Annotated in this window: 219 protein-coding genes, 4 tRNA genes, 3 pseudogenes and 1 riboswitch (2 of these 227 only partly in view); of the genes and pseudogenes, 91 read left to right on the top strand and 135 right to left on the bottom strand. The window is 71.1% G+C overall.

The window, feature by feature from the left end:
- The 23 genes from fusA to ACIA47_RS13775 form a co-directional block, all read right to left on the bottom strand.
- On the bottom strand, positions 1–1902 hold the 5' portion of the coding sequence (fusA, locus tag ACIA47_RS13885) for an elongation factor G (protein ID WP_396707963.1). 195 nt of this gene lie to the left of the window's left edge; only the first 1902 of its 2097 coding nucleotides appear in the window; the start codon lies at positions 1900–1902; its stop codon lies off the left edge, out of view.
- Between the two features lie 74 nt (positions 1903–1976).
- Positions 1977–2447 carry a 30S ribosomal protein S7 gene (rpsG, locus tag ACIA47_RS13880; RefSeq protein ID WP_007465317.1) on the bottom strand — a complete coding sequence of 157 codons (471 nt, stop codon included), beginning with the start codon at positions 2445–2447 and terminating at the stop codon, positions 1977–1979.
- Between the two features lies 1 nt (position 2448).
- Entirely contained in the window at positions 2449–2823 is a 375-nt protein-coding gene (rpsL, locus tag ACIA47_RS13875; protein WP_007465318.1) for a 30S ribosomal protein S12, read from the bottom strand.
- A 507-nt stretch (positions 2824–3330) separates the two neighbouring features.
- Positions 3331–3711 (bottom strand): hypothetical protein, encoded by a 381-nt coding sequence (locus tag ACIA47_RS13870; RefSeq protein ID WP_091402407.1) that lies wholly within the window; start codon positions 3709–3711, stop codon positions 3331–3333.
- Positions 3712–4441: 730 nt separating this feature from the next.
- Positions 4442–4810 (bottom strand): hypothetical protein, encoded by a 369-nt coding sequence (locus tag ACIA47_RS13865; RefSeq protein ID WP_396707961.1) that lies wholly within the window; start codon positions 4808–4810, stop codon positions 4442–4444.
- 94 nt (positions 4811–4904) lie between these two features.
- Positions 4905–8792: a DNA-directed RNA polymerase subunit beta' gene (locus ACIA47_RS13860; protein WP_124858781.1), complete on the bottom strand. Its 3888-nt coding sequence runs from the start codon at positions 8790–8792 to the stop codon at positions 4905–4907.
- A gap of 80 nt (positions 8793–8872) precedes the next feature.
- Positions 8873–12304: a DNA-directed RNA polymerase subunit beta gene (locus ACIA47_RS13855; protein ID WP_091402413.1), complete on the bottom strand. Its 3432-nt coding sequence runs from the start codon at positions 12302–12304 to the stop codon at positions 8873–8875.
- 569 nt (positions 12305–12873) lie between these two features.
- Positions 12874–13260, bottom strand: coding sequence for a 50S ribosomal protein L7/L12 (rplL, locus tag ACIA47_RS13850; RefSeq protein ID WP_091402415.1), 387 nt, complete (start codon positions 13258–13260; stop codon positions 12874–12876).
- A gap of 54 nt (positions 13261–13314) precedes the next feature.
- A complete protein-coding gene (rplJ, locus tag ACIA47_RS13845; protein ID WP_112584808.1) occupies positions 13315–13860 on the bottom strand; it encodes a 50S ribosomal protein L10 in 546 nt (181 codons plus the stop codon).
- A 340-nt stretch (positions 13861–14200) separates the two neighbouring features.
- Entirely contained in the window at positions 14201–14890 is a 690-nt protein-coding gene (locus ACIA47_RS13840) for a hypothetical protein (protein WP_396707957.1), read from the bottom strand.
- A complete protein-coding gene (locus ACIA47_RS13835; RefSeq protein WP_396707955.1) occupies positions 14887–15777 on the bottom strand; it encodes an ATP-binding cassette domain-containing protein in 891 nt (296 codons plus the stop codon). The genes ACIA47_RS13840 and ACIA47_RS13835 overlap by 4 nt, the downstream gene beginning before the upstream one ends.
- Positions 15778–15857: 80 nt before the next feature.
- Positions 15858–16574 carry a 50S ribosomal protein L1 gene (rplA, locus tag ACIA47_RS13830; protein WP_124858778.1) on the bottom strand — a complete coding sequence of 239 codons (717 nt, stop codon included), beginning with the start codon at positions 16572–16574 and terminating at the stop codon, positions 15858–15860.
- A gap of 78 nt (positions 16575–16652) precedes the next feature.
- Positions 16653–17084, bottom strand: coding sequence for a 50S ribosomal protein L11 (gene rplK / locus ACIA47_RS13825; RefSeq protein WP_124820953.1), 432 nt, complete (start codon positions 17082–17084; stop codon positions 16653–16655).
- 186 nt (positions 17085–17270) lie between these two features.
- Positions 17271–17993, bottom strand: coding sequence for a transcription termination/antitermination protein NusG (gene nusG / locus ACIA47_RS13820; protein ID WP_112584800.1), 723 nt, complete (start codon positions 17991–17993; stop codon positions 17271–17273).
- A gap of 38 nt (positions 17994–18031) precedes the next feature.
- Entirely contained in the window at positions 18032–18421 is a 390-nt protein-coding gene (secE, locus tag ACIA47_RS13815) for a preprotein translocase subunit SecE (RefSeq protein ID WP_091403530.1), read from the bottom strand.
- A gap of 214 nt (positions 18422–18635) precedes the next feature.
- Positions 18636–18708: transfer RNA gene (locus ACIA47_RS13810), tRNA-Trp, on the bottom strand.
- A 129-nt stretch (positions 18709–18837) separates the two neighbouring features.
- A complete protein-coding gene (locus ACIA47_RS13805; protein ID WP_203122565.1) occupies positions 18838–19230 on the bottom strand; it encodes a MaoC family dehydratase in 393 nt (130 codons plus the stop codon).
- Position 19231: 1 nt separating this feature from the next.
- Entirely contained in the window at positions 19232–19678 is a 447-nt protein-coding gene (locus ACIA47_RS13800; protein WP_091402433.1) for a MaoC family dehydratase N-terminal domain-containing protein, read from the bottom strand.
- A gap of 126 nt (positions 19679–19804) precedes the next feature.
- Positions 19805–19972 carry a 50S ribosomal protein L33 gene (gene rpmG / locus ACIA47_RS13795; RefSeq protein WP_007073056.1) on the bottom strand — a complete coding sequence of 56 codons (168 nt, stop codon included), beginning with the start codon at positions 19970–19972 and terminating at the stop codon, positions 19805–19807.
- A 134-nt stretch (positions 19973–20106) separates the two neighbouring features.
- Positions 20107–20179, bottom strand: a tRNA-Met gene (locus tag ACIA47_RS13790).
- Positions 20180–20203: 24 nt separating this feature from the next.
- Positions 20204–20276, bottom strand: a tRNA-Thr gene (locus ACIA47_RS13785).
- Positions 20277–20369: 93 nt separating this feature from the next.
- A complete protein-coding gene (locus ACIA47_RS13780) occupies positions 20370–22901 on the bottom strand; it encodes a putative bifunctional diguanylate cyclase/phosphodiesterase (protein WP_396707951.1) in 2532 nt (843 codons plus the stop codon).
- 1060 nt (positions 22902–23961) lie between these two features.
- Positions 23962–24045: transfer RNA gene (locus ACIA47_RS13775), tRNA-Tyr, on the bottom strand.
- 147 nt (positions 24046–24192) lie between these two features.
- Between ACIA47_RS13775 and ACIA47_RS13770 the strand changes: the two genes are divergently transcribed.
- On the top strand, positions 24193–24687 hold the full coding sequence (locus tag ACIA47_RS13770; protein WP_091402478.1) for a YajQ family cyclic di-GMP-binding protein: 495 nt from the start codon (positions 24193–24195) through the stop codon (positions 24685–24687).
- Positions 24688–24978: 291 nt separating this feature from the next.
- Here the strand turns inward: ACIA47_RS13770 and ACIA47_RS13765 are convergent, their stop codons facing one another.
- From ACIA47_RS13765 to ACIA47_RS13730, 8 genes are all read right to left on the bottom strand, one after another.
- Positions 24979–26238: an MFS transporter gene (locus ACIA47_RS13765; RefSeq protein WP_396707949.1), complete on the bottom strand. Its 1260-nt coding sequence runs from the start codon at positions 26236–26238 to the stop codon at positions 24979–24981.
- A gap of 146 nt (positions 26239–26384) precedes the next feature.
- Positions 26385–27260, bottom strand: coding sequence for a zinc metalloprotease HtpX (htpX, locus tag ACIA47_RS13760; protein WP_112700485.1), 876 nt, complete (start codon positions 27258–27260; stop codon positions 26385–26387).
- Between the two features lie 116 nt (positions 27261–27376).
- A complete protein-coding gene (locus ACIA47_RS13755) occupies positions 27377–28876 on the bottom strand; it encodes an NADH-quinone oxidoreductase subunit N (RefSeq protein ID WP_396707946.1) in 1500 nt (499 codons plus the stop codon).
- A 55-nt stretch (positions 28877–28931) separates the two neighbouring features.
- Positions 28932–30440: a NuoM family protein gene (locus ACIA47_RS13750; protein WP_396707944.1), complete on the bottom strand. Its 1509-nt coding sequence runs from the start codon at positions 30438–30440 to the stop codon at positions 28932–28934.
- A gap of 115 nt (positions 30441–30555) precedes the next feature.
- Entirely contained in the window at positions 30556–32487 is a 1932-nt protein-coding gene (locus ACIA47_RS13745; protein ID WP_396707942.1) for an NADH-quinone oxidoreductase subunit L, read from the bottom strand.
- Entirely contained in the window at positions 32484–32846 is a 363-nt protein-coding gene (gene nuoK, locus ACIA47_RS13740) for an NADH-quinone oxidoreductase subunit NuoK (protein WP_396707940.1), read from the bottom strand. Before nuoK ends, ACIA47_RS13745 begins: the two co-directional genes overlap by 4 nt.
- Positions 32843–33403 (bottom strand): NADH-quinone oxidoreductase subunit J, encoded by a 561-nt coding sequence (locus tag ACIA47_RS13735; RefSeq protein WP_396707938.1) that lies wholly within the window; start codon positions 33401–33403, stop codon positions 32843–32845. The genes nuoK and ACIA47_RS13735 overlap by 4 nt, the downstream gene beginning before the upstream one ends.
- Positions 33404–33428: 25 nt before the next feature.
- A complete protein-coding gene (locus ACIA47_RS13730; RefSeq protein WP_396707936.1) occupies positions 33429–34025 on the bottom strand; it encodes a NuoI/complex I 23 kDa subunit family protein in 597 nt (198 codons plus the stop codon).
- A 104-nt stretch (positions 34026–34129) separates the two neighbouring features.
- On the opposite strand from ACIA47_RS13730, the gene ACIA47_RS13725 reads away from it, so the two are divergent.
- Positions 34130–34705, top strand: coding sequence for a Uma2 family endonuclease (locus ACIA47_RS13725; protein ID WP_396707935.1), 576 nt, complete (start codon positions 34130–34132; stop codon positions 34703–34705).
- Here ACIA47_RS13725 and ACIA47_RS13720 read toward each other — a convergent pair.
- Entirely contained in the window at positions 34686–35114 is a 429-nt protein-coding gene (locus tag ACIA47_RS13720; RefSeq protein ID WP_124858751.1) for an ester cyclase, read from the bottom strand. The two genes, ACIA47_RS13725 and ACIA47_RS13720, sit on opposite strands and share 20 nt — an antisense overlap.
- 81 nt (positions 35115–35195) lie before the next feature.
- On the opposite strand from ACIA47_RS13720, the gene ACIA47_RS13715 reads away from it, so the two are divergent.
- Positions 35196–36215, top strand: coding sequence for a glutathione S-transferase family protein (locus tag ACIA47_RS13715; protein WP_396707933.1), 1020 nt, complete (start codon positions 35196–35198; stop codon positions 36213–36215).
- Between the two features lie 172 nt (positions 36216–36387).
- Here ACIA47_RS13715 and ACIA47_RS13710 read toward each other — a convergent pair whose 3' ends face one another.
- A complete protein-coding gene (locus ACIA47_RS13710) occupies positions 36388–37350 on the bottom strand; it encodes an NADH-quinone oxidoreductase subunit H (RefSeq protein ID WP_396707931.1) in 963 nt (320 codons plus the stop codon).
- A gap of 371 nt (positions 37351–37721) precedes the next feature.
- Positions 37722–38318: pseudogene (locus ACIA47_RS13705) on the bottom strand (NADH-quinone oxidoreductase subunit C); the annotation flags it as partial.
- A 105-nt stretch (positions 38319–38423) separates the two neighbouring features.
- Here ACIA47_RS13705 and ACIA47_RS13700 point away from each other — a divergent pair.
- Positions 38424–39470 (top strand): glucose 1-dehydrogenase, encoded by a 1047-nt coding sequence (locus ACIA47_RS13700; protein WP_203125139.1) that lies wholly within the window; start codon positions 38424–38426, stop codon positions 39468–39470.
- A 16-nt stretch (positions 39471–39486) separates the two neighbouring features.
- Here ACIA47_RS13700 and ACIA47_RS13695 read toward each other — a convergent pair whose 3' ends face one another.
- On the bottom strand, positions 39487–40803 hold the full coding sequence (locus ACIA47_RS13695) for a DUF2252 domain-containing protein (RefSeq protein ID WP_396707928.1): 1317 nt from the start codon (positions 40801–40803) through the stop codon (positions 39487–39489).
- Positions 40804–40979: 176 nt separating this feature from the next.
- Here ACIA47_RS13695 and ACIA47_RS13690 point away from each other — a divergent pair, with 176 nt between their 5' ends.
- Entirely contained in the window at positions 40980–41906 is a 927-nt protein-coding gene (locus ACIA47_RS13690; RefSeq protein ID WP_396707926.1) for a hypothetical protein, read from the top strand.
- Positions 41907–41960: 54 nt separating this feature from the next.
- Here the strand turns inward: ACIA47_RS13690 and ACIA47_RS13685 are convergent, their stop codons facing one another.
- Complete coding sequence (locus tag ACIA47_RS13685; RefSeq protein WP_396707924.1) at positions 41961–42542, bottom strand: NADH-quinone oxidoreductase subunit B; 582 nt, start codon at positions 42540–42542, stop codon at positions 41961–41963.
- A 196-nt stretch (positions 42543–42738) separates the two neighbouring features.
- Between ACIA47_RS13685 and ACIA47_RS13680 the strand changes: the two genes are divergently transcribed.
- Both ACIA47_RS13680 and ACIA47_RS13675 read left to right on the top strand, forming a co-directional pair.
- Entirely contained in the window at positions 42739–43299 is a 561-nt protein-coding gene (locus tag ACIA47_RS13680) for a SigE family RNA polymerase sigma factor (RefSeq protein WP_203125134.1), read from the top strand.
- A complete protein-coding gene (locus ACIA47_RS13675) occupies positions 43292–44500 on the top strand; it encodes a hypothetical protein (protein WP_396707922.1) in 1209 nt (402 codons plus the stop codon). The genes ACIA47_RS13680 and ACIA47_RS13675 overlap by 8 nt, the downstream gene beginning before the upstream one ends.
- Before the next feature lie 60 nt (positions 44501–44560).
- On the opposite strand, the gene ACIA47_RS13670 is transcribed toward ACIA47_RS13675, so the two are convergent.
- Both ACIA47_RS13670 and ACIA47_RS13665 read right to left on the bottom strand, forming a co-directional pair.
- On the bottom strand, positions 44561–46054 hold the full coding sequence (locus ACIA47_RS13670; RefSeq protein WP_396707920.1) for a pyridoxal phosphate-dependent decarboxylase family protein: 1494 nt from the start codon (positions 46052–46054) through the stop codon (positions 44561–44563).
- Positions 46055–46081: 27 nt separating this feature from the next.
- Positions 46082–47467, bottom strand: a complete 1386-nt coding sequence (locus ACIA47_RS13665; protein WP_203125126.1) for an MFS transporter — start codon at positions 47465–47467, stop codon at positions 46082–46084.
- 168 nt (positions 47468–47635) lie between these two features.
- Between ACIA47_RS13665 and ACIA47_RS13660 the strand changes: the two genes are divergently transcribed.
- Complete coding sequence (locus tag ACIA47_RS13660; protein WP_396707918.1) at positions 47636–48199, top strand: SigE family RNA polymerase sigma factor; 564 nt, start codon at positions 47636–47638, stop codon at positions 48197–48199.
- Positions 48192–49400, top strand: a complete 1209-nt coding sequence (locus tag ACIA47_RS13655; protein ID WP_396707916.1) for a hypothetical protein — start codon at positions 48192–48194, stop codon at positions 49398–49400. The genes ACIA47_RS13660 and ACIA47_RS13655 overlap by 8 nt, the downstream gene beginning before the upstream one ends.
- Positions 49401–49487: 87 nt before the next feature.
- Here the strand turns inward: ACIA47_RS13655 and ACIA47_RS13650 are convergent, their stop codons facing one another.
- Positions 49488–49802, bottom strand: coding sequence for an MGMT family protein (locus ACIA47_RS13650; RefSeq protein ID WP_112699104.1), 315 nt, complete (start codon positions 49800–49802; stop codon positions 49488–49490).
- Positions 49803–49815: 13 nt separating this feature from the next.
- Here ACIA47_RS13650 and proB point away from each other — a divergent pair, with 13 nt between their 5' ends.
- A complete protein-coding gene (gene proB, locus ACIA47_RS13645) occupies positions 49816–50973 on the top strand; it encodes a glutamate 5-kinase (protein WP_396707913.1) in 1158 nt (385 codons plus the stop codon).
- Positions 50974–51063: 90 nt separating this feature from the next.
- Positions 51064–52305, top strand: coding sequence for a glutamate-5-semialdehyde dehydrogenase (locus ACIA47_RS13640; protein WP_396707911.1), 1242 nt, complete (start codon positions 51064–51066; stop codon positions 52303–52305).
- Between the two features lie 108 nt (positions 52306–52413).
- Here ACIA47_RS13640 and ACIA47_RS13635 read toward each other — a convergent pair whose 3' ends face one another.
- The 6 genes from ACIA47_RS13635 to ACIA47_RS13610 all read right to left on the bottom strand — a co-directional run bounded on the left by ACIA47_RS13635 (position 52414) and on the right by ACIA47_RS13610 (position 59175).
- Positions 52414–53301 (bottom strand): prenyltransferase/squalene oxidase repeat-containing protein, encoded by an 888-nt coding sequence (locus tag ACIA47_RS13635; protein WP_396708241.1) that lies wholly within the window; start codon positions 53299–53301, stop codon positions 52414–52416.
- A gap of 93 nt (positions 53302–53394) precedes the next feature.
- Positions 53395–54576, bottom strand: coding sequence for an adenylyltransferase/sulfurtransferase MoeZ (gene moeZ, locus ACIA47_RS13630; RefSeq protein ID WP_112584748.1), 1182 nt, complete (start codon positions 54574–54576; stop codon positions 53395–53397).
- 123 nt (positions 54577–54699) lie between these two features.
- Positions 54700–55521, bottom strand: a complete 822-nt coding sequence (locus ACIA47_RS13625; RefSeq protein WP_396707909.1) for a DUF3152 domain-containing protein — start codon at positions 55519–55521, stop codon at positions 54700–54702.
- 104 nt (positions 55522–55625) lie between these two features.
- Positions 55626–56471, bottom strand: coding sequence for a DUF3152 domain-containing protein (locus ACIA47_RS13620; RefSeq protein ID WP_396707907.1), 846 nt, complete (start codon positions 56469–56471; stop codon positions 55626–55628).
- Positions 56472–56476: 5 nt separating this feature from the next.
- A complete protein-coding gene (locus ACIA47_RS13615; RefSeq protein ID WP_396707905.1) occupies positions 56477–57451 on the bottom strand; it encodes an alpha/beta fold hydrolase in 975 nt (324 codons plus the stop codon).
- A 23-nt stretch (positions 57452–57474) separates the two neighbouring features.
- Positions 57475–59175, bottom strand: a complete 1701-nt coding sequence (locus ACIA47_RS13610) for a hypothetical protein (protein ID WP_396708239.1) — start codon at positions 59173–59175, stop codon at positions 57475–57477.
- 517 nt (positions 59176–59692) lie between these two features.
- Between ACIA47_RS13610 and ACIA47_RS13605 the strand changes: the two genes are divergently transcribed.
- The 4 genes from ACIA47_RS13605 to ACIA47_RS13590 all read left to right on the top strand — a co-directional run bounded on the left by ACIA47_RS13605 (position 59693) and on the right by ACIA47_RS13590 (position 61906).
- On the top strand, positions 59693–59965 hold the full coding sequence (locus tag ACIA47_RS13605; protein ID WP_396707903.1) for a hypothetical protein: 273 nt from the start codon (positions 59693–59695) through the stop codon (positions 59963–59965).
- A gap of 227 nt (positions 59966–60192) precedes the next feature.
- Positions 60193–60585 carry a hypothetical protein gene (locus ACIA47_RS13600; protein WP_396707901.1) on the top strand — a complete coding sequence of 131 codons (393 nt, stop codon included), beginning with the start codon at positions 60193–60195 and terminating at the stop codon, positions 60583–60585.
- Positions 60586–60975: 390 nt separating this feature from the next.
- Positions 60976–61614 carry a TetR/AcrR family transcriptional regulator gene (locus ACIA47_RS13595; RefSeq protein ID WP_030489514.1) on the top strand — a complete coding sequence of 213 codons (639 nt, stop codon included), beginning with the start codon at positions 60976–60978 and terminating at the stop codon, positions 61612–61614.
- A gap of 64 nt (positions 61615–61678) precedes the next feature.
- Positions 61679–61906 carry a DUF3107 domain-containing protein gene (locus ACIA47_RS13590; protein ID WP_088950288.1) on the top strand — a complete coding sequence of 76 codons (228 nt, stop codon included), beginning with the start codon at positions 61679–61681 and terminating at the stop codon, positions 61904–61906.
- Positions 61907–61981: 75 nt separating this feature from the next.
- Here the strand turns inward: ACIA47_RS13590 and ACIA47_RS13585 are convergent, their stop codons facing one another.
- The gene (locus tag ACIA47_RS13585; RefSeq protein ID WP_396708249.1) at positions 61982–62128 is read right to left on the bottom strand and encodes a hypothetical protein; all 147 of its coding nucleotides are present in this window, start codon (positions 62126–62128) and stop codon (positions 61982–61984) included.
- Positions 62129–62547 (bottom strand): annotated as a pseudogene (locus ACIA47_RS13580) (ferritin-like fold-containing protein); the annotation flags it as partial. It abuts the gene before it with no gap.
- 424 nt (positions 62548–62971) lie between these two features.
- On the opposite strand from ACIA47_RS13580, the gene ACIA47_RS13575 reads away from it, so the two are divergent.
- Positions 62972–64672 (top strand): DEAD/DEAH box helicase, encoded by a 1701-nt coding sequence (locus tag ACIA47_RS13575; RefSeq protein ID WP_396707899.1) that lies wholly within the window; start codon positions 62972–62974, stop codon positions 64670–64672.
- Between the two features lie 88 nt (positions 64673–64760).
- Positions 64761–65915, top strand: a complete 1155-nt coding sequence (locus tag ACIA47_RS13570; RefSeq protein WP_396707897.1) for a class I SAM-dependent methyltransferase — start codon at positions 64761–64763, stop codon at positions 65913–65915.
- Between the two features lie 11 nt (positions 65916–65926).
- Here ACIA47_RS13570 and ACIA47_RS13565 read toward each other — a convergent pair whose 3' ends face one another.
- Positions 65927–66367, bottom strand: coding sequence for a hypothetical protein (locus ACIA47_RS13565; RefSeq protein ID WP_396707895.1), 441 nt, complete (start codon positions 66365–66367; stop codon positions 65927–65929).
- Between the two features lie 248 nt (positions 66368–66615).
- On the opposite strand from ACIA47_RS13565, the gene ACIA47_RS13560 reads away from it, so the two are divergent.
- Complete coding sequence (locus ACIA47_RS13560) at positions 66616–67032, top strand: helix-turn-helix domain-containing protein (RefSeq protein WP_091402568.1); 417 nt, start codon at positions 66616–66618, stop codon at positions 67030–67032.
- A 55-nt stretch (positions 67033–67087) separates the two neighbouring features.
- Here ACIA47_RS13560 and ACIA47_RS13555 read toward each other — a convergent pair whose 3' ends face one another.
- The gene (locus tag ACIA47_RS13555; protein ID WP_396707893.1) at positions 67088–67723 is read right to left on the bottom strand and encodes a TetR/AcrR family transcriptional regulator; all 636 of its coding nucleotides are present in this window, start codon (positions 67721–67723) and stop codon (positions 67088–67090) included.
- 145 nt (positions 67724–67868) lie between these two features.
- On the opposite strand from ACIA47_RS13555, the gene ACIA47_RS13550 reads away from it, so the two are divergent.
- Both ACIA47_RS13550 and ACIA47_RS13545 read left to right on the top strand, forming a co-directional pair.
- On the top strand, positions 67869–68648 hold the full coding sequence (locus ACIA47_RS13550) for a glucose 1-dehydrogenase (RefSeq protein ID WP_396707891.1): 780 nt from the start codon (positions 67869–67871) through the stop codon (positions 68646–68648).
- Positions 68645–69115, top strand: a complete 471-nt coding sequence (locus ACIA47_RS13545) for a nitroreductase/quinone reductase family protein (protein WP_396707889.1) — start codon at positions 68645–68647, stop codon at positions 69113–69115. The genes ACIA47_RS13550 and ACIA47_RS13545 overlap by 4 nt, the downstream gene beginning before the upstream one ends.
- Before the next feature lie 100 nt (positions 69116–69215).
- On the opposite strand, the gene ACIA47_RS13540 is transcribed toward ACIA47_RS13545, so the two are convergent.
- From ACIA47_RS13540 to ACIA47_RS13510, 7 genes are all read right to left on the bottom strand, one after another.
- Complete coding sequence (locus tag ACIA47_RS13540; protein WP_396707887.1) at positions 69216–70142, bottom strand: hypothetical protein; 927 nt, start codon at positions 70140–70142, stop codon at positions 69216–69218.
- Between the two features lie 201 nt (positions 70143–70343).
- Positions 70344–72476, bottom strand: a complete 2133-nt coding sequence (locus tag ACIA47_RS13535; RefSeq protein ID WP_396707885.1) for a DEAD/DEAH box helicase — start codon at positions 72474–72476, stop codon at positions 70344–70346.
- A 99-nt stretch (positions 72477–72575) separates the two neighbouring features.
- The gene (locus ACIA47_RS13530) at positions 72576–73685 is read right to left on the bottom strand and encodes a branched-chain amino acid ABC transporter permease (RefSeq protein ID WP_396707883.1); all 1110 of its coding nucleotides are present in this window, start codon (positions 73683–73685) and stop codon (positions 72576–72578) included.
- Positions 73682–74572: a branched-chain amino acid ABC transporter permease gene (locus tag ACIA47_RS13525; protein WP_210859659.1), complete on the bottom strand. Its 891-nt coding sequence runs from the start codon at positions 74570–74572 to the stop codon at positions 73682–73684. The genes ACIA47_RS13530 and ACIA47_RS13525 overlap by 4 nt, the downstream gene beginning before the upstream one ends.
- On the bottom strand, positions 74572–75297 hold the full coding sequence (locus tag ACIA47_RS13520) for an ABC transporter ATP-binding protein (protein ID WP_396707881.1): 726 nt from the start codon (positions 75295–75297) through the stop codon (positions 74572–74574). The genes ACIA47_RS13525 and ACIA47_RS13520 overlap by 1 nt, the downstream gene beginning before the upstream one ends.
- Positions 75297–76040 (bottom strand): ABC transporter ATP-binding protein, encoded by a 744-nt coding sequence (locus ACIA47_RS13515; protein ID WP_396707879.1) that lies wholly within the window; start codon positions 76038–76040, stop codon positions 75297–75299. Before ACIA47_RS13515 ends, ACIA47_RS13520 begins: the two co-directional genes overlap by 1 nt.
- Positions 76041–76042: 2 nt before the next feature.
- The gene (locus ACIA47_RS13510; protein ID WP_396707877.1) at positions 76043–77242 is read right to left on the bottom strand and encodes a substrate-binding domain-containing protein; all 1200 of its coding nucleotides are present in this window, start codon (positions 77240–77242) and stop codon (positions 76043–76045) included.
- Between the two features lie 194 nt (positions 77243–77436).
- Between ACIA47_RS13510 and ACIA47_RS13505 the strand changes: the two genes are divergently transcribed.
- Together ACIA47_RS13505 and tcmP are read left to right on the top strand one after the other, a co-directional pair.
- On the top strand, positions 77437–77595 hold the full coding sequence (locus tag ACIA47_RS13505; protein ID WP_396707875.1) for a hypothetical protein: 159 nt from the start codon (positions 77437–77439) through the stop codon (positions 77593–77595).
- A gap of 363 nt (positions 77596–77958) precedes the next feature.
- Positions 77959–79134 carry a three-Cys-motif partner protein TcmP gene (tcmP, locus tag ACIA47_RS13500; protein WP_396707873.1) on the top strand — a complete coding sequence of 392 codons (1176 nt, stop codon included), beginning with the start codon at positions 77959–77961 and terminating at the stop codon, positions 79132–79134.
- A gap of 24 nt (positions 79135–79158) precedes the next feature.
- On the opposite strand, the gene ACIA47_RS13495 is transcribed toward tcmP, so the two are convergent.
- Positions 79159–79914: a phage Gp37/Gp68 family protein gene (locus ACIA47_RS13495; protein WP_203120175.1), complete on the bottom strand. Its 756-nt coding sequence runs from the start codon at positions 79912–79914 to the stop codon at positions 79159–79161.
- A gap of 432 nt (positions 79915–80346) precedes the next feature.
- Complete coding sequence (locus tag ACIA47_RS13490) at positions 80347–81477, bottom strand: glycerophosphodiester phosphodiesterase (RefSeq protein ID WP_396707871.1); 1131 nt, start codon at positions 81475–81477, stop codon at positions 80347–80349.
- Between the two features lie 139 nt (positions 81478–81616).
- On the opposite strand from ACIA47_RS13490, the gene ACIA47_RS13485 reads away from it, so the two are divergent.
- Complete coding sequence (locus tag ACIA47_RS13485) at positions 81617–82951, top strand: TrkH family potassium uptake protein (protein ID WP_396707869.1); 1335 nt, start codon at positions 81617–81619, stop codon at positions 82949–82951.
- 68 nt (positions 82952–83019) lie between these two features.
- Positions 83020–83688, top strand: a complete 669-nt coding sequence (locus ACIA47_RS13480; protein ID WP_203120172.1) for a TrkA family potassium uptake protein — start codon at positions 83020–83022, stop codon at positions 83686–83688.
- A gap of 114 nt (positions 83689–83802) precedes the next feature.
- On the opposite strand, the gene ACIA47_RS13475 is transcribed toward ACIA47_RS13480, so the two are convergent.
- From ACIA47_RS13475 to ACIA47_RS13445, 7 genes are all read right to left on the bottom strand, one after another.
- Entirely contained in the window at positions 83803–85455 is a 1653-nt protein-coding gene (locus tag ACIA47_RS13475; RefSeq protein WP_396707867.1) for a serine/threonine-protein kinase, read from the bottom strand.
- A 71-nt stretch (positions 85456–85526) separates the two neighbouring features.
- Entirely contained in the window at positions 85527–87089 is a 1563-nt protein-coding gene (locus tag ACIA47_RS13470; RefSeq protein WP_396707865.1) for a fused MFS/spermidine synthase, read from the bottom strand.
- Between the two features lie 36 nt (positions 87090–87125).
- On the bottom strand, positions 87126–88142 hold the full coding sequence (locus tag ACIA47_RS13465; protein WP_203120163.1) for a hypothetical protein: 1017 nt from the start codon (positions 88140–88142) through the stop codon (positions 87126–87128).
- A 180-nt stretch (positions 88143–88322) separates the two neighbouring features.
- Entirely contained in the window at positions 88323–89132 is an 810-nt protein-coding gene (locus ACIA47_RS13460) for an inositol monophosphatase family protein (RefSeq protein WP_396707863.1), read from the bottom strand.
- Positions 89125–89577: a response regulator gene (locus tag ACIA47_RS13455; protein WP_203120153.1), complete on the bottom strand. Its 453-nt coding sequence runs from the start codon at positions 89575–89577 to the stop codon at positions 89125–89127. Before ACIA47_RS13455 ends, ACIA47_RS13460 begins: the two co-directional genes overlap by 8 nt.
- The gene (locus tag ACIA47_RS13450) at positions 89574–91307 is read right to left on the bottom strand and encodes an ATP-binding protein (protein ID WP_396707860.1); all 1734 of its coding nucleotides are present in this window, start codon (positions 91305–91307) and stop codon (positions 89574–89576) included. The genes ACIA47_RS13455 and ACIA47_RS13450 overlap by 4 nt, the downstream gene beginning before the upstream one ends.
- Positions 91304–92503: a PP2C family protein-serine/threonine phosphatase gene (locus ACIA47_RS13445; RefSeq protein WP_396708237.1), complete on the bottom strand. Its 1200-nt coding sequence runs from the start codon at positions 92501–92503 to the stop codon at positions 91304–91306. Before ACIA47_RS13445 ends, ACIA47_RS13450 begins: the two co-directional genes overlap by 4 nt.
- A gap of 290 nt (positions 92504–92793) precedes the next feature.
- On the opposite strand from ACIA47_RS13445, the gene ACIA47_RS13440 reads away from it, so the two are divergent.
- Positions 92794–95214, top strand: coding sequence for a M28 family peptidase (locus ACIA47_RS13440; RefSeq protein WP_396707858.1), 2421 nt, complete (start codon positions 92794–92796; stop codon positions 95212–95214).
- 53 nt (positions 95215–95267) lie between these two features.
- Here the strand turns inward: ACIA47_RS13440 and ACIA47_RS13435 are convergent, their stop codons facing one another.
- Positions 95268–95756, bottom strand: a complete 489-nt coding sequence (locus tag ACIA47_RS13435) for a hypothetical protein (RefSeq protein ID WP_203120151.1) — start codon at positions 95754–95756, stop codon at positions 95268–95270.
- Positions 95757–96038: 282 nt separating this feature from the next.
- Between ACIA47_RS13435 and ACIA47_RS13430 the strand changes: the two genes are divergently transcribed.
- The gene (locus tag ACIA47_RS13430; RefSeq protein WP_396707856.1) at positions 96039–98189 is read left to right on the top strand and encodes a tetratricopeptide repeat protein; all 2151 of its coding nucleotides are present in this window, start codon (positions 96039–96041) and stop codon (positions 98187–98189) included.
- A 4-nt stretch (positions 98190–98193) separates the two neighbouring features.
- On the opposite strand, the gene ACIA47_RS13425 is transcribed toward ACIA47_RS13430, so the two are convergent.
- The gene (locus ACIA47_RS13425) at positions 98194–99135 is read right to left on the bottom strand and encodes a threonine/serine dehydratase (protein ID WP_396707854.1); all 942 of its coding nucleotides are present in this window, start codon (positions 99133–99135) and stop codon (positions 98194–98196) included.
- 16 nt (positions 99136–99151) lie between these two features.
- A complete protein-coding gene (locus tag ACIA47_RS13420; protein WP_396707852.1) occupies positions 99152–99952 on the bottom strand; it encodes a proline hydroxylase in 801 nt (266 codons plus the stop codon).
- A gap of 193 nt (positions 99953–100145) precedes the next feature.
- Here ACIA47_RS13420 and ACIA47_RS13415 point away from each other — a divergent pair, with 193 nt between their 5' ends.
- Entirely contained in the window at positions 100146–100394 is a 249-nt protein-coding gene (locus ACIA47_RS13415; protein ID WP_203120123.1) for a hypothetical protein, read from the top strand.
- A gap of 81 nt (positions 100395–100475) precedes the next feature.
- Entirely contained in the window at positions 100476–101162 is a 687-nt protein-coding gene (locus tag ACIA47_RS13410) for a hypothetical protein (protein WP_203120121.1), read from the top strand.
- Between the two features lie 83 nt (positions 101163–101245).
- On the opposite strand, the gene ACIA47_RS13405 is transcribed toward ACIA47_RS13410, so the two are convergent.
- The gene (locus tag ACIA47_RS13405; RefSeq protein ID WP_203120119.1) at positions 101246–101743 is read right to left on the bottom strand and encodes an NUDIX domain-containing protein; all 498 of its coding nucleotides are present in this window, start codon (positions 101741–101743) and stop codon (positions 101246–101248) included.
- A 135-nt stretch (positions 101744–101878) separates the two neighbouring features.
- Here ACIA47_RS13405 and ACIA47_RS13400 point away from each other — a divergent pair, with 135 nt between their 5' ends.
- From ACIA47_RS13400 to ACIA47_RS13390, 3 genes are all read left to right on the top strand, one after another.
- Positions 101879–102505 carry a class I SAM-dependent methyltransferase gene (locus ACIA47_RS13400; protein WP_203120117.1) on the top strand — a complete coding sequence of 209 codons (627 nt, stop codon included), beginning with the start codon at positions 101879–101881 and terminating at the stop codon, positions 102503–102505.
- 30 nt (positions 102506–102535) lie between these two features.
- On the top strand, positions 102536–103066 hold the full coding sequence (locus tag ACIA47_RS13395; protein WP_396707849.1) for a GNAT family N-acetyltransferase: 531 nt from the start codon (positions 102536–102538) through the stop codon (positions 103064–103066).
- A gap of 122 nt (positions 103067–103188) precedes the next feature.
- Positions 103189–103533, top strand: coding sequence for a hypothetical protein (locus ACIA47_RS13390; protein ID WP_203120112.1), 345 nt, complete (start codon positions 103189–103191; stop codon positions 103531–103533).
- Positions 103534–103548: 15 nt separating this feature from the next.
- Here ACIA47_RS13390 and ACIA47_RS13385 read toward each other — a convergent pair whose 3' ends face one another.
- Positions 103549–103722: a hypothetical protein gene (locus ACIA47_RS13385; RefSeq protein WP_203120110.1), complete on the bottom strand. Its 174-nt coding sequence runs from the start codon at positions 103720–103722 to the stop codon at positions 103549–103551.
- Positions 103719–103937, bottom strand: coding sequence for a flavin reductase (locus ACIA47_RS13380; RefSeq protein WP_396707846.1), 219 nt, complete (start codon positions 103935–103937; stop codon positions 103719–103721). The genes ACIA47_RS13385 and ACIA47_RS13380 overlap by 4 nt, the downstream gene beginning before the upstream one ends.
- Before the next feature lie 492 nt (positions 103938–104429).
- Between ACIA47_RS13380 and ACIA47_RS13375 the strand changes: the two genes are divergently transcribed.
- Positions 104430–104654: a winged helix-turn-helix domain-containing protein gene (locus ACIA47_RS13375; protein ID WP_203120106.1), complete on the top strand. Its 225-nt coding sequence runs from the start codon at positions 104430–104432 to the stop codon at positions 104652–104654.
- An 88-nt stretch (positions 104655–104742) separates the two neighbouring features.
- Here ACIA47_RS13375 and ACIA47_RS13370 read toward each other — a convergent pair whose 3' ends face one another.
- Positions 104743–105309 carry an NUDIX hydrolase gene (locus ACIA47_RS13370; protein WP_396707844.1) on the bottom strand — a complete coding sequence of 189 codons (567 nt, stop codon included), beginning with the start codon at positions 105307–105309 and terminating at the stop codon, positions 104743–104745.
- Between the two features lie 564 nt (positions 105310–105873).
- Here ACIA47_RS13370 and ACIA47_RS13365 point away from each other — a divergent pair.
- On the top strand, positions 105874–106980 hold the full coding sequence (locus ACIA47_RS13365; protein ID WP_396707842.1) for a DUF5677 domain-containing protein: 1107 nt from the start codon (positions 105874–105876) through the stop codon (positions 106978–106980).
- A 304-nt stretch (positions 106981–107284) separates the two neighbouring features.
- Here the strand turns inward: ACIA47_RS13365 and ACIA47_RS13360 are convergent, their stop codons facing one another.
- The 3 genes from ACIA47_RS13360 to ACIA47_RS13350 form a co-directional block, all read right to left on the bottom strand.
- Positions 107285–107539 carry a Smr/MutS family protein gene (locus ACIA47_RS13360; RefSeq protein ID WP_007465523.1) on the bottom strand — a complete coding sequence of 85 codons (255 nt, stop codon included), beginning with the start codon at positions 107537–107539 and terminating at the stop codon, positions 107285–107287.
- 116 nt (positions 107540–107655) lie between these two features.
- A complete protein-coding gene (locus ACIA47_RS13355; RefSeq protein WP_112584722.1) occupies positions 107656–108024 on the bottom strand; it encodes a M48 family metallopeptidase in 369 nt (122 codons plus the stop codon).
- Positions 108025–108143: 119 nt separating this feature from the next.
- A complete protein-coding gene (locus tag ACIA47_RS13350) occupies positions 108144–108914 on the bottom strand; it encodes an ROK family protein (protein WP_393255289.1) in 771 nt (256 codons plus the stop codon).
- 62 nt (positions 108915–108976) lie between these two features.
- Between ACIA47_RS13350 and ACIA47_RS13345 the strand changes: the two genes are divergently transcribed.
- From ACIA47_RS13345 to ACIA47_RS13335, 3 genes are all read left to right on the top strand, one after another.
- Positions 108977–110614, top strand: coding sequence for an ABC-F family ATP-binding cassette domain-containing protein (locus ACIA47_RS13345; RefSeq protein ID WP_396707839.1), 1638 nt, complete (start codon positions 108977–108979; stop codon positions 110612–110614).
- Between the two features lie 38 nt (positions 110615–110652).
- On the top strand, positions 110653–110961 hold the full coding sequence (locus ACIA47_RS13340) for a hypothetical protein (protein ID WP_151492198.1): 309 nt from the start codon (positions 110653–110655) through the stop codon (positions 110959–110961).
- A 166-nt stretch (positions 110962–111127) separates the two neighbouring features.
- Positions 111128–111853: a methyltransferase domain-containing protein gene (locus ACIA47_RS13335; RefSeq protein WP_112584718.1), complete on the top strand. Its 726-nt coding sequence runs from the start codon at positions 111128–111130 to the stop codon at positions 111851–111853.
- Between the two features lie 20 nt (positions 111854–111873).
- On the opposite strand, the gene ACIA47_RS13330 is transcribed toward ACIA47_RS13335, so the two are convergent.
- Entirely contained in the window at positions 111874–112881 is a 1008-nt protein-coding gene (locus ACIA47_RS13330) for a LacI family DNA-binding transcriptional regulator (protein WP_203120096.1), read from the bottom strand.
- Positions 112882–113028: 147 nt separating this feature from the next.
- On the opposite strand from ACIA47_RS13330, the gene ACIA47_RS13325 reads away from it, so the two are divergent.
- The 5 genes from ACIA47_RS13325 to ACIA47_RS13305 all read left to right on the top strand — a co-directional run bounded on the left by ACIA47_RS13325 (position 113029) and on the right by ACIA47_RS13305 (position 118801).
- Positions 113029–114543, top strand: a complete 1515-nt coding sequence (locus ACIA47_RS13325; RefSeq protein ID WP_396707837.1) for an alpha-N-arabinofuranosidase — start codon at positions 113029–113031, stop codon at positions 114541–114543.
- A 61-nt stretch (positions 114544–114604) separates the two neighbouring features.
- Positions 114605–115936 (top strand): ABC transporter substrate-binding protein, encoded by a 1332-nt coding sequence (locus ACIA47_RS13320; protein WP_396707835.1) that lies wholly within the window; start codon positions 114605–114607, stop codon positions 115934–115936.
- Between the two features lie 6 nt (positions 115937–115942).
- Complete coding sequence (locus tag ACIA47_RS13315) at positions 115943–116908, top strand: carbohydrate ABC transporter permease (protein WP_396707833.1); 966 nt, start codon at positions 115943–115945, stop codon at positions 116906–116908.
- Positions 116909–116918: 10 nt separating this feature from the next.
- A complete protein-coding gene (locus tag ACIA47_RS13310) occupies positions 116919–117776 on the top strand; it encodes a carbohydrate ABC transporter permease (RefSeq protein ID WP_203120092.1) in 858 nt (285 codons plus the stop codon).
- Positions 117773–118801 carry a glycoside hydrolase family 43 protein gene (locus ACIA47_RS13305; protein ID WP_396707831.1) on the top strand — a complete coding sequence of 343 codons (1029 nt, stop codon included), beginning with the start codon at positions 117773–117775 and terminating at the stop codon, positions 118799–118801. The genes ACIA47_RS13310 and ACIA47_RS13305 overlap by 4 nt, the downstream gene beginning before the upstream one ends.
- 50 nt (positions 118802–118851) lie before the next feature.
- Here ACIA47_RS13305 and ACIA47_RS13300 read toward each other — a convergent pair whose 3' ends face one another.
- Positions 118852–120348, bottom strand: coding sequence for an amino acid permease (locus ACIA47_RS13300; RefSeq protein ID WP_396707829.1), 1497 nt, complete (start codon positions 120346–120348; stop codon positions 118852–118854).
- 202 nt (positions 120349–120550) lie between these two features.
- Here ACIA47_RS13300 and ACIA47_RS13295 point away from each other — a divergent pair, with 202 nt between their 5' ends.
- Positions 120551–122209, top strand: a complete 1659-nt coding sequence (locus tag ACIA47_RS13295) for a glycoside hydrolase family 10 protein (RefSeq protein ID WP_396707827.1) — start codon at positions 120551–120553, stop codon at positions 122207–122209.
- A 179-nt stretch (positions 122210–122388) separates the two neighbouring features.
- Positions 122389–122925: a phospholipase gene (locus ACIA47_RS13290; RefSeq protein WP_396707825.1), complete on the top strand. Its 537-nt coding sequence runs from the start codon at positions 122389–122391 to the stop codon at positions 122923–122925.
- A 225-nt stretch (positions 122926–123150) separates the two neighbouring features.
- Here ACIA47_RS13290 and ACIA47_RS13285 read toward each other — a convergent pair whose 3' ends face one another.
- Together ACIA47_RS13285 and ACIA47_RS13280 are read right to left on the bottom strand one after the other, a co-directional pair.
- A complete protein-coding gene (locus ACIA47_RS13285) occupies positions 123151–125991 on the bottom strand; it encodes an ATP-binding protein (protein ID WP_396707823.1) in 2841 nt (946 codons plus the stop codon).
- 152 nt (positions 125992–126143) lie between these two features.
- Complete coding sequence (locus ACIA47_RS13280) at positions 126144–126350, bottom strand: zinc ribbon domain-containing protein (protein WP_266304366.1); 207 nt, start codon at positions 126348–126350, stop codon at positions 126144–126146.
- Positions 126351–126387: 37 nt separating this feature from the next.
- Here ACIA47_RS13280 and ACIA47_RS13275 point away from each other — a divergent pair, with 37 nt between their 5' ends.
- The 3 genes from ACIA47_RS13275 (at position 126388) to ACIA47_RS13265 (ending at position 132410) form a co-directional block, all read left to right on the top strand.
- The gene (locus tag ACIA47_RS13275) at positions 126388–127950 is read left to right on the top strand and encodes a lytic murein transglycosylase (RefSeq protein WP_396707821.1); all 1563 of its coding nucleotides are present in this window, start codon (positions 126388–126390) and stop codon (positions 127948–127950) included.
- Positions 127951–128022: 72 nt separating this feature from the next.
- A complete protein-coding gene (locus ACIA47_RS13270; protein ID WP_396708235.1) occupies positions 128023–129039 on the top strand; it encodes a GNAT family N-acetyltransferase in 1017 nt (338 codons plus the stop codon).
- 92 nt (positions 129040–129131) lie between these two features.
- Positions 129132–132410, top strand: coding sequence for a lamin tail domain-containing protein (locus tag ACIA47_RS13265; protein ID WP_396707819.1), 3279 nt, complete (start codon positions 129132–129134; stop codon positions 132408–132410).
- A gap of 240 nt (positions 132411–132650) precedes the next feature.
- Here ACIA47_RS13265 and hemB read toward each other — a convergent pair whose 3' ends face one another.
- Genes hemB through ACIA47_RS13240 form a run of 5 tightly spaced genes read right to left on the bottom strand, consistent with a single transcriptional unit; the run spans position 132651 to position 138361 of the window.
- On the bottom strand, positions 132651–133634 hold the full coding sequence (gene hemB, locus ACIA47_RS13260; protein ID WP_196919917.1) for a porphobilinogen synthase: 984 nt from the start codon (positions 133632–133634) through the stop codon (positions 132651–132653).
- Between the two features lie 20 nt (positions 133635–133654).
- Positions 133655–135235 (bottom strand): uroporphyrinogen-III synthase, encoded by a 1581-nt coding sequence (locus tag ACIA47_RS13255; protein ID WP_112584249.1) that lies wholly within the window; start codon positions 135233–135235, stop codon positions 133655–133657.
- Positions 135232–136200 carry a hydroxymethylbilane synthase gene (gene hemC / locus ACIA47_RS13250; RefSeq protein ID WP_203126011.1) on the bottom strand — a complete coding sequence of 323 codons (969 nt, stop codon included), beginning with the start codon at positions 136198–136200 and terminating at the stop codon, positions 135232–135234. Before hemC ends, ACIA47_RS13255 begins: the two co-directional genes overlap by 4 nt.
- Positions 136197–137594, bottom strand: coding sequence for a glutamyl-tRNA reductase (locus ACIA47_RS13245; protein WP_112605228.1), 1398 nt, complete (start codon positions 137592–137594; stop codon positions 136197–136199). Before ACIA47_RS13245 ends, hemC begins: the two co-directional genes overlap by 4 nt.
- On the bottom strand, positions 137591–138361 hold the full coding sequence (locus ACIA47_RS13240) for a redox-sensing transcriptional repressor Rex (protein WP_203126012.1): 771 nt from the start codon (positions 138359–138361) through the stop codon (positions 137591–137593). The genes ACIA47_RS13245 and ACIA47_RS13240 overlap by 4 nt, the downstream gene beginning before the upstream one ends.
- 490 nt (positions 138362–138851) lie before the next feature.
- Between ACIA47_RS13240 and ACIA47_RS13235 the strand changes: the two genes are divergently transcribed.
- Both ACIA47_RS13235 and ACIA47_RS13230 read left to right on the top strand, forming a co-directional pair.
- Positions 138852–140156: a sensor histidine kinase gene (locus ACIA47_RS13235; RefSeq protein WP_203120885.1), complete on the top strand. Its 1305-nt coding sequence runs from the start codon at positions 138852–138854 to the stop codon at positions 140154–140156.
- A 58-nt stretch (positions 140157–140214) separates the two neighbouring features.
- Positions 140215–140868, top strand: a complete 654-nt coding sequence (locus ACIA47_RS13230) for a response regulator transcription factor (RefSeq protein ID WP_030329744.1) — start codon at positions 140215–140217, stop codon at positions 140866–140868.
- On the opposite strand, the gene ACIA47_RS13225 is transcribed toward ACIA47_RS13230, so the two are convergent.
- From ACIA47_RS13225 to ACIA47_RS13215, 3 genes are read right to left on the bottom strand one after another with little or no spacing between them, the layout of a single operon-like run.
- On the bottom strand, positions 140849–141511 hold the full coding sequence (locus ACIA47_RS13225) for an HAD family hydrolase (protein WP_396707814.1): 663 nt from the start codon (positions 141509–141511) through the stop codon (positions 140849–140851). The two genes, ACIA47_RS13230 and ACIA47_RS13225, sit on opposite strands and share 20 nt — an antisense overlap.
- A 20-nt stretch (positions 141512–141531) precedes the next feature.
- Positions 141532–141786, bottom strand: coding sequence for a glutaredoxin family protein (locus ACIA47_RS13220; protein WP_030490173.1), 255 nt, complete (start codon positions 141784–141786; stop codon positions 141532–141534).
- Entirely contained in the window at positions 141776–143383 is a 1608-nt protein-coding gene (locus ACIA47_RS13215; RefSeq protein WP_396707812.1) for an AMP-binding protein, read from the bottom strand. Before ACIA47_RS13215 ends, ACIA47_RS13220 begins: the two co-directional genes overlap by 11 nt.
- Positions 143384–143969: 586 nt before the next feature.
- On the opposite strand from ACIA47_RS13215, the gene ACIA47_RS13210 reads away from it, so the two are divergent.
- The 3 genes from ACIA47_RS13210 to ACIA47_RS13200 all read left to right on the top strand — a co-directional run bounded on the left by ACIA47_RS13210 (position 143970) and on the right by ACIA47_RS13200 (position 147080).
- On the top strand, positions 143970–144926 hold the full coding sequence (locus tag ACIA47_RS13210; protein ID WP_396707810.1) for an ECF subfamily RNA polymerase sigma factor, BldN family: 957 nt from the start codon (positions 143970–143972) through the stop codon (positions 144924–144926).
- 288 nt (positions 144927–145214) lie between these two features.
- Positions 145215–146084 (top strand): DUF5667 domain-containing protein, encoded by an 870-nt coding sequence (locus ACIA47_RS13205; RefSeq protein ID WP_396707808.1) that lies wholly within the window; start codon positions 145215–145217, stop codon positions 146082–146084.
- 126 nt (positions 146085–146210) lie between these two features.
- Positions 146211–147080 (top strand): HAD family hydrolase, encoded by an 870-nt coding sequence (locus ACIA47_RS13200; RefSeq protein ID WP_396707806.1) that lies wholly within the window; start codon positions 146211–146213, stop codon positions 147078–147080.
- Positions 147081–147139: 59 nt separating this feature from the next.
- On the opposite strand, the gene ACIA47_RS13195 is transcribed toward ACIA47_RS13200, so the two are convergent.
- From ACIA47_RS13195 to ACIA47_RS13145, 11 genes are all read right to left on the bottom strand, one after another.
- On the bottom strand, positions 147140–148021 hold the full coding sequence (locus ACIA47_RS13195; RefSeq protein WP_396708233.1) for a lysophospholipid acyltransferase family protein: 882 nt from the start codon (positions 148019–148021) through the stop codon (positions 147140–147142).
- Positions 148022–148298: 277 nt separating this feature from the next.
- Entirely contained in the window at positions 148299–149375 is a 1077-nt protein-coding gene (locus ACIA47_RS13190; protein ID WP_203120880.1) for an NAD-dependent epimerase/dehydratase family protein, read from the bottom strand.
- Between the two features lie 122 nt (positions 149376–149497).
- Positions 149498–149599: a 30S ribosomal protein bS22 gene (locus tag ACIA47_RS13185; protein ID WP_007465623.1), complete on the bottom strand. Its 102-nt coding sequence runs from the start codon at positions 149597–149599 to the stop codon at positions 149498–149500.
- Between the two features lie 269 nt (positions 149600–149868).
- Entirely contained in the window at positions 149869–150078 is a 210-nt protein-coding gene (locus ACIA47_RS13180; protein WP_007465625.1) for a helix-turn-helix domain-containing protein, read from the bottom strand.
- A gap of 210 nt (positions 150079–150288) precedes the next feature.
- Positions 150289–151473 (bottom strand): ABC transporter permease, encoded by a 1185-nt coding sequence (locus ACIA47_RS13175; RefSeq protein WP_091402733.1) that lies wholly within the window; start codon positions 151471–151473, stop codon positions 150289–150291.
- Positions 151470–152384: an ABC transporter ATP-binding protein gene (locus ACIA47_RS13170; protein WP_396707803.1), complete on the bottom strand. Its 915-nt coding sequence runs from the start codon at positions 152382–152384 to the stop codon at positions 151470–151472. Before ACIA47_RS13170 ends, ACIA47_RS13175 begins: the two co-directional genes overlap by 4 nt.
- Positions 152381–153736 carry an efflux RND transporter periplasmic adaptor subunit gene (locus tag ACIA47_RS13165; protein ID WP_396708231.1) on the bottom strand — a complete coding sequence of 452 codons (1356 nt, stop codon included), beginning with the start codon at positions 153734–153736 and terminating at the stop codon, positions 152381–152383. The genes ACIA47_RS13170 and ACIA47_RS13165 overlap by 4 nt, the downstream gene beginning before the upstream one ends.
- A gap of 79 nt (positions 153737–153815) precedes the next feature.
- Positions 153816–155105, bottom strand: a complete 1290-nt coding sequence (locus ACIA47_RS13160; protein WP_396707801.1) for a hypothetical protein — start codon at positions 155103–155105, stop codon at positions 153816–153818.
- Between the two features lie 69 nt (positions 155106–155174).
- Positions 155175–155750: a TetR/AcrR family transcriptional regulator gene (locus ACIA47_RS13155; RefSeq protein WP_396707799.1), complete on the bottom strand. Its 576-nt coding sequence runs from the start codon at positions 155748–155750 to the stop codon at positions 155175–155177.
- Positions 155743–156543 (bottom strand): alpha/beta fold hydrolase, encoded by an 801-nt coding sequence (locus ACIA47_RS13150; RefSeq protein ID WP_396707797.1) that lies wholly within the window; start codon positions 156541–156543, stop codon positions 155743–155745. Before ACIA47_RS13150 ends, ACIA47_RS13155 begins: the two co-directional genes overlap by 8 nt.
- A 106-nt stretch (positions 156544–156649) precedes the next feature.
- Positions 156650–157570 carry a proline dehydrogenase family protein gene (locus ACIA47_RS13145; protein WP_124853676.1) on the bottom strand — a complete coding sequence of 307 codons (921 nt, stop codon included), beginning with the start codon at positions 157568–157570 and terminating at the stop codon, positions 156650–156652.
- Between the two features lie 106 nt (positions 157571–157676).
- Between ACIA47_RS13145 and ACIA47_RS13140 the strand changes: the two genes are divergently transcribed.
- The 3 genes from ACIA47_RS13140 to ACIA47_RS13130 are packed head-to-tail and all read left to right on the top strand — an operon-like array spanning position 157677 to position 159723.
- Complete coding sequence (locus ACIA47_RS13140; RefSeq protein ID WP_225855034.1) at positions 157677–157949, top strand: hypothetical protein; 273 nt, start codon at positions 157677–157679, stop codon at positions 157947–157949.
- Between the two features lies 1 nt (position 157950).
- A complete protein-coding gene (locus tag ACIA47_RS13135) occupies positions 157951–159117 on the top strand; it encodes a glutathionylspermidine synthase family protein (RefSeq protein WP_396707794.1) in 1167 nt (388 codons plus the stop codon).
- A gap of 18 nt (positions 159118–159135) precedes the next feature.
- Entirely contained in the window at positions 159136–159723 is a 588-nt protein-coding gene (locus tag ACIA47_RS13130; RefSeq protein WP_091402753.1) for a CGNR zinc finger domain-containing protein, read from the top strand.
- Between the two features lie 31 nt (positions 159724–159754).
- Here the strand turns inward: ACIA47_RS13130 and ACIA47_RS13125 are convergent, their stop codons facing one another.
- On the bottom strand, positions 159755–160561 hold the full coding sequence (locus ACIA47_RS13125; protein WP_091402756.1) for a sugar phosphate isomerase/epimerase: 807 nt from the start codon (positions 160559–160561) through the stop codon (positions 159755–159757).
- A 75-nt stretch (positions 160562–160636) separates the two neighbouring features.
- Positions 160637–161581 (bottom strand): Ppx/GppA phosphatase family protein, encoded by a 945-nt coding sequence (locus tag ACIA47_RS13120; RefSeq protein WP_203120875.1) that lies wholly within the window; start codon positions 161579–161581, stop codon positions 160637–160639.
- A gap of 80 nt (positions 161582–161661) precedes the next feature.
- Here ACIA47_RS13120 and ACIA47_RS13115 point away from each other — a divergent pair, with 80 nt between their 5' ends.
- Positions 161662–162459 (top strand): hypothetical protein, encoded by a 798-nt coding sequence (locus ACIA47_RS13115; RefSeq protein ID WP_203120887.1) that lies wholly within the window; start codon positions 161662–161664, stop codon positions 162457–162459.
- Between the two features lie 62 nt (positions 162460–162521).
- Here the strand turns inward: ACIA47_RS13115 and ACIA47_RS13110 are convergent, their stop codons facing one another.
- Together ACIA47_RS13110 and ACIA47_RS13105 are read right to left on the bottom strand one after the other, a co-directional pair.
- Complete coding sequence (locus tag ACIA47_RS13110) at positions 162522–163205, bottom strand: response regulator transcription factor (RefSeq protein ID WP_203120874.1); 684 nt, start codon at positions 163203–163205, stop codon at positions 162522–162524.
- A 24-nt stretch (positions 163206–163229) separates the two neighbouring features.
- Positions 163230–164513, bottom strand: a complete 1284-nt coding sequence (locus ACIA47_RS13105) for a sensor histidine kinase (RefSeq protein ID WP_396707791.1) — start codon at positions 164511–164513, stop codon at positions 163230–163232.
- 204 nt (positions 164514–164717) lie between these two features.
- Here ACIA47_RS13105 and phoU point away from each other — a divergent pair, with 204 nt between their 5' ends.
- Complete coding sequence (phoU, locus tag ACIA47_RS13100; RefSeq protein WP_091403559.1) at positions 164718–165371, top strand: phosphate signaling complex protein PhoU; 654 nt, start codon at positions 164718–164720, stop codon at positions 165369–165371.
- 63 nt (positions 165372–165434) lie between these two features.
- Here phoU and ACIA47_RS13095 read toward each other — a convergent pair whose 3' ends face one another.
- Entirely contained in the window at positions 165435–166202 is a 768-nt protein-coding gene (locus ACIA47_RS13095) for a phosphoglyceromutase (protein WP_091403562.1), read from the bottom strand.
- A 152-nt stretch (positions 166203–166354) separates the two neighbouring features.
- On the opposite strand from ACIA47_RS13095, the gene ACIA47_RS13090 reads away from it, so the two are divergent.
- Together ACIA47_RS13090 and ACIA47_RS13085 are read left to right on the top strand one after the other, a co-directional pair.
- Positions 166355–167635: an MDR family MFS transporter gene (locus ACIA47_RS13090; RefSeq protein WP_396707788.1), complete on the top strand. Its 1281-nt coding sequence runs from the start codon at positions 166355–166357 to the stop codon at positions 167633–167635.
- Positions 167636–167709: 74 nt separating this feature from the next.
- Positions 167710–169005 carry an MFS transporter gene (locus ACIA47_RS13085; RefSeq protein WP_396707786.1) on the top strand — a complete coding sequence of 432 codons (1296 nt, stop codon included), beginning with the start codon at positions 167710–167712 and terminating at the stop codon, positions 169003–169005.
- Positions 169006–169370: 365 nt separating this feature from the next.
- Here ACIA47_RS13085 and ACIA47_RS13080 read toward each other — a convergent pair whose 3' ends face one another.
- The 3 genes from ACIA47_RS13080 to mshA all read right to left on the bottom strand — a co-directional run bounded on the left by ACIA47_RS13080 (position 169371) and on the right by mshA (position 172788).
- A complete protein-coding gene (locus ACIA47_RS13080; RefSeq protein WP_396708229.1) occupies positions 169371–170420 on the bottom strand; it encodes a hypothetical protein in 1050 nt (349 codons plus the stop codon).
- 349 nt (positions 170421–170769) lie between these two features.
- Entirely contained in the window at positions 170770–171285 is a 516-nt protein-coding gene (locus tag ACIA47_RS13075) for a YbjN domain-containing protein (protein ID WP_112605262.1), read from the bottom strand.
- 54 nt (positions 171286–171339) lie between these two features.
- Positions 171340–172788 (bottom strand): D-inositol-3-phosphate glycosyltransferase, encoded by a 1449-nt coding sequence (mshA, locus tag ACIA47_RS13070; RefSeq protein ID WP_396707783.1) that lies wholly within the window; start codon positions 172786–172788, stop codon positions 171340–171342.
- Between the two features lie 121 nt (positions 172789–172909).
- Between mshA and ACIA47_RS13065 the strand changes: the two genes are divergently transcribed.
- Both ACIA47_RS13065 and ACIA47_RS13060 read left to right on the top strand, forming a co-directional pair.
- Complete coding sequence (locus ACIA47_RS13065) at positions 172910–173671, top strand: SDR family oxidoreductase (RefSeq protein ID WP_091402775.1); 762 nt, start codon at positions 172910–172912, stop codon at positions 173669–173671.
- A 62-nt stretch (positions 173672–173733) separates the two neighbouring features.
- Entirely contained in the window at positions 173734–174522 is a 789-nt protein-coding gene (locus ACIA47_RS13060) for a class I SAM-dependent methyltransferase (protein WP_396707781.1), read from the top strand.
- A gap of 186 nt (positions 174523–174708) precedes the next feature.
- On the opposite strand, the gene ACIA47_RS13055 is transcribed toward ACIA47_RS13060, so the two are convergent.
- Entirely contained in the window at positions 174709–175791 is a 1083-nt protein-coding gene (locus ACIA47_RS13055; RefSeq protein WP_396707779.1) for a UDP-N-acetylmuramate dehydrogenase, read from the bottom strand.
- A gap of 69 nt (positions 175792–175860) precedes the next feature.
- Between ACIA47_RS13055 and ACIA47_RS13050 the strand changes: the two genes are divergently transcribed.
- From ACIA47_RS13050 to ACIA47_RS13020, 7 genes are all read left to right on the top strand, one after another.
- On the top strand, positions 175861–176619 hold the full coding sequence (locus ACIA47_RS13050; RefSeq protein WP_396707777.1) for a maleylpyruvate isomerase family mycothiol-dependent enzyme: 759 nt from the start codon (positions 175861–175863) through the stop codon (positions 176617–176619).
- Between the two features lie 232 nt (positions 176620–176851).
- Positions 176852–178156, top strand: a complete 1305-nt coding sequence (locus ACIA47_RS13045) for an ABC transporter substrate-binding protein (RefSeq protein WP_396707775.1) — start codon at positions 176852–176854, stop codon at positions 178154–178156.
- A gap of 70 nt (positions 178157–178226) precedes the next feature.
- The gene (locus ACIA47_RS13040) at positions 178227–179219 is read left to right on the top strand and encodes a carbohydrate ABC transporter permease (RefSeq protein ID WP_396707773.1); all 993 of its coding nucleotides are present in this window, start codon (positions 178227–178229) and stop codon (positions 179217–179219) included.
- On the top strand, positions 179216–180049 hold the full coding sequence (locus ACIA47_RS13035) for a carbohydrate ABC transporter permease (protein ID WP_203125084.1): 834 nt from the start codon (positions 179216–179218) through the stop codon (positions 180047–180049). Before ACIA47_RS13040 ends, ACIA47_RS13035 begins: the two co-directional genes overlap by 4 nt.
- On the top strand, positions 180046–181458 hold the full coding sequence (locus tag ACIA47_RS13030) for a GH1 family beta-glucosidase (RefSeq protein ID WP_203125082.1): 1413 nt from the start codon (positions 180046–180048) through the stop codon (positions 181456–181458). The genes ACIA47_RS13035 and ACIA47_RS13030 overlap by 4 nt, the downstream gene beginning before the upstream one ends.
- Positions 181459–181477: 19 nt before the next feature.
- Positions 181478–182485, top strand: coding sequence for a LacI family DNA-binding transcriptional regulator (locus tag ACIA47_RS13025; RefSeq protein ID WP_396707770.1), 1008 nt, complete (start codon positions 181478–181480; stop codon positions 182483–182485).
- A 143-nt stretch (positions 182486–182628) separates the two neighbouring features.
- Entirely contained in the window at positions 182629–183525 is an 897-nt protein-coding gene (locus ACIA47_RS13020) for a GNAT family N-acetyltransferase (protein WP_396707768.1), read from the top strand.
- 209 nt (positions 183526–183734) lie between these two features.
- Here ACIA47_RS13020 and ACIA47_RS13015 read toward each other — a convergent pair whose 3' ends face one another.
- Together ACIA47_RS13015 and ACIA47_RS13010 are read right to left on the bottom strand one after the other, a co-directional pair.
- Positions 183735–184256, bottom strand: a complete 522-nt coding sequence (locus tag ACIA47_RS13015; protein ID WP_396707766.1) for an O-acetyl-ADP-ribose deacetylase — start codon at positions 184254–184256, stop codon at positions 183735–183737.
- 1 nt (position 184257) lies between these two features.
- Entirely contained in the window at positions 184258–185049 is a 792-nt protein-coding gene (locus ACIA47_RS13010; RefSeq protein WP_396707764.1) for an EI24 domain-containing protein, read from the bottom strand.
- A 200-nt stretch (positions 185050–185249) separates the two neighbouring features.
- On the opposite strand from ACIA47_RS13010, the gene ACIA47_RS13005 reads away from it, so the two are divergent.
- The 5 genes from ACIA47_RS13005 to ACIA47_RS12985 are packed head-to-tail and all read left to right on the top strand — an operon-like array spanning position 185250 to position 189815.
- Positions 185250–186158, top strand: coding sequence for an ABC transporter ATP-binding protein (locus ACIA47_RS13005; RefSeq protein WP_203125074.1), 909 nt, complete (start codon positions 185250–185252; stop codon positions 186156–186158).
- Positions 186159–186170: 12 nt separating this feature from the next.
- On the top strand, positions 186171–186905 hold the full coding sequence (locus ACIA47_RS13000) for an ABC transporter permease (RefSeq protein ID WP_396707762.1): 735 nt from the start codon (positions 186171–186173) through the stop codon (positions 186903–186905).
- Positions 186906–186916: 11 nt separating this feature from the next.
- Entirely contained in the window at positions 186917–188185 is a 1269-nt protein-coding gene (locus ACIA47_RS12995) for a sensor histidine kinase (protein WP_238411772.1), read from the top strand.
- Positions 188182–188823, top strand: a complete 642-nt coding sequence (locus ACIA47_RS12990; RefSeq protein ID WP_396707759.1) for a response regulator — start codon at positions 188182–188184, stop codon at positions 188821–188823. Before ACIA47_RS12995 ends, ACIA47_RS12990 begins: the two co-directional genes overlap by 4 nt.
- A gap of 23 nt (positions 188824–188846) precedes the next feature.
- Positions 188847–189815: a YafY family protein gene (locus ACIA47_RS12985; protein ID WP_203122871.1), complete on the top strand. Its 969-nt coding sequence runs from the start codon at positions 188847–188849 to the stop codon at positions 189813–189815.
- Here ACIA47_RS12985 and ACIA47_RS12980 read toward each other — a convergent pair.
- The 6 genes from ACIA47_RS12980 to ACIA47_RS12955 form a co-directional block, all read right to left on the bottom strand.
- Positions 189806–190720, bottom strand: coding sequence for an SDR family oxidoreductase (locus tag ACIA47_RS12980; protein ID WP_396707757.1), 915 nt, complete (start codon positions 190718–190720; stop codon positions 189806–189808). The two genes, ACIA47_RS12985 and ACIA47_RS12980, sit on opposite strands and share 10 nt — an antisense overlap.
- A gap of 55 nt (positions 190721–190775) precedes the next feature.
- A complete protein-coding gene (locus tag ACIA47_RS12975; RefSeq protein ID WP_091402819.1) occupies positions 190776–191513 on the bottom strand; it encodes an alanyl-tRNA editing protein in 738 nt (245 codons plus the stop codon).
- A gap of 11 nt (positions 191514–191524) precedes the next feature.
- The gene (locus tag ACIA47_RS12970) at positions 191525–192412 is read right to left on the bottom strand and encodes an alpha/beta fold hydrolase (protein ID WP_091402823.1); all 888 of its coding nucleotides are present in this window, start codon (positions 192410–192412) and stop codon (positions 191525–191527) included.
- Positions 192409–192723, bottom strand: coding sequence for a DUF2516 family protein (locus tag ACIA47_RS12965; protein ID WP_030327754.1), 315 nt, complete (start codon positions 192721–192723; stop codon positions 192409–192411). The genes ACIA47_RS12970 and ACIA47_RS12965 overlap by 4 nt, the downstream gene beginning before the upstream one ends.
- A 71-nt stretch (positions 192724–192794) precedes the next feature.
- Positions 192795–193400: a hypothetical protein gene (locus ACIA47_RS12960; RefSeq protein ID WP_396707754.1), complete on the bottom strand. Its 606-nt coding sequence runs from the start codon at positions 193398–193400 to the stop codon at positions 192795–192797.
- A complete protein-coding gene (locus ACIA47_RS12955; protein WP_203122868.1) occupies positions 193397–193978 on the bottom strand; it encodes a helix-turn-helix transcriptional regulator in 582 nt (193 codons plus the stop codon). The genes ACIA47_RS12960 and ACIA47_RS12955 overlap by 4 nt, the downstream gene beginning before the upstream one ends.
- 112 nt (positions 193979–194090) lie before the next feature.
- On the opposite strand from ACIA47_RS12955, the gene ACIA47_RS12950 reads away from it, so the two are divergent.
- A complete protein-coding gene (locus tag ACIA47_RS12950) occupies positions 194091–194888 on the top strand; it encodes an alpha/beta fold hydrolase (RefSeq protein WP_203122867.1) in 798 nt (265 codons plus the stop codon).
- An 18-nt stretch (positions 194889–194906) separates the two neighbouring features.
- On the opposite strand, the gene ACIA47_RS12945 is transcribed toward ACIA47_RS12950, so the two are convergent.
- From ACIA47_RS12945 to ACIA47_RS12930, 4 genes are all read right to left on the bottom strand, one after another.
- Positions 194907–195866, bottom strand: a complete 960-nt coding sequence (locus ACIA47_RS12945; protein ID WP_396707751.1) for an asparaginase — start codon at positions 195864–195866, stop codon at positions 194907–194909.
- A 94-nt stretch (positions 195867–195960) separates the two neighbouring features.
- Entirely contained in the window at positions 195961–196788 is an 828-nt protein-coding gene (locus tag ACIA47_RS12940; protein ID WP_396707749.1) for a 3-keto-5-aminohexanoate cleavage protein, read from the bottom strand.
- A 23-nt stretch (positions 196789–196811) separates the two neighbouring features.
- Positions 196812–197924 (bottom strand): YgfZ/GcvT domain-containing protein, encoded by a 1113-nt coding sequence (locus tag ACIA47_RS12935; protein WP_396707747.1) that lies wholly within the window; start codon positions 197922–197924, stop codon positions 196812–196814.
- Positions 197921–198349, bottom strand: coding sequence for a Fur family transcriptional regulator (locus tag ACIA47_RS12930; RefSeq protein WP_091402843.1), 429 nt, complete (start codon positions 198347–198349; stop codon positions 197921–197923). Before ACIA47_RS12930 ends, ACIA47_RS12935 begins: the two co-directional genes overlap by 4 nt.
- Before the next feature lie 69 nt (positions 198350–198418).
- On the opposite strand from ACIA47_RS12930, the gene ACIA47_RS12925 reads away from it, so the two are divergent.
- Positions 198419–199297 carry an aminotransferase class IV gene (locus ACIA47_RS12925; RefSeq protein ID WP_396707745.1) on the top strand — a complete coding sequence of 293 codons (879 nt, stop codon included), beginning with the start codon at positions 198419–198421 and terminating at the stop codon, positions 199295–199297.
- A gap of 19 nt (positions 199298–199316) precedes the next feature.
- On the opposite strand, the gene ACIA47_RS12920 is transcribed toward ACIA47_RS12925, so the two are convergent.
- Positions 199317–199904, bottom strand: a complete 588-nt coding sequence (locus ACIA47_RS12920) for an FABP family protein (RefSeq protein ID WP_396707743.1) — start codon at positions 199902–199904, stop codon at positions 199317–199319.
- Between the two features lie 114 nt (positions 199905–200018).
- The gene (gene mtfM, locus ACIA47_RS12915) at positions 200019–200123 is read right to left on the bottom strand and encodes a small membrane protein MtfM (RefSeq protein ID WP_030327764.1); all 105 of its coding nucleotides are present in this window, start codon (positions 200121–200123) and stop codon (positions 200019–200021) included.
- 12 nt (positions 200124–200135) lie between these two features.
- On the opposite strand from mtfM, the gene ACIA47_RS12910 reads away from it, so the two are divergent.
- The 3 genes from ACIA47_RS12910 (at position 200136) to ACIA47_RS12900 (ending at position 203021) form a co-directional block, all read left to right on the top strand.
- On the top strand, positions 200136–200510 hold the full coding sequence (locus ACIA47_RS12910; RefSeq protein WP_112584197.1) for a DsrE family protein: 375 nt from the start codon (positions 200136–200138) through the stop codon (positions 200508–200510).
- A 79-nt stretch (positions 200511–200589) separates the two neighbouring features.
- Positions 200590–200970, top strand: a complete 381-nt coding sequence (locus ACIA47_RS12905; RefSeq protein WP_203122862.1) for an SCP2 sterol-binding domain-containing protein — start codon at positions 200590–200592, stop codon at positions 200968–200970.
- Positions 200967–203021, top strand: a complete 2055-nt coding sequence (locus tag ACIA47_RS12900; protein ID WP_396707740.1) for a glycogen debranching N-terminal domain-containing protein — start codon at positions 200967–200969, stop codon at positions 203019–203021. The genes ACIA47_RS12905 and ACIA47_RS12900 overlap by 4 nt, the downstream gene beginning before the upstream one ends.
- 19 nt (positions 203022–203040) lie before the next feature.
- Here the strand turns inward: ACIA47_RS12900 and ACIA47_RS12895 are convergent, their stop codons facing one another.
- The 7 genes from ACIA47_RS12895 to ACIA47_RS12865 all read right to left on the bottom strand — a co-directional run bounded on the left by ACIA47_RS12895 (position 203041) and on the right by ACIA47_RS12865 (position 208142).
- Positions 203041–203904 (bottom strand): hypothetical protein, encoded by an 864-nt coding sequence (locus ACIA47_RS12895; protein WP_396707738.1) that lies wholly within the window; start codon positions 203902–203904, stop codon positions 203041–203043.
- Positions 203905–203975: 71 nt separating this feature from the next.
- Positions 203976–204434, bottom strand: a complete 459-nt coding sequence (locus tag ACIA47_RS12890) for a winged helix-turn-helix domain-containing protein (protein ID WP_396708227.1) — start codon at positions 204432–204434, stop codon at positions 203976–203978.
- Between the two features lie 195 nt (positions 204435–204629).
- Positions 204630–204950 carry a DUF1416 domain-containing protein gene (locus tag ACIA47_RS12885; RefSeq protein WP_091402852.1) on the bottom strand — a complete coding sequence of 107 codons (321 nt, stop codon included), beginning with the start codon at positions 204948–204950 and terminating at the stop codon, positions 204630–204632.
- 2 nt (positions 204951–204952) lie between these two features.
- On the bottom strand, positions 204953–205801 hold the full coding sequence (locus ACIA47_RS12880) for a sulfurtransferase (RefSeq protein WP_112584191.1): 849 nt from the start codon (positions 205799–205801) through the stop codon (positions 204953–204955).
- Between the two features lie 206 nt (positions 205802–206007).
- On the bottom strand, positions 206008–206085 hold the full coding sequence (locus ACIA47_RS12875; protein ID WP_310503780.1) for an Ms5788A family Cys-rich leader peptide: 78 nt from the start codon (positions 206083–206085) through the stop codon (positions 206008–206010).
- Positions 206086–206190: 105 nt separating this feature from the next.
- Positions 206191–206979, bottom strand: coding sequence for a DUF2993 domain-containing protein (locus ACIA47_RS12870; protein WP_396707736.1), 789 nt, complete (start codon positions 206977–206979; stop codon positions 206191–206193).
- Positions 206980–207083: 104 nt separating this feature from the next.
- Complete coding sequence (locus ACIA47_RS12865; protein WP_396707734.1) at positions 207084–208142, bottom strand: hypothetical protein; 1059 nt, start codon at positions 208140–208142, stop codon at positions 207084–207086.
- A gap of 241 nt (positions 208143–208383) precedes the next feature.
- On the opposite strand from ACIA47_RS12865, the gene ACIA47_RS12860 reads away from it, so the two are divergent.
- The 7 genes from ACIA47_RS12860 to pstB all read left to right on the top strand — a co-directional run bounded on the left by ACIA47_RS12860 (position 208384) and on the right by pstB (position 215532).
- Positions 208384–209103: a response regulator transcription factor gene (locus tag ACIA47_RS12860; protein ID WP_209444464.1), complete on the top strand. Its 720-nt coding sequence runs from the start codon at positions 208384–208386 to the stop codon at positions 209101–209103.
- Between the two features lie 154 nt (positions 209104–209257).
- Entirely contained in the window at positions 209258–210136 is an 879-nt protein-coding gene (locus tag ACIA47_RS12855; RefSeq protein WP_396707732.1) for a polysaccharide deacetylase family protein, read from the top strand.
- Positions 210137–210194: 58 nt separating this feature from the next.
- The gene (mshD, locus tag ACIA47_RS12850; RefSeq protein WP_396707730.1) at positions 210195–211121 is read left to right on the top strand and encodes a mycothiol synthase; all 927 of its coding nucleotides are present in this window, start codon (positions 210195–210197) and stop codon (positions 211119–211121) included.
- Positions 211122–211412: 291 nt separating this feature from the next.
- Complete coding sequence (gene pstS, locus ACIA47_RS12845) at positions 211413–212519, top strand: phosphate ABC transporter substrate-binding protein PstS (RefSeq protein ID WP_203121743.1); 1107 nt, start codon at positions 211413–211415, stop codon at positions 212517–212519.
- 42 nt (positions 212520–212561) lie between these two features.
- Positions 212562–213653 (top strand): phosphate ABC transporter permease subunit PstC, encoded by a 1092-nt coding sequence (pstC, locus tag ACIA47_RS12840; RefSeq protein ID WP_396707727.1) that lies wholly within the window; start codon positions 212562–212564, stop codon positions 213651–213653.
- Positions 213650–214738 carry a phosphate ABC transporter permease PstA gene (gene pstA / locus ACIA47_RS12835; RefSeq protein ID WP_203121741.1) on the top strand — a complete coding sequence of 363 codons (1089 nt, stop codon included), beginning with the start codon at positions 213650–213652 and terminating at the stop codon, positions 214736–214738. The genes pstC and pstA overlap by 4 nt, the downstream gene beginning before the upstream one ends.
- A gap of 17 nt (positions 214739–214755) precedes the next feature.
- Positions 214756–215532 (top strand): phosphate ABC transporter ATP-binding protein PstB, encoded by a 777-nt coding sequence (pstB, locus tag ACIA47_RS12830; RefSeq protein WP_091402861.1) that lies wholly within the window; start codon positions 214756–214758, stop codon positions 215530–215532.
- A gap of 81 nt (positions 215533–215613) precedes the next feature.
- Here pstB and ACIA47_RS12825 read toward each other — a convergent pair whose 3' ends face one another.
- The gene (locus tag ACIA47_RS12825; RefSeq protein WP_203121739.1) at positions 215614–216447 is read right to left on the bottom strand and encodes an NUDIX domain-containing protein; all 834 of its coding nucleotides are present in this window, start codon (positions 216445–216447) and stop codon (positions 215614–215616) included.
- A gap of 209 nt (positions 216448–216656) precedes the next feature.
- On the opposite strand from ACIA47_RS12825, the gene ACIA47_RS12820 reads away from it, so the two are divergent.
- A complete protein-coding gene (locus tag ACIA47_RS12820) occupies positions 216657–217625 on the top strand; it encodes a Gfo/Idh/MocA family protein (protein ID WP_396707724.1) in 969 nt (322 codons plus the stop codon).
- Between the two features lie 56 nt (positions 217626–217681).
- Here the strand turns inward: ACIA47_RS12820 and ACIA47_RS12815 are convergent, their stop codons facing one another.
- The 3 genes from ACIA47_RS12815 to ACIA47_RS12805 all read right to left on the bottom strand — a co-directional run bounded on the left by ACIA47_RS12815 (position 217682) and on the right by ACIA47_RS12805 (position 220389).
- Positions 217682–218689, bottom strand: coding sequence for an inorganic phosphate transporter (locus ACIA47_RS12815; RefSeq protein ID WP_203121735.1), 1008 nt, complete (start codon positions 218687–218689; stop codon positions 217682–217684).
- Positions 218690–218693: 4 nt separating this feature from the next.
- A complete protein-coding gene (locus ACIA47_RS12810) occupies positions 218694–219320 on the bottom strand; it encodes a DUF47 domain-containing protein (RefSeq protein WP_030327784.1) in 627 nt (208 codons plus the stop codon).
- 127 nt (positions 219321–219447) lie between these two features.
- Entirely contained in the window at positions 219448–220389 is a 942-nt protein-coding gene (locus tag ACIA47_RS12805; RefSeq protein ID WP_396707722.1) for a PPK2 family polyphosphate kinase, read from the bottom strand.
- Positions 220390–220641: 252 nt separating this feature from the next.
- Between ACIA47_RS12805 and ACIA47_RS12800 the strand changes: the two are divergent.
- Positions 220642–220749, top strand: a pseudogene (locus ACIA47_RS12800) (RNA polymerase subunit sigma-70); the annotation flags it as partial.
- A 2-nt stretch (positions 220750–220751) separates the two neighbouring features.
- Positions 220752–221381 (top strand): sigma factor-like helix-turn-helix DNA-binding protein, encoded by a 630-nt coding sequence (locus ACIA47_RS12795; protein ID WP_396707720.1) that lies wholly within the window; start codon positions 220752–220754, stop codon positions 221379–221381.
- 24 nt (positions 221382–221405) lie between these two features.
- On the opposite strand, the gene ACIA47_RS12790 is transcribed toward ACIA47_RS12795, so the two are convergent.
- Positions 221406–221912, bottom strand: a complete 507-nt coding sequence (locus tag ACIA47_RS12790; RefSeq protein ID WP_112674113.1) for a DUF402 domain-containing protein — start codon at positions 221910–221912, stop codon at positions 221406–221408.
- A 102-nt stretch (positions 221913–222014) separates the two neighbouring features.
- On the opposite strand from ACIA47_RS12790, the gene ACIA47_RS12785 reads away from it, so the two are divergent.
- Positions 222015–224219, top strand: a complete 2205-nt coding sequence (locus ACIA47_RS12785) for an ATP-dependent DNA helicase (protein WP_396707717.1) — start codon at positions 222015–222017, stop codon at positions 224217–224219.
- Positions 224220–224242: 23 nt separating this feature from the next.
- Here the strand turns inward: ACIA47_RS12785 and ACIA47_RS12780 are convergent, their stop codons facing one another.
- Positions 224243–225553: an AI-2E family transporter gene (locus tag ACIA47_RS12780; protein WP_396707715.1), complete on the bottom strand. Its 1311-nt coding sequence runs from the start codon at positions 225551–225553 to the stop codon at positions 224243–224245.
- A 161-nt stretch (positions 225554–225714) separates the two neighbouring features.
- On the opposite strand from ACIA47_RS12780, the gene ACIA47_RS12775 reads away from it, so the two are divergent.
- The gene (locus ACIA47_RS12775) at positions 225715–226053 is read left to right on the top strand and encodes a co-chaperone GroES (protein WP_091402887.1); all 339 of its coding nucleotides are present in this window, start codon (positions 225715–225717) and stop codon (positions 226051–226053) included.
- A gap of 93 nt (positions 226054–226146) precedes the next feature.
- A complete protein-coding gene (locus ACIA47_RS12770; protein WP_396707713.1) occupies positions 226147–226314 on the top strand; it encodes a hypothetical protein in 168 nt (55 codons plus the stop codon).
- A gap of 32 nt (positions 226315–226346) precedes the next feature.
- Here ACIA47_RS12770 and ACIA47_RS12765 read toward each other — a convergent pair whose 3' ends face one another.
- The gene (locus ACIA47_RS12765) at positions 226347–227837 is read right to left on the bottom strand and encodes a PrsW family intramembrane metalloprotease (protein ID WP_396707711.1); all 1491 of its coding nucleotides are present in this window, start codon (positions 227835–227837) and stop codon (positions 226347–226349) included.
- Between the two features lie 23 nt (positions 227838–227860).
- Positions 227861–227981, top strand: a riboswitch (SAM riboswitch).
- A gap of 46 nt (positions 227982–228027) precedes the next feature.
- Here ACIA47_RS12765 and ACIA47_RS12760 point away from each other — a divergent pair.
- On the top strand, positions 228028–228059 hold the start of the coding sequence (locus tag ACIA47_RS12760) for an aminotransferase class V-fold PLP-dependent enzyme (protein WP_396707709.1). It continues 1237 nt past the right edge of the window; the window shows 32 of its 1269 coding nt (coding positions 1–32); it begins with the start codon at positions 228028–228030; its stop codon lies beyond the right edge, outside the window.

The raw sequence follows: 228059 nt of genomic DNA, 5'->3' as shown, positions 1-228059 counted from the left end.
GATGCCGCGGCGGGAGTTGAGGTCACCGATGACGTCACCCATGTTCTCCTCAGGAGTGGTGACTTCAACGGCCATCATCGGCTCGAGCAGTGCCGGATCGGCCTTGCGGGCCGCGTCCTTCATCACCATCGAGCCGGCGATCTTGAATGCCATTTCCGACGAGTCGACCTCGTGGTACTGGCCGTCCAGCAGGGTCAGCTTCACGCCGACCAGCGGGAAGCCCGCCAGGATGCCGTACTGCAGCGCGTCCTGTGCACCGGCGTCCACCGAGGGGATGAACTCCCGGGGGATGCGGCCGCCGCTGACGGCGTTGGCGAACTCGTAGGTCGGCGAGTCGTTGTCCAGCGGAAGCGGCTCGACGCTCACGATCACGCGGGCGTACTGGCCGGAACCACCGGTCTGCTTCTTGTGGGTGTACTCGACCTTCTCCACCTTGCGGCGGATGGTCTCGCGGTACGCCACCTGCGGCTTGCCGACGTTCGCCTCGACGTTGAACTCGCGGCGCATCCGGTCGACCAGGATGTCCAGGTGCAGCTCACCCATGCCGGAGATGACCGTCTGACCGGTCTCCTCGTCCAGCTGGACGCGGAAGGTCGGGTCCTCCTCGGCCAGGCGCTGGATGGCCGTGCCCAGCTTCTCCTGGTCGGACTTGGTCTTCGGCTCGATCGCCACCGAGATGACCGGCTCCGGGAAGGTCATCGACTCCAGGATCACCGGGTTCGCCGGGTCGGAGAGAGTGTCGCCGGTGGTGGTCTGCTTGAGACCCTGCACGGCGATGATGTCGCCGGCCTGCGCCGACGGACGCTCTTCCCGCTTGTTGGCGTGCATCTGGTAGATCTTGCCGATCCGCTCCTTGCGGTCCTTGGTGGAGTTGACCACCTGGGAACCGGAATCGAGCGTGCCGGAGTAGACCCGCACGTAGGTGAGCTTGCCCAGGTGCTTGTCCGTCTGGATCTTGAAGGCCAGGCCGGAGAAGGGCTCCGAGTTGGACGGCTTACGCAGCAGCGGGGTCTCGCCGTCGGTGGCCGTACCCTCGATGGCCGGAACGTCCAGCGGCGACGGCAGGAAGTCGACCACGGCGTCGAGCATGGGCTGGACGCCCTTGTTCTTGAACGCCGAACCGCAGAGCACCGGGTTGGCCTTGCCGGCGATGGTGGCACGCCGGACGGCGGCCTTGATCTCCTCGACGGAAATCTCGTCGCCCTCCAGGTACTTCTCCATCACCGCGTCGTCGACGTCGGCCAGGGTCTCCATCAGCTTCTCGCGCCACTCGGCCGCGGAGTCGGCCAGCTCGGCCGGAATCTCCTCAACCGCGTAGTCCTCACCCTTCTGGGTCTCCCCGCGCCAGGTGAGTGCGCGCATGCCGATCAGGTCGACGACACCGATGTGGTCACCCTCGAGCCCGATCGGGATCTGGAGCACCAGCGGGGTGGCGTTCAACCGGTCGATCATCATCTGCACGCAGCGGAAGAAGTCGGCGCCGGTCCGGTCGAGCTTGTTGACGAAGCACATACGCGGGACGTTGTACTTGTCGGCCTGCCGCCAGACGTTCTCCGTCTGCGGTTCCACGCCGGCGACACCGTCGTAAACCGCGACCGCGCCATCCAGGACCCGCAACGACCGCTCGACCTCGACCGTGAAGTCGACGTGGCCAGGCGTGTCGATGATCTGGATCGTGTGGTCTTTCCACTCACACTTGGTAGCAGCGGAGGTGATGGTGATACCACGCTCCTGCTCCTGCTCCATCCAGTCCATGACGGCAGCGCCCTCGTGGACCTCACCGATCTTGTACGTGATGCCGGTGTAGAACAGGATTCGCTCGGTGGTCGTGGTCTTACCGGCATCGATGTGCGCCATGATGCCGATGTTGCGTACCTTGGCGAGCGCGTCTGCGGCGGCCACTTCAATCCCTACTTATCGTCGTCTCGACTCAACTGGTGGCGGTTCCGGCGCCCGGAGGCGCCGGAACCAGGGTGTTACCAGCGGTAGTGCGCGAAGGCCTTGTTCGACTCGGCCATCTTGTGCGTGTCCTCGCGCCGCTTGACGGCGGCACCGAGGCCGTTGCTCGCGTCCAGCAGCTCGTTCATCAGCCGCTCGACCATGGTCTTCTCGCGCCGGGCGCGGGAGTACGTGACCAGCCAGCGCAGGCCCAGGGTCGTCGCCCGGGTCGGGCGGACCTCGACCGGAACCTGGTAGGTGGCGCCACCGACACGACGGCTGCGCACCTCGAGGGTCGGCTTGACGTTGTCCATCGCCCGCTTGAGGGTGACGACCGGGTCGGTGCCGGACTTCTCGCGGCAGCCCTCGAGGGCCGCGTACACGATGGACTCGGCGAGCTGACGCTTGCCGCGGAGCAGGATCTTGTTCACCAACTGGGTGACCAGCGGCGAGTTGTACACCGGGTCAGCGACCAGTGGCCGCCGCGGAGCGGGTCCCTTACGCGGCATGTCAGCTCTTCTCCTTCTTCGCGCCGTAACGGCTGCGCGCCTGCTTGCGGTTGCGGACACCCTGGGTGTCCAGCGAGCCGCGAACGATCTTGTAACGCACGCCGGGGAGGTCCTTCACCCGGCCACCGCGAACGAGCACGATCGAGTGCTCCTGCAGGTTGTGACCGACGCCGGGGATGTAGGCGGTCACCTCGATCTGGCTGCTGAGCTTCACGCGAGCGACCTTGCGCAGCGCCGAGTTCGGCTTCTTCGGGGTGGTGGTGTACACGCGGGTGCACACGCCGCGCCGCTGAGGGGAACCCTTCAGCGCCGGGGTCTTGGTCTTGGTCGTCTTCGCCTGGCGGCCCTTTCGGACCAGCTGCTGGATCGTGGGCACCGGGTTTCTCCGCTCCCTTCGGCCGCATCCGCGGCCGCGCCGTCTGCTCGTTAGCCGGCCTGATGACCGGCTCTCCTACATTCCGACCAGGGTCGCCTTGCGGAGACCCCGGCACCCGCGGTCGGGCGTGTCGCCCTCGTCACGGCCCCGTTGCGACGCTCTCGCGTTCGTACCGGGTTTGTCACCGGCGCGCGGGTCGCCCCGCCCCGGATCTTTGGCTTGTCGTGCCGCCGCCCGTAAGCCGGAAACAGCGCACGCACGAGTTGCCCGGGCAGGCCCGGGCACAAGGGGAAAGAGTACCTACCACAACCGCCCAGGTCAAAACGGAATGGCCCGGCGACTGTCTCAGACCCGCCGGCCGGATCTCGTCCTGCCCTGCCGCCCGCGATGGGCACCTACGAATACAAGTGTACCGGCTTCCCCGCAGAAGCACCCATCGCCCCCGGGGTGACCGGAAGCCTTCCGCGGAAAACCCCCGTCAGATGCCGGATCTATCGGCGAAGACCCTCACGTCAGGGCGAGAAGCAGGGCAAGACCCAGGCCCAGCAGGCTGAGCAGTGCCCCCGCCGCGCCGCAGCTGATCCCGGCCATCGCCAGCCCGCGACCTGTGAACTGGACCGCGGAAGGCGCTGTCGGCCGCCGGATCTGCCTCCGGGCGAGCAGCCCGATGACGACCGCCGCCCCGCCGGCCAGCACACCCAGCGCGGCGAACGCCCCGGAGGCCCAGGCCCCACCGTCGTTCTTGAAAGCCACTCCGAAGCAGATCACCAGCAGTGAAACCAGAAGTGAAGCGATCCCCGCCACCAGCGCCCCGATGGCCAGCCCGGAGGTGACCGGTGCCACGTCAAGGTGCACGACGCCGAACGGCGTACCGGAAACCGCCTCCACCCGCTTCGGCGGCCGGCGTTGGTCATCGGTGGGCGGCGGTACTGAACGCCCCGGCGTGCCACCCCACCCGGGGCCGTGCCCCGGCGACGGCGGACCCCACCCGGGCGGCACACTCGGCCCAGACGACGACGGCGGGCCCCAGCCGTACGGCGCAGCCGGCCCCGACGAGGGCGGACCCCACCCAGGCGGCACAGCCGGCCCAGACGACGACGGACCCCACCCAGGCGGCGCAGCCGGCCCCGACGAGGGCGGACCCCACCCAGGCGGCACACTCGACCCAGACGACGACGGACCCCAGCCGTACGGCACTCCCGGTGCAGCCGCTGGCGGGCTCCAGCCGGGCGGCACGCCCGGCCCGGAGGTGGGCGGGCCCCAGCCCTGCGGCGTCGAGGTCGGTGCGCTGGAGTCCGGGTACGGCTGGCCGGAGCCGGGCGCCTCGGCCGTGCCCCAGCCGTTCGGACCCCAACCGGACGGCGGCGCCGCCGGGGACGGCGGGCCCTGGGTGGACACCGGCGGGTGCGGCTCATCGTTCGGACCGGGTCGCGCCCAGTCGCTCGGCTCGGATGGCGGAGCCGACGGGTCCGGCGGGCCGGCCGGTTCGTCCGCAGGGGGCCGCGCCGGTTCCGTCACGAGGTCCTCCTGTCGAAAGGCCGCCACCGCCGCACGGTGGACACCGGCCAGGCTACCGCCGCGAGCACCGCCGCCCGCGCCGGGCGCTGCCACCGGTGGCTCAGTCCATGTTCGCCGGGTAGTCGTGGCCGAACGGGGCGCCGGCCAACCGGACCACCCCGATGACCACAGCGACCACCACGCTGACCGCGACCAGCACCAGGCCGGTCCAGGCCATCCACTCCCCCCGTCGCAGCCAGACGCCGCCGGTCAGGAAACCCCCCGAGGCGTACGCCTCGCGGCGCGCCTGCCGGGCCAGTTGCAGGGCCACCGTCGCCGGCACCACGCCACCGATGAACAGCCCGGTCAGCATGCCGAGCAGGCCCAGCGCGAAGACCGCCCGTGCCTTCGTGGCGCGGGCCGGGTCCGGGTCCAGCGGGTGGCGCAGGCCCTGGTGGGCGACGGACACCTGCCCGGGTGCGGTCGTCATCCCCCCATCATGCCGAACCCGGCTCGGGGGTGGGTGGGCACGGACACGACGAGGCCCCCGGCTTTCACCGGGGGCCTCGTCGTGTGACTGGAGCTTAGCGGTACGACCCGAAGTCGAAGTCGTCCAGCGGCACTGCCTGCCCGCTGGCCGGCCCGAACCCGTAGTCGGTCTCCGGGTAACCGGTCATCGAGTAGACCTTGGCCTTGGCCTCCTCGGTCGGCTCGACCCGGACGTTGCGGTACTTGCTGATGCCCGTACCGGCCGGGATGAGCTTTCCGATGATCACGTTCTCCTTGAGGCCGACCAGCGAGTCGCTGCGCGAGTTGATCGCAGCGTCGGTCAGCACCCGGGTGGTCTCCTGGAAGGAGGCCGCCGAGAGCCAGGAGTCGGTGGCCAGCGAGGCCTTGGTGATACCCATCAGCACCGGACGACCAGCGGCGGGCTCGCCGCCCTCCGAGACGAGCCGGCGGTTCTCCGACTCGAACAGCGCCCGGTCGACGAGCACACCCGGCAGGAACTCGGTCGAGCCGGAGTCGATGACCGTCACCCGCTTGAGCATCTGGCGGATGATGATCTCGATGTGCTTGTCGTGGATGAGCACACCCTGCGAGCGGTAGACCTCCTGGACCTCACTGGTCAGGTGGACCTGGACCGCCCGCGGACCCATGATCCGCAGCAGCTCGTGCGGGTCGATGGTGCCCTCGGTCAGCTTCTCACCGACCGCGACGTGACCGCCGTCGTGGGTACGGAGCTTGACCCGCTTCGAGATCTTGTCGTAGACGATCTCTTCGCTGCCGTCGTCCGGCACCACGATGATCTTGCGCGAGCGCTCGCCATCCTCGATCCGGATCCGACCGGGGGTGTCGGCGATGGGCGCCTTACCCTTCGGGACCCGAGCCTCGAAGATTTCCTGAACACGCGGCAGACCCTGGGTGATGTCCTCACCCGCGACACCACCGGTGTGGAAGGTACGCATCGTCAGCTGCGTACCGGGCTCACCGATGGACTGGGCCGCGATGATGCCGACCGCCTCGCCGATGTCGACCGACTTACCGGTCGGCAGCGACCGGCCGTAGCAGGCCGCGCAGACGCCCAGCTTCGACTCGCAGGTGAGCACGCTGCGCACCCGGACCGTCTCCACACCAGCGGCGACGATCTTGTCGACCCCGATGGAGTTGATGTCCTGACCGCGCTCGGCGACCACGGTGCCGTCCGGCCCCTTGATGTCGTCGGCGAGGGTCCGGGCGTGCACGCTGGTCTCGGCGTGGGTGTGGACAACGAGCTTGCCGTCCAGCTTCTCGCCGATCTGCATCGGGATCGCCCGGTCGGTGCCGCAGTCCTCTTCGCGGATGATGACGTCCTGCGAGACGTCCACCAGACGACGGGTCAGGTAACCCGAGTCGGCGGTCCGCAGCGCGGTGTCGGCGAGACCCTTACGGGCACCGTGCGTGGAGATGAAGTACTCCAGCACGGACAGACCCTCCCGGTAGCTGGCCTTGATCGGCCGCGGGATGATCTCGCCCTTGGGGTTGGCCACCAGACCACGGATCGCCGCGATCTGCCGGAGCTGGAGCAGGTTACCGCGAGCACCCGAGTTGATCATCTTCCACAGCGGGTTCTCCTGCGGCAGCGCGGTGTCCATCTCCTTGGCGACCTCGTTGGTCGCCTTGGTCCAGATCTCGATGAGCTCGCCACGACGCTCCTCGGCGGTCATCAGACCACGCTGGTACTGCTTGTCGATCTGGTCGGCGTCCTTCTCGTACCGCGCCAGGATCTCCGCCTTGCGCGGCGGAGCGATGACGTCCTCCATGCCGATCGTCACACCGGACCAGGTGGCCCAGTGGAAACCGGCCTCCTTGAGCCCGTCCAGGGTGGCGGCCAGCGCCACCTTGGGGAAGCGCTCGGCGAGATCGTTGACGATCGCGGAGAGCTGACCCTTGCGGATCTCGTAGTTCACGAAGCGGTAGCCCTGCGGCAGCGTCTCGTTGAACAGCACCCGACCCAGCGTGGTCTCCACGGTCAGCGGGTCACCCTCGACCCAGCCCTCCGGGGCGCTCCACGCCTCGGAGCCGTTGCCGTTGTCGACACCGACCACGCCACGCAGGCGGATCTTCACCGGCGCCTGCAGGTGCAGCTCGCCGTTGTCGAAGGCCATCCGCGCCTCGGCGTCCGAGCTGAACGCCCGGCCCTCGCCCTTCTCACCGGCGGTGAGGTGGGTGAGGTGGTACAGACCGATGACCATGTCCTGGGTGGGCATGGTGACCGGCTTACCGTCGGCCGGCTTGAGGATGTTGTTCGACGACAGCATCAGGATCCGCGCCTCGGCCTGAGCCTCGGCGGACAGCGGCACGTGCACCGCCATCTGGTCACCATCGAAGTCGGCGTTGAACGCGGTGCAGACCAGCGGGTGGATCTGGATCGCCTTGCCCTCGACCAGCTGCGGCTCGAAGGCCTGGATGCCCAGGCGGTGCAGGGTCGGCGCCCGGTTGAGCAGCACCGGGTGCTCGCCGATGACCTCTTCCAGCACGTCCCACACGACCGGGCGCTGACGCTCGACCATCCGCTTGGCGGACTTGATGTTCTGTGCGTGGTTGAGGTCGACCAGCCGCTTCATCACGAAGGGCTTGAACAGCTCCAACGCCATCTGCTTGGGCAGACCGCACTGGTGCAGCTTGAGCTTCGGGCCGACCACGATGACCGAACGGCCGGAGTAGTCGACGCGCTTGCCCAGCAGGTTCTGGCGGAACCGGCCCTGCTTGCCCTTGAGCATGTCGGACAGCGACTTGAGCGGGCGGTTACCCGGGCCGGTGACCGGCCGGCCGCGACGGCCGTTGTCGAACAGCGCGTCGACGGCCTCCTGGAGCATCCGCTTCTCGTTGTTGACGATGATCTCGGGCGCGCCGAGGTCGATCAGCCGCTTGAGACGGTTGTTCCGGTTGATCACGCGGCGGTACAGGTCGTTCAGGTCGGAGGTCGCGAAGCGGCCACCGTCGAGCTGCACCATCGGGCGCAGGTCCGGCGGGATGACCGGGACGCAGTCCAGCACCATGCCGAGCGGCGAGTTGCGGGTGTTCAGGAACGCCGCGACGACCTTGAGTCGCTTGAGCGCCCGGATCTTCCGCTGGCCCTTGCCGGACCGGATGGTCTCCCGCAGGCTCTCGGCCTCGGCGTCGAGGTCCATGTTCTGGACCAGCGCCTTGATCGCCTCGGCGCCCATCGAACCGGTGAAGTACTCACCGAACCGGTCGCGCAGCTCGCGGTAGAGCAGCTCGTCGGTGACCAGCTGCTTCGGCTCCAGCTTGCGGAAGGTGTCCAGCACCTCGTCCAGGCGGTCGATCTCGCGCTGGGCCCGGTCGCGGATCTGGCGCATCTCGCGCTCTCCGCCCTCCTTGACCTTGCGCCGGACGTCCGCCTTGGCACCCTCGGCCTCCAGCTCGGCCAGGTCGGCCTCGAGCTTGGCGGCCCGCTTCTCGATCTCCGAGTCGCGGCTGTTCTCGGACTGCCGCTTCTCGGCCAGGATCTCGTTCTCGATCGTCGAGAGGTCGCGGTGACGCGACTCCGCGTCCACGCTCGTCACGACGTACGAGGCGAAGTAGATGATCTTCTCGAGGTCCTTGGGAGCGAGGTCCAGCAGGTAACCCAGCCGGCTCGGAACGCCCTTGAAGTACCAGATGTGGGTCACCGGAGCAGCGAGCTCGATGTGCCCCATCCGCTCACGGCGGACCTTGGAGCGAGTCACCTCGACGCCGCAGCGCTCACAGATGATGCCCTTGAACCGGACGCGCTTGTACTTACCGCAGTAGCACTCCCAGTCCCGCTGGGGACCGAAGATCTTCTCGCAGAAGAGCCCGTCCTTTTCCGGCTTCAGGGTGCGGTAGTTGATCGTCTCAGGCTTCTTGACCTCGCCGTGCGACCACTGACGGATGTCGTCGGCGGTGGCGAGACCAATGCGCAGCTCGTCGAAGAAGTTGACGTCGAGCACTATGTCCCCTATGTCGTCGTCTGTACTGCTAATTCTCGGGTGGGGTCGGGGGCCGGCGAGCCGGCCCCCGACCGCTCACCTCAGACCTCTTCGACCGAGCTCGGCTCGCGCCGGGACAGGTCGATGCCCAGCTCCTCAGCGGCCCGGAACACCTCGTCGTCGGTCTCGCGCATTTCCAGGGCCACACCGTCGCTGGAGAGCACCTCAACGTTGAGGCACAGCGACTGCAGCTCCTTGAGCAGCACCTTGAACGACTCCGGGATGCCCGGCTCCGGGATGTTCTCGCCCTTGACGATGGCCTCGTAGACCTTCACTCGGCCGAGCACGTCGTCGGACTTGATCGTGAGCAGCTCCTGCAGGGCGTAGGCAGCGCCGTACGCCTGCATCGCCCAGCACTCCATCTCACCGAAACGCTGACCACCGAACTGCGCCTTACCACCCAGCGGCTGCTGCGTGATCATCGAGTACGGGCCGGTCGAACGGGCGTGGATCTTGTCGTCGACCAGGTGGTTGAGCTTCAGGATGTAGACGTAGCCGACCGCGATCGGGTCCGGCAGCGGCTCACCGGAACGACCATCGAACAGCTGCGCCTTGCCGGTACGACCGATCAGCTGCTTGCCGTCCCGGTTGGGCAGGGTCGACTCGAGCAGACCGGAGATCTCCTCCTCGCGGGCACCGTCGAAGACCGGGGTGGCCACGTTGGTGTCGCCCTCGGACTCGTGCGCGTCGATCGAGCGCAGCTGACGCTTCCAGTCGGCGTCGTCACCCTCGACCTTCCAACCGGTCTTGGCGACCCAACCGAGGTGGGTCTCCAGCACCTGGCCGATGTTCATCCGGCTCGGCACACCGAGCGGGTTGAGCACGATGTCGACCGGGGTGCCGTCCTCAAGGAACGGCATGTCCTCGATCGGCAGGATCTTCGAGATGACACCCTTGTTGCCGTGCCGGCCGGCGAGCTTGTCGCCGTCCTGGATCTTGCGCTTCTGGGCGACGTAGACCCGGACCAGCTCGTTGACACCCGGCGGCAACTCGTCGCCGTCCTCGCGGGAGAACGTGCGCACACCGATGACCGTGCCGGTCTCGCCGTGCGGCACCTTCAGCGAGGTGTCCCGAACCTCACGCGCCTTCTCACCGAAGATCGCGCGGAGCAGGCGCTCCTCCGGGGTCAGCTCGGTCTCGCCCTTGGGCGTGACCTTGCCGACCAGGATGTCACCGGGGACGACCTCGGCGCCGATCCGGATGATGCCGCGCTCGTCGAGGTCAGCGAGCATTTCCTCGCTGACGTTCGGGATGTCGCGGGTGATCTCCTCCGGACCGAGCTTGGTGTCCCGGGCGTCGACCTCGTGCTCCTCGATGTGGATCGAGGTGAGCACGTCCTGCTGCACGAGGCGCTGCGACAGGATGATCGCGTCCTCGTAGTTGTGACCCTCCCAGCACATGAACGCCACCAGCAGGTTGCGTCCGAGTGCCATCTCGCCCTCGTCGGTGCACGGACCGTCGGCGATGACCTGACCGGCCTCGACGCGGTCGCCCTCGAAGACGACCGGCTTCTGGTTGACGCAGGAGCCGGCGTTGGAGCGGCGGAACTTGTGCAGCAGGTACGTCCGGCGGTGGCCGTCATCCTGGTGGATGGTGACGTAGTCGGCGCAGAGATCCTCGATCACACCGCCGACCTCGGCGACCACCACGTCGCCAGCGTCGACAGCGGCCCGGTACTCCATGCCCGTACCCACGAGCGGCGCCTCGGCCTTGACCAGCGGCACCGCCTGGCGCTGCATGTTCGCGCCCATCAGTGCCCGGTTGGCGTCGTCGTGCTCGAGGAACGGGATCATGGCGGTCGCGACCGAGGTCATCTGCCGGGGCGAGACGTCCATGTAGTCGACGGCACCGGGGACGACGTCCTCGGTCTCGCCGCCCTTACGACGGCAGAGCACCCGGTCCTCGGCGAACGTGCCGTCAGCCTTCAGGCGCGCGTTGGCCTGGGCCTTGACGAACCGGTCCTCCTCGTCCGCGGTCAGGTAGTCGATCTGGTCGGTGACCCGACCCTCGACGACCTTCCGGTACGGCGTCTCGATGAAGCCGAACGGGTTGACCCGGGCGAAGGTGGACAGCGCGCCGATCAGGCCGATGTTCGGGCCTTCCGGCGTCTCGATCGGGCACATCCGGCCGTAGTGGGACGGGTGCACGTCGCGGACCTCGAAGCCGGCCCGCTCCCGGGACAGACCACCCGGGCCGAGCGCGCTCAGCCGACGCCGGTGGGTCAGGCCCGCCAGCGGGTTGGTCTGGTCCATGAACTGGGACAGCTGGGACGTCCCGAAGAACTCCTTGATCGCCGCCACCACCGGGCGGATGTTGATCAGGGTCTGCGGGGTGATCGCCTCGACGTCCTGCGTGGTCATCCGCTCGCGGACGACCCGCTCCATCCGGGACAGGCCGACCCGAACCTGGTTCTGGATCAGCTCGCCCACGGTACGGAGGCGCCGGTTGCCGAAGTGGTCGATGTCGTCGGCCTCGTAGCCGTCCTCACCGGCGTGCAGCCGGCACAGGTACTCCACGGTGGCGACGATGTCGTCCTCGGTCAGCGTGCCGGTGGTGATCGGCACGCCAACTTCGAGCTTCTTGTTGAACTTGTAGCGCCCGACCTTGGCGACGTCGTACCTCTTCGGGTTGAAGAAGAGGTTGTCGAGCAGGGTCTGGGCGTTCTCGCGCGTCGGCGGCTCGCCAGGGCGCAGCTTGCGGTAGATGTCGAGCAGAGCCTCGTCGGCGCCGGCGATGTGGTCCTTCTCGAGCGTGGTCATCATCAGCTCGGACCAGCCGAACTTCTCACGGATTCGCTCGGCCGACCATCCGATGGCCTTGAGCAGGACGGTGACGGCCTGCCGACGCTTGCGGTCGATACGTACACCGACCGTGTCGCGCTTGTCGATGTCGAACTCCAGCCAGGCACCCCGACTCGGGATGACCTTGACGCTGGAGAGGTCGCGGTCGGAGGTCTTGTCCGGCTGCTTGTCGAAGTACACGCCCGGAGACCGGACGAGCTGGCTGACCACGACGCGCTCGGTGCCGTTGATGACGAACGTGCCCTTGGGCGTCATCATCGGGAAGTCACCCATGAACACCGTCTGGCTCTTGATCTCGCCAGTGGTGTTGTTGGTGAACTCCGCGGTCACGAAGAGCGGAGCGCAGTAGGTCAGGTCCTTCTCCTTGCACTCCTCGATCGAGGCCTTGACCTCGTCGAAGCGCGGCGCTGAGAAGGAGAGCGACATGGTGCCGGAGAAGTCCTCAATGGGACTGATCTCTTCAAGGATCTCCGCGAGACCCGATCGTGCGTGCGGGTCGTCCGCCGACCGGCCCTGCCAAGCCTCGTTGCCGACGAGCCAGTCGAAGGACTCGTTTTGAATGGCAAGGAGGTTGGGGACCTCGAGGTGTTCGGTGATCCTGCCGAATGAAACTCGGCGGGGAGCGAATGCGCTCGACGTACGACTGGTCTTCGCAGGGCGGGAAGCTGCCAAGATGCGTCCTTCCGAGGACCGGTGCTGCAGAACGGCTGGTACGCGTGCACTCCAATGACCCCACCAGAAATATCCGCAAACGGACATTTCCGAGCAGGGGTCAAGTCGGAAGGCAGCGCAAACTAGCAGTGTAGCCGAGAGGCTAACCGCTGTCCAGCCCACCCCGCAGGTTGTTTGCGGAGCGCGCCTCGGCCCCCGTCAACCGGGGTCTGCCGGGCCGCTCAGAACGCAACTCCCCACTGGGCCGCTCGGGTTACAGCGGCCGATGGTGCCGCCGCTGTCATACCCACGTCGTGGCCGTCGCAAGCGCGGTGTCTTGCTGGTGTCAGCGTGCCTGGCGGCCCCGGGCCGCGTCAAGGGCCGGTATCCGGGTTGTCCCTTGTTTCCCACTGGAGGGCGACCCGCCACGCTCGTTCGGGTCAAGGGTACCCATGGTTGGAGCCCAGCTCAGGACCGGTCGCAGTCAGATCCACCAACACGGCGGGCGGTGATCCGTGTCGGATCACCGCCCGCCGCGACGCGATGGTGTCCCAGCTCACGAGCCGGGTACGCGTTTGTGGAACGTCAGGTCACTTGAGGGTGACCTTGGCGCCCTCACCCTCGAGCTTGGCCTTCGCCTTGTCGGCGGTCTCCTTGTTGACCTTCTCCAGGATGGCCTTCGGCGCGGACTCGACCGCGTCCTTGGCCTCCTTGAGGCCCAGGCCGGTCAGCTCACGCACGACCTTGATGACCTGGATCTTCTTGCCACCGTCAGCCTCGAGGATGACGTCGAACTCGTCCTGCTCCGGCTCGGCCTCGGCCGCAGCGCCGCCGCCGCCGCCACCCTGGGCGATCGCGACCGGAGCGGCAGCGGTGACCTCGAAGGTCGTCTCGAACTGCTTCACGAACTCAGAGAGCTCGATCAGCGTCATCTCCTTGAACGCGTCGAGCAGCTCGTCGGTGCTGAGCTTCGCCATATCTGGCGTCCTTTCCTGATTCTGTTAAGTAAGAACTGGTGCGCCGTGGGGGCCTCAGGCCGCCTCGGCGCCCTCCTTCTCGCGCTTGTCCTGCAGTGCAGCCGCCAGACGGGCGGTCTTCGACAGCGGGGCCTGGAACAGGGCCGCGGCCTTGCTCAGGTTGCCCTTCATCGCGCCGGCCAGCTTGGCCAGCAGCACCTCGCGGGACTCCAGGTCGGCGAGCTTCGTGACCTCGGCCGCGGTGATGGCCTTGCCCTCGAAGACACCGCCCTTGATGACGAGCTTCGGGTTGGCCTTCGCGAAGTCGCGAAGCCCCTTCGCCGCCTCGACGACGTCGCCCGAAACGAAAGTCAGCGCGGTAGGACCGGTGAACAGCTCGTCGAGGCCGGTGATGCCCGCGTCCGTCGCAGCACGCTTGGCCAGCGTGTTCTTCGCAACCGTGTAGCTGGTATCGGCGCCGAGCGAGCGCCGAAGCTGGGTGAGCTGGGAAACCGTCAGACCGCGGTACTCGGTCAGCACGGTGGCGCCCGAGCTGCGGAAGCTCTCGGTCAGCTCAGCGACGGCCGTGGCCTTGTCGGCCCGGATCGGCTTGTCCGCCATGTCCCTCCTCTCTCGTTACTCGAGGCTGGTCCCCGTCTCGGCCGAAGCCGGAACGGGGGCGCAGGCAGCGCGACAACGAAAAAGCCCCGGCGCAGGGCGCACGGGGCGAGGGCCGGCGGATCGTCATGGTCGGTGGACCATGCTCACTGCCGAGTTACGCTTGCCGCCCTACGCGGGTCGCCCGTTGTCGCGGGACCTTCGACCGTGCCGAAGCACGGTGACCAGCGGTCTCTGGGTGGTTCCTCATCCATGAGAACACGGATGACGGTTGAAGAGTACGCGCCCCGGCCGGCAGCTCCAAATCAGGCCCGGTGAGCCGCGTCACCCGTACCGGTGCCGCTCAGCCCTGGGCCCGCCGGCGCCACAGGTAGCCGCCGACGACCGCGGCGCTCCAGGCCAGCGCCCACCCGCTCAGCCCCAGCAGGGTCAGCGCGGCCGCGTCGCCGGCGGTGGTGCGAGCGGCCGCCATGATCGGCGGTGCCAGCCAGGGGGCCACCGAGCCGGTCAGGCCGAACACCACCGCGCCGACCCCGCCGAGGGCCAACACCGCGACGCCGTACCCGGCGCCGCCCACCGACGCCCGGCTGGCCAGCGCCCCAAGAGCAACCGCAGCGGGTACGACCAGCAGGTGCGCCCACAATCCGAGCGCGAGCCCGACCGGAATCGACCGGTCCCCCGGGTCGACCGGGCCGGACACCCCGCCGACCAGCCACGGAAAGAGCAGCGCGACGGCCACCGTCACCAGCGCCGCCACCACGGCGGCGAGCAGCCCGGCCGACCGCTCCCGCGCCACCCCGACCGTCACCTGCGCCAGCCGACGCTGCACGTCCGGCTCGACGTCCAACAGGATCTTGGTCTGCCAGGCGAGCACCGGAAAGAGCACCACCGCGGAGACGCCGTACGCCTCAGCGGGCTGGGCGCGGCCACCACCGTAGAGGGTGCCGAGCGTGATCAGGCCGGCGAGCAACGGCGCCAACGCCCGGCCGGTTCGCAGGAAACCGGCCAACCGCATCCGGACCAGGGCGTTCACCGGGTCTCCCCCGCTGCCGACTCGACCGCGTCCTCAGCGGCCTCCGGCTGCTCCGCTGTCAGCTCCCCGGCCATCCCGAGCGGCGGCTCGGCGGGTCGGGCGGCACCGGCCGACCGGGGCGGCTCGACGGGTAGGGCCGGGGATGCGGCGGTGGAGGCGTCGGAGCGTACCCGCAGCACCTGGTGGCCCTCGGCGCGCAACCGGGCGACGGTGCCGGCGACCCGCGCGGCCGGCACCGCGACCTCGACCACCGCGATCGTCTCGTCCGTCGACGACGTCTCCTCGGAGAGCGAGCCGTCGGCCACCAACCAGCGGCGCGCGGCCGGAAGCCGGACCGTCTCGCCGCGGTGGTCGCTGACCAGGACGGACCCGTCGGCGGCGAGCACCTCGGCGATCAGCTCAGGCACCAACTCACGGGTGGCGGCGTCCAGCCCCTCCCACGGCTCGTCGAGCACCAGCAGGCCCGGTGGGCGCAGCAGCGCCTGGGCGAGGCCGACCTTCTGCGCGGTGCCCTTGGACAGCTCCGGCAACCGGACCGAGCGGAAGGCAGCCAGCCCGAGCCGGTCCGTCCAGGAGGTCACCGCCTCGTCGGCCGCAGCCCTGCCCAGCCCCGCCACCCGGGCCATCCCGGTCAGATAGCGGGTCACAGTGAACGGTTGGTCCGCAGGGAAACGCTCCGGCACCCAGCCCACCCGTGCCGGCCGGTCGGTGACCCGGCCCCGGCCAGGGCGGAGGACCCCCGCGGCCACCTGGAGCAGTGTCGACTTGCCCACCCCGTTGCGGCCCAGCACGATCGCCACCTCGCCGGGCCCGATCCGCACGTCGATGCCTTGCAGCACCCACGGCCCCCGCCGGTGATACCGCAACCAGACGTTCTCCAGCCGCATGGCGTCGAGCCTGCCACACCTGGAACGCGCCGGGGCGCCGCCACGGTCGTGGCGGCGCCCCGGCGGAGCGATCTGTCGACTCAGGCGTCGGCCTGGTCCTCCCGAAGGTTCTTCACCAGGTTCGGGTCGACCGGGACGCCCGGGCCCATCGTGGTGGTCAGGATGACCTTGCGAAGGTACTTGCCCTTGGCCGCGGACGGCTTGGCACGCAGCACCTCATCGAGCACCGCAGCGTAGTTGTCCACCAGCTGGGTCTCCGTGAAGGAGGCCTTGCCGATGATCAGGTGCAGGTTGGAGTGCTTGTCCACCCGGAAGGTGATCTTGCCGCCCTTGATGTCCGACACCGCCTTGGTGACGTCCATGGTCACCGTGCCGGTCTTCGGGTTCGGCATGAGACCGCGCGGGCCCAGGATCCGCGCGATCCGGCCGATCTTGGCCATCTGGTCCGGCGTGGCGATCGCCGCGTCGAAGTCGAGCCAACCACCCTGGATGCGGGCGACCAGCTCATCGGTGCCCACCTCGTCCGCACCCGCGGCGGCGGCCTCTTCGGCCTTCGCGCCACTGGCGAACACGATCACGCGGGCGGTCTTACCGGTGCCGTGCGGCAGGTTGACCGTGCCGCGGACCATCTGGTCCGCCTTGCGGGGGTCGACGCCGAGGCGCATGGCGACCTCGACCGTGGCGTCGAACTTGACGTTGGTGGTTTCCTTGGCCAGCTTCACGGCCTCGGTGGGGGTGTAGAGCTTCGACCGGTCGATGACATCGGCGGCCTTGCGGTAGCTCTTGCTGCGCTGCATTGCTGATTACTCCTGTGGTCTCTGGCGGGCCGCTCGGCGCGAGCCCTCCCACGGTCGGAACGAAGGCCGGGGCCGACGTCAGTCGTTGACGGTGATGCCCATCGACCGGGCGGTGCCGGCGATGATCTTCTCGGCCTGGGCGATGTCGTTGGCGTTGAGGTCGGCCATCTTCTTCTCGGCGATCTCACGCAGCTGGGCGCGGCTGACCGACCCGACCTTCTCGGACTGCGGAACACCCGAACCCTTCTGCACACCGGCAGCCTTGATCAGCAGCCGGGCAGCGGGCGGGGTCTTCAGCACGAACGTGAAGGACCGGTCCTCGTACACGCTGATCTCGGCGGGGACGATGTCGCCCCGCTGAGACTCGGTCTGCGCGTTGTAGGACTTGCAGAACTCCATGATGTTCACGCCGTGCTGGCCGAGCGCGGGGCCGACCGGCGGCGCCGGCGTAGCCTGGCCCGCCGGCAACTGAAGCGTGAACGTCTTGACGAGCTTCTTCTTCGGAGGCATGTCACTTCCTGGGGCTTGGAGCTGGGAAAATGCGGCTGTCGCCGCCCTCGGGCGCGCACGGTCAGCGCGGTGCGACAGCGGCGACATTCAAGAGTAGCGCAGGCCGCAGCCCACTCGTCCGCCGAGGTCGAGCGAGAGCGCGTACGCCGACGTCGGCGGCGGGCCGGGCCCGCCGCCGACGACCAATCAGATCTTGGCGACCTGGTTGAAGTTGAGCTCCACCGGAGTCTCGCGACCGAAGATCGACACCAGCACCTTGAGCTTCTGCTGGTCGGCGTTGATCTCGCTGATCGTGGCCGGCAGCGACGCGAACGCGCCGTCGGTGACGGTGACGGAGTCGCCCACCTCGAAGTCGAGGACCTTGATCTCCGGCTTCGCCTTCTTCTGCTCGGTCTCGACCGCCGGCGCCAGCCACTTCAGCACCTCGTCGAGCGAGAGCGGAGCGGGCCGGTCGGCCCGGTCGGTCGCGCCGACGAAGCCGGTCACGCCCGGGGTGTTCCGGACACAGGAGTAGGACTCGGCGGTCAACTCCATCCGGACCAGGATGTAGCCCGGGAAGACCTTGGCCTGGATCTGCGAACGCTTACCGTTCTTGACCTCGACCTCTTCCCGGGTCGGCACCTCGACCTGGTAGATGAAGTCCTCCATGTCGAGGCTCGTGATCCGGGTCTCGAGGTTGGTCTTGACCTTGTTCTCGTAGCCGGCGTACGAGTGCACCACGTACCAGTCACCCGGCGCGTAGCGCAGCTTCTGCCTCAGCTCCGCGACGGGGTCGTAGTCCTCGTCCGGTGCGGGCTCGGTCGTTGGGAACTCCGGCTCGCTGGCGGCCTCAACCGACTCGTCACCAGCCGCCGTCGCGACCGTGGACTGCTCGTCCACCGGTCCGGCGGTCTCGTCGTACTCAGGCACGCTCGCTCACTTCCGTCACTATGGCTGGAGGCAGCCGGTCAGTCCGAGTTGCCAAAGACAAACAACACGACCTTGGCGAAGCCGAAGTCCAGCACACCCACGATCGTCAGCATCACCGCGACGAACGCCACCACCACGGCCGTGTAGGTCAGCAACTCCTTGCGGGTCGGCCAGATGACCTTACGCAGTTCGGCTACGACCTCGCGGAAGAACCGCGCGATGCGGCCGAAGACGCCCACCCGACCCGTTTCCGACCGGGTGGTCGGCCGGCTGTCCGCCGACTCCGCCCGGGCACGGGACCGCGTGGCGGTGCCTCCCCGGGAAACCGGCTCGTCCGCGCCGGAGGCGTCGTCGTCGGCCACGTCGTCGACGACCTCGTCGTCCAGACGATCGTCGCCGTCGTCGTCGCGCCGCTTGTTGTCGGCCACTTCGCCCTCCGTCGCGGAATCTGGGGTCGCACGCCGAGTGGCGTACGCGGCGCTGGTCACGCCGGCCGGACCCAACCGTCCCGCGACGGGCCGCGGCCGGTGGATCACCCGGAGGGCCCCGATTGCCTCGGAGCCACCCCGCCGATGCCACCACCACGGGCCGGACGCCGCCAAGCTGGCGGCGCGACCCACGGGAACGGTCAGGCCTGAGGCGCAGGGGTGACAGGACTTGAACCTGCAGCCTGCGGTTTTGGAGACCGCTGCTCTGCCAATTGAGCTACACCCCTATGTGGCAACACTCGCCCCACGCGGCCACAGACGACCGAGCAGGGGTCACTTGCCCCACGGCGGACCAGTGTACGGGTAGCCGCCCGACTTTCCCAACCGGTCTCTCCGCCACGCGTGGCGAGCTCGGCTCAGCCTGCCGTCCGGATGGTTGCCCGCGCCTGTGACAGCACCTTCTCACCCAGGCAGGTGGCGGTAACCTCGAGTCGGGTGAGACCGTCCTCGGTCACCTCGCGGACCCGCGCGGTCACCTCGATCTCGGTCCCCTGGTCGTCGTCGGGGACCACCACCGGTCGGGTGAAACGCACCCCGTACTCCACCACCGCGTCCGGCGACCCGGCCCACTCGGTGACCGCCCGCCCGACCAGCGCCATGGTGAACATGCCGTGGGCGATCACCCCAGGCAGGCCCACCTTGGTGGCGACCCGGTCGCTCCAGTGGATCGGGTTGAAGTCGCCCGAGGCGCCGGCGTAGCGGACCAGGTCCGCGCGGGTCACCCGAAACGTCTGTGCTGGCAACTCCATCTCACGCCTCCCCACGAATGACATACCTGGCCCAGACCGCGACCACGGGTTCCCCACCGACGGTGCTCACGTCGGTGCGCGTGGTCAGGAAGCCGTGCCCACCCCTGGTGCTGACGTCCTCGATGGTGTTGGTGCAGACCAGCTCGTCGCCGGCGACCACCGGCCGGGTGTACGCGAACCGCTGGTCGCCGTGCACCAGGCGGCTGTAGTCGACACCCAGGGCCGGGTCCTCGATGATCTGGCTGCTCGCGGCCATCGTCACGATCACCGGAAAGGTCGGCGGCGCCACCACGTCGGGGTGGCCCAGCGCCCGCGCGGCCTCCGGGTCATGGTGGGCCGGGTCGGTGGCGCCGATGGCGCTGGCGAACTCGCGGATCTTTTCTCGGCCCACCTGGTAGGGGGCGGTCGGCGGATACGTCCGGCCGACGAAGGAAGGGTCCAGAGGCATGCCGCGAACCTACACGGAAAGCCCAATCGCCGACCTGATCGGTAGGCGGCGGCGGAGCCGCACCAAACCGGTCAGATCGGCGATCGGAAAGCTTCGACAACGGCCGGCCCTGAGGCCGGCCAGCAGTCAGCGGGTCTCGCGGTGGACCGTGTGCCGACCGTCACGCGGGCAGAACTTCTTCAGCTCGATGCGGTCGGGGTCGTTGCGCCGGTTCTTGCGCGTGATGTAGTTGCGCTCCTTGCACTCCACACACGCCAAAGTGATCTTCGGCCGGACATCGGTAGCCTTCGCCACGGCGGAGTGCCTTCCTCGCTAACGGAAACAACTACGACGCGCCAGCCTAGACGCTGACAGCGCGGACATGCAAAGTGGGCGCCAGAAGCGCCCATTTTCTTACGACCACCGGCAACGAGCCCGGAAGACGAGAGTAGCGGTGGCCGGACTTGAACCGGCGACACAGCGATTATGAGCCGCTTGCTCTACCATCTGAGCTACACCGCTGCGATGGGTCCAGCTGAACCCTCGAGCCCCCTTACGGAATCGAACCGTAGACCTTCTCCTTACCATGGAGACGCTCTGCCGACTGAGCTAAGGGGGCCTGCGCGATCTCCCCGTGGGGCGCGCAGGAGTAAGAGTACACGGCCCGGCTCGACAGGTGAAATCGGATCCCCGGTGATCGGCCGCGCCCTGCTCAGGGCACGACACGCAGGCGCGGAAGCTCCCCGTTGGCGACCGTCTCCGGCTCGACCTGGGCACCGAACCAGGCAGCCAACCGCTCGTACGGCAGCGGCCGGCTGAACAGGAAACCCTGCCCGATCTCACAGCCGATGTCCTGGAGAAGCTCCAGGGTCAGCTCGCTCTCCACCCCCTCGGCCACCACCGCCAGGCCGAACTGCTGGGAGAGGGTGACCACCGCGTTGACGATCGCCAGGTCCCCCGGGTCGGTCGCCATGCCCTGCACGAAGGAGCGGTCCACCTTCACCTCGTGCACCGGCAGCCGGCGCAGGTGCGCCAGGGACGAGTCACCCGTGCCGAAGTCGTCCACCGACAGCCGTACGCCGAGATCCCGCAGCCGTTGCAGGGTGGGGATCGGCCGGTCCGTGCCGTCCAGCACCCCTGACTCGGTGATCTCCAGGGTGAGGCGCTGCGCCGGCACCTTGTACTCGGTCAACAACTCCTGGACCCGGTCCGGGAAGTGCTGGTCGATGAGCGTACGAGCCGAGAGGTTGACAGCGATGGGCAGCGGCTGGTCGGCCAGCGCCCAGTCCCGGCTGCGCCGAAGGCCCTCCCGGAGCACCACCTCGGTGAGCCGGCTCAACTGGCCGGTGTGCTCGGCCACCGCCACGAAGTCCTCGGGCGCGACCGTGCCGTGCGCCGGGTGCTCCCAGCGGGCCAGACACTCCACACCCACCAGGCGCCGGTCCCGCAGAGTCACCTTGGGCTGGAAGTAGACCTCCAGCTCGTCCTGGTCCAGTGCTCGGCGCAGATCGCCGGCCAGACCCAACCGGCGCAGTGAACGGGACTCCAGCGCGGGATTGAACAGCTGCACGCTGCCCGGCACCGACTTGGCCGCGGTGGCGGCGAGGTCGACCCGGAGCAGCAGGGTCGCCGCGTCGCTGCCATGATCCGGGTGTACGGCCACCCCGACGGCGGTGTCCACGTCGAGAGTGAGCGCGTCGAAGACCATCTCGTCGCGGATCTGGTCGCGCAGTTGGGCGGCCAACTCGAGCGCGGCCTCAGCGCTCTCCAACCGCAGCGTCACCAGGAATTCGTCCCCGCCGGCGCGGCCGACCAGAGCCGACGACGGCGCGCTGGCCCGCAACCGATTGGCGACCTCGGTGAGGACCTTGTCCCCGGCCGCGTGCCCCAGGGACTCGTTGACCTGGCGCAGCCCGTCGACGTCGAAGAGCAGCAGCGCCACCACCTCGCCCGGTGCGCGGATCTTGACCGACTCGTCCAGCGCTCCGGTGATCCGCCGCCGGTTGGGCAGTCGGGTCAACGTGTCGTGGTGGGCGTCGTGCCGGAGCCGGTCGACCAGCCGCGAATTCTCCAGGGCCACGGCCGCGTGCGCGGCGACGGTCTCGAAGATGGGGATGTCGCCACGGGTGAAATGACCGACGTCGCTGAGCCGGTTGGCGACCTCCAGTGTGCCGATGACCGCCTGGCCGGACCGGAGCGGCACCACGATGACGTCCTTGATCTTGCCGTGACTCAGCGCCTGGCGCTCGTTCGACTCTTCGTCGAAGGCGCGCCCGACCGCGATGGTCCGCCCCTCGTCCGAGGCTCGCTGACGAAGGGACGCCGGCGTAGGTACGACGTCCAACAGGCCCGAATCGTCGACCCGGGCGGTGAGCAGCACCTCGGGATGGCGGCCCTGGGCGGGCAGCCAGAGGGTCGCGTACTCGGCCTGCATCAGGGCCCGGACCCGACCCAGCAGCGCATCGACGAGCGTGCCGTCCTGGCCACGCTCCGCGATTGCGCGAGTCAGGTCGTACATCGCGGCTAGCGTGCGGTGCTGCCGGAAGAACTCCGCGTAGGAGCGGTAGACCAGGACCAGCGCCGCACCGAGTGCGGCCAGCAGCACGAACGACCACCAGGTGGTGGTGACGGCGATCAGGATGATCAGACCGAGCGAGACGTTAATCGCCGCAGTGAGCACGGCGGGGCGTGCGGTGCGGAGAGAGTCCCGTCCCGCCTGCCAACCCTGCAGGAGGGTGTGCACGCCGACGATGCCGAGAAGGCTGACGAGGATCACCGCAGTTACGGCCGCGAAGAGACTCAGCCAGGTGCCGGGATCGTCCACCTCCTTCGAGGGCGGTAGCGCCTGGAGGAGGAGGACGGCGAGAGAGGTCCCGGCAGCAGCCTTGGCCACGTTGAACCAGAACTTGACAGGCGCGAACCGGTGCCGCGTCTGCGTGAGCATGGACGCCACCGTGTAGATCGCAACGACGGTCAGCGGTGGCAGCAGGAACAGCGCTAGTACCAGCGGAATCTCGGTCAGGGTCATGCCGAACGACTGCCGCCGGACGACAAAGTTGAGGACCGGCATGCCCACGGCGGCCATAGCGACCAACAACAGGAGCGCGAGGAGCCAATCGCCAAAGGGCTGGGACGACACCAGCCCCGTGACGATGGAACAGATCGCAGCGAAGAACACCAGTGGCGCAGTGATGAACCAGGCGCGATCCGCCGAACGACGTCGCGATTGATCACGCGGAGCCATACCGCTCCCTACGGCGCCTGCGGTTTACCGCCCTTGGCTTGGGGTGAGCTGAACCAGTCAGCGACCACTGCCGACGATAGTGCCTTCCGGAACGACGGTCCAGATGAGATCGATGGCCTGAGCTCCACTGGCACTGCCGTCGAAGAGGCTGGCGGGGAAGGCAACGATGGCGGCGGCAGCGAGAACAAGGAGGAGAGACCCACCGAGTCGGCCTAGCCTTCGACCAGACATGATCGCTCCTGTCGGGAGATGTACAGCGTTGATGGAGGTTCCACGATCGTGCCACAGCGCGGGCAGCCAGAGAAGTGGTGGTCGCCCGACTGGCCCCACCGTCTGTTACTTCCCGCCGTTCGGCCTACCGCCCCCAACGCACCGGGCCAGATCACGAGCCTGTAGGGCGCTTAACCGTTTCACCCAGCGTTGAATGCGACCTTCAACGCAATTCGGGTCCAGCTGGAGGCACCCGCCACATCCCGTACGACGGTCACCGTCAGCAACGCCGCAACGGACGTGCGCCTCCGATCCGGCCATCGACCACCATACCGGCTCTTCGCCATCCCGCCAGTATCTCGTCGGGTTCATTTCACTTGGGCGGTTAGCCACACGAACACTGATCACAGACGGGGTATGCGCAGCTAACCTGAGACTTTGCATCGATGCCTGCGGATCTAAGGTGTGCTGACGTGGCAACGTCGCCACCAACTTGAGCGCCCACCTGCCGCCAGGCGCACCAACAGCGACTGCCGCAACGCCCACACCTCCGCGTCGGCGCAATCGTGCTCGCCCTCGGCCGCGAAGCCCGGAAATGGGATGAACCCGACCGAACCGAGGTCGGTGCCCGATCGGCAGTCAGGTAAGCCCCGGCAGCCTCACTCAAGGGCAGGCACCGGCGCCGCAACCCTCCGGGAGCCTGAGCATTCGCAGCCCCGGAGGAGCGCTGAGAGGCAGGATCGACCTACCCACAACCAGTCGTCCACAGCTGGACTCAGCCGGACCCGGCTAGATCAACGACAACGGCCCCTGATCAGCATCTCTGCTGGTCAGGGGCCGTGTCCGCACCTGGTGGCGGGTAGAGGATTCGAACCTCTGAAGCTTTCGCGACGGATTTACAGTCCGCTCCCATTGGCCGCTCGGGCAACCCGCCAGGGCACCCCACCGCGTCGTAACGCGGCGGCGGAAGCAAGAATAGCGGCTCCCCCCGGCGCCTACGCAACCGGGTACGGTCAGGGGGTCGTGCCGCTGGTCGGCGGCCGACGGCAGGCCCAGACCGCCGGACAGCAGGAGCAGAAACATGGCAGCGAACCCGTCGTTCGACATCGTGAGCAAGGTTGACCGTCAGGAGGTCGACAACGCCCTTCGGCAGGCGGAGAAGGAGCTTGCGACGCGGTTCGACTTCCGCGGCACCGGCGCTGAGATCTCCTGGTCTGGCGAGGAGGCGATCGGCCTTCAGGCGGAGACCGAGGAGCGCGTCCGCGCCGCACTGGACGTGTTCAAGGAGAAGCTCGTCAAGCGGAACATCTCGCTGAAGTCGCTGGATGCTGGGGAGCCGCGTCCGTCGGGCAAGATCTTCAAGATCGACTGCAAGGTGATCCAGGGCATCGAGACGGACAAGGCCAAGGCGATCAGCAAGAAGATCCGCGAAGAGGGCCCCAAGGGCGTGCAGGCGCAGATCCAGGGCGACCAGCTGCGGGTTACCGGCAAGAAGAGGGACGACCTCCAAGCGGTCATCTCGCTGCTCAAGGGCGAGGACTTCGGCGTCGCCCTCCAGTTCAACAACTACCGCTGACGGCTGTCTCCAGCGATCCGGTCCCCGGGCGCAGCGCGTCCGGCTGAGATCGACTCGGGTTCCTGAAAGTCGGGGCATCCGGGCGACTGGGACACCGCGATATTCAGAAACCCGAGTCGATCAAGGACAACCAACCGAGGCGCGGACCGGCCGAGGCACGCACCGACCGAGGCGCGGACCGGCCGAGGCACGGACCGACCAAGGCACGGACCGACCAAGGCACCCACCGACCGAGGCACGGACCGACCAAGGCACGGACCGACCGCGACGCGAGCCGACCGAGTTACGCGGTCAGACGGGGACGGGGTCTTCGGCGCGTACCGCAGTGGTTTCCGCGCGGGCGATGGGCCCGGCGGGTAGTGCGGCGACCGCGGCCCCGACGGCGACCGCCGCCCCGGCGAACAGGAACGCCCAGCGGACGCCGCCGGCGTGGTCCACGATCACGCCGGCCACCGAGCCGCCGGCGGCGCTCGATGCCACCGCGACGGTGACCACCCAGGTGTACGCCTCGTTCAACATGCTGGTCGGGGCGATCCGGCCGACCAGGGTGTTCTCCAGAGTCAGCGCGGGCGCGATGGTGGCCCCGCCGACGACCAGCGCGACACCCAGCGCGAGCGGGGTGGGCATCACCGCGAACACGGCGAAGGTGGCGGCCAGCGCGGCGAGCAGCAGGGCGAACTGCCGGGTCATGTTCGGTGCTGGCTTGCGGACGCCGAACCAGAGCCCACCGATGGCACTGCCGACCCCCCAGACCGCGAGCAGGACGCCGGCGAGGCTCTCCGGGTCGCCGGTGGCGTGGTCGCTCGCGAATGCCGGCACGATCACACCGGCGGCCCCGAATGCGATGCCAAGGCCGGCGACGCAGATCAGCAGAGCGGGGAAGCCGGGGACCCGTAGCGGGCCGAGCCCACGGGCATGGTGTTCCTGCGGGTGCGGACGCCAGCCGCGCATGACCCGGCCGAGGGCCACGGCGGTGGTACCGACCAGGGTGACCACGGCCGCACCGATCAGCGCGGCCGCCGCGTCGGCGACGAGGACGAACCCGGCGACGAGCAGTGGGCCGAGGACGAAGACGATTTCGAACAGCGTGGTCTCGGCGGCCAGCGCGGTGTTGCGGAGGTGGTATCGGCCGGAGTTGGGGCCGGTCAGGTCGTTCCAGGCGCCTCGGATGGCGGCGCTGAGCGGCGGGTAGGTGGCGCCGGCCACGCCTGCGGTGAGGTAGATGATGGAGAGCGCGTCGTCGCCGGAGCGGCTGGCCAGCAGCAGCCCGATGAGCGCCAGCGGGTGGGCCACGGCGGTGAGCAGCAGGACGGGGCTGGGGCCGACCCGGTCGGCGATCCGTCCGGCCACCGGGCTGAGCGCGGCCCCGGCGAGGGCGTAGATGCCGCCGGCGATGGCGGCCAGCGAGTAGCGCCCGGTCACCTGCTCGACGACCAGGAGCAGCGCCAGCGGGGTCATGCCGATTCCGAGCCGCCCGATGATGCCGGTGATCAGCAGCATGGGCGCGCCGGGGATCCGCCAGACACCCAGGTACTGACGCAGCGCGGTCACCGTGAACCTCCCGAGGATGTAATGAGCGTGAGCCGTTATGACCCTAACGCCGCCGCCTGACAGGAGGACAGCGCAATAGTCTCCGACACAGCGATCCGCCCGTACCCGGTGTGACCGGGTACGGGCGGAGGCGGTGGATCAGCGGGTCAGCGCTGGAACTGCACCGGCCCCGAGTTGCGGGCCATCTGCTCCAGCCGGGCGACACGGTCCTCCATCTTCGGGTGGGTGGAGAAGAGCGCCGCCATGCCGCCGCCCCGGAACGGGTTGGCGATCATGAGGTGGGCGGTGCTGGTGAGCTGGCCCTGGGCCGGCAACGGCCGACGTCGGGCCACCGCGTCGATCTTGCGGAGCGCGCTGGCCAGGGCCAGCGGGTCGCGGCTCAACTCGGCGCCGGAGGCGTCCGCCTGGAACTCGCGGCTCCGGCTGATCGCCAACTGGATCACCGTGGCCGCGATCGGGCCCAGGATCAGGGTGAGCAGCAGCACAGCCGGGTTCGGTCGGTCCTCGTCGTCCCCGCCGCCCAGCGGGATGAAGAAGGCAAGGTTCGCCAGCAGGGTGATGATGCTGGCCAGGCCGGCCGCCACGCTGGAGATCAGGATGTCCCGGTTGTAGACGTGGGACAGCTCGTGCCCGATCACACCGCGCAGCTCACGGTAGTCGAGGATCTCGGTGATGCCCTGGGTCACGCAGACGGCCGCGTGCTGCGGGTTGCGACCGGTGGCGAACGCGTTGGGCTGCGAGGTGGGGCTGACGTAGAGCCGCGGCATCGGCTGCCGGGCGTCGGTGGCCAACTCCCGGACCATCCGGTACAGCTCGGGGAACTGCGCCTCGGTGACCGGTTGCGCCCCCATCGAGCGCAGTGCGAGCTTGTCGGAGTAGAAGTAGGTGACGCCGTTCATGACCAGAGACACGAGGACGGCGATGACCAGGCCGCCGCTGCCGCCGAACCAGTAGCCCACCGCCAGGATCAGGGCGCTGAGCAGGCCGAGCAGCGCTGCGGTCTTCAGACGGTTGTGGTGCACGATGTCTCCTTCGGTGCACGGATCGCCGGGATCCGCTGACCGGTGTAACAACCCGGTACCCACCAACCATCCGTCTCAACGCTGAGAGTTGACTGAGACCGGGGGCCCAGGTGGGGTCAGCGGCCGGCCAGGTCAAGCACCAGCTGCGGGGCGACGCCGAGCACCACGGCGGTCACCGTCGCCACCGCCAGCACCACCGCCACCACACCCACCACGGGTACGCCCGACGCTCCGCCACCGGCGAGCGCCGCGGCCGGGCCGGGCGTCATGGTCGGCGCCCAGAGCGCGGCGGTCACCCGCAGGTAGTAGGCGAGCCCGATCACGGCGTTCAGCGCCACCACCAGCGCCAGCCAGGCCGCGCCACCGTCCAGCAGCGCCCGGACCACTGTCACCTTCGCGAACAGGCCGGCCAGCCCCGGCGGCAGACCAGCCAGACCCACCAACGCGAGGCCGAACGCCGCAGCTCGCCACGGGTGCCGCCGGGCTGCCCCGCGCAGGTCGTCCAGCGTGCCGCCGTCCGCACCCGCCGGCCGCAGCGCGGTCACTCCGGCGAAGGCGGCCAGCTCCAACACCACGAAGAAGACGGCGTACGCCACGGCGGCCGCGTACGCGCTGGAACGTGCCTCGTCAGTGCGTCCGGCGGCCAGCGCCAACGCTCCCAGCGGGGCGAGGATGTACCCGGCCTGCGCGACGGACGACCAGGCGAGCAGCCGGACGGTCCGCCGCTGACGCAGGGCGACCAGGTTGCCGACGGTCATGGTGAGCACGGCGAGCAGGGCGAGCACCGGACCGGTCTGGTCCGCCGGCAGCGCCCGTTGCACCACTGCGAGCAGGGCGACCAGGCCGCCCAGCTTCGACGCGGTGGACAGGTACGCGGCCACCGGCAGCGGCGCGCCGTCGTAGGTGGCCGGCGCCCAGGCGTGGAACGGCACCGCCGCCACCTTGAAGGCCAGGCCGACCAGCAGCACCGCCACCGCGGCGGTGGTCAACGGCAGGTCCCGCAGCTCCGGCTGCTCGGCGAGCAACGCGCCGAGCCGGTCCAGGTGCAGCCCACCGGTCACCGCGTACAGCAGCGCCGCGCCGAGCAGGGTCAGCGTGGTCGCCACCACGCTGACCACGAAGAAGGTCACCGCCGCCTCAGCGCTCGCGAGGCTCCCCCGGCGCAGGCCGACCAGCACGTACAGCGGCAGGGTCAGCGTCTCCAGCGCGACGATCAGCGTGATCAGGTCGCCGGCCGCGCCGAGCACCACGCCGCCGGTCATCGAGCAGGCCAACAGGAAGGCGTACTCCCCGACCGGTGACCGCCCGGCCCGCAGCGCGGGCACCGACAGCCCGAGCACGCCCACTGTGAGCAGCGCGACCACCACGGCGACCAGGGCCGCACGACCGCCGAAGATCCAGGAGCAGTCGGCGCCCACGCAGAACGTCCGCCGCTCGGCACCCGCCCCGACCAGCGCGGAACCGACGGCGGTGCCGAGCGCGCCGAGCGCGGCCACCGCGATGGTGGCCCGTGGCCGGGCCACGAGCAGATCGGTGATGAGCACGAGTACGGCCGTGCCGGCGGCCAGGTAGGCCGGCAGCAGCGCGACGCTGTCCACGCTCTGCACAACGTTCATCTGAGCCTGCCTTCGTTCGCGACTGCGGGGCTCCGCTTCGCTGCACTCCTCGCGCTCACCGAGAAACCACACCGATCAGGGCGTCGACGGGGGCCTCGGCGACGCCGAGGACCAGCGTCGGCGCCAGCCCGATGGCCAACGCGAGCAGCACCAGCGGCACCCAGGCGGTCAACTCCGCTCCGGCCAGGCCGGGGCCGAGCTGACCGACGGCGGGGCTCGGCCGGTTGTGGGTTACCTGGCGCAGCAACCGCAGGAAGTACGCGGCGGTGAGCGCCCCACCGACCGCCGCCAGCACCCCGAGGGTGGTCCAGAGCGGGCCACCCACCTGCACGGCGGCGATCACCGCGAACGCCTCGCCCCAGAAGCCGGCCAGCCCGGGCAGGCCCAGCGACGCGATCGCCGCGAACGCGAGCAGACCCGCCAACCGGGGCGCGGTCTCCCGCAGCCCGGCCAGTTCGGCCAGGGTGCCCGTGCCAGTACGGTCCTTCACCGCCCCGGCCAGGAAGAACAGCAGGCCGGTGATCACACCGTGCGCGACGTTGCCGATCAACGCCGCCTGGATGCCGGTGGCGGTCAGCGTGGCGACGCCCAGCAACACGAAGCCCATGTGCCCCACGCTGGAGTACGCGATGAGCCGCTTCACGTCCGACTGGGCCAGGCAGACCAGCGAACCGATCAGGATCGCGGCGACGGCGAGCACGCCGAGCACCGGCGCCGCCCAACGGGCGCCCTCCGGCGCCACCCCCACCGCGACCCTTATCAGGCCGTACGTGCCCATCTTGAGCAGCACGCCGGCCAACACGACACTGCCCACCGTGGGTGCCTGGGTGTGCGCGTCGGGCAGCCAGGAGTGCAACGGCCACAGCGGGCTCTTCACCGCGAACGCCAACGCGAGCACTGTGAACGCGGCCAACTGGGTGCCCCGCGACATCCCCGCGCCACCGGTCAACGTCACCAGGTCGGCGGTGCCGGCGGCGGCGACCACGACGTACACGCCGACCAGCAGCAGCACCGAGCCGAACAGCGTATAGAGGGCGAACTTCCGGGCCGCCCGACGCCGGTCCGCGCCACCCCAGCCGGCGATGATCGCGTACATCGGCAGTAGGACGACCTCGAAGAAGAGGAAGAACAACACCAGGTCCAGGGCGAGGAAGGTGCCCAGGATGCCCACCTCGACCACCAACAGCAGCGCGACAAGCGCCCGGCCGCTGCCGCCGCCCGGAACCCGCCACATCGTGTACGCGCAGCAGAGCAACGTGAGCAGCGCGGTCAACACCACCAGCGGCCAGGAGATGCCGTCGACGCCGAGGTGGAAGCGCAACTCCAGACCGGGCACCCAGGGCAGGTCCAACTGGTGCCACGGGCGCACCGCCGGCGCGTCCGCCGACCAGGCGACCCAGCCTCGACCGCCGAACACCAGCGGCACCGCGGCCAGCAGGGTCAACGCCGCCGCGACCGTGCCGACCAGCCGGGCCGCCCGGTCCCGGGGCGTCGCCGCCACCGCTACCGCACCCAACGCCGGCACCGCCAGGACAGCGACCAGCAACCCCTGCCCAAACGTCACTGGACCGCCTCTGTTCGCGACTGCGGGGCTCGCAAACCCGGCTCACTCCTCGCGCTCACTGGACCGCCTCTGTTCGCGACTGCGGGGCTCGCAAACCCCGACTCACTCCTCGCGCTCACTGGGTGCCTCCAATTAGGGCGGCGGCCAGGCTGATCAGCAGCGCGCCGGCCAGCACGCCGGCGGCGGCCCGGGGCAGCGCCGCGCGGTGCAGCGCGGCCAGCCCCGCGCCCAGACCGGACGCGGCTCGCCCGCTGCCCTCGACCGCGCCGTCCACCGCCACCTCGTCGCCGACGCGCGCGGCGCGGGCCAGCGCGCGGACGGGGCGTACCACGAGGGTGTGCTGGACGTCGTCGAGCCGGAACGCGCGGGCGAAGACCGGCCGCAGCGGACCCAGCGCAGCGGCCGGGTCGGCGGCCGGGTCGCGCCGCCAGCCCAGCGTCACCAGCGCGGCGCCGAGTAGCAGGAACGCGAGCGGCAGCAGCACCCCCGACCCCAGGTGGACCAGGCCGTCCTCGGAGCCCGCCACCGGGACGGTGGGGAACCGCAGGCGGTCGGCGAACGCCCCGACGAACCCGGCCAGACCGAGCAGCGCGGCCGGTACGGCCAGCAGCAGCACCGGCCAGCGCAGCACGGCCGGCGGGTCGTGCGGCTGGACCAGGGGCAGGCGCGGGGCGCCGAAGAAGGCGCGCAGCAGCAGCCGACCTGCGTACCAGGCAGTGATCGCCACGCCGACCAGCCCGGCGATCCAGACGATCCAGCCCACCCAGGACGGGGCCGGGCCGGTCCCCTCCAGCGCGGCCGACTCGGCGACCGCCAGTACGCCGTCCTTACTCCAGAAACCGGCCAACGGCGGCACCCCGGCCAGCGCGCCCAGGCCCACCACCGTGCACCAGAACGTCACCGGCATGCTGCGTCGCAGCCCGCCCATCTCCGACATCAGGGTGGTGCCGACGGCGTGGATCACCGCGCCGGCGGCGAGGAACAGCAGCGCCTTGAAGGCGGCATGGGTGAGCAGGTGGAACAGTGCGGCCGACGGTGAACCGACCGCCAGCGCGCCGGTCATGTAACCCAGTTGGGACACGGTCGACCAGGCCAGCACGCGTTTGATGTCGTCCTGGGCGGTGGCGGCGAGCGCGCCGAGCAGCAGGGTGATCGCGCCGAGCACGCCCAGCACGGTCAGCGTCACCGGCGCGGCCGTGAACAGCGGGTAGAGCCGGGCCACCGCGTACACCCCGGCGGCGACCATCGTCGCGGCGTGGATCAGCGCGGAGATCGGGGTCGGACCGGCCATCGCGTCCGGCAGCCAGGTGTGCAGCGGGAACTGCGCGCTCTTGCCGGCCACACCGGCGAGCAGCAGCAGGCCCGCAGCGGTCAACGTCGCGCTGGAGTGGTCGTGGGCGAGCACGTCGGCGATCCGGAAGCTGCCCGTCGACACGCCCAGCAGCGCGATGCCGAGCAGGAACCCGACGTCACCGACCCGGGTCACCAGGAACGCCTTCATGGCGGCGGCGGGGGCGCCGGCCAGTCGGCGGTCGTGGGCGATCAGGAGGTACGAGCAGAGGCCCATCACCTCCCAGCCGACCAACAGCATGATCAGGTCGCCGGCGACCACCACCAGCAGCATGGCACCGGTGAAGAGGCTGATCTGGGCGGCGTAGGGCGGGTAGCGGTGGTCCACGTCGACGTCGTCGTGCGGTCCGCGCCGCAGGTAACCGATCGAGTAGACCTGCACGGCCAGGGCGACAGCGGTGACCGCCACCGCGACCAGCGCGGCGGAGCCGTCCAGCCGTACGCCGAGGGTCACCGCCAGCCCGCCGGAGTCGACCCAGGTGGCCGACGTCTCCGTCGGCCCGTCGACACTGAGCAGCAGCGCGACGGCCAGCGCCAGCGCGCCGGCCGCACCGGTGACGCCGAGCGTCACGGCGGTCGCCCGGGCCCGGTCGCCGCCGGTCGCGCTGTCGCGCCGAGGGGCCGGTGGCAGCAGCAGACCGAGCAGCCCGGCGACCAGCGGTACGGCGGGCAGCAGCGCCCCGAGCAGCCCGGTCACCGGCCCGCCTCCGAGTTCAGGACGGCCGGCTCGCGCCCGCGGACGGGGTCCGGCGACTCGGTCAGCGGCACCTCATCCACGGCGACGGTCGCCCGCAGTCGGTAGAGCTGAAGGACGATCGCCAGCCCCACCCCGATCTCGGCGGCGGCGAGGACGACGACGAACAGCGCGAAGACCTGCCCCGAGTGCGGGAGCACGGCGCGGGCGGTGGTGTCAGCGGTGACCAGGATCAGGTTGACCGCGTTGAGCATCAACTCGACCGACATCAGCACCAGCACCGCGTTGCGGCGGCGCAGGACGCCGTACACGCCGAGGCCGAACAGCAGCGCGGCGGTGACGTACGGGATGACCGGCCTCACCGGCGCCCCCGGGGCTCGCTGTCGACCAGGTCCCCTGCCGTGCCGTCGCGTTGCGGGGCGGCTCGGCCGATGTCCGGCCGGGACAGCACGATCGCGCCCACCAGCGCGGAGAGCAGCAGCACCGAGAGCACCTCGAACGGCAGCACCCAGGATTGGAAGATCTGCTCGCCCAGCCGTTCGGCGGTGCCGGCGCTGGGCAGCGTGACGGTGCTCCAGCGGTACGCGTCGACCAGCAGGGCGGTCAGCCCCAGCCCGGCGCCGCCACCGATCAGCGCGGCCGGCCAGCCCGGCCGGTCCAGGTCGTCGGAGACACCGATCGGAGCCCGGGTCAGCATCACCGCGAAGAGCAGCAGGACCACCACCGCGCCCACGTAGATCAACACCTGCACCCAGGCCACCAGTTCGGCACTGAGCACCAGGAAGTCACCGGCCAACGCGCCAAGGCACACCACCAGGTAGAGCCCGGCCCGGACCAGGTGCTTCGTGGTCACCACCAACACGCCGGCACCGACCGCCACCGCGCCGAGGGCGAGCAGCAGCACATCCGCCCCGGTCACCGGGCCACCCTTCCGACTTGGGCGGTCACGACGCCGGATCCTCGTCGGCGTCGGGGCGTACCGCTGGCGGAGCGGGACGTGCGGCGGCCGCCTTGCGCGCGGCGGACGTCTCCTCCTTGGCCGGCTCGCCGTTCGGGTCGTGCGCGGGCGGCGGCGGAACGGTGGCCATCCACTGACCGAGGTGGTCCTTGTCGTGCAGCAGGTCCTTGATGTCGTACTCGGCGTACTCGAACTCCGGTGACCAGTAGAGCGCGTCGAACGGGCAGACCTCGATGCAGATGCCGCAGTACATGCAGAGCGAGAAGTCGATGTCGAACTTGTCGAGCACGTTGCGCTGGCGGGGGCGGGCGGCGCCGGGCACCGCCACCTCCTCCTTGTGCGAGTCGATGTAGATGCACCAGTCCGGACACTCGCGGGCGCAGAGCATGCAGACCGTGCAGTTCTGCTCCGACAGGGCGATCACACCGCGCGAGCGCGGCGGCAGGTCGGGAGCCGTGTCCGGGTACTGCTGGGTGGTCGAACGGCTGGTCATCGTCTTGAGGGTGACCGCCAGCCCCTTCACCAGGCCCGCGCCGGGAAGGCCGCGTTCGCCGGTGTCACCGCGCTCGCTGGGGTCGCTCATGTCGACCATCCTGCCCTGTGGCCACGGCGCGCGCGACCACCACCCACAGGTCCAGGGCGGTACCGTGGTCGCGGGGAGAACGAACGCACCTGGAAGGACCTGCCATGACCGCCGCGCTGCAGAGCGACTACCCGCCCGAGAGCGAGTGGACGACTGACGATCTGGATGCGCTGCCTCAGGATGGCCGCCGCCGGGAACTGCTCGATGGAGTGCTGCTGATGTCCCCCTCCCCCACCCGTATCCACCAGACGATCGCCGGCCACCTGATGTCCGCGCTCGACGAGGACTGCCCCTACGGCTACGACGTGACCCAGGCGGTCGAGGTGCGGATCAACCGCACCCGGTCGTTCATCCCCGACGTGCTGATCACCACGGCCACCGCGGCAGCTCGCGAGCCGTCGAAGTACGAGCCGCACGAGGTGGTCCTGGCCGTCGAGATCGTCTCACCGAACACCCGCTCGATCGACCGGGTGTTGAAGCCGGCGCTGTACGCCCAGGCCGGCATCCCGTTCTACTGGCGGATCGAGACGGAGGGTGGCGCGCTGGAGGTCGTGACCTACCGGATCGACGCGGTGAACGAGGTCTACACCGAGACCGGGCGGTGGACGAAGTTCGTCGACACCGGCGAGCCCTTCCCGATCAATCTGCCGATCAGCCGGATCACGCCCCGGGTCCGCTGACGACGGCCGGTGGGAGCATCTCGACGCCGAGTTGTTGCAGCAACTGGAACAACTCGTTGCAGCTCCACACCTCGACGATCCGGCCCGCCGCGTCGAAGCGCAGGAACGTCGCGCCCGAGTAGCTGACCACCTGCCCGGTCGGCGGCACCGGCCCGAACTGCCCGACGTGGGTGCCGGCGGCCCGCCAGTGCACTGCCACCCGCTCGCCGGCCGCTACCACGTCGACGATCTTGTAGCGGAGGTCCGGGAACGCCGCCCGGCGCTCGCGATGCCAGGCCAACGTCGCCTCCGGCCCGGTGCCGCCCAGCCCCGGGCACTCCTCGGCGACCAGCTCGTACGCCGACTCCTCCTGGCGGGCATTCCACACATCGGCGATGAACCGCCGGGCCGCCGCCTCCACATCCGTCATGCCGGCAGGGTATCCGGGACCACTGTGCGCCGTAGATCCGCGAGGATTGGGTAGAGACACTGACCAGACCGGGAGGGCGACGTGGGCGAGGAAAAAGGCGGCAAGTACGTCGAGCCGGGCGGCGAGTTCACCCGCGACCAGCGGTACATCGCCACCCGGATCACCGAGGACGGGCGCGACGGATATCCGGTCGAGCCGGGCCGGTACCGGCTGGCGGTCAGCCGGGCCTGCCCGTGGGCCAACCGACTGATCATCGTGCGGCGGTTGCTCGGTCTGGAGGACGCCATCTCGATGGCGGTGGCCGGCCCGACCCACGACGCCCGGAGCTGGACCTTCGACCTCGACCCGGACGGCCGGGACCCGGTGCTCGGCATCGAGCGCATCCAGGAGGCGTACTTCAAGCGCTTCCCGGGCTACGAGCGCGGCATCACAGTGCCGGCGATCGTGGACGTGCCGACCGGGCAGGTGGTGACCAACGACTACGCGCAGATGAGCCTGGACCTGTCCACGCAGTGGAGGGCGTACCACCGCGAGGGCGCCCCGCAGCTCTACCCCGAGCACCTGCGCGAGCAGATCGACGAGGTCAACGCCGTGGTGTTCCGGGACGTGAACAACGGCGTCTACCGGTGCGGGTTCGCGGGCAGCCAGGAGGCGTACGACAAGGCGTACCACCAGCTCTTCGATCGGCTGGACTGGCTCACCGAGCGGTTGACCGACCAGCGCTACCTGGTCGGCGACACCATCACCGAGGCCGACGTGCGACTGTTCACCACGCTGGTCCGCTTCGATCCGGTCTACCACGGTCACTTCAAGTGCAACCGGCAGAAGCTGAGCGAGATGCCGGTGCTGTGGGCGTACGCCCGGGACCTGTTCCAGACTCCCGGTTTCGGCGACACCATCGACTTCGACCACATCAAGCGGCACTACTACGAGGTGCACCGCGACATCAACCCGACCGGGATCGTTCCGCTCGGGCCCGACCTGTCCAACTGGCTCACGCCACACGGTCGGGAAGCGCTGGGTGGCCGCCCCTTCGGCGACGGCACCCCGCCCCCACCCCCCGCCGAGCCCGTGGACCCAAACCACACCCCGCCGAGTTAGCGAGCCCACCCCCGCCCCGGCCCGCGCCGATCTTGCAGTTTCGGTTGTCGATTCGAGTGCTACGCCCCTTATGCCGGCACAGAAAGTGCAAGATCGCGGGGGTGATGGCGTCGTGCCCCGTCGATCATGGAGTTGTGGTGCCTGGCTTGGGGCTGGGCGGGGCAGGGCGGGGTTACAGCGCTATGCGGACGGCTGCGGTGAGGACCAGTTGGGCCAGGGATGCGGGGACCAGCACCAACCAGCAGAGGCGTTGCAGCTGGTCCTCGCGTAGCCGAGGGTAGGACACCCGGAGCCAGATGATCACGAAGGACACCGCGAAGATCTTGAGTAGCGTCCAGAGCCAGCCCAGCTGGTCGTCGGCGAACGGGCCCTGCCAACCACCCAGGAACAGCACAGTGGTCAGCGCGGCGATCACCACGATGCCGACGTACTCGGCGAGCAGGAAGAACGCGAACCGCAGGCCGGTGTACTCGGTCATGTAGCCGAAGACCAGCTCCGAGTCGGCCACCGGCATGTCGAACGGTGGCCGACGGATCTCGGCCAGCCCGGCGACGAAAAAGATGATCATCGCGGGCGCCTGCCAGAGCAGCCACCACGGCTGCCACGCCTCGACGATGCCCGACAGGCTGAGCGTGCCGGCCGCCATCGCCACCGACGCGGCGGCCAGCACCAGCGGCAGCTCGTAACCGAGCAACTGGGCCGCCCCACGCAACCCGCCCAGCAGGCTGTACTTGTTGGCCGAAGCCCAGGCCGACATCAGCACCGCCACCACCCCGACGCCGACCACTGCCAGCACGAAGAAGAGGCCGATGTCCAACGGTTGCCCGACCAGGTCGTTCGGGCCGAGCGGAATGACGAGCAACACCAGCAGGTAGGGCACCAGGGCCACCACCGGCGCCAACCGGAACACCGCCCGGTCCGCCTCGCGCGGAGTGATGTCCTCCTTCTGCACGAACTTGACCCCGTCGGCCACGAGCTGCGCCCAACCGTGGAAGCCGCCCGCGTACATCGGGCCGAGCCGGCCCTGCATGTGCGCCATCACCTTGTGCTCGGCCTGGCCGACAAGCAACGGCAGGGTGAGAAAAGCGACCACCACGCCGCCGATCCGGAGCACCAACTCCACCCAGAGCGGCATCAGGCCGTACCCCCGTCGTGGTCGCTCCGGCCATCGCGGCCCGGCGGGTCCGCGATCGGCTCGCCACCCGATGCTGCCGAGCCCTCGGCGGGCTTGTCTGATGCGGCCGCGTCGGGCGCGGGCTGGTCGGGCGATCCTGCGCCGGGCACGGTTTCGGCAGCCGGGCCGGCGTCGGGCTTGCCAGGTGCGGCCGCGCCGGGCGCGGGCTGGTCGGCCAAGCCTGCGCCGGGCGCGGGCTGGTCGACTGGAGCCGGGCCGTCGGTGGCGCCGACCGGCCGGGGTGTACGCGCCGGACGGGCCCCCGGGGCGGGCCGCGCCGGACGCTCACGGGCCGGTCTGGCCGGGGTGCCGCCACGCGGGCCCTCCCCCACCCCACCGGCGCCGGCCGGGGTGGGCGTGGGCCCCCACTCGCCCGGAGCGGGAACGCCCGGCGGGCGGATCGGTCGACGCCCGCCTCCGGCCTCGGACTCGCCCGGCTCTTTCGCACCCGGCCAGGGCTTCGCCACCCGGGAGGCCAGCACGAACTCCTTACGCAGCGGGTGACCCTCGAACTCCGGCGGCAGCAGCAGCGGCAGCAGTTCCCCGTGCCCGGCGAAGTCGATGCCGAACATCTCGTGCGTCTCCCGCTCGTGCCAGGCGGCACCGGGGTAGACGTCGACCACCGAGGCGACAGTGGGCACGCTGCGCGGCAACCGGGTACGCAGCAGCAGGCCGTGACGCAGTCGCGTCGACCAGAGGTGCGCCACCACGTCGAAGCCCTCGGCCAACTCGTCGACGGCGGAGAGCCAGTCGAAGAAGTCGCAGGCCAGTTCGGTGTCGTCACGGGCGGCGGAAATCGCGGTCAGCCAACTCGCGGGCGGCACATCGACGGTGGCCCGGGCGAAACGTTGCCCGCCGGAGACCGACGGGGTCGCCTCAACCGGCGCGAGCAGCGCGACCAGTCGAGCGCCGACCTCTTCGGGAGTCATGCCGCTGATCCTAGTGCCGGCCGGGCCCGCACCCGGCCGCCGCCGATGCCCAGCGATCTGCCGGCTTTGGTCGCGGCGCACGCCTCGGCGGGGAAAGATGGGGGCGTGCGCGCTGTGACAGTGAGACCCGGGGTCGCCAACTCGCTGAACCTCGTCGAGGATCAGCCGGAGCCGGCTGCCGAGGAGGGCTCTGTCCTGGTCGAGGCGCTGGCGGTGGGGATCTGCGGCACCGACCACGAGATCATCGCCGGGGAGTACGGCGAGGCGCCGCCGGGTGCCGACCGCCTGGTCATCGGGCACGAGTCACTGGGCCGGGTGATCGAGGACCCGAGCGGCACCCTGCAACCTGGCGACCTGGTGGCCGGGATCGTCCGGCATCCCGATCCGGTGCCCTGCCCGAACTGCGCAGTCGGTGAGTGGGACATGTGCCGTAACGGCCAGTACACCGAACACGGCATCAAGGGACTGGCCGGGTTCGCCCGCGACCGCTGGCGGGTCGAGCCGCAGTTCGCGGTCGCGCTCGACCCGACGCTGGCCCAGGTCGGCGTGCTGCTGGAGCCCACAAGTGTGGTGGCGAAGGCCTGGGACCACATCGAGCGGATCGGGCACCGGGCCGAGTGGCAGCCGCAGACCGTGCTGGTGACCGGTGCCGGGCCGATCGGTCTGCTGGCCGCGTTGCTCGGCACCCAGCGTGGGCTCACCGTCCACGTGCTGGACCGGAACACCGAGGGGCCGAAGCCGGAGCTGGTCGCCGGGCTCGGTGCCACCTACCACACGGTGTCGGTCAACGACCTGCCCTTCGAGCCGGACGTGGTGATCGAGTGCACCGGAGCTCCCACAGTGGTCCTCGACGTCATGTGCAAGGCGGCCCCGACCGGGATCGTCTGCCTGGCCGGGGTGTCCAGCGGTGGCCGGAGCATCGACTTCGACGCCGGGGCGCTCAACCGGGCGCTGGTGCTGGAGAACAACGTGGTGTTCGGCTCGGTGAACGCCAACCGGCGGCATTGGACCATGGCCGCGCAGGCGCTCGCCCGCGCCGACCAGGTCTGGCTCGAGTCGCTGATCACCCGGCGGGTGCCGGTGAACCGGTACGCCGACGCGTACACCCCCGGGCCGGATGACATCAAGGTGGTGCTGGAGTTCGCGTCCTGAGCGACGCCGCGCCCGATCAGATGCCCGGCAGTCGACCGTTGCGGAACAGGTCGACGAAGAGCTGATGATCCTGGCGGGCGCGCACCCCGTACGCGTGCGCGAAATCCACCAGGTGGCCGACGAAGCCCGACTCGTCGGCGTCCACCGCCGCGACGATGGCCTCCTCGGTGGAATAGTCCACCAGGTCGTGACTGGACTCGTCGTCGGCGACCGAGTGCATCCGGGCCACCGCCCGGCCAAGGTCGACGAGAACCCCGGTCAGCTCCTCCGGCTCGTTAACGTCCGACCAGTCCAGATCGGCGGCGTACGGGGAGACCTCGGCGACGAGCTGACCGGCCCCGTTCAGCTCGGTGAAGCCCAGCCACGGGTCGGCGTGCGCCTGCAACGCCCGCTGCGACTCGGCGGTCCGGTGCCCCTGGTGCTGGAAGTAGCCGCGGACCGACTCGTCGGTGACGTACCGCGCCACGGCCGGCACCTGCGCCTGCTTCATGTAGATGACGACGTCGTTCTCCAGCGCCTGGGTGTGCCCCTCCAGCAGCAGGTTGTACGACGGCAGCCCGGCCGAGCCGATGCCCACCCCCTTGCGCAGCACCACGTCCTTGATTCGCGCCGCCACCGGGCGCAGCTGCGTCGAGGCGCTTGGCAGGGTGCCCAGGTAGTCCTGGAAGGCGGCGCTGACCAGGTCCCGGGTGGCGTCGTCGATTTCGAAGACCCCGTCGCCGATGGAGAAACGTCGCTCGTAGTTGTCGATGGTGGTCTGCGCGGCGAGCAGGTCCACGCGGGTGTTGAGCCGGGCCCGTTGGAGCACCCGGCGCAGCACCCCGTCGGCGTTGTCCAGGGTGATCGAACCGATCGCGTCGTCACCACCGGCGGCGATGGCCCGCAGCTCGGTCAGGTACGACCGGGCGAAGCCGGCCACCAGCTCCCCGATCGCCGTGTCGGAGAGCGCCTTGCCGTAGCCGAGCAGGGCCACGCTGGCCGCGAGTCGGCGCAGGTCCCAGGTGAACGGCCCGACGTACGCCTCGTCGAAGTCGTTGACGTTGAACACCAGCTGCCCGGAGGCGTTCATGTAGGTGCCGAAGTTCTCCGCATGCAGGTCACCGTGGATCCACACCCGGCTGGTCTGCTCGTCGGAGAACCGGTCGTCGGCGAAGTCGCCGAGTTGGTCGGCGTAGAACAGCGCGGCGCTGCCCCGGTAGAAGGCGAACGGCGAAGCCGCCATCTTGCGGAACTTGCGGCGGAAGGCGGCCGGGTCGATCGCCATCGACGCGCCGAACTCCTCGGTGAGCACGTCGACGATGTGGGTGGACCGCTGGTCCGCTGAGCTGCTCATAGTGCGCAGGCTAGTGCGGCGGGTCCACAACAGGGTGGCGAACGGCCCATCCATCGATCATGCTGTCTGGGTCACGGTGCGGGGGCCCGGACACCATGGTTACGTCCGTCGATCGAGGCGTCGCCACGAACGGCGGCAGGTCCCTCGCCGGGCGTCGACCATGGAGGACCAGATACATGTACCGAAAAACGGGGACCCTGCTCACCGCCGTACTGCTCAGCCTGACCGCGACGATCGGCGGGGCCGGACCGGCCGCTGCCGCACCGTCGGCCTCGGCCGACGCCCCCACCTTCTCGCTGAGCCGGCTGGTGCTCGAGCCGACCGAACGCGGCTACCGGGGCAGCCTTCGGGTGACCATCACCAACAACAGCGACAGCACGCAGGGCTTCTACTTCCGGATCCGTGAGGCGGTCGCGGGCTCCTTCTCCGGGGGTGTGGAGTCACGCTGCGAGTCGGACGGCGTGGAAGAAGGGCTGTTGGTCCGCACCTGCGCCCTGCCGCGTGGCAACGACCTGGCCCCGGGTGAGTCCCGCAGGGCAACAGTCGAATTCCAGGTGCTGACCACCCCCCGCAGCTACCCGATGATCGCAGCGGGCGGCCTGGTCACCGCCTACTCGTACGAAACCGGATCGCTGGGCACCGTGCCGTTCAGCGCGCAGTTCCGCTCCCTGGACGGCAAGCTGGCCCGCCCGCAGACGTACGTGCAGGACACCCAGGCGAACGCGTCCGTCGAGGTGATCGGGCCGGTGACCGACGGCCCCGAGAACACCCGGCGGGTGCCGCTCCGGGTCCGGTACGAGGGTGACGCCCGGCAGCTCGGCCACTCGCTGACCGCCACGCAGCTGCCCGCCGGGTCGATGATCCTGTTCACCGATCCTCACGACGGCCCGGTGTACGGCCCGCAGGCTTTCGTGCCGGGCGGGCTGCTGATGCAGGGTGAGGAGCGCGACGTGGCGCTGTTCATCAGCCGGCCGACCGACCCGGCGGGCGAGTCGACCCCGATCACCGTCGAACTGGCCACCCACTACTGGATGGAGACGGTTCCCGACGTCGACCCGAGCGACAACACGGTCACGTTCAGCCTGGCCTTGCCGACCAGCTGACCAATCAGCGGACGGCCGCTGCCCGGATCAACTCCGGGTGGCGGCCCACCGCCCTCAGCTGGCGGTGGGTGGGCGTACCGGTGGGGCGGTGAGCGAGTCGACCGAGCGTGGCGCGGCGGCCTCGCGGGGCGGGGCGTCCAGCGGCGCGGCCAGCAGGTCCCGTTGGGGCACGCCCCCGATGCCGGACTGCTCGGCGGCGATCTTCTCTTGCAGGCGCAGGATGCCGTGCAGCAGCGCCTCCGGCCGGGGCGGGCAGCCGGGCACGTACACGTCGACCGGGATGAGCTGGTCGACACCCTTGGTCACCGAGTACGAATCCCAGTAGGGGCCGCCGCAGTTGGAGCAGGCGCCGAACGAGATGACGTACTTCGGCTCGGGCATCTGGTCGTAGAGCCGCTTGATCGCCGGGGCCATCTTGTCGGTCACCGTGCCGGAGACCACCATCAGGTCGGCCTGGCGGGGGCCGTGGGCGAACGGGATCACGCCGAGTCGGATGAAATCGTGCCGACCCATGCTGGTGGCGATGAACTCGATGGCACAGCAGGCCAGACCGAAGTTGAACACCCAGAGCGAGTAGCGGCGCCCCCAGTTCAGCACGAACCGGATCGGCTCACCGAGCACTGCCGGCACCTGCACGACCGCCCCCCTCTCCTCACCGACAGTGAATCACAGACGGCGTCTGTGCGGTCCGGCGGTGATCGGCGCGAGCGGCCCGTCAACTGTCCCGGAGCCGACAAGCATCGGCAGCGATTGACGCGCAACCTGCAGGCACGCTCGCTTGTGTGACCGGTGCTGGCGAACACACCGCCCGCAGTCGCCACGGGGAGGACGAGTGCTTGTGACACGAGATGTGCGGGTGGGTGGACGCCCACCGGACCCACCGGGAACCGCAACCTCCGCGCCGACAGAGCTGGTCTTCGACGACTTCTACCACGCCCACTTCCGCGGCCTGGTGGTGCAGTTGACCGCGTACACGGGCGACCGCGGGCAGGCGCAGGAGCTGGTTCAGGAGGCGTTCTGTCGGGCGTACGCCCGCTGGGACCGGCTCGCCGGATACCAGGACCCCCTGGCCTGGGTCCGTCGGGTCGCCTGGAACCTCGGCCACAACCGCTGGCGGCGGCTGCGGACCGCCCAGCTGTGGCTGCTGCGGCAGCGGGAGACACACGTTGCCGAGCCGAGCCCGGACCGGGTCGCCGTCGACGCCGCGTTGGCGAAGTTGCCGCCGAAGCAGCGGCGGGCCGTCGTACTGCACTACCTCGCCGACCTGACGGTCGCGGAGATCGCCGCTCAGGAACAGGTCGCCGAAGGGACGGTCAAGTCCTGGCTGCACCGGGGCCGCACGGCACTCGCCACCCACCTACGCGACACCAATGAGGAGGTGCGGGATGTCTGAGCAGGAGACCCTTGACCTCGCCGAAGAGTTCGCCCGTTACCGCCGTACCGCGCTGGCGGAGGTCGAGGCGCCGGGACCCGCCGCCGTTCGACGGACCGTACGAGGCCGCGGCCGACGCCGGCTGGCTGCCAGCGCCACGACGGCGCTCGCCCTGTTCGGCGGGTCGGCCGTCGGATACGCGGCGTTGAGCGGCCCGGACCACCGGCCCGGTCCGGTCGACCCGACGCCGAGCATCTCGGTGTCACCGACGCCGACGCCGATGCCGACGAGCCCGACCCCCAGCCCGGCCGGGACCAGTGCCAGCCCGACCACAACCGTGCCGGACGGCCGGTTCAGCCGGGCCCAACTGCTGGGGGTGCCGGTGACCCTGCCGGCATGGCGGGCCGGACCAGACTGCCCCACGTCGCAGACGCGGCTCACCGCCGATGCCCGGGAGGGCGCGAACTGGCTCTTGGCGCTCGACCACGGCGACCTCGACGGCGACGGCGCGGTGGAGACGGTGGCGCTCGTGCAGTGCGTGCTCGGCACCCGCGGGCCGATGCAGGTGGTCGCCTTCGACCGCGACAAGGAAGGAAAGGTGACGACGGTCGGCCGGGTGGTCACGACCACCATCGACAAGCCGCAGTGGCTGTTCGCGCTGGATGTCGTGGGCGACGGCACGGTCCGCGTGCAGGTCGGTGACATCGCTCCCGGAGGCGGTTGGCCCGCCGAGTGGTCACAGCGGCAGTGGCGGGGCTACCGCTGGAACGGCGACGGCTTCGCCCAGGTCTCCGGGCCGACGGCCTTCGGCCAGAATCCGCACTCGGCGGACGTCTCGGTCACCGCCACCGACCTCGTGCTGACCACGGCGGACGACGGCTCCCGAACCGGTACGGCCACCGTGCGGGTTCGTAACCGGGGCACCAAGCCGGTCGCCCACGTGGACCTGCGGCTGGGCGTACCCGCTGCGGTGCGGCCGGACGTCGACGGATGGGCCCCGTGCGGGGGCGAGCCCCAACACTCCAGCGAGCCGGTGACCTGCACCCTCGGTCGGCTGGCAGCGGGGGCGGAGGTGCGGCTGGACCTCAACTTCCGGGTGGCCGAGGGGGTCGCGCTGGGCACCGGAAAGGCCGACGTGCGGGTCTGGGCGATGGACGCCGGATTCGACTTCCTGTTGGACGTCAACGACGCCGACAACCAGGTGCGGATGACGTACCGCTGAGCATCCGGTCGCCGGCCGCTACGTACGCCACGGGGGCGTACGTCGCGGCCGGCGCTCCGGTCACCAGGTGGGACGTTGCAGCAGCCCGACGAACTCGACCAGCAGCCGCTCCCGCAGGGCCGGCGGCGCGGCGTCGAGCAGCGTGTTCACCACCGCCATCCGCTCCGGCAGCGGCGCACCATCGGGCTCGCCGCCCATGCCCAGCCCGGCGGCCAGGCCGGCGACCAGCTCCGGGGTCAGCGCGTCCGGGGTCAACGACGTCGCCAGCGCCGTCAGTTCAGGCGGAAGGGCGACCGGACCGACCGCCTGGGCTGCGGCCACCGCGTCGGTCAGGTCCGGTCCGAACTCGGCGACCCGGGGCGCGACCGCGGCGGTCACCGTGAGGTGCACGCTGGCGGGCAGGCCGTCGTACGACAGTTGGGGTTGGGTGTGCCAGCCCCGCGCGGTCAGCTCGTCGACCAGGACGAACAGGTCGGGGCCACCCTCGGTGGCGGTGAAGCAGACGACTGTCGACTCCGGCTCGGCCATCAGCCGCAGCCCGTCGACGGCGCGGACCGCGTCGGCCAGCCCGGTTACCGCGTCCCGGGTGGTGGCGGTCAGCCGCAGGTAGCCCTCGTCGCCGAGGTGCCGCAACGTGGCGTACGCGGCGGCGATCGGGCCGCCCGAGCGGGTGGACGCGATCACCGGGTTGATCATGGTGTAGCCGGGCCAGTCGGCGTACGCGAAGTACTGCGGGGCGCGCAGCGTGGCGTCGCGGTGCAGCAGCACGGACACCCCCTTCGGCGCGTACGCGTACTTGTGCAGGTCGACCGAGATGGAGGTGACCCCGGGCACCGCGAAGTCGAACGGCGGCACCGGCTCCCCGAGCCGGCGCAGGTACGGCAGGGTCCAGCCGCCGAAGCAGGCGTCCACGTGGCAGCGCACCCCGGCCTCGGCCGCGGCGCCCGCGATCTCCGCGACCGGGTCCACCACCCCGTGCGCGTACGACGGCGCGGAGCAGGCGACCAGCACCGTCTCCGGGCGGATCGCGGCGGCCATCGCGGCCGGGTCGGGACGCAGCGTCTCCGGGGAGACGGGCACGACGTCCAGCGCCACCCGCAGGTAGTGCGCCGCCTTGGCGAACGCGGCGTGCGCGCTCGACGGCACCACGATCCGGGGTGCGGCGATCTCCGGGTGCGCGTCCCGGGCTGTCTTGACGGCGAGGATCAGCGACTCGGTGCCGCCACTGGTGACGCTGCCGACGACGTCCGGGGCGATGGTGCCCGGGCCGGCGCCCAGCACCCGGCCGGCGGCGCCGACGAGCGCGTTCTCCATGGCCAGCAGGGACGGGAACGCGGTCGGGTCCAACCCGTTGACGTGCGCGCTCTCCCGGTGGGCGGCGGCGGCCAGCTCGTCCAGGCCAGGCACCGCCGGGTCGTAGACGTACGCGAACAGCCGTCCACCGTGGGTGGGCGCGTCACTCGTCCGCAACTCCCGCACCTCTTCCAGAACCCGTTCCGCCGCAACCCCGGTAGCGGAAAGCGCCCCGGCCTCAACCCTGTTCTCGTCGATCATGGAGTAACGGTGCCCTTCTCGTGACGGTCAACGACTTTCGTCCCCCACCACAACCCCACGATCCGCCAGGTCGCTGTGGGCGGTGAGGGTGTACTGGCGGAGCAGAAGGATCGGAGGGGCGATCAGCAGGGCCGGGATCAGCGTGAAGCCGAGGAGGACACCCAGCCTCGCCGTGTCGGACTGGGCCGCCGCCGAGCCGGTGTCGGAGGACACGTAGCCGGAGAGCTGGAGCACGAGTCCGTAGATGCCCGGGCCGAGAGCCAGGCCGAAGGTCTCCCCGGCGGTCCACAGCCCGGTGAAGACGCCCGCCTGCCGTCGACCGGTGCGCGCCGTCTCGTGCGCTATGCAGTCCGGCAACATCGCCAGCGCGAAGACCTGCTGCCCGGCGTACCCCACGCCGATCAGCGCGACCACGAGATAGACGGCCACCGCCGGCAGCACCGGGGCGGCGACCAGGGCGAACGCGCCGACGGCGAGGATCAGCGAGGCGACGACCAGCGCGGTGCGCTTGCCCAGTCGGGCACCGATCCGGCTCCAGATCGGCATCACCAGCAGCGCCGGCCCGACGAAGCAGACGAAGAGCACTGTCGGCCCGCTCTCCTCGTCGCGCAGGATCTGCCCGGCGAAGTAGTTGACCCCGGCCAGGATCGTCGCCACTCCGGCGGACTGCACCACGAAGCAGATCAGCAGTGCCCGGAACGGGCGGTTGGCACCGGCCACGGCGAGCTGGGCGCGCAGGCTCGGCTCGCTCTCGCCCACCGTGCCGGTCGGCGCGGACCGGGTGCCCAGGAACGCGCCGAGGGCGCCGAGGGCGATCAGCACCGCCACGAACAGGCCCATCCAGCGGTGCCCGGCCACGCCGTCACCACCGGCGCCCACCACCAGCGGCGCGACCGCACCGGAGACCAGGATGGCCAGCGCCAGCACCGCGATCCGCCAGGTCATCAACCGGGTGCGCTCGGCGTAGTCACCGGTCAGCTCCGCCGGCATCGCCACGTACGGCACCTGGAAGAAGGCGAACGCGGTGGCGGTGGCGAGGAACGCGAACGCCACGTACGCCACGGCGGCCGGACCGTTACCGAAGGGCGCGGCGAAGATCGACGCGAACAGGACGGCGAGCGCGAGGCCGGCGACGAGCAGGTACGGCCGGCGAGCCCCCCACCGTGACCGGGTGCGGTCGGAGATCCGCCCGGCGACCGGGTTGACCAGCACGTCCCAGGCTTTCGGCAGCAACACCAGCAGGGCGGCCAGCCCGGCGGCCACGCCCAGGGTGTCGGTCAGGTACGGCAGCAGCAGCAGACCGGGCACGGTGCCGAACGCTCCGGTCGCCAGTGAACCGAGCGCGTAGCCGGCGTGCACCGACCGGGGCAGCGAGCCGGTGGCTGACGTGCCGGCGCCCGGCGGCGTTTTCATGGGCCCGAATGTTACTCACGTTATTTGGAGGGCTGACCAACCTGCCGGCCCTGGTAGGCACAGCCGAACAGTCAGGTTGACGGCAGTGCAGACCCGCAACCGCCGTCACCGTGTCGGAGTGTTACCGGTGCCCAGGGCTGACCAGCCTGGCGGTAACGGGGAGGGGCAGTGACAGCAACGATGGGAGCCCGCGCCAATGAGCCACCGGCGGCACGGCCGGCCGGTGGGGTGGTCGCGGCGACGATCACCTTCGACGACTTCTACTACGCGCATTTCAGCAGCGTGACCGCCCAACTGTGTGCGTACACCGGGGATCTGGGGCATGCGCAGGACCTGGCCCAGGAGGCGTTCTACCGAGCGTTGGCCCGCTGGGACCGCCTGGTCCGGTACGACGACCCGGTGGCCTGGGTCCGGCAGGTCGCCTGGAACCTGGCCCGGAGTCGCTGGCGACGCTTGCGTACCGCCCGCAACCATCTGCTGCGGCAACGACGCACCGAGGCGGAGGTGGCCGGTCCGACCCCCGACCGGGTGGCGATCGACGCGGCGTTGGCGCAGTTACCCGCCAACCATCGCCGAGCGGTCGTCCTGCACTACCTGGCCGACCTCTCCGTCAGTCAGATCGCCGCTCAGGAAGGGGTGGCCGAGGGCACCGTGAAGTCCTGGTTGCACCGTGGCCGGACGGCCCTGGCCGGGCTGCTCGACGAGAACACCGAGGGGGTGTGCGATGTCTGACCTCGACCCGCGACTGCGCGAGCGGTTCACCGCGTACCGCAATGATGTGGTCAGCCAGGCCGCCGGCCCCGGGCCCGACCAGGCCCGGCACCTCCTGCGCCGACGCCGGCGGATGACGGCGGTGGCCGTGGCCGCCGCGGCGGTCGTTCTGGTGGTGGCCCCCGTCGTCGCCAACGCCGCACTGCGCGGTGACCAGAACAGGCCGGTGCCGGCGGAGTCCGCCCAACCCACCGCCCCGTCGACCTCGGCACCGCCGACGCCCACACCGAACGCGTCGCCGTCGGCGACCACGAGCACCCCGAACGCCCCGGACGGGCGGATCAGTCGGGGCCAACTGCTCGCCACCCGGGTCGACCTGCCGAGTTGGCCGTCGGGGATGGCGGAGGGCGGCTGCACCACCTCGAAGGTTCGGCTCAAGACCAACACGACGGACACCTTCGTGTCGATGTTGGCGGACGACCCGTTCAGGTACGGCGACCTGGACGACGACGGTGCCGTCGAGACCATCGCCGTCGTCGCCTGCCGGTACGGCGAGGCGTCGGCGAAGCAGGTGGTGGCCTTCGACCGGGACCCGGACGGTCGAATCGTGACGGTCGGCAGGGTGGTCCGGACCGGCGACGGCTTCGACGACATTCGCGCTGTGGAAGTCCACCGGAACGGGTCGGTCGAGGTGCGCGTGGCCGACATCGTGCCATGCTGCGGCACACCGGTCTACCTGCGCCGAGAGCAGGTGCGGACGTACCAGTGGGACGGGGAGCGATTCGGTCAGACCGACGGCCCCACGGCATTCGGCAAGGACCCCCGACTCACCGACCTGAGGTTGCGCATGACCCACGAGCTGGTCGAGGTCCCCGGTGCCGACAGCCGGCGCAAACTCACCACCGTCCTCACCGTCACCAACGCCGGGCCGCTCGACGCGCCCCAAATCTCTGTCCGTGGCTTCGACTTCGAGGCGGCGGGCGGGGACTGGTCGAAGTGCGACCCGAAGCACGCGGCCGAGACGGCCAACCGGTCGTGCCTGCTACCCGGAGTGCCGGCCGGTGAGTCGCGGCGCTACACGTTCGTCCAACTGGTGCCGGGGGAGCCCGGGCCCGACGCGCACATCCGGGGATTCTGGGTCGCCCACCACGATGCCCAGGACCGCGAGTGGCCCGATGTGAAAAAGGACGACAACAGCGTCGATCTCCCCTTCAAGCTCTGATCCACCTCGCGGTGCCCCGTCCCTGACCCGGAGGGGGCACCGCGCCGCCGGCGATCCGCGCCACCGACCGCACCCGCTCGGCGATGGTCACCGAACCTCGTCCGGCGACCAGCCCGCCGCCGCGATGTCCACTCCCTCGCCGCGCAACGGCACTCCCTCGGCCCGCAGTCGGGCCCGCGCCTCCCGCTCGTGCCCCGGCGGCAGTCGACCACTCGCGGTCACCACCCGATGCCAGGGCACCGAGCCCCCGTGCCGGGCCATGATGTTGCCGACCAACCGGGCGGAGGCACGCCCCGAGCGTTCGGACAGCGCGTCGGCCACCCCGCCGTACGACATGACCCGGCCCTCCGGGATCCGCTCGACCAGGTCGAGCACCGCCTCGACGTACTCGTCTGGAGTCACAATCCGCCACCATATGGGAACGCCGCCGGGCGGTGCGGCCGTGACCACGCAGAATGGTCGGGTGCGCGACGCAGTCACGACGGCCCGGCGGGTCGTCGTCAAGATCGGATCCTCCTCGTTGACCACCGCCACCGGCGGGTTGGCCGACGAGCGCGTCGACACGCTGGTCGACACCCTCGGTCGACTCACCGGCGAAGGGCGCGAGGTGGTGCTGGTCTCCTCCGGCGCCATCGCCGCCGGGCTCGCCCCGCTCGGGCTGTCCCGACGCCCGCGCGACCTGGCCACCCAGCAGGCCGCCGCCAGCGTCGGGCAGGGGCTGTTGATCGGCCGGTACGCGGCCAGCTTCGCCCGGCACGGCCGCACCGTCGGGCAGGTGCTGCTCACCGTCGACGACGTGACCCGGCGAGCGCACTACCGCAACGCGTACCGGACGCTGCGCAAGCTGCTCGACCTGCGGGCGGTGCCGATCGTCAACGAGAACGACACGGTGGCAACCCAGGAGATCCGGTTCGGCGACAACGATCGGCTGGCCGCCCTGGTGGCCGCGCTGGTGCACGCCGACCTGCTGGTGCTCCTCTCCGACGTGGACGCGCTCTGGACCGGCGACCCCACCAACCCGCGCTCGACGCGGATCGCCGAGGTGCGCGACGACGCGGACCTCGCCGGCATCACCATCGGCGGGGCCGGCCGGTCCGGCGTCGGCACCGGTGGCATGGTGACCAAGGTCGAGGCCGCGCGGATCGCCACCGGCTTCGGCATCCCGGTGGTGCTCACCGCCGCCGACCTGGCCACGCCGGCGCTGGCCGGCGACCCGGTCGGCACGCTCTTCCATCCGCAGCGGCGACGCCCGACGGCCCGGCTGTTCTGGCTGGCACACGCCACCTCACCCCGGGGGCGGCTGCACCTCGACCCGGGCGCGGTCGCCGCCGTCGTCGGGCGGCGCAAGTCGCTGCTCCCGGCCGGCATCACCGCAGTGGACGGCACGTTCACGGCCGGCGACCCGGTGGACCTGGTGGACACCGCCGGCGCACCGGTCGCCCGAGGGCTGGTCAACTACGACGCGGTGGAGCTACCCGGGCTGCTCGGCCGCTCCACGTCCGAACTCGCCGCGGCGCTCGGCCCGGCGTACGAACGAGAGGTCGTCCACCGCGACGACCTGGTGCTGCTCTAAGGAGTCGACAATGAGTGAGCGTCAGCGAGCGAATCATCGAATCAGCGCGGTGGTGCCTCAGGGCGGCACGCAGCGCAGCGGAGTGCCGGCATGAGCGTGACCGAGCAGGCGCGACTGGCGAGGGACGCCGCCGCGGAGTTGGCCGTGGCCACGCGTACGGTAAAGGACGCCGCGCTGGTGGCGATGGCCGACGCGCTGGTGGCGCGTACCCCGGAGATCCTGACCGCGAACGAGACGGACCTGGCGGCCGGCCGTGAAGCCGGGTTGAGCGCGGCCGTGCTGGACCGGCTCGCGCTCGACGCGGGTCGGGTGGCCGGCATCGCCGACGCGCTGCGTGAGATGGCCGCGTTGCCCGACCCGGTCGGCGAGGTGGTCCGCGGCTCCACCCTGCCCAACGGCCTGGAGCTGCGCCAGATCCGGGTGCCGTTCGGGGTGGTCGGCATCATCTACGAGGCGCGGCCCAACGTGACAGTGGACGCCGCCGGGATTTGCCTCAAGTCCGGCAACGCGGCGCTCCTGCGAGGGTCGTCGTCGGCCGCGCACTCGAACGCCGCGCTGGTAGCGGTGCTGCGCGACGCGGTCGCCGGGGCCGGTCTGCCCGCCGACGCGGTGCAGTTGCTCGACGCCAGCTCCCGGGACTCGGTCAAGGAGCTGATGCGCGCCCGGGGTCTCGTCGACGTGCTCATTCCGCGCGGTGGCGCGTCGCTGATCCGCACCGTGGTCGAGGAGTCGACAGTGCCGGTGATCGAGACCGGGGTGGGCAACTGCCACGTCTACGTCGACGCCGCCGCCGACCTGGCGAAGGCCGTCGCGGTGACGCTGAACGCCAAGACGCAACGCCTGTCCACCTGCAACACCGCCGAGTCGCTGCTGGTGCACGCGGGCATCGCCGACGCGTTCCTGCCGCCGGTGCTGGCCGCGTTCGCCGAGGCGGGGGTGACGGTGCACGGCTCACCCGAGGTGGCTGCCCACTCCGCCGCCGTGGTCCCGGCGACCGAGGAGGACTACGCCACCGAGTACCTGTCCGCCGACATCTCGGTGGCGGTGGTCGACTCGCTGGACGCGGCGGTCGCGCACATCCGCCGCTTCGGCACCGGGCACACCGAGGCGATCATCACCGACTCGGCGAGCGCGGCCCGCGACTTCGTCGCGAGGGTGGACGCGGCGGCGGTGATGGTGAACGCTTCGACCCGGTTCACCGACGGGGGCGAGTTCGGCTTCGGTGCGGAGATCGGCATCTCCACCCAGAAGCTGCACGCCCGCGGTCCGATGGGCCTGCCCGAGTTGACCAGCACCAAGTACGTCGTCACCGGCGACGGGCACGTGCGCTAAGGCCCTACCCCCTCCCGCGATCTTGCACTTACTGCCCCGACGCAAGGGGCATTTACGCGCAAATCCGCAACCGAAACTGCAAGATCGCCGAGGTGGGGGCGGGGCGGCTCAGCCGGGCGTGGTGGGGCGGGCGGCGCGGATCGCGGCCAGCGTGGCGTGCACGTCGAACTGGTGGCCGTCGTCGCTCTCCCAGCCGCCGTCGCTGCGCTGGGTCTCGGTCAGCCGGCGCAGCGCCCGCACCATGATCCAGTCCTGTGGGTCGACGCCGGCGCGGCGCAACGTGGCCGCCAGCCACGCCACGTCCCCGGGGGACATCTTCGGCATCCGCTCGGCGAGCACCACCTGGATCCGGGCCGACTCCTGGAACATCTCCTGCCGGTGCAGCACGGCCGCGCTCAGCCAGCCGGCGGCGAGGTATGACGGCCAGCTACCGTCCGGGCGCAGCCGCGCGGCGAGCGAGTGGGCCGCCGCCTGCACCACCCCGGCGTACGCCCCGCCGACCCGATGGTCGAGCGGACCCGAGGCCCGGGCGTCCAGGCCAGCGACGGTGAGCCAGAAGCCGGCGTTGGCCGACACGAGGAACCCGGCCTCCGGGTCGCCGGGACGGGCCCACTCCGGTGCCGAGCCGGCCAGCGACGCGTCCTCTTCCCAACCGCCGTCGGCCTGCTGCCGGGACGCCAGCCAGTCCAGAGCGCGGCGGGCGGCGGGACGACCGAGCGCGCCCAGGTCGTCCAACTCGACGAGCCGGAAGCAGGTGGCGTCGATCGAGGCGACCTCGCCGCCCCAGGTGGCCGGCCAACCGCCATCCGGTGACTGGCCGACCTCGGCCGTCTCCAGCAACTCGGCGGGCACGACGGTGCCGTTGCGGAGCCAGGAGAGTCGGGCGCGTTCCACCGCATCCCCATGCGCCACGACGAACCCGATCGCGGCTTCCAAGTCGACCACGGCGGAGACGCTACCTGCGCAGACGCGATGCCGCCTCAGAGAATCGGCCAGCCCGGAATAGCTGCGTCGCTCCAGCCGGACGGCCGCTCGGCGTCACCTGCGTCGATTTGCCGGGGCGGCTACCCGGCCGCCCCGGCTCGATCGTCAATACGCGGGCAGCGACGGGTCGATCTGCTTGATCCAGGAGAGCACGCCGCCCTGCACGTGCACGGCATCCTTGAATCCGGCCGCCTTGAGCGCGGCGAGCGCCTCCGCCGAGCGGACGCCGGACTTGCAGTGCAGCACGATCTGCCGGTCCTGCGGCAGCTTCGCGAGGGCCTCACCGGAGATGATGTCGCCCTTGGGGATCAGGGTGGCGCCGGGGATCTGGACGATCTCGTACTCGGCCGGCTCGCGTACGTCGACGAGGAAGATGTCCTTGCCGGCGTCCTGCCACTCCTTGAGCTCCAGGGCGGTGATGGTCGAGTCGAGCGTCGCCTCCTGGGCCTCCTCGGAGACCGCGCCGCAGAAGTCCTCGTAGTCTTCCAACAGGTCGGTGACCGTCGGGTTGTCGCCGCAGAGCGCGCAGTTCGGGTCCTTGCGGACCTTGATCTTGCGGTATTCCATCTCCAGGGCGTCGTAGACCATCAGGCGACCGACCAGCGGCTCACCGATGCCGGTGAGCAGTTTGATCGCCTCGTTCACCTGGATCGAACCGATCGACGCGCAGAGCACCCCGAGCACGCCACCCTCGGCGCAGGAGGGGACCATGCCGGGCGGCGGCGGCTCCGGGTACAGGCAGCGGTAGCAGGGGCCGTGCTCGGCCCAGAACACCGACGCCTGGCCGTCGAAGCGGTAGATCGAGCCCCAGACGTACGGCTTACCCAGCAGCACCGCCGCGTCGTTCACCATGTAGCGGGTGGCGAAGTTGTCGGTGCCGTCGACGATCAGGTCGTACTGGGCGAAGATCTCGCGGACGTTCTCGCGGTCCAGCGCGGTGTTGTGGATCTCCACGTTGACCAGGGGGTTGATCTCGCGGATCGACGCGGCGGCGGACTCGGCCTTGGACCGGCCGATGTCGGAGACGCCGTGGATGACCTGGCGCTGGAGGTTCGACTCGTCGACGGTGTCGAAGTCGATGATGCCGAGCGTGCCGACCCCGGCCGCGGCGAGGTACAACAGGGCGGGCGACCCGAGGCCACCGGCGCCGACACAGAGCACCCGGGCGTTCTTCAGCCGCTTCTGGCCGGTCACCCCGACGTCCGGGATGATCAAGTGACGTGAGTAGCGGCGGATCTCGTCTACGGTCAGCTCGGCGGCGGGCTCGACGAGCGGGGGCAACGACACGGTGGACTCCCCGGGATCGGCGGTGTGAACCGCGCCATTGTTGCTCGCGGGATCCCCCCTCGGCCATGAGGGACGACACGTGGTCCGGTATGCGGGAGCGGGAATAACCGACGAGCCGGCAGATCAGGGGACGATGTCCCCCGCGTAGCGACGACCGTCGAGGTACGGCCAGGCGTTGGCGACGCAGCCTTCCAGGCCGTACGTCTGCTGCTGCATCACCGGGGCGGGCTCGCCCGGGCCGGGGCACGCCTCGTGCTCCTCGCCGAACTCGTGGCCCACCTCGTGGTTGACCACATAGGTGCGGTAGGTGTCCAGCGAAGCGCCGTAGTCGGGGACCGCCTCCATCCAGCGGGCCAGGTTGATGATGACCTGACCGGGCAGGCGACAGGAGGTGTAGCGCTCTGTGGTCAACCCGCCCTCGGCGCACATCCGCTCGGACGTGACCGGGGTGGCCAGGTAGATGGTGAAGTCGGCGGCCCCGGCGTCGGCCACCCGTTGCACCCGCAGCTCATCGGACGCGATCCAACTGCGCGGGTCGGCCAGCACCTCGTCCACCCTTGCGGCGAACACGTCGGCGTCCTGGCCGGCGCCTCGTTCGACGACGACCCGGTATCGGTGCAGCGGCCCGTCCGTTCCGTGCACTGGCGTCTCGCCGTCGGCTGCCGTGAAGCGTCCCGCTCCGACCGACGGATAGCCGGTGGGCGCCGGGTGCGCGGCCGCCCCGCCTCCGTGGCCCATGCCGCCCTGCGTGGTGGCCGGAGGCTCGACCGACGGCCCGCCGCCCCGGCTCACCGTCACCCCGATGGCGGCCGCGAGCACGAGCAGGCCGAACAGAATGCTGCGACGACGACGCCGGTGCATCCGGACGAACGCCTGACGCACGCCCCGCAACGCCGAGCGGGGCTCGGGCGGCCGGGGCGGGCCGTAAGGGGACGACGGCGTCATGGGATCAAGCGTGCCAGATTATTCGGGCATTTCTCCGTTTTTTATCGCTATTACCGCAAGCCGCCCGATGGAGGGGTCAATGGCGGCGGGTCAGGCCGAGCAACTCACAGGGCGGGACCGGTGTATCGACGCCCGTTCAGGTACGGCCACGGGTTGACCCGGCAACCGTTGAGGAAGAGCGTCTGCTGCATCATCACCGGCGCCGGCCGGCCCGCACCGGGGCAGCGCTCGTGCCGATGCCCGAGCTGGTGACCCACCTCGTGGTTGACCACGTACGTCCGGTAGACCGTCAACGGCACGCCGGCCGAGACGAAGTGCGGCACTGACAACCGCCACCGATCCAGGTTGATGATCACCTGGCCGGGCGCTCGACAGGACGTGTACGGGCGACCGTCGATCCGGATGTCCACCCCACCCTTCGCGCACATCCGACCCGCGGTGCGGGCGGTGGCCAGGTAGACGGTGAAGTCCCGAGGCGCAGCCCCCGGCACCTGCTGTAGCCGCAACCTGCCGCTGTCGACCCAACTGCCCGGCCCGGCGAGCGCCACCTCAACCGCCTGGGCGAACCCGGTGACGTCCTCGGCACTGCCCGACTCCACCGCGACCCGGTAACGCCGCAGCTCACCCGCCCGACCCAGCACCGGGCCGGAACGGGCGTCATAGCCGAACCCGCCCGTGCCGGCGCTCGGAACCGCGCCGGGCACCCGCAACACCGGGGGCTGGCTGGACGGAACCGCGCCAGAGGGCGAGGGGTCGGGCGGCAGCGGCCCGGCCACCAGCGGCGGCGCGCCGATCTCCTCGGCGGCCAACCTGTCAGCGCCGGGATGCCCACCCGGCCCCTCGGCGATCACGGTCACCGCCGCGCCGACGGCCACCACCACCGCCACCAGCTGGGCGAACAGCGCGAAACGTCGCCGACGGCGAGCAGGATGGCGGGCTGAGCTGGGCATCCAGGTCAGCCTGCCAGATCAGACCGCCCCGCGGCGTCCTCCGTTTCGGCGAGCAGGCCGACCACCGCGCGGGCAACCAGCCGGGGAACCTCCAACTGCGCCACATGGCCGACGCCCTGGAGCATCATCAATCGGCTGTCCGGAATGACCCGGGCGGTCTGCGGCGCGACCCGCACGTCGACCAGACGGTCCTGCAGACCGCCCACCACCAGGGTCGGTGCGCGCACCGCCTCGGCGAGGCGCCACAGCGACCCCGGCCCCGGCAGGTACGCCCGCAGGAAGCTGGAAACCAGCCCACGGAACGTCCGGACGTACGCGGCGGCGTAGTGCTCGGCCTCGTACCGCACCCGGATCTCCTCCAGCGCCTCGGCCCGGCGCTGATCGCAGATCCGGCTGAGGTCGGCGACGCACGCCTCCAGCACCTGCTGGGCCATCACCTCGGGAGCAAGCTGAGTGAGGTGCCGGGCGACCAGACGCTCACCTCGGGGAATGGCGAGCACCGGCAGCATCCGCCCCTGCAACGAGCGCCGGAAATCCAGGAACGGCAGCGCCGGGGAGATCAGGGTGAGGGTGCGTACCAGATCCGGCCGGAGCCCGGCGACCTGGACCGCCACCGCGCCACCCAGCGAGTTGCCGAACAGGTGCACCGGCCCTCGACCGGAATGCTCGATCCAGCGGACGACCAGATCCGCGAAGGCCGGAATCGTGTAGCTCGGGCCCGGCTCGCTCCGGCCGAAGCCGGGCAGGTCGATGGCCTGACCGTCCAGCCGGTCGGCGAGCAGCCCGGCCAGGTCGGTCCAGTTCTGCGACGACCCGCCCAACCCGTGCACGTACAGCGCCGGCTCCGCGCCAGCGGCGGTGGCCGGGGTGTCCCGGACGTACGTGACCCGGCCGTCGAGGCGGACTGCCCGGCCCGGCCACGGCGGCGGAACGCGGTCGTCGGGGAGCAGGTGGTCCGGCCAGAGGGTGGCGCGTCTCATCGCTCCAGTCTGCCTCGAACCACTCAGGACAGCAGCGCCTCCAGCCGACGGTTGACCGCCGCCAGCGTCGCCCGGACCACCGCCTGACGCGGATCACCCGCGACCAGGGCCGACCCGGCGAGCTGCTCGACCCAGCCCTCACAAACCAGCAGCGCCACCACGGTGGCCACCTCGCAATTGCCGAACGGCACCACTGCCGCGTGTTCGACGAAACAGCGCCCCCGCTCGGCGTTCTCGGCCCCGCGCAGCAACTCGTCCACCGCGGCCGCCGCCGCCACCGCGCAGAGCCGCAACACGTAGCCGTCCACGGCCGGCCCGGTGGCGTACCCGGAGGCGCTGTCGCCCCCGGCCAGCAGCCGGACCTCCACGTTCGCGTCCAAGCCGAAGGTGCTGACCTGCACGTGGTCGATCACCACTCGGGGCCCCGGCGTACCGCCGGTCTCCAGCGGCCGGGACGGCGCCGACTCCGTCGTGGTCACCTGACCACCGGAGTACGACGTGCCCAGCGTCGCCGGGCTACCGGTCGCGGCGCCGGTCGGCGCGGACGAGACCGACCCGGGTTCCTCCACCGTGGCGCGCCCCCGGTGCGGAGCGTTCGAACGGCGGCGGCGCGTCGGGTCCGTGCCGGTCCGCTGCTCCGGGCCGGACGGCGGGGACTCGACCCGACCGCCGGACGGGCGGGCGACCGTCGGCGACTCGGCCGACCGGACCTCGCCGAAATCGCGCGAAGCCGCGTTTCGAATCTCCGGGGTACGCCGCTCGGCGGGCTCAGCCGCGCGACGGCGAACCGGTGGAGGCGGCGTGCTGGGCAGGCCGGGCACGTTCTGCGGGGCCGCGGCCAACCCCATCCGGTCCTGGAGCAGCCGGGCCACCTGCCGGCTCACCTCGGCCGGGTCGGCGCCGTCGGCCAGGTCCAGTCGCAGACTGTGCGCTCCCGCTGGCGTACGGCGCAGAGCCGCGTCGCGGACACCGGCCACCTCCCGGACGGCGTCCAGGATGGCGTTGACATCGAACCCCTCGGGGCGCTCGCGCAGGGGGGCCGGCTCGTCGTCCCGGCGCAGGTGAGTGGCGATGCGGGCGAGTTCCGGGGTTTCGGCGGGTGGCTCCACGGCTGGCGGCTCCGGCACGACGGGCACGTCCGGTTCCGCGGGGACGCGCTGCGGCAGCACCACCGCGCTCGCAGCCGACGGCCGGCCATCGTCGGCCGGCGACGTCGGGTCGGGTGCGGATCGGCGCGCCGCGTAGGCGGAGGCGGACGCCGGTGCGGGCTGATCGCGGCGGCCGGAACCCTTGGTGGCGGTGGGCGGGACCGCCGCGGTGGAGGACGGGGTGGCGTCAGTCGACGGCAAGCCGTTGACCGGCGCGGCCGATGGGGGCGGCTCGACGGGTGACGGTCCGGGCACGGGTGTCGCCGGCCGGAGCCGGAACGGTGCGGTCGGTCGGACGTCGGGCCGGGAGCGGCCGGGTGTCTCGCCTCCGTCGCCCCCACCGGCGCTGGCCGACCGGCTGGCCGGCCACGAGGGGCGCTCGACCGGGGTGGCCGGGAGCCGGCCCTCGGACCAGTCCGGCCGCTCGGCCCGGGAACTGCTCGCCGTCGGCGCACCGCCGGTCCAGGACGAGCGCTCGGCGACCAGCGACGGGCCTGCCGGAGCCGGTGGCGTGTCGGTCAGCGTGGGAGGTGGCCCGGCCGGAGCCGGAGGCGGGCCGGCGGGTGCCGGAGGTATCGCCTCGGCCGGTGCGGGCGGGTCGGCCGATGCCGGGCTGGAGGCCCAGGAGGGTCGCGTCGACGGAGAGCTGGCCGGTGCCGGATCGGCACCGGCGGCCCAGGACGGCCGCGCCGACGCCGCGCTGGTCGCGGGCGGTTCGGACCCGCCGGCCCAGGACGGTCGAACCGGCGGCACGCTGGTCGCCGCCTCGGACCCGCCGGCCCAGGACGGCCGCACCGGCGGCACGCTGGTCGGCGTCGGATCGGACCCCCCAGCCCAGGAGGGCCGCGCGGGCGACGCGCTGGTGGGATCGGGATCGGCCCCGCCAGCCCAGGACGGACGGTCGGCCCGGGGTCCGCCGGTCGCCCCGGACCCCGCCCAGGACGGACGGTCAGCCGGTGGACCACTGGTCGGCGTCGCACCACCCGCCCACGACGGACGGTCAGCGGGCGGACCACTGGTCGGCGTCGCACCACCCGCCCACGACGGACGGTCAGCGGGCGGTGCGCTGGTCGGTTCGGCGGGGCGTTCCGCGGTGGACTCGGATTCGCCCCGGCCGGGTTCGTACGCCCGGGGTGGATCGACACGCACCGGCTCGTACGGGCGGGGCACCTCGGCGCGCACCGGCTCGTACGGCTGGTGGGGTTCGCCGACCCAGTCCGGCGCCGGCTCGTCCCGTGCTGTCGGGCCGGCCGGCTCGTCGTCCTGGCGGGACCAGGGCGGGGCCCACCCGCCACCCCAGCTCGGACGGTTCCAGCTCGGCCCCGACCAGTCGGGCTCGATGGCCGACGACTCCCCGGCCCGGTGAGTTTCGCCGGGACGGTGCGCGTCCCCGGTGCGATGCGTCTCTCCGGCACGATGCGTCTCTGCCGGCCGGGAACTCTCGGCAGCGCGGCCGGGCTCGCCCTCGTCGGCGGAGGCGGCCGGGCCCGGGGTGCGTCCCGAGGTCGCGGCGGGCTCGGGTGCGAGCGGGTCCCGCCAGTCGCGTGGCGCGGTCGGACTCTCGTCGGCGGCCAGCCGCTCGCCGGTCGGCGCATGAAAACCGGGCGGCACCTCGAAACCCGACGCTGCGGTGCCGACGGGCGGCACCTGGACGGCCGGCGGGGCCGACGTGGGCAACCCGGGCTCGGCCCAACGGGCACGGTGCGCGGCAGCCGGATCGACGGTGGAGTGTGGGGCGGGGCCCGGGTCGGGCTCGACGGCACCCTGCTCCGTCGGCGGTGCGGGACGTTGGGCGGGCACCACGAGCCGGTCGCTGGCCGCTCCGGGGCGACCCTCGGCGGGCAGCCCGGGCGGGGCGCTCACCGGCGTGGCGCGTCCCGCGGGCGGTTCGAGACCGGGGTGGTGGACGCCGTTGACGTCGTCCGGGTGGTGCGCGCCGTTGACGTGGTGGCCGTTGGTGCGGGCCGGCGACTCGGGGTCGCCTGACCGCCCGACCAGGGGCGATGGCAGATCGCCGTGTCGTGTCGAGGAGGTCCGCCAACCCGACGCGGGGCCGGGCTGCAAGCGCGGCGCCTCATCCCGGGCGTCCTCGTGGTCGGCGGCTCGGGGCCACCCACCCGCCGGAGGCGCCCACCCACTGACGGAACGGCTCGGGTCGTCGTGCTGACCCGCTCCGTCACCGTGCTCTCCCGGGGTGGCGGCTCCGGGTTGCCCTGTTTCACTCACCGCGCGCTCCTTGGTCGCCCCCGCTGAGGCTACCGTGTGCCGAGAGTGGCGATAAGTTACAGCGGCGGGCCATTTCCACGACCGAGGTCACGGGCCTCGCCCGGTCTGGGGGGAAAATGCCGGCTCGTACGGAGAAACTCGGAGGATCCCATGACCGCTGCGGGGAATGGTGCACAGACCGCTGGCCGGCCCACCCGCCTGCCCCGCTCCGCGCGCCGTAAGCAGCTTCTCGCTGCGGCGCAGGAGGTGTTCGTCGCGCAGGGCTACCACGCCGCCGCGATGGACGACATCGCCGAGCGGGCCGGGGTCTCGAAACCGGTGCTCTACCAACACTTTCCCGGAAAGATGGATCTCTACCTGGCGCTGCTGGACACGCACTGTGACGCCATCGTCGCTCAGGTGCAGGACGCGATGCGCGGTACCAGCGACAACAAGGAGCGGGTCAGCGCGTCGGTACGGGCGTACTTCGACTTCGTCGACCACGAGAGCGAGGCGTTCCGGCTCGTCTTCGAGTCGGATCTGCGCAACGACCCGGCCGTGCGGCAGCGGGTGGAGCGGGTCGAGCAGGGCTGCATCGCGGCGATCACCGACACCATCATCTCCGACACCGGGGTGAGCCGGGCGCACGCCGAGCTGCTCGCCTCCGGGCTGGTCGGCGCGGCGGAGACGGCCGCGCAGTTCTGGCTGGCCGGTGGCCGGCAGGTGCCGAAGGCCGAGGCCGAGGCGTTGGTGGCCGCGCTGTCGTGGCGGGGCATCGCGAGCTTCCCGCTGCAAGGTGAGTCAGCCTGACCGCCGGCCCCGTGATCGGATAGCCTTCGCAGGGCGGTTCTTTCGCCCCAGTTGAGGAGGCACAGTGGAGGTCAAGATCGGCGTGCAGTACGCGCCACGCGAGCTGGTAGTGGACAGCGCGCAGTCGCCGGCCGAGATCGAGCAGATCGTGACCGACGCCTTCGCCGGCAACGGCGGCACGCTCTCCCTGACCGACGAGAAGGGCCGGCGGGTCATCGTTCCGGTCGAGAAGGTCGCCTACGTCGAGATCGCCGAGGCGTCGTCCCGGGCGGTCGGGTTCACCGTCCGCTGACCGGTCCGGCCATCGCGGCAGGTCGGCAATCGGCCCACCTGCCGCAGGCCGGCACCGGCCGACCCGTCCGGGTGGTCAGTTGTTCAGCCCGGCGGCGGCCATCCGCGCCGTGTGCGCGGTGGTGAGCCTGCCGAACAGCCCCGGCACGTCGACCCGGCCGTCGCGTGCGATCAGCGCGGTGAGGGTGGCCCGCTCGGCGGCGACGCGGCCGGCCTGGGACAACGCCTCACCGACCAGCCGGCGGGCCCACATCGAGAGTCGACCAGCCACCCGGGGTCGTCGGCGACGGCCACCCGGATCTCCGCCGCGGCGAAATCCGCGTACCGGGAGTCGTGCAGCACGTCCAGCACCAGCACCCGGTCCGGTTCCTCCAGCGTATCGGCGATCTCGCGAACGAAGTCGTCGGTGATCGCGTCGCCCACGTACGCCTTGGTGACCACTTCCGCCCAGTCCCGTGGCTCGGTCGAATCGTGGTACGCCTGCAACGGCTCGACATAGGGCGCCATCGCATCCTCCGGCGGTACACCCAGCGCGGTGAGCCGATCGGCGAGGCGCCGGTAGTTGGCGATCTCGGCCGCGGCCATCTCGTTCAGTGCGGCCCGGCGGCGCAGGTCAGGAGCGAGCCGGGCATCGCCCGCCATCCGCTCGAAGGCGAGCAGTTCACCGAAGGCGACCAGACCCAGCAGGTCGGCGTACGCGGAACCGGAAGCGGACACGAGCGGCAGGCTATCGCGTGCCGGCCCTGGCGCGCGGCCCGCGCACTTCGCCCAAGCCGCACTTCACGATCAAGGTCGACGGGATGGGCGGCGGGCAATCACTGTGGTGTAGGTCACATTTACTTGCCCCGCGTGGCGAGTGGCCGACCGGGAATCGCGACGGGGACATGCCTGTTCAGGTAACATGGAGCAGTTGCCGTGGGCGCCGATCTGATCGAAGCTCAGCCCGCAGCGCGCGTGCGGCCCGGTCCGGCTCGGCAATCTGCCGCCGACCGTGTGGCCCGCGTCATACCGAACGCGCCCTGAGGACATGACGGGCGCACCCACGAGAGGGCACCCCCACATCCACATGAGCGACCTGACTCAAGACTTGTTGGACGGCCAGGAACTGGCCCCCACCGCCCCGGTTCGACCGGAGGCCCCCACGTTCGCCGCACTCGGCGCCCGCGCCGAGACCGTCGAGGCCCTGGCCTCGGCCGGCATCACCCGCGCCTTCGCCATCCAGGAGTACGCGATCCCGATCGCGCTGCGTGGCGTCGACCTGATCGGTCAGGCGCCCACCGGCACCGGCAAGACCCTCGGCTTCGGCGTACCGCTGCTCGACCGCGTCTTCGCCCCGGGCGAGGGCAGCGACGGCGTCCCCCAGGCGCTGGTCGTCGTCCCCACCCGTGAGCTGGGCATCCAGGTCGCCAAGGACCTGGCCGCCGCCGGCCGGACGCGTGGCGTCCGGGTGCTGCCGATCTACGGCGGCGTGGCCTACGAGCCGCAGATCGACGCGCTCCGCAAGGGCGTCGAGATCCTGGTCGGCACGCCTGGCCGACTGATGGACCTGCAGAAGCAGAAGCACCTCCGGCTCGACCGGGTGCACGCACTCGTCCTCGACGAGGCCGACCGGATGCTCGACCTGGGCTTCCTCGACGACGTCGAGAAGATCCTGGCGATGCTGCCGGAAGACCGGCAGACGATGCTCTTCTCGGCCACCATGCCGGACCCGATCGTCACCCTGTCGCGGCGCTTCCTGCGCCAGCCGATGACGATCCACGCCGGGCACACCGCCGAGACCGGCCCGTCCCCGCAGACCCAGCAGCTGGTCTACCGCACCCACTCGATGAACAAGGTCGAGGTGGTGGCGCGCATCCTCCAGGCGGAGGGGCGTGGCCTGACCATGATCTTCACGCGGACCAAGCGGGCCGCCGACCGGGTCGCCGAGGATCTCGACTTCCGCGGGTTCGCGGTCGCCGCGGTGCATGGTGACCTCGGCCAGGGCGCCCGCGAGCGGGCTCTGCGGGCCTTCCGGGCCGGCAAGATCGACATCCTGGTCGCCACCGACGTGGCGGCCCGTGGGCTGGACGTCACCGGCGTCACCCACGTCATCAACTACGACTGCCCAGAAGACCAGGACACCTACACCCACCGGATCGGTCGTACCGGCCGGGCCGGCGCGACGGGTGTCGCGGTGACCTTCGTCGACTGGGACGACATGCCGCGCTGGCGGATCATCGACAAGACCCTCGGTCTGGAGATGCCGGAGCCGCCGGAGACGTACCACACGTCGCCGCACCTCTACACCGATCTGCACATCTCCACCGAGGTCAGCGGCACGCTGCCCACGGCCGAGCGCACCCGCGCCGGGCTGTCCGCCGAGATCGAAGAGGATCTGGGTGGGACGACCCGCTCCCGCCGGGGTGACAGTGGTGGTCGGGGCCCCCGACGCGGCGAGAGCCGCAGCGAGGGTCGCGGTGAGGGTCGCGGCGAGCGCCGTGGCCGGGGCGATGGCCGCCGCGACCGCTCCGACGCCGACACGCCGGCCGTCGTCGAGGCACCTGCGGCCGACGCCGCCGACGAAGGCGCCCGTACCCCCCGCCGCCGGCGTCGCCGCCGGGCCGGCGAGGTGGTCGCGGCCGAGGCGACCGCGGTGATCTCCGCCGACGCCGGCCCCTCCGAGCCGGCCACCGCGTCCGACGGCGAGGCGTCCAAGCCGCGCCGCCGACGCCGCCGCCGTGGTGGCGGTTCCGGTACGGACACGCCGGCCGAGGCGACCGCGGACTGACCACCAGCCACACCTGACATCCCCCGCACCGCCTCGCGCGGTACGGGGGATGTTCCCTTCTCCCACCCCACCTGCCGAAGATGGAACGATGCCGCAACCACTGGACGCCGCCCTGACCGAGGTTCGGGCGCTGCTGCTCGACCCCGCGCTGACCCGGGCGGTCGCCGCCGGACGTCGACGCGGTCGCCGCCCCACCGTTGAGCGGGCCGAACTGCGGCCGGTGCGGCTCAAGGCCGGCCCCCGGATGCAGATCACCACGTCCGACGGTGCTCGCCCCTACACCCGCAACCTCGCCTCCGGTGCGGAGGCCGCTGCGGCGATCGACGAACTGCTGGCCGAGCCGTTCGGCAACTGGCACGTCGAGACGGCCGACGCGACCCTTCAACTGCGGGTGACCAAGTCCGGCGAGGCGCAGGTGCACCGGGCCGCGACGTCCCGTCCGGCGGCGACGCCCACCGGAAACGACCGGACGAAGGAATATTTGCTCGACCCCGGCGACCCGATCTTCGCGGAGATCGGTGGCTCGGCGGCCAAGCGCCGCCAGGTGGACGCGTTCCTGCGGGCCCTGGCCGCGACCCTGCCCGACGATCTGACCGGTCCGCTACGGGTGGTCGACCTCGGCTGCGGCAACGCCTACCTGACGTTCGCCGCGTACCGCTACCTGACGAGTCGGGGCCTCGACGTCCAGCTGGTCGGCGTGGACGTCCGGGAGGACCAGCGGCGGCGCAACACCGAGCTGGCGCAGCGGCTGGGCTGGGCCGACCAGGTCAGCTTCGTGGCCGGGACGATCGCCGACGCCGTCGTCGACCCCGCCCCCGACCTGGTGCTGGCGCTGCACGCCTGCGACACCGCCACCGACGAGGCGCTGGCCCGCGCGGTGCGCTGGGAGGCCCGCTGGGTGCTGGCCGCCCCGTGCTGCCATCACGATCTGGCGAAGCAGCTCCGCGCCCATCCCGCCCCGGCCCCGTACGAGCTGCTGACCCGGCAGGGCATCCTGCGCGAGCGCTTCGCCGACGTGCTCACCGACGCCCTGCGCGCCGGGCTGCTGCGGGTGCACGGGTACCGGACCGAGGTGGTGGAGTTCGTGGACTCGCAGCACACCCCGCGTAACCTGCTGATCCGCGCCCGTCGTACCGGTGCCGAGGCGACCGAGCCGCAGCGCGCGGAGTACCGCGAGCTGGTGGACCAGTGGCAGGTCACTCCCCGGCTGGAGACCCTGCTGGCCACCGGAGAGGCGCCCTAGCTCCTCGGGGGCTAGCGTCGGCGGTCCCGGCCACCGTTGCGCTCGCTGGCACCACGGTCGAGGACCGACACCCGGTCGACGGCGGGCCGCTGGGCGGCCCACTCACCGCCGCCCGGTGCGGTCGGGAATGGTACGACCTTGCCCCCGGTCTCGGCGTTGCCGGCCGCCGCGAAGGCGTTCCAGGAGATGTCGACCAGCAACTTCTTCACCTCGGCGTGCCGGATGGCGGCGTTGTGTTGCAACGCCATCCGGGCGCCGAGCAGGACCGCGACGAGCGTGGTGGTGATGGTGCCGGTGGCGGCCAGCACCTGGAGACCGGTCGCGGAGTCGGTGCGGAGCACCAGGACCAGCAACCAGATCCAGAACGCGGCGGCGAAGACGCCGGCCTTGGCGACGAAGAAGAGGCTCACCGCACCGGGCTGGTACGGCTGGGGGCGGCTCGATTCGGCCATGGTGCTCCTCGGCAGTGGTCCGGTCGGAGGCGGCAGGCGACAGACGCGATGTCGGGACGGGCACCGAGCTTAATGGAAGAACGATGAATATCGCTCGATGCAATTTTCGTTCTGCACACACGCTTCCAGAGAAAAGTCTCGTCCACGGGACAGTTTGTGCGGTCAGTCAATTGTTTCCGGCTCCTGGCGTACTACCCTCGGAAGGCGCATCGTCCCGGTGCTCCGGCAGGAGGGGAAGACACACAGGGATGGGATCAGCCGACGTATCACCGCAGATGGCCTTCGCCCGCTTCGTCCGGCGCGCCATCGATGACGCTCGCGACGAACGTGGCTGGACCGTGACTGATCTTGCCTCGCACACGGGCGTCGGTCGCTCCACCGTCTTCCGCTGGCTGGCCGGCGACTGGCAGGACTATCCCGAGTTGGCCAAGGTGCGCGGCTTCTGTGCCGCGCTGGATCTGCCGGTCGCCGCCGCGTTCCGCGCGCTCGGGCTGCCCGACGCCGGCCCCGCGCCCCGCCGACGCCACGACGACGGCCCGGTCGAGGCCGACGTCCGGGCCATCCTGGACCGGCTGGCCGACCCCACGGTCCCCGCCGAGGAGAAGCACCACATCCGCGACCTGCTCCGCTACCTGGCCCGCCGCCCCATCCGCCGAGCCGGCTAGGGCGTGTCCTGCCGGTCTGGTAGCGGTTGATCGTTGACGAAAGGCGCCGGGAACGTCATTCGCCTGATGCGCCGGTCGCGCCGTACCGTGCGGCGATGGTCTTGACGGCCTCGTCGACCACCTGCGCGATGCGTGCGGCGCTCACCTCCCAGTCCGGCACGAGGAGTTTCGGCCAGAAGACGTAGTTGGAGATCATGCCCAGGAACTGGGTGGCTGCGACGTCCACGTCCTCAATCCGCACCGTGCCCGCCTCGTGCTCGGCCAGGAGATAGCCGCGTACGGACTCGAAGTAGGGCATCTTCCCGTGCGAGAACTGCGCGTGGGCCAGTTCGGGGAACCGTGGCAGCTCGGCGATGACGATCCGGAACAGGTCGGTCATCTGGGGTCGGCTCAACAGCTCGGCGTATCGGCGACCAATGACGCTGAGCCCGTCAACGACGTTGCCTGCCGGCGGAGGCTCCCCCTCGTCAGCGGTCGACCAGGATTCGGTGACGATGGCGTCGAACAGGGCAGCCTTGCTCGGGAACTGCTTGAACAAGGTGGCCCGCGAAACACCCGAGCGCTCTGCTATCCGCGCCAGCGACGTCCGGTCGTAGCCCAACTCGAGGAACAGTGCGGTCGCGGCCGCCACGATCAGCGCACGCTTCTCCTGGGCGACGCGCTGGTGGTACGTCGTCACGACCCTGCTCATGGACCGAGCATACGAGGTGAGTGGCTTGACTCGCCACTGCCGCCGGCGTAGCGTCGGGGCAATGGTGAGTCGCTCGGCTCACCATCGGCCGGCGATCATCGCCGATGATCCCGGTCGGACACCCCCCGTGCCGAAGGAACATCTGATGAACCGCTTCGACAACCAGACCGTGCTCGTGACCGGTGGGACCGGCGGCCAGGGCTCGAGCCACGTACGCGCCTTTCACGCCGAGGGAGCGAACGTGGTGATCGGCGACATCGACGCCGAGCGCGGCGCCGCTCTCGCCGACGAACTCGGGCCCCGTGCTCGCTTCACCCGCCTCGACGTCACCGACGAGAGCTCGTGGTCCGCCGCTGTGCTAGCCGCCGAAAGCGCTTTTGGCGCCCTGGACGTGCTTGTCAACAACGCGGGTGTCCAGAACCCGCCGGCGCCAATCGAGAACACGGAGCAGGCCACGTGGTCGCGCATCCTCGACATCAACCTCACGGGGACCTTCCTCGGCATCAAGGTCGCCACCCCAGCTCTGCGTCGCGCAGCAGGGGGAGCCATCGTCAATATCGCCTCGACCATGGGCCTGGGCGGCACGGCTCACTACGCGCCCTACGTCGCCAGCAAGTGGGCCGTGCGAGGACTCACCCAGACGGCAGCGCTCGAACTCGGCCGCGACCACATCCGTGTGAACACCATCCACCCCGGCGTGATCGCGACGTCCTTCATCCACGAACCAGCGGCTGGCGCCACCGCGGCAATCGCCGACTTCTACTCACCAGAGCCGTTCGCCATCCCCCGCCTCGGCGAGCCGACCGACGTCACCCGTCTTCTCCTTTTCCTCACGTCATCGGACGCGTCGTTCATCACCGGTTCGGAGTACGTCATCGACGGTGGGCTCCTCCTCGGCCCCGCCCTCCAGAACGAGACCGCATGAGCACTCCAGACACGACCGGATCGAGCGACTTCGACGCGTCTTTGTCCCATCTGCCCGATCCGATCCGGCGAGCCATCGAGATCACACCCGCCGCGGGCACCAGGGAACGGATCATCGACATCACGACGCTGGGGCGTCGCACCGGCCGGCCACGCCGCATCGAGATCTTCTTCTACCGAGCCGTGGGCGCAACCTACCTGTGCAGCGGCGCCGGCGGCGCCGCGACCGACTGGCACGCGAACCTTCTCGCCAATCCCGACTTCACCTTCCATCTCAAGAACGGGATCGCCGCGGACCTGCCCGCACGGGCCACGCCGGTCACCGACACAGCCGAGCGTCAGGCCGTGCTGGCGGAAATCGTCGCGGATCTCAATCAGCCCCACGACCCCGGGACCATCCGGCCGACACGCCTCGAAGATTGGGCCGAAAGCCGGCTGATGCGCATCAGCTTCCACCAGCGGCCGTAATCGCGGGGTCCCGCGACAAATGGACGACTCTCATCCCGCCGTTGACGCCTCCCGAGCGGCAGTAACTTCATGATCACCGGGCCGGGGTGAGGGCCGAGGCCTAGGGGACGGTCACTGTGAATTCGGCGGTTCGGACTTCGGCGTTCACCTGGAAGTCGAGGTAGAGGCGGTAGCGGCCCGGGCCAGGGGTGGTCAACCAGAACTTGATCTGACCGTCCGCCAACTCGGTCTCCGGGTGCACGTGCAGATAGCCGAGGTCCCCCTCGCGCAACGCCACCAGGTGCCCGTACGCCCCGAGGTAGCGCTCCAGCGAGGCTGCGCCGCCAGCACCGTCGACCCGGAAGGTCAGCGGCACTGTCGCCCCGGCCTGCGGAGTGCCCTGGTAGCCGACGGTGAAGCCGCCCACGGTCGTCGAGGTGGCCGGCCCCGGCAGTGGACGGGGCCGGTAGTCGCCTGGTGCCACCAGGTCCGCGCCGAGGGTCACCGCGGTCTGCGCGCCGTCGTCGGCGACCACTGTGAAATCGGCGTACGCGCGCCAGAGGCCGGGCTGCGCGAGGGTCAACGGCACCGACCAGGTGCCGTCCGCCGCCATGGTCGGGTGCAGATGCTGGTAACCGGTCAGGTCCCGCCGAACGACGATGAGGTGCATCGGCTTGTCGTGCACGATGGCGAACCGGGTCACCGACCGACGTTGCGCGTCGCGCACCTGGAAGCGGAACTGACCGGGGCGACCCGCCGCGAACTCGGTGGTCAGGGGCGCCAGGGTGAACCCGGCCGAGCTGACCGCCAGACCGCCCGGCTCGGTGGCCGCGCCCTGATCGGTGGTGGTGGCACTGCCGTGGTTGTGCGGCGCGACGCCCGGTGGGTCGGTGTGCTCGGCGGCCAACGACGGGCTGCCGGTGACGGCACCGTTGGCGTTCAGCCGGCCAAGGCCGAAGCCGAGCAGCACCGCCAGCACCAGCCCGCCGACGACCAGCGCCAGCCGGACAGTGCTCCGGTCCGGCTCGGCGGAGCCCTGGTCAGCCACGGCCGACGCCCCGCGCCTGGCCGGCCTCGCCGCCGGCGGTCGGGTCCGTGCCGGCGCACGCGCGGCGGACGGGCTGCTGGTCGGTCATGCCGCCCACGGTACCGCCGCGTCCGGCCACGTCAGGCCGACGCCCGGACAGCGTGGCGACTGTCGCATTCGACACCGCCCGGGAACTTTCCCACCCGACCGGACGGCAGCGGGTCAGCCGGCCACGGCGAGGGCGAGCGGGAGCACGCCGGTCGCGCCGGCCCGGCGTAGGGCCCGGGCCACCAGCGTCATCGTCCAGCCCGAGTCGATCAGGTCGTCGACGAGCAGCACCGGGCCGTCCAGCCCGGCCAGGGCGTCGGCCAGGTCGGTCGGCACGGTGAAGGTGTCGTGCAGCGCGCGTACCCGTTGGGCGCTGTTGCCGCGCGGCCCGGCTGGACCGCCGGGGCCGGCCGCGGGGACCTCGCCGAGCAGCGGCAGCCGGCCCACGGTGGCGATCCGCTCGGCGAGCGAGCCGAGCAGCCGGGGCCGACGCCGGGAACCGACCGCGACCACCGCCACCGGCCGGCGGGGCCACGGGTCGTCGCCGTGCGCCCACGCCTTCAGCACCTCGACGACCGCGCCGGCGACGTCGTCGGGCACCGGCGCGTCCGGCGCCTCCGGGCCGACGAGAGCGCGCAGCCGGCCACCCCAACCCAGGTCGGAGAGGCGCCCGACGGCCCGGCCCGGCAGCGCCTGGTCCGCGGGGGCGATCCGGCCCTTGAGGGGTACGCCCACCGCGTCGAGCCCGGTCGGCCAGAGCTTCTTCGGCGCGATCTCCACGCCGGGTCGGCCCAGGAAGGTCTGCGCGGCGGCGAGCGCGGCCGTCGACACGTCTGCGGCGAAGAGTGGGTCGGCGCACCTGTCGCATCGGCCGCAGTCAGCCGCCTCGGTGTCGTCAAGGCGTTCCCGTAGATACCGCATCCGGCAGTCGGACGTCGTCGCGTACTCCCGCATCGCCTGTTGCTCGACGGTGCGCGCCTCGGCGACGCGGCGCAACCGGGCCTCGTCGTAGACCCACGGCTCGCCGGTGGCGAGCCAACCACCGCGCACCCGGCGGACCGCGCCGTCCACGTCGAGCACCTTGAGCATCAGCTCCAACCGGGCCCGGCGCAGGTCGACGAGGGGTTCGAGCGCCTGGGTGGAGAGCGGGCGGTCGGTGTGCAGGGCGGCCAGCACGGCCCGGACCTGCTGCTCCGGCGGGAACGCGAGCGAGGCGAAGTAACGCCAGATCGCGGCGTCCTCGACGCCGGGCAACAGCAGCACCTCGGCGTGCTCGACGGCGCGGCCCGCACGGCCGACCTGCTGGTAGTACGCGATCGGCGAGGGTGGCGCGCCGAGGTGGACGACGAAGCCCAGGTCGGGCTTGTCGAAGCCCATGCCGAGGGCGCTGGTGGCGACCAACGCCTTGATCTTGTTGTCGAGCAGGTCCTGTTCGGCGGCCCGCCGGTCGGCGTCGTCGGACTGCCCGCTGTACGAGGCGACCGGGTAGCCCCGGGAGCGCAGGAACTCGGCCGTCTCCCCCGCTGCCGCCACGGTCAGCGTGTAGACGATGCCCGAGCCGGGCAGCTGGTCCAGGTGGTCGGCGAGCCAGGCCAGCCGGTGCGCCGGACTGGGCAGGTCGAGCACCCCGAGGCGCAGCGACTCGCGGTCCAGGGTGCCGCGCAGAATGAGGGCGTCGCCCAACTGCTCGGCGACATCCTGGGTGACCCGGGCGTTGGCGGTGGCGGTGGTCGCCAGCACAGGGGTGCGCTCGGGCAGCTCGGCGAGGAACGTCCGCAGCCGCCGGTAGTCCGGTCGGAAGTCGTGCCCCCAGTCGGAGACGCAGTGCGCCTCGTCGACCACCAGCAGGCCGGTGGTGGCGGCCAACTTCGGCAGGACGCCGTCACGAAAGTCCGGGTTGTTGAGGCGTTCCGGGCTGATCAGCAGCACGTCCACCGCGCCGGTCTGGATCTCGGCGGTGATCTCGTCCCACTCGTCGAGGTTCGCCGAGTTGATCGTGCGGGCCCGGATGCCGGCCCGCGCGGCCGCCTCGACCTGGTTGCGCATCAACGCCAGCAGCGGCGAGACGATGACTGTCGGCCCGGCCTGGTGGCCCTGCTCACGGTCCCGGAGCAGGGCGGTGGCCACGAAGTAGACAGCCGACTTGCCCCAACCGGTCCGCTGGACGCACAGCACCCGTCGCCGGTCTACGACCAGTGCCTCGATGGCGCGCCACTGGTCCTCGCGCAGCCGGGCGTGGTCACCGGCCAGCCGGCGCAGCACCGCCTCGGCCCGCTTCCGTACGCCTGCCCGCTCTGCTGTCTCCACCCGGCATTTCTACCAGCGCTGTCCGTCAAGCCCTCGTTGATCAAGAGGTTTGCGTCATCATTCGGCCGGATTCTGACGCAGACCTCTTGATCAACACGGTCAGCGGCGGGGTCGGGGGCGGAGGGCTCGGGTCAGGTGGGACAGGCGGGGGGCCAGGCTGGTCAGGCCTCCGGGGAAGAAGTAGACGGCCAGGATGAAGACCGTGCCCAGGACGAACAGCGGCTGGCTCAGCGGACGGCTGAGGACGGCCGGCAGGTTGTCCACCGCGTCGCTCGTGCCGAAGGCGGTGAGCCGGTGATCCAGGTACATGTAGAGGACACCACCGAGCACCGGACCCCAGCGGGTGCCCGGCCCGCCGAGCACCACCATGACCAGCAGCGACAGGGTCAGCTCGGAGGACGTGATGTGCGGCGACGCGCCGCCGACGATCAGGACGTAGACCACCCCGCCCGCCGACGCCAACCCGCCGGCCAGGGTGAACGCCACCAGCTTGTAGCGGTACGGGTCCAGCCCGAGCACGCCGATCCGCCGCTCGTCGTCACGCAGCCCGGCGAGCACCCGACCGGTCGGCGACCCGCTGACCCGGTGCACCACGAAGACCACCAGGGTCAGGTACGCCAGCGCCAACCAGTACAGGTTGACCGTGTTGGTCACCCCGACCAGGCCTGCGGGCAGGCCGGACACGTCCAGCGGCAGACCCTCCTCGCCGCCGGTGAGCCCGCCGAAGTCCCGGGCCACCAGGATCGCGCCGACCTGGGCGAAGGCCAGCGTGACCATGGCGAACGCGATGCCCACCGTCCGCAGCGCCACCGCGCCGAGCAGCGCGGCGAGGATGGTGCCGCCGGTGATGGTCAGCAGCGCCGCCTGCCACAGGGGCAGACCGGCCCGGGTGATGAGGATGTCGGTGCCGTAGACACCGGCGGCGAAGTACAGCGCGTGCCCGAAGGAGAGCATCCCGGTCCGACCGAAGAGCAGGTCGTACCCGGCCGCCAGGCCGCCGAAGATGAGGCAGATGGCGAGCAGTTGCAGGGTGCCGGGTGAGTTGACCGGCCCCTCGAAGATCCCCGGCAGGGAGATCGTCGAATACGGCAGGATCGCCAGCACGACCAGTGCGACCAGCGGCAGGAACGGGCGGACCCGGTGCCACCGCCCCCGCTGCGGGCTCAGTTCGTCGGGCACCTGTGCGCGAGGCGCGTCGATCACCGTCATGCCGTTGCCACCTTTCCGGCGATGCCCTGCGGGCGCAGCAGCAGCACCACGGCCAGCAGCCCGACCACGCAGATGTCGCCCAGCCCGGACGTGCCGTAGTAGTTGACGAACTGCTGCACCAGCCCGACCACGACCGCCGCGTACGCGGAGCCGACCACCGAGCCCATCCCGCCGATCACCACCACGATGAACGCGAAGATCAGCAGCGAGCCGCCCTGCCCGGGCGAGACGGTGCCGAAGTAGACCCCGCCGAGCGCGCCGGCGAGCGCGGCGGCCGCCCCACCGATCGCGAAGACCAGCGTGAACGCCTTGCGGACGTCGATGCCCAGCGCGGTCACCATCTCCCGGTTCTCCACCCCGGCGCGGATCACCAGGCCGTACCGGGTCCAGCGCAGGAACGCCAGGATCGCGCCGAGCACCAGCACCGCTGCGATGATCAGCAGCAGGCCACCGTTGGGCACCTGCGCGCCGAGGATCCCGGTCACCTGCCGGGTCCAGTCCGGACGCGGGAACGGCCGGGCGTCCGCACCCCAGGTGGCCTGGAGCAACGCCACCCCGGCCAGCGACAGCCCGACGGTGACCAGCACCTGCTCGATGGTGCGGGAGTACAGCGGGCGGATCAGCACCAGCTCGACCAGGATCGCGACCAGCGTGCCGGCGGCCACCCCGAAGGCGACAGCGAACACGAAGCCGAACCCGTCCGGGCCGGCGCCCGGCAGGTTGCCCGCCGCCCACCAGGTGCCGTACGCGCCGACGCCGAGGAACAGCCCGTGCGCGAAGTTGAGCACGTCGGCCAGGCCGAAGACCAGGGACAGGCCGGAGGCGACCAGGAAGTACAGCGCCGCCAGGCCGAGCCCGGTCAACGTCAACAGAATCACGGTGCCCATCAGTGGGACACCTCCGCCGAGCCGACACCGAGCAGCGACTTCGTCAACGCGGTCTCCAACAGCAACTCGTGGGCGTCGCCGGTCCAGGCCACCTTGCCGGCGGCCAGCACGACAGCGTCGCGGGCCAGTCGACGTACGACGGCAAGGTTCTGCTCGACGAGCAGCACCGGCACCGACTCCCCGACCCGTTCCAACACCTCGGCCACCTCGGTCACCACCTTCGGCGCCAACCCCTTGGTCGGCTCGTCGACGAGCAGCAGCCGGTTGTCGTTGAGCAGCACCCGACCGATGGCGAGCATCTGCTGCTGCCCGCCGGACAGCGAACCGGCCCGTTGCCGTCCGCGCCGGTCCAGCTCCGGAAAGAGGGCGAAGACCTTGTCGTACGCCGGGGTGGTGCCGCGCCGCTCGGCGAGCCGCAGGTTCTCCGCGACGGTGAGCCCGGCGAACACGCAGCGGTCCTCGGGCACGTAGCCGAGCCCACCGCGGACCAGCCGGTGCGTCGGTCGGGACAGCAGACTCTGCGCACCCATCCGGATGGTGCCGCGGACCTCCCCGGCAGGCGGGGTGAGGCCGACGATCGCGCGCAGCGTGGTGGTCTTGCCGACGCCGTTGCGACCGAGCAGGACGGTCACGCCGGTCGGGGCGACAGTGAAGGACACCCCTTGGAGGATGTGCAGCCCGGAGATCCGGACCGACAGCTCCTCCACACTGAGGATCGGTTCCATCAGAGCGACTCCCCCAGGTAGGCCTCTTGCACCGTGGGGTTGGCCATCACCGTCTCCGGGGTGTCGCAGGCCAGCAGCGCGCCGTGGTGCATGACGGCGATCCGGTCGGCCAGCTCCAGGATGACGTCCATGTGGTGCTCGACCATCAGCACCGACCGGCCGCTGTCGCCGGTCAACGACTTGATGACGGCGACCAGCTCGGGCACGTCCTCGGCGCTGACCCCGGCCATCGGCTCGTCCAGCAGCATCACCCGCGGTTCACCGGCGAGCAGCAGCGCGATCTCCAGCTTGCGCTTCTCGCCGTGGGCCAGGGTGCCGGCGAGCGCCGTACCCCGGTGGGCGAGGCCGACCCGGTCGAGCGCCGCGTCGGCGGCGGCGGCGACCTCCCGGTCGGCCGCCGCCCGCCGCCACAGCGCCATCGAGCCCCCGCGGTGCGCCTGCACGGCGAGCCGGACGTTCTCCCGCACGCTGAGCGAGCCGAAGACCGAGGACGCCTGGAAGGTACGGCCCAGACCGAGGCGGGCCCGCCGGTGCGGCGGAAGCCCCCCGATGTCCTGCCCGTCCAGGACGATCCGGCCCTCGGTGGCCCGGCGCAGGCCGGTGATCAGGTTGAACAGTGAGGTCTTGCCGGCGCCGTTCGGCCCGATGACGCCCAGGAACTCCCCCGGCGCCAGATCGAGGTAGACGCTGTCGACGATGGCGACCTCACCGATCCGCCAGGTCAGACCGCGGGTGGCGAGCATGGTCAGCCCTTCATGGCCACGGCCGGCGGCGCGGTCTCGTCACCGGTGAGGCTCTTCTGCGCGGTCGCCGTGAACGCGGTGCCGCTGCCGGTCAGCTTGGCCTGGAACATCGGCTGGAGCAGCGCGTGGTCGGCGGCCCGGATGGTCATCTTGCCCTTGACCCCGTCGAAGCTCCAGCCCTCCAGGGCGGTGACCATCTTGTCGACGTCGTCCCCACCCTCCTGCGCGGCCCGGACCACCATCTGCGCGGCGGCGAAGCCGTCCGGGTGGAACAGGTCGATGGTGTCGACCTTGGCCTTCAGCGCCTTGCTGGCCTCGGTGTCGCTGGCACCGTCGAAGTAGTGCGACAGGAAGGAGATCTTCGCGCCGGCAGCACCGAAGGTCGGCCACGAGGCGCGGATGTCCAGTCCGGTGACGACAGTGGTGGACGAGAGAACGCCCTGCTGGTCGAGGGTCTGCCACATGGCCGGGGCGGTCGTACCCGCCCACGCCACGAAGAGCAGGTCCGGCTTCGCGGCCTTGATCTGGCTGGCGAACGGGGTGAACTCGGTGGCGCTGGCCGGGGCCCGGACGCTGCTCACGGTCGCGCCCGCACTGCCGATGACGGCCTTGACGGCGGCCTCGTTGGCGTCACCGAACGCGCCGTCCTGGGCGAAGACCACTACCTTCTTGCCGGTGGGGTCTCCGATGAACGACTTGGCGGTCACCACGTCCTGGTACGACTGCCGACCGGAGCGGAAGGTGTACTTGTTCGCGCCGGTCACCGCGTCCGTGGCGGCCGGGCCGGAGATGAACAGCACCTTGTTCTGCGCCGCGATCGGCGCCACCTGGAGCGCCACACCGGAGGCGGTGGAGCCGGCGATGATCTTTGTGCCCTTGCCGATCAGGTCCTTCGCCGCGGAGACCGCCTTGGCCGGGTCGCCCGCGTCGTCGACCTCGGTCAGCTCGATCTTCCGGTCACCGACCTTGCCGGTGCCCTTGGTGGCGAAGTCCAGCCCCGCCTTGAACCCCTCGATGTACTGCTTTCCGTAACTGGCCAGGGCTCCCGACTGGGAGTACACGAGGCCGACCTTGACCGGCGCGGCGCTGTCGCCGCCGCCGGTGGCGGTGTCCTGCGGGCTGCCACAGGCCGTGGCGGCCAGCGCCGCGGCCATCATCGTGGCGGCGGAAAGGAACGCCCGCCGCGTCGTCCGGACCGTCATTGCGACTCCACATGAGGACTCAGAGGGAGAGAACTTCTTCGTGACGGCTCACGCTAGAAGTGACGTCACCCACGAGCTATGTGGCGGAAACACACAAGTAACAGGAATGAGGTGGCCGGAGGTTACAGCGGGACGCACCACCAGCCGGGAGCCCACGCCCTCGATGGCCCAAACCCCCACGGACCAGCCGAGCCGTGTGTCGCCCCGCGCCATTCGCCCGGTTCGGTCAGCCGCAGACTCCGTCGTGGGCCGCCGCGCGCGGGCAGCGTCGGCAACCGTCCAGCAAGCACCGCGAGCTGATCACCGGCCAGCCCGGCCGGGGCACCTACGTCGCCGAACAAGCCGCCCGCTGACGCTCCCTCCCTCCGCCCCCTCCCACCCTCCGCACTCGTCCGCCGTCACCCCTCCCGCCCACCGCGTCGCTGAAGCCGCAGCCGAGGCCGGCGAGGTCGAGGCCAGCGAGGTCGAGGCCGGCGAGGTCGAGTGGGCGAAGATCCGCGCAACTTCCCTGTTGTTGCTGCTTCCGCCGGCCCTGAGCCAGCAACAACAGGGAAGTTGCTGCCGCCTGCTGCCTCAACCGGCACCGGCGCCTCTGCCCGCCTGCGTCTACGCCGGGGACGCCGCTGGCGATCCGAGTGACCCCTTCCGTGGGGCAGCGAGCTCAGAAACACAGCGCTACCTTCTCATGACCGCACGTGAGTGTCACAGGAGGGCCGTTGTCCAACAACGACGAATTTTTTCGGTCGAAGAAGGCAGCGGCCGTACTGAAGCACGGCATCCTCAAGCGCTATCCCGTGGTCTTCGCCTCCAAGACAGGGCAGGGCAACCCGATCGTCTTCCTCGACGGCTACGCCGGCAGAGGCGAGTACGACGGTGGAGAGCCGGGATCTCCGCTGCTGTTGTCCCGGTGCGCCGAGTTCGTTCAAGGCTTCCGCGACGTGCTCGCGTTCTTCGTCGAGCAGGATCCGGACAGCTACGCGAACCTGGAGCAGGTGCTCCGCGACAAGGGCGGGGTGGTTCGACGTGAACTTCGCCAGGGCACCCTTGACCAGCACCTGCCCGAGGTGCTGGCCTTAGCCAAGGGTGCCTCGCTCTTCGCCTTTCTCGATCCCTTCGGGCCGGCTCTTGACTTCGATCTGATCCGGACGCGGCTGCTCGGGGGCCCCAACTGGCCGCCGACCGAATTGCTACTGCACTTCAGCGTTTCCACCGTGGCTCGGATGGGACGGGCCGTCCACGTTGCCGAGAGTCGATCGGGTGGGCTGTCGGAGAGCGACCGGAGGACGGCCGCGCGATTGGATCGATTCCTGGGTAGCGGCTGGTGGCGCAGCTATTTCGCCGAGGTGTCGGATGCGGGCGATGACCAGCGCGCCACGGACGTCGCACTCCGGGTTGCGGACAGGTACGCCCGAGATCTCACCCAGGGGTCCAACTACCAGGCGGTGCAGATGCCGGTGCGCCCACGCCCGGGTCTCGCCCCGAAATACGTCCTCGCCCTGTTCACCACCCATGGCGAAGGTGCCTGGCATTTCGCCGACACCCTCGGCAAGGCTGGCGTCGAATGGGAGGAGGCGTGGGTCCGGGAGCAGATCCGCCGGGGCGACCACGTAGCGGAGACGCTGTTCGGCGACGGTCCCGTCTTCGACGCCGAGCAGTACAAGGCCGAGAACGCCCCTCGCTGGTCAGGTGCGATCGAGCGGAACATCATCAAATTGCTCGAACAGACCTCTACGGTCAAGATCGTCGATCATGTGCCAGAGGTCTACGGTGACGTACTTGGGCACGCCTGGGCACCACATGTACGACAGGCCGTCAAGTCGCTGCATCGACAGGGCCGGATCAGCAGCCCTGGCACCGGTGACTTCTGGAAGGAAGTCCTCTGGCGGCCTTGAGCCGGGCCCCACCCGCGGCGGCCCCTATGCCTGCACAAGTAGGCGCGGGGCCGGCATCTCGTCCCAGGTCCGACCGTCGAGGTGCCGGCCGCCAAGTTTCGGCGTACGCCCACCCCACTGCTTGAAGAAGAAGGCCGTGCCAGCAGACACGCACTGATCCCGGAGGTCACGCACCCACGTTGGCTCCATCGGGCGGCAGCCCTGCCCCGACTCGCCCCCCGCTATCAGCCAGCCGATGCCGTCGAGATCCAGGTCGACCAGTGGCCCCAGCAGCGGCTCAGCCGAGATGAAACGTACCGCGGCCGGCACCTCGCGGAGCTGGGCGACCCGTTCCCGCTGAGCGTGATCCTCGACGCTCACGCCCATCCAGACGTTCGCCGGCCAGTCGATCTGATGGGCGACCTTCGCCAGCCTGGCGGCGCGCTTGGTGAGCACCTGGAAGGTATGCCTGGGGGTTTCGCGCATGACAGCGAAAACCTGTTGCACGTAGGTGAGTGGAACCCGGGCGTGGAACAGATCCGACATGGAGTTGACGAAGACGGTCCGTGGGTCACGCCAGCGACGAGGAATATCGAGGGCATCAGGGTGCAGGGCGACGCCAAAACCGGGGCCGGAGGTGCGTGGGTCTCCATCGGTCTGATATTTGGCCGAGCGCATAGCTTTCAAGCGCTTGGCGAGAGTCATCGCATAGCAGTTATCGCAGCCCGACGAGATGCGGTCACAACCAGTGGTGGGATTCCAGGTTGCTTCCGTCCACTCGATGGCGCTTTTGTCTGCCATGCGCTTCTCCTTCCGCTCGACGGGCCCATACTGTCGAACAACCGTACGCATGGGAAGGGTTGCGCGGCGTGTCGGCCCGCCATCTTCGCTGGCCACGATGCGGCCAGCCATGGGCCGGCAAAGCACGCAGGCCAACCGCGGGGCCAGACCAATTGAGACCTGCGCAGTGGTGTCACTAGACGTTGGCGGCCACTGCATCCACGCTCGATGCGATCTTCGGAGCGAGTGCAATTCGTTTACGGCATCAACTCCATAGCGTCCGCGAGGTGCTGCCCGCGCCCGCGAGGCCACCTGGCCGGACCCCTGGGTGGGCGGACGTGCCGCTGGCCCGCCGTCCGGGTGGCGGACGACGGGCCAGCTCGTGGGCCCGAGCCAGGTCGGCCCGGTGCCCGGCCGGGAGCGGGTCAGCTTCGGGCCAAGGCTCGGAGTGGGTCAGTGGCCGGGGCGGGTGGAGAGACCGGCGAGGGCGGCGACGGCAGTGTCCGGGTGGTCGCTGAAGACACCGTCGAGGCCCAGGCCAAGGAAGAGTTCGTACTCGGCGGTGATGTCGCCGCGCACGTTCGGGTCGGCGCCGATCCGGAAGTCCGCCGGAAGGAACTGGTTCTCGGCGCGGAACGTCCAGGAGTGCACGAGCAGGTGCTCCCGGTGCGCGTCGCGTACCACTGTGGTCGGGGCGAGCAGGGCGCCGGCGGCGTTCCGGGGGACGATCAGGTTCTTGTTCGCGCCGATGCCGTCGGCGTACCCGGCGATCCACTTCAGGCCGGCCGGCGTGGCCAGGTCCTGGTAGGTGCGGGCGTCACCGGCGACGGTGAAGTCGTAGGGGCGGCCGGTCGCGTCGAGCAGTTGGACCAGCTTCACGTCGGTCAGCCGGCTCAGGCGACGCAGGTTGGCCGTCTCGAACGACTGGATGAAGACCGGCGAGTTCTTCCGGTCCAGCTTGTTCTGCCGCAGCACCCGGAGCAGCGGCTCCTCCAGCGGCAGTTTGATCGAGGCGAAGTAGCTCGGGTGCTTGGTCTCCGGGTAGATGCCGATGGTGCGGCCCCGTGCCCGCCCTTCGGTCCGGGCCAGGTCGATGACTTCCTGGAGGGTGGGCACCTCGAAGCGGCCGTCGAAGGCGGTGTTCGCCACGCGTACCTGCGGCAGCCGCTCCTTGGCCCGCAGCGTCTTCATCTCGGCGAGGGTGAAGTCCTCGGTGAACCAACCGGTCACCGCGACACCGTCGATGGTCTTCGTCGCCTTGCGGGACGCGAACTCCGGGCGGGTCGACACGTCAGTGGTGCCGGAGATCTCGTTTTCGTGCCGGGCGACCAGCACGCCGTCGGAGGTGGAGACCAGGTCCGGCTCGATGTAGTCGGCACCCATCCGGATCGCCAACCGGTACGCCTCCAGCGTGTGCTCCGGTCGGTAGCCGCTGGCGCCCCGGTGACCGATCACGATTGGTCGGTCGTTGGCCCGGGAGTGGCCCGCGTTCGTGGCCGGTTCGGCGGCCGCGATGGTCGGCAGGGCCACGGCGGCGGCGAGCAGAACGCCGGCCACGCCGAGGGTCGAGAGGGTACGTCGCAACGCCGTCTCCTGTCATCGGTGGTCCGGGTAAGCAGACCGCCCGTGATTTGCCAGGAGTTGGTCGATGGCTGGCCGGCAGATGAATCTCCGGAATGCCCGTTCCCACTCCGGGGCCGCTGGCGGACAGGAAGATTGTCTGGTGCGCCGGTTTTCCCGCAATCCCGTGCGACTGGTGCCGTTCGCGTTCCTGGTGCCGATACTGCTCGGCACCCTGTTGCTCATGGCGCGCTGGGCGACCGTGGAACACGTACGCCCACCCGTGGTCACAGCGCTCTTCACCGCTACCTCGGCCGTGTCGGTCACCGGCATGGCCATCACCGACACGCCGAACTACTGGTCCGGCGGAGGACTGGTGGTGATCACCCTGCTCACCCAGCTCGGCGGCCTCGGCATCCTCACTGTCGCGGCGTTGGTCATCCTGGTGGTCTCCAGCCAGCTCGGACTGCGAAACCGGTTGCTGGTGCAGGCCGAGACGGCCGAGTTCGGCATCGGTGAGGTGGGCCGGTTGCTCCGCCGGATCGCGCTGACCGTCTTCGCCTGCGAGGCGGTGATGACCGTGCTGATCGCCGGTCGGCTCTGGCTGGCCTACGACTATCCGTTCGGGCGGGCCCTCTGGTCGGGTGCCTTCCACGCCGTGCAGGGGTTCAACAACGGTGGCTTCGCGCTCTACACCGACGGGCTGCTGGCCTTCAGCCGTGACCCGTGGGTGTCGCTGCCCCTGGCGATCGGCGCGATCATCGGCGGTCTCGGGTTTCCCGCGCTCTTCGAGGCGGTCCGCGAGTGGCGGCAGCCGGCGCACTGGGCGGTGGCGACGAAGTTGACCATCTGGGGCAGCGCGGCGTTGCTGCTGGTCGGCTTCGCTGGCCTGCTCGCCGCCGAGTGGACCAACGCGAGCACGATCGGCCAGTACGACGTACCCGGGAAGATCCTCGCGTCGTTCACCCAGATCGCACTGAGCCGCACCGGCGGCTACAGCGTTCTGAACATCGCCGCTCTTCAGGAGGAGAGCTATCCGCTGCTGATCGTGCTGATGTTCATCGGCGGCGGCAGTGCCAGCACGGCCGGTGGCATCAAGGTCTCCACGTTCTTCCTACTGGCGTTCACCATCTGGGCGGAGTTGCGGGGCCAACCCGACGTGACGATCGGGCACCGGCGGGTGGCCACCGCGAGCCAGCGGCAGGCGGTCACCGTGGCGCTGCTCAGCGTCGCGTTGGTGACTGCCGGGACCATGCTGTTGCTGCTGCTCACCGAGGGTGTCCGCTTCGTCGCGGCCCTGTTCGAGATCACCTCGGCGTTCAGCACCACCGGTCTGACCATCGGTCTGGCCGCCGAACTGCCGGTCGGCGGCCAGCTGGTGCTGACCGTGCTGATGTTCATCGGCCGCGTCGGGACGCTCACCCTGGGGTCGGCGATCGCCCTGAACACCCGACGCCGCCTCTACCGCTATCCCCAGGAGCAACCCATTGTCGGCTAGGGCGTGTTTCGGAAGTGTCGGCCGGCCCGCACGCCGGAACCACGCGCTTGGGAGCAGGGAGGGCCGAGGTGTCGGCTAGACGGGCGGACAGCGGCGGCATCGTGGTGATCGGGCTGGGTCGATTCGGTTGCCACCTGGCTGGGTCGCTGACCCGGATGGACCGCGAGGTGTTGGCCATCGACCGCAACCCGGCGAAGGTGCAGCGCTGGTCGGCGCAGCTCGACCGGGTGGTTCAGGCCGACGCGACCGAGGAGGGGGCGCTGCGGCAGCTGGGCATCACCAGTTTCGGGCGGGCGGTGGTGGCCATCGGTGCCTCGGTGGAAGCGAGTGTGCTCACCGTGTTGGCGCTGGTCGAGCTGGGTGTGCCCCAGATCTGGGCGCGGGCCACCTCGCAGAAGCACGCCAAGATCCTGGCGTCGGTCGGCGCGCATCACGTGATCTTTCCGGAGGCGGAGACCGGGGACCGGGTCGCGCACCTGATCGTCAGCCGGTTGCTCGACTTCATCGAGTTCGACGACGACTTCGCCATCGCCACCGTCCGGGTGCCGGAGTCCCTGGTCGGGCGCACACTGCTCGACCTGAAACCGGAGGAGCGCTTCGGGGTACGCGTGGTCGGTGCCAAGCTGCCGGGCGAACGCTTCCGGTACACCTCCGACGACACCGCGCTTCCCCAGGGCGGGGTGCTCATCGTCGAAGGTGGGATCGACCAGGTGCAGCGGTTCGCGGGCTTGGGCTGACCTGGTGTGCGCCGGCCGGCCTGCGGAGCGCCGTCGGACCAACTGGTCGGACGGCCCTGGGGCGTGGCCACACGGTGTGGCCCTGTCATTTCCGGTGACCACCCGGCCCTTTGGTCACCTTTCCGCTTTTCCCGGACCACCACCGCCCGTCCCCTTGCCCGGCTTGCCGGCAGCCTTGGGAGGCTTCGCGGGCTTGGCCTTCGTCGCACCCCCGCCCGAACCAGAGCCGCTAGGGACGGTCGCCTTCTTCGGCGGGGCCTTCACCGTGGCCGCCTTGCTCGGCGGGACAGTGGACGGCGCGCTGCCGGCCACCCCGGAGACTCGCACCCCGCAGGTCGCGTCGCCGACTCGGAACTCCACCGGCAACGGGTTCGCCCCGCTGTACTTGCCCGCGATGGTCACCTTCTCGGCCGCGCCGGGCGCCAGCGTGGTGCGCTGGGCCGCCGGCCGGATCAGCACGGTGCTCCCCTGCTGGTGCACCGGCGTCGGCTCCGCCTTCGTCACCGTCTGCTGGCCGGGGAACGTGAAGCTCATCGTCCAGTCCCGCAGGTCCTGCTTGCCGCTGTTGGTCAGGGTCAGCTCGGCGGCGAAGTCCTTGCCGGAGTCACTGCGCAAGGCGTACGCCACCTCGCAGGGCGCCGCCGCCGGCAGACCCATCCGAGCCTCGGTCGTCGGTCGGTCCCCGCCGCTGGCCGGGCTGCGCGAGGTGAACCCCCACATGGCCCCGGTGACCGCGATCAGCCCGACGGCGGCCACTCCGGCCTCCACCCGCCGCCGCCGGGTCACCCGCTGCTGCGTCCGACGGTTGCGGGTCCGTGACAGCGGCAACGCGTCGGTCGCCGCCGACCAGGGCAGAATCGTGGTACGCGCACTGCCGAGCATTGCCGCGTCCAGCGGCCCGGCGGCCGGGGAGACCGGCACCGCCGCGAGCATGCCGGCCGCCTCGGCGAGCGTCCGGGTCAGCTCGGCGGTGGCCGGCCGGTCGGCGGGCCGCTTGGCCAGGCAGCGTCCGACCAGGTCGGCCACCCCGTCGGGCAGCCCCGGGACGGTGGGCATCGGCTCCGGTTCGGTGTACATGTGGGCGCGCAGCATCTGGGTGGTGGTGCTGGCCTGCCAGGGCAGTCGGCCGGTGAGCATCCGGTAGAGCAGCAGCCCCACGGCGTACACGTCGGTGGCCGGGGAGACCTGGCCGTTGTCCAACCGCTCCGGGGCGAGGTACGCGGGAGTGCCCAACAGCGCGCCGTCCGGGCCCTTCTCGCTCTCCCCGACGAGCGCGGAGATGCCGAAGTCGACCACCTTGACCCCGGTCGAGGTGAGCATGACGTTGCCCGGGGTGACGTCGCGGTGCACCACCCCGCGAGCGTGCGCGGTGGCCAGCGCCGAGCTGACCTCGGCGCCGATGGTCACCGCCTCCCGCCACGACAGCTGGCTCTCCCGGCCCAACCGGCTGGCCAGCGAAGCGCCGTCGACCAGCTCCATCACCACGTACGGCACGGTCAGACCGACCTGCTCGGACTCGCCGTAGTCGTACACATTGGTGATGTTGGGGTGGCAGAGCCGGGCGGCGGCCTGCGCCTCGATCCGAATGCGGTGGCGGAAGGCCCGGTCGCTGGCCAGCCGGGAGGCCAGCACCTTCACCGCGACCTGGCGGCCGAGCACCTCGTCGTAGCCACGCCAGACCACCGACATGCCGCCCGCGCCGAGTTGCTCGATCAGCCGGTACCGCTCATCGAGCAACTGCGCGCCGTTTCGGTCCCCACCACCCATGGTGAGCGATGTTGCCCAGGAACGGCCCGCCTACACCTGGAGTATCGGAATCGGTCAGGATTGTCACCCGATCAGGCGGTGGCCAGCAGTTGGTCCACCGGGGCGTAGTCGTCGGTCAACACCATCGCCCCGCCGACGAAGTCCGTCAGCGCCGCGCCGGAGAGCAGGCTGACCTTCGGGTCCACCTCGGCCAGCCGGGCCCGGACGGCTTCCAGCGGCAACGGTGCGTCGGAGCCGACGATGAGGAAGTTGGAGCCCTGCTCCTCGGCGAGCGCTTCCGGCGGCGCGATCAACGCGACGTGCCCGAACTCGGCGGCCACCGTGGCCAACTCGACGCGGATGAACCGCAGCGGCGGGTAGTCGATGACGTTCTGCACGTACACGCCGCCGGGGCGGGTCACCCGCCGCACGTCGGCGGCCATCTCCCGGGTGGCCAGGTGCCAGGGCACCACCAGGTGCCCGAACGCATCACCGACCACCAGGTCACGGCTGTCGGTCGGTTCGCCGGCAACCAGCATCCGCGCGTCACCCACCACCGCCCGCAGCTCCGGCCCCGGCCGTACGCCCAGCTCCTGCTCACCCAGCTCGACCAGCCCGCCGTCGATCTCGAACACCAGGTTGTCGGTGCCCGGTCGGGTCGCGGTCAGGTAGCGCGGCACGGTGAACCCACCGCCGCCCAGGTGCAGCGCGTCCAGGCGCTGACCGGCCGGTGCGGCGACGTCGCCGACCGCGCCGATCCATTTCGTGTACGCGTACTCCAGGTGTTTCGGGTCGGCGAGGTCCACGTACGAGTGCTGGGCGGAGTTGAGCAGCAGCGTCCGCCCGCTGGGCCGGGCGGGGTCCGCGGTGACCCGGGCGCAGTGGTACGCCGTCTCGATGTCGCACGGGTTGGGCGCCACGGTGGTCAGCCCCGCCCCGGCCAGGCCGAGCACGGCAAGCGCGGCCCGGGCCCGGGCCGGACCGGGCAGCTCGGTGGGCTCCTGCCGGCGCAGGTACCAGCCGAGGCCGATGCTGACCAGCCCGAGCGCGAGCGCCAGGGCCAGCAGGATGACGGTGCTGGGCAGCGCGGCGACCAGCACGAACCCGGTGAGCAGGGTGGCGGTGATGCCGCCCAGGGTGCCGATCCCGGAGAGTCGACCGACCACCTGGCCGGTGCGGCGCAGGTCCGCGAGCTGGAGTTTCACGACCAGCGGGGTGACCGCGGCCAGCAGCGCGGCCGGCACGAACACCGCCAACGCGACCAGCAACAGGATGCCGCTGGCCGCACCACCGCGCAGCACCTCACCCGCGTACCGGACGACGGGCAGGGTGACAGCGGTGGCGATGCCGGCCAGCACCAGCGCCGGTGCCAGCAGGCCTCGCGGGTTGCGCCGGTCGGCCAGCCAACCGCCGGACCACGCCCCGTACGCGATCGCGGCCAGCGCGATGCCGATCACCGAGCTGGTCACTTGAAGGGTCACCCCGACGTACGGGCCGACCAGTCGCAGTGCGACGGTCTCCAGCACCAGCACGGCACCGCTGGAGAAGAAGACCAGGAAGGCGGCCAGGCCGGTGGGCAGCGCCCGGCCGGTGACCGGCACGGGCGGGACCGGGGGTGCCGGCAGGGCCGCTACGTCGGACGGTGGGGAGCTCATCGTCGCGATGGTACGCAGCGAAGCTGGTGCTTCGGGTCAGTACATCGAGAGATGAACATGGTTCGTGTGGGACGCCGCCGGAGAGCCACTTCCACTGTACGAGCGCCAACCGGTGCCGGGATGCCAGATCTGCCGGTACCAGATCACGTAGAGCACGCCCAGCCGGTCGGCGTTGCGCACGTGCCAGGCGGCCAGGCTGTCCCCGTACGCCTTGTCGCCGCCGGTCGCGTTCTTGTCCTCGAAGCCGTTCGTGGCGGCCGAGAAGTCGCAGGCCCGCCCCTTCGGGTGCTCGCCGCTGCCGCCACTGCGCTTGCAGGAGACGTGCCGCTTGTAGCCGGCTGCCTGGGTCTGCTTGAGCGCGTTGAGGGTGCGCGGAGTGATGCACCCAGAGGTGGTCGGGTCCTTCACCGAGCAGGATTCCGACGGCCAGGACCCGTCGGAGTTACGCGGCGCCGGCTTCGCCGAGGCGGAGCTGCCACCGCTGAAACCGTTGCTGCCGCCGGAGCTGACCTCGGCGAGCGCCTCCTCGGCTTCTTTCTTCTTCTTCGCCATCACGGCGAGTTGCTTCTGCTGCTCGCGGACCTCGGCGTCGATGGCGACCTTGGCCTGCTGCGCCTGCTGCCGGGCTTCGGTGAGGTCACGCAGCCGTTTGCTGTCCCGCTGGGCCATCAGGTCGAGGTCGCCTGCACGTTGCAGGAACGCCTCCGGCGTGGCGGTGTTGAGCAGCATCGAGACGGCGCTCAGCCGACCCACCCGGTACGACTGGGCGGCCACCTCGCCCACCTGGCTGCTGAGCCCGACCAGCCGACCCTCCAGCGTCGTCAGCTCGCCGGTCAGCGCCGTCTGGCGACGCTTGGAGTTGTCCAGTTTGGCCTTGGCCTCGATGTGCCCCTTGGCGGTCAGCTCCAGCGCGTCCTGCAACTTCTTGCTGCCGCCCTCGCCCGGCTCCGCGTACGCGGGCACGGCGGCACCGCCGAGCACCAGCGCGACGGCGGCGAGCACTGCGAACAGAGCGCGGCGACCGAGCCGCGGGCTGAGCCTGGTCCTGGGCACGAAAGCGTCCTTCCGTCGACCGCCGGCCCCCGATGAACACTGCACGGCGGCGCCGGTCGGCGGCCTGCTGGCGGAGACCGCCGGTCACGATACCGGATCGTGGGCCGGTGACCAGCCCGCTGACCCTCGGGCCGTCTCGATGTCGACGGAGCGTCCCAACGCGGTTGCGCAGCGCGCCGATCAGGTGCTCAGGAGCGCGTCGCGCACCTCGGCCCAGACCTGCTCGTTGGCCGCGACGAGCAGGCCACGGCCGTCGTCGGCGGGGTGGTAGTCGACGCCGTCGAACCGGCGGGCGACACCCCCGACGGCGCGGACCAGCACGGTGCCCGGGGCGTGGTCCCAGGGCAGGGTGCGCCAGAAGAGGGCGAACTGCTGCTCGCCGGTGAGGATGTCCAGGTACTCCCGACCGGCGCAGTGCTGGCCGGGCAGCAGCTCACCGAGCCGCCGCCCGCCGGCGCGGACCCGGTCGCGGGTCTCCGGCGGCAGGAACTTGGTCATCGCCGCGCCGCGCAGCTCGCCGAGCGGCGGCACCGGGCCGGAGCCGTCCACCGGCCGACCGTTGAGCAGGGTGCCCTCGTCCACCGAGCCGGCGGCGAGAGTGCCGGCGAGCGGGTCGAGAATCCAGCCGGCGGTCGGTCGCCCCTCGGTCAGCAGCGACACCATCAGGGCGAACGGCCGGCGACCGGCGGCGAAGTTGGCGGTCCCGTCGACCGGGTCGACCAGCCAGACGTCCCCGCCGTCGTGCAAGTGCCGCAGCAACCCCGGATCGTCGGCGACACCCTCCTCGCCGACCACCATCGAGCCCGGCCGCAGCCGGCGCAGCCCCGCCGAGAGCAGCTCCTCGGCCCGGCGGTCGGCGACAGTGACCACCTCGCCGGGCGCCTTCTCCGACACGTCATCGTCGTCGAGCTTGCGGAACAGCGGCAGCACGACCTGGTCGGCGGCCTCCCAGAGCAGGCCACCGACGTCGTCCAGCAGGGTGTCAGCCACGCGGCGGCAGCTTGACCACGCTGACGAAGAACTCGTCAATCTGACGGACCACCGAGATGAAGCGCTCGAAGTCAACCGGCTTGGTCACGTAGGCGTTGGCGTGCAGCTGGTAGCTGCGCAGAATGTCCTCGTCGGCCTGCGAGGTGGTGAGCACCACCACCGGGATCCGGCGCAGGTCCTGGTCTTTCTTGATCTCTTCCAGCACCTCCCGGCCGTCGCGCCGGGGCAGGTTGAGGTCGAGCAGGATCAGGTCGGGCGCCACCGTGTCGGCGTACTGACCCTCCCGGCGCAGGTAGGCGAGCGCCTCGGCCCCGTCGGAGACGACGGTAAGCCGGTTACGCAGCTTGTGCTCCTCGAACGCCTCCTGGGTCATCAGCACGTCACCCGGGTCGTCCTCGACGAGCAGGACCTCGATCGGGCTCTTGCCATCCGCCGGCGCGGTCATCCCACCGTCTCCCTCATGTCACCCGTTCTACCGCTTTCCAGCGTCTCGTCGGCCCGGTCCGGCTGGTCCGGCCCGTCGGCCTGCTCCGTCAGCGCTGCCGGAGCCTCGGTCGAGGGCGTCGCGTCGCCCACGGTCGGGTCGTTCGGCTCCCCCGCGGAGTCGGCGGCTGCCGCCGCCGTGACGTCCTCGGGAAGCGCCGGCAGGGTGAACCGGATCGCGGTGCCCTCCGGCACGTCGGTGTCCACCCAGACGCGGCCTCCGTGGTACTCGACGATCTTCTTGACGATCGCCAACCCGATGCCGGTGCCCGGGTACGCGTCCTTCGAGTGCAGCCGCTGAAAGATCACGAAGATCTTGTCGGCGAACTCCGGCTCGATCCCGATGCCGTTGTCCTGGCAGGTGATCTCCCACTCGGCGCCCACCAACCGGGCCGAGACGTGCACCTTCGACGGCACATCCGGACGGCGGAACTTGATCGAGTTGCTCACCAGGTTGGCCAGCAGGTTGGTGAGCAGCGGTTCCTCACCCGAGATCACCGGCAGCTCGGTCCAGGTCAACTCGGCGTCCGCGTACTGCCGGGCGGCCTCGGTCTGGCCAGCCACGTCGCTCATCACCTTGTTGAGGTCGACCTCGACGAAGCCGGTGGTGAGCCGCCCGATCCGGGAGAACGCGAGCAGGTCGTTGATCAGGCGTTGCATCCGTTGCGCGCCGTCCACCGCGAACGCGATGTACTGGTCGGCCCGCTCGTCGAGCTGCCCGGCGTAACGGCGCTGGAGCAGCTGGCAGAAGCTGGCGACCTTACGCAGCGGCTCCTGGAGGTCGTGCGAGGCCACGTACGCGAACTGCTCCAGGTCGCGGTTGGACCGGGTCAGCTCCTCAGCCTGCTTCTGGAGCTGGCTGTTGACCCACTCGATGCGTTCGCGGGCGGCCCGGACCTCGGCCAGGTCGGCGGCAATCTTCTGCCGCATCGCGTCCACGTCCTCGCCGAGCTGGATGAACTCCGGCGGGCCGACGGTGGCGATGCGGTGCTGGTAGTCGCCCTCTGCCACCTCGCGAACCTGGGTGGCGAGGGCGGTCAGTGGCCGGACCACCATCCGGTCCAGCGAGAGCAGCAGCACCGCACCGGCCACGACCACCACCAGGGCGGCCACGATCAGCAGGACGACCAGCACGTTGCTGCTGGTACGCACGTTGGTGGCGGTCTGCTCCCGGGCGGCGAGGACCTCCGCCTGGAGGTCGTTCACCGCCGAGCGCACCTCGTCGAACTGTTGCCGGGCCGCTTCGGTGACCAACGCCTGGCCAGCGGTGGTGCCGCTCTGCTCGGTGGTGGCGATCACCGGCTCCGCGACCGACTGTCGCCACTGCGTGACGCGCTCCTCGACGGTCCGCAACTCCTGGCTGATCCCTGGATAGTCGTCGAGCAGCGTCCGCATCGAGGCGGTGACGCTCTGCTCCTGGGCGAGCCCTTCCCGGTAGGGGTTCAGGTCGTCCTGGTCGCCGCTGACCGCGTACCCGCGGATCGCCGTCTCCTGGTCGAGCAGCGCGTTGAGCAGTTCCTGGGACTGCACCCGCAACGGGCCGGTCTCGTTCAGGACCGCGTCGATCTGGGTGCGGTTGCGGGCGGCCATGGCCGCTTCCGCGCTGGCCAGCCCGATCAACAGAAAGCCCACGACGGTGAGCAGGGTGATCACCCGGCGGCGGAGACTCCAGCCGCCGACCACCGGCCTCACCGGCCACCGCCCCGGCTGACCAGCAGCATGGCCACGTCGTCGGCGAGCGGGCCACCGTTGAGCCGCTCGGCCCGCCCGACCAGCCAGGCCGGCAACTCGGGCAGCGGCACCGAACGGTTGGCCGGCTCGTCCAGCAAGCCGCAGAGGCCCGGCACGTCGAGCCGTTCGTTGCCGGCACCCACCCGCCCCTCGATCAGGCCGTCGGTGTACATCAACAGGGACCAGTCATCGGTGTCGAACTCCAGGTCGTAGGCGATCGGCCGGCGAGGTCGTACGCCCAGCAGCAGGCCGCCGGGCGCGGGCACCGGGGCGACCCGGCCGCCGGAGAGCAGCAGCGGTGGCGGGTGGCCGGCCAGTCGGACGGTGGCCCGGTTGGCGTCCAGGTCCAGTCTGACGGTGGCCACCGTCGCGAAGATCTCCTGGAGGCGACGCTCACTCATGAGCACCTGCTCCAGGGCGGGCAGCACCTCGTCGTCCGGCACGCGGGCGAGCACCAGGGCGCGCCAGGCCACCCGCAACTCGACCCCGAGCGCGGCCTCGTCCACCCCGTGCCCACAGACGTCGCCGACGATCAGGTCGAGGCGGTCCGGGTGGGTCTGCACCACGTCGAAGAAATCTCCGCCGATCAACGCGGCGTGCCGGCCCGGCCGGTAGAAGGTGTGCACAGCGACCTGGTCGGTCGTCATCAGCGGTTGGGGCAGCAGGCCGCGTTCGAGTCGGGCCGACTCTGCCTGGCGCAGCTCGACCTCGCGCAACCGGCGGGCGTTCTCGTCGGCGCGCTTACGCTCCACGGCGTAGCGCAGCGCCCGGGTCAGCAGCACCCCGTCGACCTGGCCCTTGACCAGGTAGTCCTGGGCGCCCTCGGCGACCGCCACGACGCCCAGGTGCTCGTCCGTGCGGCCGGTCAGCACACAGACAGCGGCGCCACTGGACATCTCCAACACCTGGCGCAGCCCGTCCAGCCCCTGGGCGTCGGGCAGGCCCAGGTCGAGAAGAACGCAGTCGACGTCGCTGATCCGCTGCCGCGCCTCCCGGAGGCTGCTGGCGACCAGCAGGTCGATCATCGAGTTCGTCTCGGCGAGCAGCTCACCGACCAGGAAGGCGTCGCCCTCGTCGTCCTCCACCAGCAGCACCCGCAGCCGCTCACCCGGCGGCAGGTTGGCGTGCCGCGCCAGGCCACCGTGCGGGTACGGCACGACTGGGGAACCGGCCAAGCCGGCCCCCCGGTGCGGCCGGGTCACCGCCGCGAGACGCGGGAGTTCGCTGGTGATGTCGGGCTCCTTCCGAGTGCCCTGCTGATCCTGTATTAGACAACGGTCGCACACAACACGATGCCTGCGGCGCGGGCGGGGATGGGGCGCATCACTGCTCGGCCGTGGACAAACCGGGCGGCTGATGGACGCCTGACGTACCGGCCATCCCCTCCGCGACCGCCGACGGGCAGGATGATCCCACCCCAGGCCCCACCACCCCCCGAGGAGTTCCCGTGGGCGCACCCACCACCCCGGCCACGACGGGCACGCCGCCCCGTCCGATTCCGGGCGTACCCCCTGCCAGCCGCGCGCTGACCCGGCCGCGTCGGCGGCTCGTGGCCGCTGCGGCGGCGCTGGTCGCGCTGGCCGCGGTCGGCGCCGGCAGTCTGCTGGACCTGCGCACCCCGGCCCCGAAGTCGACCGACGCGCCAGCCGGCGCGTTCAGCGCCGGCCGCGCGTACGAGGATGTCCAGGTGATCGCCGCCCGGTCGCACGTCGCCGGCAGCCCGGCCAACGAACAGGTCCGCGCGCACCTGGAGCAGCAGTTACGGGGGCTGGGCCTGGAGACCGAGGTGCAGGACACTGTGGCACCGGAGGCCGGTCAGCTCAGCGGAGCGGCGGGCGGGGCGACAGTGGCCCGGGTCCGCAACGTGGTGGCCCGGCTGCCCGGCACCGACTCGACGGGTCGGGTCTTCCTGGTCTCCCACTACGACTCGGTACAGACCGGGCCGGGCGGCAACGACGACGCGGCCGGCACGTCGACCATCCTGGAGGTGGCTCGCGCGCTGACCACCGGCCCCCGGCCGCGCAACGACATCGTCTTCGTGCTGACCGACGCCGAGGAGGCGTGCCTCTGCGGCGCGGCCGCGTTCGCCGCCAGCCACCCGCTGGCCGCCGACGGCGGTGTGGTGCTCAACCTGGAGGCGCGGGGATCCACCGGGCCGGTGATCATGTTCGAGACGTCCCGGAACAACGCGAAGCTGGTGGACATCTTCGGCCGCGCCGCCCCACACCCGGTCGGCACCTCGTTCGCGGTGGAGATCTACCGCGCGCTGCCCAACGACACCGATTTCACCGCCTTCCTCGATCAGAAGTTCGTCGGGCTGAACTCGGCGTACATCGACGGCGGCGCGATCTACCACACGCCGTTGGACACCCCGGCCTCCATGGACCGAGGCAGCCTCCAGCAGCACGGGGACAACGCGTTGGGCCTGGCCCGGGAGTTCGGTGGCACCGACCTGACCGACCTGCGCTCCGGGCACGACGCCACCTACTTTCCCGTCCCCGGTGGGCTGGTCCGCTATCCGGGCTGGCTCACACTGCCGCTGGCCCTGCTCGCGGTGGCAGTGGTTGCCGCCCTGGGCTGGCTGACCCGCCGGAGCGGCCGGGCCAGCACCGGCCGGCTGGCCGCCGGCTTCGCGCTGACCCTGGTGCCGATCGTCGCCGCGCCGGTCGCCGCCCAACTGCTCTGGCTGGCCGTCACCACCATCCGGCCGGGGTACGCGGAGCTGCTCGACCCGTACCGGCCGATCTGGTATCGGCTGGCCGTCCTGGCGCTCGCCACCGCCATCCTGTTCACCTGGTACGCGCTGACCCGCCGCCGGATCGGCCCGGCCGCGCTCGCCGTCGCCGGGCTGGCCTGGCTGGCAGTGCTCGGGGTGCTGCTCGCCGTGGCGGTGCCGGGTGGGGCGTACCTCACCACAGTGCCGGCGCTGGCCGGCGCCCTCGGCGGGCTGGTCGCGCTGCGTGCCCGGCAGACCGGACCGTGGCCGGTGGTGGCGGTGACGGCCGCCTCGGCCGTGGGTGTGGTCATCCTGCTGCCCACAGTGGTGCTGCTCTTCCCCGCGCTGGGGATGGCCATGGGCGGGGTGGCCGCGCTGGTCGCGGTGCTGCTCGGCCTGGTCGCCCTGCCGGTGGTCGACCTGCTGCACCCGCAGGCCGGCGGCCAGCGTGGTCTGCTCGCGCTGCGGGCCCGGCGGCTCGCGGTGCTGCCGGCCGGCGCCGCCGCCGTGGCGGCGGTGGTGCTCGCCGGGGTCGGCCTGGGTGTCGACCGCTTCGACGCCGCCCACCCCGCTCCCACCCACCTGATGTACGCCATGGACGCCGGCACCGGCCAGGCCCGTTGGCTCAGCCACGAGAGCGACCCGCAGCCGTGGACGGACGGCTACGTGGACGGGGTCACCGACGTCGGCGGCGACTTCCCCGGGCTCGGCGACGGCGAGCTGCGGGCCGGCCCGGCGCAGTCGGCGAACCTGCCGGCACCGAAACTGGAGGTGGTGGCCGACGCCACTGCGGGTGGCGAGCGCACGCTGCGGCTGCGGCTCACCCCGCAGCGGGAGGCTCGGCTCGCCACACTGCACGTCGACACGTCGACCGCCACCGTGCTGCGCGCCGACGTGGCGGGGCGGTCGGTGCCGGTGGAGCCCCGCGCCGGGAAGTGGGGCTTCGGGCTGGTGTTCCACGCCCCGCCGGTCGAGGGCATCGAGGTCACGTTGACAGTGCGGCCGATCGCCGGGCAGGTGGCGCTGCGGGCCATGGACGCCAGTGACGGGCTGGACGCGCTGCCCGGCTTCCGCCCCCGGCCGCCGGCTGTCGGCGTCGTCGGGTCGCACAGCTCGGAGATGTTGGCGGTCGCCCGCACCTATCCCATCTGAGGTGAAACGGTGGTCCGGCGGAACGTTCTTCCCCGCCGGACCACCGTTTCCGGTCAACCCACCGGCTCCGGTTGGCCGGCACCGACCCGGTGCCAGCGATTACCGTCGTGATCGGTGAAGGTGAGGTCCACCAGAACGGTGTCGGCCGGGCGGAGCCGATGCTCCGCCGCGACGGTGACGAAGAGGTCGTGCACCTCGCGACCAGGAATCCGACGGACCTGTTTCGCCGCGGCCAGCTCGACCGGCGGGGCGTCCGGATCGTCGGGCGGTACGAGCCGAGCCAGCACCACCACGTCCAGCACCGGGGCGTCACTCTCGTTGGCCACGGCGACCCGCAGCACCGAGGTGCCGCGAATCTCGGCCACCGCCGAGACCAGCCGGGCCTGGGTGGCCCGGATCCGCAGGTCGTCGTTACGACGGGCGCGAATCTCCCGCCGCAATCCGAGATAGACGAAGAGCACGCTGGCGATGGAGCCGACCGCGCCGAACCAGTCCGGCACGGAACCCCAGTCGACGACGTCCTGGATTGGCGACCAGTTCATAGGTCCATCGTGGATGCCCGTGTCGAGTGCCGCGCACGGCGGATCGGCCGGAATCAGCAGCGAATTGGGAATTCCGGCACCGATTCCGGTCAGCCCGGTGACCTAAACGGAGAGTGTGCAACCCAGTACGGGGGTGGATACGCTTGCGGTCGACATGGTGTGGGTGGCAATCCCTCCGACTGTCCATCAGATGGACACGATCTTTCGCCGCCGGCCCCATTGTGAATTCGCCACCGAAGGGGGACCGCATTGACTGCGGACGTTCCACCCGAGGATGCCGGCGTGTCTCGGCCTGCGTACGACCGGCCGAGTCGTGTCTCAGTCGATCCACCGCTCGGGCGACTGGACAGCCCGCTGCACGGCCGCGACGACCTGATCGACGAGATCGTCCAGCCGGGGGAAACCGGCGGGGACCGCCCCTCGGTGCACATCCTGTGCGGCATGGGTGGCTCCGGCAAGAGCCACGTCGCGCTGGAGATCGCCCGCCGGGCCCGCGCTCTCGGCCGGACGGTCTGGTGGGTGCAGGCGGGGCGGCTCAACTCCGGGATGCGGGAGGTGGTCAGCCAACTCGGCGCGTCGGAGACCCAGGTCGACCAGGCCTGGGCCGGGATGATCAGCGCCACCGACCTGGTGTGGCGCTACCTCAACCAGGCCGCGCAGCCCTGGCTGTTGATCTTCGACGGTGCGGACGAGCCCGCCAGTCTGGGCCCCACCGACGGAGTGCTCGCCGACGGCACCGGCTGGCTGCGCAGCCCGGAGGCCGACGACGGCATGGTCATCGTGACCAGCCGGGACGGCAACCGGGCCACCTGGGGCACCTGGTCGGTGCTGCACCAGGTGCGCCCCCTCGACGCCGACGCCGGCGCAAAGGTGCTCATCGACCGGGCCGGCGCCCAGGCCGGCGACCTGGCCGACGCCCGGGAGCTGGCCCGGGAGTTGGGCGGGCTGCCCCTCGCCCTGCGCGCCGCCGGTAACTACCTCCGGTCGGTGAACGCCAGCCCGGTCTGGCGCGGCTCGTCCACCATCACCACCTTCGCCGACTACCGGACTGCCGTGCAGCGTCGGTTCCGCTCACCGCGCGACGCCGCCGACGTCGACCTCGACGAGTCCCTCGGCCTGGAGATCGTCCGCGAGGTCGACGACATCTCACTGGACCTGCTGGCCCGCCGCCAGCTCCAACAGAGCCGACCACTGCTCAACGTGCTGGCCTGCCTGAGCACCTCCCCGGTGCCCTACGAGGTGGTGCTCAAGCCGGCCATCCTGGCCGCGTCACCGCTCTTCAAGGGGCTCACCGGCCGGCAACGGGTGAAGGTGCTGGAGGGCATCGGCAACCTGGCCCTTGTCGACTTCGACGTCCACGAGGAGGTCACCGACCCGGCGTTCGCGCACGTGCTCTCGCTGCACCCACTGGTGCACGCGATGTTCCGCGACCGCGACGAGGTGCGTGAGCAGATCGCCGAATACCACGGGCTGGTCATGAAGCTGCTGCTCGCCGCCACCGAGGGGCAGAACCCGGACGACTCGGCGGCCTGGACCAACTGGGACGTGCTGGTGCCACACCTGGTCGAGGCCGTGCGGGAATACCTCGTGCCGCAGAAACACAAGCACGACCCCGAGACGGTACGCCGCGCGCTGGAGCTGACCCGGCTCACCGCCCGCTACCTCATCGCGGTCGGCCTGCCCGGCTCGGCCTTCGACATCCTCGACCCGATCGTGCGCGGTTGCGCCGCATACGACCACGACCTGGACCGGCCGCAGGTGCTGGCACTGCGCCACGAGCTGGGGCGCACCTGGTTGGAGCGCAACCAGCCGGAGATGGCCGACCGGGTGCTCCGCGAGGTCATCGCGGACCGCACCAGGGTGCTGGGCAGCGACGACGCCGACACCCTCGCCAGCCGGCACAAGCTCACCAAGGCGATCATGGCGCAGCGCCAGTGGCCGGAGGCCGAGTTGGAGCTGCGGCAGATCGTCGCCGCCGAGGACCAGGTACGCGGCCCGGAACACTGGGACACCATGATCGTGCGGCACAGCCTGGCCCTGGCGGTGCTCGCCCAGCAACGGGCACCCGAGGCAGAGGAGATGCTGCACGCCATCCTGGAGGTCCGCTACCGGCTGTGGCCGCTGAACCAACCGGAGACCTGGCAGGCCCGGCACACGCTGGCCCGCTGCATGCAGGCGCAGGGCCGGCTCGCCGAGGCGGAGGCCGAACTGCGGGCCACCCTGGCCACAGTGGAACCCCGGCACGCCGACCGCAGCGAGGTGCTCGCCATCCGGTTCACCCTGGGTCTGGTGCTGCTGCTGGAGGAGCAGGTCGACGCGGCGATCGAGGTGTACGAGCAGTTGCTGGCCGATCGCCGGCGACTGCTCGGCGACACCCACCTGGACACCCTTCAGGTGGAGCACGCGCTGCGCCGGCTGCGTAACGGCGACTGAACGGTCAGTGCGGCGCGGCCGGGCCCAGGTCACTCGGGTCGGTGTTGCCACCGCAGATGATCACTGCCACCCGCTCCCCCGGCTGTGGCACGTACGCACCGCCGACCAGTGCGGCCAGCGCCGCAGCGCCACCCAACTCGGCCGCGACCCGCAGCTCAGACCAGAGCAACCGGCGCGCCCGCACCAGGTCCTCGTCGCGGACCAGCACGGACACCACCTCGGTGCGGCGGGCGGTGTCGAAGGCGATCTCGCCGATCCGCCGGGCACCCAGCGAATCGGTGGCGATGCCACCCACCTCGATGTCGACCGGCCGACCCGCCTTGAGGGCCGAGTGCAGGGTGGGGATCTGCTCGGGTTCGACAGCGACGACGCGTACCGACCCACCGAACCAACTGGCGATACCCGACACCAGCCCACCGCCACCGACCGCCACCAGGACGGTGTCGATCCCGTCCACCTGCCGCTCCAACTCCCGGCCGACGGTGCCCTGACCGGCCACCACCTCCGGTTGGTCGTACGCGTGCACGACCAGCGCGCCGGTCTCCGCGGCCCGCTGGCTGCTCGCGGCCAGGGCCTCGGCGTAGTGCTGGCCCACCTGGCGCACCTGTGCGCCCAACCCGGCCAACCGCTGCACCTTCACCGGTGAGGCGGTCACCGGCACGAAGACCTCCGCCGGCACGCCCAGCGACCGGGCCGCGTACGCGACGGCGAGGCCGTGGTTGCCACCCGACGCGGCGATCACCCCGGCCGAGGGCAACGAACCCTGGAGCATCCGGTTGAACGCGCCACGCGGCTTGAACGAGCCGGTGTGCTGGTGCAACTCCAACTTGAGGCTGAGCTGCCCGGGCACACCCAGATCGGCACCGTCGACGGCGATGACCGGGGTTTCCCGGACCCACCCCTCGACCAGGGCAGCGGCCGCCTCGACGTCGCTTCTGTCCACCATGGGGAAACGCCCTTCACTACGACCAGAGGGCCAGTCGACCATCGTCGGTGAGCCCGACGAAACATCCTATGGAGATCCGTCGGCCATCCGACGCGGGACGCACCGTGTGGTAGTGCCGCGGATCAAACAGGAAGCCCTCCCCGAGCGTGGGGCGCAACGTCAACGTCTGCGTGTCGGCGCCCACCGCCTCCTGGAAGCCGTACCCGCCAGGGATCCGCAGCGCCTCGTCGTCCGGCTGCCAGCGCCGCCGCCACAGCACGGTCTCCCCGCCGGCCGGTGGCACCCGGATGTAGATGTTGAACGCCAACTGCGCCACCACCTCGCCGTCGAGCAGCCGACCCGCGTACTCCCGGACCGCGTCGTCGAAGTGCACCTGGAGCCCCGCGTTGATCTCGCGGACGATGCCGACGTGCATCTCCCGACCCTGCCGCCGCCCGGGCGCGACGTCCGGCCAGGCACCCCTGAACGCGGCCAGGCACAGGTCCCGGGGCGAGTCCGACAGACCCAGCGTGGACCAGCTCTTCTCGGCCGCGCGGGCCGCGTCCCAGTAGTCGTCGCGGAGTTCACCGGCGGCCCGGTGATCGTTGATGGCCGGGCCGAACTTGGCGACGACGGGAAAGACCCGACTCTCGTCGTAGCGGTCCATCGGCGCGTTGGCGAGGGCGGCGGTGATCGCCTGACAGCGGGCCGCGGAGAGCAACCCCGGCACCCGGACGGCGGCCAGCCGCCCCGCGATGAGCCCGGCGACATCCGCCCGGGTGATCGACTCTGATTCGACGGCGACGAACAACGGATCGGTAGTGCTCGAATGCTGCACGGCGGTCCTCCCGTAACGAAGATCCCTCACCGGACTTGTCGCGCCCCCGATCCGCGCACCGTGCAATGTACAAACCGCAGGCAAGGCGAGGTATTCGCAGTTCCGGGCGAGTTGGCACGGCCACCGCTACCATCGGCGCAACCGGGGTACGCGACACCGAACCGTACGGCGGAAGCTTTCCACCGATCGGGGAATGGTGACGATTCTCGGCGTGAAGCATGATGCGACTAGTTCGAACGCTGACAAGGAGTTCGAGATGGCAGGCGCCGGCCCGACGGATCTTGACATGCACGTCGATCGCCTGGAAATGGCGCGTCGAATCGCCCGGGAAATGATCGAGTCCGACCATCAGGCCCTGGAGCTCGCCGTCCGGCAGCGCCCACAGTGCTGGTCCCGACGCCCCACCGGCCACGGCGCCCGCGCAGACGCCCTCGCGGGCTGACCCTCCATATAGCTCCCCCACCGCCCCGACAGCGCTGCTAGCCTGACGCCTCGCTACAGCCAGCACGGGGGACGGTGCGGCATGAATTGCTCGAACTGTGGAAGCCCGCTCGACCATCCTGGGCAGGGGCACACCTGTCTCGGCGGCGTCGCGCCGCCACCCCAGCCACCCGCGCACTGGCAGGCGGCCCAGTGGGCGCTGGTGGCGCTCGCGGCGCTCCTCGCCGGGGTCTCGTTGGTCCGAGCCGCGATCACCGCCGACCTGCTGACTCCGCCGAGCGGAAAGGTCATCAGCGCCCTGTCGATCGCCGGGCCGCTGGCCCTCTTCGCCGCCTTCCTCACCTGGTCGAATGTCACCAAACGCGTCATCGACGCGCACTCGATCGCCGCGGCGACGGTCCGGCACTGGGCGGTCGGAGCCGGTGCTCTGCTCCTCTTCCTGTCGTACCTCCTGCCGGTGAAGACCCCGACCGCCTTCCACGTCGTCCGGGCGGCCGCTGCGATCCTGCTCGCCATCGGCGCCCTGATCACCCACCGCAGAGCCACGCGCCGGCTCGCCGGCCCGGCCACCCCCGCAGAGCAGAGCGACACCACCGGTGCGGGCATCCCGCCACTCGGAATGAACGAAGCTCGGCCGGGGCAGGTGGAAAGCCAGCCCGCCCGGTTGGCGCTCGACATCGAGACGCAGCCGGAAGACTGGAACGCGTCCCTGTGGGATCCCGAAGTCCAGCGGGACATCGAGCGCAGGCGCCGCCAGAAGCTAGATTGAGTCTTACTTCGGAGCGGTCTACCTAAGCCGCAGGGTCGCTACCGTTGGCTGGGCGCTATAGCTGGTCCCGGCAGGGGTCTGGTTCACAGGCCGAGCGCGACGGGTTGGGTTGGTACTCCATCAGCGATCAGTGCGGCCAACGGTGTGGCAAGGTCGCGGGGCGAGAACAGTTCCGGGCCGAGGTGATCCCTGATCTCTGACAGCGACCACCAACGCCAGCCGATGACGTGCTCGGCGGCCAGTTCCTCATCGCTCATCGCACCGCGCGGCGTGAACGACGCGGTCCGAACGAGGAAGTAGTCGTTCACGACGCCGTCGTGGCCGGGTGCGAACCCGGCGGCGACTATCTCCTGGCGCCAGACCTGAGGCGGGTCGACATCGAGAGCAAGACCGACCTCTTCGCGCAGCTCTCGCCGCAGGGCGGCCAGTGGCGTCTCGCCGTCTTCGACGCCACCCCCGGGAGTGATCCAAACGGCGATCGTGCCGGCCGGGTCGGGAATGGCGAGTCGTAGCAGCAGAACACGGTCGTCCTCATCGACGACGACCGCACGCGCCGACCGCCGCAGGTTAACCGCCGACATCAGAACACCCTAGGGGTCGACGATCACCGTCGACGCCGAGATCTCCCTACTGCGCGACCTGTACCGCTGGCAGGGTTCAGCCGTACCGAGATAAATGGATCGGCAGGCGGCACCGAGCCTCGTAGCGTTCCCGGAATGAGCAGGAGTGACGAGCGTGACGTGGTACGACGGGGGTACGACTCGCTCTCCTACCGCTATCGATCGGACGACGCTGAAGACGGTCAGTACGCTCCCTGGCTCGCCGGCCTGCACCAACGCCTACCTGCCTCAGCAGCGGTCCTCGACCTCGGGTGCGGCTGCGGGGTGCCGGTCGCCCGCTTCCTCGCCAACGCTGGACACCGCGTGACCGGCGTTGACATCAGCGACGTGCAGATCGAGCGGGCGCGCCGCCTGGTGCCCAACGGCACCTTCCTCCGCGCCGACGCCACCCGGCTCGACCTGCCGCCAGCCTCGTTCGACGCCGTGGTCTGCCTGTACGCAGTCATCCACATGCCCCTGGCCGATCAACCGCAGCTCATCAAGAGCATCGCCACCTGGTTACGCCCCGGCGGTTGGCTGCTCACCACCGTCGGCAACAGCGCCTGGACAGGCACCGAGGACAATTGGCTTGATGGCGACGCCACCATGTGGTGGAGCCAAGCCGATGCCTCCAGTTACCGCTCATGGCTGCGACAGTCGGGGCTGGCAATCATCGCCGAGGACTTCGTCCCCGAGGGCAGCAGCGGGCACACCCTCTTCTGGGCGCAGCGACCACAGAGCTGACCAGGCCCGGCCCTGTGCGAGGCTACGGCGGTGACTGACCTCGGCATTCGCGCGGCCACCTCTGCTGATTCCGAATTCCTGGTCGACATGCTCGTGGAGGCCGTGAACTGGCTGCCTGAGCGCAACTGGTCGCGCGAACAGATCCTGGCGAACCCTGCGCTGGCTCACTACGTCACCGGCTGGATGCGACCAGACGACTTCGGCCTGGTTGCGGTGGACTCGGCTGGTCGTTCAGTCGGCGCGGCCTGGTTCCGGTACCTGACCTCCGCCGATCCCGGCTACGGGTACGTGAGTGACGACGTGCCAGAGCTGACTATCGGCGTGGTGGAAACCTGGCGGGGCCGGGGCGTGGGGCGGACGCTTCTGCGCGCCGTTCTGCAGGCCGCACGAGAACGTGGCATCCGCACGGTGTCGCTGAGCGTGGAGCGGGCGAACTTCGCTGCGAGGGTGTACGCCGCTGAGGGGTTTCGCACGGTTGAGTCGTTCGAGGACGCGGACACCATGGTCGCTGAGATCGGGCCTGACGCGCATGGTGCCACCGTCACCCCTGAACAGGCGTAACGATCGTCTGGTGTTGAAGCCGGCCGTTCGCAGTGCAGGTCCGCCGCCCGGCCAGGCTACGGCTCCCCCGACCGATGCCCGCAAAGGCTGACCCCGCTCGCGCAACAGCGGATACTTCGCTCATGACTCTGGCACCGTCACGCGCTGATCTCGTTGACGCGCGCTCATCCTTCCTGGTGCTGGTCGGCTGGTACGTGGCCGTTGTCGTGTCGTTCGGCCTGTTCCTCAGCACGCTTTCCGGGTCGGTCCCGGCTGGCTGCGCCGAGGTGTGCGACTCGGAACGGTCGCGGGCGCTGCTCTTCGGGCTCTACGTGGCTACGCCCGCGCTGTTCCTCGCGCTGCTGGTCAGCCTGGCAATGCTCGCGGTCCTCATCGCCCGTACCCGGATCCGCTCGGCGGCCATGCTGGGCAGCCTGTCCGCGGTGCTTCCACTGGCCGTGTGCGGACTCCTCATCGCCAGCCTCTGACCGCCGCTGCTCCGATCAGACCAGCCGCTGGACGCGGACCTTCGGACGCTCGTTTCGCAGGTGGCCGTGTTTGTGCTGGCGAATCTGCTCGTCCCAGACATCCTGGTCGTAGTCGGGGTCCGGCGGGATCCACCTGTGGGAGCCGTCGCTGTAGTGGAACTTCTCGTCACCCGCACGAAGAATGCTCATCGGGTCCAACCCAGGAAGCGATAGTGCAGATGGCCGGCCGGAACGTGGGCCAGGTCCTGGGCGGCGTCAACCAACTGGGTGGCCAGGTAGAGGGCGAGCGACACCGGGGCTTTGTGGTACTCCGCTTGCAACTCTCGACGGCGGGTATGGCAGGGCCAGTCGGCACCACAGCCGGCGCAGATCCAGGCCGGGGTGATCGCGAGGTGGCTCGTCATTGCGTTTCGTCCTGACTCGGCCAGTGACGGCGACTGATTGGGATGCGGTGGCGGCTTCTGCACGGCAGGTCGGAACCGCAGCGACAGATGCGTCGCCAGTGCTGCCAGGACCAGATTGGTCGGTGGCGGCGCGCCAGGGTGAGCGCCACTGCGATGACGTACTCGTCGTAGGACACCCGCTGGTTGTTCGCCGCCCTTCGCTGCCGATCGTCGAGATCCCCAGCTGCACGGGCGAAGCCTCCGGTTGAGGCAGCATCGTTCGGTCTGGTCACTGTGCCTCCCGCCGACGCCTGGGGTTCCGTGGGCACCCGGCCAGCCGTGTCCGGAGACAGGGCACCCACGGCAAGGACGACCCGGCCGCCAAGCTGGGTAGCCCCACGAGCCAACTTAGGACGCAATGTGCGCAGGGTCAACAGCTACGACACATAGCGTTGTAAGTCGAGCCGAAGATGTGGTTCTCTTGCACCAGCCGCCAAGCTGGGAGCACCACCTATGTCTGAAGCTGCCTACCTACAGGTCGCCCGAGATATCCGCGAGCAGATCAGCTCCGGCACGTTGAAGCCGGGCGACAAGCTGCCGTCCTTCGCCGCGCTGTGCGAGCACTACGACGTCAGCAACACGGTGATCCGCGCCTCGATGCTCCTACTCAAAGCCGAGGGCCTGATCGACGGGCGGCAGGGCAAGGGCGTGTACGTCGCCAACCCGCTCCCCCGTTGAAGCCGAGGGATTCACAGCGCAGCGCCGCCGGCCAGCCGTTCGACACTTCATCAACCGTGTCGACGTGGCCCTCGGTCAACGCCGCTGACTACAGCTCACCCCGGGCTTTGCGCGCGATCAGCTCCAACACCGCGATCACCGTGCCGGATCCCACGATCTCGCCCCTGGACACGAGGTCCCGCGCTTCCGCTAACGGCATCCAGGCCACCCGCTCGGCCTCGTTGACGTCCACCGGCGAACCGATATGTGTCGCCGCGCGCGCAAGGAACAACAGATTCTCCGCGTCCGCGGTCGCCACCCACGGCTGGAACGACAGCATCGGCTCCACCGCACCCGGACGCCACCCGGTCTCCTCCTCGGCCTCCCGGACCGCACAGCTCGCCGGCTGCTCACCGTCGTCGACGTAACCCCCAGGCAGCTCCCACACCCACCTGTCGAACACGAACCGGTGCCGCCGCATCAGCAGCAGGCGCTCCTGCTCGTCAAGCACCGCAACCATGGCCGACCGGGGTGCCCTGATCACGTACTGCTCGAAACGGACCCCGTCCGGCAGCTCCACGTCGGCGATGCTCAACCGCGCCCGCCGGCTGCCATCCACCAGCCGTTCACCGTGAATCGTCCACCGCGTCGGCTCGGTACCCTGCTCCTCCGTCACCAGCCCAGTATCCGACCGCTGGCGCAGACGCTCCGTCGCACCACACGACGAAGATCCATTCGACGCCAAACCGAACCAATCCCTCCGAAGCTAGATGGAATCTAACTTCGATGCGATCTATCTAAACCAAGGATCGGTGGCCGCACGGACCGGTCGCCGCAGAACACTGGCCGTTGGGCGCTACTTCCTGCGGTATTGATCTAGCCAGGGGGCGTAGTCGATCAAACCAGACGACTGCGGGTTTGAGCTGCTGCTACGCCTGGCGTGGAAGGTCAACGATGGTTGTCGTTGGCTCTCGTTTGACGGCCTGGATACGGCATGATCTTGCGAGGGGCACGCCTCCCCAGCCATCCCAGAGTGCCCGAGCGCCCCGCCGGGGGCGTACCCCTCGGACCTCAAGGGCGGCGCTGGCTCTGGCGGCAAGTCGACCTGCCCAAGTGACGTGCCTGCGAGGCCTCGACCTGCGGTCAACCCGGACCAGGGAAGCCCAGCCGAATTATCGAGTAGAGGACTCCCTCAATGCGGATGTATTCTGTCCGGCTGCCTACTGGCTGGAGTCGTCCGATGCAGGAAGAATCGATCTTGTTGCGGTTTGTAAATGCCCGAATTAAGGAGATCGGACAACCGGAGGATGTCGACTTCGACAACCTGGTGGAAGAGGCGGTCTCTCACGCCGACGAGTTGGTACCTGATCAGATAAAGGCAGTCAGGGAGAGATCGGCATCCCGTGTGACGTGGCGGCGTAGGACTGGAAACGCAGTTCGCCGGAGGATTCACCGCGACTGGAAAGAAGTCGTTGACACTTACGAGCACCTGCTGGCCACCAGCGAGGAGATCCACTCCCGCGCCATAGGCAACATGGTGCGTAAGTGGAAGCGCGATAATCCGTCTGGGGTTCGGGAAGCCTCGGCCAAGTCCGGAGTTGACAATGCCCTGACCGGCTCGGAACTTAAGATGCTGGTGTTGCTGAGCCTGTTTGCACGGGCATGCAAAACAGGTTCAGAAGTTGGTCACCTAGCTTTCGGTGGATTTTCAGACGGCGCTACAGCCAGGCTGCGAACCTTGTACGAGCTGGTGATGATTCACTGCACTCTGGCGATCGCGTCGTATGAGGTTTGCGAACGCTATCAGGCATACGCAACGATCGAGTACCTGGTAGACCTGAAAGAGCAGCGCAGGTCCAACGAGGCGCAAGCCCTGCCCCTAGATGAAATCGACAAAGAGATTGCAGAGATTGAAGCCGAAGCCAACAAATTGTTCCATCGGTATGGGCGAGACATTCGACGCCCATTCGAATGGGCTAGGCCGGCATTCCGCAGCCCGGCAGGTCGGATAACCTTCTCCGACCTCGACAGACACATTTCGGGTCACGCGTGGAGGACGGTCTACCTAGCGGCTAATCACCTCATCCACGCCGGATCTTTCGCCACCGTGAATGGGCTCGACGCAAGCAAGCGTTACCTGAACTCAACCAGGGCCGCTCACGACGAAGACGGACTGCTCTTCGTAATAGAAGGTTCAGCTAGGCTAATGAAGCTGATCGCTGAGGTTTTCTGTCGGCAATTCGCTATGGAGACGGTCGATTTCGACGAGTGCTTTTCTATTCGCGCCGCGAAGGAAGCAGCAGATGCAGTCGTCGTAGCTATTCGATCAGGGCCGAGGCAAGGATAGGTCGGTCCAAAACGGCATAGATTGCGGTATCAGAAATTGACCGCACGCCATTAGGGCAAAGCCCCGTGCTGCTGACCAAAGCGGTCCGGGGCTTCTCACTGTGTCCCGTCGCGCCGGTGGCGGGCTTCAACCGCCACGCCGGCGGCCGAAGGCCAGAGGCGGGCGGCGGGCCAGAGGCTCCGGCCCAGGTCCAGCGGCGCGAGCGGCCAGCGAAGCGGGCCGCCTTGGCGGCCTGGACACGGCATGATCATGGTTCATCGGCCCTGGCAGCGGCCTGCTATGCAGGTCAGAGGCTTTGCCGCTCCTACTTCCAGCGGAAGTGGACGAAGAGGCGGCCGAAGTTCTTCGAGTCCTTCTCCACCCGGTGGTAGAGCTGCTTGACGTCCTTCTGGTCGAGGAACCGCAGCACGCGCTTCTTGAGCTGGCCGGACCCCTTGCCGGGGATGATCTCGACGAGGGTGGCCTTCTTCGCCACCGCCTCGTCCATGATCCCGCGCAACGCCCGGTCGATGTCCTGGCCCTTGTTGAAGATCTCGTGCAGGTCCAGCTTGAGCTTCATGCCGCAGCCCCCGGCCGGTCAGGTCCCATGTCCGCCATCCTAGGCACCTCCGCCAGGTCGTCCGACGACGAAGGGGCGGCCCCGAAGGACCGCCCCTGCCGGGTCACGCCGCACGTTCAGCGCCGGCCGCCCAGTCGGGTCTCCACCCGCTCCAGCGCGGTCCGGTAGTCGTCGTTGGCCGCGTACATCGCGGCGGCGATCCGCAGGTGCCGCAGCGCGTCGGTGTGTCGGTTCAGCCGCTCCAGCGTCCGGCCGAGCACGTGGTGCGCGTAGTGGTCGCTCGGGTCCCGCTCGACCAGCTCGCGCAGATGCTCCTCGGCCCGGTTGAGCTGGGCCGACTGGAAGTACGCCCGGGCCAGCAGTTGCCGGACCGCCGCGTTGCCGGGCTCGGCGTCGATGATCGGCTCCAGCAGTCGGGCTGCCCCACTGGGGTCACCGGTCTCGAAGAACATGGTCGCCCGCCGGTAGTCCGCCAGAAGATCCATCTGCCACCTCCTCGGGTCGCACCGTCACCTGTTCCGACGCTGGCACAACACCGGGAGTTTGGCGACTGTTCCCGGGGTCGAGATCGGGTCAGTTCGGGCCCCCGTCGGGCGCCGAAGGGTCAGGTGCGGGCGTCCCGGCGTCCGGCGGAAAGTTCCCAGGCGCGGACACCGCCGACGATTCCGGCGGTGTTCGGCACCACCACCACGTCGTCACCCATCCGGGCCAGCTGCTCGGGCCGGATCAGTCGGGAGTTACCCCCACCCAGGTAGAGCCGGTCCCAGCGGAACACCGGGCGGAGGCCGTCCACCACCTGGCGGATCCGACGAGACCAGAAGGCGTCGCCGAGCCGTCGCCGTTCCGGCTCGCCGACGTACGTGTCGTAGGTGGTGCCCCAGCGCACCGGCGCGTGCGACAGTTCCAGGTGCGGTGCGAGCACCCCGCCGTCGAAGAGCGCGCTGCCCAGCCCCGTGCCCAGGGTCAGCACCAGCTCGCAGCCGGTGCCGGCGACCACTCCGGCGCCGTGCACCTCGGCGTCGTTGAGCACCAGCGCCGGCACCCCGAACGCGTCGGCCAGCGCGCCGCGCGCGTCCCAGCCGGACCACTCGGCAAGCAGGTCCGGGTCGACCCGGCTGCGGGGGCCGTTGCGGGTCACGTAGTGCGGGGTGCTCACCACGACTCCGTGCCGGATCATCCCGGGTACGCCGACAGTGAGCCGGTCCGCCGTTGGCAGGCGACCGCCCAGATCCAGCAGGGTCCGGACAAACAGCGCAGGCGGCAACGGGTACGGGGTGGGCACCCGCAACGGCCGGGCCCGCATCGTTCCCGCCTCGTCGAGCACGGACGCCTTGATGCCCCCGCCGCCACAGTCGATCGCCAGTGTGGTCACCACGTCGTTGAGTCTGCCCGCTGCCCGCCGGTCGTATGCGGGCGGCCGGATAGGCTGCCGTCCTGATGAGCGCCACGATGATCGTCAAGGACCTGGCCGCCGGGCACGGCGACCGTCCTCTCTTCGCCGGACTGGACCTGGTGGTCGCCCCCGGCGACGTGGTCGGGCTGGTCGGGCCGAACGGGGCCGGCAAGTCGACGCTGCTGCGTACCCTCGCCGGGTTGTTGCCGGTCGAGGCCGGCAGCGTGCGGCTCAGCCCGCCCACCGCGAGCGTCGGCCACCTGCCGCAGGAGCCGGAACGGCGACCGGGCGAGACGGTACGGGACTTCCTGGCCCGCCGAACCGGGGTGACCGCCGCGCAGGCGGCGTTGGACGCGGCGACCGAGGCGCTGACCTCCGGGGCGGCGGGCGCCGACGACGCGTACGGCGACGCGCTGGAGCGCTGGCTCGCCCTCGGCGGCGCGGACCTCGACGAACGCGCCGAGCAGGTGAGCGCCGACCTGGGGCTCGCGGTCGACCTGGACCACCCGACGACGGGGCTCTCCGGCGGTCAGGCCGCCCGGGCCGGGCTCGCGTCGCTGTTGCTCAGTCGGTACGACGTGTTCCTGCTCGACGAGCCGACAAACGACCTGGACCTGGCCGGGTTGGAGCGGCTGGAGGAGTTCGTCACCGGGCTGCGCGCCGGCACGGTGCTGGTCAGCCACGACCGGGAGTTCCTCACCCGCACCGTGACCCGGGTCGTGGAGTTGGACCTGCCGCAGCAGCAGGTGCACCACTACGGCGGTGGCTACGCGGCCTACCTGGAGGAGCGCGAGGTGGCCCGCCGGCACGCCCGCGCGGACTTCGAGGAGTACGCCGACACCAAGGCCGGGCTGGAGGCTCGGGCCCGCACCCAGCGTGGGTGGATGGAGAAGGGCGTGCGGAACGCCCGCCGCAAGGCCACCGACAACGACAAGATCGGCCGGAAGTTCCGCAGCGAGTCGAGTGAGAAGCAGGCCGCGAAGGCCAAGCAGACCGAACGGCTGATCGAACGGCTCGACGTGGTCGAGGAGCCCCGCAAGGAGTGGGAGCTGCGGATGGAGATCGCCGCCGCGCCCCGCGCCGGCGCCGTCGTCGCCACGCTGCGCGGAGCCGTGGTACGCCGTGGTGGCTTCACCCTCGGCCCGGTCGACCTCCAGATCGACTGGGCGGACCGGGTCGCGGTGACCGGGGCGAACGGCTCGGGCAAGTCCACCCTGTTGGCCGCGCTGCTGGGCAGGCTGCCGCTGGACGCCGGCACCGCCTCGCTCGGGCCCAACGTGGTGGTCGGCGAGGTGGACCAGGCACGCGGGCTGTTCCTCGGTGACGTGCCGCTGATCGACGCGTTCGAGGCGGCCGTACCCCACCTGTCGCCGGCGGACGCGCGGACCCTGCTGGCCAAGTTCGGCCTGCGGGCGGCGCACGTGCCCCGGCCGGCGGCCACCCTCTCCCCCGGTGAGCGGACCCGGGCCGCGCTGGCCCTGCTCCAGGGCCGTGGGGTCAACCTGCTGGTGCTGGACGAGCCCACCAACCACCTGGACCTGCCCGCCATCGAGCAGCTCGAATCGGCGCTGGCCAGCTACCCCGGGACGCTGCTGCTGGTCACGCACGACCGGCGGATGCTGGCCGCCATCGAGACCAACCGGCGACTGCGGGTCGACGCCGGGCGGATCGCCGAGGACTGATCCGTGCCCGCGGGTCGGCGCGGGGTGAGAATGACGCCATGCTCAAGTGGGAGTACGCCCTGCTGGTCCGCCGCCGCCAGGCCGCGACCAACGATCTCGGCTGGGAGGTCGTCTTCGTCTGGTACGGCCCGGACGGCTCGATGGTCGACGTGACGCCGTACGGCGACACCGCCCTGGCACACCTGAACCGGGCCGGCGACCAGGGCTGGGAGTTGGTCGCGATGAGCGAGGACCCGTCCCTGCCCGGCAACAACGAACTGCACCGCTACCACCTCAAGCGGCCGAAGCCCGCCGCCCCGCCGCCCCGTCAGCGGATGCGCGGGGGCCGCCGCACTCTCTCCGGCTGACCCGGGCGCTCGGCGCCCAAGCGATCGGCCGCGTGGCGCTTGGGCGCGTGGGCGTCCGGCAGGCTGCGACACGCCGATTCACGGTTGCGCGGGCCACGCCGACCAGGTGGACGAGCGGGGCATAACGGGCGCGATTGCGGGTATCGCGCGGCGGGAGGTGGCCCGAATGGTCGCTCTGGCACAGACTCCGCCCTCGGCCGACCGGCTGCGGGCGATCGACGATTCCCTCGCACAGGCGTGGGCGGACCAGGTCCGCCACGATGACCGGTTGCGGGACCTGGCGGTCGAGGTGCGGTTCGACCGGGGGGTGGCCCATCTGAGCGGCGACGTGGCCGATCCCGCCCAGCTACGGCTGGTGCGCGAGCTGGTGGGGCGGCTGGCCGGTGTCTACGGCGTCTGGTGCCGGGTCGGCATCGGCGGGCGGGCGCCGGTGGTGGTGGACCTCGGTTGTGGGCCGACCAAGCAGTGGTCGAGCAACCTGGGGCTGGACATCTACCCGGCGCCCGGAGTGGATGCCGTGGCGGACCTGTCCGGCTCGCTGCCGCTCGCCGACAACTCGGTGGACGTCCTCTTCGCGGTGCACATCCTGGAGCACCTGATCGACTTCCTGCCGCTGGTCGACGAGTGTCATCGGGTGCTCCGCCCCGGTGGGGTGCTGCACGTGATGAGCCCCTGGTGGGGGCATGTGAACGCGGTGGCCGACCCGACCCACGTCCGGCTGATGGACGTGCAGACGTTCAAGGGAATCTGTCAGCTCCGGCCACCGGGCACGCCGCGCTGGTACCCACTGCACGCGGGCTGCGACGGCGCCTCGATCTTCGCCGACCTGACGCCCCTCCCCCCGGACGCCGACCCGGCACCCCAGTCCCACCTGGCCCGCTTCTTCGACTGACCCCACCCGGTCCGGGGGGGTCAGGGGGTCTGGGTGGATTCGCGAAGTTCCAGGCGGTAGGGGGCGGACAGCTCCTTTGCCGGGGCGGTGCGGTCGCCGTCCAGGCGGTTGGCGAGGAGTTCGACCGCCAGTTGGGCGATTTTCTCCTTGTCCGGGGCGACGGTACTCAGGGTGGGGATGGAGAACCGACCGTCCTCGATGTCGTCGAAGCCGACCACCGCCACGTCCTCGGGCACCCGCAGACCGGCCTCGTGCAGGGCGCGGAGGGCACCCAGGGCGAGGGTGTCGTTGAAGCAGAAGACTGCGTCGGGGCGTACACCGGAGGTGAGCAGGCCCTGCATGGCGGCCGCACCGTCGGCGCGGTGCCAGGCCGACGCGGGCGCCACCAGGGTTTCGTCGTAGTCGAGCCCGGCGGCGCGCAGCGCGTCGGTATAGCCGGCCAGGCGCAGTCGGGCGCTGGCGCCCTCGTCGGTTCGCTGGGAGCCGATCGCCGCGATCCGGCGGTGGCCGAGCTGGATCAGGTGAGCGGTGATCTCCCGGGCCGCGGTCACGTTGTCGATCACCACTCGATCGGCGGGGCCGTGTTCGACCCGCTCGCCGAGCAGCACCATGGGCGTGCCGTCCAGGCCGGCCAGGTCCTCCGCCGTGAGCGCCAACGGGCTGAAGATGAGCCCGTCGATCAGGTGGTCGGTGATGCCGGAGGCGACCACCCGTTCCTGCTCACGCCGACCGCCGGTCTGGTCGATCAGCACCGTCCAGCCGTAGGCGGCGGCGGCGGTGACCACGTAGCGGGCCAGCTCGGCGAAGTACGGGATGTCCAGTTCCGGAACGGCCAACGCGATCACGCCGGTGCGGCCCTTACGCAGGTGGCGGGCCGAGAGGTTGGGCCGATAGTTGAGCTCGGCGATCGCCTCCTCAACTCGGGCACGAGTGTCCGGCCGCACGTGCACGTAGCCGTTGACGACGTTGGAGACGGTCTTCACCGACACCCCGGCCCGTTCAGCCACGTCCTTGAGCCTGTGTCGCACTCCCCCACCTCCCCGATGTAACCCAGCGCACCATACCTCTTCATCAGCCCTTTACAACGTTGCCTACAACGTTGTAGAAACGGTGGACACCAGGTGAACAGTGACCGCGCTCACCCGGGCATCGGCATGAGGAAAGGTGGCACCCCCTTGCGGACCGCGCAGCTGACGATCGACCCGGCCTTCTCCATCGGCCCGGCCGACCGACGCCTCTTCGGCTCATTCGTCGAGCACATGGGGCGGTGCGTCTACGGCGGCATCTACGAGCCCGGCCACCCCAGCGCCGACTCCCGGGGCCTGCGCCGCGACGTGCTGGACCTGACCCGCGAGCTGGGCGTTTCGGTGGTCCGCTACCCGGGTGGCAATTTCGTCTCCGGCTACCGCTGGGAGGACGGGGTCGGCCCGGTCGGCAACCGGCCCCGCCGGCTCGACCTGGCCTGGAAGACGATCGAGACCAACGCGTTCGGGCTGGACGAGTTTATGACCTGGGCCGCAGAGGCCGGCGTCGAGCCGATGATGGCGGTCAACCTCGGCACACGCGGGGTCCAGGAGGCACTGGACCTGCTGGAGTACGCCAACCACCCGGGCGGCACGGAGCTCTCCGACCTGCGGCGCAAGCACGGCGCCGAGGACCCGTACGGGGTGCGGCTGTGGTGCCTGGGCAACGAGATGGACGGCCCATGGCAGGTCGGCCACAAGACCGCCGACGAGTACGGCCGCCTCGCCGCCGAGGCCGCCCGCGCGATGAAGATGATCGACCCGTCGATCAGCCTGATCGCCTGCGGCAGCTCCAACCGGCGGATGTCCACCTTCGCCTCATGGGAGGCGACCGTGCTGGAGCACACCTACGAGCACGTCGACTACATCTCGGCGCACACCTACTACGACCCGTCCGACGGCGACCAGGCGAGCATCCTGGCGTCGGCCGTCGACATGGACAACTTCATCACCGAGGTTGTCGCGACCGCTGACCACGTGGCCGCCAAGCAGCGGCACAAGCGCAAGCTGAAGATTTCCTTCGACGAGTGGAACGTCTGGTACGAGTCCCGCCTCCAGGCCGACCTGGACCGGCGCGGCTGGGTCGAGGCTCCGGCGCTGATCGAGGATGACTTCACCGCCGTCGACGCGGTGGTCGTCGGCGACCTGCTGATCACCCTGCTGCGTCACGCGGACCGGGTCGGCGTGGCCGCTCAGGCGCAACTGGCCAACGTGATCGCGCCGATTCGCACCCGCAACGGCGGCCCCGCCTGGCGGCAGAGCATCTTCCACCCGTTCGCGCTGACCGCCCGGTACGCCCGGGGCACCGTGCTGCGCACCGACCCGGTGTCGCCGCGTTACGACACGAAGAAGTACGGGGACGTGCCGGTGCTCGACACCGTCGCCGTGCACGACGAGGAGACCGGCGAGCTGACCGTGTTCGCGGTCAACCGGGACTCCACCGATCTCCCGCTGGAGATCGATCTGCGTGGGCTGCCGGCTATGTCCGGCCTGTCCTTCCAGAGCATCGTGGCCGGGTTTGACCCGTCGGCGATGAACACCGAGGCCGAGCCCGACCGGGTGACGCCTCGGGACCTGCCCACCCCCACCCCCGACGGTGGCCGGTGCACAGTGCGCCTGCCCGCCGTGTCCTGGAGCGTGCTCCGCTTCGGCCCGGCCAACGCGTAGGTGTCACACCGGTTCTGAGCAGGCACAATTCATTCCGTTCCCCCTCAAGGAGAGATAGAGCATGATCCAGAACGACATGAGCCGGCGTCGCCTGCTCGGCCTCGGTCTCGGACTCGGCGCCGCGGCCTCGCTGACCCTCGCGGGTTGCGGCGGCGGCGATGACAGCGCCTCCGGGCCGGCCGCCGGCAACGGGGGCAAGGAGTACACCGGCCCCAAGGTGGACCTGAAGCTGTGGAACGGCTTCACCGGCGGTGACGGCGAAATCTTCAAGACGCTGGTGAACCAGTTCAACACCGAGCACAAGAACATCGCCGTGTCGGTGGCCACGTACCAGTGGGAGGACTACTACAACAAGCTCCCCGGCGCGGCCTCCAGCGGCAACGGCCCGGACATCGCGGTCATGCACATGGACCAGCTCGCCACCTTCGCCGCCCGCGGCGTGATCACCGAGCTGGACGACGTCGCCAAGAATCTGGAACTCGCCGAGGGCGACTTCGCCCCAACGGTGTGGAAGGGCGGGCTCTACAACAACAAGCGGTACGGCATCCCGCTGGACATGCACCCGCTGGGCTTCTACTACAACAAGGCCGTCATGCAGAAGGCCGGCCTGGACCCGAACAAGCCGCCGACGACCAAGGACGACTACGTCGGCGCGCTGACCGAGCTGAAGAAGGCCGGCATCCAGGGCTTCTGGGTCAGCCCGTTCCAGTTCACCGGCGGCATGACCTTCTACTCGCTGCTCAACCAGTGGGGCGCCACCCTGTTCGACGCGGACGTGGCCAAGGCCACCTTCAACTCGGACCCGGCAGTCGAGGCGTGCACCTGGCTGGTCGACATGATCAAGCAGGGCTTCTCGCCGGCCAACGTCGGTCAGGACGCCGACTACCTGTCGTTCAAGAGCGGCAAGAACGCCTTCACCTGGAACGGCATCTGGCAGATCAACGATTTGAAGAAGAGCCCCGACGTGCAGTGGGGCGTCGCCCCGCTCCCCCAGATCGGCAGCAAGCCGGCGGCGTGGGCCAACTCGCACAACTTCACCATCGTGAAACAGCGGGCCAACGACGCCAACAAGGTCTCCGGCGCCAAGGTCTTCATCAACTGGCTCAGCGAGCACTCGCTGGACTGGGCGAAGGGCGGCCAGGTCCCGGCCCGTAAGGCCGTCCGCGAGGGCGCCGAGTTCAAGGCGCTGCCGGAGATCTCGTCGCTCGCCCCCGAGCTGGAGTACGCGGCGTTCCCTCCGGCGGCCCCGGGTCTCGGCGAGGTCATGACCACCTTCTACAACTCCTTCAATGAGGCCGCGCTGGGCAAGAAGTCGCCCAAGCAGGCGCTGGACGACGGTGTCGCGAAGGCCAACAAGCAGCTCGAGGACAACCGCAAGAAGTACGGGAGCTGATACCCCGTGGCGGGCGTGATCGAGGTCGGGGCGGCGCGCGGTGACGCGCCGCCCCCGGCGGCCAACGCAGTCCGCCGGTCCGCCTCGGCGGGTCGGACCAGACGGGCGACGCCATATCTGTTCCTCGCTCCCTACCTGGTCCTGTTCGGGGTGTTCGGCCTGCTGCCGATCGTCCTCGGCGTCTGGCTGAGCGTGCACCAGTGGGACTTCCAGCTGCCCAACCGGCCGTTCGTCGGGTTGGACAACTACAAGCAGCTCTTTTCCAGCGACTCCGCCGTCTACGGCGACTGGTGGCAGAGCGTCCGGGCCACCGCGATCTTCACGGTTCTGTCGGTGCCGCTGCTGGTGGTCGTACCGCTGGGTTTGGCACTGCTGCTCAACCGCTCCTTCCCGGGCCGGACGTTTTTCCGGGCCATCTACTTCGCGCCGTACGTGCTGGGTGTCGCGGTGATCGGCCTGCTCTGGCGTTTCCTGCTCGACGCCAACCTGGGCCTGGTCAACCGGCTCCTCGGCGTGGTCGGGTTGCCGTCGGACACCCCCTGGGTGACGAACATGCCGTGGGCGTGGATCTCCCTGGTCGGGGTGACCGTCTGGTGGACGTCCGGCTTCAACGCGGTGATCTACCTGGCCGGCCTCCAGGACATCTCGCCGGAGCTGTACGAGGCGGCCCGGATGGACGGCGCGAACGCGTGGCAGCGGTTCCGCAACGTCACAGTGCCCGGGCTGCGGCCGGTGCTGCTCTTCGTGATCACGACGACCGTGCTCGCCTCGGCGAACATGTTCGGCCAGTCATTCCTGATCACCCAGGGGACGCCCGGCACGGAGACCCGCACGGTGGTGTGGTTCATCGTCGAGGAAGGCCTGCGAAACAACAACGCCGGTCGCGCCGCCGCGATGAGCATCGTGTTCGCCCTGCTGCTGGCGGTCGTGAGCATCGCCAACTTCCGCCTCTTCCGCTACAAGGAAGACTGAGGGGACCGCCATGACGACGCCCACGCCGACAACCGACGGCTCCACACCGGGGCTGCGCCGGGTCGGGCTCTACGCCACCCTGGTCGCCCTGGCCCTGATCTTCCTGGTCCCCCTGCTGTGGATGGTCATCACCTCGCTGAAGACCTACACCGCCGCCCAGCAGATCCCGCCGAGCTGGCTGCCGAACCCGCTCGCCGGTTACGGCTACGAGCAGATCCTCAACAACACGGCGAACCCGGTACTGCGTTGGTTCCTCAACAGCATGCTGGCCGCCACGCTGCACTCGGCGCTGGTGCTCGTGACCGCCTCGATGGCCGCGTACTCCCTGGCCCGGCTGAAGTTCCGGGGGCGCGGGGTGACCTTCGCACTGATCGTCGGGACGCTGTTCATCCCGCCGACCTCGCTGATCATCCCGAACTTCCTGATCGTCGACGAGCTCAACTGGATCGACACCCTCGCCGTGGTCGTGGTGCCGGGCGCGGCCAGCGCGTTCGGGGTGTTCTTCCTGCGGCAGTTCTTCCTGTCCCTGCCTAACGAGCTGGAGGAGGCCGCCACGCTGGACGGCGCCAACCAGTGGCAGATTTTCTACAAGGTGGTGCTGCCGCTGTCCAGGCCGGCGCTGGCCACCCTGGCCGTGCTGTCGTTCCTCACCAACTGGAACGACTTCCTCTGGCCGATCTTCGTGCTGTTCAGCCCGGAGCAGCTCACCCTGCCTCCGGGCCTGGGCCTGCTTCAGGGCTCGTACGTCACCGACTACCCGGTGATCATGGCGGGCGCGGTGCTGGCCAGCCTGCCGGTACTGATCCTCTTCGTGCTGGCTCAGCGGCACATCATTCAGGGTGTCTCCCGCAGCGGTCTCAAGGGATGACGCGTACGACCGCCCGGCGACGTGGCGCGGCGGCGATCGTTCTCGCCGCCGCGTTGCTCGTTGCGGGCTGCTCCGACGGCACCGAACCCACCCCCACCACGAGCAGCGGGAGCGATTCCAGCGTGTTCATCAACCCGGTCGTGAAGACCGACGCCCCAGACCCGCAGGCGATCCAGGTGGGCGACACCTGGTACCTGTTCCACACCAACTCCAGTGGCCGTAACGTCCCCGTGCTCACCTCGACGGATCTGGTCGACTGGACCGAGGCCGGGGACGCCCTGCCGGTGCTGCCGGACTGGGCGGACGCTGGTAGGACCTGGGCGCCGGAGGCGATCCAGCTCGCGCCAGACCGCTTCCTGCTCTACTACACCGTCGCCGGCCGGGAGTCGGGGCGGCAGTGCGTCGGGCGTGCGGTGGCCAGCGCGCCGCAGGGGCCGTACTCCGACGACGCGGCCGGCCCGCTGATCTGTCAAGCCGACCTGGGCGGGGCGATCGACGCCAGCCCGTACCGGGACACCGACGGCAGCCTGTGGCTGCTGTGGAAGAACGACGGCAACGCGATCGGGGTGGACACCTGGCTCTGGTCGCAGCGCCTCGCCGACGACGGCCTGACCCTCATCGGCGAGCCGACCAAGCTGCTGAAGCAGACCGAGCCGTGGGAGGGCACCCTGATCGAGGGGCCGTTCTTCCACCGTCAGGACGGTCGGCTGCTGCTCTTCTTCGCCGCCAACGCGTACGACCGGGCGGAGTACGCCGAGGGCTACGCGGTCTGCGAGAGCCCGACCGGCCCGTGTGTGAAGGCCATCGAGAACCCGATCCTGAAGGGCAACGAGGCCGCCTCGGGCCCCGGCCACGCGTCGATGGTGGTCAAGGACGGGCGGACCTGGCTGCTGTACCACGCCTGGCCGCCGGGCCAGGAGGGCAGCACCGACCCGGGTCGGCAGGTGTGGCTCGACGAGGTGACCTGGGTAGACGGCAAGCCGGTCGTCAAGGGTCCGACGGCCACGCCGCAGCCGCGCCCCTGAGCTGTCGTGCGGGAGGGCCCCGAAGCTGGGGGCCCTCCCGCGCGCGTCGGTCAGGCGGTCGGCTCGCGAGGGGCCGGGGCAACCGCCGGCTCGTGCTGGGCCAGCCGGTTGCGGCGGTGGCCGTAGCCGAAGTAGATCAACGCGCCGAGCAGCATCCAGGCCAGGAACCGCAGCCAGGTCTCCACCGACAGGTTGAGCATCAGGTAGAAGCAGGCCAACGCCGAGACGATCGGCAGCACCGGTGAGAACGGCACCCGGAACGGCCGCTCCAGGTCCGGCCGCTTGCGGCGCAGGATCGGCACCGCGATCGACACGAGGACGAACGCGCAGAGCGCGCCGATGCTGACCAGGTCGGCCAACGCGGAGAGCGGCAGGAAGCCGGCCAACAGCGCGACCGCCACCGTCATGATCGCCGAGATCCGGTACGGGGTGCCCCAGCGCGGGTGCACCTTCGCGATCGAGGGCGGGATCAACCCGTCCCGGGCGATGGCGAAGCCGATCCGGCCCATCGCCACCAGGTCGACCAGGATGACGCTGGTCAGGCCCGCGACTGCGGCGATGGAGACCAGCACGGCGGCCCAGCCCGCGCCGACCGACTCGAAGGCCGACGCGATCGGGGCGCCCCTGTCGATCTCGGTGTACGGCACCATCCCGACCACCACCAGCGAGACGCCGATGTAGAGCACCGTGGAGATCAGCAGCGTGCCGAGCAGACCCAGGGTGAGGTCCCGCTTGGGCTTCCTCGTCTCCTCGCCCAGGTTGGCCACGGCCTCGAAGCCGGTGTACGCGAAGAAGACCACGGCGGCGGCGCTGAGCACCCCGACGAAGCCGAAGACCGACGGCTCCAGCCCGAGGAGCGCCTGCGTGACCGGTTGCTTGATGCCGTCGTCGCCGCCACCGGCGGGCTCGGCCGGCGGGATGAACGGGGTGAGGTTGGCGGCCTTGACGAAGAACAGCCCGGCGACCACCACGAAGACGCAGATGGCCACCTTGACCAGCACCAGCAGGTTGGTGATCCGGGCGGATTCCCGGATGCCGACGACCGCCACGACGCCGAGGATCAGCACGATCGCGATGGCGCCCACGTTGACAGTGCTGCCCTCCTCGCCGAACCACCGGGTCGGCAGGTCGAGCAGTTCGGCGAGGTAGCCGGACCAGCCTCGGGCCACCACGGCGGCGCCGAGCGCGAACTCCAGCAGCAGGTCCCAGCCGATGATCCAGGCGACGATCTCGCCCATCGTGGCGTACGCGTAGGTGTAGGCGCTGCCGGCGGTCGGCACGCTGGAGGCCAGCTCGGCGTAGCAGAGGGCGGCGAGCAGGGCCACCACGCCGGCGATGGCGAAGGAGATCACCACGCCCGGCCCGGCGCTGTCCCGGGCCTCGATCCCGGTGAGCGTGAAGATGCCGGTGCCGATCACGATGCCGATGCCGAAGCCGGTGAGGTCGATCGCGCCGAGCCGCCTCTTCAGCCCCAGCTGGCCGTCGCTGCCGTCCGCCTCACCCTGGGCTATCACGTCCTTGATTGGTTTTGTGCGCAGCACGGACACCCGGTCACCCCTCCCACCGTGCGACCACCTCCGTGGCGGCCGGTGACCGCCGTTGCTACCCACCGGCGCGATTGGTCAACCACGAACCCTTGCGGCGGTGGCCAGATTGTGAAAATTTCCTACCAGCAACGCGGACACCGACGGCGAATCTTGCCGCGCACCGCGCGAAGCATCCGGGAGCCCCAACGAAGGGACACACCGCATGAAAGCCACCCGACTCGGAATCGCCGGGCTGGTCGCAGCCCTGCTCGGCACGTTCGTCAGCGCCACCCCCGCGAGCGCCGCACCCAGCGCGGCCGACACCACCACCGCCACCTGCGCCACCGACCCGGCCACCCCGAAACGGCAGTTCCGGGCCATGTGGATCTCCTCGGTGGTCAACATCGACTGGCCCAGCAAGGCGTCCCAGACCAGCCCGGATCGCGTCGCGGCCCAGCAGGCCGAGTACCGCGAGCTGCTCGACCTTGCCGGGCGACTGCACCACAACGCCGTCGTGGTGCAGGTCCGGCCCACCGCCGACGCGCTCTGGCCCTCTCCGTACGAGCCCTGGTCGGAATACCTGACCGGGGTACGCGGCCAGGACCCGGGCTGGGACCCACTGGCCTTCCTCGTCGACGAGTCGCACAAGCGGAACCTGGAGTTCCACGCCTGGTTCAACCCGTACCGCGTCTCCATGCCGGCCCCCGGCGGCGCCGGCGCCGACCTCGCCCAGCTCGCCCCCGGCCACCCGGCGCAGCAGCACCCCGACTGGACCTTCGCCTACCCGCCGGCCGGCGTGGCCGGTAGCCGGCTCTACTACAACCCCGGAATTCCCGAGGTCCGCGAGTTCGTCCAGACCGCCATGATGGACGCCGTCAAGCGGTACGACATCGACGGCGTCCACTTCGACGACTACTTCTACCCCTACCCCAGCGGTACCTACCAGGTGCCGGACGACGCGACCTTCGCGGCCCACAACCGGGGCTTCACCGACCGGGCCGACTGGCGGCGGGACAACATCAACCTGTTGATCCAGGAGATGAACGGCAAGATCAAGGCGGCGAAGCCGTGGGTGAAGTTCGGCGTCAGCCCGTTCGGCATCTGGCGCAACAAGACCGCCGACCCGCTCGGTTCGGACACCACCGGCAGCCAGTCGTACGACATCATCTCCGCCGACACCCGCAAGTGGATCAAGCAGGAGTGGATCGACTACGTGGTGCCGCAGCTCTACTGGTACATCGGCCAGTACCCGGCCGCCGACTACGCGCGCCTCGTCCCGTGGTGGGCCGAGACGGTGCGCGGCACCCGCGTGCAGCTCTACATCGGCCAGGCCGACTACAAGAGCGGCGACCCGGCGTACGGGCCGTACTGGCAGAACCCACGTGAGCTGTCCGACCACCTGACGCTCAACCGGTCGTACCCGGAGGTGCAGGGCAACGTGCACTTCTCCGCGGTGCAGGTGCGGGCCAACCGCCTCGGCGCCACCGACATCTATGCGGACGAGCACTACTCCCGCCCGGCGCTGGTGCCGGCCATGCCCCACCTGCCGGCTCGGCCGCTGCTCTTCCCGGTGGTCAGCAAGGCGACCCGGCAGGCCGACGGGGTCCGGCTCACCTGGCGCCAGCCCGCCGACGGCGTCGGCCCGCTCGGCACCGCCACCTCGTACGCGATCTACCGGTTCGACGGCACCACGCTGCCCGGCCGGTGCGCCACGGCCGACGCCGCGCATCTGGTCGACACCGTCCGCGCCACGCCCGGCAACGCCCAGTCCTGGGTGGACACCTCGGCCGAGCCCGGTCGGCGCTACACCTACCAGCTGACCGCCCTGGACCGATTGGCCAACGAGAGCCCCGCCAGCCCGCCGGCATTCGTCCTGCGCTGACCGCCTCTCGGGATGCCCCGGACGCCTCGCGCGTCCGGGGCATTCGTCTGTTTCAACGTATGTCACCAATAGTTGGCGATGCGCATACCGCCTAGTTGATCAGCTGATCGACACTCATCGACATCCGGTAACCCGCCGGTAACTTCCGTCCCACCCGCTCACCCCCGCGGAGGTAACCCGTGCCCCGACGTCTCGCCACCCTGCTCGCCTCGGGCGCGTTAGCGCTGCTCGCCACCCTCGCCATCGCCTCCCCCGCCGCCGCCGTCACCCCCGCCCAGCGGCTCTCCGTGCTGTCCAGCTGGACCCAGACCAGCGCGTCCAGCTACAACTCGTGGAACAGCGCCCGGGTCAACCGGGCACCCTGGGCCGAGTACAACTTCAACTGGTCCACCGACTACTGCTCGTCCAGCCCGGACAACCCGCTCGGTTTCACCTTCAACCTGGGCTGCTACCGGCACGACTTCGGCTACCGCAACTACAAGGCGGTCGGCCAGTTCTCCGCCAACAAGTCCCGCCTCGACAGCGCCTTCTACGAGGACCTGAAGCGCGTCTGCACCACGTACAACTCGGTTGTCCGGCCGGCCTGCTACAGCCTGGCCTGGACCTACTACCAGGCGGTCAGCATCTTCGGTTCGGTAGCGGCCGTCCAGCAGGCCGACATCGACCGCGCCGCCCGAATGAAGGCCCAAGCCGAAGCCAACGCCGCAACCCGCTAACCCACCCCCACCCCCACCCCCACCCCCACCCCCACCCCCACCCCCACCCCCACCCCCACGCCCACGCCCACGCCCACGCCCACGCGATCTTGCACTTTCGGTTGCCGGTTTGCCGCTTTGACACCGTTATCTCACTGCAGAAAGTGCAAGATCGCTGGGGCAGGGCAGGGCAGGGCAGGGCAGGGCGGGGCAGGGCGGGAGGGGGTGGGGTGGGGTGGGGTGGGGTTAGGCGCGTTCGGTTCGGGTGGCCGGGTGGCGGTCGGGGTCGGCGGGACGGCGGGGGGTCGGTTGGGACAGGCCGGTGCTGAAGCGGGTCGAGTCCGCCGCCAGGTCCGGGTGTTCCACGTCGAGTGCCAGCGCGGCGGCCTCGTCAAGCCCCAACTCCGCACCCTCGCCGTACGCGTCGTCGAAGGCCACGTCGCCCAGCACCGCGCGCAACTCCCCCTGCTGCTCGGCCCAGTAACCGCCGAAGATGCCGGGGGTGGCACGCATGCTCGCCCGGGTGGCCTGCGCGGCCCCGAACAGGCGGGCGGCGGTCGACCGCTCCCCGCCGATCGCGCAGCGCACCGCGACCGCGTTCAAGGTGTCGCACGCCCGCCCGTGGTAGCCGTGGCCCATCCGGGAACGCAGCGCCACCAGCAGATGCTCGTGTGCGGCGATCACGTCGCCGCGGGCCAGCGCGACCATGCCGAGCAGCATGTCCACCGAACGCCGGCCCCGCTCCACGGGCCGGGCCGCCTCCACCGGACGGACCGCGCCCAGCAGTTCCGCCGCCTCCTCCAGGGCGCCCCGCCGCCAGAGCAGCTCGGCCAGGCTGAAGACCGCGAACAGCGCCTCGCCGACCACGTCCTGCCCGTGCGCCCAGTCGATGACCTCCCGGCACACCCGCTCGGCCTCGACGAACTGCCCCATGTCCACAAGCGGCGCGGCCCTGCCGGCGAGCACCCGGGCCAGCAATCCGGCGTCGCCGGCCTGCCGCGCCGCCGCCTCCGCCCGCTGGGAGTAGCGCAGCTCCTCGGCGAACTCGCCGTCGGCGCTGGCGTGCAGCGAATGCATGTGGTACGCCGCCGCCATCTCCGCCTCCGGGATCCGCTCCCCCGTCTCCGCGATCCGTCCGTACAGCCGGAACAGCCACAGCCGCCCCTCGCGGGCCAGGCCCCGCTCCAACCACCACTGGTCCAGCCCGCCCGCCAGACCGAGCCCGGCTCGGGCGCTGCCTCCGGTGGCGCACCACCGCAGCGCGGCGCGCAGCTCCCCGGCCAGTGGATCGAGGGCATACAACGACAGCGTCACAGGCCGGCCGTCCTGGCCCAGGTGGGCCCGGTCCAACGCGTGCGCAGACCAGGCCACGTGCCGGTCCCGAGCGGCCTGCTCCTCGCCCGCCTCTGCCAACCGCCGCGCCGCGTACGCCCGAATGGGGTCGAGCATCCGGTAGGTGCTGCCGGAGGCACGCGGCTCGGCCAACACCATCGACTTGTCCACCAGGACCGAGAGCGGGTCCAGCGGATCGTCACCCAGCAGCCACTCCACCGTCGCCAGATCCACCGGGCCGGCGAAGACCGCCAGCCACCGCAGCAGGCGGGCGGCCCGGGGCCCCAGCGTCCGGTAGGACCAGGTGACGGTGGCCTGCATGGTCAGATGCCGTTCGGTGGCCGAGCGCTGCACCGCTCGGCTCGCCGGCGTGGGCGGTGACGCACCGGCCGCCGCCGCGACCAGGTCCACGGTGTCCTGCTGGTTGCCGGACCAGCCCCGCTCCACCGGCGGCGGATCCGGGTCCTCCCGGCCGGCGTCCAGCGTGCCGAGGACATCGTCCAGCCGCTCGGCGAGCTGACCGACGGAGAGCACCCGCAGCCGGGCGGCGGCCAACTCGATGGCGAGCGGCAGACCGTCCAACCGCTGCACTACCCGACGCAGGTCGGCGGACTCGGCCGGGTCCGGCTGCCGCCCACCGCGCGCCGCCGCCGTACGGTCCAGCAGCAGCGCCACCGCGTCGCTCTCCGCACCGTCCGCGTGCGGGTCGACAGAGAGCGGCGGAATCCGCCACACCACCTCGCCGGGCAGGCTGAACGACTCACGACTGGTGGCGAGCACCCGTACGCCGCCCCCGCCGGACAGCAGCCGCGCGATCACCTCGGCGCAGGCGGCCGGTTGGGTGTCGCAGGTGTCGAGTACGACCAACATCCGGCGGCCGGCCGCGTACTCGACGAGGGTGTCCAGCATCGGCCGACCGGGCTCGGGACGCAGGCCGAGCACGGCGGCGATGGCGAACGCCACCAGCCCCGGGTCGGTCACCGAGGCGATGTCGACGAACCAGACCCCGTCCGGGTACGCCTCGACAACTCCGCTGGCCAACTCCACCGCGAGCCGGGTCTTGCCCGCGCCGCCGGCGCCCAGCACGGTGACCAGGCGGTGTTGACGCACCAGCAGGCCCAGCTCGATGCGCTCGGCCTGCCGGCCGACGAACGAGGTCACCTGGGTGGGGAGGTTGTGCGCCACCGCGTCCGCGGTGCGGGGCCGGGGGAACTGCCGTTCCAGACCCGGGGCGACCAGTTGGAACAGTCGTTCCCGGTCGTCGAAGCCGCGCAGTCGGTGCAGGCCCAGGTCGAGCAGTGTCGCACCCGGCGGCATCGGCTCGGCCCGACGTGCGGTGGACGCGGTGCAGAGCACCTGCCCGCCGTGCGCAGCGGCCGCCACCCGGGCAGCCCGGTGCACCTCGGGGCTGGCGTACTCGCCGTCGCGTGGCTCGGCATAGCCGGTGTGCAGGCCCATCCGCACCCGGGGCGCGGCCTCGGTGGTGGGCCAGTCGTGGCTGGACAGTGCCCGCTGGGCGGTCAGGCACGCGGTCATCGCCGCTGTCGCTTCCTCGAAGGCGAGGAAGAACGAATCGCCCTCGGTCAGCAGCTCCGCGCCACCCGTGCTGGCCAGCGTGCGGCGCAGCAGCCGTCGATGCTCGGCGAGCACCGGGCGATAGTCCGGGCCGAGCAGCTGAGCCAGCCGGGTCGAGCCCTCGATATCGGTAAATACGAAGGTCACCCAACCGCTCGGGAGCTGGATCCGTGGCGACATGCGAGGAACCTCCGCCCGTGACGTCGGCTTCATGCTGCCTGAATCCGAACGATCACACATCGTGAGAACGGCCGGGCAAGTGCCGCCTCAACGTGCCACTCGGACCCGCTCCCGGCAAGGCCGGCCCACCAGGCGGCGGCGAATTGGCCCGATCAGCAGCCGCAGGCGCCGCCGCAGCAGCCACCAGCAGCGGGTGCCGGGGCACCACCACTGCGGCCGGTGACCGCGACCGCGGAAAGAAGCTTGACCGTGTCGGCGTGTCCCTGTGGGCAGCTCGCCGGCTCACCGGCCGCCGCCATCGAACGGTTGACCTCGAAGGTGTCGCCGCAGGCGCGGCAGCGGAACTCGTACCGGGGCATGGCACCCAGGGTACGTGGATCTGGCGGTTCGCGGAGCATGGGTGATACTCGACAGGTGGTGGACGGCGAGGACGACACGCGTGTGCAACCGTTACGACCGGCCGCGCCGCTGGACGGGCCGCTCGAAGGCTCGGGGGCCGCGCCCGACCCGGTGCGCAAGGTGCCGCGCCCCCGCCGCCCCTGGCTGATAGGGCGCTCCGCGGGTACGCCGACCACGCCACCGGTCACCGCGCCGACCACGCCACCGGTCACCGCGCCGACCACGCCACCGGTCACCGCGCCGGCTCCGCCAGCGGCCAACCCCACAGCGGCCGACTCCGCCGGGTCCGAACCGGACGCGAGCGCCACCGGCACGGGAACCCGAGCGGGACCCGTCCCGACCGCAAGCCCAGTAGCTGCCCCGCAGACCGAGGCACCCAAGGCCGACGGCGCGAAAGCCGACGCCACGAAGGCCGACGTCACGAAGGCCGACGTCACGAAGGCCGACGTCACGAAGGCCGACGGCACGAAGGCCGACGGCAGCGCCAGCGGCTCGTCCCCGTCGAAGTCAGCCGAGGCGTCGACCGCCGACACCCCAGCCGACGAAGCGAAGACCGGTGCCGCGGGTCCGGCGAAGACCACTGTGGATGAGATTCCGGTCGTGGCAGCGTCCGACCCGGCCCGTCGGCGGCGGGTGCAGTTCGCGCATGCGGTACGTCTGCCGCCGCGCCGGGCGGCGGCCGCGGCGGCCCGGGCGACCCGCGCCTGGGCGCGCCGGCCGAGCGGTCGGCTGACCCTGCCCGGCGTCTTCCTGCTGGCGCTGGTGGCCGCGACCGCAGCGGCGGGAGCGCTGCTCGTACCGGCCGCGATCCGCGCACCGCGCCCGGTGGCGGTCGACGCCTCGGCCGCGCCGAGCGGGATCGCGGCGCCGGGGGTGCCGTCCGGCCTGCCGACCAGCCCGCTGCCCACCGGGCCGCTGCCGACCCAGCCGCTGCCCACCGGCGGGTTGCCCGGCAACGGGCTGCCGACCGGGTCGGTGATCGGTGGCCGACCGTCGGACGCCCTGGCCGGTTGGGCGCAGCAGGTCGGTGCCAAGGTCGGTGTGCCGGCGGTCGCCATGCAGGCGTACGGCTACGCCGAGCTGGTGCTCGCCCAGACCAACCGCAGCTGTGCGCTGAGCTGGACCACGCTGGCCGCGATCGGAAAGGTCGAATCGGATCACGGCTCGACCAACGGGGCGCGGTTGGGGCAGGACGGCAAGGCGCTGCCCAACATCTTCGGGCTGCCGCTGGACGGGAAGGAGGGTCGAATGCGGATCATCGACACCGACCGTGGGGCGCTTGACGGGGACGCGACCCTCGACCGCGCCATCGGGCCGATGCAGTTCATCCCGACCACCTGGCAGGAGATCGGCGCGGACGCGGACAACGACGGCCGCAAGGACCCGCACGACCTGGACGACGCCGCGCTTGCAGCGGGAAACTACCTCTGCAAGGGCGGCCGAAATTTGAGCATTGCGGGCGACTGGTGGAACGCGATCCTCTCCTACAACGACGTACGGCGGTACGCCCAGGAGGTCTACGACACCGCGAACCGGTACGGACGGGCCAGTCGGTCATGAAGTGATCGTCTCGATACGTTGGAGAACTGGACACTTCCCCCGGGCCTCTGTTAGCGGCAAGCTAGACGGGTGATGGTGCGCGAGTGGGACCCCAGGACCGCGTCGTCCGCCGAGATCGCGTCGCTGTTGGCCACGCTGAACGCGGTCCTGGCGGCCGATCTGCCGCAGGATCCGCCCTGGCGGGAGGCTTCACTGCGGGAGTACCTCGCCGAGGTGATGCCCGGCGAGCGGCGGATCTCCTGGATCGCCCAGGCCGAACCGGCCGCCCCGGGCGACACGGGCGCGGTGCTCGGCCAGGTGCACGTACTCCTTCTGGGTGACATCGGCGTGCTCGAGGTGCTGGTGCACCCGTCCGCCCGGCGCACCGGCCTCGGCCGTGACCTGGTGCTGCGCGCGGCGCGCCGGGTCTATCAGGAGGGCTTCCGGTCGATCGGGGTCGAGGTCGTCGGCGACACGCCGGCGGTCGGGTTCTACGAGTCGCTCGGCTTCAACCGGGAGTACGTGGAGACGCGCAGCGTGCTCGACCTGACCGCGGTGGACTGGGCCGAGCTGGCCGAGATGGCCACCGGCATCAGCGCGGGCTACCAGCTGGAGTTCTTCCCGGGCGGGCCGCCGGATGATCTGATCGAGGCGTACGCGCGGGCCAAGGCCGAGGTGCGCGACGTCGACGACGGTGAGCTGCGCCCCAGCTCCTACGACCCGGAGCGGCTGCGGGACAGCCTCGACACGCTGCACCGACGGGGCATGAAGCCGTACATCGTGCTCGCCCGGCACGAGCAGAGCGGCGAGGTGGCCGGCCTGACCGAGGTGGTGGTGCCGGCGCAGCACCCGACCCGCGCGGACCAGTACGACACGATCGTCGCGCAGGATCACCGGGGCTACGGCATCGATCGGGCGATCAAGGCCCGGATGCTGCTGGAGTTGCGCTCCGCCGAGCCGGAGCTGATCGAGGTGCAGACCTGGAACGCGCAGGCCAACGAGGCGATGTTGAAGGTCAACGCGGAGCTGGGCTACCGCCCCGACCGGGACTGGTGCGAATACAGCGTCGACGTCGCCGAGCTGGTGCACCGCCCCGATCTGCCACGCTGAGAAATTCACGAAACTGTCCATTAGGGGATGGACGGTGGACAGTCGCGCACCTTAACGTGCGTTGACCCCCATCCACCCATCGTGGAGGCCCTATGCGCCCGCGCCGCTCAATCGCCGCGCTCGCGACCGCCACCGCCGCCGTGACCGTCACGGCGCTCGGCGTCGCACCCACCGCGGCCAGCGCCGCGCCCACCGACCTGTTCATCTCGGAGTACGTCGAGGGTTCGTCGAACAACAAGGCGATCGAGCTGTTCAACGGCACGGGCGCCGCCGTCGACCTGTCGGCCGGTGGCTACCAGTTGCAGCTCTACTTCAACGGCTCCACCACGGCCACCACGATCGCCCTCACCGGCAGCGTGGCGGCCGGTGACGCGTTCGTGTTCGCCAGCGCCTCGGCCGGGGCCGCCATCCTCGCCCAGGCCGACCAGACCACCGGGGCGAGCCTCTTCAACGGTGACGACGCGATCGTGCTGCGCCGGGGCACCACAGTGCTCGACTCGATCGGCCAGGTGGGCGTCGACCCGGGCACCGAGTGGGGCGCCGGCGTCACCAGCACCGCGGACAACACAGTGCGCCGGTTGCCGAACGTGGCCGCCGGTGACACCGACCCGTCGGACGCGTTCGACCCCGCCGCACAGTGGGCCGGTTTCCCAGTCGACACGTTCGACGGGCTGGGCGCGCACACCGTGGACGGCGGCGGCCCCGTCGACGTGCCGGCCACGGTGACCTGTGGCGGGCCGCTGGTCACCGCCGCCGGCACGGCCGCGAGCCGCGAGGTGACCGCCGCCGACCCCGACGACACGATCGTCGACCTGGCGGTGACCGCTATCAGCCCGAGCCCGACCTCCGGCTCGATCACCCGTACCGCGTTCACCCCCGCCGACGGAGTGGGCGGCACCGCCCGCGCCACGGTCGGCGTGAGCGCCGACCTCGCCGCCGGGGCGTACACCGTCACCCTCACCGCGACCGACGCGGGCGGTGGCACCGCGAGCTGCGCGCTGGCCGTGCAGGTGACCCGGGAGCTGACCGTCGGCGAGGTGCAGGGGCCGACCACCGACACCGAGTCCGGTCCGAGCGACCGGTCACCGCTCGCACCGGCGAGCGGCAACGGCACGAGCAGCACGCTGTACGACGTACGCGGCGTGATCACCCAGTTGACCCTGGCGCGCACCTCGGCGGGGGCGGAGCAGCACGGCTTCTTCCTGCAGAGCCGCGTTGGTGACACCGACGGCGACCCGACCAGCTCCGACGGCATCTTCGTGTTCATGGGCACGTTCACCTCGCTGATCGGCGGTTACGTGCCGACGGTCGGCGACGAGGTCGTGCTGCGGGCCCGGGTGTCGGAGTACTACAACTTCACCCAGCTCTCCGGCGCGTCGTTGGTCCGCCGGATCGGCGGTGGGCTGGTCGTGGACACCGCGGTCGCGGTGGCCGACGCGGTGCCGCCGGCCGTGCTGACCGACGCGCAGCGTTTCTGGGAGCGGCACGAGGGTTCTCGGATTCGGGTACGCGCGGGCAGCGGCGCGGTGAGTGGCCGGGACGTCTTCTCCTCCACGGCAGACGCGGAGCTGTGGGTGGTCGACCGCGACGACCCGCTGCTGGACCGCGCCGACGCGTACTCCCGGCGGGTCTTCCGTGATTCGCACCCACTGGACAACGACCCGACCCGCCGCTTCGACGACGGCAACGGCCAGCGGACGCTGCTCGGCAGCATGGGCGTGAAGGCCACCGCCGGGGACAGCGCCGCGCTGCTCCCGCCGGCGCACACCTTCGACACGCTGCGGGCGGACGCGGTGGGCGGGGTCTACTACTCGTTCGAGAAGTACGGCGTCCAGGTCGAGCGGGCGGAGTTCGCCGCCGGGGCCGACCCGTCGAAGAACAACCCGCCCAAGCCGGCCGACCGGTCCCAGGAGGTGGCCGTGGCCACCTACAACGTGGAGAACCTGTACGACTACCGCGACGACCCGTTCGACGGCTGCGACTTCGCCGGTAACGCCGGCTGCGTGGGCGTCGACCCGCCGTTCGACTACGTCCCAGGCAGCGAGGCGGAGTACCGCGAGCAACTGGCCGCGCTCGCCGACCAGATCGTCAAGGACCTGCACGCACCGGACCTGATCCTGGTGCAGGAGGCCGAGGACCAGGACATCTGCGCGATCTCCGGGGCGGCGCTGAGCTGCGGCGGCACCAACAACGCCGATGGTGCTCCGGACAGCATCCAGGAGTTGGCGCTCACGGTCGCGGCAGCCGGTGGGCCCGCGTACGCCGCCGCTTATGACCGGACCGGCGCGGACGCCCGCGGTATCACCGCAGCCTTCCTGTATCGCACGGACCGGGTGTCGCTGGCGGCCGCGACGGCGGCGGACCCCCTGCTGGGGTCGGCACCGACCGTTCAGTACCGGGCTGCGGGGCTGCCGGCCAACGCCGACGTGCAGAACCCGAAGGCCCTCAACGCGGTGTTGCCGGCGGATGTGGACACCTCGACCGGTCGGGACGGGAGCAACGTCTTCACCCGTGCCCCGCAATTGGGCAAGTTCAGCGTGGCCGCGGCACCCGGCTCGACCGAGCGGTTCACCCTGTACGCCCTCAGCAACCACTACTCCTCCGGCCCGGACAGCCGGGTCGGGCAGCGGCGGGAGCAGGCGCGGTACGGCGCGGCGATCGTCACCGCGATCGAGGCGGCCGACCAGACCGCCCGAGTGGTCTACGGCGGGGACCTGAACGTGTTCCCCCGCCCGGACGATCCCATCGCCACCGGCGACCAGCCGACGCCGTCGGACCAGCTCGCCCCGCTCTACGAGGCGGGCCTGCACAACCTGTGGGACAACCTCGTCGCGGATGTGCCGGCCTCGGCCTACTCGTACAGCTTCGAGGGACAGGCGCAGACTCTCGACCACCTGTTCGTCAACGACGCGTTCTACGGCGACCTGGTGCAGGTGCGGGCGGCACACATCAACGCCGACTGGCCGGCGGAGTTCGCCGGTGACGGGTCGCGGGGTTCCAGTGACCACGACCCGCAGGTGGCCCGGTTCCGGTCCCGGGCGTCGTTGACAGTGGCCGACACGGCGGTGGCCGAGGGCAACCAGGGCACCCGGCAGCTCACCTTCACCGCGACCGTGTCTCGGCCGCTGTCCCAGTCGGTGCTGCTCTGCGCCGCCACCGTCGGCCTCACGGCGCAGGCGGGCTCGGACTTCGACCCGTACGCCGGCTGCAAGGTGTTGGCCGCCGGACAGACGTCGGTGGCGTTCCCGGTGTCGGTACGCGGCGACCGCAAGCGGGAGGCGGACGAGAAGTTGACGCTACTGGTGGCCGGCGTGCCCGGCCTGCGGCTGACCGATCCACTCGCGACCGGAACGATCACCAACGACGACTGATCACGGAATGCGGTCGACGATGGCCCGCCGGACCCGCTCGGGACGGCGGGCCGTCGTCTCTCCTGCCTCAGCGGTACCGCCAGAGCTGTGGCGGCGGCGGATCGCCGCGGTGCAGAGCAAATGCAGGTGTGGAGGCGTCCGGCCCCGGGCTCCGCCACGCGAGGCGACGTCGAGTCCGGGGCTCCGCCACGCGAGGCGGCGTCGGGCCCGGGGGGGGGCCGATGGTCGCGGGCGGGCCGCTCAGTAGCGCTGGCGGAGCAGGCCGGCGGCCTCGACAGCCCAGTAGGTGAGGATGACCTGCGCACCGGCTCGCTTGATCGAGGTGAGCGTCTCCAACATCACCCGCTCGCGGTCGATCCAGCCGTTCGCGGCGGCCGCCTCGACCATCGCGTACTCCCCGGAGACCTGGTAGGCGGCGACCGGGACGTCCACCGCGGCCCGCACCGCCGACACCACGTCGAGGTAGGGCAGCGCCGGCTTGACCATCACCAGGTCGGCGCCCTCGGCTACGTCCAACGCGACCTCGCGCAGTGACTCACGCAGATTGGCCGGGTCCTGCTGGTAGGTGCGCCGGTCGCCCTCCAGCGCCGACTCCACCGCCTCCCGGAACGGGCCGTAGAAGGCGGAGGCGTACTTCACGGCGTACGCCAGCACGGAGACGTCCTGGTAGCCGGCGGCGTCGAGGGCCCGGCGTACCACGCCGACCTGGCCGTCCATCATCCCGGACGGCCCGACCATGCCGACCCCGGCGGCGGCCTGGGCCACCGCCATCTCGGCGTACGCGGCCAGGGTGGAGTCGTTGTCGACCTCACCGTCGGGGGTGAGCAGCCCACAGTGCCCGTGCGAGGTGAACTCGTCGAGGCACAGGTCGCTCATCACCACCGTGGCGTCGCCCACCTCGGCCACCACGTCGCGGATGGCGACGTTGAGGATGCCGTTCGGGTCGATGCCGCCGGAGCCGGTCGGGTCCCGCTGCTCCGGCACACCGAAGAGCATGATCCCGCCGACACCGGCCTGGACCGCCTCGACCGCCGCCTTGCGCAGCGAGTCCCGGGAGTGCTGGAGCACCCCCGGGAGCGACCCGATGGCGCGGGGCTCGGTCAGCCCCTCCTTGACGAACATCGGCACGACCAGCTCGGCCGGGTCGACCCGGGTCTCGGACACCAGCCGGCGGACCGCCGGGTTGCGGCGCAGCCGGCGGGGCCGGATCTCGGGGTACGACATGGCAGGCCCTCCTCGAACGACTACCGGAAGCGCAGAGCGGTCGGGCCCTGCACCTTCGAGCCACGGCGCTGCTTGGCCGGCATGGCGGCCAGCTTCTCCCGCAGCTCGACGGCGTAGGCGGCGAGCGCCTCCACCAGGTCGGGCACCGAGGCGTGCGGCGGCTGGACGTCGACGCGCAGGCCGAACTCCGTCGCGGTCTCCGCCGTCTTGGGCCCAATGACGGCAACAACGGTCCGGGCGTGCGGCTTCCCGGCGATGCCGACCAGGTTGCGCACGGTGGAGGACGAGGTGAAGAGCACCGCGTCGAACCCGCCCGACTTGATCGCGTCGCGGATTTCGGCGGGCGGCGGAGCGGCCCGCACCGTCCGGTACGCGGTCACGTCGTCGACCTCCCAGCCCCGCTCGGTGAGCCCGGCGGCGAGCGTCTCGGTGGCGATGTCGGCGCGCGGCAGCAGCACCCGGCCCACCGGGTCGAGGATCTCGTCGTGCGGCGAGAACTCGGCCAGCAGACCCTCGGAGGACTGCTCCCCGGCGGGGATCAGCTCCGGCTGGATGCCGAACGCGCGGACCGCGTCCGCGGTGGCCTCACCGATGCAGGCGATCTTGACGCCACCGAAGTGTCGGGCGTCGAGACCGTGCTCGGCGAACTTCTCCCAGACCGCGCGGACCGCGTTCACCGATGTGAAGATCACCCAGGCGTACCGGCCGTCGACCAGGCCCTTGACCGCCCGCTCCATCTGCGCCGGGGTACGCGGCGGCTCGACCGCGATGGTCGGCACCTCGCACGGGATCGCCCCGTACGCGCGCAGCCGGGCGCTCATCGCGCCGGCCTGCTCCTTGGTCCGGGGTACGAGCACCTTCCAGCCGTACAGCGGGCGGTTCTCCCACCAGCTCAGCTTGTCGCGCTGCCCCACCCCGACACCGACGGTGAGCACCACCCGGCCGGTGAAACCGAGCGCGGCGGCCACGAAGCTGTCCACTGTCGACGTGGTCGTGTACTGGGTCTCGCCGGTGCCGTCGCCGGTCACCCCGACGCCGGTGGTGCCGTCGACCCCGGCGGCGAGCAGCCCGTCGCGGACGGCAGCGAGGTCACCGGCGTCCACGGCGAGCGCGAGCGAACCCCGGCCGACGGCCGTGGCCAACGCCTCGAAGTCCAGCGCGCTGACGTCCTCGACGTCGGCGGCCGTACGCACACCCGGTAGCGGGACCCCGGCGTAGGTGGCCACACCCTCGGCCTGGCCGACGCCGGGCACCACCTCGAAGTGGGCGGCGGTGCGGGCCACCGCCTGCACCTCCTTGACCACCGAGTCGTGCCCGAACGGGTCGCCGGCGACCAGGTGCACCGCGTTGAGCCCGGAGCGGGCCGCGGAGATCAGCACCTTCGCCACGTCCCCCGGCGCGCCCTCGGCCGGGGTGAACTCGGCATCGTCCCTGGCCTCGGCGCGAACGACGGTGAGCAACGACTCCGGGACTCCCCGGTCGTAGATCACCTGGTCGGCGTCGACCAGGGCGTCGTGGGCCCGACGGGTCAGCAGGCCCGGGTCACCGGGGCCAGCCCCGACGAACGCGATACGGCCGACGGGCTTACGGGTGCGGGTCATTCTGTGCTCCCAAATTGCTGGGTCCCCGGGCCGGTGTGTCCTTCGTGGCCGAGGATCGAGTCGGCGCCGAGGTCGAGGAGTTCGGCGGCGAGTGCCTTACCGATCTCCGCCGCGTCGGCGGGCGTTCCGGTGCGGGACAGCCGGAGGTCACGAGTGCCGTCCGGGCTGATCACCGCCCCGCGCAGGTAGATCTCATCGCCGGTCTCGCCTTCGGCGAGTTCGGCATAGGCGGCGACGGGTGCGCTGCACCCGGCCTCCAGGGTTGCCAGAAACGCACGTTCCGCGGTGACCGCGGCACGCGACGGTGCGTGGTCGAGCACGGCGAGCAGCTCGACCAGGTCCTGGTCGTCGACCCGGCACTCCACTGCCAACGCGCCCTGAGCGGGAGCGGGCAGCATGAGCATCGGGTCCAGCGACTCGGTGATCACGTCGAGCCGGCCGAGTCGGGCCAGACCGGCCCGGGCCAGGACGACGGCGTCGAGGTCGGCCTCGGGGCCGAGCACCCGCCCCAGGCGGGTGTCGACGTTGCCGCGGATCGGGGTGACCTCCAGTTGCAGGCCGAGGGCGTGCAACTGGGCGATCCGACGCAGCGCTCCGGTGCCCACGGTGGCCCCGGGCGGCAGCTCGGCGAGCGTCCGGCCGTCGCGGGCCACCAACGCGTCGCGCGGGTCCTGCCGGGCCGGTACCGCCACGATGTGCAGCCCACCGGCGGCGGCCGTGGGCAGATCCTTGTACGAGTGCACCGCGAAGTCGATCGTCCCGGCGGTCAGCGCGTCACGCAGGGCGGAGACGAACACCCCGACGCCCAGCCGGTGCACCGGCGCGTTGGAGCGGTCGCCCGCGGTGACCACCTCGACCAGCTCGACGGGGCGGCCGGTAGCGGCGGTCACCGCCTCGGCGACCTGGCCGGACTGGGCCATCGCCAGGGCGCTGCCCCGGGTGCCGAGGCGCAGGGGGGCGGTCATCGCGCACCTCCGGTGGGTGGAGTGGGCTCGGCGGCGTCGGCTCCGGACACCGGGTCGGTGCCGGGGAGCGCCATGCCGAGGTCGGGGGTCAGCACGTCCGGGACGGTGTCCACCGGCGAGGTCTGCGGCACCTCGAGGTCGAACAGCTCGCGCAGCAGTGCCGCGTACTGGTCGCCGCCGGGCTCCGCGGCCAACTGGCGGACCTTGACGGTGGGCTGGTGCAGCAGCCGCTGCACCACCCGGTGCACAGTGCGGGCCACCTCGGCCCGCAGGTCGTCGCCGAGGTCGGGGCGACGCTGGGCCAGTCGGCGCAGCTCGGCGGTGACCACGTCGTCGGCCCGGCCGCGCAGCGCGGCCACTGTGGGTGCCACGTCGGCGCCGCGCAGCCAGGTGAGGAAGCCCTCCACCTCGCCGAGGACGATGCGTTCGACGGCTGCGGCGTCGGCAGCCGCCGGACCGTCGGCGAGCAGCGCCGCCATCCGGTCGATGTCGATCACCTCGACGCCGGGCAGCTCGGCGACGCCCTCCTCGACGTCGCGCGGAACGGCCAGGTCGAGCAGGACCAGCGGGCCCCGGGACGGGTCACGTTCGGCCAGCGCCGCGGTGACCACCGACCGGGTGAGGACCGGTTCGGTGGACGCGGTGGCGGCCACTACGATGTCCACTGTGGAGAGGGTGTCGGCCAGCTCGGTCATCGGCGCGGCAGTCGCCCCGTACGACTCGGCGAGCCGGACGGCCCGGTCGGCACCCCGGTTGCTGACGGTGAGCGGCCCGGCACCCAGCCGGGACAGCGTGGCCACCCCGAGCGAACCCATCGCACCGGCGCCGACCACCAGGGCCGGGTGGCCGACGAGGTCGCCGTCGAGGTGCCCGGCAGCCAGCTCCAGGGCGGCGGTGACGACGCTCTGGCCGGCCCGGTCGATGCCGGTCTCGGCGTGGGCGCGCTTGCCGACCCGCAACGCCTGCTGCATCAGCTCGTGCAACAGCCGGCCGGCCGAGTCGGCGCCGGTGGCCCAGTGGTACGCGTCACGCAACTGGCCGAGGATCTGCGCCTCGCCCACCACCATCGAGTCCAGACCCGTGGCGACCCGGAAGACGTGATCCACGGCCGCGGTGTCGTAGTGCACGTACAGGTGGCTGGCGAGCGCGGTCGGCGAGCTGCCGGCCTGCTCGGCCAGCACGGCGCAGACGTCGCCGAGCCCACCGTGGAAACCGGACACGGCGGCGTAGACCTCCACCCGGTTGCAGGTGGAGACGATCACCGCCTCGGAAACGTACGGCTGGGCGACCAGGCGGTCCAGTGTTCGGGTCAGGTCGGCGGGAGGCACGGCCAGCTGCTCCAGCGTGGCGACCGGGGCGGTCCGGTAGGACGCGCCGACGACGAGCAGTTTCACGTGCCTATCGCCTCCTGGGTGTCGGTGGCCGCGAACCCGCCCGGCAGGGCGGTGAGAGCGGTCCCGCCGGTGGCGGGCAGCGCGGTCAGCGACGCCTTGCGGTGCTCGTGGAAGGACAAAATCTGCAGCTCGATGGCGAGGTCGACCTTGCGCACGTCGACCCCCTCCGGAACCGAGAGTACGCACGGCGCGAAGTTGAGGATGCTCGTCACGCCGACGGCGACCAGTTGGTCGGCGACCTGCTGGGCGGCGGCGGCCGGGGTGGCGATCACGCCGATCGCGAGGGATTCCTCCGCGGCGACCGTCGGCAGGTCGTCGACATGCCGGACTACCAGGCCGTTGATCTCCTCACCGACCCGGGAGGGATCGGCGTCGAGCAGTGCGGCGATCCGGAAGCCCCGGCTGGCGAAACCGTCGTAGCCGGCCAGAGCGTGACCGAGATTACCCACGCCGACCAGGGCAACCGCCCGGCGTTGAGTGAGCCCGAGCACATACTCGATCTGCTCGATCAGCAGCGTGACGTCGTAGCCGACGCCCCTGGTGCCGTACGAGCCGAGGTGGGAGAGGTCCTTGCGGAGCTTGGCGGAGTTGACCCCGGCGGCGGCGGAGAGACCCTCGCTGGAGACCGTCTCGTGCCCGGTGTCGGCCAGGTTGTGCAGCGCGCGCAGGTACTCCGGGAGCCGAGCGACGGTCGCCTCGGGCAGATCCGGGAGCGCCGGTACGGCACCGGCGCTGCCGGGCGCGCCTGGGTGACGGTGCTGACTCATGAGACTCCGTGCGGTGCGATCCTCGGCCAACTCCGCTGGTCGGCCGTTTGTGGACTCCCGCTGGCGACCGAGGTTGCCGGCTGTGCTAGCAGGGCGCGTCGGAGTCACAGCGTAGGCGCTTGTGAAGACGTGCACAAATCGCGATCTTGTCGCTGCGTGGCGCGACCTCACCAGCCCCTCCATTCCACAAGATCGATTGAACGGCCTGGTCCGCTCACCGCCCGGGCGATTATTGCTCAATCCCGACTTCTCTGACCAATCCCGCGCCGGCCCTGCCCCGAGCCCATCGCCACGCCCGCGATCTTGCACTTGCTGTCCCCGCCTTTCGCCCAAGAGAGGGCAAATCCCCAACCACAAGTGCAAGATCGACGCGGTCGGGGGTGGGGCGGGGTGGGGTGGGGTGGGGTGGGGTGGGGGTAGGGACAGCACTACGGAGGAGAGGCGGGGTTTCGGGATGGGGACGCCGAGCCCAGATGCCTAGCCTTTGAGCATGACCGCCGTTGCCGCCACCAGCGACCGACCGACGCTGGCACCGAGCATCCCCCGCCAGCTCTTCGTCGACTCCGGGTACGTGGTGCTCGGCCTGCCCCTGGCGGTGGCCAGCTTCGTCGTCCTCATCGTCGGCCTCGCGGTCGGCATCGGCCTGGTGGTCACGGTGATCGGCCTGCCGATCCTCAGCGGCACCCTGTACGCCGCCCGTGGGCTGGCGGACGTCGAGCGGTTGCGGCTGCCCGCGGTGCTCCACCAACCCCGGATCCGGCCGCACTACCGGCTGCCCGAGACGGGCGCGAACGCCTGGCGGCGGATCTTCGTGCCGATGCGGGACGCCCAGTCCTGGCTCGACCTGGCGCACGGCATCCTGCGGCTGATCGCGGCGGTGGGCACCTTCGTGGTGACGCTGTCCTGGTGGGCCGCGGCGATCGCCGGCTCGCTCTACTGGGCTTACGACTGGGCCCTGCCCCGGGCCGACGGCGAGGGTGACCAGGACCTCGCGCAACTGCTCGGCCTGGGCGACTCGACCACCGCCCGGATCGGCCTGCACACCGCGCTCGGGGTGTTCTTCCTGATCACCCTGCCGATCGTGGTGCGGGGCTGCGCACTGCTCCAGGCCAGCTTCGCCAAGGCCATGCTGACCGGGGTGGCCGAAATGCGTGACCGGATCACCGTGCTGGAGGAGCAGAAGCGGGCCGCCGTGTCCGCCGAGGCCTCCGCGCTGCGCCGGTTGGAACGTGACATCCACGACGGCCCCCAGCAGCGACTGGTCCGGCTGGCCATGGACCTCAGCCGGGCCCGGATGCAGCTCGCCTCGGACCCGGAGGCGGCCGGCCGAACCATCGACGAGGCGGTCACCCAGACCCGGGACACGCTGGCCGAACTGCGGGCGCTGTCCCGGGGCATCGCCCCGCCGATCCTGGTCGACCGGGGCCTGCCCAGCGCCCTGGCCGCGATCGCCGGCCGCGGGCTGATCCCGATCGAGCTCCAGGTGGACCCGCAGCTCGGCACCCCGGCCGGGCGGCTCGACCCGGCGGTGGAGAACACCGCGTACTTCGTGGTGTCCGAGGCGCTGACCAACGTCGCCAAGCACAGCCGGGCCACCGAGGCCACCGTGGCCGTGGCCCGCAAGGGCACCCACCTGCAGGTGCGGGTGGGCGACGACGGGCAGGGCGGCGCGCACCTGGCGAAGGGGCATGGACTCGCCGGGATCGCCGACCGGGTCCGTGCCGCCGGTGGCGAACTGGTGGTGGTCAGCCCGACCGGCGGCCCCACCGAGATCCGCGCCGAGCTGCCGCTGTGAGCGGTCCCGCACCGCGCCGAGCCCGTACGACGGGCCGGACGTGGTAGACAACACAGCCATGCGCATCGTGATCGCCGACGACGCCGTCCTGCTTCGGGAGGGGCTGGTCCGGCTGCTGACCGAGAGCGGGCACCAGGTGGTGGCCGCCGTCGGGGATGGTGACGCCCTGGTCGAGGCGGTGGTCGAGCACCGGCCCGACGTGTCGATCGTCGACGTCCGGATGCCGCCGTCGCACACCGACGAGGGGTTGCGGGCTGCGGTGGAGGCCCGCCGGCTGGTACCGCGTACCCCGATCCTGGTGCTCTCCCAGTACGTCGAGGTGTCGTACGCCGATGATCTGCTCGCCACCACCGGCGGCGCCGGCGGCGGGATCGGCTACCTGCTCAAGGACCGGGTGGCCGCGATCGACGAGTTCCTGGACGCACTGCGGCGGGTGGCGGGCGGCGGCACGGTGCTCGACCCGGAGGTGGTCGGTCAGCTCTTCGCCCGGCGTCGCCGGGACGACCCGCTGCGCGAGCTGACCCCCCGCGAGCGCGAGGTGCTCGCCCTGATGGCCGAGGGGCGTTCGAACACCGCCATCGCGCGCGCCCTGGTGGTCAGCGACGGCGCCGTGGAGAAGCACGTGCGCAACATCTTCACCAAGCTCACCCTGCCGCCGGACACCGAACAGCACCGACGGGTGCTGGCCGTCCTCACCTATCTGCGGAACTGACCTCCCGGGCCAGGGCAACCGCGTCGGTGAGGGTGTCGGCCACCGGGTGACCGGAGGCGCGCAGCCGGGCCGGGTCGGTGAACCCGCCGGTGTAGAGCACTGCACGGCCACCCACCGCGAGCGCCGCGTCCGCGTCGTCGATGGAGTCGCCGATCAGCACCACCGAGGCGCCGTCCACGCCCAGTTCGGCCAGGTGCTGCTGGAGCGACTCGGCCTTGTGGCCGCCGCCGACAGTGGCCCGCAGCCCGTCGACGCGGGTGAAGTGGCCGGTCAACCCGTACGTGTGCACGGTCGGGACCAGCTCCTCGTGGAACCACATGGAGAGCAGGCTCTGGCTGCCCGGCCAGGCCGCCATGGCGGCGCGCGCGTCGGCGGCCAGCTCGCAGGTGGTCAGCCCGGTGCGGTACGCGTCGTGGAAGATCTTGTCCAGTCGGCCGAACTCGTCGTCGTCCACGGCCTGCCCGAGCACCTCGGCGTAGTACTCGGCGATCGGCCTGCGGAACCGCACCCGGTGCTCGTCCGGGGTGACCGTCGGCCCGCCGAGGCTCGCGAACACGACGTTGGTAGCGGACACCACCAGGCTGAGGTCGTTGAGCAGGGTGCCGTTCCAGTCCCAGACGAGGTGCGGGTGCGCAGAGGTCATCAGAGCACCATAGGCACCCGTCAGAGCTGCGGCGTGGTCAGGTCCCGCAGCAGCCGGTCCTCCTCGACCCGCCAGTAGCCGTGCTCCTTGCCGTCGAGCATCACCACCGGCAACCGGTCCCCGTACTCCCGCTCCAGCCCCTCGTCGCCGGTGACGTCCCACTCGACCCACTTGTCGCCGGTGACCGCGACCACCCGGTCGAGCGCCGCCTTGGCGTCGTCGCACAGGTGGCAGCCGGGTCGGGTGATCAGGGCGAGTCGGGCGTCACTGGCCATCGGTTACCTCCGTGCCGTCGGTCGGCGTCGCCGACCGGAGTTGGGTCTTGCGTACCTTGCCGATCGCCGAGAGCGGCAGGGCGTCGACGAACTCGACAGCGGTCGGGCACTTGAACCGGGCCAGGTTCCGTGCGCAGTGGGCGAGCAGTTCCTCGCTGGTCACCGGTCGGCCCTGCACCGGCACCACGTACGCCCGCACAGTCTCGCCGGTCCGCGGGTGCGGCACACCCAGTACCGCCGACTCGACCACCCCGGGGTGCCCGGCGAGCACCAGCTCGACCTCGTGCGGATAGACATTGAACCCGTTGACCAGGATCAACTCGCCGAGCCGGTCGACCAGGAAGAGGTCCCCGTCCTCGTCGGCGTACGCGATGTCACCGGTGCCCCACCAACCCTCGGCGTCCGGGCCGCCCCGACCGTCGGGCCAGTAGCCGGTGAAGAGGTTCGGACCGGACACCACGATTTGCCCCGGGTCGGTGCCCGGTGCCACGTCGGAAATGTCCAGCTCGTCCGGGTCGTCGTCGGGGACGGCCAGCCCGTCGCGCCACAGGTCCGTCCCGTCGGCGCCGACCAGGCGTAGCCGCACCCCGGGCAGCGGCCGGCCGATCGAACCCGGCTTGGCCACGCCGCCGACCAGGGTGGAGGTCAGCACCGGCGCGGTCTCGGTGAGGCCGTACCCGATGTGCACCTGATGCCCGGTGACCTCCGTGAAGCGCGCCGCGACCGCGGGTTCGAGCGGTGCCGCGCCGCAGACCGCCACCCGCACCGACGCGGTCGCCGCGCGGGCCGTGGCCGCACCGGCCCAGGTCAGGAACATCGACGGTACGCCGACCAGCACGCTGACGCGGTGCCGCGCGATCTCGTCCAGCCCCGCCGTCGGGCCCGGCTCGTCGAGCAGCACACCGGTCGCGCCGTGGTGCACGACCGCGCCGAGCCCCGAGTTGAGCCCGTACGCGTGGAACAGCGGCAACGCCAGGAGAACAGTGTCGGTCGGCCCGACCACCGGCGGCTCGATCTCCGCGACCTGTTCCTGGTTGGCGAGCAGCGCCTGGTGCGAGAGCATCGCCCCCTTGGGTCGCCCCTCGGTGCCGGACGTGTAGAGCAGGACAGCCAGGTCGGCGCCGCCGCGTCGAGGGCGGGGTGCCGGTCCGGGCGCCTCGGCGGTCGGGGGCGTGCCGTGCACCGAGGCGAGCGCGGGCAGCTCGGCGGCCACGTCGGCGACCAGGCCTCGAACGTGGTCGGTGGCGATGAGCACCGACGCGCCGGAGTCGGCCAGCACGTGCCGTAGCTCCGGGGCGGTGAGGCCGGGGTTGACCGGCACGGTGACCAGCCCGGCGCGGAGGGCGCCGAGCCAGGTGATCACGAAGTCCGGTGTGTTGGGCAGCGCGATGGCGACGCGTGGCGGCAGACCGCCGGGGTCGGTGGGTGGCGCGGCGGCGGACAGACCGCGGGCGGCGGCGTCCACCGCGCCGTCCAGTTCGGACCAGCTCAGGGCGTGCTCACCCCAGTGCAGCGCGGGCCGGTCGGCGCGGTCGAGAGCCGCCCGGCGGACCCGGTCGGCGAGGTTCGGCGCGGGGCTTTCCGAGGCGTCCTGCACGGTGATCGAGTCTGGCACAGCGGACGGCGAGGGGCCACGCCCGACGGTGGGGGCCACGCCCGGAGGACGGCACCGCGGCAGTCCCGTGTACGGGACTGTCCGGTGTGCCATCGGCGATCCGATCAGGTCCTGTCGATGGGACGTGCGACGCTGACCACGGGCAGTTCGGCCGCCCCCGTCCGGTCGGCCGGCGCGGCGGGTAGGCCGAACGGGCGGCGCGCCTCCGACCTGGGGATCCATCCTGGAACACCGGGCCGACGGAAAGTCAATCGCACACGACGGACAACCGGTCCGCCATCGGTGCGGAGGAGCGGGAAATACTTCCGCCTTGTGTAACGGACTTGCCACGCGCGGGTGACGTTGGCCCTATCATCACTCGGGTCGGCTCACCCCATTTGCCGTGAGTCGACACCCCTCAGCCCGAGGAGGCCCCCGTGCCTGTGAGCGCATTGGACCAGCACCTCCAGGGGAATTGCCGCCCGTCGGCAACTCCCGTGACCGTCCTGCCCGACCGGTCATCCGGTCGGTCCGCCCCGACGAGAGCTAGACCGGCCCGCCCGGCGACCGACGGGACGGGGGCAACGCGGTGACCACCTTCGGTTACGCGGAACGCCCGGTCGGCCTGACCGGTCAACCCGCCCGCTCCCACGTCAACGAGCGGCCAGCGGCCCGTGCCCCATCGGACGAACAGCACGGCGGCGTCGTGCGGGGTGACGGCGCGGCGCCACGGATCCGCAGCCGGCCACACCACAACGAGCCACCCCCGCGACCCGCGGTGCCCGGTGGAAACGCGAAGCCGGCCGGCGGCCGGGTCGCCGTACCGTCCCGACCCACCATGCCTGTGCAGGGTCGTCGGGTAAGCGACACACCTGCGGTCACCACCGACCCGGCGGCGGGTGAGACAGCGGTGATCCCGGCGGTGCCGGCCACCACCGCGACCACCCCGACCGGTTTCCCGAGCCGCCCGGACCCGTCCGACCCGGCAACCGAGGTCTGGACGCTGATCGAGCGGGCCCAGGCCGGCGAGTCCGAGGCGTTCGGTCTGATCTACGACCGCTACGTGGACACCGTCTTCCGGTTCGTCTACTTCCGGGTCGGCAACCGGCAACTCGCCGAGGACCTCACCTCGGACACGTTCCTGCGCGCGCTCAAGCGGATCGGCAGCTTCACCTGGCAGGGCCGCGACCTCGGCGCCTGGCTGGTGACGATCGCCCGCAACCTCGTCGCGGACCACTTCAAGTCGGGCCGGTACCGACTGGAGGTCACCACCGGCGACGTGCTCGACGCCGACCGGGAGGACCGGGGCCCGGAGGGCAGCCCGGAGGCGGCGGTGGTGGAGCACATCACCAACGTCGCGCTCCTCACCGCCGTCAAGCAGCTCAACCCGGAGCAGCAGGAGTGCATCGTGCTCCGCTTCCTCCAGGGCTTCTCGGTGGCCGAGACGGCCCGCGCGATGGGCAAGAACGAGGGCGCCATCAAGGCCCTCCAGTACCGCGCAGTCCGCGCCCTGGCCCGGCTGCTGCCCGACGGCTTCCAGCCGTAGCTTGTTACGGCGGGACCGACGGGCGTCGATCAACGTCCGCACAGCTCAGAGTCGGTCCCGCCCGGTGACGACCATCACTTTCTGTAATTTCCGCTCCGCCAGGCCCGTAACCCGTGCCCGGTCCGCCGCGTTTCTCCGGGTGCGACCGGTGGATGTCCCGGCAGGCCCGGGTCACCGAGGTCCGACCGGCATGCCGGCGGCACCTCACCTCCTGGTGTCACACTGCCGCCCGGTCGCTGGCAACGACGGCGGCCGACCGGCCGTGACCAGCGAGAGGAGGTGCCTGCGGTGGACAACACCCTCTTCTCCCGCCGGCGCGCGGAGCGCTTCGCGCAGCTTCTCGACGAGGCCAACGGCGCTCGACGACACCACGTGCGATCCCGGGTGGACGGCCAACTGGCGCCGCTCGTCGCAGTGGGTCAGCGGCTCAGCGTCGGCCCCCCGGCTGTCGAGGTGGACCAGGACTTCCGTACCGGCCTGCGGGCGATGCTGCTCGCAACCGCCGAGCGGGAAGGGCTGGGCAGCGCACCAGTGGCGGTCAGCGAACCGGCCGCCACGACCACCCGCGGGCGGCTACTGCCGGCGGTCACCGCACGGCGGGCCCGAGCCCGGGGCGCGATCCTGGTCGGCATCGCCGCCGGGGCCATCGCCGTCTCCGGGATCTCCGCCGCCAGCGAGAACGCGGTGCCCGGTGACGCGCTGTACGGCATGAAGCGCTCCACCGAACGGGCACAGCTCGCCCTGGCCAGCTCCGACATCAGCAGGGGCCAACTCTTCCTGGACTTCGCCCGGACCAGAGTCGGCGAAGCCGCCAAGCTGCGCGGTGACCGGATCGGCTACAGCGCGGTCCTCGACGACATGGACGCCGACAGCCGGCAGGGCGTTCGCCTGCTGACCTCGGCCGCTGTGCAGCGGGCCGAGCCGGGCAGCCTGGACACTCTGAACACCTTCGTGTCGAGCCAGCGCCGGGCGGTACGCGGTCTGCTCGACGGGAGCACCCGGGTCGACCGGGAACGGACCCAGCGGTCGCTGGTGTTGCTGGACAGCATCCGGGAACGCTCGGACGACCTGCGCGCGGCGATCGCCTGCGGCCTGCCGGCACCGACCGCCAGCGACGCCCTCGGGCCGAACCCGAGCACCTGCCCCGGTGCCCGCTGACCCGCGTCCCCATACCGCACGTCCGACCGGCCGCGCCACAGTTCGCTGTGTGCCCGGCCGGTCACCCGTCTACGGCGGATACCCTCGCGGGGGAGCATCCGTCGTACCGGTGAGGAAGGGATTCGCGTGGCGCGTAGCCGTAAGGTGACGGTCAGCACCGACGCCGAGGGGCACACCGCAGCCTGGGCGGAGACCGACCTGGCCCCGGTCAGCGCACCCGACCCGACCGCCGCGGCGTTCTTCGACGTGGACAACACGATGATGCAGGGCGCGTCGATCTACTGGTTCGCCCGTGGTCTCGCCTCCCGGAACTACGTGACAACCGCCGACCTGGCCCGATTTGCCTGGCAGCAGCTCCGCTTCCGGCTGCTGGCCCGGGAGCACGCCGGTGACATGTCAGTGGCCAAGGAGGCGGCGCTGGCCTTCGTTCAGGGCTGGCGGGTCAACGAGGTCGAACACCTCGCCGAGGAGATCTTCGACGAGATGATGGCCCCCCGGATCTGGGCCGGCACCCACCAGCTCGCTCAGCGTCACCTGGACGCCGGTCAACGGGTCTGGCTGGTCAGCGCCGCCCCCGTCGAGATCGGCCGGGTGATCGCCGCCCGGCTCGGCCTGACCAGTGCCATCGGCACGGTGGCCGAGGTGCTGGACGGGGCGTACACCGGGCGGTTGGTGGGTGACCTGATGCACGGGCCGGCCAAGGCTGAGGCGGTCACCCAGCTCGCCGCCGTGGAAGGGCTCGACCTGTTCCGCTGCGCGGCCTACAGCGATTCGGCGAACGATCTGCCGCTGCTCTGCGCGGTGGGCCGGGCGGTGGCAGTCAACCCGGACGGCCCCCTGCTGCGGCAGGCCCGCCAGCACGGTTGGGAGGTGCGGGACTTCCGCACCGGCCGCCGAGCGGTCAAGATCGCCGTACCGTCGACCGCCGCCGCCGGGCTGGTCGCGGGCGCGGTCACCGCAGGCCTGGCCCTGCAGCGCCGCCGCCGCGCCGGCTGAGCCGCCCGCCAAGGGCGGGTGTCAGAGCCTCGGCTCGACCGACACCTCTGAAACACGCCCTATGGGCCGAACGGATCGGGACGTCGCTCCAGCAGCGTGTGCAGGGTCTGCTGGATGGTCTCCCGCACCTGGTCAGCGAGGTTGAAGACCACCAGCGGGTCGTCCGCCGAGTCGGTCAGGTGCGCGGTGGGGATCGGCGGGCAGAACTCGATCAGCCACTTGCTGGGCAGCGGCACCATGCCCAGCGGGCCGAGCAGCGGGAACGTCGGCGTGACCGGGAAGTAGGGCAGCTTCAGCAGCCGCGCCAGGGGCTTGAGGTCGGCGAGCATCGGGTAGATCTCCTCGCCGCCGACGATGGCGACGGGCACGATCGGGGTGCCGGTGCGCAGCGCCGCCGAGACGAACCCGCCCCGCCCGAAGCGTTGCAGTTTGTAACGGTCGGCGTAGAGCTTGCCGATGCCCTTGAAGCCCTCGGGGAACACACCGACCAGATCGCCGCCGCCGAGCAGCCGCTCGGCGTCCGGGTTGCAGGCCACAGTGCCGCCGGTCTTGCGAGCCAACTCGGAGACCACCGGCATCCGGAAGACCAGGTCGGCGCCGAGCAGCCGCAGGTAGCGGTGGGCGGGATGCTTGTCGTGCAGCGCCGCCGACAGGATCAGGGCGTCCAGTGCCACCGTGCCGGAGTGGTTGCCGACCACCAGCGCGGGCCCATCCACGGGGACGTGCTCCACCCCACTGACCTCGGTGCGGAACCAGTCTCGGTAGAGCAGCCGCAGCAGCGGGTGGAAGACCGCGTCGGTCAACTCCGAGTCGAAACCGAACTCGTCGACCTCGTAGTCACCGGAGAGCCGCCGGCGCAGGAACGCCAACCCGTTCGCGACCTTGCGGTCCCAGTGGTCCCCGGGCCGGTCCGACACCGCCGGCTCGGTGCCGCCGGGCAACCCGGCGTCGACCTCGTCGGAAGGTGTCGGGGTCGAGGCCGAGGTCGGGGTTGAGGCCGGCGGTGTGGTCGAGGCCGGCGGTTCCGTCGGGGTCGGCGTGGCCTGCGCGGCCGGTCGATGTCCGTTGCGCCGCGCCGGCTCCGCGTCCGGCGCGGGCACCTGCTGCGGTACGTCGAAACGCCCGACCGACTGCGGGTCGCGCCCCTCCTCCGGCCCACTCATGATGCCGCCTCGGTTCGCGACTGCGGGGCTCGCAAGACCGGCTCACTCCTCGCGCTCACGATGACCGCTCCCGGATCGCTGAACGGACCTGCCGGATGCCGTCCAGGACGAGTTGCTCGGCAGCGGCCAACTGACCCCGGGTAACCACCATCCCACCGTGGTGGGCGCGGATGAAGTCCTCGAACGCCTCTGCGGTCGACCGGGGGGTGAAGCCGTACTCGTGCTCGAGCCGGCTGGTGTCGACCACCCGGCCGTGTACGAAAAGGTCGACCTGGTCCAGGCCGTAGCCGCCGAAGCCCATGCTGCGGGCCAGCGCTGCGGCCCCGGAGAGACCCGGCTCCAGCACCGGGACGGCCACCCGTCCGGCACGTCGGATCGCCTGGGACAGCGACAGCACCCCGGGGCCGGCGACGTTGTACGTGCCGGGATGGTCCTCCACGATCGACCGGTGCAGCACCTCCAGCGCGTCGTCGAAGTGCAGGAACTGCAGGCGGGGGTCACGGCCGAAGACGGTCGGCACGAACGGCTGTGAGAAGTAGCGGGTCAACGTGGTGTCGGCGGTCGAGCCGATGAACGGGGCGAAGCGCAGCACCGTGGCGGTGACGTCTGATCGGCGGCGGCGGAAGCCGCGCACGTACCCCTCAAGGTCGAGGATGTCGCGGCCGAAACCGCCGCGCGGCACCTCGCGGGGCTCGGTCTCTTCGGTGAAGACCGCCGGATCCCGGAACGACACCCCGTACGCGGCGGTCGACGAGCGGACCACGAGCTTGCGCAGTCGGGGTGCCCGCTGGCAGGCGGCGAGCATCTGCATGCTGCCGATGATGTTCTGGTCCTTCATCGCGGACCGGCCGCCATGCGCCGGATCGGGTGAGGTGACCAACGCGAGGTGCACCACCGCGTCGACGTCCAGGTCGGCGAGGAGGCCACCGAGGGAGCCGCTGTCAACTCGGATGCGTTCGACCCGGTCCAGCAGGTCGGGGAACTCGGTGCCGGAGTCCGGTGCGTCGACCCCGATGACCCGCTCGATGCGCGGGTCGGCGGCCAGTCGAGCCGCCACGTGGGCACCGAGGTAACGGCCTACTCCGGTGACGACGACGACCCCCGGAGCACCTGAGGTGCCACCGGGGGTCATCTGACGCACCTACGCCGGCAGGATGGACCGAGCCGGGACGACCACGGCCTGATCACCTGAGCCTCCGGAGGTCGACAGTTTGGCAAGTGACGCCGAACGCCGGGCCGACAGCCCGGCGGCGATCACTTGCCGAGACGGCGACGCTGGACGCGGGTCTTGCGCAGCAGCTTGCGGTGCTTCTTCTTAGCCATGCGCTTACGGCGCTTCTTGACCACCGAGCCCATACGACAGCCTTTCGATACAACGTGCGGGGCGGACCGGATGACACCACGCAGGTGGCGACGGCGACCGCTTGCGGACAACGGACCGGACCAGTCTGGGCGGCGGGGCGCACCGGTGGGGTCTCGGTCGGGCTCCAGGGTAGCCGGAGGGCGTCAGCCGGACCAACGCGCCCCCGTCGCGGCCGCCTCTGGACCGCGACAGCGGGCCCGCAAGCTCACTCCTCACGCCCACCGATGCCGGTCAGCTGACGATCGGAGGGCGGGGCGGTGGCTCAGGCGGTCTCCTGAAAGGCACCCCGGAGATATTCGTGCACCGCATGCTCGGGCACCCGGAATGACCGGCCGACCCGGACGGCGGTGAGCTCACCGCTGTGCACCAGGCGATAGACCGTCATCTTTGACACCCGCATGACCGTCGCCACCTCCGCGACGGTCAGGAACTTGACCTCCGACAGCCGTCCGTCGGACTGTGACCCGGCCATGGCTCACCGACCCATCCCATGCCCGGCGCGTGCCAACCCGACGGATGCTCCGGGCCGGGCCGACGACGCGCGTGTTACCAGTACGGTAGCGGGGCGGTTGTGACCGGCGCGATCCCTTCCTGCAACTGATCATGCTTCGGTGGCCGGTTCACCCGATCCGTGCTCCCGGTATCCGCCCGTCCGCGTCCGTCGTCCGGTTGGTCCGGGTGCTCATTCGGTGCGCAGGGCGACCACCGGGTCGAGACGGCCGGCGCGCTGCGCGGGAACCACCCCGAAGACGATGCCCACCACCGCCGAAACGCCGAAGGCGAGCGCCAACGACCACCAGGTGATCGCCGCCGGAATTGGCGACAGCGCGTCGACCAGGAGGGCGGTTCCCACGCCCAGCGCCATCCCGGTGAGCCCGCCGATCGTGGTGAGCAGCACCGCCTCCAGCAGGAACTGCACGCCGATGTCGCGGGGACGCGCGCCGACGGCCTTGCGCAGCCCGATCTCCCGGGTCCGCTCCCGGACGCTGACCAGCATGATGTTGGAGACGCCGACGCCGCCGACGAGCAGCGAGATGCCGGCGATGGCCGCCAGGACGCCGGTGAGAACACCGAGGATGTCGCCGAGCACGCCGAGGATCTGCTGCTGGGTGACCGCGCTGAACTCGGTGTCCGGGTGGCGGCGGTTCAGCTCGGCGACGATCCGTTCGCCCAGCTCGTCGATCCGCTCCCGGTCCGGTGCCTTCACCGCGATGCCGTCGACGCGCTGGGTGCCCCAGAGTCGTTGTGCGGCGGTCACCGGCACGTGCACCTCGTCGTCCCGGTCGACGCCGAGGCTTTGCCCGAGGGGCGCGAAGACACCGATCACCCGGAACCGCACCCCGGCCAGCGCCACCTGCTGACCGAGCGGGTCCCGGTCGGGGAAGAGCGCACGGGCGACCGAGTCACCGAGCACCGCGACCCGTCGGCTGGTGTCCACGTCGGTACCGGTGAGGTAGCGTCCCCGCGCCAGCGAGCGGGTGAACACCGCCGGGGTCGTCTCCAGGACGCCCTGCACTGTGGTGAAGTCCGAACGGGCGCCGGCCCGCGCGGTCGCCCCGGAGGCGACGGTGACCGCCACCCGATCAGGATCGCCGACCACCCGCGTGACGGCGTCCACGTCCTTTAGGGTCAGCGGCGAGACGACCGGCGCGTTGCCCACCTCGATCCGGCCGGGGACGACCAGCAGCAGGTTGGAGCCGAGGCCCTCGACCTGTTGCTCGACCTTCTGTTTGGTGCCGGTGCCGATGGCCACCAGCAGCACCACCGAGGCCACCCCGATGATCACCCCGAGCATGGTCAGCGCGCTGCGCAACCGGTTGGCCCGCAGGGCGTCCAACGCCACCCGCCACGCCTCGGCAACTCTCACGCCGTACCTCCGGGCCGCTCGACCTCGCGCGGAAGGCGCCCGGTGGCTCCGGCGGCGCCACCGGAGCCACCGGGCGGGTGCCCCGGACCGCTTCCGGACGCGGACCGGGGCTCCGCGCTGGGAGCGGGGACCAGTGTCGCAGGTCGACCGTGATCAACGGACGGCGGTCGATCATGAGCGGAGCGCGGGTCGGCGCTGTCCGCCACGACCACCCCGTCGCGCATGGTGATCCGGCGGTGAGCGCGGGCCGCCACCTCCTGGTCGTGGGTGACCATCACCAGCGCCACCCCCGACTCCGCGTTCAGTTGCTCCAACAGCTCCAGCACGGCGGCGCCGGTGACGCTGTCCAGGTTTCCGGTGGGTTCGTCGGCCAGCAGCACCGTCGGCTCGGTAACCAGCGCGCGGGCGATCGCCACCCGCTGCTGCTCACCGCCGGACATCTGGTTGGACCGGTGATCCAGCCGGTGCCCGAGGCCGACCCGGCCCAGCATCGCCGCCGCCCGCTCCCGCCGCTGCCGAGCCGACACCCCCCGATAGACCAGGGGCAACGCCACGTTCTCCACCGCCGAGGTACGCGGCAACAGGTGGAACGCCTGGAAGACGAACCCGATCGTCTCGTTGCGCAGGGTCGCCATCTCCGGTGGGGCGAGGGCGTTGACGTCCCGCCCGCCGATCACCAGGCGGCCGCCGGTGGGCCGGTCCAGCCCGCCGAGGAGGTGCATGAGGGTGGACTTGCCCGAGCCGGACGGGCCGACCAGGGCCACGTAGTCCCCAGGCTGCACGGTGAGCGACACCCCGCGCAGCGCCTCCACCGACACCCCGTCGAGCTGGTACGTCCGGGACACGTCCACCGCCTCGATGGCCGGAACCCGCTCCCCTGCCGGCCGATCCGCGACGGCGGGTTCGGTCACTGGACTTCCTGGCCGTCGCGGACCTGGTCGGCGCCGCGTACCACGATCCGGTCGCCGGGCTGCACGCCGTTGAGGATCTGCACGAGGTCGGACCCCTGGACGCCCACGGTCACCGGCGCCCGGCCCGCCTTGCCGTCACGGACCACCCAGACCGCGTCGCGGCCGTCGGCGGAGAACACCGCCGACGCGGGGACGGTCACCGCGTCGACGGCCTCGCGTACCCGCAGGTGCACGATCGCGTTCATGCCGGGGCGGGGCGTCGGGGCCGGCTCGTCCTCGGCCAGCTTGCCGACGCCCAGCGCGAGGCGGACCCGGTAGGTGACCCCGCCCTGCGCGGAGCTGGTGGGCAGCACGTCGACCGAGCGGACGGTGGCGTCGTAGCTGGCACCGGTGACGGCGTCCAACTCGACAGTGGCCGGCACACCGGCCTTGACCAGCAGCACGTCGGTCTCGTCCACCTCGGCGAGCAGACCCAACTGCCCGGTGTCCACCACGGTCAGCACCGGGGTGCCGGCAGCGACCTGACCACCGACCGCGACCGCGTCGTCCACGCCGGCCGGCGGCCCACCCTGGCTGGGGGCCAGCACGGACGGGTCGAGGCCGGCCGCCTGCCCGCCACCGGCCTGCTCCAACAGCCCGGCCAGACCGGCATTCGCGCCACCGCCGGCCCGGGTGCCGCCGGGCTGCACCACCCCGGCGATCGGGGCGCGCAGGGTCAGCGCGTCGACTGTCGCCTTCGCCAGGTCGTACGCCTGCTGGGCCTGGAGCCGCTGTGCCGCGGAGAGCGCGCCGACGGCGGAACTCAAGCCGTTGATCCCCCGCTGCACCGCGCGGACCGCCTGGTCGGCGCTGCGCGCGGCGGCCGCGTACTGGCGTTGCGCGGACGTCACCTGGGTGAGCAGCGCGTCGCGCAGTTGCGGGTCGGCGATCTTCTCGGCGGCCTTCCGGGCCGCGTCGAACGCCTCGTCGGCGGCCTTGTCGGTGCCACGCCGGCTGCTGGTCAGGCTGCCCGCTCCGACGCCTCGACCGGCCCGCTTCGCGGCTGTCAGCGCCTCCTTGGCCTGACGGAGACGCTGTTGCGCGCTCGGTGAGTCGACCACCGCCAGCACCTGACCGCGCTTGACCCGCTGTCCAGGTTGAACGCGCAGGCTGGACAGGGTGCCGTCGGCGGGAGCGGTGAGGGTGGCGGCGGCGCGGGCGGTCACCGTGGCGGGTGCGTCGATCACCTCGGTGACCGGGTTGCGGGCGGCCGATGCCAGCGTGAGATCGGGGCCTTCGTCGCCGCAGGAGGCGGCGGTGGTGGCGGTGAGGACGATGACGGCGGTCAGGGCGATGAGCAGGCGGGGCCGCATGGTGCTGGCGGGCCGTGACGACTGAGGACGGCGCACCCATCGATGGTACGGCGCACCGCCGCACCGCCTCCGAGCTGCGTCAGGCGGCGGTGGCGCGGACGTACGCCACGCACTCGTCGTGCAGCGTCGACCACTGCTCACCGAACGCCTTCTCGGAGGCCGCGTCGATGGTCCTGCCATCGTGCACCACGGTCTTGAAGAAGGTGAGCAGCCGCAGCGGCCCGTACCGGTCGACGAGGTGCCGGACGGCCAGGTAGCCGATGCCGTAGCTGGCGGCTACCCGTTCGGCGGAGGCGTCGTCGGCGGGGTTGACGCCCTCCAACTTGCCGTCCCAGCCGCCCCGGACCATCTTGCGCACGTCGGCGATCCCCTCGTACCGGTCGACCGCCTGGCCGCCGGCACCGGCGAACTCGGCCAGGCCCTCAACCAACCACCAGGTGAGCTCGCCCGGGTAGCCGCGCTCCGGCAATGACGCCGCGTGGGTCAGCTCGTGCCGGAGCAGGTCGTCGGTGCCGCTGTTGGAAAGCCCTTCGGCGTTGAGCACCACCTCGTGGTGACCGCCGCCCACTGTGACCGCGTAACCGCCGGTCCATTCTGGGCGCTCCCCGCCGTACCAACGCTGCCACTCGGTGCGCCCGGCGTAGAAGATCCGGTATCGGTCCGGCGGTGAGCCGGTCACCGCGTACCCGTCGGCGACCTTCGCCGCCGCCTCGGCCTGCACGAGCAGGCCGGGCAGCTTGCCGCGCAGCGCCGGGGTGGTGGCGACGATGGTCCGCGCGCCGATGGCGACCGCCAGGTCGCTGATCTCCCACGGTCGGGTGCCGGTCTCCACCGACTTGGATTCCTCCATGGCGACCATCCGGGGCTGGTCGCCGTTCTCCCGCCACCGGGTGCCGATCAGCACCGGGCTGGGCCGGCAGTTCGGAGTGACGAAGCAGTACTGGAAGCGCACCAACAGCCGCCACTCGCCGGGCTTGCCGATGATCGGCACGGGCAGGCCACTCGGCTCGGCGCGCCAGCCGGTCACCTTGAGCTCGCGTAGCGCGGCGAAGCGTCGGCGCAGGTCGTTGTGGGCTGCGGGATCGGCGACGGCGAGGAAACCGGCGCGGTCGCCGCCGAGGAGTGCCGCGGACTGCCGGTGGAGCTGTGCGGTGATCCGGTCGGACAGCCCGCGGGCCACGACGGTGGCCGGGTCGTCGGCCGCCGAGGAGCCGACCCGGCTGACGGTGGGGCGCGCGCCTGTCTCCCGGATCACTCCGACGACGAGCGCCGCCGGCAGGCCGCAGCCCAGCAGCAGGAGGACCACCACGAGCACCGTCCACAGCGGCCAGAGCCGCCGTGGTGCTGGCTGCTGCACCTCGTCAGTCACCCGCCGAAGGGTACGACCACTACCTGGATGCGGCGAGGCCGCCCCGGGCGGATTGGCCCGGCCGCTCGCTCACCCGCCTGTGCGCGGCCAGGAGCGGAACGAGATGTCCATGCTCGCGACCAACTGGTGGTACGAGCGGTCGATATCGCGGGGCAGACCGAAGCCGCCCGCGGCCTCCAGGGTCACGAAGCCGTGCAGGGCGCTGCGCAGCGCACGGGTCGCGTCGACCGCGTCGTCACCGGTGAGCCCGTACCCGCGCAGCACAGCGAAGATGGCACCGACGGCGCGTTCGCCGGCCTCGACGTGTTCCGGGTCGGCCGGGTCGGGCACCCGCTGCGTCGCCGGGTAGCGGCCGGGGTGCCGGAGGGCGTAGCCACGGTAGGCGTCCGCCATGGCCCGCAGGGCGTCGCCACCGGAGCGGCCGACGGCGGCGGTGGTCATCTCGGTGGCCAGCTCGGCGGTGGCCAGGGCTGCCAGTTTCTGGGCCAACGCGTCCGCCCCCCGCACGTGCTTGTAGAGGCTGGGCAGCGCCACCCCGAGCCGGCTGGCGAGCGCGGCGAGGGTGAGCTGCTGGAAGCCGACCTCGTCGGCCAGCCGGGCCGCCTCCCGTACGACGGTCTGTTGGTTGAGGCCGGCCCTAGGCACCGGCGCACACCGCCAGGAAGCCGAGCAGTTCCTCGGCGGTGCGTTGCGGCCGGTCGGCGTGCGGGTAGTGGCCGGACTCCTCGATCATCCGGGCCTCGGCGGTGCCGAAGAGCCGCCGGGCGGCCCGTGCCTCGGCTCCCGGATCGGGGAAGTCCGGGTCCTTGGTCCCCATCAGCACCAGCACCGGTTGCCGCACCTGCGGGGCACGGGCGGTCCAGTGCGGCTCGGCCGGTGCGACCACGCCGCGCGTCGCGGCCATCCGGCCGGGCTCGCGCAGGTTGGCCACCATCGAACGGCGGTACGCGGCGTCGTCGGCGGGTCGGTGCACCGGGAACAGGGTGTTGTGGAACATCCCGAACAGTCGAGGGCTGTGCAGCACTGACCACGTCGCCATCCGCAGCAGCGGGTTGAGCTTCGGCTGACCGACGAACGCGCCGATCTGCACGATGCCGGTGACCAGCTCGGGCGCGTCGGTGGCGGCGAAGACCACCGCCGCAGCGGCGGACGAACTGCCGACCAGCACGGCCGGACCGGCGTCGAGGTCACGGACCACGGCCAGCAGATCCGCGCCGACCTCCGCCGGGGCGTACGTGGGCCAGCCGGCGCTGGACTCGCCGTGGCCCCGGACGTCGATCGAGGCGACCCGGTGACCGGCTGCCACCAGTAGCGGCACGAGGTGCCGGAAGCTCGCCCTGTTCTCCCCCATGCCGTGCGCGAGGACCACCAACGGCCCCTCGCCCCGCACCTCGTACGCGATGTGTCCGCCGTCCCGCCACACCTGGCTAGTTGTCATAGCTTTAAAGCTAAGCTACTTAGCCAACGGTGGCAAGTCGGATAACCGAAACGGGCCGGCGGTGACCCGAGGGGTCACCGCCGGCCCGTCGGCCGAACCGGAGGAACTACTTCTTGGAGATCAGGGCACGGCCGAAGAAGACCAGGTTGGCGGGGCGCTCGGCGAGCCGGCGCATCAGGTAGCCGTACCACTCGTCGCCGTACGGGACGTAGGTGCGCACGGTGTAGCCCTCGCCGGCCAACCGGGCCTGCTCCTCGGGGCGGATGCCGTAGAGCATCTGGAACTCGAAGCGCTCGGGACCCCGGTCGAACCACCGGGCCCGGTCCTCACCGATGGCGATCATCCGCGGGTCGTGGGTGGCCAGCATCGGGTAACCGTCGCCGGACATCAGGATGTTCATGCAGCGCACGTACGACTTGTCCACCTCACGGGCCGACTGGTACGCCACCGACTCCGGCTCCTTGTAGGCGCCCTTGCACAGCCGCACCCGCGACCCGGCCGAGGAGAGCTCCCGGCAGTCCGACTCGGTCCGCCGCAGGTACGCCTGGAGCACCGCGCCGGTCGACGGGAAGTCCTTGCGCAGCCGGCTCAGCACCTCCAACGTCGAGTCGGTGGTGGTGTGGTCCTCCATGTCCAGGGTGACAGTGGTGCCCGCCGCGTCGGCCGCCGCGCAGATCGCCCGCGCGTTGTCGTACGCCAACTGCTCGTCGAACATCTGGCCGAGGGCGGAGAGCTTCACGCTCACCTCGGCGGCCGGGGTGAGCCCAGCGACGCCGAGCATCTTCAGCAGTTTCAGGTATTCGTCCCGGGTGGCGGTGGCCTGCTCGGGGCGGACGGTGTCCTCACCGAGGTGGTCGAGGGTGACCGCGAGGCCGTCGTCGACGAGCCCGCGGGTCGCGCGCAACGCGTCGTCGGTGGCGGCGCCGGCGACGAACCGGCGGACGACGTCCCGGGTGTACGGGGCAGTCGCGACGAGCCGCTCGACCTGGGATGACCGGGAGGCGGCGAGGATGACGGAACGGAGCATGAGCCGAGCGTAACGCCCCTGCCAGGGGCCCCGCCGAGGGGCGGCCGGGCCACCTCGGCCCGGGGGCGGGGCGGCGGCGGTGGCGTCGATCGGCTACAACGATGCCGTGGACCAACGCCCCCGCCGCCGACTCCGCTCGGCCTCCGTGCAGCTCGGCGCGCTCACCGCTCTCGCGCTCGCCCTCTCCGGCTGCAACATGACCTCGGACGACGACGATGACGACGACTGCGCCCTCGGGCCGGTCGGCGGCGGCGACACCGTCGCGCTGGCGATGCGGGTCACCGACCCGGCCGCCGGTCGCACCGCCCCGGAGCCGACCACCGCCGCCCTGCCCGAACGCGGTGGATTCGGCACCCACCTCGCCGCCTGCGGCGGCTGACGTGCGCCGCGAGACGGTCACGCCGCGCCCCGACTGGGACGCCACCATCCGGTCGCAGGGGCTGGTCTACGTCGACACCGAACTGCCCGACGGCGGGATCATGTCGTACTGGGACGAGACCGCCGCGTACGCCTTCGACCTGGACGAGGTGCTGCGGCTGGAGGAGGCCACCGAGGAGCTGCACCGGATGTCGGTGGCCGCCGCCGAGCACGTGGTGGCGCAGCGCCGGTACGCCGAGTTCGGCATCCCGGAGTGGGCGGCCGAGGCGGTGGCCCGGTCGCTGCGGGAGGCGCCACCGACCCTGTACGGGCGGTTCGACCTCGCCTACGACGGCACCTGGCCTCCGAAGATGTTGGAGTACAACGCGGACACCCCCACCGCGTTGGTCGAGGCGAGCATCATCCAGTGGTACTGGCTGGAGCAGACCCGGCCGGAGCTGGACCAGTGGAACAGCCTGCACGAGCGGCTGGTCGGCGCCTGGGCCAAGATCGGGGCGGGGCTGCACGACCCCCGGGTGCACGTGCTCTGGTCGAACGAGGAGGAGTCCGGCGAGGACCACATGACCGCCGGCTACCTCGCCGAGACCGCCCGGCAGGCCGGCCTGAGCGTCGAGCTCCAACCCATCCAGGAGATCGGCTGGGACGGCCGACGCTTCGTCGACGCCGACGACAACCCGGTAACCACCTGCTTCAAGCTCTACCCGTGGGAATGGATGCTGGCCGAGCCGTACGGGCCGGCGGCCCTGGCCCCGGGCACCCCGACCACCTGGATCGAGCCGGCCTGGAAGCTGCTGCTCTCCAACAAGGCGCTGCTGGCGGTCCTCTGGGAGCTGTACCCCGGCCACGAGTACCTGCTCCCGGCGTACCTCGACTCGCCGCGCGGCATGCGGGAGTACGTCGCCAAGCCACTACTCGGCCGCGAGGGCGGATCGGTACGCATCGTCACCGCCGAGGAGGAGATCACCAACCCGGGGATCTACGGCGACGAGGGCTGGTGCTACCAGGAGTTCCGGGCGTTGCCGCAGTTCGCCGGCAACCGGATGGTGCTGGGCAGCTGGATCGTCGACGGCGAATCGGCCGGTGTGGGCGTGCGGGAGAGCGCGAGTCTGATCACCGACGGCTACGCGCGGTTCCTGCCGCACTACATCGACGCGCCGCGCACCCGCTGAGTCGTCTACCGTTGGGGCGTGAACTTCGACGCGTACGCCCGGACCGGCGTTGACCTGGTCAACGCCCGCCTGGACGACCTCGACGACCTGCGGGCCCTCTTCCCCGACGAAAACGCCTGGATGCGCGACGAGGTCGCGGACCGGGACGTGGCAATTTTCCGCCGGGCGCAGAAACGGTTGCGCGACGTCTTCGAGTACGGCACCTCGGGGCGGGACGCCCAGGCGGTCACCGAGCTGAACGCGCTGCTCGAGGCGTTCCCGGTGCAGCCGCGCATCTCCGGGCACGACTCCAGTGACTGGCACATGCACGTGACCAGTCGGGGCGCATCGGTCAGCGCCGAATATCTGGCTGGCGCGGTCTGGGGGCTGTCGGTCTGGCTCTGCGAGTACGGCAGCGCCCGGTTCGGGGTCTGCGCCGACGAGCGGTGCGGCAACGTCTACCTGGACACGTCGTCCAACTGCTGCCGGCGGTTCTGCTCGGAGCGCTGCGCCACCCGCTCGCACGTCGCCGCGCACCGGGCCCGCAAGCGGGCGGCGGTCGGCGAGCAGGTCACTGTCGCTCCGCAGCCGACCTCCGCCGCCGATTCCCTCTCACCGGTCAGCTGACACCGCCGCCGCCCGATCTCGGGCAGACGGGTCAGGCGTCGACCGGTGACGACGCGGTCAGGTGCTGGCGGGCAAACTCCAGCGCGGCGCGCAGGTCCGCCTCGCGCACCGCGCGGCTCTTCGCGCCCCGGGTGGCGACCTCCACCGCCACCGCCCCGGTGAAACCCCGGCCGGCCAGCGAGGAGAGCAGCTCCCCGCAGGGCTGGGTGCCGCGCCCGGGCACCAGGTGCTCGTCGCGGCCCTCGCCGGTGCCGTCGCCGAGGTGTACGTGCGCCAGCCCGGCGCCCATCCGGTCGGCCATCTCCAGGGGGTCGCTGTGCGAGGCCGCGCAGTGCGACAGATCCAGGGTGTACGACGGGTAGCCGGCGTCGGTCGGGTCCCAACCGGGCACATACGGGACGAACTGCCGGCCCGCCATCCGCACCGGGTACATGTTCTCCACCGCGAAGCGCAGCCCGGTGAACCGGTCCGCGACGGTGGCCAGACCCTCGGCGAAGTTGCGTGCGTAGTCGCGCTGCCAGGTGAACGGTGGGTGCACCACGACGGTCGGCGCGCCCAGCGTCTCGGCCAGCTCGGCGGCCTTGCGCAGGCGCTCCCACGGGTCCGGGCTCCACACCCGCTGGGTGACCAGCAGGCAGGGCGCGTGCACCGAGAGCACCGGCACGTCGTAGTGCGTGGAGAGGCCGCGCAGAGCGCCCGCGTCCTGGCTGACCACGTCGGTCCAGACCATCACCTCGACGCCGTCGTAGCCGAGCGCCGCGGCCAGTTGGAACGCCGCAGCGGTCGGCTCGGGAAAGACCGACGAGCTGGACAGGAGCACGGGAACGCGGGAAGTCACATCAGCCAGCGTAGCCCGGCAGCGCCGGGGGCATCGTGACGAGCGCCGGCAAATCGACCGAAAACGGCCGCCGGATCAGATCGGCTCCAGTTGATCGAGGCGGCGGAGGATGACTCCCTCCCGCAGTGCCCACGGGCAGATGTCCAGCGAGTCCAGATCCAGGCGGCGCATCACCGCCTCGGCGACCACGGCACCGGCCAGCAACTGGTGGGCCCGACCCGCGCTGACCCCCTCCAGCTCCATCAACTGCGCCGGTGGGATGTGCCGGATGAAACCGATGACCTGCCGCAAGCCGGCCCGGGTCAGGCTGCGTCGCACCCACAGCCCGGAACCGGACGGGGCCGCCCCGGCCAGTCGGGCCAGGGTCCGGAACGTCTTCGAGGTGGCCACCGCCCGACCCCAGCCCACCTCCGTCATCTGGTCGACGACCTTGTCCAGCCGGCCGTCCACGTACTCCCGGAGCTTGTCGACGGCCTCCGCCGACGGCGGGGCCGCACTGGCCGGATCGACCCGCAGCCGCTCGCGGCTCAGCCGGCCGGCCCCGAGTGGCAGGGAGACAGCGACGTCCGGGTCCTCGTCGATGCCGGCGGCGATCTCCAACGAGCCGCCACCGATGTCCAGCACCAGCAGCCGGCCGGCCGACCAGCCGAACCACCGCCGTACCGCCAGGAACGTCATCCGCGCCTCGTCCGCCCCGGAGAGCACCGCCAGGCGTACGCCGGTCTCGTCCCGGACCCGGGCCAGCACCTCGGCCGCGTTGGTGGCGTCGCGCACCGCGGACGTGGCGAAAGCGATGAGGTCGTCGGCCGCCAACCCGGTGGCCGCCGCCTTGGCCATGCCCACCGCCTTGACCAGGCCATCCGCGCCCACCTCGGTCAGCGCGCCGTCGGGGCCGATCTGCTCGGCCAGCCGCAGCACCACCTTCTCGGAGTGCGCCGGCCACGGGTGCGCGCCGTGGTGCGCGTCCACCACAAGGAGATGCACCGTGTTGGATCCGACGTCGAGGACACCCAGTCGCATGGTGAAGACCCTAGGCGCAACACGTTTGCGCGGCTCACCGGCCTGCGGACGTGACCGCGCGTACGCTGGGCCGAGTGACGATGGAGCTCCGTGTGCTGGTGGACGACCCGGGTGACCCGCGCAGTCGCGAGGTGCCCCTGGACTTCCCTCGGGAGTGGATCGAGTTCACCGACCCGGCCGACGAGACGCACCTGATCCGGGCCGACCTGACCTGGTTGCTCTCCCGCTGGACCTGCATCTTCGGCAAGGGCTGCCACGGCATCATCGCCGGCCGGGCCGCCGACGGTTGCTGCTCGCACGGGGCGTTCTTCACCGACTCGGACGACGAGAAGCGGGTTCGCAACGCCGTCCGGCGACTCGCCCCGTCGACCTGGCAGCATTTCCGGCGCGGGTTCAAGAACTGGACCGACGAGGACACCATCGACGGCAAGAACCCGGCCCGCCGCACCGCCACCCAGGGCGCCGACGGTCCGTGCGTGTTCCTCAACGACGCCGACTTCGCTGGCGGCGGCGGTTGCGCCCTGCACGCCCAGGCGCTGCGCGACGGCGTGCACCCGTTGGAATACAAGCCGGACGTCTGTTGGCAGCTGCCGATCCGCCGAGATCAGGACTGGGTGAAGCGACCGGACAACAGCAAGGTGCTGGTCTCCACCCTGTCCGAGTTCGACCGGCGGGGTTGGGGAGCCGGTGGGCACGACCTGGACTGGTGGTGCACCTCCTCGACGGACGCGCACGTCGGCACCGAGCCGATGTACCTGTCGTACGGGCCGGAGCTGACCGCCCTGATCGGCGCTGCCGCGTACGAGCGGCTGGCCGAGCTGTGCGCGACCAGGACGAAGCAGGGCATGATCGCCCCGCACCCCGCCGACGAGATCTAGCCGCCTCTAGGCAACACCGAAGGGGGTCTGCGTCGAGCGCAGACCCCCTTCGGGTACGCCGATCACGGCTCGAACTTGTAGCCCAGACCCCGGACGGTCACGATGAAGCGCGGCGCGGACGGCTCCGGCTCGATCTTGGAGCGGAGCCGCTTGACGTGTACGTCCAGCGTCTTGGTGTCACCGACATAGTCGGCGCCCCAGACCCGGTCGATGAGCTGGCCGCGGGTGAGCACCCGACCCGCGTTGCGCAGCAGCAGCTCCAGCAGTTCGAATTCCTTCAGCGGCAGCTGTACGGCCCCGCCGTCGACGGTCACCACGTGCCGCTCGATGTCCATCCGCACCGGCCCGGCGGCCAGCGTCGGCGCACCCGCCTCGGTCACCTCCGGGCTCTGCCGGCGCAGCACCGCCCGGATCCGGGCGACCAGTTCCCGCGGCGAGTACGGCTTCGTGACGTAGTCGTCGGCGCCGATCTCCAGCCCGACCACCTTGTCGATCTCGCTGTCCCGGGCGGTGACCATGATGATCGGTACGGCGGAGCGCTGCCGCAGCTGTCGGCAGACCTCGGTCCCCGACATCTCGGGCAACATCAGGTCGAGCAGCACGATGTCGGCGCCGGTCCGGTCGAACTCGGTGAGGGCGTCGGTGCCGGTCGCGGCGACCGAAACCTCAAAGCCCTCCTTACGGAGCATGTACGACAAGGCGTCGGAGAACGACTCCTCGTCCTCGACCACGAGAACGCGGCTCAACGGGGGTTTCCTTTCCATTTGCTGTCAGACCTGCCGTAGCCCAGTCGGACCGGACTCGATCCCAACCGGCGGCAGTGTCGCCAGGAGGTCGTCCGGTGGACTGGCGGGCAGCCGGAGGGTGAACGTCGATCCACCACCAAGAGTGCTCGACACCTCGACCCGTCCGCCATGGTTGCTCGCAATGTGTTTCACGATCGCCAGACCGAGCCCGGTGCCGCCGGTGGCACGCGAGCGAGCCTGGTCGGCCCGGTAGAACCGCTCGAAGATCCGGTCGACGTCGGTGGGGGCGATACCGATGCCCTGGTCAGCGACGGCGACCTCGACGTGCTCGTCGTCGCCGCGGAGGGTCACCCGCACCGTGGTGTCCTCGCCCGAGTAGTTGATGGCGTTCTCCACCAGGTTCGCCACCGCCGTGGCGAGTTGGGAGTCGCTGCCGTACGCGGTGAGACCACGCGCCCCGTCCACTGTCACCGCGACACCCCGGGCGGAGGCCGTGGTGCGGGTCCGGTCGACCACCTCGGCGATCACCCAGTCCAGCGCGACCGGCTCCGGTGGCGGCTGCGGCTCAGCCCCCTGCAACCGGGTCAGCTCCAGCAACTCCTGCACCAGTCGACCCAGCCGGGTCGACTCGTGCTGGATCCGTTCGGCGAACCGGCGGGCGGCCACCAGGTCCTCGGAGAGGTCGGGTGCCGCGGCGTCGGCCGGCTCGGTCGCGTCCAGCAACGCCTCGGCGAGCAGTTGCAGGGCCCCGATCGGGGTCTTCAGCTCGTGGCTCACGTTGGCCACGAAGTCGCGTCGTACCCGGGTCAGCCGGTGCGACTCGGTCACGTCGACCGCCTCGACCGCGACGAAGCCGTTGCCGAGACCCATCGCCCGCAGGTGCACGCCGAGCGGGTTCTCCCCCGCGCTGTCGCGACCTCGGGGCAGGTCCAGCTCGATCTCGCGTCGCACGCCGGTGCGTCGCACCTGGCCGGCAAGGGTACGGATCAGCGGGTGCGCGGCGATTGAGCCGGGAGTGCTGCCGGTACGCAGCAGCCCCATCGCGCGGGCGGCCGGGTTGATCAGCACGGGGACGTCGTCGTCGTCCAGAACCACGACACCGGCCCGGAGTGAGTCGATCGTCCGGCGGCCGAGCCCGGCCTGCTGCTCGTCGGCTATCGCGGGCCTCCCCCTGCTCCAGCGGAAGCTGACGCTCCCCGTCGACGTGGAGTGACCGTCCCGCCTCGGCAGGAACCGGGGCAGCAGCAGGCCGGCGGCCATCCCGGCCACCAACGCCAGAGCCACCACGACCGCCACCGCCCACTCCACCCGGCGATCGTAGGGTCATTGTTAACCTGCCTACCACACAGAACGGGACGAACTACCCTCACTTACGGAAGTGTTCACCCCCACGTCTGGCGTCGTTCACCGTGGTTCATCCGGGATCCGTCCGCGCGCCCTACCGTTGGCGTCGCACCTGCTCAACCCCCTGCGCCGGCACCCGTCGGCGGCGACCGACCACAGGACGTGATGATGCGCGACGAGTTCCGGGCCGACCTCCAGATCGTCAGCCAACTGCTGGTGGACATGGCGGAGGGCGTCCGCGCCGCCATGCGCCAGGCCACCCGGGCCCTGCTCACCGCCGACCGGCAGGCCGCCGAGACGGTCATCGAGCGGGACGCCGAGATCGACGACCTCTACCGGCACGTCGAGGAGCGGGTCTGTGACCTGCTCGCCCGACAGGCGCCGGTCGCCTCCGACCTCCGGGCGATGATCACCGCGCTGCACGTGGCCGCTGATCTGGAGCGGATGGGCGACCTCGCCGAGCACGTGGCGAAGACCGCGCTGCGCCGGCACCCGTCCCCCGCCGTCCCGGCCGAGCTGCGGACGGTCTTCACCGAGATGTCCGAGATCGCCGACCGGATGGCCGTGAAGATCGGTTCGGTGCTGGCGAAGCCCGACGCCGACCTCGCCGGCGAACTGGACCGCGACGACGACGCCATGGACGAGCTGCACAAGAACCTGTTCGCCGTGCTGCTCGGCGACGACTGGCCGTACGGGGTGGAGACGGCGATCGACGCCACCCTGCTGGGCCGCTTCTACGAGCGCTTCGCCGACCACGCGGTCAACGCCGGCGAGCACGTGATCTACCTGATCACCGGGGAGAGCGCGCCCAGCAGTAACTGACCGGCACGGAAGGGGCCCCTCGCCATCGCTCTCCGCGATGACGAGGGGCCCCTTCCTGGTGGCTCAGCGCCCCTGGTTGGCCACCGCCGCGGCGGCTGCCTTCGCAGCGGTCGGGTCGAGGTAGGTGCCGCCCAGAGTGAGCGGGCGCAGCTGCGGATCGAGGTCGTAGCGCAGCGGGATGCCCGTCGGGATGTTCAGCTTCGCGATAGCCTCGTCGGAGATCTGGTCGAGGTGCTTGACGAGGGCGCGCAGCGAGTTGCCGTGCGCGGCCACCAGCACCGTCCGGCCGGCCAGGATGTCCGGCACGATCGAGTCGTACCAGTAGGGCAGCATCCGGTCGACGACGTCCTTGAGGCACTCGGTGCGGGGCATCAGCTCGGTCGGCAGCAGCGCGTAGCGCGGGTCACCCACCTGCGACCACTCGTCGTTGTCGTCGATGGGCGGCGGTGGCGTGTCGTACGACCGGCGCCAGAGCATGAACTGCTCCTCGCCGTACTCGTCGAGGGTCTGCTTCTTGTTCTTGCCCTGCAGGGCGCCGTAGTGGCGCTCGTTGAGCCGCCACGACCGGCGCACGGCGATCCAGTGCCGGTCGGCGGCGTTGAGCGCCAGCTCGGCGGTGCGGATCGCACGGCGCATCACGCTGGTGTGCACGACGTCCGGCAGGAGGCTGTGCTCGCGCATCAACTCGCCGCCGCGCCGCGCCTCGCCCTCGCCCTTCTCGGTCAGGTCGACGTCCACCCAGCCGGTGAAGAGGTTCTTGGCATTCCAGTCGCTCTCACCGTGTCGCAGCAGGACCAGCGTCCCGACGGTGGGCCCTTCGCTCGCAGTCATGCGGATCATCCTGCCTCAACCGCCCGACGGACACGCGGGCAGCCGTCGTGACGACCACCACGTGAAAAAGCTGATGACCAGCGGATCCGGCCGCCACTAGGGTTGTAAGGCACGCCAGTCACATCGGTCATTACTTGCAAGCGGGGCGCCATATGCGGACGATGCGGAGTTGGTTCCGGGACACCACCGGCGGCCTACCGACCACCTTCTGGTACCTGTGGTCGGGCACCCTGATCAACCGACTCGGCTCGTTCGTCCTCGTCTTCCTCGCCATCTACCTGACCCAGGAACGTGGCTTCTCGGCCTCGCAGGCCGGCCTGGTGATCGGCCTCTGGGGCGTCGGTGGCGCGTTCGGCACGACCGCCGGCGGCACCCTCGCGGACCGGTGGGGCCGCCGGCCGACGCTGCTCACCGCCCACGTGGGCGCGGCGGCCATGATGCTCGGGCTCGGGCTGGCCCGGGATCTCTGGGCGGTGGCGCTGGGCGCGCTGCTGCTCGGCATGTTCGCCGAGGCGGCCCGGCCCGCGTTCGGGGCGATGATAATCGACGTGGTGCCGGCGAAGGACCGGCTGCGCGCCTTCTCGCTCAACTACTGGGCGATCAACCTGGGCTTCGCCTGCGCCGCCGTCCTCGCCGGCCTCGCCGCCCAGGCCGACTACCTGCTGCTGTTCGTGGTCGACGCGGCCACCATGCTGATCACCGCGCTGATCATCTTCAGCAAGGTGCCGGAGACCCGACAGGCCCGCCCCGCCACCGCCGTCACGGCGGCAGCGGCTCCGCGCGGCGCGCTGCGTACGATCCTCACCGACCGGGTCTACCTCGGCTTCGTGGCACTCAACCTGTTCGCCGCGCTGGTGTTCCTCCAGCACATCTCGATGCTGCCGATCGCGATGGGCGACGACGGCCTGAGCCCGGCCACCTACGGCTCGGTGATCGCGCTCAACGGCATCCTCATCGTGGTCGGACAACTCTTCGTGCCCCGACTGATCCGGGGTCGGAGCCGCTCACACGTGCTCGCGCTGGCGTCCGTGGTGATGGGCGTGGGGTTCGGACTGACCGCGTTCGCCGGCACCCCCTGGTTCTACGGGCTGACCGTGCTGATCTGGACGGTCGGCGAGATGCTGAACTCGCCCTCCAACTCCACGCTGATCGCCGAGCTCTCCCCGGCCGAGCTGCGCGGTCGCTACCAGGGCGTGTTCTCCCTCTCGTGGCAGATCGCCGGGGCCAGCGCGCCGATCCTCGGTGGCCTGGTGCGCGAGCACGCCGGCAACGACACCCTCTGGTACGGCTGCGCCGCGCTCGGCCTCCTGACCGCGGTGGCCCACCTCGTGTCGGGCCCGGCCCGGGAACGGCGTGCGGCCGCGCTGCGCCGCTCCGGTGAGGCACTGGCACCGGCCACCGCGTCCCGTGCGCCACAGCCCGCCGAGGCGTAATGAGTGGCGCCGCCGTCTTGGAGTTCCTACTGTGCAGTTGAAACAGTTAACAACCTGAACTGTCGGGAGGTCGGGTGCACGCCCTGCGGCGCTGGTGGCACGACACCGCAGGCGGACTACCCGCCACCTTCTGGTACCTCTGGGCCGGCCTGCTGATCAACCGGGCCGGCGCGTTCGCCATGCTGTTCCTCTCGCTCTACCTCACCGACGTGCGCGGCGCGAGCGAAGGGCTGGCCGGCGCCGTGGTCGGCGCGTACGGGGCCGGCGGGGCGGCTGGCGTACTGCTCGGCGGGGTGCTCGCCGACCGGTGGGGACGCCGGGCGACCCTGCTCGCCGCGCACCTGGCCACTGTCGGCCTGATGGTGGCGCTCGCCTTCACCCGACCCCTGCTGCTGATCGCGGTGCTCTCCGCGCTGATCGGCGTGGTCCACTCGATGCCCAGCCCAGCGTTCGTGGCGGCGATCGTCGACGTGGTGCCCGCCGAACGCCGCTCCCGGGCGTTCAACCTTCAGTTCTGGGCGTTCAACCTGGGCATGGCGGTCGCCTCGCTGCTCGCCGGGGTCCTGGCCGAGGCCAGCTTCACCGCACTGTTCCTGGTCGACGCGGGTGCCACCCTGACCGCCGCAGCCGTGATCGCCTGGAAGGTGCCCGAAACCCTGCGGCTGGCCCGGCCAGCGGCCGACCCACCGCCCGCCACAGGCGCGGCACCGAAATCCGTCCGGACCCGCCGGCCGGGACTGCACACCGCGCTCACCGACCGCACCTTCCTGGTGTTCGTCGGGCTCACCTTCGTGCTGGCCGTGCTCACCATGCAGACGTCGACCATCATGCCGCTGGCCATGCGCGCGGACGGCCTGGGCCCATCGGCGTACGGGCTGGTGGTGGCGCTCGGCGGCGCGCTGATCGTGGTCGGGCAGTTGTTCGTGCCCCGGCTGATCGACCGGCACCGCAAGGACGTCGTGCTGGCCGCCTCCACGGCGCTGCTCGCGCTCGGTTTCGGGGCGCTCGCCATCGCCGACGAACTGGCCATCTACCTGGGTGCCGCAGTGGTCTGGACGGTCGGCTCGATGCTCGCCGCCCCGCCCAACGCGCAGATCAACGCGGACCTGGCGCCACCGCAGCTACGAGCGCGCTACCAGTCGGTCTTCTACCTGACGTTCCCAGCCGCGGCGTTCGTCGCGCCCACCCTCGGCGGGGTGAGCCTCCAGCACCTCGGCGACCGGCACTGGCTGATCGTGGGCGGGCTGGGTCTGCTGGCCGCGCTCGGGCACCTGCTCGCCGGACCACAGCGGGAGCGGCACGTCGCCGCGCTGCGCCGGGTTGTCGACCCGGAGCCGAAAACCCCCGCAGACCGCGTACCGGCCGGATAACCGACGCAAAGCGCCCACCACGTCCCTGAGGTCGTGGTGGGCGCCCGCCGGTGGGGCCGGCGGCGGCGGGCAACACTCACCCCCGTAAGCATCGCCCGCTCACGCCGCCGGTCCAAACAGGTGGGAACCGTCCCCCAACGGTTATTCCACCCGTCCCCTCGCGCCTCGTCTGGTGCGCGGATCTGATCGATCCGCCGCTCCCCCGAACGTTTCCAAACGTGGCGCGGTGCAATAAAGCTAGTTCGCCCGGATTCTGGATTCAACCCAGAACGGCTGTCTCGCCGGTCACAACTGGCGAGTATCCGCTGCTCCGGCCTCGTCCGTTGGCAACAGCCGGTTACCCGTCGGCCATTCCCGCAAACACCTCAGCCGTCTTCCCGATCGGGTGACTCGGTCCGGAAGAAGTTGCTCTGGCGGCCGTCCCGCAACTGTTCCTGATAAATCAGGTTCAGCCGCCGCAGGTCAAACGTGTAGAACCACTCATCCCAGGTGATCTCGCGAATCCGGCTGCTTTCCCGGTATCCGGGAATGTTGAAGGTCAACACACCCGCCCGGCCATCCCGCTCGGTGCCGGCGATGGTCGCCGGCTTGGCCCCGCGTTCCCGGGCCCACCGCTGGATCACCTCGTGGTTCGCCGTGATCAAACTCCGTCCCGGCCGCTCCGGCCGGTCCGTGATCGACGAGATCACCTGCGAACTGCGGACCGACCGCCCCGTACCCCGTCCGGTCCGGATCCCGCCGGCCGCCGTCCCGCCACCGGTCGACGGCGTCAACGTGCGCTTGGTCGCCGCGCTCTTGGCCGGTGCCGTCCGCTTGGCCGTCGTGCGCTTGGTCGCCGCGCTCTTGGCCGGCGTCGTGCGCTTCGCTGTCGTGCGTTTCGCCGCCGCGCTCTTGGCCGGTGCCGTGCGCTTCGCCGCCGGCCGGGCCGGCGCCTTCTTCGCCGGTGCCTTCCGCGCCGGCGCCGTACGCGCCGTCGCTGTCTTCCGGGCCGCCGCCGTCTTACGGGCGGCGGTGGTCCGGCTCGCGGCCGTGCTCTTGCGGGCGGCCGTCGACGTCGACGCTGTGGTCTTCTTCGCGGCGGTCGCCTTCTTCGCCGGCGCCCGCTTCGCCGCCGCCGTCGACTTCCGCCCGGCGGTCGCCTTCGTTGCGGCGGCCCGCTTCGCCGGCGCGCTCTTGTTCGCCGGCGCGGCCTTCGCGCGGCTCGACGCCGGCCTGGCCGCCGACTTCCTGGTGGCGGCGGCACGACCCGCCGACGCCCTGGTGCCGGCGGCCCGGCCCGACGGGCCGGTGCTGCTCCGACCCGCGCCGGCCCGCATCGAGCGCACCAGCTGTTTCACCAGGTCGGGCTTGCGCAGTGCGGAGATCCCGGAGACCCCGCGTTTACGCAGCTGCCCGCGGATGTCGTCCACCCGCATCCGGGAGATCTCCGACTCGGAAACTCCGGGCGTACCCGGCGTCTGGTTGCCGGCCTGTCGCTTCGTCCTGGTCGCAGTCGCGCCGCGACCTGAGCTGTTCCGCTGAGCCATGGGACGCTCCGCTCCTTGGCACTCCGTCATCGGCGCGCGGGGGTCCCTTGCCGCACCGCGCGGTGCGGCATACCCGTCAGGAGCACTCCGAACCACCATCAACGCGCCATGATCGTGCTGGATGCAGGAAGTAGTGGCATCGTCGCAACGGCGACACCACTACTTCCTGGTTCGAGCACGATCATGGGATGCGGCCGCGGGGCGCAGGTCGGGGGCGCAGCGCGCGGGACGCGGGGGGTCAGGTTGGGTCGGGGCCGGCGCCGGAGGGCTCGAAGAGGTGGGCGAAGGCGGCCAGGTTGGCGGTCGACTCGCCCCGCTTCACCCGCCACTCGTACTCGCGCCGGATCGAACTGCCGAAGCCGATCTCCAGCATCGTGTCGAACGACTCGTCGGCGTACGTGAGCACCGCGCCGAACAGTCGATCCAACTCGTCGGCGTCCACGCCGGCCGGGTTGACCCGACCGGTGAGGTACACGTCGCCGACCGCGTCGGTGGAGAAGGAGACGCCGTACATCCGGGCGTTGCGCTGCAACAGCCAGGCCCACAGCTCCTCGCGGCGCTCGTCCGGCTGGCGCATCACGAACGCCTCGATCCGCAGCGCGTGCTCGCCGACGATCAGGTTGCAGATCGTCTTGAGCTTGTGGGTGCCCGGCAGCGTCACCGCGTACGAGCCGGGGCCGGTCGACTCCCAGGCCAGGTCCCGCTCGGCGCAGACCGACTCGATCAGGGTCGCAAGATCGCTCTTCGGGCTCACCGGACCCACTCTACGACCGACCCGGCCCGCGCACCGGGTGACGACGGGCCCCGGTCACCAGGAGCAGGAGAGCGCCGGGTCGCACGCCAGGTCAGCGGCGAGCCGGGCGCGCTGCCCGGCGATCGCCTCGCCGTAGACCCCGAGCAGACCGGCGACGGTGCGGTCCCAGGAGAAGTGCCGGGCGTGCTGCTCGGCGCCTCGGGCCAGCACCGACCGCAGCGCCCGGTTCGGCAGCAGTCTGCCCATCGCACGGGCCCAGTCGACCGGGTCGTGCCCGTCGATCAGTACGCCACTGACCTGGTCCCGGACGGCGGTGACCAGCCCTCCGACGGCGGCGGCCAGCACCGGCGTACCGCAGGCCTGCGCCTCCAGGGCGACCAGCCCGAACGATTCGTTGTGCGACGGCACCGCGACGAGATCCGCCGCCCGGTACAGGGCCGGAAGGTCGTCCCCGGTGAGCGGCGGCAGGAACCGCACCCCGTCGCTGACCCCGAGCCTGGCGGCCAACTCGATCAGGGCGGTCGGCCGGTCCAGCCCACTGCCGCTGGGCCCGCCGCAGATCACCACAGTCACCTGGTCGGCCAGCGCCGGATCGCGCTCCCGCAGCGCGGCGATCGCGCGGATCAGCACGTCGGGGGCCTTGAGCGGCTGGATCCGACCGACGAAGGCAACCACGTACCCGTCGACTGGAAGCCCCAGCCGGCGACGGGCCTGGCGGGCGGCGGCGGACCTGTCACCCGGCGCGGGCCGGAAGCGGGCCAGGTCGACGCCCGGCTGCACCACTGACACCCGGGTCGGGTCGGCGTCGTACCGGTCGAGCAGGTCGCTGGCCTCGACCCGGGTGTTGGCGACCAGCCGGTCCGCCTCGGCGACGACCTGCTCCTCGCCGATGACCCGGGCCTTGGGCTCCGGCCGGTCACCGGCCGCGAGCTGGGCGTTCTTGACCTTCGCCAGGGTGTGCGCGGTGTGCACCAGCGGCACCCCCCAGCGTTCCTTGGCCAGCCAACCGACCTGGCCGGAGAGCCAGTAGTGGGAGTGGATCAGGTCGTAGTGCCCGGGCGGACGGGACGCCTCGGCGCGCAGCACCCCGGCGGTAAAGGCGCAGAGCTGACCGGGCAGCTCCTCCTTGGTGAGGCCCTCCAGGGGGCCGGAGGTGATGTGCCGGACCTGCACGCCGGGCGCCATCTCGACCACCGGGGGGAGGTCGCCGGAGGTGGCCCGGGTGAAGATCTCCACCTCCACGTTGGCCTCGGCGAGACGCCGGGCGACTTCGAGGATGTAGACGTTCATTCCGCCGGCATCACCCGTGCCGGGCTGGTGCAGGGGGGAGGTGTGCACCGACAGGGTGGCGATGCGGCGAGGCCGGGGCCACGGTCGGGCACCTCGCTGACGCCCGACACCGGCGTGCATTTCCGCCACATCCGCTCCTTCTTCACGGTTGATGCCGTCTCGCACGACCGGCGCTTCTCGGTCAACCTTTACGCCGGATGTCATCTTCCCCATCGGGCTTCGGAAATTCCCCGGCGCGGCCCCTCGGGGTGACGGACCTCATCACCGAACGCCGGCCGACGGCTGTCGTACGCCCGGTCGGGGCGGGTCGTACGCCCGCTGTGACAATGTCGGGATGACCTCAGTCGCCATCGTCACCGGAGCGTCCAGCGGGATCGGCGCGGCCACCGCCCGCCGGCTCGCCGCCGAGGGCTTCCACGTGCTCGCCGCCGCCCGCCGCGCCGAGCGGCTCACCGACCTGGTCGCCGAGATCACCGCCGCCGGCGGGCAGGCCACCGCCGTGACCTGCGACGTCACCTCGGACGAATCGGTGGCCCGGCTGGCCGAGGCCGCCGCCCAGGCACCCGGGCCGGTAACCCTGCTGGTCAACAACGCCGGCGGGGCGCGTGGGCTGGACCCGGTGGAGTCCGGCTCGGTCGCCGACTGGCAGTGGATGTACGACGTGAACGTGCTCGGCACCCTGCGGGTCACCCAGGCGCTGCTGCCGGCGCTGGAAGCCTCCGGCTCCGGCACCATCGTGGTGGTCTCCTCCACCGCCGGCCTGACCGTGTACGAGGGCGGGGGCGGCTACACCGCCGCGAAGCACGCGCAGACCGCCATCGCCGGCACGCTCCGCCTGGAGTTGTGTGGCCGGCCGCTGCGGGTCATCGAGATCGACCCGGGCATGGTGAAGACCGACGAGTTCGGGCTGGTCCGCTTCGAGGGCGACGCGGAGCGGGCCGCCGCCGTCTACGCCGGGGTGCCGGGGCCGTTGGTCGCCGAGGACGTCGCCGACTGCATCGCCTGGTGCGCCACCCGCCCCGAGCACGTCAACATCGACCGGCTGGTGGTCCGGCCCCGCGCACAGGCCGCCCAGCACAAGGTGCACCGGGTCTAGCGAGAAGTGAGCCGGGTTTTCAAGCCCCGCAGTCGCGAACGGAGATTGGCCCGGAGGTCGACATGAGCCCTGCGGCGCGGCGCCGGCCGGTCGGCGTGGTCACGCGCGGCACGACGAACCCGAACCGGCTCCGTCGGGTGGACAACTGGATCGTCGCCACCTGCGCCGACCGGCTGTTGGCGGCGGACGACCCCCTGGTGGTCGACCTCGGCTACGGCGCCACCCCGGTGACCGCTGTGGAGTTGCGTGCTCGGCTGGCGGCCGGGGTTCGTCGGGACGTACGGCTGGTCGGGTTGGAGATCGACGCGGCCCGGGTGGCGGCCGCGGCGCCGGCCGCCGACCCACCCCGGCTGACGTTCGCCCGGGGTGGGTTCGAGTTGGCCGGGCTCCGGCCGGTGCTGGTCCGCGCGTTCAACGTGCTGCGACAGTACGACGAGAGCGAGGTGGCCGAGGCGTGGCAGACGATGACCGCCGCGCTCGCCCCCGGCGGAGTGCTCGTCGAGGGCACCTGTGACGAGTTGGGGCGGCTCGCCAGTTGGCTGCTGATCGACGCCGACGGCCCCCGGACGCTGACCCTGGCCGCGAAGCTCACCACGCTGGGCAGCCCCGCCGAGCTGGCCGAACGGCTGCCCAAGGCGCTGATCCACCGCAACGTTCCCGGTGAGCCGGTGCACGCGCTGATCCGCGCCCTGGACGACGCCTGGCAGGCCGCCGCCCCGTACGCCACCTTCGGCCCCCGCCAACGCTGGCTGCACGCGGTGACCCGCCTCCGCGAAACCGGTTGGCCCGTCCTCGGCAACCCCACCCGCTGGCGTCAGGGCGAACTGACCCTTTCCTGGCCCCTCCCCTAACCCACCCCCCACCCCCCCCACGCCCCACGCCCCACCCCCCCACACGCCGATCTTGCACTTTCGGTTGGCGATTCGCCCGTTTATATCCCCTATGTCACCACCGAAACTGCAAGATCGCGGGGCGCGGGCGGGAGCGGGGCGGGGCGGGGCTGGGTGGCGGGGTGGTGGGGCGGGGGCGGGGGTGGGTCAGAGGGTGCAGTTGATGAGGACTGGTTCGGGGTGCAGGGTTACGCCGAAGCGGGCGTGGACCTGATCGCGGATGGTGCGGGCCAGGGTGAGCAGGTCGCTGGTGTGGGCGGTGCCGCTGCGGTTGGTCAGGGCCAGGGTGTGCTTGCTGGAGATGGCCACCCCACCCTCGCCGGGGTGGCCCTTGGCGAAGCCGGCCTTGTCGATCAGCCAGGCGGCGCTCACCTTGACCAGGCCGTCCGCCCCGGGCCAGGCGGGCGGGTCGCCCAGCTCGGCGGAGCGTTCCAGGAGCTGTTCGTACGTCGCGCGGTCGAGCACCGGGTTGGTGAAGAAGGAGCCGACCGAGCGAGTGTCCGGGTCGTTGGCGTCGAGCACCATCCCCTTGCCCGCCCGCAGCCGCAGCACCACCGCTCGGGCGTCGGCCAGCGGCACCTGATCGCCCACCTCGACACCGAGGGCTCGGGCCAGCTCCGCGTAGCGCACCGGCCCGGAGAGCGGAGACCTGGTGAGCCGGAAGTCGACCGAGAGCACCACCCAGCGGTCCACGTACTTGAAGATGCTGCCCCGGTAGGCGAAGCCGCAGTCGACGGCGGGGATGACCTGACGGGTGCCCTCGACCCGGTCGTACACCTCGACGCCGGTGATCGTCTCGGCGACCTCCTGGCCGTACGCGCCGACGTTCTGGATCGGGGTGGCACCGGTCGAGCCGGGGATGCCGGACAGGCATTCCAGCCCGGCCCAGCCGTTGGCGACCGTGGCGGCCACCAGGTCGTCCCACGGCTCGCCGGCGTCGACCCGTACGGTGACCGAGGTGGCGTCCTCGGCGATGACCCGCATGCCACGGGAGCGCACCAGCACGACGGTGCCGGGGAAGCCGGCGTCGCCGATCACCACGTTGCTGCCCCCGGCCAGGATCAGGACCGGCTCCGCCGCGGCGCGTACCGCCTGGACGAGTTCGTCGGCACTGCCGGCGGCCACGATCCGCTCGGCCGGCCCACCCGTTCGGAGGGTGGTGTAGCCGGCGAGTGGACCGGGGATGGCACGATCGGCGTCGGTTGTCGGCTGGGCGGAGGCGTCTGGCACGCCCTTCACCTTAGGCTGACAAGTAGCCGTGGCACCCACTGGTCGCCCGGCACCCCCGGGAGGATGGCGATGAGCAGACTGCAGGGCAGCAAGGATTTCTGGATCGGGGCGCTCCGGACGGAGGGTCCGGCTTTCGCGGCAGCGGTGGCCGAGGCGCCGCCGGAGACACCGGTGCTGTCCTGTCCGGGCTGGACGGTCAACGACGTCACACTGCACATGGCCGGCATCTACCACTGGGTGTCGTCGTTCGCCGGTTCCGGCCAGACCAGCCAACCGCCTCGGCGGGAGAAGCTCGAGGCCGACCCGGGCGTGGAGGCGCTCCAGCTGTGGCAGCAGGGTTACGACCGGGTGATGACCCTCTTCGACGGGCTCGACCCCGAGGCACCGGCGTGGAACTGGGCGCCGCAGCCGAAGAAGGCCGGTTTCTGGCCGCGTCGGATGGCGCACGAGACGGCTGTGCACCGCTGGGACGCCCAGCTCGCCATCGGGGCTGGTGATCCGGTGGAGGCGAAGCTCGCGGCTGACGGGGTGAGTGAGGTGCTGGACACCTGGCTGCCTGCGGGTCGGCGGCAGGTGCCGGGTGGCTGGCACGGAGTGGTGCAGCTCGGCGCGACCGATGCGGCCCAGGAGTGGTATCTGCGGTTGCGCGGCGAGGGCGTGGCGCTGCTCGACACCGCGACCATCTTCGACCACGACGATCACCACGCCCGCGCCCAGGTCAGTGGCACCGCGAGCGACCTGCTGCTGGCGCTCTGGGGTCGGGTGAGCTTCGAGACGCTGGACGTCGTCGGTGACCGCACCCTGTTGGACGGTCTGCGCACCGGCTGACCGACCCACACCACGAACGAGGGCGTCACCCCAGCGGGGGTGGCGCCCTCGACGGCGTTCGGGGGATCCATCGCGCACCGGGCGCGCTGCGCACCGGCGGCCCTCCATCACGGGACGACAACGCTGAGAGAGCGCTCTCTTGACAGCGGGTTGACGACCCACCACCCTGTCGTGAGAGCGCTCTCTAAGCCATCTGCCATCACCCGCCCGCCTTGAGAGAGGTCGATAACCCATGGCTGTCTTCCCGCGCCGCCGCCTCGCCGCGGTGGCCCTCGCCGCCGCCACCGCCCTGCTCGTCACCGCTGGCTGCGGCGGCGGTGACGAGCCGGGCGACGGACCGGTCACCCTTACCGTCGACGTCTTCGGCCAGTTCGGCTACGAGCAGCTCTACCAGGAGTACATGACCGCGAACCCCGGCGTGAAGATCGTCGAGCGCGGCACCGGCACCAACCTCGACGAGTACTCGCCGAAGCTCACCCAGTGGCTCGCTGCCGGCCGGGGCGCCGGCGACGTGGTGGCCATCGAGGAGGGTCTGCTGGTCGAGTACAAGGCCAATCCGGCGAACTTCGTCAACCTGCTGGACCACGGCGCCGCCGACCTCAAGGGCAACTTCCTGGAGTGGAAGTGGAACGCCGGTCTGACCGCCGACGGCAAGCAGCTCATCGGCCTCGGCACCGACGTCGGCGGGATCGCCATCTGCTACCGCAAGGACCTCTTCCAGAAGGCCGGCCTGCCCACCGAACGGGACGCGGTCTCGAAGCTCTGGCCCACCTGGCCGGACTACATCGCCACCGGCGAGCGGTTCACCGCGGCGAAGACCGGCGCGTCCTTCCTCGACGGGGCGACCAACACCTTCAACACCATCCTGCTGCAGACCGCCGGCAACACGACCGGCTACAGCTACTACGACACCAGCGAGAAGCTGGTCGTCGACAGCAACCCGGCCGTGCGACAGGCCTACGACATCACAATGGACATCATCGACTCGGGCCTCTCCGGCAAGTACGGCTCCTGGTCGGAGGAGTGGGTGTCTGCCTTCAAGCAGTCGAAGTTCGCCACCATCGCCTGCCCCGCCTGGATGACCGGCGTCATCGAGGCCAACGCCGGCACTGACGCCCAGGGCAAGTGGGACATCGCCCGGGTGCCGGGCAACGGCGGCAACTGGGGTGGATCGCACCTCGCCGTTCCCAAGCAGAGCAAGCACCAGGCCGAGGCCATCAAGCTGGCCAAGTTCCTGACCAGCGCCAAGGGGCAGATCGGGGCGTTCAAGGCCAAGGGGCCGCTGCCTTCCTCGCCGCAGGCGCTCGACGACCCGGCGATCACCGGTGCGACCAACGCGTACTTCTCGGGGGCACCGGTCGGCGCCATCTTCGGCACCGGCGCGAAGAGCCTGAAGCCGGTCTACATGGGCCCGAAGAACCAGGCCGTACGGACCGAGGTGGAGAACGCCGTACGGACCGTGGAGCTGGGTCAGCGCAACCCCGCGCAGGGCTGGACCGACGCGGTGACCAACGCGAAGAAGGCCGCCGCCAAGTAGCCCGAGCGAGCGTGCGGGCGGGCCTCGGAAGCAGAGGTCCCGCCCGCACGACGGAAAGGAGTCCTCGGGCATGACCGTCCAGCTCGACGCCCGTCCGCCGGCCACACCGGCAACCGGTAAGCCCCGCCAGTCCTCGGGTCGGCTCAGTCGATTCGACACCCGCTTCTCGCCGTACCTCTACATCGCCCCGTTCTTCCTGATCTTCGGCATCTTCGGGGCGTACCCGCTGGCGTACACCTTCTGGGTGTCGCTGCACGACTGGGACCTACTCGGCGCCGACCACCCCTTCGTCGGGGCGGAGAACTACACCCGGCTGCTCGCCGACACCGACTTCTGGCACGCGCTGGTCAACACGCTGGGCATCTTCGTGATCTCCACGGTGCCGCAACTGCTCGCCGCGCTCTGGCTGGCCAACCTCCTGAACCGAGGGCTGCGGGCCCGCACCGGATGGCGGATGGCGGTGCTCGTCCCGAACGTCACCTCCACCGCCGCCGTGGCGATCGTGTTCGGGGTGCTCTTCGGCCGCGAGTTCGGCATGATCAACTGGTTGCTCGACCTGGTCGGGATGGACCCGATCGGCTGGAAGTCCAACCGGTTCGCCTCCTGGGTGGCCATCTCCGCCATGGTCGACTGGCGGTGGACGGGCTACAACGCGCTGATCCTGCTGGCCGCCATGCAGGCCATCCCCCGCGACCTGTACGAGGCGGCGGCGATCGACGGCGCCAGCCGCGCCCGGCAGTTCTGGTCGGTCACCGTGCCACTGCTCAAACCGACGATCATCTTCTGCACCATCATCGCCACCATCGGCGGCCTGCAACTCTTCACCGAGCCCCGGATGTTCAACTCCGGCACCAATCCGATCCGCGGCGGGCCGCTACGCGAGTCGCAGACCCTGACCATGTACATGTTCGAGAACGCCTTCGCCCCGCACTACAACTTCGGGTACGGCTCGGCCGTGGCCTGGCTGCTCTTCGCGCTCATCGCGATCGTCGCGGCGGTCAACGTGCTGATCCTGCGCCGACTCGGCGGCGCGGACCGACAGCAGAAGGGAGCGGCGCGATGAGCCGGCTCTGGCGGGCCAGCCCGCTCACCTACCTCGCCCTGGTCGTCGCCGCCGGCCTGTCGGTCTTTCCGATCTGGTGGATGTTCGTCGTCGCCAGCCGCAGCAACGACGCGATGGGCCAACTGCCACCCCCGGTCACGCCCGGCGGCAATCTGGGCGCGAACATCGCCCGACTGTTCGACAACACCGACGCGTACTTCCTGACCGGTCTGATCAACTCGGCGATCGTGGCCACCACGGTCACCGTGTCCGTGGTGTTCTTCTCCAGCCTGGCCGGGTTCGCCTTCGCCAAGCTCAGGTTCCGTGGCCGCAACGCGATGCTGCTGGTGATCATCGCGACCATGATGGTGCCGACGCAGCTCGGCGTGATCCCGCTCTACCTGCTCATGACCAAGCTGCACTGGAACGACCGGCTGCCAGCGGTCATCGTCCCGGTGCTGGTCACCGGGTTCGGGGTGTTCATGATGCGGCAGTACGCCGGCCAGGCCATCAGCGACGAACTGATCGAGGCCGCCCGGATGGACGGCTGTGGCACCGCCCGGGTCTGGTGGCACGTCGTGCTGCCCGCCCTGCGTCCCGCCGCCGCCGTCCTCGGTCTGCTCACCTTCATGACCACCTGGAACGACTTTCTCTGGCCGTACGCTGTATTGAACGATCCGGCGAATCCGACAGTGCAGCTGTCCCTACGAGCACTGTCGGACGGGTATTACCAGGACATGTCGCAGGTGTTCACCGGAACAGCCATCGCGACGCTGCCCCTGCTACTGGTCTTCGTGTTGTTCGGCCGGCAGATCATCGGCGGAATCATGGAAGGTGCGGTCAAGGCGTGAACCAGCGGAGCGAGCCAACCAACCGGTCCAGCAACGAGATCCGGTTTCCCGAACACTTCCTCTGGGGGGCGGCCACCGCCGCGTACCAGATCGAGGGTGCGGCCCGCGACGACGGTCGCGGTCCGTCTATCTGGGACACCTTCAGCCGTACGCCGGGCAAGGTGTACCAGGGCCACACCGGCGACGTCGCCTGCGACCACTACCACCGGTACGCCGACGACGTGGCGCTGATGGCCGAGCTGGGGCTGCGGGCGTACCGTTTCTCGGTCGCCTGGCCCCGCATCCAGCCCGACGGCACCGGCCCGGCCAACCCACGTGGGCTGGACTTCTACGACCGACTCACCGACACCCTGCTCGATCGGGGAATCGACCCGATCGTCACCCTCTACCACTGGGACCTGCCGCAGACCCTCGGCGACCGGGGCGGCTGGACCAACCGGGACACCGCCGAACACTTCGCCACCTACGCCACAGCGGTGTACGCCCGCCTCGGCGACCGAATCGACGTGTGGACCACGCTCAACGAGCCATGGTGCTCGGCCTACCTCGGCTACGGCAACGGGATGCACGCCCCGGGCGAGCAGGACCCGGGGGCGGCCTTCACCGCCGTACACCATCTGCTGTTGGGGCACGGCCTGGCGGCGCGGGCGCTGCGGGCGGCCGGCGCGCGCAGCGTCGGCATCACCGTCAACCCGGCGGACGTGCGACCGGCCGACCCGGAGAGCGCTGCCGACGCCGCCGCGGTCCGCCTGGTCGACGGCCTGCACAACCGGATCTTCCTCGACCCGCTGCTGGCCGGCGGCTACCCGGACGACGTCCGCGAGCACGTGGCGCGGATCGTCGAGCCGACGTTCATCCGCGACGGTGACGAGAAGCTGATCGCCGCCCCGATCGACCTGCTGGGGATCAACTACTACGCACCCGGTTACGTGGCAGGCCGGCCCGACGGCGCCGGCAACGACGCCTACCCGGGCACCGAGGGCGCTGTGCACTTCGTGCCGCCGACCGGGCCACTCACCGACATGGGCTGGATGATCGAGCCGGCCGGGCTGACCCGGCTGCTGGAACGGATCGCCACCGACTACCCCGGCGTGCCGCTGCTGATCACCGAGAACGGTGGGGCGTTCCCCGACAAGCCGGGCGCCGACTCGCCCGACGGGCCGACGCAGGTCATCGACACCGATCGCATCGCCTACCTCGACGGGCACCTGCGTGCGGCGCACGAAGCGATCTCCCGGGGCGTGGACCTGCGCGGTTATCTCGTATGGTCATTGCTGGACAACTTCGAGTGGGCGGAGGGTTACCGCAAGCGGTTCGGGATCGTGCACGTCGACTACCTGACCCAGCGGCGCACACCGAAGGCCAGCGCCCGGTGGTACCAGGAGGTGATCTCCCGGAACGGGCTGTGACGAGCGGGGGGGAGGCGCGATGACGACGGCGCAGCGGCCGACGCTCGAAGCGGTGGCAGCGCGGGCCGGGGTGTCCCGCGCCACCGTTTCCCGGGTGGTCAACGGCTCCACCACCGTCGCCGAACCGATCCGCGAGGCGGTCACCCGGGCGGTCGCCGAGTTGGGGTACGTCCCCAACCTGGCGGCCCGCAGCCTGGTCACCCAGCGCACCGACTCGATCGCCCTGGTCATGCCGGAGGCGGCCACCCGGGTCTTCTCCGACGACCAGGTCTTCCCCGGCATCATCCGGGGTGTCAGCCAGGAACTGGAGGCCGCCGACAAGCAACTGGTGCTGATGCTCGCCGGCTCGCCGGCCGGACACCACCGGGTCGAGCGGTACACCACCGGCCGGCACGTCGACGGCGTGCTCTTCGCGTCGCTGCACGGTGCCGACCCGCTGCCCGGCACGCTGGCCCGACTCGGCATCCCGGTGGTGGTCAGCGGTCGCCCACTCGGCAACGTGCCCGTCCCGTACGTCGACGTCGACCACGTGGCGGGGGTGACAGCAGCCGTCCGGCACATGATCGACAGCGGTCGTCGACGGATCGCGACCATCGCCGGGCCACAGGACATGGTCGCCGGGATCGAACGGCTCAGCGGCTACCGCAGCACTGTCGCCGACGCGGGGCTGCCCGAGCTGATCGCCATCGGTGACTTCACCCGGGAATCCGGGTCGGCGGCGATGCGCCGCCTGCTCGCCGAGCATCCCGACCTCGACGGGGTCTTCGCCGCCTCCGACCTGATGGCGCACGCCGCCCTGCGGACTCTGCGCGAGGCAGGTCGGCGGGTGCCCGACGACGTGGCGGTGGTCGGCTTCGACGACATCGAGACCGCCGCCTACACCGAGCCGCCGCTGACCACCGTCCGGCAGCCGATCGTGGAACTCGGCCGCCGGATGACCCGCCAACTGCTCCGGCTGGCCGCCGGGGAGAGCATCGAGCAGGCGGTCATGCTCCCCACCGAGCTGATCCGCCGCGCCTCCGCCTGACCGCGCCGGGCGGGTTAATGCGTCGCTCGGGCAGGCGATCCTGGTTAGCCTCGCCGACATGCCGGATCCTGTAGCGCTGCTCAGCTGTTCCCACCGATTCGTCGAGATCGAGGCCGTCGCGGCCGTACGGATGGGGGCCTGACATGCGGATTCGTGAAGCGCAGCCGGACGACGCTCCGGGCGTGGTGGCCCTGCGGGCGATCGTCTACCCGTACCTGGTGCGCGGGGTCGAGTCGACCCGGAAGATGCTCGCCGAGCCCCCGCCGGAGGAAGCCTGGACCGCCTTCGTGGCCGAGGCCGACCACCAGGTGGTCGGCTGGGTGTCCGCCGAACGAATCGGCACGACATCGGTGGCGAACGTCGGTGGCATCAACCTGCTGCACGTGCACCCGGAGCATCGCCGACGCGGCATCGGCAGCGAGCTGCTGACAACCGCGACCAACTACCTCCGCCCGTTGGGAGTCCGCCGGGTGCGTGCAACGGCACAACCGGGGGCGCTGCCGTTCGCCAGCCGCCACGGCTACGAGCCCAGCCGCGAGGTGCGCTACTCGGCGCTCGATCTGAACCCGGCACCCGCGCTACCCGACCCACCCCCGGGCGTACGGCTGCACCCGGTCGCTGACCTGGACCCGCACCTGCTGTACGCGGCGGACGTGGCCTCCGCCGCCGACGAGCCGGGCGACGTGCCGGTCGACAGCAAGAGCTACCAGAGCTGGCAGTACGACGTCTGGGACAACCTCGGCCTGGACAAGACAGCCAGCATCGCCGCCGAGGTCGACGGGGAGGTGGTCGCCTTCAGTCTGGTCAAGCGCGACGGGGACCGGATGTGGTCTGACTACACCGGCACCATCCCGGCATACCGAGGTCGAGGTTTGGCCCGGCTGGCCAAGACGGCGGCGCTGCACCGGGCTGCCGCGAACGGCGTGCGCGTCGCGTACACCTCGAACGACGAGGCGAACGTGCCGATGCTCGCGGTCAACGCCCGACTGGGCTACCGAGCGGTGGCCTCCCAGTGGACCTGCCTGGCCGACCTGACCTGACCCGCGCGCGCCGATCTTGCAGTTCCTGTCGTCGGAATGCGCAGAATGCCCCATGTGTCGCGACAGCAAGTGCAAGATCGCGGAAGGACGCGGCTCAGCCTCGTCGATCATGGAGTTGTGGTGCCTGCTTTGGTGCGGCAAGGGCACTTTGTCACTCACCACAACTCCATGATCGACGCGGCAGCGGGGGTTGATTAAGGGGAGATACCCTACGCGACGGGGTTGTCGAACACCTGGCGGGCGACGGCATACGTGTCGGGGCCGAAGAGCACCAGGCGGGCCTCGGTGACGGTGGCCGGGGTGGCCGAGCGCAGCACCGCCAGCGCCTGACCGACCGCGTCGTCGATCGGCCAGGCGTAGATGCCGGCGGAGATCAGCGGGAACGCCACTGTGGTCGCGCCCACCTCGTCGGCCACCCGGAGGCTGTTGGCGTAGCAGTCGCGCAGCAGCGCCGACCGGTCCTCGCTGGCCGACCAGACCGGCCCAACGGTGTGGATCACCCAACGGGCCGACAACTCCCCGGCCGTGGTCGCCACCGCCTGGCCGGTGGGCAGGCCCCTGCCGTAGCGGGACGCCCGCAGCGCCCGGCACTCGGCCAGGATCGCCGGCCCGCCGCGCCGGTGGATGGCACCGTCGACCCCACCGCCACCGAGCAGGGACGAGTTCGCGGCGTTCACGATGGCGTCCACCCGCTGGGTGGTAATGTCTCCCTCGACCAGGCTGATCTCCATGTCAGCTCTGCTCGATCGGCTGGCCCATCGAGCGACGGGCCAGCAACGTGGCACCGGCGACCGCGGCCGGCATGATCAGCACGGCGCCGAGCGGAATCAGGAAGCAGAGGAAGACGGCCACTCCGAAGCCGAGCGCGGTGGGTCGGTCGGCCTTCAGGATCGTCCGGCGCTGCGGCAGCCGCATCCCCCGTCGGTAGAAGGGTGCACCGACCAGCTCCACGGCGAGGAACCACCCGCCCACGGCCGCCCCGATGACCGGGACGACCGTCTGGCCGACCACCGGGATGAAGCCGGCGACGAAGAGCGGGATGCCGACCAACGCCGTGAGCGCCACAAGGCGTACCGAGTCGGCGAGGCTGCGGCGCAGCGACGACCAGAAGGGCACGTCCACCGCGCCCGGCGTGCCGCCGTACCGCTGCTCGACCTGCTCGGAGATCTTCTCGTAGAACGGGTCGCCGATGACCAGGGTGACAGCGGTGAAAGTGAGCACGCCGAGCAGGCCGCCGAGCCCCAGGAAGGCCAACCCGGCGATCACCCGGACCAGGCTGCGGCCGGTGCTCGACCAGTCGTCGGCGAACGGGGTGACCAGCGCGGCGAGATCGTCCACGAAGTACACCAGCGTGGCGAGCGCGACCAGGAAGAGCACGCCGGAGATCAGCGCCGGCACGATGCCGAGCAGCATCAGCCCCGGGCTGCGGGCGTAGAGGCCCAGCCCGCGCAGGAGCAGCCCCGCCCCGGCGAGGAAGCGTCCGACGGCCCCGGTCACCGGGCTGGCGATTCTGCTGGCATCCACGATCGAGCAGCCTAACCAGCCGTGCGCGGATCCGCCGGGCGGAGCGCTAGCAGCGACTCACGACGTACACATCAACCGGTTGACGGACGGCAGCGATCCACCGGGGACGCCGAGGTTCGTCGCCGACCGGTCGATTCGCCGGCGGGCCACCCCGACAACCCTTGAGGGGTACGAAGTCAGCGGCGGCGGAAGGCGGCACGATGCCGGTCATCGAGGTGACCCACCTGAAGAAGCGGTACGGCGACCTGATGGCGGTGGACGACGTGTCGCTCGTGGTGGAGGCCGGGGAGATCTTCGGCGTCCTCGGTCCGAACGGCGCCGGCAAGACCACCACCGTGGAGTGTGTCGCCGGGCTGCGTGTCCCAGACGGGGGCGGGGTGTCGGTCCTCGGGCTAGACCCCCGCCGGGACGCGGCCCAGCTACGCCAGCGGGTCGGGGTGCAACTCCAGGAGAGTCAACTGCCGGACCGGTTGCGGGTGGCCGAGGCACTGGAGCTGTACGCCTCGTTCTACCGCAACCCGGTCGACCCGGCCGAGCTGATCGACAAGCTGGGCCTCGGCGACAAGCGGAACACCGCGTACAAGAAGCTCTCCGGCGGTCAGAAGCAGCGGCTCTCCATCGCGCTGGCCCTGGTGGGCAACCCGGAGATCGCCATCCTCGACGAGCTGACCACCGGGCTGGACCCGCAGGCCCGCCGGGACACCTGGGGCCTCATCGAACAGGTCCGCGACAGCGGGGTGACGATCGTGCTGGTCACCCACTTCATGGAGGAGGCCGAGCGGCTCTGCGACCGGGTCGCGGTGATCGACCGGGGTCGGGTGGTCGCCCTGGACAGCCCGGCGGGCCTGGTGTCGACGGTGGCTCCGGAGCAGCGGATCCGGTTCCGGCCCTCGGCTCCGGTCGACGACCGGCTCCTCACCGACCTGCCCGAGGTGTCCGCCGTGCAGCGAACCGGCAGCCAGGTGGTGGTGACCGGCACCGGTGAGTTGCTGCACGCCGTCACCTCGGTGCTCGCCCGCCACCAGATCGTCGCCGCGGACCTGCGGCTGGAGCAGTCCACCCTCGACGACGTCTTCGTCGAGCTGACCGGGCACCGGCCCGCCAACTGAGAGGGAGCCAGCATGCACGCCTTCCGCAACATCCTGAGAACCGAGGCGCGCCTCTACCTGCGAGACCTGCCGACGCTTCTCACCACGATCGGGCTACCCACAGTGATCCTGGTGGTGCTGGGGCTGGTCCCCTCGCTGCGAAAGCCGGATCCGACCTTCGACGGGCAGACCTTCGTCAGCTATTTCGCCCCGTCGCTGCTGGTGGTCACCCTCGCCATGGTCGGGGTGAACACGCTGCCTTCGGTGCTGGCCACCTACCGGGAACGCGGCGTGCTGCGTCGGCTGGCGACCACCCCGGCGCACCCGGCGGCTCTGCTCGCCGCCCAACTGGTGCTGGCCCTGGCCGGGATCCTGGCCAGCGCGCTGCTACTCATCGTCGTCGCCCGGCTCGCGTTCGGGGTGCCGTTCCCCCGGCACCCGCTCGGCTTCACGCTGGCGTTCGTCCTCGGCACGGCCGCCCTGCTGTCGCTCGGCCTGCTGGTCGCCGCAGTGGCCCGGACGACGAAGGCGGCACAGGCCCTGGCCGTGCCGCTGTTCCTGGTCACCATGTTCTTCGGCGGGGTCTACCTGCCCCGGTTCCTGCTCCCGGACGTCGTGGCGCGGATCGGCGACTACACGCCGCCCGGGGTGCAGGCACTCCTCGACGCCTGGACCGGCACGTCGCCGCAACCGCTGCACCTGGCGATAATGGCGGTGATCGCCGTGGCGGCCGGCGCCGGCGCGGCGAAACTGTTCCGCTGGGAGTGAGCGGAGATGCGATGACCTGCAACGGTGGGCACGACCGTTTGACCAGTTGGCGAGAGCGCGAGGCGGCCCTCTATCGCGTTTTCCCCTTCGGCGGGCTGGCCCTGGGCACCCTGCTGGCCCTCGTCGCACCGGCACCCCACCACCTCGGGGCGCTGCCCACCCTCGCCGTCGCCGTGGCGGCCGGATGCTGGGTCGCCTGGTTCGTCACAGTGCACCCCGGCTGGCAGAGCCGGCGCACGCTGATGGCGGTCTACTACGCCGGGCTGCTCACGTTCGCCGCCGCACTGGTGGCCGCCAGTCCGTGGTACGGCTTCTTCGCCTGGATCGGCTATATCCATGCCTTTCCGGTGCTGCCCGGGCGCTGGCGGGTCGCCGGCGTGATCACCACGGCCGCCCTCGTCGCCACCTCTCAGGGTGGTGGTCTGTCGGTGGCGGTGTCGCACTGGCCGCTCTGGCTGGTGCTGGTGCTGTTCAACCTGGTGGTGGCCGGCTCGGTGAGCTGGTTCGCGATGGTTGCCGAACAGGAGGACGCCAAACGCAAACGGTTGGTGGCGGAACTCGGCGAGACCAACCGCCAACTCACCGAGACGGTCAGTGAGAACGCCGGGCTGCACGCCCAACTACTCGCCCAGGCGCGGGAGGCCGGCGTGCTGGACGAACGGCAACGGATGGCGCGCGAGATCCACGACACCCTGGCGCAGGGGTTGACCGGCATCATCACCCAGTTGGAGGCGGCCGAGCAGACCCGCGACCGGTCCGCCGACTGGCGCCGGCACGTCGACAACGCGCTCGCCCTGGCCCGGGAGAGCCTCACCGAGGCCCGCCGTTCGGTACAGGCGGTCCGTCCGGAACCGTTGGAGACGGCGCGGCTACCGGACGCGCTCGTCGAGCTGGGCGGACGCTGGTCGGCCCTGAACGGGGTACGGGCCGACGTGGCCACCACCGGCACACCTCGTCCGCTGCACCCGGAGGTCGAGGTGACCCTGCTACGGGCCGCCCAGGAGGCGCTGTCCAACGTGGCCCGGCACGCCGCCGCGTCACGGGTCGGGCTGACCCTGTCGTACATGGCGGACGTGGTCACGCTTGACGTCCGTGACGACGGGGCGGGCTTCGACCCCACCGACCAGCCGCTGCCCCGTGAGCCGGGCGGCGGGTACGGGCTGACCGCCATGCGGCAACGGGTGACACGGGTCGGTGGCGAGTTGGCCGTCGAATCCGAGCCGGGCGGCGGCACCGCCATCTCGGCGTCCGTCCCCGCGCTGACCGGAGGTGCCGGTTGACCGCCCCGGTCCGACTGCTGATCGTCGACGATCATCCGGTGGTGCGGGACGGCCTGCGGGGGATGTTCACCGGTGACCCCGACTTCGAGGTGGTGGGCGAGGCGGCGGACGGGTCGGAGGCGTTGGTCCTGGTCGCGGCGCTGCGGCCGGACGTGGTGCTGATGGATCTGCGGATGCCCGGCATGGACGGGGTGACCGCCATCGGCAGGCTGGCTCGCGCCGGCAGTGCCGCCCGGGTGCTGGTGCTCACCACCTACGACACGGACGCGGACGTGCTGCCGGCGATCGAGGCCGGTGCGACCGGTTACCTGCTCAAGGACACACCTCGGGAGGATCTGGTCCGGGCGGTCCGGGCCGCGGCCCGGGGCGAGTCGGTGCTCGCGCCGAGCGTCGCCGGCCGGCTGATGGGCCGGCTGCGCGCTCCCGCCGAGGAACCGCTCAGTCAACGGGAGCTGGAAGTGCTCACCCTGGTGGCCCGGGGTGCCTCCAACCGGGAGGCGGCGACCCGTCTGTTCATCAGCGAGGCCACCGTCAAGACACACCTGCTGCACCTGTACGCCAAGCTCGGGGTCAACGACCGGGCTGCCGCGGTGGCCGCCGCGTACGACCGGGGGTTGCTGACGCCCGGCGGGCGGTGAGCGGCACCGGGCAGGATGGGCGGGTGCGCGCGTCCCGACTGATCTCGTTGCTGTTGCTGTTGCAGTCGCGCGGATCCATGACCGCTAGCGAGCTGGCGCGGGAGCTGGAGGTCTCCGAGCGGACCGTCTACCGGGACGTTCTGGCGCTCTCGGCGGCGGGTGTGCCGGTCTACGCCGACCGGGGGCGGGCCGGTGGTTACCGCCTGCTCGGCGGGTTCCGCACCCGACTGACCGGGCTGACCCGGGACGAGGCCGAGGCGCTCTTCCTCGCCGGGCTGCCCGGGCCGGCCGGCGAGATGGGGCTCGCCGACGCGGTCGCGTCGGCCGAGCTGAAGGTGCTCGCCGCGCTGCCACCCTCCCTGCGCGACGCGCCGGCCCGCGCCGGGCAGCGCTTCCACCTGGACGTACCGGGCTGGTTCCGGGAGACCGCACCACCGCTCTGGCTGCCGGAGCTGGCCCGGGCGGTCTGGGCGGACCGGGTGGTGGAGCTGCGCTACCGACGCGGCGACCGGGAGGCGACCCGCCAGGTCCAGCCGTACGGCCTGGTGCTCAAGAGCGGGGTCTGGTACCTGGTCGGCCGGGTCGGCGACGACGTGCGCACCTACCGGGTGGACCGGGTCACCGGGGTCGAGGTGGGCGACGAGCACTTCGACCGCGACGAGGGCTTCGACCTGGCCGGGCACTGGCGCGAGCAGGCCGGGTCGTTTCTGCGGACCATGCTGCGGGCCGAGGTCGCCGTCCGGCTGAGCCCCGCCGGCCTGCGCCAGCTCCGGCACCTGGTCGATGCCCCCAACGTGTACGACGAACTGGTCGCCGCCGCCAGCCCGCCCGACGGGCAGGGCTGGGTGGTAGCTCGGCTGCCCGTCGAGTCGGTCCAGGTGGCGTACCACCAACTGCTGGGGCTCGGCCCCGAGGTCGAGGTCATCGACCCACCCGAGCTGCGGCGGTTATTCGCGGAGAGCGCCGACCGGCTCGCCGCGCTCTACCGGTAGCCGGTCACGTCCGCCGGCTTGCCCGCGTCGACCACCTCGGTGATGTAGCGGAAACCCTCGGGTTGGCTGCCGTCGATGTCGGTGAAGCCGTACACCTTGGACAGCGTGCCGGCGTCGACGGACCTGCCGCTCCAACGGGCCTTCTCCTCGTCGGCGGCGAGCGCGGCCACGGCGCGACCGACGAAGGCCGGGGTCTCCGAGATGAGGAAGTTCGGGTCGGTGGCGGCACCGTCGCGCCAGTTCTCCTCGGTCACGCCGAAGTGCTCCAGCATCGCCTCGGAACGGATCCAGCCGGGGGTGAGCGCCACGGCCGTGCAGCCGTGCGGCTTCAGCTCGTGCGCCTGGCTGAAGGCGAGCCGGTTGACCGAGACCTTGGCCAGGTCGTAGAAGACCGACAGCCGGTAGTTCTCGTCGTTGTACGCCTTGGTGCCGTCGCCCATCTCCACCACCAGGCCGCCGGGCTTGCGGATCAGCAGCGGCAGGGCGAAGTGGCTGGTGATGATGTGCGTGTCGACGGCCAGTCGCAGGGTACGGAAGCCGGCGTCGAGCGGCTGCTCCCAGACCGGCTTGTTCCAGGTGACCAGTGGGTCGCCGCCCCAGATGTCGTTCACCAGCACGTCGAGTTGGCAGTGCTCGGCGTCGATCCGGGCGACCAGGTCACGGACCTGCTCGGGCACCAGGTGGTCGACCTGAACGGCGATGCCGGTGCCGCCGGCCGCGCTGACCAGTTCGGCGGTCTCCTCGATGGTCTCCGGGCGATCCATCTCGGAACGGCCGGCCCGGGAGCTGCGACCGGTGGCGTAGACCGTGGCACCGGCCGCACCGAGCTGAACGGCGATCTGGCGCCCGGCACCACGGGTGGCACCGGCGACGAGCGCTATTTTTCCTGTGAGCGGTTGTGTCATGCCTGCGACGTTGTCAGGAATACCTGACAACCGACGTCCGAATTCCGTACTCGATCTAATCGACCAGTCGGACCCGGACCCGGCGGTTGGCCCGGCCCTTGCTCTCCACCTTGACCACCTGGACCTTGCCGATCTGGGCGGTGGAGGCGACGTGGGTGCCACCGTCGGCCTGCACGTCCAGCCCGACGATGTCGACGATCCGGACCTCCTGCTCATCCGGCGGGATGAGGTTGGACTGGGTACGGATGATGTCCGGCAGGGCCAGCGCCTCGGTGCGCGGCAGCACCCGGGTGGCGACCGAGCGGTCGGCGGCCACCTCGGCGTTGACCAGCTCCTCGATGCGGCTCTTGAAGTCCGGGGGCACCTCGGGGAGGTTGAAGTCCATCCGGGCCTCGCCCGGCTCCATGTTACCGCCGGTGACCAGCGCGCCGAAGTCGCGGAACACCACACCGCAGAGCACGTGCAGCCCGGAGTGGGTACGCATCAGCCGGGTGCGGCGCTCGTCCTCCACCGCGCCCACGACCTCGGTGCCGACCGGCGGCAGCGGGTCACCCTCGGCGGGGATCAGGTAGGGGTCGTCGCCCTTGCGGGTGCCGACGATCCGGGTCTGCACGCCCTGCCAGAGCAGGACGCCGTGGTCGGGTGGTTGACCACCGCCGCCCGGGTAGAACGCCGAACGGTCCAGCACGATGCCCTGCTCCGCGTCGGAGTGCAGGACCGTGCACGTCCATTCGCGCAGGGTCGGGTCGGCAAGGTCCAGCCGGTGCGTCCGGCCGTGCTGTGTGACGCCCATGACAGGGCAGGTTACTCGTTCAGGAAGCCGGAGATGCGGTCCCGCAGATCGGCGCGTTCCGACCAGAGCACGCCGGGCCGGTCGTACACGTGCAGGGTGGCCTGGGGCAGCGCGACGGCGAGCCGCTCGGCGACCTCGACCGGGTGCAGGTCGTCACCCGCGCAACCGATCACCAACGCCGGCGCGGTGACCGCCGTCAGGTCACCGATCTGGCGCAGCGGGGTCTGGTCGGTGAGCGTGGCCAGACCGTCGGCCAGACCGTCGCGGAGCAGTTGGTCGAGCCGTTGTCGCAGGTAGGCCCAGCCGGCCGGGGTGTTGCGCACCGCCGGAGGCAACTCCAGCGTGACGATGTCGGCGACCGCCGAGGCGTCCCCGCTCTCCACCGCCTCCAGCAGGTCGGTGACGCGCTCCCGAGCGAGCGGCCCACGCGGCTCGTCGAGGACCGCCGGCAGGAAGAAGACCAGCTTGTCGAAACGCTCCGGGCTCTCCACCAGGAGCCGGCAGAGGGCACCCGCGCCGAGGCTGGCGCCGAACGCCCGGCTGGCGCCGCCGAGGTCGGCGATCGCCCGCAGATCCCGGGCCAGGTCCAGGTAGTCCCAGGGCCCGTCCGGGGCTTCGGAGCGGCCGTGCCCGCGGAACTGGAAGAACACCTTGCGGCCGTTCACCCCACTGCCGAACGGGCGGGTGGTGGCGATGCCGTTGCCCAGCCCGTGCGCGAACACGGTGACCGGATCACCGGTGCCGGTGACCAGCCGCTCCAGCCGTACGCCGTGCGGGGTGGTGACCAGCTCGGTCTCCGGCTCCGGCAGCGCCGGCCGGCCGGTACGCGGCCCACCCGGCCCGGGCCCCCAGGTGCGGGGCCCGCTGTCGGGTGGGGGCGGCCAGCGAAAACCTCTCACCAGAACCCTTTGCCGTCGCTCAGGTCGCGCAGACCGACCCGTACGTCGAGCAGGTAGATGAGCGCGGCGGCGATGCCGATCAGTCCGAAGAGGCTGATCGGACCGAAGCCGAGCAGGGTGAGTACGAGGCAGACCGCCAGGATGGCGATCCAGCCGCCCTTGGGCAGCGTCCCGATGGCGGGGAAGGCGTCGGAGCGCTGCGTGACGGCGTGCACCAGCGCGACACCCTGGATGATCAGCGCGAAGACGAGCAGAATCAGCTCGATCACGTAGCGGACTTCGAACGCGAAGATCGGCGCGGCGTTGGCCATGTCGGCCAGTTTATGTCCACGACCCCGGCTACGTCCGACAAGGACGCCGCCGGGGTCGTGGACCCGACGAGCTACTCGGCGGCCGGGCGGGTCCGCTTGGTGGCCCGGGGGAGCTTCGCCGACGGGGTCTCGGCCGGCTTGACGGCCTTCGGCGCGCGGGCGACCTTCTTGACCGCGGCCGGCTTGGCCTCGGCGATCTCGGCCACGTCGGCCGGCGTCGGCGCTTCGGCGGGGGTGGTGGCCGGCGTCACGGCCTCGGTGGCCTCGATGTCGGCGTTGACCGTCTCGGCGGCCTCCAGCACGCCGGCACCGACGACCCGCTCGCCCCGGGCGACCAGCGCGCCGTACGCGGCGAACGCGCGCTCCTGGGCGACCTGGGCGCTCGCGACCACCAGGGCGGCGTTGCGGGTCGCGGCGGCGCGCAGCTTGTCGATGTCGGCCACCTCGCGCAGCTTCGCCAGGTCGGCGGTCTCATTGGCGGTGCGCAGCGTCTCGGTGGCCTTCTGCTTCAGCTCGAAGCCGGTCAGCACGGCCCGACCGCCCAGGTCGGCGACGACCCGGGTGCTGAGCACGCCGACCACGGCCGGCAACTTGCGCAGCTGCTCGATGGCCAGTTCACCGGCGCCTGCGGCAGCGTAGATCGGGGCGGGGATGCGGTTGGTCTTCGGCTCGCTCATGACGTCTCCTCTTCGGCCGCCTCGGCGGCCTTCTTCTTCTGGGGGATGGTGGTGCTGCCCGGGGCGGGGGCGGTGCCCGCCTCGGTGACGGCGACCGACTCGAGCACAGCCTCGGTCGGGGTGCCGCCCACGGTGGTGGGGCCGGTGGCGGCCGCATTGGCCAGATCGGCGGCCTGGCTCGCGGACTGGTCGGCGGCCTGGTCGGGCTGAGCCGCCTCGGCCTGGGCCTCGGCCAGCCGGGTGTTCTCCCGGCGGAACGTCTCGTAGATCTGACTGAGCGACTGCTTCTGCGCCATCGTCAGGTCGGCGTCCACGGCGATTGCGGCGAGCACCCCGTGGCCTTCCTTGTCGTCGAGCAGACCGGCACGCAGGTACATCGCCGGCGTGGAGACCCGCAGCGCGCTCGCCAGTTGCTGGAGCACCTCGGCGCTGGGTTTGCGCAGGCCGCGCTCGATCTGACTGAGGTACGGGTTGCTGACCCCCGCCTGCTCGGCGAGCTGCCGAAGCGAGATCTTGGCGTTGCGCCGCAGATCGCGGATGAACCCGCCGACGTCGGGAAGGTCCTTGGGTGTGGCCATGGCAGGGACGCTAACCGCCCGCGCTAGCTCTTGCAAGCAAAACGCTAACCATAGTTAGCAAGGTCTCAGGATCCCGTTTGCGCGCCGCTCGGCCGATCCGTACGGTCCGACCGTGCACAAGATCACAGTCAATGGAGCAAGCATCGCGTACGACGAGGCCGGCACCGGTTCGCCAGTCGTCCTGCTGCACGCCGGGATCGCCGACCGGCGGATGTGGCGAGGGCAGGTATCCGCGCTCGCCGCCCGGCACCGGGTGATCGTCCCGGACCTGCGCGGCTACGGAGACTCGGAGCTCCCGCCGACCCCGTTCACGCACCACGACGACGTGGCCGGGTTGCTGGACGCGCTCGACCTGCCCCGGGCCGCCCTGGTCGGCTGCTCCTTCGGCGGAGCGGTCGCCATCGACACCGCGCTGGCCCACCCCGACCGGGTGAGCGCGCTCGCGCTGTTCGACACGGCGGTCTCCGGCAACGAGTGGTCCGACGAGGCGAACGACCTCTGGGACGGCCTGGTCGGCGAGGTCGACCCGGACGACTTCGTCGCCGGCGCGGCCGGTGAGGTGCGGTTCTGGGTGGTCGGCCCGCGCCGCCAGCCGGAGGACGTCGACCCGGAGCTGGTCGCGTTCGCGCAGGAGATGGACCAGCGTGCCCTCGCCGCCGAGCTGGCGCTCGGCGCGGTCGAGGTGGGAGAGCTGTCGCCACCGGCGATCGGTCGTCTCGGTGAGCTGAAGATCCCCGTCCTGGTCACCGCCGGCGCCGCGGACGTGCCGGACATCAGTCGTCTCGCCGACCGGATCGCCGCCGAGGTCCCCGGCGCGGTACGACTGCCCGACGTGCCCGACGCCGCGCACCTGCTGCCGCTGGAGCGTCCGGAGCCGGTCAACGCCGCGCTGCTCGACTTCCTCAGCTAGCCACCACCGCCGCCGGCGTCACCAGAGCGGGCGGACCGCCCCGACCGGGACCCCGCCACCGAAGAGCGGCACCTCGGCGTACTCGGTCAGCACCGGAGCGTCCACGCCGAGCCGGCGCAGCGCGGAGACCAGGACCGGCATCCGGGCCCGGTCGGCGCCGTCGTCGATCTTCAGTGCGACGGCGCCGACGCCCGGCAGCGCCACGGCGATCACGCCCTCGGCACCGACCTTGGCCAGCAGCCCCGGGACACCACGCATCAGCCGGGTGTCGTCGGCCTGGGTGCCACCCACGATCTCCGGGTACGCCCGCATCGCGTCGGCCACCGTGCGCGGCACCGAGCCGGGCTCGGCGTCGACCAGCCGGAGGTACGCCCCGGCCAGACCGGCCAGCGACACCGCGAGGACCGGGGCACCGCAGCCGTCGACCCCCACCGCCGCCGCCTGCTCGCCGGTGAACTCCTCGATGGCGGCTCGCAGCCGCTGCTGAAGCGGGTGCTCCGGCCGCCAGTAGCCCTCCCGGGACCAACCCGCGGCCTCGCAGGTCAACAGCATCCCGCTGTGCTTGCCGGAGCAGTTCATCTGCACCCGGCTCGGGCCGCCACCGGCCCGAAGCACCGCCTCCCGGGCCGCGGCCCCCACCGGCAGGTCGGGCGGGCAGTGCAGCGCCGACGAGTCCAACCCGGCGCGCTCCAGCAGCGCACCGACCCGGGCCAGGTGGAATTCTTCACCGGCGTGGCTCGCCGAGACCAGCGCCACGTCGGCCGGGTCGGTCAGGGCCAGGCCGGCCCGGAGCATCCCGATCGCCTGCATCGGCTTGCTGGCCGAGCGGGGGAAGATCGGCGAGGTCACGTCCCCGGCGGACGCCACCGCGACACCGGCTGCGTCCAGCACCACCACCGAGCCGCGGTGCGCACCCTCCACGAACCCGGACCGGACCACCTCGGCGAGCGGCGCGCCGCCCTCGTACGTCTTCGTCACGCGCTGGACGGTACCGACGGTCCGGGGGTGCCCGGCGGCGGGGTGACCAGGAGGTCCACCGCCCGGGTGACAGGGGCGCGGGACAGACCCGGCCTTACAGCCCGAGTAGCTCGCGGGCCTCGGTGGTGGTCAGCGGCGGGCGCTGAGCGAGCTGGGCGAAACCCACCGCGCGGGCGACCAACTGCATGTTGGACTCCACCGGGCGGCCCTTCGCGTACGTCACGGTGTCCTCCATGCCGACCCGCAGGTGCCCGCCGGTCGACAGCGAGGCCAGCAGCACCGCGATGGTGCTCCGGCCGACGCCGGTGGCCGAGAAGGTGGTGCCCTCGGGCAGGTCCCGCAGCATCCGGTGGGCCGCGACCAGGGTCTCGGTGTTGCCCGGCATCCCGCCCGGCACGCCCATCACGAAGTCGACGTGCACGTGCCCGCCGGCTGGCAGCCCGTACTTGCCGAGCAACCGCTGCAACGCGGACAGGTGACCGAGGTCGAAGATCTCGTACTCCGGCACGATTCCGCGTTCCTGCATCCGGGTGTGCAGGTCGACGATGAACTCCCGGCGGTTGAGGAAGACGTCGTCGCCGAAGTTGACAGTGCCCATGGTGCAGGAGGCCATGTCCGGACGGGCGTCGAGCACGGCGAGCCGGGCGGCCTCCGGGTCGGTCACCGCGCCGCCGGAGGAGAGCTGCACGATCAGGTCGGTGCTCTCCCGCAGCGCCGCCACCGTGTCGGCCAGCCGCACCGGGTCGAGCGTCGGCCGGGCCTCGTCGTCGCGGATGTGGACGTGGATCACGGCGGCGCCGAGCGCCTCGCACTCCTTGGCGGTGAGCAGCAACTCGTCGAGGGTCACCGGCAGCGCCGGCACCTCCGCCTTGGCCGACTCAGCGCCGGTCGGGGCCACCGTGATCAACGTTCCTGTCGTCATGCCGGCGATCCTAGACGGCCCGCTCAGGACGGGTCGATCGCCGCCGCGGTCTCGCCGATCAGCAACGCGGCGTCGTCCGGGACGTTCCGCTTCAGCACCGCGAGAGCGACCTGGCCCAACTCGTGGTGCAGCACGGCGGTGCCGACGAAGCCGACCGCCCGGCCGTCGAGGGTCACCGGCGTACCGGCCACCGGCGGCTGATCGGTGGTCACCCCGTCCAGATGCAGCAGTACGAGGCGACGCGGCGGCCGGCCCATGTTGTGCACCCGCGCCACCGTCTCCTGCCCCCGGTAGCAACCCTTGTCCAGATGCACCGCCGGGGCGATCAGGTCCACCTCGGCCGGAATGGTCCGGTGGTCGGTGTCCACCCCGACCCGGGGCTGCCGGGCGGCCACCCGGATCGCCTCGTACGCCCACAGCCCCGCGACCGGCACGCCGGCGCCGCGCAGCTCCGCCACCACCTGGTCCATCGCCGACCGGGGCACCAGCAGGTCCACCCCGAGCGGACCACGTCGGGCCCAGCCGCCGATCGGCAGCGGTCGTACGTCGTACCGAGCGCTCGCCCGCTGTGGCACGGCACCGTGCGGGAACTTCGGACCCGGCACCGCGACCACGTCCGGTGCGGCGAGCCCGGTCACGCCGAGCGTGCCGAGCGCCTCCATGGCCGCCGGCCCGACCAGCGACAACAGCGCGCGCTCGGCCGTCGCGTCGCGTGGTTCGACCTTGCTGAAGAACCGCATCTTCTCCAGGTAGGTCAGCAGGCCCTGGGTGGCACCGGGCTCGGTGTCCAGCCAGGTGGTCTCGCCGTCCTCCGCGACCATGGCGTGCTGCTCGACGTGGCCGTGCGGGGACAGCACCAGCAACTCGGTGCCCTCACCAGCGGCCAGCGCGTTCAGGTGCTGCGAGGTGACCGTGTGCAGCCAACTGGCCCGCTCTTCCCCGGGCACCGCGATGATCCCTCGATGCGACCGGTCGACCAGACCGACAGCGGTGTCCAGGGTGCGCTGCTCGCGCAGCGGGTCGCCGTAGTGCGCGGCCACCCCTCGCACCCCGGCCGCGACGTGCGCCGGATCCGGCTGGTCACGGCTGGCCTCGTCGATGCTCTCGACGGCCACCGCACCCGCAATGTCGATCATTTTTCGTCCCCGTTCTCGCAGCGTACGCAGACGCCGAAGAGTGACACGTGCCCGATGTCCACCCGGAACCCGCGCTGCGCGGCCAACTGGTCGGCGAGGGGGCGGAGCAGCTCCGGATCGATCTCGTCGATCGCGCCACACTCCCGGCAGACCAGGTGGACGTGTTGGTGTTCACCGGCGGCGTGATAGGTCGGTGAGCCGTGCGACAGGTGCGTGTGGGTGACCAGACCGAGCCGTTCCAGCAGCTCGAGCGTGCGGTAGATGGTGGTGATGTTGACGCCGGCGGCGACCTCCCGGACCGCGGTGTGCACCTGCTCCGGGGTGGCGTGGCCCAGATCGAGCACCGCCTGGAGGACGAGCTGCCGCTGGGCCGTCAGCCGCAGCCCACGGGCCCGCAGCATTTCCGCGAGGGAGGATTCGGACACCGTCCGATCATAGTTCGGCCAGCAGGCTGTTCCCCGCACCGCGATCGATCACCGCTACGCTCGACGGTCATGGTGAGGTCGTCCGTCGGGAAGAACGCGGCCGACCCGACCGCGCGGATCGCCGTCCTGGGGCGTGGCCCGGTGCCGCCCGGCGACCCGGTGCTCCGCGGTGACGACCTCGGGGTGCTGCACGGCGACGGCCTCTTCGAGACCATGCACCTGCGGGACGGCCAGCCGTGGCTGCGCGACGAACACCTGGCCCGCCTGGCCACGGCCGCCGCTGCCGTCGAGCTGCCCCTGCCCCCTACCAGCGCGCTGATCGACCTGCTGGACCAGGTACGGACAGGCTGGCCAGCAGCTGTGGAGGGGGCACTTCGGTTGGTCTGCACCCGAGGCCCGGAGGCGGGCGGTCCGCCCACCATCTACGCCACGCTCGCCCCGGTGCCGGCGACTTCCCGGGCCGCCCGGCGGGACGGAATCATCGTGGCCACCCTGCCGCTGGGGCTTCCCGCCGCCGCCCGCAGTGGGCTGACCTGGCTGCCGGCCGGCATCAAGTCCACGTCGTACGCGGTCAACAGCGCCGCCCGCCGCTGGGCCCGCCGGGCCGGTGTCGACGACGTGCTCTGGATCTCCTCCGACGGGTACGCGCTGGAGGGCCCCACCGCCAATGTGGTGTGGCTCACCGACGACACGCTCTGCACGGTGCCGGCCGCCAGCACCGGCATCCTCGCCGGCACCACCGTGGCCTGGCTGCTCGCCCACGCGAGCGAGCTGGGCCTGAGCGCCGCCGAACGGATGGTCAGCAGCGCCGAACTGCACGCGGCGGACGGCGTGTGGTTCACCTCGTCGCTGCGCGGAGCCGCCGAGGTCCACACCCTGGACGGGGTACGGCGGGCTCGCTGCCCGCGTACCCCCGCCCTACAGGCCCTGCTGGGTTTCCCCCTCTAGCCGGCCACCGGCCCCGAGGTCAACCGCCGACCCGGACGAGTCGGGCGGAGAGGTGCGGACTGAGCCCGTGCCCCATGGCGGCCATCTCCTGGGCGTAGAGCAGCGCCCCATCGACGATGCCGAAGAGCCGGTGCCCGCCGGTGACCTCCTTGGCGGTCGGAGTCCGGATCACCGCGTCGGTGGCGAACTCGAGCTGCGTGCCGGTGCGCTTGCCCAGGTGCAGCTCCATCACCCCGGTCGGGGTGGTCAGCAGCGCCTCCAGCTCGTCGGTCGCCCGCCCATCCACCAGCACCGGCCGCCACCAGCCCACCTCGCGGCCGGCCGGACGGACCGGCTTGCTCTGCTCGTCGAGGATCCAGGCACGCGACTCGTAGTGCAGGAACGGCCGGCCGTCGTGGCTGATCCGAATTTCCTGCGCGTAGTCGAAGTCGTCGATGGTGGGGAAACCGCCCTTGCCCCGACCGCGCCACAGACCTATGTAGGGCAGCAGGGCATCCAGCGCGGGGTGCAGCTTCGGCCCGACCCGCAGGTCGTGACTCTCCTCGAACGGGTACTCCTCGACCGGCGGCGCGTTCAGCCACGGCGGCTGCAGCGGGTTCTCGCTCACAGGGTCACCTTCGTTCGCGACTGCGGGGCTCGCAGGCCCGGCTCACTCCTCGCGCTCACAGGGTCACCTTCGTTCGCGACTGCGGGGCTCGCAGGCCCGGCTCACTCCTCGCGCTCACCAGCGTCCTCTCGAAATCCTTACGGCAAGGTAGACCAGGCCACCGGCGAGCCCGCCCAGGCCAGCGACCAGCAGGCTGACAAACCCGATCTCGGTAACCATCCCGGCCATCCTATGCTGGGCCACATGGCCCGCACTCTCGTCGTCAAGGCCACCGCGGGGGCGGACGCCCCGGAGCGGTGCGCGCAGGCATTCACCGTCGCCGCGACGGCGGTAGCGGCCGGGGTGGACGTCTCGCTCTGGCTGACCGGTGAGTCCACCTGGTTCGCGCTGCCCGGTCGCGCCCAGCAGTTCGACCTGCCGCACTCCGCACCCCTGGCCGAGTTGTTGCACGTGATCCTGACCAGCGGCCGGGTGACCGCCTGCACGCAGTGCGCGGCCCGACGGGAGATCGGGCCGGACGACGTACTCCCCGGGGTCCGGATCGCCGGTGCCGCGGTCTTCGTCGAGGAGGCGTTGGCCGAGGGCGCGCAGGCACTCGTCTACTGACCGCACGGCGGCGGTGGGTCGATCCGAGCGGAGTGCCGATACCGACCCGACAACTCGGACGGCTGCCTACGATTCGGATGTGACCGAGGCGGCGGAAAGGTTCTTCGAGGCACTGCCGTCGCGCGCACCCGACGTCCTGGGCGGCCTGGCCGACGGCACCCTCCAGATCGACCTCGGCGAGGACCACCGCACCGAACACTGGCTGGTCCGGATGCGGCCCGGGTCGGTGCAGGTCAGCCGTGGGCGTGGCCCGGCCGACGCGATCTGGTACAGCAGCGCCGCCCTCTTCGACCGGCTGGTCACCGGGGAGGCCCAGGGGGTCTCGGCGGTGCTGCGCAACGAGAGCACGTTCAGCGGGAACGTGGTGCTCTTCCTCGCCTTCCGCCGGTTCTTTCCGAACCCGCCCGGCACCCGCGACCCCCGCGAAACGGCCCGTCGAGCAGCCGGGCGTCTTCGGTGAAGGACCTCGTCAGCATTCTGGACGGCAACACCTTCCTGGTCAGCGACCGGCGTGGGGACATCGAACCGTCCTACGACTTCCCCACCGGGCTGTTCTCCTTCGACACCCGCTTCCTGTCCAAGTGGGTGCTCACCCTGGACGGCGAACGGCTGCACGCCCTCTCCGTCGACGATGCCGAGTCGTATCGCACCAAGTTCTTCCTCGCCCCCGGCGAACCCACGCACTATCTGGACGCCAAGGCGTCGGTGATCCGCAGCCGGGCGATCGTGGGCAGCTTCGAGGAGGAGCTGACCGTGCTGAACCACCTCGGCGCGGAGGTCGAGTGCACCCTCCGGATCGAGATCGGGGCCGACTTCGCCGACCTGTTCGAGATCAAGAACTCTCGACAGAAGCGGGGCCGGATCACCGTCACGGTCGCCGAGAAGGAGCTGCGGCTGACCTACCGGCGGGAGGCGTTTCACCGGGAGATGGTGGTCAGCACCACCGCGCCGGCCCAGATCGACGAGACCGGAATGACCTTCCGGATCCGGATCGCCCGCAACGACAGCTGGACCACGCGGTTACACGTGTCCAGCGTCGTCTACGGGGCCCGGGGCGAGGACATCCGGGCCACCCTCCCGTACGGCGGCAGCCGCAGCGCGAACGTCATCCGGGCCGAGCAGCAGGAGCTGATCGACCGGGCCCCGAAGCTCGGCTGCGACTGCGAGCCGCTGGCCGGGGCGTACCGGCGCAGCCTGAACGACCTGGCCGCGCTGCGCTACGAGTCGATCGCCCTTGGCGTACGGCTGATCGCCGCCGGACTGCCCTGGTTCATGACCCTGTTCGGCCGGGACAGCATCATCACCTCGTTGCAGGTGCTGCCGTTCCTGCCGGAACTGGTGCCGCCGACCATCCTGATGCTGGCCGGACTACAGGGGCACCGGGTGGACGACTTCCGGGACGAGGAACCCGGCAAGATCCTGCACGAGCTGCGGTACGGGGAGACCGCCGGCTTCGAGGAGCAGCCACACTCGCCGTACTACGGGTCGGCCGACTCGACGCCCCTGTTCATCATCCTGCTCGACGAGTACGAGCTGTGGACCGGTGACGACGCACTCGTCCGCAAGCTGGAGCCGCAGGTCCGCGCGGCGTTGGAGTGGATCGACACCTACGGTGACCTGCTCGGCACCGGCTACCTCTGGTACCAGACCCGCAACCCGGAGACCGGCCTGCAGAACCAGTGCTGGAAGGACTCCTGGGACGCCATCTCGTACGCCGACGGTCAGATGCCCGGCTTCCCCCGGGCCACCTGCGAGTTGCAGGGCTACGCGTACGACGCGAAGGTTCGGGCCGCCCGGCTGGCCCGGAAGTTCTGGAACGACCCGGAGTTCGCCGACGAGCTGGAGCGGCAGGCCGCCGACCTCAAACGGCGGTTCGACAGCGACTTCTGGATCGCCGACCGCGAGTACTACGCGCTTGCGCTGGACGCCGACGGCCGGCAGGTGGACGCGCTGACCTCGAACATCGGGCACCTGCTGTGGAGCGGCATCGTGGACGAGTCCCGCGCCGGCAAGGTGGTCGAGCACCTGCTCGGGCCACGACTGTTCTCCGGCTGGGGGGTGCGGACGCTCGCCGCGGACGAGGGGCGGTACAACCCGATCGGCTACCACGTGGGCACCGTCTGGCCGTTCGACAACTCGATCATCGCCTGGGGATTGTGGCGGTACGGCTTCCGGGAGGAGGCAGGGTTGCTCTGCGACACGATGCTGGAGGCGTCCCGGTACTTCGAGGGTCGGCTGCCGGAGGCGTTCGCCGGCTACGCCCGGGACCTCACCGACTACCCGGTGGAGTACCCCACCGCGTGCAGCCCGCAGGCCTGGTCGACCGGGACCCCGCTGCTGCTGCTGCGGGTGATGCTGGGGTTGGAGCCGCAGGGCGAGCACCTGATCATCGACCCGGCCGTACCACCGGGGATGGGCCGGGTCGAGCTGCTGGACATCCCCGGCCGGTGGGGCATGGTCGACGCGTTGGGCCGCAGCCGTGACCCGGAGGACCAGCCGGGCGCCGGCTGACCCGAGCGGGCCGCCCGGCTCAGACCGGGCAGCCGACGGTGGCGGCCAGTCGGGTCTCGTCCGGGCTGATCTCGGCCAGCACCGTGACGACACCGCTGCGGTACGCGTACACCGGGGGGTGGTCCAGCAGTGGGGCGCTGCCGGCCAGCGGGGCGAGTGCGGCCGTCGAGGCCGCCGGGCCGGGACCGTTCGCGGACCACGCGGTACGGGCGAGCCCGCCGCCCGGGCAGGGCGCGGTGACCAGCTCCGAAGCGGCGTCGCCCGGCCGGTCGAGGGCCCGCAGCGCGGCGGTCAGCGCGGCGGTCTCCGGGCCGCCAGCGGTGGCCGGGGCCGGCGTGTAACCGGCGCCGACCGGCCGGCAACCGGTGTCGACGACCAGTCGCACCCGGCCGTCGACGGTCGGCCGGCCCTCGACGGCCACGAATTCTCCGGCGTCGGCGCGCAGCTCGGGGCCGTCCACGCCGGGCCCGACTCCGGCGCGCCAGCTCGCCGGCAACCGCTCGGCGATGCCGGCCAGCACGGCCCGCTCGTCGCCGGTGGCCGCGAGCACCCCCACCTCGCGCCGCAGCCTCGCCCCATCGGCGAACGGGGTGACCCGGCAGCCGGACGCGACCCGCGCGGGGCCCAGTTCCAGCAGACCGGCCGCACCTGCCGCGCGGACCAACTCGCCGACCGCCCGGTCGACCACCGGGCCGGCCTGATCGAGGGAACGCTGTTCACGCACGGTCGGCGGGTCGTTCCGCACCGATATCCAGGTGAGCCCGCCCAGCAGCACCGCCCAGGCCACTGTCACGGCCAGCAGCCAACGCCGTCGAGACCGGGCGGGTGTCGGCGCGGCAGGGCCGGCCGAAGAGGCCCGACCCGTCTGCACAGCACCGCTCACCCGGCCATGGTGTCACGCGCCCGCCGCCGGGCCGGCAGCGGAGGCGGTCGGCCCGACGGAGCGACTGCGGGTCAGTGGCCGTTCAGCCGGGGTGGCGGGTCGAGCCGGTAGCCGACGCCCCGCACCGTGTGCACCTGCGGTCCGCCCGGCAGGCCCCGCAGCCTGCGACGAAGCCGTCTGATGGCGGATTGCAGCGCCGCTGTGTCCGCGCCACCCAGCGCGGAGACGCAGAGCCGTTCGTAGCTCCACACCACCAGCGGTGGGCCGATGAGCAGGTTGAGCAGGTCCCGTTCGGTGGGGGTCAGCGGGAGCACCTCGCCGCGCCAGGTGACCCGGTGTCCGGCCCGGTCGACGACCAGCTCACCCCACTTCACCAGGCCCCGCGCCCCGGTGAGCGGAAGGACTGTGGGACTGACCGGCGCCGGGCCCGCCGGCGACGACAACAGCTCGCGTAGCTCGGTCAGATCGGAACAGCTGTGCACCGGGGCGCGCCCGTCGAGTTGGCCCAGCACCCGCTCCCGCAGCGACATGTCCGTGCCCACACAGAGGACGATGGGGACCGCTTCGTCGGACCCGCCGCTTTCATCCCTGAAATCCACCCGTAGATACTGACGCATGCCGATGAATTTCGGCACCCGCCCCGGCGTGCCGGCGCGCTACGAAGAAACGACCGGGGCCAGCCACCCCCGGGAGGGTGACCGGCCCCGGTCGATCAGAGCAGTGGGTCAGGCGACGGTGACGGCAACCTCGTTGACGCCTCGGCCGGCAGTGACAGCGGTGTCGCCGTTGCCGTGTCGGGACAACGCCCGCAGCGTCCAGGAGCCCGGCGCGGCGAAGAACCGGAACTGCCCGGCAGCCGATGTGACCACCTCGGCGGTGAACTCACCGGTCGAGTCGAGCAGCCGGACGTACGCGCCCGGCACCGGCTCGGCCTCGGCGGAACGGACGATGCCGGTGATGACGGTTTCCTTCTCCAGATCCAGGCTGGCCGGCAGCGGCGCGGCCTGGTCCGGTGCGGCGCAACCCGCGGCGGTGGGAAGAGTCATGATCAGGCCTCCCCGGGTTCGTCGCCGAGCGCGACCGGCACACCGACCAGCGAGCCGTACTCGGTCCAGGAGCCGTCGTAGTTCTTGACGTTGCGGTGACCCAACAGCTCCTGAAGCACAAACCAGGTGTGCGACGAGCGCTCACCGATCCGGCAGTACGCGATGGTCTCCTTGCCGTCGTCGAGCCCCGCGTCGCCGTAGATCTTGCGCAGCTCGTCGTCGGACCGGAAGGTGCCGTCCTCGTTGGCCGCCTTGGACCACGGCACGCTGATCGCGGTGGGGATGTGGCCGGCCCGCTGCGCCTGCTCCTGCGGCAGGTGGGCGGGGGCGAGCAGGCGACCGGCGAACTCGTCGGGGCTGCGCACGTCGACGAGGTTCTTGGTGCCGATCGCGGCGACGACCTCGTCACGGAAGGCCCGGATGGAGGTGTCCGGCTCCTGCGCGACGTACTGCGTCGCCGGGCGGGACACCGCGTCGGTGACGAGCGGGCGGGCGTCCAGCTCCCACTTCTTGCGGCCGCCGTCGAGCAGCTTCACGTCACGGTGGCCGTAGAGCTTGAAGTACCAGTAGGCGTACGCGGCGAACCAGTTGTTGTTGCCGCCGTACAGGATGACGGTGTCGTCGTTGCTGATGCCCCGCTCGGAGAGCAGCGCCTCGAACTGCGTCTTGTTGACGAAGTCCCGGCGGACCTGGTCCTGGAGGTCGGTCCTCCAGTCAATCTTGATGGCGCCGGCGATGTGGCCGGTCTCGTAGGCCGAGGTGTCCTCGTCGACCTCGACGAAGACGACGCCCGGGGCGTCGAGGTTCTTCTCGGCCCACTCGGCCGAAACGAGTGCGGTGTCGCGACTCATCGAATCACTCCCTGGTGAGGATGGATGGTGAGCCAACGCGCGCGAATCGATGGGTGTAACTGTCGCACCACGCGCGGGACCCAGCGGAAGGACGGGATCACGGGTTCGTGCGACGGCGCCGCTGCCGGGCGTTCGGTGGGATAACCGGAGGGTGCGAGAACCCTGTGCCGGTGGCCGCCGTCAGGCGACCGGAGACAGCCCCGCCGTCAGATGACGGGGCGACACAGGCAGGTGGCCACGCGGCACAGGTCGACCGCGCGCCGTTTGGTGAGGTGGGTCCCCATGGCCAGGGAGCCTACCAGCCAGTGACCGTGCTGCCACTGGGCCGACCACCATCCGGGAATCGCCGGGATCGCCGAGGATTTCGGCGTCCCACCGCGCCTCCGGCGTCAGCCAGCGGAGTTGATCGGCACGTTCTTGGCGTCGGCGGTGACCGCCAGCCCTTCCGGCAGTGGACGGACCTCCCGGACCGCGAGCTGGAACGGCAACTCCGGCAGGGGCACATCGATGGAGATGCTCTTGGCGTAGTTGCTCAGGAAGGCCCGAGCCAGCGGCAGGTTCGGCAGACCCGCGGCGTCCAGGTCGTTGAACCGCAGGGCGACCGCGCCGTTGTCGGCGACGGTGACGTCGGCGGTGCCGCTGATGGTGAGCTTCTGACCGAGGATGTCGGCCGGGGCCTTGACGGTGAGCTTGCCGTTCTGCTCGCCGAGGGTGAGACCCGGGCGGTTCAGCAGCGCGGCCAGACTCTCGTAGCTGATCGTGCCGGCACCGTTGACGGTGTCCGCCACGACGTCACCCTGGCCGGTGCGAAGGGTGTCCAGCGAGGCCCGAACGTTGCGGGCGGTCACATCGAGCACCGGCAGCCGGACGGCGTCGCCCTCGACCGATGCCTGCACGTCCCGCAGGTTGATGGTGATCCGCTGGTAACGGCCGTCCAGCACCTGGGTGAGGAACGGGGTTCCGCCAACCTCCACCTCGGGCGCTGCGGATTGCGCGCCCTGCTTGGCGATCTCCTGGCGTACGCGGTCGCCGATCATCCGCTCGGCGACCCCGACCGCGACCCGGTCGGCGACCACCAGCAACCCCGCCAGCAGCAGGAGCAGCACGAACAGCCCGATGAGCAGCTTGCGGCCACGCCGTCGGGGTCGCGCCTCGTTCACCGGATAGTCCTGCGCCACGCCGCCTCCTGTCTCCGCCCGTCGCGTCGCGACGGGTCGTTCGTACCGACGCCGCACGGCGGCGCACCCGTAGGTACCCGACCGGCTCAGCGCTCAACCGTGACTCAGAGGAAGAGCATGCACATGGCGTACGCGGCGGGCGCCGCCAGGGCGAAACCGCCGAGCGGGCCCTGCATGTGCCGGGCCACCCACATCGTGGGCGGCTCGCCGGCCATCAACCGGCCCGCCTCCGCGTACCCCACGGCGAGGTCGGAGAGGACGGCGGTGACCGCCGCGACCAGGCCGATCACGGCGGCCCGGGTCGGCGTGAAGGGAGCCACCAGGTAGCTGCCGAGGAGGGCGCTGGTCAGCGTGCCGACCATCGCGCCGGCCACCACGCCGGCGGCGCCCCGGGGCACCTGCGGGGCGAGCCGGGGCCAGGGCAGTACGGCGTCGGTGATCCGGGCGACGGTGAGCGCGACACCGCTCGCGGTCAGGCAGACGGTGATCGCCTGGGTGCCGGCCGGGATCCGGCTGAGCACGATCAGGGTGCCGAAGGCCACCACCCCGACCACGATGAGCAGCGTGGCGCCGAGGGAGTCGGTGACCCGGACCCGGTCGACCCGACGAACCAGTTGGCCGAGCACCGCGGCGAGGAACCCACCGGCGGCGAGGTAGCCAAGTGGCGCCAGGCCGGCGACGTCGGTCTGCACCGCGGCGATGTCGGCCAGCGCCGCGACCGCGGCGCTGATCCCGGCGACCACCAACAGCGCGGGCGGACGCATGGCCATCGTCCAGGCGAGCACGAACAGCAGTTGGACGCCGAAGATGATGAAGGCGAACGGCAGCCGGTGACCGGGGCCCGACGTCTGCGCGCCGAGCACCAGGCCGACACCGAGCAGCGCGGCGAAGCCGGCGATGGTCAGCGCCAGTTGACGGTGCACCGCAACCGGGGGGATGACCTCCTCTTCCGGCTCGTCGATCTCTTCTTCGGATCGGCGGGCCGGCTCGCCGGCGCGACGGGCACGGCGCGGCCCACCCCGTTCGCGGCGGTCGCCATCGGTGGTGGCCGGACCGGTACGCGGCGCGGGCGGTTGGCCGCGCGTCGCTGCGGCGGCCGGACCCGGTTGGGGCCCTGCGGGCCACGATTCGCGGCCGGCCTCGGGCGAGGTGGAGGGAAACACGACCCGATCGTGCCAGACCGACGGCCCGACGCGGTGGTCACGGGTTTCAGCGGCGTTAAAATCCGGGCCACGATCAGGGGCAAGGTAGACAAACGGGAAATGGCCTGACGGCGCGGCCGAGGCGATCGGTTAGGCTCAACGCGTTACCCGCCCGTCAGCGACGCCGGGACCACGCAATTTCTCAGCGCACTCCTCGATGAGTGCGACTGGTCGCGTGCGGCCTCGCGCCGCCGGGACGGAGGTGATCGTGGAGATCCTGCTGCTGGTGACCGCACGCGCAGGAGAACCGTCGGCTGTGCTGCCGGCGCTCGACCTGCTGCCGCACTCGGTCCGCACCGCGCCGCGTGATGTTCGCACCCTGGTCGCGGGCCCCAGCCCGGACGCGGTGATGGTGGACGCCCGATCGGAGTTGAGCGAGGCCCGCGCGACCTGCCGGATGTTGCACGCGACCGGGCTCGGCGTGCCGCTGGTCGCGGTGGTGACCGAGGCCGGCCTGATCGCACTCAACGCCGACTGGGGCGTCGACGACGTCATCCTCGCCTCGGCCGGCCCCGCCGAGGTCGAGGCACGGCTGCGGCTGGCGGTGGGCCGGCTCAGCAACGCGACCGCTGGCGCGGGTGGCTCGATCCGGGCCGGCGAGCTGACCATCGACCCGGACACCTACGCGGCCAAGCTCAAGGGCCGTCCGCTCGACCTCACCTACAAGGAGTTCGAGCTGCTGAAGTTCCTGGCCCAGCACCCGGGTCGGGTGTTCACCCGGGACCAGCTCCTGCGCGAGGTCTGGGGCTACGACTACTTCGGCGGCACCCGCACGGTGGACGTGCACGTCCGGCGGCTGCGCGCCAAGCTCGGCTCGGAGTACGAGTCGATGATCGGCACCGTCCGCCAGGTCGGCTACAAGTTCGTCGTTCCGCCGTCGCGGTCGCTTCCCGAGGCGGAGCACGCGCCAGTGCCGGTCTGATCCGGAGACCACTCCGGGCGATTTCCCATATGCCCTTTTTGCGCAGCTTGGTGGCTCTATTCTGACTGCCGGGTTTGTCGGAGAAAGGGGCGATGGTGCGCGCACTGAACACGGGGGCGACGGGCCGGCGTGACCGGCAAGCCAGGCGGAAGTCGTGACGCGCGGCAGCTCCACCGCGCGGGCCGCGGGGATCGTGACGCTGGTGGTGGCGGGGCTTCTCGGCTCCGCGTACGTGCTGGGCCGCAGCCTCGTCCCCGACCAGACGCCTCGGCAGTCCACCGGTGTCACCACGAGCGCCGACGGACCGCACTACGCCGACCAACCCAGCGTTGGCGAGCCGGGCGGAGCCCCGAGCGCCAGCACAAACACGGCTGAGACCGGCCCAGCCGAGGCCGGCCAGGACGGGTCCGGACGGGACGCCGGAGGCGACAACCTGTTCGGCGCGCACGCCACCACCGGCACCCCGCGGCTCGCGCTGACATTCGACGACGGGCCGGACCCGCGCTACACGCCGCAGGTTCTCGCCCTCCTGCGCGAATACGACGTGCGCGCCACGTTCTGCGTGGTCGGCGAGAACGCGCAGAACCACCCCGACCTGGTCCAGTCGATCGTGGACGCCGGGCACACCCTGTGCAACCACTCCTGGCACCACGACGTCGGCCTGGGCGCCCGGTCGGCCGACGCGATCCGCTCCGACCTCCTGCGCACGAACGCGGCGATCCGGGCGGCGGTGCCGAACGCCCCGATCGTCTGGTACCGCCAGCCGGGCGGGGCCTGGACGTACCCGGTGGTGTCGGTGGCGCGGCAACTCGGCATGACCCCGCTGCACTGGTCGGTGGATCCGTCGGACTGGGAGCTACCCGGTGCCAACAAGATCACCGCGACGGTGCTGAGCCAGGCCGAACCGGGCTCGGTGGTGCTGCTGCACGACGCCGGTGGGGACCGGCAGGGCACGGTGGAGGCGCTGCGCCGGATCCTGCCCGACCTGACCGCCCGGTTCGAGCTGGAGGCACTCCCCACCGACCCGACGTGAGCCGCGGCTTTACGGCGACGCTCCGGGCGTCACGACACGCAACGGATACGGTGGCGGGATGAGCAGCGCGGAGCCGACCAGCGACCAGGTGACCCGGAGCGACCAACTGGCGCCGGCGGAGATCGCCGACGTACTCGCCCTCGCCAGCGCCGCAGGTGACACGGACGGAGCGGACCCGCTCGACGAGCACGTCCTGCTGCGGCTGCGCGACCCCGACGCCCCCGCCGTTCATCTGATCGCCCGCGCCGACGACGGCACCCTCATCGGGTACGCGCACCTGGACACCACCGACCCGGTCGGTGGGATCGGGGTCGAGCTGGTGGTGCACCCCGCGTACCGGCGGCGGGGCACCGGGCGGGCGCTCGCCCGGGGCGTACTCGCCTCGGCCACCGGGCCGCTGCGGGCGTGGGCGCACGGCGACCACCCCTCGGCCGCCGCGCTCGCCGTCGACCTCGGCTTTGCCCGCGCCCGGGTGCTCTGGCAGTTGCGCCGGCCGTTGGCGGCCCCGCTGGGTGAGCCGCACCTGCCCGACGGGGTGGCGCTACGCGCGTTCCGGCCCGGGGCGGACGACGCGGCCTGGTTGGCTCTCAACGCACGGGCCTTCGCCGAGCACCCCGAACAGGGCCGGTGGACGTCGGACGACCTGCGGGTCCGCCTCGCCGAGCCGTGGTTCGACCCGGCGGGCTTCCTGCTCGCCGAGGAGACCGCGACCGGCCGACTGCTCGGTTTCCACTGGACCAAGGTGCACGAGCGGCCGGGGTCGGCCCGGATCGGCGAGGTGTACGTCCTGGGGGTGGAGCCGACCGCGCACGGCGGCGGGCTCGGCCGGGCCCTGACCACCGCCGGGCTGGCCCACCTGCGGGACAAGCGCGGCCTCGACCGGGTGATGCTCTTTGTGGACGACTCGAACACCGGGGCCGTCGCGCTTTACGAGCGGCTGGGCTTCGCCCGCTGGTCCGCGCACATCAACTACCACCTGGGCTGACCGTCGGCCGTCGCGCCGAGCGCGTCACCGACGGATAACGGCTGAGCGTCGGCGGGATAACGCCGAACCGGAAATATGCCCATACTTCCGACAGGTGCACCCGGGTTCACTTAACGGACAACTCACCCTCGGCAAGCGGTCATCTCAGGGGCCGTACGTGTTCACCTTGCGTTCACTTGCGACCGGCGAACCGGCTACCTGGCACTTCTAACTTTCGTGTCAGCCGGTCATCGCCGGTCCTCGGGCCCCGGATTCGGGGCGCCAAGTCAGACGCGAAGGGAAACCCCTCAGGTGAAGCTCCAGCGGTACGGCGCTATTGCCGGCCTCGCCCTAGCCGCGACGCTCGGCCTCAGCGCATGCGGCTCGGACAACAACGAGCCCGCCCCCGGCGCAAGCGCTTCGGGCTCGGCCGCCGCGGTCGACTGCGCTACCGGAACGCTGAACGCCCAGGGCTCGTCGGCGCAGAAGAACGCCATGGCCGAGTGGATCAAGGCGTACCAGACGAAGTGCCAGGGCAGCACGATCAACTACGAGCCCTCGGGCTCCGGCGCCGGCATCCAGGCGATCATCGCCGGGACCGCCGACTTCGCCGGCTCCGACTCCGCGCTCAAGCCGGAGGAGCAGCCGCAGGCGGACGCGAAGTGCGTCGGTGGCAAGGCCATCAACCTGCCGATGGTGATCGGCCCGGTGGCCGTCGCCTACAACGTCAGCGGCGTGGACAACCTGCAGCTCAAGCCGGCCACCCTGGCGAAGATCTTCGCCGGCAAGGTGACCAAGTGGGACGACGCAGCGATCAAGGCTGACAACCCGGACGCCAAGCTGCCCTCCATCGCGATCCAGACCGCACACCGCTCAGACTCCTCCGGCACCACGGACAACTTCACGGACTTCCTCACCAAGACCGCCGAGGCCGACTGGACCTTCGGTAAGGCCAAGGAGTGGAAGGCCCCGGGCGGCACCGCGGGCAAGGGCAACGACGGCGTGACCAGCGTCATCAAGGGTGCCGACGGCACCATCGGCTACGTCGAGCTCTCCTTCGCCGAGAACGCCAGCCTCAAGATGGCCAAGATCGGCAACGGAGCCGGCGAGTTCGCCGAACTCACCCTGGAGAACGCGGGCAAGACCATCGCCGGCGCCGAGATCACCGGCAGCGGGAACGACCTCAAGATGAAGATCGACTACAACACCAAGGAGGCCGGGGCCTACCCGATCGTCCTGGCGACGTACGAGATCGTCTGCGACAAGGGCCTCGCCGCCGACAAGCTTCCGCTGGTCAAGAGCTTCCTCGGCTTCACCGCCAGCACCGAGGGCCAGAAGGTGCTCAGCGAAATCGGCTACGCGCCGCTGCCTGAGTCGGTCCGCGCCAAGGTCGAGGCGTCGGTCAAGAACATCTCCTGACGAAACTGTCTGACATCACCTTCAATCGAAGCGAGCGAGCAGATGGGTGAAACCCCTCACCGCTCGGCCGACGCCGGCACCGGCGGGACGCGCGTGACCCAGAGTCACGAGTGGCCCGCCGGTGCCTCGGCGCGTGTGGCCGAGGCACCAGTCAGCACCCGTTCCCCGGGCGGCACCGGGCTGGGCGGCGGCGGCGCGCTGCCGCGCAGCCGTAAGTTCGGCGCCGAGCGGGCCTTCCGCGGTCTCACCCTGGCCGCCGGCACCGCCGTTCTGGTCATCATCGCCGCCATCGCGATCTTCCTGGTCGCCAAGGCGGTGCCGGCCCTACGCGCCAACACCGAGAACTTCTGGTCCTACGAGGGCTGGTCCCCCAACGACACCCAGCCGAAGTTCGGCATCGGTGCGCTGGCCTTCGGCACCGTGCTCAGCTCGGCGCTCGCGCTGCTCATCGCGGTGCCGGTGGCGCTCGGCATCGCGCTCTACCTGTCGCACTACGCGCCGCGCCGGCTGGGCACCGCGCTCGGCTTCCTGATCGACCTGCTGGCCGCGGTGCCGAGCGTGGTCTTCGGCCTCTGGGGGCGTGACGTCTTCAGCAGCCCGGTCCGGGACTTTTCGGTCTGGCTGAACGAGTACTTCGGCTGGATCCCGATCTTCGGCGGCGACGGCCCGTTCGGTAAATCGGTCATGCTCGGGGCCCTGGTGCTCGCGATCATGGTGCTGCCGATCATCACCTCGCTCTCCCGCGAGGTGTTCCTCCAGACTCCCACCGCGAACGAGGAGGCCGCCCTCGCCCTGGGCGCCACCCGCTGGGAGATGCTCCGCACCGCGGTGCTCCCCTACGGGCGTCCCGGCATCATCGCCGCAATGATGCTCGGCCTCGGTCGGGCGCTCGGCGAGACCATCGCCCTGGCACTGACCCTCGGCATCACCTTCGGCATCTCGTTCAACCTGATCCAGAACGGCGGCAACACCATCGCCGCCAACATCGCCAACGCGTTCGGCGAGGCGAACGAGACCGGCCGGGGCGCGCTCATCGCCTCCGGTCTGGTGCTGTTCGCCATCACGCTGATCGTCAACATCACGGCGCGGGCGATCATCTACCGCCGCCGGGAGTTCACGGAGTCGGCCGCATGACCACAACCGCCACCTCCCACCGCACCCGGCCGCCGGCCCAGCCCGACTCGCTGCGGGCCAAGCGGCTGCCCTGGTACGCCGCCCCGGCCATCGCCGTGGCGGCCCTGGCGCTCTCCGCCGTGGTCGTCTACGGCACCGGCATCGGCGGCCCCGTCCTCGTGGTCGTCCTCGGCGCGATCCTCTACCTGGTCGGCCTCTTCGCCGCCGCCAACGCGGTCGAGGGGCGCCGATCGGCCCGCAACCGCACCTGGAGTGCACTGATCCACTCCGCCTTCGTGTTGGCGGTGCTGCCGCTCGCCTCGGTCGTCTGGACGCTGGTCAGCAAGGGCGCCGAGCGCTTCGACGCCGATTTCTTCAACGCCTCGATGAACAACATCGGGCCGCGGGACGCCAACGGTGGCGCGTACCACGCGATCGTCGGCACGCTGGAGCAGGTCGGCATCGCCACCCTGATCACCGTCCCGCTCGGCGTTCTCTGCGCGATCTACATCGTCGAGTACGGGCGGGGCAAGTTCGCTTTCGCGATCCGGTTCTTCGTGGACGTGATGACCGGCATCCCGTCGATCGTCTCCGGCCTCTTCGTGCTGGCGTTCTGGGTGCTGATCGTGTCGCCGTGGTTCAACGACGGTCGGCCCAGCTTCTCCGGCTTCGCCGCCGCGCTCGCGCTGAGCGTGCTCATGCTGCCCACCATCGTCCGGTCCACCGAGGAGATGCTCCGCCTCGTACCGGCGCCACTGCGCGAGGGCGCGTACGCGCTCGGCGTACCCAAGTGGAAGACCATCCTGCGGGTGGTGCTGCCGACGGCGCTGCCCGGCATCGTCACCGGCGTCATGCTCGCCATCGCCCGCGCGGCCGGTGAGACCGCGCCGGTGCTGCTGGTCGCCGGCGGTGGCGCCGCGATCAACACCAACCCCTTCGAGAACAGCCAGTCGTCGCTGTCCCTCTTCGTCTACCAGCAGGCCGGCGACGCGTCGAAGTACGCCCCGGCACGGGCGTGGACCGCGGCACTCACCCTGGTCGCCCTCGTGCTCATCCTGACGATCGCGGCGAAGTTGCTGGCCCGTCGCAACAGGCTCAGCCGATGAACCCCGGAGGTACCACCATGGCAAAGCGCGTCTCCGCCTCGAACGTCACCGCGTACTACGGCGGCTTCAAGGCGATCGAGAACATCAACCTGACGGTCGAGCCGAAAACGGTCACCGCCCTCATCGGGCCGTCCGGTTGCGGCAAGTCGACGTTCCTGCGGTCGATCAACCGGATGCACGAGGTGCTGCCGGGGGCCCGGGTCGAGGGCAGCCTGACCATCGACGACCAGGACATCTACGACCGGGACGTGGACGTCACAGCGGTCCGGCGCACCATCGGCATGGTTTTCCAGCGGCCCAACCCGTTCCCCACCATGAGCATCTTCGAGAACGTGGTGGCCGGGCTGAAGCTCAACGGGGTCCGCAAGAAGTCGATCCTGGAGGACGCGGCCGAGAAGGCCCTGCGCGCCGCGAACCTGTGGGGCGAGGTCAAGGACCGGCTGGCCAAGCCCGGCGCGGGCCTCTCCGGCGGTCAGCAACAGCGGCTCTGCATCGCCCGGACCATCGCGGTCGAGCCGCAGGTCGTTCTGATGGACGAGCCGTGCTCCGCCCTGGACCCGATCTCCACGCTGGCGATCGAGGACCTGATGTTCCAGCTCAAGGACAAGTTCACGATCATCATCGTGACGCACAACATGCAGCAGGCTGCGCGTGTCTCGGATCGGACCGCCTTCTTCTCGATCGAGAAGACCGGCGACCCGGGCCGGCTGATCGAGTACGACAACACCCAGAAGATCTTCAGCAACCCGAGCGTGAAGAAGACCGAGGACTACATCACCGGCCGCTTCGGCTGAGCCGACCACGTCCGGTCACCGGCGCCCCGCCTCCCGGCGTGGGCGCCGGTGCCATGTCCAGCGCTGCGGCAGGGCCCGTGGTCAGCCCAGCACGAAGCGGGGTTCGCCGTCCGGGGGCAGGTCCAGGCGCGGGGTGATCGGGGTGGCCGCGTCCCGGTCGGCTGCCGCCCGCGCCACCCCGGTCAGGTCACCGGCCGCCGCCACCTGGGCCAGCGTGACCACTGTCGGTGGCAGCATGGTCAGCTCGCCGGCCTGCGCGCGGGCCAGCGCGTCCGCCGGGCGGATCCACAGGGTGTGGTCGGCCTCGCCGGAGACGTCGCGGGTCCGCTGACCCGCCGGCAACAGGGCGATGAAGAAGTACGTGTCGAAGCGGCGCGGCTCGAACTCGGGCGTGATCCACCGGCTCCACGGCAGCAGCAGGTCCGACCGAAGGGCGAGCTGACGATCGGCGAGCAGCGCCGCGAAGCCCAGTCGCCGCCCCTCCAGGTCCTGCCGGGCCGCCTCCCAGTCGTCGCCGCTGACGTCGCCCACCACTGTCTCCCGGTTCGGGCCGGCGAGCAGTACGCCGGCCTCCTCGAAGACCTCCCGCGCGGCGGCGCAGACCACCGCCTGCGCGGCCTGCGGAGCCACTCCGAGCCGGTCCGCCCACTCGCCCGGCGTCGGGCCGGCCCAGTCCAGGTGCGTCTCCGAGTCGGAGCGGTCCACCCCGCCGCCGGGGAAGGCGTACATCCCGCCGAAGGTCATCGCGGCGACCCGGCGGATGACGTACACCTCGAAGTCGGCGCCGGTCGGACGCAGCAGCAGCACGGTGGCCGCGACCCGCGGCGTCGCCGGGGTGCCACCCTCGGCCTGGAACCGGCGGGCGTGCTCGACCAGAGCGGCCGGGGCGGCGAAACCGGCACTGTCGATCGTCATGCCGCGAGCCTAGTTCCCGCCGGGGGAACGCCGGCCGCGCGCTGGGCGATGGAGCGGTCGGCTCGGTCGACGATTCGAGCATGATGACTGTGGGGCATCAATATGCCTCAGAGTCATCACGCTCATCAGGGCGTCAGGCCCGAAGCGTCGGGTCGGGTAGCAGCAGGCCGGGCAGCGGGCGGTTCACCTGGCTCGGCTAGCGTTCCGGCATGACTCGTTGGGGCATCCTGGCCACCGGCCACATCGCCAGCCGTTTCGCCGAAGACCTCCGGCTGGTGCCGGACGCCGAGTTGGTCGCGGTGGGTTCCCGCGCCGCAGAGAGCGCCCGGCGCTTCGCCGACACGTACGGCGCGAAGCGCGCCTACGGTTCCTGGGTGGAGTTGGCCGCCGACCCGGAGGTGGACGCGATCTACGTGGCGACACCGCATTCCGCGCATTACGAGGCGGCGATGACCTGCCTCACCGCCGGGCGGGCGGTGCTGTTGGAGAAGCCGTTCACCCTCGACCTGGCCACCAGCACGGAGTTGATCGACACTGCCCGTGCCGCCGGTGTCTTCCTGATGGAGGCCATGTGGATGCGGCTGAATCCGGTGATCCTGCGGGTGGTCGAGTTGATCGCGGACGGGGCGATCGGCACGGTGACCGGCGTGCGGGCCGACTTCGGGGTGGCCGGGCCGTTCCCGCCGGAGCATCGGATGCGCAACGCGGCGCTGGGCGGGGGCGCCCTACTGGACCTGGGGATCTACCCGATCAGTCTGGCCCACCTGCTGCTCGGGGTGCCGCAGCACATCCGGTCCTGGGCGCAGCTCGGCCCGGAGGGCACGGACGAGAACACCGGCATGCTGTTCGGCTACGACACCGGAGCCCTGGCAACCCTGAGCTGCGGCATGGTCGGGTTGAGCGGGCAGACCGCCTCGGTAACGGGCACCACGGGGCGGATCGACCTGCCGGAGCCGTTCTTCCGGCCGGGTTCGGTGACAGTGCACCGGGCCGGCGCGGAGCCGGAGACGATCGTCGCCGACGGGGCCGGCAACGGCTACCAGTACGAGGCGATCGAGGTGCAGCGCTGCCTTGCCGCCGGCCTGACCGAGAGCCCGGTGGTGCCGCACACCACGACCCTTGAGGTGATGACCCTGCTGGACACGGTCCGCGAGCAGATCGGCGTTCGCTACATCTGAACAGCGGAAGGGCCCCCGGCCACGGCGAGACCGTGACCGGGGGCCCTTCCGGAAACTCAGCCGAAGAGCGGCCGGACCAGCAGGTACGTGACGCAGGCGATCAGCGCGGCGGCCGGGAACGTGATGATCCAGGCGAGCACGATGTTGCCGGCCACGTTCCAGCGAACCGCGGAGAGTCGCTTGGTCGCGCCCACACCCATGATCGCTGAGGTGATGGTGTGGGTGGTGGAGATCGGCGCCTTCAGCACCAGCGCGTTGAAATACAGCACCGCGCTGGCGACGGTCTCGGCGGCGAAGCCCTCCGGCGGTCCCAGGTCGATGATCTTGCGACCGAGGGTACGGATGATCCGCCAGCCGCCGGCGTACGTGCCGAGGGCCAGCATGGTCGCCGAGGTCCAGAACACCCACCCCGGGATGTGCGTCTTGCTCTCCTGGAAACCACCGGTGTAGAGCGCCAGCACCACGATGCCCATGGTCTTGGCGGCGTCCTGCATGCCGTGGCCGACCGACATGGCGGCCGCCGAGACGGTCTGCGCCCAGCGGAAGCCCCGGTTGAGCTTGCCCGGCTGCCCCTTCCGGAACAGCCAGAGGATGGCCAGCATCAGCAGGTAACCGAGGGTGAGGCCGACGATCGGCGACAGCACCATCGGCAGCAGCACCTTCTCGCCGATGTTGCCCCACTGCACGATGCCGCCGGTGGACAGCAGGGTAGCGCCGACCAGACCACCGAAAAGCGCGTGCGAGGACGACGAGGGCAGACCGAAGTACCAGGTGATCAGGTTCCAGGCGATCGCCCCGAGCACCCCGGCGAAGACCACCCCCAGGCTGTTCACCCCGGTGGGGAGGGTGACCAGACCGTCGCCGACGGTCTTGGCCACGCCGGCGCCGAAGTGGGCGCCGACGAAGTTGCCGACCGCGGCGAGCCCGAGGGCGATCCGAGGTGTCAGCGCCCGGGTGGAGACGCTGGTGGCGATCGCGTTGGCGGCGTCGTGGAAGCCGTTGGTGTAGTCGAACGCCAACGCCACCGCGATCACCGCCAGCACGGCGATGAGTTCAGGGGACACCGGCTCAGGACTCCTTGACGGCGATGGTCTCGACGGTGTTGGCCACGTGCTCGAAGGCGTCGCAGGCGGCCTCCAGTTCGTCGGCGACCTCCTTCATCTTCAGCACCGTCAACGCGTCGTACTCACCGGAGAAGAGCCGGACGAGCAGCTGCCGGTTGATCCGGTCGCCCTCGTTCTCCAGCCGGTTGCACTCGATCCAGTAGTCCTCGAGATCCTTCATCGACTTCAGCCGGGGCATCGCGTCGGCGGTCAGCTTGGCCTGCTGGTCGAGCACGTTGACCATCTCGTGCAACTCGCGGGGGAGCGCCGGAAGCTCGGTCAGCCCGTACAGGTAGAGCAGGTCGCCGACCGCTTCCAGGTGGTCCATCACGTCGTCCAGCAGCGAGCCGAGCCGGTAGATGTCCTCCCGGTCGAACGGGGTGATGAACGTCGAGTTGATCTTCTTGTAGAGCTCGTGGGTGATCTGGTCGCTGTCGTGCTCGACCTCGGTCAGCCGCTCGCTGACGGACTGCACGTCCACGCCGGGCAGGGCCAGTTCGTTGAGCAGCGCGGTGCCCCGGACCAGGTTCTGCGCGGCCCTGGTGAAGAGCTCGTAGAAGGCGCCCTCGGTGGGGCGGAAGGAAAACTTCACAGCACAGACCTCGTCGCGTCGGTGGAAGGGTGGCGGCGCCCGAGAGCGCCCGCCCGGTGAATGCTAGGAAACGGCAGAACGGGGAATTCGCCGGCCCACCCCTGGCCAGGCACCATTCACCGGTCGTTCACCTGCTGTTCATCTCGGCCGCCCCACCCGCACCCACTCCCCCAGCCAGCAGCCGCTTCCGCTCCCGCGCCACGTCGAAATCGGCAGCCGGATACCCCAGTTCGAGCGTGTCGAACGTCTCACGCAGCAGGTGGGCCACCGCCCAGTCCCGGTACCACTTGCGGTCCGCCGGCACCACGAACCAGGGCGCGGCGTCCGTGCCGCACCGGCTCAGGGCCTCGGCGTACGCGGCCTGATAATCGTCCCAGTGCCCTCGCGAGTCGAGGTCGGAGGGGTTGTACTTCCAGTGCTTGCGCGGGTCGCTGAGCCGGTCCAGCAGGCGCTCGCCCTGCTCGGCGTACGAGATGTGCAGCATCACCTTGATCAGGGTGACGCCGCCCTCGGTCAGCTCCCGCTCGAACGAGTTGATCTCGTCATAGCGGGCTCGCCAGGTCGTCTCCGGCACCAGCGAGCCGACCCGGGCGATCAACACGTCCTCGTAGTGCGAACGGTTGAACATCCCCACGTACCCCGGCGGTGGCAGCTCCCGGCGAATCCGCCAGAGAAAGTCGTGCCGCAGCTCCTGACGGGTCGGCGGCCCGAACGAGCGGATGTGCAGGCCCAGCGGGTTCATCGCGCCGGCCACCCGCTTGATCGTGCCGTCCTTGCCGCCGCAGTCCATGGCCTGGAGCACCAGCAGCACCCGCTGCGCCGGCCGCTCCGACCCGGTCTTGGCCATCGCGAAGAGCATCTCCTGCTGCCGGCCCAACTCCTCGCCGACCAGCTCCACCTGCTCCCGCGCCCAGGTCTTACGGTGCTCGCCGCGGCCCGCGGGCTCCGGCAGGCCGGGCATGGACCGCGGGTCGATCGCGCCGAGATCCACCGGCGCGGTGACCCGCAGCAGGTCCCGCACGGAACCGCCGTCCGGTGCAACGATCTGCCCTTGCTCGGGTGCGCTCATGCACGGATCATCGCCCACCCACCGCCGTTCCGCCCGCCGAGAGTCACCTCCAAACCCGGCCCGCTGATCGGCACCGACCGACCTCCGCCCACGGCAGGCACCGGTCCACCGGGCCGCCTCGGGGCTGCCGGCGGGCCGACTCGGCGGGAGGATGTAGGCCGGGACGCCAACCGGAAGGGGTGGTGGGTCGTGCGGGAGCTGGCGACGGAGTTCGAGGCCGAGCGGGGCCGACTGCTCGCGGTGGCCCGCCGGATGCTGGGCAGCCGCAGCGAGGCGGAGGACGCGGTGCAGGAGACCTGGCTGCGCTACGCAGGGGCGCTGGCCGACACGGCGGCCCGTGCCGAGATCCGGGACCTGTCCGCGTGGCTGACCACTACCTGCGCTCGGATCTGCCTGGACGTGCTCCGCTCGGCCCACCGGAGCAACGGGTCGCCCTCGTGCTGCACGACGTGTTCGCGCTGCCATTCGCCCGGGTCGCGGGTGTGCTCGGCACCACCGAGGTGGCGGCCCGGCAGCTCGCCTCCCGGGCCCGACGGGCGGTCACCTCGCCGGGCGTACCCCGGCACACCGCCGACCCGGCCGAGCAACGCCGGGTGCTCAAGGCGTTCGTCGCCGCGACCGAGTCCGGCGAGCTGGACCAGCTGCTTCAGGTGCTCGCGCCGGACGTGGTCTTCGTCGGAGACTCGGGCGGGCACTTCCCGGCAGCCCGCTGGCCGGTGCTCGGTGCGGACTCCGTGGCTCGCCTCACGCTCGGCCTGTTCGGCCGGACCGGTCGGTACGTCGACCGGGTGCTGGCTCGGCCCGTGCTCGTCGACGGCATTCTCGGCCTACAGCTGGAGACGACGCACAGCGACGGGCGACCGATCCGCCTGGTCACCGCGTTGGCTGTCGACCAGGGCCGGATCACCGCCATCTACAACCAGCTCAACCCGGAGAAGCTGACCGACCTGCCGCCGCTGGCGGCCGACGACGGCTGGCCGCCACGGTGGTGAGCCGGCCCGACCGGGCGTGCGGCCTCAGACCACCAGAGCCAACCACTTGCGGTACGCGGTGGCGAACGGCTCGGTGCCGTCGCCCAGGGCCCCGAACAGCCGCTGTGCCGCGGCCTCGGCCTCGGCCACCACGTCGTCCGGGTAGCCGAACCGGGCCCGGTGCTCGGCGAACTCGTCCTCGTCGAGCAGTTCCACCAGGCCGGTGGCCCGCCGCCGGACGACGTCCAGGTCCAGGTCGATCAGGTGGACGGTGTCGTCGGACTCCCAGCGGGCCGGGGTCGTGATGTCGCAGTAGACCTCGCTGGTGCGCGGCGGAGGGTTGAACATGGCCGTCCACCAGGCGCGGTGTGGCACCAACAGCACGAACGGGATCTTCTCCACCGAGGGCCGGCCGTGGTAGACCGACTCGGTGCCCTCGGGCACGCCGAGCCAGATGCCGAGATCGTCCTCGGTGAGCCGGCGGGCCGGGTAGTCGCGGTGGGCGCTGCCGTCGTACTTGCGGTAGATCACGCGGACCATGTCGCTCGGCATGATTCGCACCCTAACCGATACTGCCCACGCGTCGTAGCGCGGCCGTAACCGGACGGGGTCGGCCGCGACGCCCGCCCCGGTCGGCATCGCGCCACGCGGCGGATGGGCGCGGCCGGTGTCGGCGGCGCCGGGTACCGTCGCACGGTGACTCCGCCCCGCACCGCCACCGGTTCCGCCACCCCGTCGGCCCGTGCCAAGGGCCGGCGGCGGGGTGCCCGGCCCAGCGGCACCGAGCTGCTGGCGGCGGCGGTCGGCGCGGTGCCCGGCGGCGCGGAGCGCCCCGGCCAACTGCAGATGACCACGGCGATCGAGGAGTGCGTGGCCGGCGGCGAGCATCTGCTCGTGCAGGCGGGCACCGGCACCGGCAAGTCGCTGGCCTACCTCGCGCCGGCGCTCACCGTGGACGGCCCGGTGGTGGTCTCCACGGCCACCCTGGCGTTGCAGTCCCAGCTGGTCGACCACGATCTGCCGCGGCTCGCCGACGCGGTCGAGCCGGTGCTCGGCCGTCGGCCCACCTTCGCCGTGCTCAAGGGCCGCCATCACTACCTCTGCCTCGCCCGACTGGACAACTCCACCGAGGAGGAGCCGGAGGACACCCTCTTCGACGCCCCCGCGGCGCGCCCCGGCGCCGGGACGAAGTGGCTCGGTGAGGCGGGCCGGCTGGGCAAGCAGGTCGAGCGGCTGCGCGACTGGGCCGAGAAGACCGCCACCGGCGACCGGGACGAGCTGGACCCGGGCGTCGACGACCAGGCCTGGCGGCTGGTGTCGATGCCGGCCCGCGAGTGCGTCGGCGCGGCCCGTTGCCCGTTCGGGCAGGAGTGCTTCGCCGAGGCGTCGCGGGCCCGCGCCCGGGAGGCCGACATCGTGGTGACCAACCACAGCCTGCTCGCTGTCGACATGCTCGCCGACCGGCACATCGTGCCGCCGCACAAGCTGCTCATCGTCGACGAGGCGCACGAGCTGGCCGACCGGGTCTCCTCCGCCGCGCAGGCCGAGCTGGTGCCGGAGCTGATCGACCGGACCACCCGGCGGGCCCGTACGCTGCTGCGCCCGGAGACCGCCGAGGCGCTCACCGCCGCCGGTGACGCCCTGGCGGTCGGGCTGGCCGAGGCACCGGCCGGGCGGATCACCTCGGGGTTGCCGACGCCACTGCGGGAGGCGTGCACGCTGCTCGACGCGGCGACCCGCTCCGCCCTGGACGCGATCGGCGACATCAAGGCCGACGACCCCGACCCGGTCCGCAAGCAGCAGGCCAAGGCCGCCCTGGACGAGCTCTCCACCACCGCGCAGCGGCTACTGGAGGAGGGCGACCACGACGTGGCCTGGGTGGAGAAGAACGACAGCGGCAACCGCCGGGCACTGGTGGTCGCGCCGCTGTCGGTGGCCGGCACCCTCGCCACCCACCTGTACGACGAACGCACCGTCGTGGCCACCTCGGCGACCCTGGCGCTGGGCGGCCGGTTCGACACTGTCGCCCGCGCCCTCGGGCTGGACGCACCACCGCCCGCCCCGCCGACCCCCGCCGCGGCCGCGCTGGCCGCCCGCACCGGCCCGGGTCGGCCGGCTGCCGAAGCGCCGGGCCGTCGCCTCGCCGGCGACGTCACCCCGAACGCCGTCGTGCCGGCCACCGAGGGCCCCGGGTGGCGGTCACTCGACGTCGGTTCGCCGTTCGACTACGCCCGGCAGGGCATCCTGTACGTCGCCGCGCACCTCCCCCGACCCAGCGTCTCCGGGCTGCCCGAGGCTGCCGGAGAGGAGCTGCTCGGGCTGGTCGAGGCGCTCGGTGGTCGTACTCTCGGGCTCTTCTCCTCCCGGCGGGCCGCGCAGCAGGCGGCGGAGCTGTTGCGCGCGCGGACCGACCTGCCGGTGTTGCTCCAGGGCGAGGAGGCGCTGCCGCTGTTGGTGCGTCGCTTCCGCGAGGAGCGCGCCAGCTGCCTGTTCGGGGTGATGTCGCTCTGGCAGGGGGTGGATGTGCCGGGTGACGCCTGCCAGCTCGTCGTCATCGACCGGCTGCCCTTCCCCCGCCCGGACGAACCGCTGGCGGCTGCCCGCGCGGCGGCCGTCGACGCGGGCGGCGGCTCCGGCTTCTCGGCGGTCAGCGTGCCGATCGCTGCGGTGCGGCTGGCCCAGGGCGTGGGCCGGCTGATCCGCGCGACCGGCGACCGGGGCGTGGTCGCGGTGCTCGACTCCCGGCTGGAGACGGCCCGAGGCTACGGGCCGTTCCTGCGCCGCTCGCTGCCCCCGTTCTGGTACACGACCCGCCCCGAGGTGGCCCGAGGTGCCCTGGAGCGCCTGGCCAAGTCCTGACGCGTCGCCGCGCCGCCGCAGGTCTAGGGTGCCTGGGCGGCGACCACGACGGCGTCGGGTGGGGTGTCCGGGACCCGTCGGGCGGCAAGCCGGCGGACCGCGGTGTTCAGCACCGCGATGAGCGGCACGGAGACCAGCGCGCCGGTGATCCCGGCGAGTACGACACCGGCGGCGATGCCGATGATCACGGCGAGCGGGTGGAGGGCCACCGCCCGGCCCATGATCAGCGGCTGGAGCACGTGCCCCTCGATCTGCTGAACGCCGATCACCGCGCCAAGGATGATCAACGCGGTGACCGGGCCGCTGTCGACGAGGGCCACCAGGACCGCCACGCCGCCGGAGAGCGCCGCACCGACGATCGGGATGAACGCGCCGAGGAAGACCAGCGCGGCCAGCGGGAAGGCGAACGGGACGTCGAAGACGACCAGGAAGATGCCGATGCCGACCGCGTCGATGAAGGCGACCAGCACTGTCGCCCGGACGTAGGCGCCGAGCGTGTGCCAGGAGGCGCGGCCCGCGTCGTCGACCTTCCACCGGGCGGCCACCGGCAGCAGCCGGACCAGGAAACGCCAGATGCGGTTGCCGTCACGCAGGAAGAAGAACGTCGCGAAGAGGACCAGCAACGTGCCGGTCAGTACCTCGGCCAGCGTCGCGGCGGTGCTCAGCGCGCCGCTGGTGAACTTCGAGGTGTTGTCGTTGATCCAGGCCTGCGCCTCGTCGATGTAGCGGTCGAGTTGGGTGTCCGAGAGGTGCAGCGGGCCCGTCTTCAGCCAGTTCTGGATCTGTCGGACACCCTCGGACGACTTCTCGCTCAGTTCCGGTACGCCGCGGATGAACTCGTTGACCACCAGCGTCAGCGTGCCGATCACCGCGACCAGGCCGCCGACCAGCACCACAGCCGTCGCCAGCGACCGAGGGAACCGGACCCGCAGCAGCCAGCCCACCGCCGGGGCGAGCAGCGCGGAGAGCAGCAGCGCGATGGCAAGCGGAATGATCACGATCTTGATCGTGCCGACGATCCGCAGCAGCGCCCAGGCCACCACGCCGATCACGATCAGTCGCCAACACCACGCGGCGGCGATCCGCAGCCCGTGCGGAACGTCGGCGTCGTCCCGGCTGGAGGTGGAGCTGTGCAGGTCCACCGGAGGTTCCCCGCCGTAGACCGTGGCGCTCGACGGCGCGGTCGGCCCCGGCACGGCCGGCGACGCCACCCCGGCCGCCTCCGACGCGTCGTTCAGCGCGTCACTGGAGGCGCCCTCGTCGGCGCGCGCCGACTCCTGTCGTGACTGGTAGGCGCGGCGAAGCCGCCCGCGTACCCGCTCGAAGCGGCTCAAGCGCACCTCCTGGCAGAAAAAACCCGGCCCGCCGACGGCGACAGGTCGGACAGCATACGTCCGTTCCCGACACCGTAGGGCGGTTCCGCCACACAATGCCCCGACCACCTCCGGCGTAACCACCGGCCGGCCACCGTCGGCCACACGGTAGCGTCTGCGACGTGACCGCCGACAACGATCTGGACGCCGGCCTGCCGATCCGCCTGCTGCACGACCGCGTGCTGGTCCGGATGGAGGGCAGTGAGGGCGAACGCCGCTCCACCGCTGGCATCGTCATTCCGGCGACCGCAGCGGTCGGCAAGCGCCTCGCCTGGGCCACCGCGGTCGGGGTGGGGCCGAACGTCCGCGCCATCGTCTCCGGCGACCGGGTACTCTTCGACCCGGACGAGCGCTCCGAGGTCGAGCTGCACGGCCGCGGTTACGTGCTGCTGCGGGAGCGGGACGTGCACGCCGTGGCCGCCGAGCGGATCGAGAACGACTCGACCGGCCTCTACCTCTGACGCACCTCCCCCGGCCACCAGGGCCCGTCGCGCACCGTTTGCCCAGCCGCACGACGGGAAGCCATCCGGCGACCGTGGCCCTGGGGAGGGACGATGCCGGTATTCGTGAAGAAGCTGTTGACCTGGGGCAGTGTCGCGTTCCTGATCTACTTCATGGCCTTTCGGCCGGACGGCGCCGCGCAGATGTTCCGGGCGATCGGAGCCACGCTGATCGCGATGTTCCAGGGCCTCGGTGACTTCCTCACCTCGCTGTTGGCCTGAGCCGCCAGCCATCATTTCGTCGGCCGCAGCTGTCAGGGGTGCGTCGGCGGCCAGGGAGACGCCGGGCGCAGGCCGGGCCAACCGGGCGGGGCGTACCCCACCGGAGCCGGCGCGGGAGCCAGCACCACCGGGATCGGCACCACCGGCTCGTCCGGCGCGTCCACCGCGCGCTGCGTGCCGTCCGGGAAGCGCAGGTGGTAGCGGCTGCCGTCCCAGACCCCCGCCGGGGCCTGCGGGTCCCGACCCACGAAGAACGACCGGTATTCGGTGATCGCGTCCAGCAGCTCCCGCTCCTCGCGGGCGGTCCGCTCCTGGTCGGCGGGTTTGCGGTCCAGGCCGCGCAGCGCCCCATCGCGCAGCAGTGCCAGCCGGGTGGCGGCGGACTGGTAACCCCGCATCGCCCGCACCCCGGCGTCGCCGGCCACCCGCCGCGCCCAACTGCGGGCGGCGTGCCGCCGGCCGAGACTGCTCAGGGCGGCCACCTCGGGCGGGCTGAGCCAGCCGGCGCTTACGTAGTCGGGCAGGACCCGCTCGGTGAGCCGCCCCTCCCAGGCGCGCAGCCACAGGGCCAGCCCCACGGTGCCGAAGAAGACCGGCACCATCAGGCCCAGGAAGCCGTACAGCATGATCATGGCCTCACCGGTGGCCTGGGTCAGCGTGGGCAGCAGGTTCCACGTGCCGTGCAGCATCATCGCCAGCAGCAGGCCGGCGATCGGGGCGAGCACCCGGATGCGCCGGTCGGCCGTCCGGGAGGCGATACCCAGCCCCACACCGGTCATCGAGGTGAAAAGGGGATGGGCGAACCCGAACAGCAGGATCCGCAAAATGAAGATCGCGATGACCTGCTGGATGCCGGTGGCCGGGCCGTACCGGTCGGCGCCGGACGCGTACCCCAACCCGCCCAGGTAGAGGATGTTCTCCACCATCGCGAAGCCGACCGCGGAGAGCCCGCAGTAGACCAGGCCGTCGGTGATCCCGGACCACTCGCGGCGGCGGAACACCAGCAGCAGGATCGGGCCCAGCGCCTTGGTCAGCTCCTCGATGAACGGCGCCACCAGCACTCCGGTGAGCGCGGACGGCAGGCCCCAGTCGGCGAAGCGGTTGGCCGCGAAGTCGTTGACCGTGAGCGAGGCGGCGGTGGAGACGAACGCCCCCCAGGCGAAGCAGAAGATCAGATACTTCAGCGGCTCCGGTTCGTACCGGTCCAGCCAGAGGAAGCAGGCGACCAGCACCGGCACCGGCAGGATGGCGGCGACCACTCCGATCAGCAGGGCCTGCACACCGAGCGACTGGCCGAGCGTGAAGACCATGAAGACCGCGCACGCCGCGATCAACAGCACCACCCCGGCCAGCACCAGGAACCGCCGCCAGCCCAGTCGGCGCAGCGGCATCCGGGGCGTCTCACCCATGGGCGGGACGGCGGGCGCAGGCGGGGCGGCGGGCGACGGCGGCAGCGGTGAACCAGGCGGGGTGTCGGCCATGCGGTCAGCGTAGCCATCCGCCGCCGGCTGGTTCGGTCGCATCGGTAGCCGCTATGCTGCCGGCAGGTCACGAGTGCCAGCGTTCAGCCCCGGCTTGCTGGCCGGCAACCCTCGTCGAGTTCGCGGTGGGGTGCCCCGGGTGATGACCGGGCCCAGCCCGATCGGTGTGCTGGGCAAGCGCGGACCCCGTCCCGATGTCGCACCCGGGGTCCCTGACCCCGGAGGTTCCGGCGTGTCCGTCACTCTCGTCCCCTCGCTGCCCAG

The organism is Micromonospora sp. NPDC051227, assembly GCF_044455385.1.
Taxonomy (GTDB): Bacteria; Actinomycetota; Actinomycetes; order Mycobacteriales; family Micromonosporaceae; genus Micromonospora.
This window is presented reverse-complemented; position numbering and strand designations above follow the sequence as displayed.

Bases quoted from the DNA above. Each gene is read 5' to 3' on its own strand.
- ACIA47_RS13025 (WP_396707770.1), top strand. From the start codon at position 181,478: ATGACGACGGCGCAGCGGCCGACGCTCGAAGCGGTGGCAGCGCGGGCC.
- ACIA47_RS13710 (WP_396707931.1), bottom strand. From the start codon at position 37,350: ATGCCGCTCTGGGTGGAGTTGGTGCTCCGGATCGGCGGCGTGGTGGTC.
- ACIA47_RS13180 (WP_007465625.1), bottom strand. From the start codon at position 150,078: ATGGCCGGGTCACAGTCCGACGGACGGCTGTCGGAGGTCAAGTTCCTG.
- ACIA47_RS13565 (WP_396707895.1), bottom strand. From the start codon at position 66,367: ATGGCCGAATCGAGCCGCCCCCAGCCGTACCAGCCCGGTGCGGTGAGC.
- ACIA47_RS13275 (WP_396707821.1), top strand. From the start codon at position 126,388: ATGGGTGATACTCGACAGGTGGTGGACGGCGAGGACGACACGCGTGTG.
- ACIA47_RS13800 (WP_091402433.1), bottom strand. From the start codon at position 19,678: ATGCCTCTGGACCCTTCCTTCGTCGGCCGGACGTATCCGCCGACCGCC.
- ACIA47_RS12825 (WP_203121739.1), bottom strand. From the start codon at position 216,447: ATGACGATCGACAGTGCCGGTTTCGCCGCCCCGGCCGCTCTGGTCGAG.
- ACIA47_RS13530 (WP_396707883.1), bottom strand. From the start codon at position 73,685: ATGACGGTGATCGACGCGCCTCGCGCACAGGTGCCCGACGAACTGAGC.
- ACIA47_RS12885 (WP_091402852.1), bottom strand. From the start codon at position 204,950: ATGACTCTTCCCACCGCCGCGGGTTGCGCCGCACCGGACCAGGCCGCG.
- ACIA47_RS13020 (WP_396707768.1), top strand. From the start codon at position 182,629: ATGCGGATTCGTGAAGCGCAGCCGGACGACGCTCCGGGCGTGGTGGCC.
- ACIA47_RS13835 (WP_396707955.1), bottom strand. From the start codon at position 15,777: ATGCGGCTGGAGAACGTCTGGTTGCGGTATCACCGGCGGGGGCCGTGG.
- ACIA47_RS13510 (WP_396707877.1), bottom strand. From the start codon at position 77,242: ATGACGGTCCGGACGACGCGGCGGGCGTTCCTTTCCGCCGCCACGATG.
- phoU (WP_091403559.1), top strand. From the start codon at position 164,718: ATGCGCGACGAGTTCCGGGCCGACCTCCAGATCGTCAGCCAACTGCTG.
- ACIA47_RS13570 (WP_396707897.1), top strand. From the start codon at position 64,761: ATGCCGCAACCACTGGACGCCGCCCTGACCGAGGTTCGGGCGCTGCTG.
- ACIA47_RS13230 (WP_030329744.1), top strand. From the start codon at position 140,215: ATGCGCATCGTGATCGCCGACGACGCCGTCCTGCTTCGGGAGGGGCTG.
- rplJ (WP_112584808.1), bottom strand. From the start codon at position 13,860: ATGGCGGACAAGCCGATCCGGGCCGACAAGGCCACGGCCGTCGCTGAG.
- ACIA47_RS13600 (WP_396707901.1), top strand. From the start codon at position 60,193: ATGAAAACCGGGCGGCACCTCGAAACCCGACGCTGCGGTGCCGACGGG.
- ACIA47_RS13225 (WP_396707814.1), bottom strand. From the start codon at position 141,511: ATGACCTCTGCGCACCCGCACCTCGTCTGGGACTGGAACGGCACCCTG.
- ACIA47_RS13385 (WP_203120110.1), bottom strand. From the start codon at position 103,722: ATGAGCATTCTTCGTGCGGGTGACGAGAAGTTCCACTACAGCGACGGC.
- ACIA47_RS12875 (WP_310503780.1), bottom strand. From the start codon at position 206,085: ATGGGGACCCACCTCACCAAACGGCGCGCGGTCGACCTGTGCCGCGTG.
- hemC (WP_203126011.1), bottom strand. From the start codon at position 136,200: ATGACCGCCCCCCTGCGCCTCGGCACCCGGGGCAGCGCCCTGGCGATG.
- ACIA47_RS13120 (WP_203120875.1), bottom strand. From the start codon at position 161,581: ATGCGACTGGGTGTCCTCGACGTCGGATCCAACACGGTGCATCTCCTT.
- ACIA47_RS13525 (WP_210859659.1), bottom strand. From the start codon at position 74,572: ATGGGCACCGTGATTCTGTTGACGTTGACCGGGCTCGGCCTGGCGGCG.
- ACIA47_RS13065 (WP_091402775.1), top strand. From the start codon at position 172,910: ATGACCTCAGTCGCCATCGTCACCGGAGCGTCCAGCGGGATCGGCGCG.
- ACIA47_RS13235 (WP_203120885.1), top strand. From the start codon at position 138,852: ATGACCGCCGTTGCCGCCACCAGCGACCGACCGACGCTGGCACCGAGC.
- ACIA47_RS13360 (WP_007465523.1), bottom strand. From the start codon at position 107,539: ATGAAGCTCAAGCTGGACCTGCACGAGATCTTCAACAAGGGCCAGGAC.
- ACIA47_RS13720 (WP_124858751.1), bottom strand. From the start codon at position 35,114: ATGACGGATGTGGAGGCGGCGGCCCGGCGGTTCATCGCCGATGTGTGG.
- ACIA47_RS13240 (WP_203126012.1), bottom strand. From the start codon at position 138,361: ATGAGTCAGCACCGTCACCCAGGCGCGCCCGGCAGCGCCGGTGCCGTA.
- ACIA47_RS12785 (WP_396707717.1), top strand. From the start codon at position 222,015: ATGGGCGCGGCCGGTGTCGGCGGCGCCGGGTACCGTCGCACGGTGACT.
- ACIA47_RS12965 (WP_030327754.1), bottom strand. From the start codon at position 192,723: ATGGCCAACGCCGCGCCGATCTTCGCGTTCGAAGTCCGCTACGTGATC.
- ACIA47_RS13425 (WP_396707854.1), bottom strand. From the start codon at position 99,135: ATGGTGGACAGAAGCGACGTCGAGGCGGCCGCTGCCCTGGTCGAGGGG.
- ACIA47_RS12765 (WP_396707711.1), bottom strand. From the start codon at position 227,837: ATGCGACCGAACCAGCCGGCGGCGGATGGCTACGCTGACCGCATGGCC.
- ACIA47_RS13695 (WP_396707928.1), bottom strand. From the start codon at position 40,803: ATGAGCAGCTCAGCGGACCAGCGGTCCACCCACATCGTCGACGTGCTC.
- ACIA47_RS13515 (WP_396707879.1), bottom strand. From the start codon at position 76,040: ATGCTCGCCACCCGCGGTCTGACCTGGCGGATCGGTGAGGTCGCCATC.
- ACIA47_RS13280 (WP_266304366.1), bottom strand. From the start codon at position 126,350: ATGCCCCGGTACGAGTTCCGCTGCCGCGCCTGCGGCGACACCTTCGAG.
- ACIA47_RS13675 (WP_396707922.1), top strand. From the start codon at position 43,292: ATGTCTGAGCAGGAGACCCTTGACCTCGCCGAAGAGTTCGCCCGTTAC.
- ACIA47_RS13305 (WP_396707831.1), top strand. From the start codon at position 117,773: ATGACGCGTACGACCGCCCGGCGACGTGGCGCGGCGGCGATCGTTCTC.
- ACIA47_RS12805 (WP_396707722.1), bottom strand. From the start codon at position 220,389: ATGAGCGCACCCGAGCAAGGGCAGATCGTTGCACCGGACGGCGGTTCC.
- ACIA47_RS12980 (WP_396707757.1), bottom strand. From the start codon at position 190,720: ATGACACAACCGCTCACAGGAAAAATAGCGCTCGTCGCCGGTGCCACC.
- rplK (WP_124820953.1), bottom strand. From the start codon at position 17,084: ATGCCTCCGAAGAAGAAGCTCGTCAAGACGTTCACGCTTCAGTTGCCG.
- ACIA47_RS13255 (WP_112584249.1), bottom strand. From the start codon at position 135,235: ATGACCCGCACCCGTAAGCCCGTCGGCCGTATCGCGTTCGTCGGGGCT.
- ACIA47_RS13005 (WP_203125074.1), top strand. From the start codon at position 185,250: ATGCCGGTCATCGAGGTGACCCACCTGAAGAAGCGGTACGGCGACCTG.
- pstC (WP_396707727.1), top strand. From the start codon at position 212,562: ATGGGTGAAACCCCTCACCGCTCGGCCGACGCCGGCACCGGCGGGACG.
- ACIA47_RS13475 (WP_396707867.1), bottom strand. From the start codon at position 85,455: ATGGGTGGTGGGGACCGAAACGGCGCGCAGTTGCTCGATGAGCGGTAC.
- ACIA47_RS12790 (WP_112674113.1), bottom strand. From the start codon at position 221,912: ATGCCGAGCGACATGGTCCGCGTGATCTACCGCAAGTACGACGGCAGC.
- ACIA47_RS13755 (WP_396707946.1), bottom strand. From the start codon at position 28,876: ATGAACGTTGTGCAGAGCGTGGACAGCGTCGCGCTGCTGCCGGCCTAC.
- mshA (WP_396707783.1), bottom strand. From the start codon at position 172,788: ATGGGGAAGATGACATCCGGCGTAAAGGTTGACCGAGAAGCGCCGGTC.
- rplA (WP_124858778.1), bottom strand. From the start codon at position 16,574: ATGCAGCGCAGCAAGAGCTACCGCAAGGCCGCCGATGTCATCGACCGG.
- ACIA47_RS13390 (WP_203120112.1), top strand. From the start codon at position 103,189: ATGACTCTGGCACCGTCACGCGCTGATCTCGTTGACGCGCGCTCATCC.
- ACIA47_RS13270 (WP_396708235.1), top strand. From the start codon at position 128,023: ATGGTGCGCGAGTGGGACCCCAGGACCGCGTCGTCCGCCGAGATCGCG.
- ACIA47_RS12820 (WP_396707724.1), top strand. From the start codon at position 216,657: ATGACTCGTTGGGGCATCCTGGCCACCGGCCACATCGCCAGCCGTTTC.
- ACIA47_RS13220 (WP_030490173.1), bottom strand. From the start codon at position 141,786: ATGGCCAGTGACGCCCGACTCGCCCTGATCACCCGACCCGGCTGCCAC.
- ACIA47_RS12940 (WP_396707749.1), bottom strand. From the start codon at position 196,788: ATGACGACAGGAACGTTGATCACGGTGGCCCCGACCGGCGCTGAGTCG.
- ACIA47_RS13470 (WP_396707865.1), bottom strand. From the start codon at position 87,089: ATGAGCTCCCCACCGTCCGACGTAGCGGCCCTGCCGGCACCCCCGGTC.
- ACIA47_RS13375 (WP_203120106.1), top strand. From the start codon at position 104,430: ATGTCTGAAGCTGCCTACCTACAGGTCGCCCGAGATATCCGCGAGCAG.
- ACIA47_RS13045 (WP_396707775.1), top strand. From the start codon at position 176,852: ATGGCTGTCTTCCCGCGCCGCCGCCTCGCCGCGGTGGCCCTCGCCGCC.
- ACIA47_RS13595 (WP_030489514.1), top strand. From the start codon at position 60,976: ATGACCGCTGCGGGGAATGGTGCACAGACCGCTGGCCGGCCCACCCGC.
- ACIA47_RS13435 (WP_203120151.1), bottom strand. From the start codon at position 95,756: ATGAACTGGTCGCCAATCCAGGACGTCGTCGACTGGGGTTCCGTGCCG.
- ACIA47_RS12955 (WP_203122868.1), bottom strand. From the start codon at position 193,978: ATGGCCACACCCAAGGACCTTCCCGACGTCGGCGGGTTCATCCGCGAT.
- ACIA47_RS13615 (WP_396707905.1), bottom strand. From the start codon at position 57,451: ATGAGACGCGCCACCCTCTGGCCGGACCACCTGCTCCCCGACGACCGC.
- rplL (WP_091402415.1), bottom strand. From the start codon at position 13,260: ATGGCGAAGCTCAGCACCGACGAGCTGCTCGACGCGTTCAAGGAGATG.
- ACIA47_RS12880 (WP_112584191.1), bottom strand. From the start codon at position 205,801: ATGAGTCGCGACACCGCACTCGTTTCGGCCGAGTGGGCCGAGAAGAAC.
- ACIA47_RS13770 (WP_091402478.1), top strand. From the start codon at position 24,193: ATGGCAGCGAACCCGTCGTTCGACATCGTGAGCAAGGTTGACCGTCAG.
- ACIA47_RS12935 (WP_396707747.1), bottom strand. From the start codon at position 197,924: ATGATCGACATTGCGGGTGCGGTGGCCGTCGAGAGCATCGACGAGGCC.
- ACIA47_RS13185 (WP_007465623.1), bottom strand. From the start codon at position 149,599: ATGGGCTCGGTGGTCAAGAAGCGCCGTAAGCGCATGGCTAAGAAGAAG.
- ACIA47_RS13060 (WP_396707781.1), top strand. From the start codon at position 173,734: ATGAGCCCTGCGGCGCGGCGCCGGCCGGTCGGCGTGGTCACGCGCGGC.
- ACIA47_RS13335 (WP_112584718.1), top strand. From the start codon at position 111,128: ATGGTCGCTCTGGCACAGACTCCGCCCTCGGCCGACCGGCTGCGGGCG.
- ACIA47_RS13015 (WP_396707766.1), bottom strand. From the start codon at position 184,256: ATGGAGATCAGCCTGGTCGAGGGAGACATTACCACCCAGCGGGTGGAC.
- ACIA47_RS12975 (WP_091402819.1), bottom strand. From the start codon at position 191,513: ATGGGCGTCACACAGCACGGCCGGACGCACCGGCTGGACCTTGCCGAC.
- hemB (WP_196919917.1), bottom strand. From the start codon at position 133,634: ATGTCGTACCCCGAGATCCGGCCCCGCCGGCTGCGCCGCAACCCGGCG.
- ACIA47_RS13190 (WP_203120880.1), bottom strand. From the start codon at position 149,375: ATGACCCCCGGTGGCACCTCAGGTGCTCCGGGGGTCGTCGTCGTCACC.
- ACIA47_RS13415 (WP_203120123.1), top strand. From the start codon at position 100,146: ATGGTGACGATTCTCGGCGTGAAGCATGATGCGACTAGTTCGAACGCT.
- ACIA47_RS13345 (WP_396707839.1), top strand. From the start codon at position 108,977: ATGAGCGCCACGATGATCGTCAAGGACCTGGCCGCCGGGCACGGCGAC.
- ACIA47_RS13040 (WP_396707773.1), top strand. From the start codon at position 178,227: ATGACCGTCCAGCTCGACGCCCGTCCGCCGGCCACACCGGCAACCGGT.
- ACIA47_RS12770 (WP_396707713.1), top strand. From the start codon at position 226,147: ATGCCGGTATTCGTGAAGAAGCTGTTGACCTGGGGCAGTGTCGCGTTC.
- ACIA47_RS13555 (WP_396707893.1), bottom strand. From the start codon at position 67,723: ATGAGCAGGGTCGTGACGACGTACCACCAGCGCGTCGCCCAGGAGAAG.
- ACIA47_RS13285 (WP_396707823.1), bottom strand. From the start codon at position 125,991: ATGTCGCCACGGATCCAGCTCCCGAGCGGTTGGGTGACCTTCGTATTT.
- ACIA47_RS13670 (WP_396707920.1), bottom strand. From the start codon at position 46,054: ATGATCGACGAGAACAGGGTTGAGGCCGGGGCGCTTTCCGCTACCGGG.
- ACIA47_RS13640 (WP_396707911.1), top strand. From the start codon at position 51,064: ATGAGCGTGACCGAGCAGGCGCGACTGGCGAGGGACGCCGCCGCGGAG.
- ACIA47_RS13000 (WP_396707762.1), top strand. From the start codon at position 186,171: ATGCACGCCTTCCGCAACATCCTGAGAACCGAGGCGCGCCTCTACCTG.
- ACIA47_RS13575 (WP_396707899.1), top strand. From the start codon at position 62,972: ATGAGCGACCTGACTCAAGACTTGTTGGACGGCCAGGAACTGGCCCCC.
- proB (WP_396707913.1), top strand. From the start codon at position 49,816: ATGGGAACGCCGCCGGGCGGTGCGGCCGTGACCACGCAGAATGGTCGG.
- ACIA47_RS12910 (WP_112584197.1), top strand. From the start codon at position 200,136: ATGCTGGGCCACATGGCCCGCACTCTCGTCGTCAAGGCCACCGCGGGG.
- ACIA47_RS13320 (WP_396707835.1), top strand. From the start codon at position 114,605: ATGATCCAGAACGACATGAGCCGGCGTCGCCTGCTCGGCCTCGGTCTC.
- mshD (WP_396707730.1), top strand. From the start codon at position 210,195: ATGAGCAGCGCGGAGCCGACCAGCGACCAGGTGACCCGGAGCGACCAA.
- ACIA47_RS12960 (WP_396707754.1), bottom strand. From the start codon at position 193,400: ATGAGCGAGCCGAAGACCAACCGCATCCCCGCCCCGATCTACGCTGCC.
- ACIA47_RS13035 (WP_203125084.1), top strand. From the start codon at position 179,216: ATGAGCCGGCTCTGGCGGGCCAGCCCGCTCACCTACCTCGCCCTGGTC.
- ACIA47_RS13730 (WP_396707936.1), bottom strand. From the start codon at position 34,025: ATGAGCGACCCCAGCGAGCGCGGTGACACCGGCGAACGCGGCCTTCCC.
- mtfM (WP_030327764.1), bottom strand. From the start codon at position 200,123: ATGGTTACCGAGATCGGGTTTGTCAGCCTGCTGGTCGCTGGCCTGGGC.
- ACIA47_RS13410 (WP_203120121.1), top strand. From the start codon at position 100,476: ATGAATTGCTCGAACTGTGGAAGCCCGCTCGACCATCCTGGGCAGGGG.
- ACIA47_RS13550 (WP_396707891.1), top strand. From the start codon at position 67,869: ATGAACCGCTTCGACAACCAGACCGTGCTCGTGACCGGTGGGACCGGC.
- ACIA47_RS13665 (WP_203125126.1), bottom strand. From the start codon at position 47,467: ATGAAAACGCCGCCGGGCGCCGGCACGTCAGCCACCGGCTCGCTGCCC.
- ACIA47_RS12995 (WP_238411772.1), top strand. From the start codon at position 186,917: ATGACCTGCAACGGTGGGCACGACCGTTTGACCAGTTGGCGAGAGCGC.
- ACIA47_RS13655 (WP_396707916.1), top strand. From the start codon at position 48,192: ATGTCTGACCTCGACCCGCGACTGCGCGAGCGGTTCACCGCGTACCGC.
- ACIA47_RS13310 (WP_203120092.1), top strand. From the start codon at position 116,919: ATGACGACGCCCACGCCGACAACCGACGGCTCCACACCGGGGCTGCGC.
- ACIA47_RS12925 (WP_396707745.1), top strand. From the start codon at position 198,419: ATGGTGAGGTCGTCCGTCGGGAAGAACGCGGCCGACCCGACCGCGCGG.
- ACIA47_RS13090 (WP_396707788.1), top strand. From the start codon at position 166,355: ATGCGGACGATGCGGAGTTGGTTCCGGGACACCACCGGCGGCCTACCG.
- ACIA47_RS13365 (WP_396707842.1), top strand. From the start codon at position 105,874: ATGCAGGAAGAATCGATCTTGTTGCGGTTTGTAAATGCCCGAATTAAG.
- ACIA47_RS13865 (WP_396707961.1), bottom strand. From the start codon at position 4,810: ATGACGACCGCACCCGGGCAGGTGTCCGTCGCCCACCAGGGCCTGCGC.
- ACIA47_RS13545 (WP_396707889.1), top strand. From the start codon at position 68,645: ATGAGCACTCCAGACACGACCGGATCGAGCGACTTCGACGCGTCTTTG.
- ACIA47_RS13400 (WP_203120117.1), top strand. From the start codon at position 101,879: ATGAGCAGGAGTGACGAGCGTGACGTGGTACGACGGGGGTACGACTCG.
- ACIA47_RS13165 (WP_396708231.1), bottom strand. From the start codon at position 153,736: ATGCGGCCCCGCCTGCTCATCGCCCTGACCGCCGTCATCGTCCTCACC.
- ACIA47_RS13115 (WP_203120887.1), top strand. From the start codon at position 161,662: ATGGAGCTCCGTGTGCTGGTGGACGACCCGGGTGACCCGCGCAGTCGC.
- ACIA47_RS13050 (WP_396707777.1), top strand. From the start codon at position 175,861: ATGAGCAGACTGCAGGGCAGCAAGGATTTCTGGATCGGGGCGCTCCGG.
- ACIA47_RS13080 (WP_396708229.1), bottom strand. From the start codon at position 170,420: ATGCGGGTGGACGACATCCGCGGGCAGCTGCGTAAACGCGGGGTCTCC.
- ACIA47_RS13455 (WP_203120153.1), bottom strand. From the start codon at position 89,577: ATGACCGCGCCGGCGGATGGCAAGAGCCCGATCGAGGTCCTGCTCGTC.
- ACIA47_RS13405 (WP_203120119.1), bottom strand. From the start codon at position 101,743: ATGTCGGCGGTTAACCTGCGGCGGTCGGCGCGTGCGGTCGTCGTCGAT.
- ACIA47_RS13095 (WP_091403562.1), bottom strand. From the start codon at position 166,202: ATGACTGCGAGCGAAGGGCCCACCGTCGGGACGCTGGTCCTGCTGCGA.
- rpsG (WP_007465317.1), bottom strand. From the start codon at position 2,447: ATGCCGCGTAAGGGACCCGCTCCGCGGCGGCCACTGGTCGCTGACCCG.
- ACIA47_RS13265 (WP_396707819.1), top strand. From the start codon at position 129,132: ATGCGCCCGCGCCGCTCAATCGCCGCGCTCGCGACCGCCACCGCCGCC.
- ACIA47_RS13725 (WP_396707935.1), top strand. From the start codon at position 34,130: ATGACCGCCGCGCTGCAGAGCGACTACCCGCCCGAGAGCGAGTGGACG.
- ACIA47_RS13620 (WP_396707907.1), bottom strand. From the start codon at position 56,471: ATGCCCAGCTCAGCCCGCCATCCTGCTCGCCGTCGGCGACGTTTCGCG.
- ACIA47_RS13355 (WP_112584722.1), bottom strand. From the start codon at position 108,024: ATGGATCTTCTGGCGGACTACCGGCGGGCGACCATGTTCTTCGAGACC.
- pstB (WP_091402861.1), top strand. From the start codon at position 214,756: ATGGCAAAGCGCGTCTCCGCCTCGAACGTCACCGCGTACTACGGCGGC.
- ACIA47_RS13560 (WP_091402568.1), top strand. From the start codon at position 66,616: ATGGGATCAGCCGACGTATCACCGCAGATGGCCTTCGCCCGCTTCGTC.
- ACIA47_RS13780 (WP_396707951.1), bottom strand. From the start codon at position 22,901: ATGGCTCCGCGTGATCAATCGCGACGTCGTTCGGCGGATCGCGCCTGG.
- ACIA47_RS12890 (WP_396708227.1), bottom strand. From the start codon at position 204,434: ATGTCGCTGCGGGAGCGGGTGCTGGGCCAACTCGACGGGCGCGCCCCG.
- ACIA47_RS13495 (WP_203120175.1), bottom strand. From the start codon at position 79,914: ATGGCAGACAAAAGCGCCATCGAGTGGACGGAAGCAACCTGGAATCCC.
- ACIA47_RS13380 (WP_396707846.1), bottom strand. From the start codon at position 103,937: ATGACGAGCCACCTCGCGATCACCCCGGCCTGGATCTGCGCCGGCTGT.
- ACIA47_RS13690 (WP_396707926.1), top strand. From the start codon at position 40,980: ATGTACCGAAAAACGGGGACCCTGCTCACCGCCGTACTGCTCAGCCTG.
- ACIA47_RS13145 (WP_124853676.1), bottom strand. From the start codon at position 157,570: ATGCTCCGTTCCGTCATCCTCGCCGCCTCCCGGTCATCCCAGGTCGAG.
- ACIA47_RS13150 (WP_396707797.1), bottom strand. From the start codon at position 156,543: ATGACAACTAGCCAGGTGTGGCGGGACGGCGGACACATCGCGTACGAG.
- ACIA47_RS13340 (WP_151492198.1), top strand. From the start codon at position 110,653: ATGCTCAAGTGGGAGTACGCCCTGCTGGTCCGCCGCCGCCAGGCCGCG.
- ACIA47_RS13625 (WP_396707909.1), bottom strand. From the start codon at position 55,521: ATGACGCCGTCGTCCCCTTACGGCCCGCCCCGGCCGCCCGAGCCCCGC.
- ACIA47_RS13520 (WP_396707881.1), bottom strand. From the start codon at position 75,297: ATGGAACCGATCCTCAGTGTGGAGGAGCTGTCGGTCCGGATCTCCGGG.
- pstA (WP_203121741.1), top strand. From the start codon at position 213,650: ATGACCACAACCGCCACCTCCCACCGCACCCGGCCGCCGGCCCAGCCC.
- ACIA47_RS13805 (WP_203122565.1), bottom strand. From the start codon at position 19,230: ATGGAGTTGCCAGCACAGACGTTTCGGGTGACCCGCGCGGACCTGGTC.
- ACIA47_RS13295 (WP_396707827.1), top strand. From the start codon at position 120,551: ATGAAAGCCACCCGACTCGGAATCGCCGGGCTGGTCGCAGCCCTGCTC.